210 protein-coding genes, 3 tRNA genes and 4 pseudogenes are annotated in these 222,878 nt (G+C 69.3%); 88 read left to right on the top strand and 129 right to left on the bottom strand.

Translation table 11 applies throughout. The features are described 5' to 3' along the window. Positions 1–208 precede the first annotated feature (208 nt). Positions 209–1,219, top strand: a complete 1,011-nt coding sequence (locus EXE42_RS01410; RefSeq protein WP_092922526.1) for a glycosyltransferase family A protein — start codon at positions 209–211, stop codon at positions 1,217–1,219. Between the two features lie 9 nt (positions 1,220–1,228). Here EXE42_RS01410 and glmS read toward each other — a convergent pair whose 3' ends face one another. Further along, a complete protein-coding gene (gene glmS / locus EXE42_RS01415; protein WP_137705753.1) occupies positions 1,229–3,043 on the bottom strand; it encodes a glutamine--fructose-6-phosphate transaminase (isomerizing) in 1,815 nt (604 codons plus the stop codon). 551 nt (positions 3,044–3,594) lie between these two features. On the opposite strand from glmS, the gene EXE42_RS01420 reads away from it, so the two are divergent. From EXE42_RS01420 to EXE42_RS18460, 5 genes are all read left to right on the top strand, one after another. Then, positions 3,595–4,194 carry a hypothetical protein gene (locus EXE42_RS01420; RefSeq protein WP_092922531.1) on the top strand — a complete coding sequence of 200 codons (600 nt, stop codon included), beginning with the start codon at positions 3,595–3,597 and terminating at the stop codon, positions 4,192–4,194. 187 nt (positions 4,195–4,381) lie between these two features. Further along, a complete protein-coding gene (locus EXE42_RS01425; RefSeq protein WP_092923261.1) occupies positions 4,382–4,936 on the top strand; it encodes a hypothetical protein in 555 nt (184 codons plus the stop codon). A gap of 196 nt (positions 4,937–5,132) precedes the next feature. Further along, positions 5,133–5,396 carry a HalOD1 output domain-containing protein gene (locus EXE42_RS01430; protein WP_167603401.1) on the top strand — a complete coding sequence of 88 codons (264 nt, stop codon included), beginning with the start codon at positions 5,133–5,135 and terminating at the stop codon, positions 5,394–5,396. Between the two features lie 427 nt (positions 5,397–5,823). After that, positions 5,824–6,135, top strand: a complete 312-nt coding sequence (locus EXE42_RS01435; protein WP_137693298.1) for a HalOD1 output domain-containing protein — start codon at positions 5,824–5,826, stop codon at positions 6,133–6,135. 169 nt (positions 6,136–6,304) lie between these two features. Beyond that, positions 6,305–6,481, top strand: coding sequence for a hypothetical protein (locus EXE42_RS18460; protein ID WP_158293491.1), 177 nt, complete (start codon positions 6,305–6,307; stop codon positions 6,479–6,481). 392 nt (positions 6,482–6,873) lie between these two features. Here EXE42_RS18460 and EXE42_RS01440 read toward each other — a convergent pair whose 3' ends face one another. Next, positions 6,874–7,110, bottom strand: a complete 237-nt coding sequence (locus EXE42_RS01440; protein WP_158293490.1) for a HalOD1 output domain-containing protein — start codon at positions 7,108–7,110, stop codon at positions 6,874–6,876. Positions 7,111–7,437: 327 nt separating this feature from the next. Continuing rightward, positions 7,438–8,168 (bottom strand): annotated as a pseudogene (locus EXE42_RS01445) (TrmB family transcriptional regulator). Between the two features lie 277 nt (positions 8,169–8,445). On the opposite strand from EXE42_RS01445, the gene EXE42_RS01450 reads away from it, so the two are divergent. The 3 genes from EXE42_RS01450 (at position 8,446) to ilvD (ending at position 12,580) form a co-directional block, all read left to right on the top strand. Next, complete coding sequence (locus EXE42_RS01450) at positions 8,446–9,696, top strand: RNA-guided endonuclease TnpB family protein (RefSeq protein WP_137705754.1); 1,251 nt, start codon at positions 8,446–8,448, stop codon at positions 9,694–9,696. Positions 9,697–9,795: 99 nt separating this feature from the next. After that, a complete protein-coding gene (locus tag EXE42_RS01455; protein ID WP_137705755.1) occupies positions 9,796–10,596 on the top strand; it encodes a TrmB family transcriptional regulator in 801 nt (266 codons plus the stop codon). A gap of 193 nt (positions 10,597–10,789) precedes the next feature. Further along, complete coding sequence (gene ilvD / locus EXE42_RS01460; RefSeq protein WP_092922543.1) at positions 10,790–12,580, top strand: dihydroxy-acid dehydratase; 1,791 nt, start codon at positions 10,790–10,792, stop codon at positions 12,578–12,580. 160 nt (positions 12,581–12,740) lie between these two features. On the opposite strand, the gene EXE42_RS01465 is transcribed toward ilvD, so the two are convergent. Further along, positions 12,741–13,331 (bottom strand): NYN domain-containing protein, encoded by a 591-nt coding sequence (locus EXE42_RS01465; RefSeq protein ID WP_241988310.1) that lies wholly within the window; start codon positions 13,329–13,331, stop codon positions 12,741–12,743. A gap of 210 nt (positions 13,332–13,541) precedes the next feature. Here EXE42_RS01465 and EXE42_RS01470 point away from each other — a divergent pair, with 210 nt between their 5' ends. After that, the gene (locus EXE42_RS01470; RefSeq protein ID WP_092922549.1) at positions 13,542–13,796 is read left to right on the top strand and encodes a hypothetical protein; all 255 of its coding nucleotides are present in this window, start codon (positions 13,542–13,544) and stop codon (positions 13,794–13,796) included. A 316-nt stretch (positions 13,797–14,112) separates the two neighbouring features. On the opposite strand, the gene EXE42_RS01475 is transcribed toward EXE42_RS01470, so the two are convergent. After that, entirely contained in the window at positions 14,113–14,775 is a 663-nt protein-coding gene (locus EXE42_RS01475; RefSeq protein ID WP_092922552.1) for a S26 family signal peptidase, read from the bottom strand. Positions 14,776–14,902: 127 nt separating this feature from the next. On the opposite strand from EXE42_RS01475, the gene EXE42_RS01480 reads away from it, so the two are divergent. Then, positions 14,903–16,087 carry a glycine cleavage system aminomethyltransferase GcvT gene (locus EXE42_RS01480; protein ID WP_137705756.1) on the top strand — a complete coding sequence of 395 codons (1,185 nt, stop codon included), beginning with the start codon at positions 14,903–14,905 and terminating at the stop codon, positions 16,085–16,087. A gap of 40 nt (positions 16,088–16,127) precedes the next feature. Here EXE42_RS01480 and moaC read toward each other — a convergent pair whose 3' ends face one another. Together moaC and EXE42_RS01490 are read right to left on the bottom strand one after the other, a co-directional pair. Further along, positions 16,128–16,652: a cyclic pyranopterin monophosphate synthase MoaC gene (moaC, locus tag EXE42_RS01485; protein ID WP_137705757.1), complete on the bottom strand. Its 525-nt coding sequence runs from the start codon at positions 16,650–16,652 to the stop codon at positions 16,128–16,130. After that, positions 16,645–18,144 carry an NAD(P)H-hydrate dehydratase gene (locus EXE42_RS01490; protein ID WP_137693295.1) on the bottom strand — a complete coding sequence of 500 codons (1,500 nt, stop codon included), beginning with the start codon at positions 18,142–18,144 and terminating at the stop codon, positions 16,645–16,647. The genes moaC and EXE42_RS01490 overlap by 8 nt, the downstream gene beginning before the upstream one ends. Positions 18,145–18,533: 389 nt before the next feature. Between EXE42_RS01490 and EXE42_RS01495 the strand changes: the two genes are divergently transcribed. Both EXE42_RS01495 and EXE42_RS01500 read left to right on the top strand, forming a co-directional pair. Further along, positions 18,534–19,598, top strand: a complete 1,065-nt coding sequence (locus EXE42_RS01495) for a glycosyltransferase (RefSeq protein ID WP_092922564.1) — start codon at positions 18,534–18,536, stop codon at positions 19,596–19,598. After that, complete coding sequence (locus tag EXE42_RS01500) at positions 19,599–21,365, top strand: DUF2070 family protein (RefSeq protein WP_092922567.1); 1,767 nt, start codon at positions 19,599–19,601, stop codon at positions 21,363–21,365. It abuts the gene before it with no gap. Positions 21,366–21,517: 152 nt separating this feature from the next. On the opposite strand, the gene EXE42_RS01505 is transcribed toward EXE42_RS01500, so the two are convergent. Then, a complete protein-coding gene (locus EXE42_RS01505; RefSeq protein ID WP_137705758.1) occupies positions 21,518–22,531 on the bottom strand; it encodes a lysylphosphatidylglycerol synthase transmembrane domain-containing protein in 1,014 nt (337 codons plus the stop codon). Positions 22,532–22,679: 148 nt separating this feature from the next. Between EXE42_RS01505 and EXE42_RS01510 the strand changes: the two genes are divergently transcribed. The 5 genes from EXE42_RS01510 to EXE42_RS01530 all read left to right on the top strand — a co-directional run bounded on the left by EXE42_RS01510 (position 22,680) and on the right by EXE42_RS01530 (position 27,717). Next, the gene (locus tag EXE42_RS01510) at positions 22,680–23,543 is read left to right on the top strand and encodes a hypothetical protein (RefSeq protein ID WP_092922570.1); all 864 of its coding nucleotides are present in this window, start codon (positions 22,680–22,682) and stop codon (positions 23,541–23,543) included. A gap of 58 nt (positions 23,544–23,601) precedes the next feature. Continuing rightward, positions 23,602–24,639 carry a glycosyltransferase family 4 protein gene (locus EXE42_RS01515; protein WP_092922574.1) on the top strand — a complete coding sequence of 346 codons (1,038 nt, stop codon included), beginning with the start codon at positions 23,602–23,604 and terminating at the stop codon, positions 24,637–24,639. Positions 24,640–24,727: 88 nt separating this feature from the next. Next, entirely contained in the window at positions 24,728–25,504 is a 777-nt protein-coding gene (gene proC, locus EXE42_RS01520) for a pyrroline-5-carboxylate reductase (protein ID WP_137693293.1), read from the top strand. Further along, complete coding sequence (gene proB, locus EXE42_RS01525) at positions 25,497–26,372, top strand: glutamate 5-kinase (protein WP_137705759.1); 876 nt, start codon at positions 25,497–25,499, stop codon at positions 26,370–26,372. Before proC ends, proB begins: the two co-directional genes overlap by 8 nt. Continuing rightward, a complete protein-coding gene (locus EXE42_RS01530; protein WP_137705760.1) occupies positions 26,356–27,717 on the top strand; it encodes a glutamate-5-semialdehyde dehydrogenase in 1,362 nt (453 codons plus the stop codon). The genes proB and EXE42_RS01530 overlap by 17 nt, the downstream gene beginning before the upstream one ends. Positions 27,718–27,744: 27 nt before the next feature. On the opposite strand, the gene EXE42_RS01535 is transcribed toward EXE42_RS01530, so the two are convergent. After that, a complete protein-coding gene (locus EXE42_RS01535; protein ID WP_092922584.1) occupies positions 27,745–28,398 on the bottom strand; it encodes a TrkA family potassium uptake protein in 654 nt (217 codons plus the stop codon). A 4-nt stretch (positions 28,399–28,402) separates the two neighbouring features. Continuing rightward, positions 28,403–29,857: an APC family permease gene (locus EXE42_RS01540; protein WP_137693290.1), complete on the bottom strand. Its 1,455-nt coding sequence runs from the start codon at positions 29,855–29,857 to the stop codon at positions 28,403–28,405. Positions 29,858–30,064: 207 nt separating this feature from the next. On the opposite strand from EXE42_RS01540, the gene EXE42_RS01545 reads away from it, so the two are divergent. Both EXE42_RS01545 and EXE42_RS01550 read left to right on the top strand, forming a co-directional pair. Beyond that, positions 30,065–30,718 carry a TrkA family potassium uptake protein gene (locus EXE42_RS01545; protein ID WP_092922590.1) on the top strand — a complete coding sequence of 218 codons (654 nt, stop codon included), beginning with the start codon at positions 30,065–30,067 and terminating at the stop codon, positions 30,716–30,718. A 186-nt stretch (positions 30,719–30,904) separates the two neighbouring features. Continuing rightward, entirely contained in the window at positions 30,905–31,705 is an 801-nt protein-coding gene (locus tag EXE42_RS01550) for a sulfite exporter TauE/SafE family protein (protein WP_092922593.1), read from the top strand. Between the two features lie 105 nt (positions 31,706–31,810). Here the strand turns inward: EXE42_RS01550 and EXE42_RS01555 are convergent, their stop codons facing one another. Both EXE42_RS01555 and EXE42_RS01560 read right to left on the bottom strand, forming a co-directional pair. Beyond that, a complete protein-coding gene (locus EXE42_RS01555; RefSeq protein WP_137693289.1) occupies positions 31,811–32,497 on the bottom strand; it encodes an SCO family protein in 687 nt (228 codons plus the stop codon). A gap of 96 nt (positions 32,498–32,593) precedes the next feature. Then, a complete protein-coding gene (locus tag EXE42_RS01560; protein WP_092922599.1) occupies positions 32,594–33,097 on the bottom strand; it encodes a helix-turn-helix domain-containing protein in 504 nt (167 codons plus the stop codon). 155 nt (positions 33,098–33,252) lie between these two features. Between EXE42_RS01560 and EXE42_RS01565 the strand changes: the two genes are divergently transcribed. Continuing rightward, positions 33,253–33,570 carry a hypothetical protein gene (locus EXE42_RS01565; protein WP_369333799.1) on the top strand — a complete coding sequence of 106 codons (318 nt, stop codon included), beginning with the start codon at positions 33,253–33,255 and terminating at the stop codon, positions 33,568–33,570. Between the two features lie 81 nt (positions 33,571–33,651). On the opposite strand, the gene EXE42_RS01570 is transcribed toward EXE42_RS01565, so the two are convergent. From EXE42_RS01570 to EXE42_RS01585, 4 genes are all read right to left on the bottom strand, one after another. Next, positions 33,652–34,224, bottom strand: a complete 573-nt coding sequence (locus EXE42_RS01570; RefSeq protein ID WP_092922602.1) for a nitrous oxide reductase accessory protein NosL — start codon at positions 34,222–34,224, stop codon at positions 33,652–33,654. 135 nt (positions 34,225–34,359) lie between these two features. Further along, a complete protein-coding gene (locus tag EXE42_RS01575) occupies positions 34,360–35,223 on the bottom strand; it encodes a copper ABC transporter permease (RefSeq protein ID WP_092923277.1) in 864 nt (287 codons plus the stop codon). Positions 35,224–35,237: 14 nt separating this feature from the next. After that, a complete protein-coding gene (locus tag EXE42_RS01580; protein ID WP_092922605.1) occupies positions 35,238–36,110 on the bottom strand; it encodes an ABC transporter ATP-binding protein in 873 nt (290 codons plus the stop codon). Further along, positions 36,107–38,206, bottom strand: a complete 2,100-nt coding sequence (locus EXE42_RS01585) for a NosD domain-containing protein (protein WP_137705761.1) — start codon at positions 38,204–38,206, stop codon at positions 36,107–36,109. Before EXE42_RS01585 ends, EXE42_RS01580 begins: the two co-directional genes overlap by 4 nt. 354 nt (positions 38,207–38,560) lie before the next feature. On the opposite strand from EXE42_RS01585, the gene EXE42_RS01590 reads away from it, so the two are divergent. The 6 genes from EXE42_RS01590 (at position 38,561) to EXE42_RS01615 (ending at position 45,094) form a co-directional block, all read left to right on the top strand. Then, the gene (locus EXE42_RS01590) at positions 38,561–39,394 is read left to right on the top strand and encodes an MBL fold metallo-hydrolase (protein ID WP_092922611.1); all 834 of its coding nucleotides are present in this window, start codon (positions 38,561–38,563) and stop codon (positions 39,392–39,394) included. A gap of 94 nt (positions 39,395–39,488) precedes the next feature. Beyond that, positions 39,489–41,249, top strand: coding sequence for an alanine-zipper protein (locus EXE42_RS01595; RefSeq protein WP_092922614.1), 1,761 nt, complete (start codon positions 39,489–39,491; stop codon positions 41,247–41,249). Positions 41,250–41,347: 98 nt separating this feature from the next. Then, positions 41,348–42,253 (top strand): hypothetical protein, encoded by a 906-nt coding sequence (locus tag EXE42_RS01600; RefSeq protein ID WP_137705762.1) that lies wholly within the window; start codon positions 41,348–41,350, stop codon positions 42,251–42,253. Positions 42,254–42,613: 360 nt separating this feature from the next. Continuing rightward, entirely contained in the window at positions 42,614–42,994 is a 381-nt protein-coding gene (locus EXE42_RS01605) for a DUF5805 domain-containing protein (protein WP_137693286.1), read from the top strand. Then, on the top strand, positions 42,987–44,018 hold the full coding sequence (locus tag EXE42_RS01610) for a tyrosine-type recombinase/integrase (protein ID WP_137693285.1): 1,032 nt from the start codon (positions 42,987–42,989) through the stop codon (positions 44,016–44,018). The genes EXE42_RS01605 and EXE42_RS01610 overlap by 8 nt, the downstream gene beginning before the upstream one ends. A 215-nt stretch (positions 44,019–44,233) precedes the next feature. Continuing rightward, positions 44,234–45,094, top strand: a complete 861-nt coding sequence (locus EXE42_RS01615; protein WP_137705763.1) for a phosphatase PAP2 family protein — start codon at positions 44,234–44,236, stop codon at positions 45,092–45,094. Between the two features lie 164 nt (positions 45,095–45,258). Here EXE42_RS01615 and ftsY read toward each other — a convergent pair whose 3' ends face one another. The 10 genes from ftsY to EXE42_RS01665 form a co-directional block, all read right to left on the bottom strand. Further along, the gene (gene ftsY, locus EXE42_RS01620; RefSeq protein ID WP_092922629.1) at positions 45,259–46,356 is read right to left on the bottom strand and encodes a signal recognition particle-docking protein FtsY; all 1,098 of its coding nucleotides are present in this window, start codon (positions 46,354–46,356) and stop codon (positions 45,259–45,261) included. Between the two features lie 15 nt (positions 46,357–46,371). Next, on the bottom strand, positions 46,372–46,827 hold the full coding sequence (gene pfdA, locus EXE42_RS01625; RefSeq protein WP_092922632.1) for a prefoldin subunit alpha: 456 nt from the start codon (positions 46,825–46,827) through the stop codon (positions 46,372–46,374). Continuing rightward, the gene (gene rpl18a, locus EXE42_RS01630; RefSeq protein WP_092922635.1) at positions 46,827–47,003 is read right to left on the bottom strand and encodes a 50S ribosomal protein L18Ae; all 177 of its coding nucleotides are present in this window, start codon (positions 47,001–47,003) and stop codon (positions 46,827–46,829) included. Before rpl18a ends, pfdA begins: the two co-directional genes overlap by 1 nt. Before the next feature lie 192 nt (positions 47,004–47,195). Beyond that, positions 47,196–48,011 carry an ABC transporter permease gene (locus EXE42_RS01635; RefSeq protein WP_092922638.1) on the bottom strand — a complete coding sequence of 272 codons (816 nt, stop codon included), beginning with the start codon at positions 48,009–48,011 and terminating at the stop codon, positions 47,196–47,198. Next, positions 48,008–48,982 carry an ABC transporter ATP-binding protein gene (locus tag EXE42_RS01640; RefSeq protein ID WP_137705764.1) on the bottom strand — a complete coding sequence of 325 codons (975 nt, stop codon included), beginning with the start codon at positions 48,980–48,982 and terminating at the stop codon, positions 48,008–48,010. Before EXE42_RS01640 ends, EXE42_RS01635 begins: the two co-directional genes overlap by 4 nt. A gap of 76 nt (positions 48,983–49,058) precedes the next feature. Beyond that, a complete protein-coding gene (locus EXE42_RS01645; RefSeq protein WP_092922644.1) occupies positions 49,059–49,724 on the bottom strand; it encodes a translation initiation factor IF-6 in 666 nt (221 codons plus the stop codon). A gap of 1 nt (position 49,725) precedes the next feature. Continuing rightward, complete coding sequence (locus EXE42_RS01650) at positions 49,726–50,004, bottom strand: 50S ribosomal protein L31e (protein ID WP_092922647.1); 279 nt, start codon at positions 50,002–50,004, stop codon at positions 49,726–49,728. Beyond that, complete coding sequence (locus EXE42_RS01655) at positions 50,005–50,157, bottom strand: 50S ribosomal protein L39e (RefSeq protein WP_004050128.1); 153 nt, start codon at positions 50,155–50,157, stop codon at positions 50,005–50,007. 93 nt (positions 50,158–50,250) lie between these two features. After that, positions 50,251–51,369, bottom strand: coding sequence for a M20 family metallopeptidase (locus EXE42_RS01660; RefSeq protein WP_137705765.1), 1,119 nt, complete (start codon positions 51,367–51,369; stop codon positions 50,251–50,253). A gap of 123 nt (positions 51,370–51,492) precedes the next feature. After that, positions 51,493–51,777 (bottom strand): DUF357 domain-containing protein, encoded by a 285-nt coding sequence (locus EXE42_RS01665; RefSeq protein WP_137693282.1) that lies wholly within the window; start codon positions 51,775–51,777, stop codon positions 51,493–51,495. 112 nt (positions 51,778–51,889) lie between these two features. Between EXE42_RS01665 and EXE42_RS01670 the strand changes: the two genes are divergently transcribed. The 5 genes from EXE42_RS01670 to EXE42_RS01690 are packed head-to-tail and all read left to right on the top strand — an operon-like array spanning position 51,890 to position 55,488. After that, positions 51,890–52,657, top strand: coding sequence for an RNase P subunit p30 family protein (locus EXE42_RS01670; RefSeq protein WP_137705766.1), 768 nt, complete (start codon positions 51,890–51,892; stop codon positions 52,655–52,657). Further along, positions 52,641–53,264: a class I SAM-dependent methyltransferase gene (locus EXE42_RS01675; protein ID WP_092922659.1), complete on the top strand. Its 624-nt coding sequence runs from the start codon at positions 52,641–52,643 to the stop codon at positions 53,262–53,264. The genes EXE42_RS01670 and EXE42_RS01675 overlap by 17 nt, the downstream gene beginning before the upstream one ends. A 10-nt stretch (positions 53,265–53,274) precedes the next feature. After that, positions 53,275–53,754: an Rpp14/Pop5 family protein gene (locus tag EXE42_RS01680; protein WP_092922662.1), complete on the top strand. Its 480-nt coding sequence runs from the start codon at positions 53,275–53,277 to the stop codon at positions 53,752–53,754. 4 nt (positions 53,755–53,758) lie between these two features. Further along, a complete protein-coding gene (gene psmA / locus EXE42_RS01685) occupies positions 53,759–54,529 on the top strand; it encodes an archaeal proteasome endopeptidase complex subunit alpha (protein ID WP_092922665.1) in 771 nt (256 codons plus the stop codon). Positions 54,530–54,582: 53 nt separating this feature from the next. Beyond that, complete coding sequence (locus EXE42_RS01690) at positions 54,583–55,488, top strand: SDR family oxidoreductase (RefSeq protein WP_137693279.1); 906 nt, start codon at positions 54,583–54,585, stop codon at positions 55,486–55,488. Between the two features lie 13 nt (positions 55,489–55,501). On the opposite strand, the gene EXE42_RS01695 is transcribed toward EXE42_RS01690, so the two are convergent. Then, positions 55,502–56,056, bottom strand: a complete 555-nt coding sequence (locus EXE42_RS01695; protein WP_137705767.1) for a hypothetical protein — start codon at positions 56,054–56,056, stop codon at positions 55,502–55,504. A gap of 228 nt (positions 56,057–56,284) precedes the next feature. Here EXE42_RS01695 and EXE42_RS01700 point away from each other — a divergent pair, with 228 nt between their 5' ends. After that, on the top strand, positions 56,285–58,210 hold the full coding sequence (locus EXE42_RS01700) for a beta-CASP ribonuclease aCPSF1 (RefSeq protein ID WP_092922674.1): 1,926 nt from the start codon (positions 56,285–56,287) through the stop codon (positions 58,208–58,210). 30 nt (positions 58,211–58,240) lie between these two features. Here EXE42_RS01700 and EXE42_RS01705 read toward each other — a convergent pair whose 3' ends face one another. From EXE42_RS01705 to EXE42_RS01715, 3 genes are all read right to left on the bottom strand, one after another. Beyond that, the gene (locus EXE42_RS01705; RefSeq protein WP_137705768.1) at positions 58,241–59,851 is read right to left on the bottom strand and encodes a hydantoinase B/oxoprolinase family protein; all 1,611 of its coding nucleotides are present in this window, start codon (positions 59,849–59,851) and stop codon (positions 58,241–58,243) included. Beyond that, positions 59,848–61,956 (bottom strand): hydantoinase/oxoprolinase family protein, encoded by a 2,109-nt coding sequence (locus EXE42_RS01710; protein ID WP_241988311.1) that lies wholly within the window; start codon positions 61,954–61,956, stop codon positions 59,848–59,850. Before EXE42_RS01710 ends, EXE42_RS01705 begins: the two co-directional genes overlap by 4 nt. 123 nt (positions 61,957–62,079) lie before the next feature. Next, positions 62,080–62,454 (bottom strand): cupin domain-containing protein, encoded by a 375-nt coding sequence (locus tag EXE42_RS01715; protein ID WP_092922680.1) that lies wholly within the window; start codon positions 62,452–62,454, stop codon positions 62,080–62,082. Between the two features lie 231 nt (positions 62,455–62,685). Between EXE42_RS01715 and EXE42_RS01720 the strand changes: the two genes are divergently transcribed. From EXE42_RS01720 to EXE42_RS01730, 3 genes are all read left to right on the top strand, one after another. After that, positions 62,686–64,026, top strand: coding sequence for a hypothetical protein (locus EXE42_RS01720; protein WP_137705844.1), 1,341 nt, complete (start codon positions 62,686–62,688; stop codon positions 64,024–64,026). Positions 64,027–64,139: 113 nt separating this feature from the next. Further along, positions 64,140–64,520: a methylglyoxal synthase gene (locus EXE42_RS01725; protein WP_137693277.1), complete on the top strand. Its 381-nt coding sequence runs from the start codon at positions 64,140–64,142 to the stop codon at positions 64,518–64,520. 50 nt (positions 64,521–64,570) lie between these two features. Then, on the top strand, positions 64,571–65,110 hold the full coding sequence (locus tag EXE42_RS01730; protein ID WP_137693276.1) for a hypothetical protein: 540 nt from the start codon (positions 64,571–64,573) through the stop codon (positions 65,108–65,110). A gap of 4 nt (positions 65,111–65,114) precedes the next feature. Here EXE42_RS01730 and EXE42_RS01735 read toward each other — a convergent pair whose 3' ends face one another. The 3 genes from EXE42_RS01735 to EXE42_RS01745 all read right to left on the bottom strand — a co-directional run bounded on the left by EXE42_RS01735 (position 65,115) and on the right by EXE42_RS01745 (position 66,921). Then, entirely contained in the window at positions 65,115–65,657 is a 543-nt protein-coding gene (locus EXE42_RS01735; RefSeq protein ID WP_137705769.1) for a hypothetical protein, read from the bottom strand. A 74-nt stretch (positions 65,658–65,731) separates the two neighbouring features. Then, positions 65,732–66,052: a transcription factor S gene (locus tag EXE42_RS01740; RefSeq protein WP_092922692.1), complete on the bottom strand. Its 321-nt coding sequence runs from the start codon at positions 66,050–66,052 to the stop codon at positions 65,732–65,734. A 68-nt stretch (positions 66,053–66,120) separates the two neighbouring features. Beyond that, positions 66,121–66,921, bottom strand: coding sequence for an alanyl-tRNA editing protein (locus EXE42_RS01745; protein WP_092922695.1), 801 nt, complete (start codon positions 66,919–66,921; stop codon positions 66,121–66,123). 165 nt (positions 66,922–67,086) lie between these two features. Between EXE42_RS01745 and EXE42_RS01750 the strand changes: the two genes are divergently transcribed. Continuing rightward, positions 67,087–68,925, top strand: a complete 1,839-nt coding sequence (locus EXE42_RS01750) for a hypothetical protein (RefSeq protein WP_092922698.1) — start codon at positions 67,087–67,089, stop codon at positions 68,923–68,925. 32 nt (positions 68,926–68,957) lie between these two features. Here EXE42_RS01750 and EXE42_RS01755 read toward each other — a convergent pair whose 3' ends face one another. The 7 genes from EXE42_RS01755 to EXE42_RS01785 are packed head-to-tail and all read right to left on the bottom strand — an operon-like array spanning position 68,958 to position 78,369. After that, positions 68,958–69,731 carry a hypothetical protein gene (locus EXE42_RS01755; RefSeq protein ID WP_092922701.1) on the bottom strand — a complete coding sequence of 258 codons (774 nt, stop codon included), beginning with the start codon at positions 69,729–69,731 and terminating at the stop codon, positions 68,958–68,960. Beyond that, positions 69,728–70,213, bottom strand: coding sequence for a hypothetical protein (locus tag EXE42_RS01760; protein WP_092922704.1), 486 nt, complete (start codon positions 70,211–70,213; stop codon positions 69,728–69,730). Before EXE42_RS01760 ends, EXE42_RS01755 begins: the two co-directional genes overlap by 4 nt. Further along, on the bottom strand, positions 70,206–71,210 hold the full coding sequence (locus EXE42_RS01765) for a hypothetical protein (RefSeq protein WP_137705770.1): 1,005 nt from the start codon (positions 71,208–71,210) through the stop codon (positions 70,206–70,208). Before EXE42_RS01765 ends, EXE42_RS01760 begins: the two co-directional genes overlap by 8 nt. Then, the gene (locus EXE42_RS01770; RefSeq protein ID WP_137693273.1) at positions 71,198–71,812 is read right to left on the bottom strand and encodes a hypothetical protein; all 615 of its coding nucleotides are present in this window, start codon (positions 71,810–71,812) and stop codon (positions 71,198–71,200) included. Before EXE42_RS01770 ends, EXE42_RS01765 begins: the two co-directional genes overlap by 13 nt. A 1-nt stretch (position 71,813) precedes the next feature. After that, positions 71,814–72,341, bottom strand: a complete 528-nt coding sequence (locus EXE42_RS01775) for a hypothetical protein (protein WP_092922713.1) — start codon at positions 72,339–72,341, stop codon at positions 71,814–71,816. Then, positions 72,331–74,358: a type II secretion system F family protein gene (locus EXE42_RS01780; RefSeq protein ID WP_137705771.1), complete on the bottom strand. Its 2,028-nt coding sequence runs from the start codon at positions 74,356–74,358 to the stop codon at positions 72,331–72,333. The genes EXE42_RS01775 and EXE42_RS01780 overlap by 11 nt, the downstream gene beginning before the upstream one ends. Positions 74,359–74,385: 27 nt before the next feature. Further along, a complete protein-coding gene (locus tag EXE42_RS01785; RefSeq protein WP_137705772.1) occupies positions 74,386–78,369 on the bottom strand; it encodes a type II/IV secretion system ATPase subunit in 3,984 nt (1,327 codons plus the stop codon). 107 nt (positions 78,370–78,476) lie between these two features. On the opposite strand from EXE42_RS01785, the gene EXE42_RS01790 reads away from it, so the two are divergent. Together EXE42_RS01790 and EXE42_RS01795 are read left to right on the top strand one after the other, a co-directional pair. Further along, positions 78,477–79,175 carry a DUF1405 domain-containing protein gene (locus EXE42_RS01790; protein WP_092922722.1) on the top strand — a complete coding sequence of 233 codons (699 nt, stop codon included), beginning with the start codon at positions 78,477–78,479 and terminating at the stop codon, positions 79,173–79,175. A gap of 50 nt (positions 79,176–79,225) precedes the next feature. Further along, a complete protein-coding gene (locus EXE42_RS01795; RefSeq protein ID WP_092922725.1) occupies positions 79,226–79,540 on the top strand; it encodes a nucleoside triphosphate pyrophosphohydrolase in 315 nt (104 codons plus the stop codon). A gap of 149 nt (positions 79,541–79,689) precedes the next feature. Here EXE42_RS01795 and EXE42_RS01800 read toward each other — a convergent pair. The 3 genes from EXE42_RS01800 to EXE42_RS01810 form a co-directional block, all read right to left on the bottom strand. Continuing rightward, positions 79,690–79,762, bottom strand: a tRNA-Arg gene (locus tag EXE42_RS01800). 51 nt (positions 79,763–79,813) lie between these two features. Further along, positions 79,814–80,089 carry a twin-arginine translocase TatA/TatE family subunit gene (locus EXE42_RS01805; protein WP_092922728.1) on the bottom strand — a complete coding sequence of 92 codons (276 nt, stop codon included), beginning with the start codon at positions 80,087–80,089 and terminating at the stop codon, positions 79,814–79,816. Between the two features lie 81 nt (positions 80,090–80,170). After that, positions 80,171–81,052, bottom strand: a complete 882-nt coding sequence (locus EXE42_RS01810) for a hypothetical protein (protein ID WP_241988312.1) — start codon at positions 81,050–81,052, stop codon at positions 80,171–80,173. Positions 81,053–81,086: 34 nt separating this feature from the next. Here EXE42_RS01810 and EXE42_RS18470 point away from each other — a divergent pair, with 34 nt between their 5' ends. Beyond that, complete coding sequence (locus tag EXE42_RS18470; RefSeq protein WP_158293686.1) at positions 81,087–81,242, top strand: hypothetical protein; 156 nt, start codon at positions 81,087–81,089, stop codon at positions 81,240–81,242. Further along, the gene (locus tag EXE42_RS01815) at positions 81,236–81,706 is read left to right on the top strand and encodes a redoxin domain-containing protein (protein ID WP_137705774.1); all 471 of its coding nucleotides are present in this window, start codon (positions 81,236–81,238) and stop codon (positions 81,704–81,706) included. Before EXE42_RS18470 ends, EXE42_RS01815 begins: the two co-directional genes overlap by 7 nt. Positions 81,707–81,744: 38 nt before the next feature. Here the strand turns inward: EXE42_RS01815 and EXE42_RS01820 are convergent, their stop codons facing one another. The 4 genes from EXE42_RS01820 to gyrB all read right to left on the bottom strand — a co-directional run bounded on the left by EXE42_RS01820 (position 81,745) and on the right by gyrB (position 88,772). Continuing rightward, on the bottom strand, positions 81,745–83,844 hold the full coding sequence (locus tag EXE42_RS01820) for an AMP-binding protein (protein WP_092922737.1): 2,100 nt from the start codon (positions 83,842–83,844) through the stop codon (positions 81,745–81,747). Positions 83,845–83,892: 48 nt separating this feature from the next. Next, a complete protein-coding gene (locus EXE42_RS01825; RefSeq protein WP_092922740.1) occupies positions 83,893–84,273 on the bottom strand; it encodes a hypothetical protein in 381 nt (126 codons plus the stop codon). A gap of 87 nt (positions 84,274–84,360) precedes the next feature. After that, complete coding sequence (gene gyrA, locus EXE42_RS01830; RefSeq protein WP_092922743.1) at positions 84,361–86,859, bottom strand: DNA gyrase subunit A; 2,499 nt, start codon at positions 86,857–86,859, stop codon at positions 84,361–84,363. Beyond that, positions 86,856–88,772 (bottom strand): DNA topoisomerase (ATP-hydrolyzing) subunit B, encoded by a 1,917-nt coding sequence (gyrB, locus tag EXE42_RS01835; RefSeq protein WP_092922746.1) that lies wholly within the window; start codon positions 88,770–88,772, stop codon positions 86,856–86,858. The genes gyrA and gyrB overlap by 4 nt, the downstream gene beginning before the upstream one ends. Positions 88,773–88,947: 175 nt before the next feature. Here gyrB and EXE42_RS01840 point away from each other — a divergent pair, with 175 nt between their 5' ends. Further along, a complete protein-coding gene (locus EXE42_RS01840) occupies positions 88,948–90,159 on the top strand; it encodes an iron-containing alcohol dehydrogenase family protein (protein ID WP_137705775.1) in 1,212 nt (403 codons plus the stop codon). A 37-nt stretch (positions 90,160–90,196) separates the two neighbouring features. Here the strand turns inward: EXE42_RS01840 and EXE42_RS01845 are convergent, their stop codons facing one another. From EXE42_RS01845 to EXE42_RS01865, 5 genes are all read right to left on the bottom strand, one after another. Continuing rightward, positions 90,197–90,580 (bottom strand): nuclear transport factor 2 family protein, encoded by a 384-nt coding sequence (locus tag EXE42_RS01845; protein ID WP_137705776.1) that lies wholly within the window; start codon positions 90,578–90,580, stop codon positions 90,197–90,199. After that, a complete protein-coding gene (locus tag EXE42_RS01850) occupies positions 90,564–91,757 on the bottom strand; it encodes a potassium channel family protein (RefSeq protein WP_137705777.1) in 1,194 nt (397 codons plus the stop codon). The genes EXE42_RS01845 and EXE42_RS01850 overlap by 17 nt, the downstream gene beginning before the upstream one ends. A gap of 100 nt (positions 91,758–91,857) precedes the next feature. Then, on the bottom strand, positions 91,858–92,385 hold the full coding sequence (locus EXE42_RS01855; RefSeq protein ID WP_137705778.1) for a hypothetical protein: 528 nt from the start codon (positions 92,383–92,385) through the stop codon (positions 91,858–91,860). A gap of 45 nt (positions 92,386–92,430) precedes the next feature. Next, a complete protein-coding gene (gene mch / locus EXE42_RS01860; protein ID WP_092922760.1) occupies positions 92,431–93,369 on the bottom strand; it encodes a methenyltetrahydromethanopterin cyclohydrolase in 939 nt (312 codons plus the stop codon). Between the two features lie 241 nt (positions 93,370–93,610). Further along, positions 93,611–94,108 carry a hypothetical protein gene (locus EXE42_RS01865; RefSeq protein WP_137693269.1) on the bottom strand — a complete coding sequence of 166 codons (498 nt, stop codon included), beginning with the start codon at positions 94,106–94,108 and terminating at the stop codon, positions 93,611–93,613. A gap of 261 nt (positions 94,109–94,369) precedes the next feature. On the opposite strand from EXE42_RS01865, the gene EXE42_RS01870 reads away from it, so the two are divergent. The 4 genes from EXE42_RS01870 (at position 94,370) to EXE42_RS01885 (ending at position 99,423) form a co-directional block, all read left to right on the top strand. Further along, positions 94,370–95,110 (top strand): DUF726 domain-containing protein, encoded by a 741-nt coding sequence (locus EXE42_RS01870; RefSeq protein WP_137705779.1) that lies wholly within the window; start codon positions 94,370–94,372, stop codon positions 95,108–95,110. Positions 95,111–95,195: 85 nt separating this feature from the next. After that, complete coding sequence (locus EXE42_RS01875) at positions 95,196–96,038, top strand: translation initiation factor eIF-2B (protein ID WP_092922769.1); 843 nt, start codon at positions 95,196–95,198, stop codon at positions 96,036–96,038. A gap of 128 nt (positions 96,039–96,166) precedes the next feature. After that, the gene (locus EXE42_RS01880) at positions 96,167–97,150 is read left to right on the top strand and encodes a hypothetical protein (protein ID WP_137693267.1); all 984 of its coding nucleotides are present in this window, start codon (positions 96,167–96,169) and stop codon (positions 97,148–97,150) included. A 194-nt stretch (positions 97,151–97,344) separates the two neighbouring features. Continuing rightward, positions 97,345–99,423 (top strand): long-chain fatty acid--CoA ligase, encoded by a 2,079-nt coding sequence (locus EXE42_RS01885; RefSeq protein ID WP_137705780.1) that lies wholly within the window; start codon positions 97,345–97,347, stop codon positions 99,421–99,423. Positions 99,424–99,456: 33 nt separating this feature from the next. On the opposite strand, the gene EXE42_RS01890 is transcribed toward EXE42_RS01885, so the two are convergent. The 8 genes from EXE42_RS01890 to EXE42_RS01925 form a co-directional block, all read right to left on the bottom strand. Beyond that, positions 99,457–100,767 (bottom strand): tRNA (N(6)-L-threonylcarbamoyladenosine(37)-C(2))-methylthiotransferase, encoded by a 1,311-nt coding sequence (locus EXE42_RS01890; RefSeq protein WP_092922778.1) that lies wholly within the window; start codon positions 100,765–100,767, stop codon positions 99,457–99,459. A 114-nt stretch (positions 100,768–100,881) separates the two neighbouring features. Beyond that, positions 100,882–101,208 (bottom strand): ArsR family transcriptional regulator, encoded by a 327-nt coding sequence (locus tag EXE42_RS01895; protein WP_092922781.1) that lies wholly within the window; start codon positions 101,206–101,208, stop codon positions 100,882–100,884. A gap of 85 nt (positions 101,209–101,293) precedes the next feature. After that, a complete protein-coding gene (locus EXE42_RS01900; RefSeq protein ID WP_137705781.1) occupies positions 101,294–103,891 on the bottom strand; it encodes a GAF domain-containing protein in 2,598 nt (865 codons plus the stop codon). 115 nt (positions 103,892–104,006) lie between these two features. Further along, on the bottom strand, positions 104,007–104,876 hold the full coding sequence (gene sucD / locus EXE42_RS01905; protein ID WP_092922787.1) for a succinate--CoA ligase subunit alpha: 870 nt from the start codon (positions 104,874–104,876) through the stop codon (positions 104,007–104,009). A gap of 79 nt (positions 104,877–104,955) precedes the next feature. Continuing rightward, positions 104,956–106,101 carry an ADP-forming succinate--CoA ligase subunit beta gene (gene sucC, locus EXE42_RS01910; RefSeq protein WP_137693262.1) on the bottom strand — a complete coding sequence of 382 codons (1,146 nt, stop codon included), beginning with the start codon at positions 106,099–106,101 and terminating at the stop codon, positions 104,956–104,958. 228 nt (positions 106,102–106,329) lie between these two features. Then, positions 106,330–107,289 carry a hypothetical protein gene (locus tag EXE42_RS01915; protein ID WP_137705782.1) on the bottom strand — a complete coding sequence of 320 codons (960 nt, stop codon included), beginning with the start codon at positions 107,287–107,289 and terminating at the stop codon, positions 106,330–106,332. Positions 107,290–107,505: 216 nt separating this feature from the next. After that, entirely contained in the window at positions 107,506–108,012 is a 507-nt protein-coding gene (locus EXE42_RS01920) for an OsmC family protein (protein ID WP_137705783.1), read from the bottom strand. A gap of 87 nt (positions 108,013–108,099) precedes the next feature. Further along, on the bottom strand, positions 108,100–109,509 hold the full coding sequence (locus EXE42_RS01925) for an aspartate ammonia-lyase (RefSeq protein ID WP_137705784.1): 1,410 nt from the start codon (positions 109,507–109,509) through the stop codon (positions 108,100–108,102). 194 nt (positions 109,510–109,703) lie between these two features. Between EXE42_RS01925 and EXE42_RS01930 the strand changes: the two genes are divergently transcribed. After that, positions 109,704–110,294 carry a hypothetical protein gene (locus tag EXE42_RS01930; RefSeq protein ID WP_137705785.1) on the top strand — a complete coding sequence of 197 codons (591 nt, stop codon included), beginning with the start codon at positions 109,704–109,706 and terminating at the stop codon, positions 110,292–110,294. Between the two features lie 146 nt (positions 110,295–110,440). Here the strand turns inward: EXE42_RS01930 and EXE42_RS01935 are convergent, their stop codons facing one another. The 3 genes from EXE42_RS01935 to EXE42_RS01945 form a co-directional block, all read right to left on the bottom strand. After that, positions 110,441–110,764, bottom strand: a complete 324-nt coding sequence (locus EXE42_RS01935; protein WP_092922799.1) for a BolA family protein — start codon at positions 110,762–110,764, stop codon at positions 110,441–110,443. Between the two features lie 86 nt (positions 110,765–110,850). Continuing rightward, positions 110,851–111,447 (bottom strand): class I SAM-dependent methyltransferase, encoded by a 597-nt coding sequence (locus tag EXE42_RS01940; protein WP_137705786.1) that lies wholly within the window; start codon positions 111,445–111,447, stop codon positions 110,851–110,853. An 84-nt stretch (positions 111,448–111,531) separates the two neighbouring features. Beyond that, a complete protein-coding gene (locus tag EXE42_RS01945) occupies positions 111,532–112,470 on the bottom strand; it encodes a DUF1028 domain-containing protein (RefSeq protein WP_137705787.1) in 939 nt (312 codons plus the stop codon). 120 nt (positions 112,471–112,590) lie between these two features. On the opposite strand from EXE42_RS01945, the gene grpE reads away from it, so the two are divergent. Then, positions 112,591–113,295 carry a nucleotide exchange factor GrpE gene (grpE, locus tag EXE42_RS01950; RefSeq protein ID WP_137705788.1) on the top strand — a complete coding sequence of 235 codons (705 nt, stop codon included), beginning with the start codon at positions 112,591–112,593 and terminating at the stop codon, positions 113,293–113,295. Positions 113,296–113,353: 58 nt separating this feature from the next. Here the strand turns inward: grpE and surE are convergent, their stop codons facing one another. Beyond that, positions 113,354–114,148 (bottom strand): 5'/3'-nucleotidase SurE, encoded by a 795-nt coding sequence (surE, locus tag EXE42_RS01955; protein ID WP_092922811.1) that lies wholly within the window; start codon positions 114,146–114,148, stop codon positions 113,354–113,356. Positions 114,149–114,282: 134 nt separating this feature from the next. On the opposite strand from surE, the gene EXE42_RS01960 reads away from it, so the two are divergent. Then, a complete protein-coding gene (locus EXE42_RS01960) occupies positions 114,283–114,630 on the top strand; it encodes a DUF5798 family protein (RefSeq protein WP_092922814.1) in 348 nt (115 codons plus the stop codon). On the opposite strand, the gene EXE42_RS01965 is transcribed toward EXE42_RS01960, so the two are convergent. After that, positions 114,627–115,229 carry a DapH/DapD/GlmU-related protein gene (locus tag EXE42_RS01965; protein ID WP_137693257.1) on the bottom strand — a complete coding sequence of 201 codons (603 nt, stop codon included), beginning with the start codon at positions 115,227–115,229 and terminating at the stop codon, positions 114,627–114,629. The two genes, EXE42_RS01960 and EXE42_RS01965, sit on opposite strands and share 4 nt — an antisense overlap. Positions 115,230–115,313: 84 nt before the next feature. After that, complete coding sequence (gene purD / locus EXE42_RS01970) at positions 115,314–116,597, bottom strand: phosphoribosylamine--glycine ligase (protein WP_137705789.1); 1,284 nt, start codon at positions 116,595–116,597, stop codon at positions 115,314–115,316. 153 nt (positions 116,598–116,750) lie between these two features. On the opposite strand from purD, the gene EXE42_RS01975 reads away from it, so the two are divergent. Both EXE42_RS01975 and EXE42_RS01980 read left to right on the top strand, forming a co-directional pair. After that, the gene (locus EXE42_RS01975) at positions 116,751–118,979 is read left to right on the top strand and encodes a thioredoxin domain-containing protein (protein ID WP_137705790.1); all 2,229 of its coding nucleotides are present in this window, start codon (positions 116,751–116,753) and stop codon (positions 118,977–118,979) included. Between the two features lie 97 nt (positions 118,980–119,076). Further along, entirely contained in the window at positions 119,077–120,177 is a 1,101-nt protein-coding gene (locus EXE42_RS01980; RefSeq protein WP_092922826.1) for a geranylgeranyl reductase family protein, read from the top strand. A gap of 43 nt (positions 120,178–120,220) precedes the next feature. Here EXE42_RS01980 and EXE42_RS01985 read toward each other — a convergent pair whose 3' ends face one another. Further along, on the bottom strand, positions 120,221–120,703 hold the full coding sequence (locus EXE42_RS01985; protein ID WP_092922829.1) for a TRAM domain-containing protein: 483 nt from the start codon (positions 120,701–120,703) through the stop codon (positions 120,221–120,223). 95 nt (positions 120,704–120,798) lie between these two features. Here EXE42_RS01985 and EXE42_RS01990 point away from each other — a divergent pair, with 95 nt between their 5' ends. Both EXE42_RS01990 and EXE42_RS01995 read left to right on the top strand, forming a co-directional pair. Continuing rightward, the gene (locus EXE42_RS01990) at positions 120,799–122,037 is read left to right on the top strand and encodes a mandelate racemase/muconate lactonizing enzyme family protein (protein WP_092922832.1); all 1,239 of its coding nucleotides are present in this window, start codon (positions 120,799–120,801) and stop codon (positions 122,035–122,037) included. 348 nt (positions 122,038–122,385) lie between these two features. Continuing rightward, positions 122,386–122,709, top strand: a complete 324-nt coding sequence (locus tag EXE42_RS01995; RefSeq protein ID WP_241988313.1) for a hypothetical protein — start codon at positions 122,386–122,388, stop codon at positions 122,707–122,709. Between the two features lie 166 nt (positions 122,710–122,875). Here the strand turns inward: EXE42_RS01995 and EXE42_RS02000 are convergent, their stop codons facing one another. The 4 genes from EXE42_RS02000 to EXE42_RS02020 form a co-directional block, all read right to left on the bottom strand. Then, complete coding sequence (locus EXE42_RS02000; protein ID WP_092922838.1) at positions 122,876–123,661, bottom strand: PHP domain-containing protein; 786 nt, start codon at positions 123,659–123,661, stop codon at positions 122,876–122,878. 511 nt (positions 123,662–124,172) lie between these two features. Continuing rightward, complete coding sequence (locus tag EXE42_RS02010; protein WP_092923287.1) at positions 124,173–125,390, bottom strand: MFS transporter; 1,218 nt, start codon at positions 125,388–125,390, stop codon at positions 124,173–124,175. 199 nt (positions 125,391–125,589) lie between these two features. Beyond that, the gene (locus EXE42_RS02015; RefSeq protein ID WP_137705791.1) at positions 125,590–126,141 is read right to left on the bottom strand and encodes an MOSC domain-containing protein; all 552 of its coding nucleotides are present in this window, start codon (positions 126,139–126,141) and stop codon (positions 125,590–125,592) included. Then, positions 126,138–127,055 carry a PLP-dependent cysteine synthase family protein gene (locus EXE42_RS02020; RefSeq protein ID WP_137705792.1) on the bottom strand — a complete coding sequence of 306 codons (918 nt, stop codon included), beginning with the start codon at positions 127,053–127,055 and terminating at the stop codon, positions 126,138–126,140. Before EXE42_RS02020 ends, EXE42_RS02015 begins: the two co-directional genes overlap by 4 nt. Before the next feature lie 618 nt (positions 127,056–127,673). Here EXE42_RS02020 and EXE42_RS02025 point away from each other — a divergent pair. Next, positions 127,674–128,060: a thioredoxin domain-containing protein gene (locus EXE42_RS02025; RefSeq protein WP_092922847.1), complete on the top strand. Its 387-nt coding sequence runs from the start codon at positions 127,674–127,676 to the stop codon at positions 128,058–128,060. A gap of 15 nt (positions 128,061–128,075) precedes the next feature. Here the strand turns inward: EXE42_RS02025 and EXE42_RS02030 are convergent, their stop codons facing one another. Next, positions 128,076–128,294 carry a hypothetical protein gene (locus tag EXE42_RS02030; RefSeq protein WP_092922850.1) on the bottom strand — a complete coding sequence of 73 codons (219 nt, stop codon included), beginning with the start codon at positions 128,292–128,294 and terminating at the stop codon, positions 128,076–128,078. A 131-nt stretch (positions 128,295–128,425) separates the two neighbouring features. Between EXE42_RS02030 and EXE42_RS02035 the strand changes: the two genes are divergently transcribed. Continuing rightward, a complete protein-coding gene (locus tag EXE42_RS02035) occupies positions 128,426–129,169 on the top strand; it encodes a ThuA domain-containing protein (RefSeq protein ID WP_137693251.1) in 744 nt (247 codons plus the stop codon). Between the two features lie 582 nt (positions 129,170–129,751). Then, positions 129,752–131,581, top strand: coding sequence for a cation:proton antiporter (locus tag EXE42_RS02045; RefSeq protein ID WP_092923292.1), 1,830 nt, complete (start codon positions 129,752–129,754; stop codon positions 131,579–131,581). Between the two features lie 180 nt (positions 131,582–131,761). Here EXE42_RS02045 and EXE42_RS02050 read toward each other — a convergent pair whose 3' ends face one another. The 3 genes from EXE42_RS02050 to pyrB form a co-directional block, all read right to left on the bottom strand. Next, the gene (locus EXE42_RS02050; RefSeq protein WP_137705793.1) at positions 131,762–132,622 is read right to left on the bottom strand and encodes a hypothetical protein; all 861 of its coding nucleotides are present in this window, start codon (positions 132,620–132,622) and stop codon (positions 131,762–131,764) included. A 309-nt stretch (positions 132,623–132,931) separates the two neighbouring features. Continuing rightward, positions 132,932–133,390 (bottom strand): aspartate carbamoyltransferase regulatory subunit, encoded by a 459-nt coding sequence (pyrI, locus tag EXE42_RS02055; protein WP_092922859.1) that lies wholly within the window; start codon positions 133,388–133,390, stop codon positions 132,932–132,934. Then, complete coding sequence (gene pyrB / locus EXE42_RS02060) at positions 133,387–134,334, bottom strand: aspartate carbamoyltransferase (protein WP_137693249.1); 948 nt, start codon at positions 134,332–134,334, stop codon at positions 133,387–133,389. The genes pyrI and pyrB overlap by 4 nt, the downstream gene beginning before the upstream one ends. 186 nt (positions 134,335–134,520) lie before the next feature. Between pyrB and EXE42_RS02065 the strand changes: the two genes are divergently transcribed. After that, on the top strand, positions 134,521–134,841 hold the full coding sequence (locus tag EXE42_RS02065) for an ASCH domain-containing protein (protein WP_092922865.1): 321 nt from the start codon (positions 134,521–134,523) through the stop codon (positions 134,839–134,841). 60 nt (positions 134,842–134,901) lie between these two features. On the opposite strand, the gene EXE42_RS02070 is transcribed toward EXE42_RS02065, so the two are convergent. Next, entirely contained in the window at positions 134,902–135,243 is a 342-nt protein-coding gene (locus EXE42_RS02070; RefSeq protein WP_092922868.1) for a 2Fe-2S iron-sulfur cluster-binding protein, read from the bottom strand. Positions 135,244–135,381: 138 nt separating this feature from the next. Here EXE42_RS02070 and mvaD point away from each other — a divergent pair, with 138 nt between their 5' ends. Beyond that, on the top strand, positions 135,382–136,380 hold the full coding sequence (mvaD, locus tag EXE42_RS02075; protein ID WP_137705794.1) for a phosphomevalonate decarboxylase MvaD: 999 nt from the start codon (positions 135,382–135,384) through the stop codon (positions 136,378–136,380). A gap of 162 nt (positions 136,381–136,542) precedes the next feature. Here the strand turns inward: mvaD and EXE42_RS02080 are convergent, their stop codons facing one another. The 6 genes from EXE42_RS02080 to dacZ all read right to left on the bottom strand — a co-directional run bounded on the left by EXE42_RS02080 (position 136,543) and on the right by dacZ (position 143,601). Beyond that, a complete protein-coding gene (locus EXE42_RS02080; protein WP_137705795.1) occupies positions 136,543–138,069 on the bottom strand; it encodes a deoxyribodipyrimidine photo-lyase in 1,527 nt (508 codons plus the stop codon). 93 nt (positions 138,070–138,162) lie between these two features. Further along, the gene (locus EXE42_RS02085; protein WP_092922877.1) at positions 138,163–138,609 is read right to left on the bottom strand and encodes a phosphate-starvation-inducible PsiE family protein; all 447 of its coding nucleotides are present in this window, start codon (positions 138,607–138,609) and stop codon (positions 138,163–138,165) included. A gap of 62 nt (positions 138,610–138,671) precedes the next feature. Further along, positions 138,672–141,152, bottom strand: coding sequence for a DEAD/DEAH box helicase (locus EXE42_RS02090; protein ID WP_137705796.1), 2,481 nt, complete (start codon positions 141,150–141,152; stop codon positions 138,672–138,674). Between the two features lie 73 nt (positions 141,153–141,225). Then, positions 141,226–141,891: a GNAT family N-acetyltransferase gene (locus EXE42_RS02095; RefSeq protein ID WP_092922883.1), complete on the bottom strand. Its 666-nt coding sequence runs from the start codon at positions 141,889–141,891 to the stop codon at positions 141,226–141,228. Positions 141,892–141,999: 108 nt separating this feature from the next. Further along, positions 142,000–142,788: a mechanosensitive ion channel family protein gene (locus EXE42_RS02100; protein ID WP_137693245.1), complete on the bottom strand. Its 789-nt coding sequence runs from the start codon at positions 142,786–142,788 to the stop codon at positions 142,000–142,002. A gap of 3 nt (positions 142,789–142,791) precedes the next feature. Next, on the bottom strand, positions 142,792–143,601 hold the full coding sequence (dacZ, locus tag EXE42_RS02105; RefSeq protein ID WP_092922889.1) for a diadenylate cyclase DacZ: 810 nt from the start codon (positions 143,599–143,601) through the stop codon (positions 142,792–142,794). Between the two features lie 135 nt (positions 143,602–143,736). Between dacZ and EXE42_RS02110 the strand changes: the two genes are divergently transcribed. From EXE42_RS02110 to EXE42_RS02120, 3 genes are read left to right on the top strand one after another with little or no spacing between them, the layout of a single operon-like run. Continuing rightward, the gene (locus tag EXE42_RS02110) at positions 143,737–144,849 is read left to right on the top strand and encodes an aldo/keto reductase (RefSeq protein WP_092922892.1); all 1,113 of its coding nucleotides are present in this window, start codon (positions 143,737–143,739) and stop codon (positions 144,847–144,849) included. 60 nt (positions 144,850–144,909) lie between these two features. Further along, positions 144,910–145,584 carry a hypothetical protein gene (locus EXE42_RS02115; protein WP_137705797.1) on the top strand — a complete coding sequence of 225 codons (675 nt, stop codon included), beginning with the start codon at positions 144,910–144,912 and terminating at the stop codon, positions 145,582–145,584. Then, positions 145,581–146,936 carry a hypothetical protein gene (locus EXE42_RS02120; protein WP_092922898.1) on the top strand — a complete coding sequence of 452 codons (1,356 nt, stop codon included), beginning with the start codon at positions 145,581–145,583 and terminating at the stop codon, positions 146,934–146,936. Before EXE42_RS02115 ends, EXE42_RS02120 begins: the two co-directional genes overlap by 4 nt. A 62-nt stretch (positions 146,937–146,998) precedes the next feature. Here EXE42_RS02120 and EXE42_RS19185 read toward each other — a convergent pair whose 3' ends face one another. Continuing rightward, positions 146,999–147,169: an HVO_0758 family zinc finger protein gene (locus EXE42_RS19185; protein ID WP_199240723.1), complete on the bottom strand. Its 171-nt coding sequence runs from the start codon at positions 147,167–147,169 to the stop codon at positions 146,999–147,001. A 295-nt stretch (positions 147,170–147,464) separates the two neighbouring features. Between EXE42_RS19185 and EXE42_RS02125 the strand changes: the two genes are divergently transcribed. From EXE42_RS02125 to EXE42_RS02135, 3 genes are all read left to right on the top strand, one after another. Continuing rightward, on the top strand, positions 147,465–148,649 hold the full coding sequence (locus EXE42_RS02125) for an MFS transporter (RefSeq protein WP_137705798.1): 1,185 nt from the start codon (positions 147,465–147,467) through the stop codon (positions 148,647–148,649). Between the two features lie 89 nt (positions 148,650–148,738). Further along, positions 148,739–149,923, top strand: a complete 1,185-nt coding sequence (locus EXE42_RS02130) for a glycosyl transferase family 2 (protein WP_137705799.1) — start codon at positions 148,739–148,741, stop codon at positions 149,921–149,923. 1 nt (position 149,924) lies between these two features. Continuing rightward, positions 149,925–150,470, top strand: a complete 546-nt coding sequence (locus EXE42_RS02135) for a hypothetical protein (RefSeq protein ID WP_137705800.1) — start codon at positions 149,925–149,927, stop codon at positions 150,468–150,470. Between the two features lie 16 nt (positions 150,471–150,486). Here EXE42_RS02135 and EXE42_RS02140 read toward each other — a convergent pair whose 3' ends face one another. From EXE42_RS02140 to EXE42_RS02170, 7 genes are all read right to left on the bottom strand, one after another. Next, positions 150,487–150,939, bottom strand: a complete 453-nt coding sequence (locus EXE42_RS02140; RefSeq protein ID WP_092922911.1) for a DUF5804 family protein — start codon at positions 150,937–150,939, stop codon at positions 150,487–150,489. Positions 150,940–150,983: 44 nt separating this feature from the next. Then, on the bottom strand, positions 150,984–151,700 hold the full coding sequence (locus tag EXE42_RS02145; RefSeq protein ID WP_137705801.1) for an SDR family NAD(P)-dependent oxidoreductase: 717 nt from the start codon (positions 151,698–151,700) through the stop codon (positions 150,984–150,986). A gap of 81 nt (positions 151,701–151,781) precedes the next feature. Then, the gene (locus EXE42_RS02150) at positions 151,782–152,984 is read right to left on the bottom strand and encodes a methionine adenosyltransferase (protein ID WP_137705802.1); all 1,203 of its coding nucleotides are present in this window, start codon (positions 152,982–152,984) and stop codon (positions 151,782–151,784) included. A gap of 114 nt (positions 152,985–153,098) precedes the next feature. Further along, positions 153,099–154,220 carry a pyridoxal phosphate-dependent aminotransferase gene (locus EXE42_RS02155; RefSeq protein WP_137705803.1) on the bottom strand — a complete coding sequence of 374 codons (1,122 nt, stop codon included), beginning with the start codon at positions 154,218–154,220 and terminating at the stop codon, positions 153,099–153,101. A gap of 84 nt (positions 154,221–154,304) precedes the next feature. Further along, entirely contained in the window at positions 154,305–155,315 is a 1,011-nt protein-coding gene (locus EXE42_RS02160; RefSeq protein ID WP_137705804.1) for a DUF5821 family protein, read from the bottom strand. Positions 155,316–155,433: 118 nt separating this feature from the next. Then, positions 155,434–156,174, bottom strand: a complete 741-nt coding sequence (locus tag EXE42_RS02165) for a tRNA (adenine-N1)-methyltransferase (RefSeq protein ID WP_137705805.1) — start codon at positions 156,172–156,174, stop codon at positions 155,434–155,436. Then, positions 156,171–156,590 (bottom strand): nascent polypeptide-associated complex protein, encoded by a 420-nt coding sequence (locus tag EXE42_RS02170; protein ID WP_092922928.1) that lies wholly within the window; start codon positions 156,588–156,590, stop codon positions 156,171–156,173. The genes EXE42_RS02165 and EXE42_RS02170 overlap by 4 nt, the downstream gene beginning before the upstream one ends. Before the next feature lie 217 nt (positions 156,591–156,807). Here EXE42_RS02170 and EXE42_RS02175 point away from each other — a divergent pair, with 217 nt between their 5' ends. After that, complete coding sequence (locus EXE42_RS02175; RefSeq protein WP_137693237.1) at positions 156,808–157,593, top strand: creatininase family protein; 786 nt, start codon at positions 156,808–156,810, stop codon at positions 157,591–157,593. Here EXE42_RS02175 and EXE42_RS02180 read toward each other — a convergent pair. The 3 genes from EXE42_RS02180 to engB all read right to left on the bottom strand — a co-directional run bounded on the left by EXE42_RS02180 (position 157,590) and on the right by engB (position 160,532). Next, positions 157,590–158,300: a 6-hydroxymethylpterin diphosphokinase MptE-like protein gene (locus EXE42_RS02180; RefSeq protein ID WP_137705806.1), complete on the bottom strand. Its 711-nt coding sequence runs from the start codon at positions 158,298–158,300 to the stop codon at positions 157,590–157,592. The genes EXE42_RS02175 and EXE42_RS02180 overlap by 4 nt on opposite strands. A gap of 162 nt (positions 158,301–158,462) precedes the next feature. Beyond that, complete coding sequence (folP, locus tag EXE42_RS02185; RefSeq protein ID WP_199240724.1) at positions 158,463–159,728, bottom strand: dihydropteroate synthase; 1,266 nt, start codon at positions 159,726–159,728, stop codon at positions 158,463–158,465. 183 nt (positions 159,729–159,911) lie between these two features. After that, positions 159,912–160,532, bottom strand: a complete 621-nt coding sequence (gene engB, locus EXE42_RS02190; RefSeq protein WP_092922937.1) for a GTP-binding protein EngB — start codon at positions 160,530–160,532, stop codon at positions 159,912–159,914. 127 nt (positions 160,533–160,659) lie between these two features. Between engB and EXE42_RS02195 the strand changes: the two genes are divergently transcribed. Further along, positions 160,660–162,732 carry a glycoside hydrolase family 3 protein gene (locus EXE42_RS02195; RefSeq protein WP_137705807.1) on the top strand — a complete coding sequence of 691 codons (2,073 nt, stop codon included), beginning with the start codon at positions 160,660–160,662 and terminating at the stop codon, positions 162,730–162,732. Between the two features lie 96 nt (positions 162,733–162,828). After that, positions 162,829–163,932: a TrmB family transcriptional regulator gene (locus tag EXE42_RS02200; RefSeq protein ID WP_137705808.1), complete on the top strand. Its 1,104-nt coding sequence runs from the start codon at positions 162,829–162,831 to the stop codon at positions 163,930–163,932. Positions 163,933–163,975: 43 nt separating this feature from the next. Here the strand turns inward: EXE42_RS02200 and EXE42_RS02205 are convergent, their stop codons facing one another. Beyond that, the gene (locus EXE42_RS02205; protein ID WP_137693235.1) at positions 163,976–164,914 is read right to left on the bottom strand and encodes a carbohydrate kinase; all 939 of its coding nucleotides are present in this window, start codon (positions 164,912–164,914) and stop codon (positions 163,976–163,978) included. A gap of 220 nt (positions 164,915–165,134) precedes the next feature. Between EXE42_RS02205 and EXE42_RS02210 the strand changes: the two genes are divergently transcribed. Continuing rightward, on the top strand, positions 165,135–166,835 hold the full coding sequence (locus EXE42_RS02210; RefSeq protein ID WP_137705809.1) for an alpha-glucosidase: 1,701 nt from the start codon (positions 165,135–165,137) through the stop codon (positions 166,833–166,835). A gap of 25 nt (positions 166,836–166,860) precedes the next feature. On the opposite strand, the gene EXE42_RS02215 is transcribed toward EXE42_RS02210, so the two are convergent. The 5 genes from EXE42_RS02215 to EXE42_RS02235 form a co-directional block, all read right to left on the bottom strand. Next, positions 166,861–168,045, bottom strand: coding sequence for an ABC transporter ATP-binding protein (locus tag EXE42_RS02215; protein ID WP_092922949.1), 1,185 nt, complete (start codon positions 168,043–168,045; stop codon positions 166,861–166,863). Between the two features lie 2 nt (positions 168,046–168,047). Further along, the gene (locus EXE42_RS02220) at positions 168,048–169,025 is read right to left on the bottom strand and encodes a carbohydrate ABC transporter permease (protein ID WP_092922952.1); all 978 of its coding nucleotides are present in this window, start codon (positions 169,023–169,025) and stop codon (positions 168,048–168,050) included. Between the two features lies 1 nt (position 169,026). Further along, the gene (locus EXE42_RS02225; protein WP_174549012.1) at positions 169,027–170,022 is read right to left on the bottom strand and encodes a carbohydrate ABC transporter permease; all 996 of its coding nucleotides are present in this window, start codon (positions 170,020–170,022) and stop codon (positions 169,027–169,029) included. Between the two features lie 158 nt (positions 170,023–170,180). Continuing rightward, positions 170,181–171,608: an extracellular solute-binding protein gene (locus EXE42_RS02230; protein WP_137705810.1), complete on the bottom strand. Its 1,428-nt coding sequence runs from the start codon at positions 171,606–171,608 to the stop codon at positions 170,181–170,183. A gap of 162 nt (positions 171,609–171,770) precedes the next feature. After that, on the bottom strand, positions 171,771–172,754 hold the full coding sequence (locus EXE42_RS02235; RefSeq protein ID WP_137705811.1) for an aldo/keto reductase: 984 nt from the start codon (positions 172,752–172,754) through the stop codon (positions 171,771–171,773). Positions 172,755–172,885: 131 nt separating this feature from the next. Between EXE42_RS02235 and EXE42_RS18475 the strand changes: the two genes are divergently transcribed. After that, entirely contained in the window at positions 172,886–173,713 is an 828-nt protein-coding gene (locus tag EXE42_RS18475) for a hypothetical protein (RefSeq protein ID WP_158293687.1), read from the top strand. Positions 173,714–174,100: 387 nt separating this feature from the next. Beyond that, positions 174,101–175,462: a glycoside hydrolase family 68 protein gene (locus EXE42_RS02245; RefSeq protein ID WP_137705813.1), complete on the top strand. Its 1,362-nt coding sequence runs from the start codon at positions 174,101–174,103 to the stop codon at positions 175,460–175,462. Between the two features lie 50 nt (positions 175,463–175,512). Here the strand turns inward: EXE42_RS02245 and EXE42_RS02250 are convergent, their stop codons facing one another. The 3 genes from EXE42_RS02250 to EXE42_RS02260 form a co-directional block, all read right to left on the bottom strand. Further along, positions 175,513–177,660, bottom strand: coding sequence for a GH32 C-terminal domain-containing protein (locus tag EXE42_RS02250; RefSeq protein ID WP_137705814.1), 2,148 nt, complete (start codon positions 177,658–177,660; stop codon positions 175,513–175,515). A 141-nt stretch (positions 177,661–177,801) separates the two neighbouring features. Next, entirely contained in the window at positions 177,802–178,005 is a 204-nt protein-coding gene (locus tag EXE42_RS02255) for a hypothetical protein (RefSeq protein ID WP_092922969.1), read from the bottom strand. A gap of 202 nt (positions 178,006–178,207) precedes the next feature. Then, positions 178,208–179,302, bottom strand: coding sequence for an archaeosine biosynthesis radical SAM protein RaSEA (locus EXE42_RS02260; protein WP_092922972.1), 1,095 nt, complete (start codon positions 179,300–179,302; stop codon positions 178,208–178,210). Positions 179,303–179,537: 235 nt separating this feature from the next. On the opposite strand from EXE42_RS02260, the gene EXE42_RS02265 reads away from it, so the two are divergent. Further along, positions 179,538–181,439, top strand: coding sequence for a bifunctional UDP-sugar hydrolase/5'-nucleotidase (locus EXE42_RS02265; RefSeq protein WP_137693348.1), 1,902 nt, complete (start codon positions 179,538–179,540; stop codon positions 181,437–181,439). Positions 181,440–181,467: 28 nt separating this feature from the next. Here EXE42_RS02265 and EXE42_RS02270 read toward each other — a convergent pair whose 3' ends face one another. After that, the gene (locus EXE42_RS02270; RefSeq protein ID WP_137693227.1) at positions 181,468–181,926 is read right to left on the bottom strand and encodes a VanZ family protein; all 459 of its coding nucleotides are present in this window, start codon (positions 181,924–181,926) and stop codon (positions 181,468–181,470) included. A 226-nt stretch (positions 181,927–182,152) separates the two neighbouring features. Between EXE42_RS02270 and EXE42_RS02275 the strand changes: the two genes are divergently transcribed. The 3 genes from EXE42_RS02275 to EXE42_RS02285 all read left to right on the top strand — a co-directional run bounded on the left by EXE42_RS02275 (position 182,153) and on the right by EXE42_RS02285 (position 185,569). Further along, positions 182,153–182,770 carry a bifunctional 2-polyprenyl-6-hydroxyphenol methylase/3-demethylubiquinol 3-O-methyltransferase UbiG gene (locus EXE42_RS02275; protein WP_137705815.1) on the top strand — a complete coding sequence of 206 codons (618 nt, stop codon included), beginning with the start codon at positions 182,153–182,155 and terminating at the stop codon, positions 182,768–182,770. A 434-nt stretch (positions 182,771–183,204) separates the two neighbouring features. Beyond that, on the top strand, positions 183,205–185,136 hold the full coding sequence (locus EXE42_RS02280; RefSeq protein ID WP_092922978.1) for an aldehyde ferredoxin oxidoreductase family protein: 1,932 nt from the start codon (positions 183,205–183,207) through the stop codon (positions 185,134–185,136). A 94-nt stretch (positions 185,137–185,230) separates the two neighbouring features. Then, entirely contained in the window at positions 185,231–185,569 is a 339-nt protein-coding gene (locus tag EXE42_RS02285; RefSeq protein ID WP_092922981.1) for a hypothetical protein, read from the top strand. Positions 185,570–185,737: 168 nt separating this feature from the next. On the opposite strand, the gene EXE42_RS20995 is transcribed toward EXE42_RS02285, so the two are convergent. Genes EXE42_RS20995 through EXE42_RS02310 form a run of 5 tightly spaced genes read right to left on the bottom strand, consistent with a single transcriptional unit; the run spans position 185,738 to position 188,600 of the window. Next, positions 185,738–186,061, bottom strand: a complete 324-nt coding sequence (locus EXE42_RS20995) for a hypothetical protein (RefSeq protein WP_394347991.1) — start codon at positions 186,059–186,061, stop codon at positions 185,738–185,740. Next, positions 186,058–186,414 carry an AzlD domain-containing protein gene (locus EXE42_RS02295; protein WP_092922987.1) on the bottom strand — a complete coding sequence of 119 codons (357 nt, stop codon included), beginning with the start codon at positions 186,412–186,414 and terminating at the stop codon, positions 186,058–186,060. The genes EXE42_RS20995 and EXE42_RS02295 overlap by 4 nt, the downstream gene beginning before the upstream one ends. A 31-nt stretch (positions 186,415–186,445) precedes the next feature. Then, on the bottom strand, positions 186,446–187,135 hold the full coding sequence (locus tag EXE42_RS02300) for an AzlC family ABC transporter permease (RefSeq protein ID WP_092922990.1): 690 nt from the start codon (positions 187,133–187,135) through the stop codon (positions 186,446–186,448). A 2-nt stretch (positions 187,136–187,137) separates the two neighbouring features. Beyond that, a complete protein-coding gene (locus EXE42_RS02305) occupies positions 187,138–188,013 on the bottom strand; it encodes an RNA methyltransferase (RefSeq protein ID WP_137693225.1) in 876 nt (291 codons plus the stop codon). After that, entirely contained in the window at positions 188,010–188,600 is a 591-nt protein-coding gene (locus EXE42_RS02310; RefSeq protein WP_137693224.1) for a hypothetical protein, read from the bottom strand. The genes EXE42_RS02305 and EXE42_RS02310 overlap by 4 nt, the downstream gene beginning before the upstream one ends. A gap of 158 nt (positions 188,601–188,758) precedes the next feature. Between EXE42_RS02310 and EXE42_RS02315 the strand changes: the two genes are divergently transcribed. Further along, the gene (locus EXE42_RS02315; RefSeq protein WP_092922999.1) at positions 188,759–189,271 is read left to right on the top strand and encodes a DUF192 domain-containing protein; all 513 of its coding nucleotides are present in this window, start codon (positions 188,759–188,761) and stop codon (positions 189,269–189,271) included. Positions 189,272–189,307: 36 nt separating this feature from the next. On the opposite strand, the gene EXE42_RS02320 is transcribed toward EXE42_RS02315, so the two are convergent. Continuing rightward, a complete protein-coding gene (locus tag EXE42_RS02320; RefSeq protein WP_092923002.1) occupies positions 189,308–190,354 on the bottom strand; it encodes a hypothetical protein in 1,047 nt (348 codons plus the stop codon). 76 nt (positions 190,355–190,430) lie between these two features. Next, positions 190,431–191,138: a DUF1405 domain-containing protein gene (locus EXE42_RS02325; RefSeq protein ID WP_137693222.1), complete on the bottom strand. Its 708-nt coding sequence runs from the start codon at positions 191,136–191,138 to the stop codon at positions 190,431–190,433. A gap of 155 nt (positions 191,139–191,293) precedes the next feature. On the opposite strand from EXE42_RS02325, the gene EXE42_RS02330 reads away from it, so the two are divergent. Continuing rightward, the gene (locus EXE42_RS02330) at positions 191,294–191,920 is read left to right on the top strand and encodes an FxsA family protein (protein WP_137693221.1); all 627 of its coding nucleotides are present in this window, start codon (positions 191,294–191,296) and stop codon (positions 191,918–191,920) included. Between the two features lie 103 nt (positions 191,921–192,023). Beyond that, positions 192,024–192,097 (top strand) — tRNA-Ile (locus EXE42_RS02335). 296 nt (positions 192,098–192,393) lie between these two features. Here the strand turns inward: EXE42_RS02335 and EXE42_RS02340 are convergent. From EXE42_RS02340 to EXE42_RS02355, 4 genes are all read right to left on the bottom strand, one after another. Continuing rightward, positions 192,394–192,999, bottom strand: coding sequence for a site-specific integrase (locus tag EXE42_RS02340; protein WP_137693220.1), 606 nt, complete (start codon positions 192,997–192,999; stop codon positions 192,394–192,396). 123 nt (positions 193,000–193,122) lie between these two features. Further along, positions 193,123–193,374 (bottom strand): type II toxin-antitoxin system HicA family toxin, encoded by a 252-nt coding sequence (locus EXE42_RS02345; protein ID WP_092923014.1) that lies wholly within the window; start codon positions 193,372–193,374, stop codon positions 193,123–193,125. Between the two features lie 6 nt (positions 193,375–193,380). Beyond that, positions 193,381–193,638, bottom strand: a complete 258-nt coding sequence (locus tag EXE42_RS02350; protein WP_092923017.1) for a hypothetical protein — start codon at positions 193,636–193,638, stop codon at positions 193,381–193,383. A gap of 334 nt (positions 193,639–193,972) precedes the next feature. Next, positions 193,973–194,890 carry a hypothetical protein gene (locus EXE42_RS02355; protein WP_137705816.1) on the bottom strand — a complete coding sequence of 306 codons (918 nt, stop codon included), beginning with the start codon at positions 194,888–194,890 and terminating at the stop codon, positions 193,973–193,975. Positions 194,891–195,396: 506 nt separating this feature from the next. Between EXE42_RS02355 and EXE42_RS02360 the strand changes: the two are divergent. The 3 genes and pseudogenes from EXE42_RS02360 to EXE42_RS02370 form a co-directional block, all read left to right on the top strand. After that, positions 195,397–195,669: pseudogene (locus EXE42_RS02360) on the top strand (AAA family ATPase); the annotation flags it as partial. 114 nt (positions 195,670–195,783) lie between these two features. Next, positions 195,784–196,035 carry an AbrB/MazE/SpoVT family DNA-binding domain-containing protein gene (locus EXE42_RS02365; protein WP_008442702.1) on the top strand — a complete coding sequence of 84 codons (252 nt, stop codon included), beginning with the start codon at positions 195,784–195,786 and terminating at the stop codon, positions 196,033–196,035. After that, a pseudogene (locus EXE42_RS02370) lies at positions 196,036–196,170 on the top strand (VapC toxin family PIN domain ribonuclease); the annotation flags it as partial. A 379-nt stretch (positions 196,171–196,549) separates the two neighbouring features. Here EXE42_RS02370 and EXE42_RS02380 read toward each other — a convergent pair. Beyond that, positions 196,550–198,319, bottom strand: coding sequence for a choice-of-anchor I family protein (locus EXE42_RS02380; protein WP_199233578.1), 1,770 nt, complete (start codon positions 198,317–198,319; stop codon positions 196,550–196,552). 388 nt (positions 198,320–198,707) lie between these two features. Between EXE42_RS02380 and dhaK the strand changes: the two genes are divergently transcribed. Genes dhaK through EXE42_RS02395 form a run of 3 tightly spaced genes read left to right on the top strand, consistent with a single transcriptional unit; the run spans position 198,708 to position 200,865 of the window. Then, complete coding sequence (dhaK, locus tag EXE42_RS02385; RefSeq protein ID WP_092923026.1) at positions 198,708–199,706, top strand: dihydroxyacetone kinase subunit DhaK; 999 nt, start codon at positions 198,708–198,710, stop codon at positions 199,704–199,706. Next, positions 199,703–200,440 (top strand): dihydroxyacetone kinase subunit DhaL, encoded by a 738-nt coding sequence (gene dhaL, locus EXE42_RS02390; RefSeq protein WP_137705818.1) that lies wholly within the window; start codon positions 199,703–199,705, stop codon positions 200,438–200,440. The genes dhaK and dhaL overlap by 4 nt, the downstream gene beginning before the upstream one ends. Continuing rightward, positions 200,440–200,865, top strand: a complete 426-nt coding sequence (locus tag EXE42_RS02395) for a PTS-dependent dihydroxyacetone kinase phosphotransferase subunit DhaM (protein ID WP_137705819.1) — start codon at positions 200,440–200,442, stop codon at positions 200,863–200,865. Before dhaL ends, EXE42_RS02395 begins: the two co-directional genes overlap by 1 nt. A gap of 29 nt (positions 200,866–200,894) precedes the next feature. Here the strand turns inward: EXE42_RS02395 and ptsP are convergent, their stop codons facing one another. From ptsP to EXE42_RS02415, 4 genes are all read right to left on the bottom strand, one after another. Then, positions 200,895–202,613: a phosphoenolpyruvate--protein phosphotransferase gene (ptsP, locus tag EXE42_RS02400; protein WP_137705820.1), complete on the bottom strand. Its 1,719-nt coding sequence runs from the start codon at positions 202,611–202,613 to the stop codon at positions 200,895–200,897. Further along, positions 202,610–202,954, bottom strand: coding sequence for an HPr family phosphocarrier protein (locus tag EXE42_RS02405; protein WP_137705821.1), 345 nt, complete (start codon positions 202,952–202,954; stop codon positions 202,610–202,612). Before EXE42_RS02405 ends, ptsP begins: the two co-directional genes overlap by 4 nt. A 97-nt stretch (positions 202,955–203,051) precedes the next feature. Then, positions 203,052–204,254, bottom strand: coding sequence for a redox-regulated ATPase YchF (locus tag EXE42_RS02410; protein ID WP_137693211.1), 1,203 nt, complete (start codon positions 204,252–204,254; stop codon positions 203,052–203,054). A gap of 99 nt (positions 204,255–204,353) precedes the next feature. Next, a complete protein-coding gene (locus EXE42_RS02415; RefSeq protein ID WP_092923043.1) occupies positions 204,354–204,611 on the bottom strand; it encodes a hypothetical protein in 258 nt (85 codons plus the stop codon). Positions 204,612–204,733: 122 nt separating this feature from the next. Here EXE42_RS02415 and EXE42_RS02420 point away from each other — a divergent pair, with 122 nt between their 5' ends. Then, a complete protein-coding gene (locus EXE42_RS02420) occupies positions 204,734–205,345 on the top strand; it encodes a universal stress protein (protein ID WP_092923046.1) in 612 nt (203 codons plus the stop codon). A gap of 35 nt (positions 205,346–205,380) precedes the next feature. On the opposite strand, the gene EXE42_RS02425 is transcribed toward EXE42_RS02420, so the two are convergent. Next, complete coding sequence (locus tag EXE42_RS02425) at positions 205,381–206,391, bottom strand: biotin--[acetyl-CoA-carboxylase] ligase (protein WP_092923049.1); 1,011 nt, start codon at positions 206,389–206,391, stop codon at positions 205,381–205,383. A 153-nt stretch (positions 206,392–206,544) separates the two neighbouring features. On the opposite strand from EXE42_RS02425, the gene EXE42_RS02430 reads away from it, so the two are divergent. Both EXE42_RS02430 and EXE42_RS02435 read left to right on the top strand, forming a co-directional pair. Next, positions 206,545–206,955, top strand: coding sequence for a 2Fe-2S iron-sulfur cluster-binding protein (locus tag EXE42_RS02430; RefSeq protein WP_092923053.1), 411 nt, complete (start codon positions 206,545–206,547; stop codon positions 206,953–206,955). A gap of 169 nt (positions 206,956–207,124) precedes the next feature. Next, positions 207,125–207,697: a hypothetical protein gene (locus tag EXE42_RS02435; protein ID WP_092923056.1), complete on the top strand. Its 573-nt coding sequence runs from the start codon at positions 207,125–207,127 to the stop codon at positions 207,695–207,697. Positions 207,698–207,838: 141 nt separating this feature from the next. Here the strand turns inward: EXE42_RS02435 and EXE42_RS02440 are convergent, their stop codons facing one another. The 3 genes from EXE42_RS02440 to EXE42_RS02450 all read right to left on the bottom strand — a co-directional run bounded on the left by EXE42_RS02440 (position 207,839) and on the right by EXE42_RS02450 (position 210,983). Next, on the bottom strand, positions 207,839–208,369 hold the full coding sequence (locus tag EXE42_RS02440; protein ID WP_137705822.1) for a phosphate-starvation-inducible PsiE family protein: 531 nt from the start codon (positions 208,367–208,369) through the stop codon (positions 207,839–207,841). Positions 208,370–208,438: 69 nt separating this feature from the next. Continuing rightward, positions 208,439–210,322 (bottom strand): Glu-tRNA(Gln) amidotransferase subunit GatE, encoded by a 1,884-nt coding sequence (gene gatE, locus EXE42_RS02445; protein ID WP_137705823.1) that lies wholly within the window; start codon positions 210,320–210,322, stop codon positions 208,439–208,441. A 576-nt stretch (positions 210,323–210,898) separates the two neighbouring features. Further along, positions 210,899–210,983 (bottom strand) — tRNA-Leu (locus EXE42_RS02450). A 186-nt stretch (positions 210,984–211,169) separates the two neighbouring features. On the opposite strand from EXE42_RS02450, the gene EXE42_RS02455 reads away from it, so the two are divergent. Continuing rightward, positions 211,170–211,730, top strand: a complete 561-nt coding sequence (locus EXE42_RS02455) for a DUF420 domain-containing protein (protein WP_092923065.1) — start codon at positions 211,170–211,172, stop codon at positions 211,728–211,730. Positions 211,731–211,757: 27 nt separating this feature from the next. Here the strand turns inward: EXE42_RS02455 and EXE42_RS02460 are convergent, their stop codons facing one another. The 6 genes and pseudogenes from EXE42_RS02460 to EXE42_RS02485 all read right to left on the bottom strand — a co-directional run bounded on the left by EXE42_RS02460 (position 211,758) and on the right by EXE42_RS02485 (position 220,593). Continuing rightward, positions 211,758–212,864: a halocyanin domain-containing protein gene (locus EXE42_RS02460; protein WP_137705824.1), complete on the bottom strand. Its 1,107-nt coding sequence runs from the start codon at positions 212,862–212,864 to the stop codon at positions 211,758–211,760. Between the two features lie 122 nt (positions 212,865–212,986). Beyond that, positions 212,987–214,486 carry an amidophosphoribosyltransferase gene (gene purF, locus EXE42_RS02465; RefSeq protein ID WP_137705825.1) on the bottom strand — a complete coding sequence of 500 codons (1,500 nt, stop codon included), beginning with the start codon at positions 214,484–214,486 and terminating at the stop codon, positions 212,987–212,989. Between the two features lie 138 nt (positions 214,487–214,624). Beyond that, entirely contained in the window at positions 214,625–215,017 is a 393-nt protein-coding gene (locus EXE42_RS02470; protein WP_092923074.1) for a DUF5820 family protein, read from the bottom strand. Positions 215,018–215,093: 76 nt separating this feature from the next. Next, positions 215,094–217,310, bottom strand: coding sequence for a ribosome rescue protein RqcH (rqcH, locus tag EXE42_RS02475; RefSeq protein WP_137705826.1), 2,217 nt, complete (start codon positions 217,308–217,310; stop codon positions 215,094–215,096). A 208-nt stretch (positions 217,311–217,518) separates the two neighbouring features. Next, positions 217,519–218,715: pseudogene (locus tag EXE42_RS02480) on the bottom strand (S8 family peptidase); the annotation flags it as partial. 138 nt (positions 218,716–218,853) lie between these two features. After that, positions 218,854–220,593, bottom strand: coding sequence for a tRNA uridine(34) 5-carboxymethylaminomethyl modification radical SAM/GNAT enzyme Elp3 (locus EXE42_RS02485; protein WP_137693205.1), 1,740 nt, complete (start codon positions 220,591–220,593; stop codon positions 218,854–218,856). Between the two features lie 523 nt (positions 220,594–221,116). Here EXE42_RS02485 and EXE42_RS02490 point away from each other — a divergent pair. Next, positions 221,117–222,634, top strand: a complete 1,518-nt coding sequence (locus EXE42_RS02490) for a DUF790 family protein (protein WP_137705827.1) — start codon at positions 221,117–221,119, stop codon at positions 222,632–222,634. Positions 222,635–222,878 lie beyond the last annotated feature (244 nt).

The raw sequence follows: 222,878 nt of genomic DNA on the forward strand, positions 1-222,878 counted from the left end.
GCTTCGTCCTTCTACTCCGTGATAACAGCTGATTAGATCGCTATTCAACACAGCACTCGTTTCGGGCATTGTTATGTACGCGTTACCGTCCCGTCGCGCCGGGGCTACCCGCGTCACGCCCGACCGCCGCGCGGTCACGGGGGGCTCGACGCGAGCACCCCCGGTAACGACCGTCCTAACAATACCGCTGCCGGGGCACGTCCACCCAATGGAGACACGGGACCGACCGCTAGTGAGCGCGGTCGTGATAACCCGCGATCGACCGGCGAAGCTCGCTGACGCGCTCGCCAGCGTCCGGGCCCAGACGTACCCGAACCTCGAACTCGTCGTCGTCGACGGCTCCGACGAGCCGGTCGAGTCGCTCGTGCGCCGCCGCGCCGGGGACCGCCCGGTGACGTACCGCCGCGACGACGGCGAGGGCCCGGGGGCCGCCCGGAACATCGGGATCCGGGCCGCGAGCGGGGAGTACGTCGCGTTCCTCGACGACGACGACAGGTGGCTCCCCGAAAAGGCCGAGCGCCAGGTGGCGGCGTTCGAACCCGGCGTCGCCGTCGTCTACACGGGCCAGTTCGCCGTGCGGGACGGCGAGCGCGTCGGCGGACGCTCTCCCTCGCTGTCCGGCGACGTCACCGAGGCGCTCCTCCGCGGGGTCCCGTGCGCCCCGACGTCGACGGTCATGGTGCGGCGGGCGACGATAGACGACGCCGGGGCGTTCGACGAGGGGCTCCCGATCTGGGAGGACCGCGAGTGGTACGTCAGGCTCTCGGAGCACGGGGAGTTCAGACCGGTCCCCGAAAAACTGGTCCAGCGCGGGATCGGGGAGTACGACCAGCTCACCGACGACTTCGAGGCCGCTCGAGACGTCGCCTATCCGCGGTTCCTCGACGCGCACCGGGAGCGGGCCGCCGAGTACGGCGCCGGCTGCGAGCGGATGCTCGTCGCGTCGCTCTCGCGGAAACTCGGTGCGACCGCGATGGAGAACGGGCTTTACGGGGAGGCGCGCCGCTGGCTGGCGCGCTCGCTGCGTCACGAGCCGGGACGGCGACGGACGTGGGTCTACCTGCTGGTGTCGCTCGGCGGAGCCCCGGCTTGGCGGGGCGTGCGACGCCTCCGACGGACCTATCGGTCGCTCACGAGCCGTGGGACGACGACGCAGTCCCCGGATTCGTGCGGTACTCGCGGCGATCCTGACCGGACGCAAGAGGACGGGCGGGACTGACCGCGCGGCTCAGACCGTGACGCTCTTTGCGAGGTTGCGCGGCTTATCGATGGCCCGCCCCCGCTGTTTCGCGGCGTGATACGCGACGAGTTGGAGCTGGACGTTGGCGAGCACGCCGGCGAGCTCCGGATGGGTCGACGGGACCGACAGGACGTGGTCGACGGTCTCCGCGAGGTCGGAGGTCTCGCCGCCCGCCACCGCGACGACCGGGCCGCCGCGCGCACGTATCTCCTTGACGTTACCGAGCGTCTCCGTGTCGTCCGTCCCGCCGTTGAACACCGCGAACACCGGCGTCTCCTCGGTGACGAGCGCGAGCGGCCCGTGTTTCAGCTCCGCGGCGGTGAACCCCTCGGCGTGCTCGTAGGTGATCTCCTTGAACTTCAGCGCCCCCTCCAGCGCGACCGCGTGTCCCGGGCCGCGTCGGATAAAGAAGTACGACTCCGAGTCGGCGAACGCGTCGGCGATCCGCTCCGCCGCGCCGCTCTCGACGACCCGGCGGACCTGATCCGGTAGTCGCGTCAGCGCGGAGAGGAACGCCGCCGCGTCCGGCGACGGGTCGCCGACGGCGTCCCGGCGGATCCGCTCGGCGAGCAGCGACAGCGTCGCGACCTGTGCGGAGAACGACTTCGTCGCGGCGACGCCGATCTCCGGTCCGGCACGGACCAATAGCGTGTCGTCGCACTCCCTCGTCAGCGACGAGCCGACGACGTTCGTCGCCACCATCGTCCGCTCCGCGCTGGCCGCCCTGACGGCCGCGATCGTGTCCGCGGTCTCGCCGCTCTGTGAGATCGCTATCACGAGCGTCCCGTCCTCCTCGGGCGGCGGTGACCCCGCGTACTCGGAGGACATGAACGCGCGTGCGGGAACCCCCCGGCGTGCGAGCAGCGATTCCGCGTACATCGCCGCGTGATACGAGGTCCCCATCGCGACCAGGTGAACCCGGTCGATCCCGTCGAAGCTGCCGGGCGGGAACCCATCGAGGTCGACCTCCTCGCCGCCCGAGTCGGTCCGACCGCTGACCGATCGGCCGAGGGCGGTCGGCTGCTCGTTGATCTCTTTGAGCATGTAGTGGTCGTATCCGCCCTTCCCGGTGTCTTGCGGGTCCCAGTCGACGGTCTCGGTCGCGCGGTGGACGCGCTCGCCGCGCTCGTCGGTGACGGTGAAGCCGGACGGCGTGACCCGGACGACGTCGCCGTCCTCGAGGTACGCCACACGGTCGGTGAACTCCAGGAACGCCGGCACGTCGCTCGCGAGGTACTGCGTCGAATCGCTCGCGCCGACCACCAGCGGTGAGTCGTTTCGAGCCGCGTACACCGCCTCCCTGCCGCCGATGACCGCGGCGACGGCGTAGCTCCCCTCGATCCGATCGACGGCCGCGCGGAACGCCGCCGCCGGGGCCGCCCCGTCCGCGAGCGCCGACTCGATCAGGTGCGGGATTACCTCGGTGTCGGTGTCGCTCTCGAAGGCGTGTCCCGCGTGAGAGAGCTCGCGACGGAGCCGTTGGTAGTTCTCGATGATCCCGTTGTGAACGACGGCGACGCGCCCCGAGCAGTCCGTGTGCGGGTGTGCGTTCGCGTCGGTCGGCGGTCCGTGGGTGCTCCACCGCGTGTGACCGATCCCGAGGGACCCGCTCGGGGGGTCCGCCGCGAGCGCGTTCCGGAGGTCGTCGATGCCGCCCGCCTGCTTGCGGACGTCCACGTCGCGGTCGGTCTGAACGGCGAGGCCGGCCGAGTCGTAGCCGCGGTACTCGAGGTTTTCCAGCCCGACGAGCAGTTCGTCGACCGCGTCGTCGGCCGCTCCGATCCGAGCCACGATGCCGCACATTACGCGACCACCCCGTCGACCGCGTCGCCGTCCGCGCGGCGGCGGCGCACACCGGTCGTGATCGCTTTGGGGCCGATTTGCATACCCACCGCATGCCGAGAGGAATACTTTGTTATGGACCGGATTTTGTCGCCGTTCACCGGTAAGTGACGGATAGCAAGCGGAAGCCTCGTCCTTACGCGAGGGAGTCAATGATACGCTCGGTCGGCGTTTCACTGTTCCTCTCGCCTGTTGCCGGTCGCCGTCTCGCTTTCTACGCCACCGAACTCTCGGTACTCGTGGGGGAGAGCGACGACGAAACTTGTCGTGCGAAGGACACGATATTTCTCCCGTATACGGCCGCGACGATGCTGTTTACTCAATTATTCAGTACAGAAATACTTCGTGAAGATGTGATAGAGTTAAGTGGATTACATGAGTAGCGGCAACATGACCCGCCATACCCTGTTCGACCCGTGAAATGATATAATACCGAAACTCCCCACGATAACGATGTACGACAACGTAACGAGAACAGACGACGTTGCGACAGATCAAAACGATGGTGTACGATGAGTGCCGACTCAGAAGCGAAAACGCGGGACGCGGCCCAGGCCGATCGGGAGTTCTCGGGACCGGAAACCGATGCTTCGAGTACTGAGCCGGAGAATATCGAGCGAGCAGAGATCGGCTTCGATCAGCTGTTCGAGATCCTGAAAAACAAGCGGCGCCGACGGGTGATACGGTACCTGCTGGAAGGCAAGAACGAGGAGGCGACGTTGGACGAGCTGGCCGAGGCCATCGCCGCGCGCGAGACGGGCAAGGACATCAAACAGATCTCCTCGCAGGAACGCAAGCGCGTGTACGTCGGACTGTATCAGTGTCACCTGCCGAAGATGGACGACTACGGCGCGATCTCGTACAACAAGCCGCGCGGCCGGATCGAGACCGCAGAACACACGGACCTGTTCGAACGCTACCTCTCAGTCGACGACGATGTCGATGGTTCCGGGTGGACGCGGTACCACTCGACGCTGTCGCTCGTCGCCGGCGCCTTCCTCGTCGTTCCCGTCGTCGTCGGGGCGTTCATATCGAACGCGGCGCTTCAGGTGGTGACCGCTCTCCTCGTCGGAGCGCTCGTCGGCGTGTCGGCGTACCGGTACTTCGAGTGACGCGGCACGGGCAGCGCTCCGGTTTCGCGGCCGGTTCAGCGACTTTTGGGCGAGAAGTGAAAGTGACGCGAATATGGGTTAAAAGCGTCCTAAGTCCGGATAAGCCAGACCATAACTATGTCCCGTTTGCGAAAGGAACGAGCATGGAAAGAGACGGGACCGACGAACAGGACCGGTGCTCCTGACGATGAGTTCCGCTGACACCGAGCCGTTGACGCCCGACGGTGTCTTCGAGCTACTGAGCAACCACCGGCGCCGAATGGTGTTGTACTACCTCCGGACGAAGGGCGGATCGGTCGACGTCCAGGAGCTCGCCACGGAGATAGCGGCGATGGAAAACGACGTCTCGGCCGACGAACTGACCAGCCAGCAGCGGAAGCGCGTCTACGTGTCCCTGTATCAGACCCATCTCCCGAAGATGGCGGAGATGAACACCATCGAGTACGACAAAGACAGCGGGACCGTTCGGCTCGCAGACCGGGCGGACGACATCGACGAGTACCTCACGACGGACGACCAACCGACGTACCCGTGGCGATTCCACTACTTCCTCCTCACGGTCGGCGGGGCGACGGCGCTGTCGCTCACGGTGCTGAGCGTTCCCGGCTTCGGCGCCGTCCCCCTGCCGGTGGTAGGCGCAGCCGTACTCCTCGTGTTCACCCTCTCGGTCGCGTGGCAGTACTGGCAGGCGCAGAACCGCACGGAGCCGGTTCCCGTCGAACTGCGTCAGTACGACCAGTAAGCGGTCGTTCTCGGCGTCTCGTGTGCGGTCGTTCTCGGCGTCGGAAAGCCGCACGCGCCCGCTCCCGCTCGCGACGCCGGTAACTTTCAGCTCGCGTACATGTAAGAGTAACACACGAACGGCGCGGTTCGAGTAAGCACGAGGGGGGCAGAATATGTACTTTATTATTAATTAGCTGGGGTGTGAACGCGTATCCATGAGTAGTGCTCACGAGGAAATCTGTGTGACCGTGAGCGAGACCGTCTCCGAGGCGCGCGACGAACCCGTCGACGCGCTCCCGCCGCTCTCGGACGCGATCGACACCGACGGGCTCGACGCGATAGTGACGGGAGATTCCTCACACGACGTAACGGTCGCGTTCTCGTACGCCGGGATGGCCGTGTTCGTCTACGCCGACTCCACCGTCTACGTTCGTCCGGAACGCCCCCGCGAGGACAGTGTACCGGGCGCACACGTGTGAGCCCAGTGAACACGCTACCGCTGTGACTACGACGAAATCACGCAGACGTGTCCACTCCGAAACGCGTGGAACACACCGACGTGTCGGCTACTAAAGCGGTCGACGCCTACGAGAGGGACGAACGGTCGACCACGAGAGCGTCGTGGGGGTCGTCGCGGCCCTCGTAAGCGACGGTCCGACCTCGTTCGGCCCGCTGTACGCCCGAATCGACCCAGACGCGCCGGAGGCCACCCTCCGGTCGGACGGGAGCGAGCGAGGCCTCCTCGAACAGGGTGCGGCACGGTCTCAATAACCGTGCGCAGAGGTGCGATCGCATCGTCCCGGTCGCCGGGCCGTCCCGGAAAAACGTCGAAAACGTCGCTGTTCGGCCTTTACCGTTGTAATCCACAAGAGTTAGTAGTGCCTTCGTCCTATCGATAGTGACTGAATGAAGGAAGAGAATCAAAATATTTCCAATCACGTAGCTAAGGAGACCCCGGAGGTCCGGGCGACGTACGACTGGGACTCAACGCCGCCGAGCACCGGCGTGGTCGAAGTGGTATCAAGCGCGACAGGCCGCGAGCCGCTGGCGCTTCCGCAGCTCTACGGCGCCATCGACTCGGACGCACTGGACACGCTGTTTCGTTCGAGCACCGTCGAGACGTCTCTCACCTTCGCGTTCGCCGACTGCGAGGTAACCGTCACGGGCGACGGTGAGGTCGTCGCGAAGCTGGATTCCGATCTCGACTCGGGCCGGTAGCTCCGCGATTTCGCAGAGCGCCGTCGCCCCGCCGGGGCGAGTTCGACAAGCGCGTCGGACGCGGTGCGTCCGTCTCCGCACAGTCCGTTTCTGCTAGCGGCCGGTCCGGACCGCGGCCGCGTAGGTCGCTCATAACAATCTCGTTCGCTGCGGTGTCCCCTCATATCCGATGGACACGGACTCACCGACCCCGCGATACGAGGCGTACGAGGCGGCCGTCGTCAGCGACCACGGGGGGTCGACCGAATGTACGATATTCCCGAGGGACGCCGACGACGACCGCCGAACGACCGCGTGGATCACCGCCCGCGAGGAGGCCTACTGCTCGGCGGCCTCAATGCGGTGACCACGTGCTCGGGACCTCGTGCCGACCGCTTCGCCCCCGTCTCGCCTTCCGAAGCAACTTTTCCTTACAACGTCCGAAGGAGCCGACCGCCGATCGGACCGGACACAGAACACGGGTTCGACCGAAGGGCGGCTGAGCCGGCCTTTCGTCCGCTTCAACAGGTGTATCCGGGGCACGCCCGGGATCGGGTCGAGTAATACCCGATTACCGTCGGGAACGGCCTAATTACTCAAGTTACCCGAGCTTAACGGCCGTGTATGGAAAGTTCCATCACAGAGGCCGACAAGCAGCGAATCGAGACGTTCGTGTCGACCCCGAAGTACAAACGCGATCCCGAGATGCTCGTCCCCGACGACGAGTAACGTCGTCGTTCGGCAGTCGTCGAACGGCGTTCAGCGGGCCTCTCGGACCGTTTCGCCGTCGACGAGGATCCGTCCGGTCCCCGTGACCTCGACGACGTGGTCCGGCGTCTCGAACTGGAGGCGCCACGAGTCGCTGTCGTGGCTCGCGAGGTTGCGGACCGCGTCGGTGGAGACGTGATTCTCCAGAGAGACGTCGAGCTCCTCCGGGTCCACCGATTTGACGTCAGCGAGGGCTCTCGCTATCTTTTCGGTGAGGTCAGCTGTCACGTTCGATCATTTCGATGTTCATAATCAAAAGTTTGTCCATCTTTCGCGTCGTCGATCGCACGCGGCGAGTCGGAACGAAATAGTGACTCGATTAATCAGAAATCTAATTTCCGTGACCACGTCGACAGTTGAGTCCCGTTCCCGGCGAGAGGCGCGGGAACATGTGACAGTCGTTTCGACGCCGCCCTCGGTCTCGTCGCGGCCGGACCGCGACCGGGCCGAGGACGCGATCCGGTATCGATCGGATCGACGCGTCGAGGCGGTGTCGGACGCGCCCCCCGCGGAGGACGCCGGATCGCCCCCGAAACGCAGCGCAGGGGTCGGCGGTCAGTCCGCGTCCTCGCTCTCTAACCGCCGGGTGAATATCGCCTTCAGCACGACCGACAGACTGTTCGTTTCCCCTTGTCCCCAGATGGCCGTCTCCGACCGCGGGTCGGACGAGGACGCGTCCGGTCCGGTAACGAGGGCGCTGACGAGCGTCTTCCGGCCGTCGATCATCAGCAGCCGTCCCGCCGACGTGTCCGACCAGACCCACAGGGACTCGAACATCGTCGCCCCGAGGATGTCGTCTCTGATGCGCCGTCGATCAGTTCGTCGTTGAGGAGGTCCTCGACGGTCATGTAGACGATCTCCTCGTCCACGTCCGCGAAGAACTCGAGGGTTCGCTCCGAGACGGCCCGCTGTCCGTCGACCGTCCAGACGCCCCGTTGTTCGGTTCCTCGGTCGGCGGGTTCGAGCTCGCTCAGCGCGGTCCGGAGGACGTCGACCCGGTGTCGGAGCTCGTGTTCGAGCGTCCGACTCGTGGTCTCGGCCGAGATCGCACGAAACCGTTTCGGCGACGATTGAAGGACATCGACGAGTCCCCTGTCGCGGAGCTCGTCTATCGCGTCGTACACTCGCGTCCGCGGGACCGCCGACACGCGACTCACGTCTCTGGCCGTTCCCGACTCCAGTGCGGAGAGCGCGATGAACGTCCGCGCGGCGTACTCCGTCAGACCGAACTCCGTGAGCTGCTCGACGGCTGTGGACCGCGGGTCTGCGATTGGCTCGTCGGTCATTGACATTGGTGAGTTCCGAACGGCCGGCCACCTCGAAACGAGGTGACCGCACCGGGCACGCAGCAGTTCGCGTGGTTGGGACACTCGAGTTAGCTGCGTGCGAGTACAGCAGCGGTTCCCAGACAGTTATTCTTTCTGTGATTAACTGAGTCACCAGAAGTGAGGCGAGAATGCCCCTTCCTCAAGGAGCGACCAACGGGAGCGAGTAGGGAGGGGATGAATCGCCGCACACCAGTACAAACCATTAACACAACATATCGATAATCAATAGACAGCGATGGAATACAGTCACCGCTACCATGCCTACCCGACACAACAGGTAGCGGCTGAACTAGACTACCATATCGACATTCATCGCCAAGCGTACAACTACACCCTGTACGAGTACGAGAACGTGGACGCCGACGACATCGGCTCTGCGTACAAGCACCACTCCCGACTCCCCGACTGGAAAGATGAGTTCCCCGTTTTCTCGGAAGTCAACTCGAAGGCTCTACAACGAACCGTCACTCGGTTCTACCAGAATCTCACTGGACTCTCCGAGCAGAAGCAAAACGGACGCAAGGTCGGGAAGCTCAACTGGAAGTCTCCGAGAGAGTTCCAGAGTATGACGTATTCGCAGTCTGGCTTCGAACTCAAAAACACGAGTGGCAGACGCGCGACGCTCTGGCTCTCCAAAATCGGAGATATCAAACTCCGCTACCACCGCGAGATCCCTGACGAAGCAGCTATCAAAGAAGTCACAGTGAAAAAAGAGACGACCGGTGACTGGTTCATCTCTTTCGGGCTGAAAACCGACGAGGCTGACCTGCCTGAGAAACCCGACGTGGACTCGCTCAACGCGGACAATAGCGTCGGCGTTGACCTCGGCATCCTCAACTATATCCACACGTCGGACGGGACGACTGTGGACTGGATCGACCTCGAAGACGAATACGAGCGTCTGTACCGTGAACAACGCAAACTCTCACGGAAAGAACACGGGTCAAACAACTACGAAAACCAGCGCCAAGCGGTTGCGAAGGTCAAACGCCACATCCGTCAGAAGGTGCTGGACTACCAGCACAAGCTCACGATATGGCTCGTCACAGAGTACGATGCGGTGTTCGTGGAAGACCTGAACGTCGCTGAGATGCTTCAAGGCGATGGGAACGCGCGGAACAAGCAGGCTGCGGCGTGGCGACAGTTCATCACTCTTCTGGAATACAAAGGTGAGCTGTACGGGACACACGTCGTACAAGTCGAAGCAGCGGGAACGACGAAAGAGTGTGCGACGTGTGGTGTGGAGACAGCGAAACCCATCTGGGTCAGAGAGCACTCGTGTCCGAGTTGTGGGTTCGAGTGTAACCGTGACGCGAACGCGGCGATGAACATCTTACAGAGAGGCTTTGCTGAACTAGGGCTGGGATGGCCCGAATCAACGCCTGTGGAGACTGTGCTCCCTACGGACACCACTCGCGTGTCTGCAAAGCGCGTCGTCGAAACAGGAAGCCCCACCCTCAACGAAGCCACGCCTGTGGCTGAGTAGGGTGGGGTAGTTCACCGTCACCTCAAAAGTAACAATACCTATCTGTCCTGAGGGAGAATCCACAGGCGAATTCCGGGGGGACCCGGAAGGTTGGGACACATGAACACATCAAACAACGGGGAGGAAGCGATTGACATCCTCCAGCAACTCGGATTAAAAGAGTACGAGGCCCGATGCTTCGTCGGATTAGCTCGGCTTGACACCGGCACGGCGAAGAAGCTCAGCGAGATCACGGAGGTCCCTCGGACCCGGGTGTACGACGCGATACGGGTTCTGGAGGCGCAGGGGCTGGTCGAAATCCAACACTCGAGCCCGCAGCGGTTCCGGGCGGTTCCGCTGGACGAGGCGACCGAGACGCTTCGCGACCAGTACGAGGAGCGCGTGGGGCGGCTCCAGAGCGCACTCGACGCCGTCGACATCGTGGGCGACGACGAGGAGTCCCCGACACAGGAGATCTGGGCCATGTCCGGTCGGGACGCGATCGAGAACAGGACGAACCGGCTCATCAGCGCGGCGAAAGAAGAGGTCGTCCTCGTCGTCGCCGACGAGACGCTCCTCACCGACGATCTCACCGAGACGCTCAACGGCGTCGACGACGACATCGACCTGGTCATCGGAGCCCTCTCTGAGCCGCTTCGAGAAGAGTTAGAATCGGCCGTTCCGCGCGCAACGACCTTCGTTTCCGGGCTTGAGTGGTTACAGGATCGAGACGTGCCGGCAGACGAGACGGGGATCGGGCGGCTCCTCTTGATCGACCGCTCGACGATCCTCGTGAGTTCGATCATCCCCGACAACAAAGCGGAACAGGCGATCTTCGGCGAGGGGTTCGGGAACGGTCTCGTCGTGATCGCCCGGCGACTCATGGCTCAGGGGCTGATCCCCGCTCGCGACCCGCAGTAGCGGTCTGACCCGCCGACGGTGTGGCGGCCGCGTCGCGAGGGGACTGTGTCACCAAAAATGGCCGACAGCGACTGTACACGGACGACGTCCGGCCTCCGACGCGAACGCCGACGACGGGCCGAACCCGTTCGTCCCGCCGAGCAACCCTCGCCCCGACGCGGCGGTTTAAGAGTCCCGAGCGACAGGGGCGAGTATGAGCGAACAGCAGCCGCGATCCGACGACGACGAGCGTCGTCGGCGACGGGAGGACTCGGACCGATTCGCCGGCGAGAAAGACGGAGACCTGCGGAGCCGAGACGTGACCGAGGGACCGGACAAGGCGCCACACCGGGCGATGTTCCGCGCGATGGGGTTCGACGACGAGGACCTCTCCTCCCCCATCGTCGGCGTGCCGAACCCGGCCGCCGACATCACGCCGTGTAACGTCCACCTCGACGACGTGGCGGACGCCGCGCTCGACGGCATCGACGCCGCGGGCGGGATGCCGATCGAGTTCGGAACGATCACCATCTCCGACGCCATCTCGATGGGGACCGAGGGGATGAAGGCGAGCCTGATCTCGCGAGAAGTGATCGCGGACTCCGTCGAGCTCGTCTCCTTCGGCGAGCGCATGGACGCGCTCGTGACGGTCGCCGGCTGCGACAAGAACCTCCCCGGCATGATGATGGCCGCGATCCGGACGGACCTGCCGAGCGTCTTCCTCTACGGCGGCTCGATCATGCCCGGGCAGCACGACGGCCGCGACGTGACGATCGTCCAGGTGTTCGAGGGCGTCGGCACCTACGCGCAGGGCGACATGGACGCCGAGGAGCTCGACGATCTGGAGCGTAACGCCTGCCCGGGCGCGGGCTCGTGCGGCGGGATGTTCACCGCGAACACGATGGCGTCGCTCTCGGAGGCGCTCGGGCTGGCGCCGCTCGGCTCGGCCTCGCCGCCCGCCGAGGACGAGGCGCGCTACGCGGTCGCCGAGCGGGCGGGCGAGCTCGCGATGGACTGCATCGAGAACGACCGTCGGCCCTCCGACATCCTCTCGCGAGAGTCGTTCGAGAACGCGATCGCGGCCCAGACCGCGATGGGCGGCTCGACGAACGCGGTCCTCCACCTGCTCGCGCTCGCGGGCGAGGCCGACGTGGACCTCTCGATCGAGGACTTCGACGAGATCTCCGAGCGCACGCCGAAGATCGCGAACCTCCAGCCGGGCGGGAGCCGCGTGATGAACGACCTCCACGAGGTCGGTGGCGTGCCGGTCGTCCTCCGCCGCCTGCTCGAGGCCGACCTGCTCCACGGCGACGCGATGACCGTGACCGGTCGGACGCTCGCCGAGGAGATCGCGGCGCTGGAGGAGCGCGGCGAGCTCCCGGACGACGACGAGATCGAGGCCGACTTCCTCTACAGCGTCGACGACCCGAAGGAGGCGGAGGGCGCGATCAAGATACTCGACGGCAACCTCGCGCCCGACGGCTCGGTGCTGAAGGTGACCGGCGACGACGAGTTCTACCACGAGGGGCCCGCGCGCGTGTTCGAGAACGAAGAGGACGCGATGGAGTACGTCCAGTCCGGCGGCATCGAGTCCGGCGACGTGATAGTCATCCGCAACGAGGGGCCTCGCGGCGGCCCCGGGATGCGCGAGATGCTCGGCGTCACCGCCGCGGTCGTCGGCGCGGGCCACGAGGACGACGTGGCGCTGCTCACCGACGGCCGCTTCTCGGGCGGCACCCGCGGCCCGATGATCGGTCACGTCGCGCCCGAGGCCGCGGTCGGCGGCCCGATCGGGCTCATCGAGGACGGCGACCACGTCACCGTCGACATCCCCGAACGCGACCTGACGGTGGACCTCTCCGAGGCGGAACTCGACGAGCGCCGCGAGGCGTGGGACGCGCCCGAACCCCCGTACGAGGGCGGTATCCTGGCGAAGTACGGCCGGGACTTCGCCTCCGCGGCGGACGGGGCAGTGACGAACCCGCGGCTCACGCGGGAGTTATAAACGGGACGGGCGGATACTCCGTGGATCTAAATACGCGGTGACGAGCTGGGGGGTGAGGCTGCGGTGCGGTTGCGGCCGGGTGGGACGCAAAGGGGTTCCGGAGGCGTTCGCCGCAGAAGATCGTTCGTTCGTCACTCGCCGCTGCCGACGTTCTCGACCGCTATCGCGTCGAGGCCGATTCGCTCTCCGCCTCATCTTCGTCGCTCACGGACTCGCCCCTCGTATCGCCGTCGAGCGTCACGGAGCCGTTAGCGGCGTTCCGCAACGCGTCCGACCGGCCGAACTCGCCGGGCGCGATGGCGAGCGTCCGGATCCCGTAGCCGTTCGCAGTCTCGACGACCGGCTTGAAGTCCGTGTCGCGGGAGGCGATCGCGAGCGTCTCCATCCGGCCCTCGGCCGCGAACCGCGCGGCGTCGACCGCGAGCTTCACGTCCACGTCGCCGCTCGTCATCACGACCTCGAAACCGCGGGCCTCCGCGGCCTGGATCAGCCCCGGCGTCGCGTGCTCGTCGAGATAAAGCCGGGCGGTCACCAGCGGCCCCTCCGCCTCGGCGGCCCGACGCACGTCGTCTAAGTCGACGTCGAACTCCTCGCGCAACACGTTCGGGCCGTCGACGAACAGCGCAACGCCGCCGGCGTCCGCGTCCGTCACGCCGTCCGGTCCGACCTCGCCGTCGGCGGTCGCCTCGCCGTCCGCGCTCGTCTCGCCGTCGGCGGTCGCCGCGCCCTCCGGCCCGTCGCCTCGGTCCATGGCCGGCCTTCGCCGTCGCGGGAGATAGGGATGGTGATTCCCTCGCGGCCCCTTCGACCCGTCTTCGATGCGCAGTCCGTCCACTAATCACCCGTATTCCTGCCGATTGTTCTGAAAATTTAACACCTTATATCGATATTACGACCTGACTCACGTCTGTAGTGGGTATACGCAGAATTGAAGTAAGGTGTTCAATAATAACGGAGTAAGATGTCACAATCGAACGCGTACACCGTTACTTCCGCACAGAACGATCATGATTGTACCACAGTACGTGCCCATCCGCGCAACGAGACGTTCCACGTCGTCGAGTACGCCGACGAGGACGCCCGCGAGCGCGTCGCGGACCTGCCGGTGGGCTCGGTCGTGAAGATGGAGCTGTCGCGCGCCGGCCGTCGGAGCAACGTCTGGTGCGCCGAGTCGGTCACGACCGCACGGACCGACGGCGGGACGAGCGGGGAGTAGAGAGAGCGGTTCTCGACACGGTATTCCGGAGCGTTCGATCTCTTCTATTGTGAAGAATCGCCCGCACCGTCGGATCGACGGGTGCCGGCACCGAAGCCCGCCTCACGGCTGCCCTCTGCGTCCCGCCCCGCACAGCACCTCACGCCTCACACCTCCCCAGCCTCGCGGCTCACGCTCCGCGGCCGCGCCGCTCGCGTTCGCCGCGTCCCTCGCGCCGCGCTCCTCGCGGCCGCTCGTAGGCACGCGCCGGTCGCACCGCATTTGACGGGCGCGACCGGAGGCCGAATTGAACGCCGTGTCGCCCTGTCGGACTGTCTCACCGCCGTCGTTTCCGCCGAATCCGTCCCAGCAACAGCGTCCCGACTCCCCCCGCGAGGCCCGCGAACCCCACCAGGACGACGCCGGTTGCGACCCCGCCGTATCGCGCGGCCGTCGCGTCGATCCCCACCCGGATCCAGCCGAGGTTCGGCACCGCGAACAGCGCCTTCCCGACGATCCACTCCTCCGGGACGACCGGGGCGATGCCGGCGCTCTGGTCGTACAGCCCGTTCGCGTCGCCGTGCGTGACGTACCCGTCGTACGGCGCCGGGCAGGTCGAAAGCTCCGCGCAGTCGGCGGCGAGGAGTGCCGGGTCGGCGCGCTTCGTCCAGTCCTCGCCCGCCTCGACGCGGAACGCCAGCCGGTGGAACACCGGTCTCCCCCCGGCGCCCGGAACGGTGTAGACGACCACGTCGCCCGTCCCGCCGAGGCGGGTCGGCGCGTCGGAGTCGGCAGCGGTCGAGAGGTCTCCCCACGGCGCCCGGTCGGGGGCCGTGACGACGACGAGGTCGCCGCGCTCGACGCCGGGCGCCATGCTGCCGCTCTCGACCGCGACGAACGGCGGCCACGTTCCGACGAGCGCGCCGACGAGGACCGCGATCAGCAGGACTGCGACCACGGGCGCGAGCGGACCGGCGCGAGCGGGTCGAGGGCTGCTCACGCCCGAGAGGGGGAGCGGCGTCCGCTTGAGGCTGTCGCCCGAGTCGGTCGTCGACGGGGGAGTCCGCGGCCGGCGCGGGGACCACCGATGTCACAAAAGCTTAGGTTCGTCCGGGAGAGGTGCGAGTATGACCGATCGGCTCCCTCCGCTTCACGAATCCCACGACGCGCGCGGCGCGAAGTTCACCGACTTCGGCGGCTGGCAGATGCCCGTCGAGTTCGACTCGATCCGCGAGGAACACGCCGCGGTCCGCGGGTCGGTCGGCGTCTTCGACGTCTCGCACATGGGCGAGATCGAGGTCTCCGGACCGGACGCGACCGAGCTGATGAACCGACTCACGACGAACGACGTTCGCGCGCTCGACCCCGGCGACTCCCAGTACGCCGCGGTCACGGACGAGGACGGCGTGATGCTCGACGACACCGTCGTCTATCGGCTCCCCGACGGCACCGCGGCCGGCGAGGGGGCGTCGTCGCTCGCGGACCTGGAGGCGACCCACGACGGCGACCTCGACGCGCCGAGCGGCGACCCCGCGTACCTGTTCGTCCCGAACGCGGGCCACGACGCCCAGATGTTCGATCGCTGGACGGCCCACCGGGACGAGTGGGACCTCGACGCGACCGTCGCCAACGCCACCGACGACTGGGCGATGCTCGCGGTCCAGGGCCCCGACGCGGCCGACGCGCTCGACGAGGCCACGCCCCGCGACGGAGTCGTCGATCTCTCGAAGTTCGAGGCGACGGCGGCGGCGGTAGCGGGCACCGAGAGCTGGGTCGCGCGCACCGGTTACACCGGCGAGGACGGCTTCGAGGTGATGTGTCCCGCCGGCGCCGTCGACCCCGTCTGGGCGGCGTTCGTCGACGGCCCCGATCCGGCCCAGCCCTGCGGGCTCGGCGCGCGCGACACGCTCCGAACCGAGATGGGGTTCCTGCTCTCCGGACAGGACTTCGACCCCGACGACGAGCCACGGACACCGTACGAGGCGCGGATCGGCTTCGTCGTCGAACTCGACGCGGAGTTCGTCGGCCGCGACGCCTTGGCGGCCCGGAAGGAGGAGGGCGTCGACGAGACGTTCGTCGGGGTCAGGCTCCTCGAGCGCGGCGTCCCTCGAAGCGGCTACGCGGTCACCGACGGCGATCTCACCCGCGTCGGGAAGCTGACCTCCGGAACGATGAGCCCGACCCTCGACGAGCCGATCGGTCTGGGCTACCTCCACGAGTCGTACGCCGACGCCGGCACCGAGGTGAGCGTCGTCGTCCGCGGCGACGAGAAACGGGCCGAGGTCGTGATTCCGCCGTTCCTCGACCGCTGAACGGGTCGACGCGACCGCAACCGCCGGGCTCCGGCGGCTACTATCCGACCGGCTCCTTCCGCTTCTCGACCACTTCCACGTCCGCGATCCGCGTGTCCGGATACCCGCCGTCCGCGTCCTTCTCGGCGGCCTTCACCATGTCCCAGACGGTGTTGAGTCCGGTCGTAACGCCCTCTAACGCCTCCATTTCACACCCCGTCTTCCCCGTGGTCTCGACCGCGACGGTCAGTTCGATCCGGTCGTCGTCGACGACGAACTCGGTGTCGACGTTCGTGATCGGGATCTGGTGGCACATCGGGATCGTCTCCCAGGTGTGTTTGACCGCTTGAACCGCGCCGATCCGGGCGGTCGCGAGCACGTCTCCCTTCTCGACCGCGTCCGCCTCGACCGCGGCGACCGTCTCCGGCGTCATCCGTATCTCGCCGCGGGCGACCGCGCGTCGGCTGCTGTCGGCCTTCGCGCCGACGTCGACCATCTGAACGTCGCCGGAATCGTCGGTGTGGGTCAGCGCGTCGGCGCGTCCGTCGCTCGCGTCGTCGGACCGGGCCGCTCCCTCGTCACTCATTACGCATCGCCTCCGGCAGCCGGTCGGGTAAGTCCGTCGCCACCAGTCCGTTCCCGTTCGCGTCCGCGGCGGCGTCGCCCGCGCGACCGACGGCGTAGGCGCCCACCGCGGCCGCGTGAAACGGGTCGGTCGCGGCCGCCAGCGCCCCGACCGTCCCCGCCAGCACGTCGCCGGTCCCGCCGACGGTCATCCCGGGGTTGCCGGTGCGGTTCAGCCGCACGTCGTCGCCGTCGGAAATCACGTCGACGGCGCCCTTCACGAGCAGCGCGTGGCCCAGGTCGGCCGCGAACTCCCGGACCAGTTCGGCGCGCTCGTCGGGGTCCGGCGCCGTCTCGCCGCCCATGTCGACGAGTTCGCCCTGGTGCGGGGTACAGACCAGGTCGGCGCCGGTGTCGACCTCGGGGACCGCCCGGAGCGCGTCGGCGTCGACGACGGCGCGCCCCTCGAACTCCGTCAGGAACTCGCGGACGAACTCCCGGGTTCCGTCCCCGTCCCCGAGCCCGGGACCGAGGACGACGGCGTCGCTCGCGGCCGCGAGCGACGCGACCCGCTCGGCGCGGGACGGTCCGACGCGGTCGCCGGGCAGCGCGCGGACGATGAGGTTCGGCGAGAACCCCTGAACCTCGCTCGCGACCGACTCGGGACAGGCCACCCGAACGAGGTCCGCGCCGGTCCGGAGCGCGGCGAGCGCGGCCAGCGTCGGCGCGCCGGCGTAGGGGCCACCGCCGACAACGAGGACCTCGCCGTTGTCCCCCTTGTGGGAGTCCGGGTCGCGGTCGAGCCCGAGCAGGTCGCCCGGCCCGGTGAACCGCTCCGCGGCGGTCGGGATCCCGATGTCGGCGACCGTTGTCTCGGCGTCGAGCCCGGCCAGCCCGGGCTTCTCGTCGTGGAACGTCACCACCCGGTCAGCGTCGACGGCGACGGGGTCGGTCGTCGCGTCGCCGTCGGCGGGGGCGGCGGTGTCGTCGGCCGAGTCGCCGGTCGGCTCGCCGGTGTCGGCGTCGATCCCGGAGGGGACGTCGACCGCGATCACCGTCGCGTCGCTCGCGTTGATCGCGGCGGCCGCGGTCCGTTCCGGTTCGCGGAGGCCGCCCGAGACCCCGGAGCCGAGCATCGCGTCGACGACCACGTCCGGGTCGTCGCCGTCGGAGTCGATGAGGTTGAAGTCGCGCGAGTCGGTGACGGTCTCCCGGGGGATCTCCGCGTTTCCGAGCGCCGCCCAGTTCTCGCGGGCGATGTCGGTCCGGATCGTCTCCGGACGACCGAGCAGGTGGACCGTGACCTCGTATCCGCCGAGAAACCGCGCGGCGACGAGCGCGTCGCCGCCGTTGTTGCCGCGGCCGCAGACGAGCGCGACCGTCGCGCCGGGCTCCGCGACGGCTCGCACCTCGCGAGCGACCGCGTTGCCGGACGACTCCATCAGCTGCTTGCGGGGCACGCCGAGCGCGGCCGCGTTGGCGTCGACGGCCGCCATCCGGTCGGTCGTGATCATGACCGTCCGTTCGGCCGCCCGGGGATTAAGCGAGGGGGATCGGGGCGCACCGGCTCCGAGGTGCCCCGGCGCGGCGGTGTGGCGCCGTTCCGCCTCGCTTCGAGGCGTGACGCCGTTCCGCCTCGCTTCGAGGCGTGACGCCGTTCCGCCTCGCTTCGAGGCGTGACGCCGTTCCGCCTCGCTTCGGGAAATGAAAATGTTGAAGCGGTCAGGTGGCGAACCCCGCGAGTAACCGTGGTATCGGCACTATACGTCGGCGCGGCCGCCCCGCTACCCTCCTCCCCGGCCGAGGCGGCCGACCCGTCCCCTCCACTCCGAGACCGCTGCGACCGCTGGGACCGACGCGACGGCCGCGGCCGATCGCGCCCCATCGACCGCCAGACGCCACTATGAACATCGGCTTCTTCACCGACAGCTACTTCCCCGGGATCGACGGCGTCACCTACACCATCCAGGCGTGGCGGGAGCGCCTCGAAGCCCGGGGCCACGACGTGTACGTCGTCTATCCCGCGAGCAGCCACGATCCCGACGACAACGAGATACCCGTCCCCTCGCTGCCGAACCCCTTCTACCGTCAGTACCGCCTGCCGACGTACCGTCGCCTGTCGACGCTCCCCGACCTCGACGTCGTTCACTGCCACGGCCCGGCGTCGACCGGCCTGATGGGGATCCGGTACGCGAAGCGGTACGGCGCGAGGTCGGTGTACACGCACCACACGCCCGTCGAGGACTACTTCGTCCAGGGGCTCAAGTCCGAGCGGCTCGCCGCGCTCGCCGGGAAGGCGTACGTCGCCTACGAGAACCGATTCCTGAACGCGTTCGACTGCGTCACGGCCTCGACCTCGCGGATCCGGCGGGACGTGGAGCCGTACCGCCTGCCCGTCGGGATCGAGATGGACCGGTTCCGGCCGCGCGAGGACGGCCGCGTCGCCGCGCTCGCGACCGACGGCGGCCCGACCGCGGCGGACGCCCCGGTGATCGGGTACAGCGGTCGGATGACCCACAAGAAGAACGTCGACCAGATCCTCCGGCTCGCGGAGCGGCTGCCCGAGGTGCGGTTCGAACTGGTCGGCGAGGGACCGGTCCGGGCGGACCTGCTCGCGGACGCGCCCGCGAACGTCCGGTTCCACGACTTCCTCCCGCGGGACGAACTTCCCGACTTCTACGCCGCGCTCGACGTGTTCGTCACCGCCTCCACCTGCGACACGCTCGGACTCTCGACGCTGGAGGCGAACGCCTGCGGCACCCCGGTGGCCGCCGCGGACGTGGCGCCGTTCGACGAGACGATCGGCCCCGAGAACGGTGCCAGATTCGCGCTGGGTGACCTCGACGACATGGAGCGCGCGGTCCGGGACTGCCTCGACGGGGACAGGGACACCCGCGCGGCCGTCCAGCAGTTCTCGGTGGAACAGACGATAGACGAGCTCGAGTCGATCTACGGGGTGACCGCGTAGATGGGCGCGGACAACGTCGACGCCTTCCAGCGGTTCATTTTCTCGGTTCCACCCCTCAGGATTCAGGCGGCCGCGCTCGTCGTTCTCAGCGCCGTGTACGCCGTCGGCACGTTCGGCGGAATCTGGCTCTTCACGCCGTTCGCGCCGGACCCGTCTCGGATCGTCCCGGTGGCCGCACTCATCTTCTTAGTCCCGTTCGTCGTCGCCGCGGAGCTGTTCCCTCGCGTCCTCGACGGCTACCCGCGGCCGTGGAGCTACTTCCTCGCGCTCACCTCGCAGTTCGTCCTGTTCGTGTACGCGCTGGTGCTCTCCGGCGCGAACGACGTCGGGAACGCCTGGAGCATCATCTGGCTCAGCTTCATCACGCTGTACCTAGTCAACATCCTGGTGCTCGTCGTCTCGACGGGCATCGACCGCTCCGACCGGATCCTCCTCGTGTCGCTGGCGGAGCCGGGGCTGCTCATCACCGCCTTCTACGCGCTGGGCGGCAGCGACTTCGGCTTCTCGACGTACCGCCACGTGTTCGCGTTCGCCTCGCTGCTCATCGCGGCGGGCTTCCTCGTGTTGGTCCTCGTGGTCGTCGACTACCTGATCAAGAGCAACACCGACGTCTCCGCGTTCGCGCTCACCTCCGGGCTCCTCCGGAACGACCGCGAGTCGCTGGACCTGGGCGTCGAGGCCCGCCCGTCCGTGGAGACGTTCGCCGTCGACAACGGGGCCCGGCTCACGGTCGCGGCCCCGTGGGTCCACCCCGGCCCCCTCGGCGGGTTCGGCGGCGGTCAGCTGAGCGGGAACCTGATCGACTCGCTGAACGGGGGTCGAGGGGACGGTGCGGGGCGCGATCCCGCCGAGGTCGCCGCCGACGGAGGAGCCGAGACCGCTGCGATCGACGGCGGGACCGGCGCGGCCTCGGACGGCTCGGCCGGGTTCTTCTTTCACGTCCCGTGTACGCATAAGGAGGACCTCTCGAACCCGGCGGACGCGGAGCGGATCCTCGACGCGATCGCGGAGCCGGAGCGGACCGAGCGCGCCTCCCGGCTCGTCACCGAGTCGTACGGCGAGCGGGAGGGGTACGCGGACGTGCGATTCCACGGCCGTCGGATCGGGGAGAAGGAGGTGATCGTCCTCCACGGCGAGGGGATCGACGACTACGACACCGGCGTGTTCATGCGTGACGTCGACCACGACGACGTGCTTTTGATCGACCAGCACAGACACGACATCCAGAACGGCCCCGACGTCGAGATCCAGTACGGCTCCGCCGAGGCCGACCGCCTCAAGCGCGCGTTCGACGACTTCCGCGACCGGCTCGCGGCCGCCGAGCTCGCGGACGACTACGCCGCCGGGTTCGAGGTGACCCGGACCGGGCAGGACGCGCTGGCGATGGTCGAGTCGGTCGACGGCCAGGAGGTCCTCTGGATCGGCGTCGACACAAACGGGCTCACCCCTGACGTGCGGGCGACGGCCGACGCGTACCGCGAGGAGTTCGACGCGGTGATCCCCTTCTCGACGGACACCCACGCGTCGATCCACGAGCTGGCGAACATGCGCGAGTCCGACACCGACGCGATCGAGCGCGCGGTCGACAGCGCCGTCGACGACGTCGCGCCCGCGACGGTCGGCTTCGAGAGCCGCCGCACGGAGCCGGTGAAGCTCCTGAAGAACGACTACAACGGGCTCGTGTTCAGCGTCAACATCCTCATCCGCCTCACGCTCATCGCCCTCGTGACGCTGTACGTGTTGCTCGTGCTGTGGCTCTTCTTCTGAGACCGGGGCGTTTCCGAGCGAGCGGTTCCCCGTGGCGTTTGTGCCCTCTCGTCGACGTGCCCGCACGGTCTCGCGAGCCCTCCTCCTCGGTACCGAGCGGACCCCGAAACGCGCGTTCGGAGCGGTCGCGGTCGTCGCCGCGTCGCTCCTCGTCACTCCAGCACGCGCACGCCCAGCGCGGACGCCGAGAGGCCGCCGATGAGCATCGGCAGCCAGTAGACGGCGCCGCGGAAGACTAAGACCGCGGCGGTGATCGCGGGGGCGGCGACGCCGGTCGTCGGGACGAGCAGGCCGACGAGCGCGGCCTCGATACCGCCGAGCCCGCCGGGCAGCGGCGTCGCGCCCGCGACGTACGACAGCGGGACGACGAAGACGGGGATCAGCGGCGAGATCGGGTGCCCGACCGCGGCGAACGCGACGGTGAGCGCGGCGGCCTGAAAGAGCCAGCCGACGAGCGAGAGCGCGACGATCCCCAGGAGCCGCCGTCGGTCGGTGCCGACGCGCTCGATGTCGGCGAAGAAGTTCCCCAGCCGGTCCGCCAGCCCGGCCTCGATCGTCTCGGCGTCGAAGCGGTCGAACCGCCCGAGGAACGGTCCGACGGCGCCCGGCACGCGGTCGACGACCGCCACGCGGTAGCGCCAGACGAACGCGATCGCCGCGACGATCGCGGCGACCAGCGCGACCGCGCTCGCGACGGCGAACCCGACGCGCTCGCCGATGGCGGTGGTGGCCGCGTACGACCCCACGCCGACGAACACGAGCGAGACGGAGGGGACGACGTTGAGCACGTCGACGCTCGCGATGCCGACGAGCCCCGTCTCGTACCGCGCCTCGCCCACCTTCGAGATGAGGGCCGCGGCGACCGGTTCCCCGCCCGCCTGTCCGAACGGGGTGACGTTGTTCGCGAAGGCGGCGCCGCTGTACACGAGGAACGCGGTCCGGACCGACAGCCGGACGTCGAGCGCCCCCAGCACGGCGCGCAGCATCAGGCTCCACGACGCGAGCCAGCAGAGGCCGAGTCCGGCGGTCGCCGCGACGAGCGCCGGGTCGGCGGCCGCGAGCGCGTCGACCACGCGCTGGACGCCGACGACGACGAACAGCACGGCGAAGAGGATGACGGCGCCGGCCGACCCGAGGATCAGCGCGCGCCGTTGTGAGCCGTTCATAAACGAGGTGACGCGGTAGCGAACTTGAAACGTCTGCTTCGTCTCTGCGGGGTGCGAGCCGTCGGCGGCGCCGGTCGTGTCGGAGGGGTCGGCGTCCGGAGCGACCGAATGAGAATACATACGTACCGGCGGGCCGACGACCCACCCAATGGAAGATCAGCGGTTCCTCGAGTCGGAGTGGGATTACTGTCTGGTGCTCGACGCGTGCCGGTACGACGTGTTCGCAGACGTGTACGACGAGTACCTCGACGGGACGCTCGAGAAGCGGAAGAGCATCGGCTCGTCGACCCCGGAGTGGGCCTACCGGACGTTCACCGGCGACCACGACATCGCGTACTTCTCCGGGAACCCCTTCATCAACGACCTGGGGATCCCGCTGAACGAGCTCAAGTGGGGCGCGTCCTGCGACTACGAGTGGACCGCGTCAGAGCACATCAGCGACATCCACGACGTGTGGAAGACCGACTGGGACGACGACCTCGGGACCGTCCCGCCGGAGGGGCTCGCGGACGCGTTCCACCGCAATCGGGACGCGGTCGAGCGCGCCGACCGCACCGTCCTCCACTACATGCAGCCGCACGCCCCCTACCTCTCGCGGGGCAAGGGCCAGAAGCTCAAGCAGATCCAGAAGGGGATCAAACGCCAGGAGGAGGAGGCCGAGGGCGGAAGCGACGACGACGGCGGGCTGCTCTCCTCGCTCAGCGACTCGGTCCGGCCGAAGATCGAGAGCCGGCTCGACGACAGCGAGTTCGCCCAGAAGGCCGGGCTGTGGCTCGAACTCGACCCGAAGGACCTCGTGAAGGACGGCACGCGCGTGACGGCGCTGTCGATGTACGAGGAGAACCTCCGGATCGCCTTAGAGAGCGTCTCGGAGCTCGTCGCGGAGCTCGACGGCGACGTGGTCGTCACCGCCGACCACGGCGAGGCGTTCGGCGAGGAGGGCGTCTGGGAACACCACATCGAGACGTACATTCCCGCACTGATGGAGGTCCCGTGGCTGGAAGTCGAGTAGCCGTCCGCACCGACGGCCACGGCGCGGTCGGCGCGCGGACCGGAGCCGCTCCCCACCGATGAAGGTCAGCCACTACTTCGAGTTCGAAGACCACGTCACCGGGGGGATGGCCGCCTCCGTCGACCACCAACGAAAGATGTTCGACCGGGTCGGCATCGAGTACACCACGGAGCCGACGCTGGACGCCGACGTGCTCCACTGCAACCTGATGGGGCCGCGCTCGGTCTGGTACGCGCGCCGCGCCCGGAAGGCGGGCGTTCCCGTCGTCGCCCACACCCACGTCACCGCCGAGGACTTCGGTGACAGCTTCCGGTTCACGAACGCGCTCGCGGTGCCGCTCAGGCCGTACCTCCGCCGTGCGTACGGGCTCGCCGACCGCCTCGTCTGCCCCTCAGAGTACAACCGCGAGGTGATCGAAGGGTACGCGGACGTGCCCGCGACCGTCGTCTCGAACGGCGTCGACCGCGAGAAGCTGACGGGGTTCGAGTCGCTGGAAGCCGAGTACCGCGAGCGCTACGACCTCGACCCGCCGACGGTGTTCATGGTCGGTCACGTCATCAAGCGGAAGGGGTTAGAGACGTTCGTCGAGACGGCCCACCGGATGCCAGACGTGGACTTCGCGTGGTTCGGCCCCATCGACCGGTCGCTGAAGGGCCGCGAGACGAAGCGGCTGGTCGACGAAGCGCCGTCGAACTGTACGTTCACGGGGTTCGTCGACGACATCCGCGGCGCGTACGCCGCGGGCGACGTCTTCTGTTTCCCGACCCACGAGGAGAACGAGGGGATCGCGCTGCTGGAGGCGATGGCGGCCGGGAAGCCGCTCGTCGTCCGCGACATCGAGACGTTCTCGTGGCTCGACGACGGCGAAGACTGCCTGAAGGTGGGAGACGACGAGCGCGACGACGGGACGGCCGCGAGCGCGGACGAGACCGACGCCCGCGGCGACGACGTGTCGGGGTTCATCCAAGCCATCGACGAGCTCCGCGACGCCGACCGCCGAGCGGAACTGGGCGAGGCCGCCGCGGAGCGCAGCGAGGCGTTCTCGCTCGACGCGATCGCCGAGCGGTACCGGTCGCTGTACGCGGACCTGACGTAGCGGGCGCCGAGGCCGAGCCGCTCGGCGGTCCGCGGAAACTTGCGAAAACCGCAGTTGGTATGTCCTCCCACCGACTCCGTAGAGGCAAATGACTCGAGTGAGCGTTATCGGCTGCGGGAACATGGGGGGCGCCCTGCTCAGGGGGCTCGCCCGCGCGGAGGGGTACCACCTCACGGCGATCGACCTCGACCCCGAGGCGCTCGCCGCGATCGAAGACGCCGTCGACGAGACGACCGAGGACGTGGCGGCGGCGCGCGACGCCGACATCGTCGTCCTCGCGGTGAAGCCGGACGTGGCGCCGGCGGTCCTCGACGACCTCGACCTCCGCGCCGACCAGCGGCTCGTGACGCTGGCCGCGGGGCTCCCCCGCGAGTTCGTCGCCGACCGCACCGACGCGTCGGTCGTCCGGATCATGCCGAACCTCGCGGCCGAGACGGGCGACATGGCGGCGGCGGCGACGAACGAGGGCCTCACCGACGAGGTCCGCGCCATGCTCGACGCGGTCGGGGAGTTCGTCGAGGTCGACGAGTCGCTGATGCACGTCTCGACGGCCGTCAACGGCAGCGGGCCCGCGTTCGCGTTCTACCTGATCGACGCGATGAAACAGGGCGGGGTCGAGAGCGGGCTCGACCCCGAACAGGCGGAGACGCTGGCGGCGCAGACGTTCAAGGGCGCCGCGGAGACGGTGCTGCGCGACGACCGGAGCGTCGACGAACTCATCGACGCGGTCTGCTCGCCGAACGGCACGACGATCGAGGGGATGGAGGTGCTGTGGGACAGCGACGCCGACGCCGCGGTCGGGGACGCCGTCGCGGCCGCGGAGCGCCGGTCTCGCGAGCTCGCCGCGGAGTTCGAGGATGCCTGAGGACGCGGGCGCCGACCGCGTGGGCGCGGCCGACGCCGACCGCGTCGCGGCCGCTCGGAAGCGGGCGGCCGCGGCCGACCGCGTGATCGTCAAGGCCGGGACGAACTCGCTGACCGACGACGACTCGCGGCTCGACCGCGTGAAGCTCGACAAGCTCGCCGCGGACGTGATGGACCTCCGCGAGCGCGGCACGGAGGTCGTGCTGGTCTCGTCCGGTGCGGTCGGCGCCGGCACGGGCCGACTCGACGAGGGCCCGGAGTCGCGCGACGGCGTCGACTCGATCGCGGAGAGCCAGGCGCTCTCGACGGTCGGCCAGGGCCTGCTGATGCGCCACTACACGCAGAGCTTCGAACGGTTCGACCAGGACGTCGCGCAGATACTCGTGACGGGCACCGACCTCGACGCGCCGGAGCGGTTCGACAACTTCACGAACACCGTCGAGACGCTGCTGTCGTGGGGGGTCGTTCCCGTCGTCAACGAGAACGACGCGGTGGCGACCGACGAGCTGCGGATCGGCGACAACGACATGCTGTCGGCGTCGATCGCGATCGGGCTCGACGCCGACCTCCTCGTGACGCTCACGGACGTCGACGGCGTCTACACCGGGAACCCGAAGCGCGACGCCGACGCAGAGCTGATCGAGGCGGTCGACGACGGGTACGAGCGGCTGCGGGAGATCGTCGGCGACGGCACCGAGACCGACTTCGGCGGCATCCGCACGAAGGTCGAGGGCGCTCACGACGTGAGCCGCAACGGTATCCCCGCGATCATCGCGGGGTCGGCCGAGCGCGACGTGTTAGCGCGGATCGCAGCGGGTAAGCCGACGGGCACGCTATTCGTGCCGGAGAGGGATGACGACGATGAGTGAGACAGACGCCGACACGAGAGACGACATCGAGGCCGACACCGACGAGCTGGCCCGGCGAGCCGAGCGCGCCGCCCTGCGGCTCGCGAACGCGGACGAGGCGACCCGGAACGAGGCGCTCCGGTCGATCGCGGACGCGATCCGCGACCGCGAGTCGGAGATCCTCGACGCGAACGCGGTCGACGTCGAGGAAGCGGAACAGCTGCTCGCGGACGGGGAGTACACGCAGGCCTTGGTCGACCGGCTGAAGCTCGACGAGACGAAGATCGAGGAGATCGCGTCGATGGTCGAGTCGGTCGCCGAACAGGACGACCCGCTCGGCGAGACGCTCGCGGCCCGCGAGCTCGACGAGGGGTTGGAGCTGTACCGGGTGTCGGTGCCGATCGGCGTCGTCGCGACCGTCTTCGAGTCGCGGCCCGACGCCTTAGTCCAGATCGCGGCGCTCGCCCTGAAGTCCGGCAACGCCGTCGTCCTCAAGGGGGGCAGCGAGGCCGCCGAGTCGAACCGCGTCCTGTACGAGGCGATCGTCGACGCGACCGCCGACCTCCCCGACGGGTGGGCCGCGCTGATCGAGGCCCACGAGGCGGTCGACCGCCTGCTCGAACTCGACGACCGGGTCGACCTCGTGATGCCGCGTGGCTCCTCGGAGTTCGTCTCCTACGTCCAGGCGAACACTCAGATACCCGTGCTCGGCCACACCGAGGGGGTCTGTCACGTCTACGTCGACGCCGACGCCGACTTGGAGATGGCCGCAGACGTCGCCTTCGACGCGAAGGTCCAGTACCCCGCAGTCTGTAACGCCGTCGAGACCCTGCTCGTCCACGAGTCGGTCGCCGAGGCCTTCCTCCCGGACCTCGTCGCGCGCTACGAGGACGCCGGCGTCGAACTGCGCGGCGACGAGCGGACCCGCGAGGTCGTCGACGTCGCGCCCGCGACCGACGACGACTGGGACACGGAGTACGGAGACCTCGAACTGTCGATCAAGATCGTCGACGACGCCTACGAGGCGGTCGAACACGTCAACGACCACGGTTCGAAACACACCGAGTCGATCCTCACCGAGGACTCCGAGACGGCGAAGACGTTCATGACCGGCGTCGACGCCGCGAGCGTCTTCCACAACGCGTCGACGCGGTTCGCCGACGGCTACCGCTACGGGCTCGGCGCGGAGGTCGGCATCTCCACCGGGAAGGTCCACGCCCGCGGCCCGGTCGGCCTGGAGGGGCTCACGACGTACAAGTACTACCTCGAGGGGGACGGCCACCTCGTCGCGACGTACAGCGGCGAGGACGCGGTCCCGTTCACCCACCGCGAGCTCGACGCGGAGTGGGGGCTCGGCGGGGAGTAGGGTGAGTCGTCGCTCTCAAGCCACCGCCTAGCCTTGGAGCAGGTTCAATACCTCGTCTGCGACATCGGGTTCGACGGCGACGACGTAGCGCTCGCCCGGAGTCAGCGTCGTCTCGGAGCGGGCGATCCGCCGACCGTTGGCTCCGGAGACGACCACCGTTCCGGCCGGGAAGCGGACCTCGGAGAGCGCCTTGCCCGCGGCGGGCGCCTCCTCCGCGACGCGGATGAGCATGATGTCGAGGTTCCCCGTCACGTCGGCCAGCGTCTGGACGTCGCTGCCGAGGACCTCGTTCGCGGCCACCCGAGCCCCGGCCCGCTCGGGGAACAGCACCGCGTCGACGAACCGCGTGTACGACTCGCCGGCGGCGCGGTCGATGCGGGCGACCGTCCTGACCCCCGGAGAAAGCTCCGTGGCGGCCAGACAGACGGCGAGGTTCAGCCCCGTCTCTCCGGTGAGCGCCGCGATCGCGTCTGCCCGTTCGATATCGGCCTGTTCGATGATGTCGGGGTTCGTCGCGTCGCCGCGGATCACCGTCGCGACGTACTCGTCGGCGATCTCGGAGACGATCCGCTCGTCGCGCTCGATGATCGTCACCTCGTGGCCGCGGTCCGCGAGGATCTCCGCTGTCTGGAAGCCGACGCGTCCGCCGCCCGCGATCACGACGTCGAGTGAGCTTGGCATTGGTTCAGTCCTCCGTCTCCGGGGTGATGTCGGTGTCGGTGACCGCCGGTCCCGCCTCCGGCTCCGCGCGCAGCCTGTTGAGGATGAGATACGCGACCCCGCCGAGCAGGATCCAGCCGGCGCTGAGCCCCAGCGCCAACGGGTCGGTCCGCAGCAGGTACTCGACGAGCACGCCGGTCAGGACCAGGTTGAGCGCGATGCCGATAAGCGGCGGCGCCGGGTAGAACGGCATCTCGTAGGGGCGGTGCATGTTCGGCCGTTCGCGGCGCAGCCTGATCGCGGCCACGTTGACGATGACGAACGACAGCAGGAAGAAGAGGCTCGACATGTTGCCGGCGCTCTGCGTCGGCAGCGCGACCGAGCCGAGCATCACCACCGCGCTGGCGAGGATCGCGACGAACGGCGTCCCGTACCGGTGGTGAATCTGGCCGAACGAGGGGAGCAGCTGCCCCTCGCGACCCATCGAGAACGCGACCCGGGAGGAGGCGATGACGACCGCGTTCAGCGCCGTCAGCGTCGAGAACACCGCGCCGAAGACGACGAGCGCGCCGCCGTTCTGAATGATCGGCAGGCCGGTCGGCATGAACGAGGTCGCCGCCGTCGCGATCCCGGCTTCTCCCGCCTCGGCGAGTCCGTCCGCCCCGAGCGTCCCGACGGCGACGGTCACGACGGCCAGGTAGACGACCACGGTCACGGCGAGGCTCACGAAGATCGCCTTCGGGATGTTCTCGCGCGGGTTCTTCACCTCCTCGGTGACGGTCGTGATGAGGTCGTACCCCTCGAAGGCGATGAACGTGAGCCCCATCGCCGGGAGGACGGCGGCCGCCCCGCTCCCCCCGGGGAACAACGGCTGGAACTCCGCCCCGGAGAACATCGGCGACGCCACCCCGAAGGCGACGAACACCAGCAGGATCGTCACCTTGATTATCGTGAACACCGTCTCCGCCTTCCCGCTGGCGGCCGTGGAGACGGCGTTGAGCGCCACCAGTCCGAGCACCGCGACGAACGCCAACAGAAACCCGACCGAAATCGCTCGGTCCACGATCGGGAGGGCGACGGCTCCGACCTCTCCCGGCGGCGGAACGATTCCGTACACGTGGAGGAGTTCGAGGAAGTTCGGGGCGAACCCGAGCGCGTACAGCGCCCCCGCGATCATGTAGGCGAACCACAGCATCCATCCCATAATGAACGAGGAGAGGTCGTCGAAGATCTCGCGGACGAAGGCGTACCCGCCGCCGCTCTTCGGGATCGAGCTGGCGAGTTCGGCGTACGAGAGTCCGGTGAACGCGGTGACAACGCCGTTCAGCGCGAAAACGATGATGGCCGCCGGCCCGGCGATCTCGGCTGCCAGTCCGGTCAGCACGAAGATTCCGGCACCGATCATCGCTCCCATACCGATCATCGTCGCGTCCAGCAGTCCGAGCTCGGCGTCCGGCGACCGAGTCTGGCTCCCGCTCATCGGTCGAGGGCCTCGTGTCCGGCGTTGTCCATCGTGCGCGTCGATCTGTACGGATTCGACCACTTCATTTTCGGGGGTAGTTCTCTTGATGTAGTAATCGTGGCGGGGTCTGATAACGTTTATCCGCCACGGGGGGTTCCGAGCGGCGTTCCGGCCGCGTAGGAACGTCGGGCGGATTAAAGTCGCTGCGCGCCGAGACGCGGCACGATGACCCGGACAAAGCGGTTCGTCATCGCCGGCGGAGGTCGGGTCGGGCTACGGACGGCGGAGAACCTCACGGAACAGGGCCACGAGGTACTGCTGATCGAGGTCGACGAGGAGCGCGTCGAGGAGTTGGCCGACGCGTATCTCGGCCCGGTGATACGCGGCGACGCCACGCGCCAGTCGATCCTCCGGCAGGCGGACCTCGGTGACGCCGACGCCATCGCCGCGCTCACCGACGACACGGAGACGAACACCGAGATCTGTCTGACGGCCCACTACCTCGAACCGTCGATCCGGACGCTCGCCCGCTCGGAGACGGCGACCGAGCCAGACCACGACGAGGTCGTCGACGCGACGCTGCTCCCGCAGTCGCTCGGCGGCGACCACGCCGCCGACATGCTCACCGGCGAAGGGATCCGGACGCTCGTGTACCCCACCGCCGACCTCGACATCATCGAGGTGACCGTCGCCGAGTCGGCCCCGGTCGCCGGGCGGCGGCTCGACGACGTCGCCCTTCCGGCGGGCAGCCTCCTCATCTCCACCGCGGACCGGGAGACGCTTGCCGGGCCGGAGACAATGCTGGAAGCCTCGGAGCGGTACATCCTCGCGGTCGAGTCGGACGTCGTCGACGAGGTTATCAACCTCTTCCGCGGCTGAGCGTCGCCCGCGGGACGGACCCGGTGACCGCGACGGTTCTCGCCGGGCACGTTCGTGGTCGAGTCACCCTCGACGACAACCTCGGAGGACGGAAACCGATGCGTGCCTCCCGTCCGATGACATCAGTACTCTCTCGTTCGAGAGGGACACCAGACGACACAAACCCGTACGCAACCGAGGGCGACCGTGATCGAGTCACTCCTCCGAATCGACGTCGTCCTCTTCGCTCTCATCGGCGTACTCGGCGGCGCACACTGTATCGGGATGTGTGGGCCGTTAGTGACGATGTACTCGAAGCAAATGACGCCGCAGCCAGACGGCGGGACGGTGACAGCCGACGACCGGCGTGCCGGTCATCTCACGACCTACGAGGTTCGCCAGCACTTCCTGTTCAACGTCGGCCGAGCGACGACGTACGCGATTCTCGGGACCCTCTTCGGCGCGCTCGGGAGCGTCGTGTTCGTTACCGCTGACCAACTAACACCGATCGCCGATCTCCTGCGGGGTGCTGTCGGTCTCGCGGTAGGAGGGTTCATTGTGGCGACCGGCGTTCGATATGTCATTGGCGGAAGCGGAGGCGATATTCGAATACCCGGCGTCCAGCGCGTTACGTCGTGGCTCGCAACGAGAGTTCACCGGCACGTCAACAGCCCGAGTATTGTCGGTCTCGGGGCCGTCCACGCGTTTCTTCCCTGCCCGATGCTGTATCCCGCGTATCTGTTCGCCTTCGCGAGCGGCTCTCCGACCACCGGTGGAATCGCTCTCGGTGCCCTCGGTATCGGGACGATTCCGGCCGTCTTCCTCTATGGGACGACTATCCAGTCGATCGACGTTGCCCACCGGCGACGCGTTCATCGGCTACTCGGCGTGGCGTTCGTCGTGCTGGGGTACGTGCTGTTCGCGCACGGACTGGTGGCACTCGGTGTTCACCTCCCACATCCGATGTTCCCGCATTACCAGCCCCTCGGGGGGGCGATGGGGCACTGACCGAGCACTGGATCCTTTTCGCTGGCTCGATACAGGCGATGGGTTCCAATCAACAACTACGATGCGGAAAACGACGGTAGCTGGCCTCCCTGAACCAAAGAGCTGTCACTCAGTTGCCACTCGTTCGAGGTCGTCGACGAGCCGTTCGATGTCGGTTCGCGGTCCCCGAGCGTACGCCCGCTCGATGATCCCCTGCTTATTGGCGAGAATGATGAGCCCGTAGTGCGGGAAACGATACTCCAGACTCTCGACATCGTCTGCGGGTCGCTTCTCGATCTCCAGACCGAAGTGCTCGTCGTGTATCTCTCGGGCCCGCTCGTAGGTCTCTGGGCGGAGGAAGTGCCAGTTACCCGCGTCGAGGTCGACCCCCTGCTGGCCGGCGTACTCGCGGAGGGCCTCGGCGGTGTCACGCTCGGGGTCGAACGTGGTGGGGAGAAACGCGACCCGGTCGCCGTACCCCTCCTCGGCGGCGGCCTCCTGCCCGCGACGGAGTCGGAGAATGAGCGCGGGACACACCCCGTCCGGACAGTTGGTGTAAAATGACGTCCACAGCACCGCGCGCTCCCCCTCGAACTGGGCCGTCGATATCTCCTCGCCGTGGATCGGGTCGGGGACGGTGAAATCGGGCATATTGTCACCGTAGCTCGGGAATGACGCCTCGCTGAGGTCCCGCTCCGGCGGTCCGAGAACGGTTCCTTCGGCGCCACTACTGCCAAGGACACCAAGACAACCGGCAGTGCCGGCGGTGACTCCCGCGAGGCCGGCTGTTTTACAGAAACTCCGTCGGTCCATGCGCTCACGTATCGGTCCCGCGGTCTTGAGGTATCTGGTGTGACCCTCGAACGCGCCACTCGCGTCCGATCCGGGCGGGTTCGGCCAGTCCGCTCCTCATTCGAAGAGGCTGTCGACGGTCCGAATGAACCGGTCGACGAGCCGGTCCGGCAGCGAGGGCGACACCGCCTCAAGCAGTTCATCCGTGCGGTCCGGGCGGGCCAGCGTGATCGTCATCGGGCGGTCGTCGGACTTCGTGACGATTCCAGCGTCGCTGAGGTTCGAGACGTGCCACGAGACCGTGCTCCGCGCGAGGTCCAACTCTGTAGTTAGGGTTTCCGGGCGAAGGGGACCGTCCGCATGGAGCCGCAGTACGATCTCGCGGGCGGTCTCACGTCGAAGGAACGCGAGCGCGCGCCGTTCCCACGGGTCGAAGGCAGGGTCGAAGTAGTGAGTTCGACCAGCGATTCGTTCGACGACCAACTCCTCGTCGTTCACCAGCCGTCGGAGGTGATACTGCGCCTGTCCGGTGGCGATGTCCAGGTCGCGTTCCACCCGGTTGAAGTGGACGCCGGGCGTCTCGCGGACGTGTCGTCGCACCCGATCCCTAGTCGTCGCCATCCTGAGTGTTCGCCCGTAATCGACTGAGAAATAAAACCTGTCGGGGCGTTCCACTCGCCCGGGAACCGTCACCCGTGTCTTCTTATCACCCCCAACGCATACTGGCCGGTGTCGTGATCGCATCGCTCATCTCGCGGGTCGTCCTCCCGGCGCTCGTGCCACTCACCGTCCAGGGGTCGCCCGTGCTGCTGGCCGTCATCGCGTGCGCCGGGATCGGAACCGGTGCGCTGTTTCTCGTGAGTCTCGTCGCGTATCGACGCCGCCGGACCGGCCGGTACCGACTGATCAGCGCCGCGGTCGGCGTGCTCGTTCTGCGGTCGCTGGTCGGTGCCGGGACCGTGTTGGGGATCGTCCCGATGCCGGTTCACCACTTCGTCGAACACAGCCTCGATTTCCTGATCGCCGCGATGGTTCTCTACGCCGTGTACGCGTACGCGCCGGGCTCGCTGAATGACAGCGCCACCGCGGACTGACTCGATCAGACCCGATCGTGATTGTGCCCGCGCTGCGGCAATCAGTGACCGCCTCCCTCCCGGTCCGTCCGGTTCGTCCGCTCAGTTTCCCGATTGCCGGATCCCTTCGATCAGGGTGCGGTCGATCGCTTCGTAGCCGAACATCTGGCCGCCGTGCGTGTCGATGAACGACTGGGCCTCCGCTTGGTCCGAGAACGGGTGGAGCGCCGGGCCCATTCCACCCATCACGTCGCTTTCGGCGACGTAGATGAGATCGGTCGCGTCGGCGAACGTCTCCGGTGCCGTCGGCGACGGCATTCGCGGCGACCCGTCGCGCTGCCGCACGGTGTAGTCGACGCGCGAGAAGTCGGTCACGTAGACGACGAGCGGCTCCCAGCCGCGGTCCAGCCGATTGAAGTGGTAGGGAAAGAGGCTGTGGACGAGGGTGTGGAACCACGCCGGGTTGCCCTCGTCCCGCGGATCGGCGTCTCGATAGAATATCTGCCCGTTCGCGCCGCCGTGGGGGCCGATCGCCATCCCGTGATCGGTGTCGAACTTTCCCTCGAGATCCACCGGATCGGGGAGCGCTTCCTCGGAGGCGCTCCCGCCGAGACAGCCCGCGAGTCCGGTGACCGCACCGCCGATCCCGGCGGCGACGACGCGGCGTCGGTTCATACTCACGTGTACGCTCACCCGATCATATCCGTTCTGGTGGGAACGTCGAATTTGCCTCACGCAACGATTGGGTGCGTTGATGCCGCGAAGGGAACGGACGACTCGAATTCCGATACGATCCGGCGACCGGATTCCTCACTCCGCGAACCGGAATCGGCTCCGTTCGATTACGGTACTCACGCGCTCCCGGAAGGCGAGCGTTCCGACCGAGGCGAGGCTTCCGAAGAGCGTCCACCCCGCAAGCGAGCCGACCGCCCGGCCGACGTCGACGACGTTCCCCTCCTGCGCGAACGAAACGCCGATCACGGTCTCGAAGACGAGCCCGCGGAAGGCTCCGTTCGGCGTGAGCGCGGCTCGTCCGGCGACCGCCGACGGGTCGGCACCGGCCATCAGCGACTGAATGAGCGCCAGGTCGCCCCCGAGCGTTCCGGCGAGGAACGCGAGGACCGCGACCGCGGCCGCGCCCCGCCGGCTCGTCGCTGCCGCCGACACCCACATCGACAGGGCGAGGAACGCCGCTCCGAACAGCGTGATCAGTGCGAGAAAACGGACGTACAGCAGCGGCGAGTCGACGCCCGCGTGGGTCGCGAAGATTCCGGTGTCAGGGGCGGCGGTCACCCAGACGTAGCCGCCGATCACGGCGAATGGGAGGCCGACGACCGCAACCAACGCGACCAGCCGTGCAAGTAGGACGCCGACGACGTAGCCCGCGACGCCAACTGAATGCGTCCGGATCACGGCGAACTCGCCGCTGACCGCGTCCGCCAACAGCGCCCGATACCCCAGCACGACCGCGAGCAGCGGCACCAGCAGCTCGGCCGGCAGGAGGAGGTCGACAACCGCCGGAACGAACCCCGTCGCGCCACCGCCGCCGACGGCGACCAGAAGCCAGAGCACGGCGAGTAAGCCGACCCCCAGGACGCCGTAGCCGGGCGTGCGCAGGACTGTCGCGAGCTCTCGCCGGAACACGGTCCCTGCGCCGGCAAACGCGTCGGTCACGCCGAGATCCGCGGTCATCGTTCGGATACCCCCGTCACGTGGACATCGCGGTCGCCGTCGTCGCCGGGCCCGTTTCGCTTGTCTTCGGCCGCCGCACCACTTCTCGCTGGGTCTGCGTCGTCGTCGGTCCCGGACAGGGTAGCGTCGCGTCCCGCGGCCTCGTACAGCGCCGTGGTCGTGTCGACGCCGTACTCGTCGCGGAGGGCGTCGAGGTCCCCGGCGGCCGCGACCCGTCCGCGGGCGAGCATGACGACGCGATCAGCGTGGGCATCGACGAGGTCGAGATTGTGTGTACTCACGACGACCGTCACGTCGTCGGTCGCGTGGGCGGCCGCAGTCCGGAACGCCCGCTCGCGCATTCCGGGGTCGAGCCCGCTGGCCGGCTCGTCGAGCACGACGAGCGGCGGATCGCCCAACATCGCCTGTGCGATGCCGAGCAGCCGCTGCATTCCGCCCGAGAGATCCTCGACCGGTCTGTCGGCGGCGTCCGACAGTCCGACCGACGCGAGCGCGGCGTCGGGGTCTCCGTCGACCAGTCGCGCGTAGAACGCGAGCGTTTCCCGAGCGGTGAACCCCTCCCGGAACGGGACCCGCTGGGGGAGGTAACCGATCGACTTCCCACTCCCGTCCTCGACGTTCGGCCGTCGGATCTCCCCGGTGATCGGGGGAACAGTTCCTGCGAGCGCACCGAGCAGCGTGGACTTTCCGGAGCCATTCGGGCCGATCACCACGGTGAGTCCCGGCCCGAACGCGAGTGACACCGAATCAAGCACCGGCACGCCGCCGTACGTCCGGGTGAGGTCGTCGACGACCACGCGATCTGGTTTAGCGCCGTCGACCGCCGACCCGGCATCGGGCGTCCCCTCCGTCGACGAGCGCTCGGTCATGGAGACGCCTCCTCGACCGCTGCCCGTTCGTTCGGCTCGGTACCCCAGTTCGGTCGCGTTGCGTTTCGGTCGTCCGCGGTCATGGGTCGGTCGTCGAGTTGCCGAGCAGCATGGCCGCGGTTATCGATCTGCGCCCGCCAGTCGGCGTGGACCGCCGTCCCGTTCGGGTCCGCGGCCGCCGCGACCCGATCGGGAGCGTACGGCTCCGGCGCCGGTGCCGGATCGATGATACTCCCAGAACGCGCTCCCGCGACGGTGCCACGGAGTCGTTCGAGAAGTTCGTTCACCGGCGACTCGCGGAGCGCGGCGACGGCGGGTTCCCGGTGGAGCGCGGCGTCGATCGGCCACGTCGGGCGGTAGGCGCGCTCGCCCGGCTCGTGGAGTCCCGCGTTCGCTCCCTCCCAGTAGTTGCCGCAGTCGCCGTCGGCCCACACGCGTAGCGGTCCTGCTCCCGCCCCGGCGTGGTGGTCATTCCCCACAAAGTCGTTCGCGACCACGCGGCTCGCGGGCACGACCGTCGTCGCTCGGGCGCCCACCTCGTTGTCCACGACGACGTTGTGCTCGTACAGCGAGCCGCGGGAGCTGGTCGAAAATCCCAGACCGTTGTGTGCGAGCGTGTTGTAACCGATGTACGTCAGCGTGCCGGATGACTGTATCCCAGCCGCCGAGCCGCGGACATCGTTGCCGACGATCGCGTTGCGGGCTGGCCGGGTCATCACCGTGATCCCCGCGAAGATCTCATCTCGGAACGAGTTGTCCGCGATCAGGGCGTCGCCGGTGTACATGAGATGGACGCCGTAGCGGTTCCGTCTGAACGTCGAGTTCCTGACGATCGACCCGTCGGCGCGGTGGAGGTAGATCCCGTCGCGACCGTTCGTGAACGTCCCGTTGGTGACCGTCACCCGGGACTCCATCCCGGTGATTCCCATGAAGCCGTCGTCCCACTCGCCCGTTCCGTTGACCTCGATATCACGGATCACCGCGTCCGATCCGTCCCGCAGGAGAACGCCGCTCGCGTTCGTATCGATCGCCACGTCGTCTATGAACAACCCCGGCGCGTTGAGTCCGCGGATCCCGGCGTCGCCGTAGCCGTATCCGAGTTGGATGTTCGTGTCCCACGACTCCGTCTCGCTTCCTTGCGCGGCCTCTTCGGCCCGTCGTCGGGCCGCTTCGGGATCCCGGGTCCGATTACCGGTGCCGTCGATCGTCAGTCCTGTGACCGCGACGTTCGGAGCCCGGACGGTGATCACCGAACCGTTCCCGCCGCCGCTGACGTGTGCGCCTTCGCCGGCGATCGTGAGGGGTTTCGTGACGTTGATCCGCTCCTCGTAGGATCCAGGCGGCACGACGACCGTCGTGTTCGGCGGGGCCGCGTCGACCGCGGCCGAAATCGTCTCGGCGTCCGCACCGACGGTTACCGAGACGGGGCGGTCGGCGGTTCGCTCCGCGGCCGTGACCCGTCTGTCCGCCACCTCCCACCGTTCCGGTGCCATCGCCCGCGCGACCGCCCCGGAGTCGACGTCGAACGACCGCGTCTGAAGCTCCGCCCAATCGACGGTTTCCCCGCCGTGACTCCCGGTGAACGCCGTTGCCGCGTCCCGAGAGGCAAACGGGATGACCGTCTCGCCGGCGGGCGTCCGAGCCTCGCTGCCGACGACGTAGACCGCTTCCCGGGCGGGCGTCCACGACGACGGTCTCGATTCGGCCGCCGTGAACAACCCCGTCTCAGTCGTCCCCGGTTCGGTTCCGTCGAAGGTTTCGACGTACGCGACGAGCGGATAGCCGAACCGACGTTCGGTGTCGCCATCGTCGAGTCGATCGACGAAGGATTCGACGCCGTTGTATCCGATGACGTACTGAAGCTGCGAGTAAAACACCTGAACGCGCGGGATTCGGCCCGAGTCGGACATTAGCGAGTCCGTCTCCGTAGACAGCCCGAGCTCGACGGTATCATCGTACGCGACGGGGTCGGGCGCGTTCGCCGCAGGGTCGGAGAGAAACGCTCCGGCGACGACGAGCCCGCCGATGGCCGCGAATACGGCAACCCAGGCAAGCACAGCCCGCGATCGGTCGCTGTACGGGTCGAGAATCGCCACGGAACAGGTACGCGTCGTCGGGATATATCTGATCTGGTTCGATTTTCGAATCTCGGTGTGAATTGTCTCATCGCAAAATCGGGTCTCCAGCACCGAACGAGAGGTATTCGACCAGATGGACGAAGACGGTCGTGGCCGTGGAATCGTCTGCCGTCCACGTCGAAAGGGGATCGCGTCCGACGCGGTTCCTGTACTGTGTGTCGACGCGGCCGCGAGTTTTCGTATAGCGATATATGATACATACGTTCGAATCAGAACAGATATGCGTCGTTCGTTACCCGACAGAATTTGCGGCCGCCGGCCGATCGGAAGGACTCCGGAATAATTACCCCCGCCGAATCCGCAGCGACGCTCATGGTCGACTCCGACTGGGGCGACTGGCTGCCGCGCGCTGTCGCGGCCGCCGACCCCGACACGGTGGCGCTGTGGTACCTGGGCTGTAACGGCTTCGCGGTCAAGGGGAGCGGGGGGACCGTCCTCTGGATCGACCCGTACGTCGGGACCGGCGACCCGCCGCGGACGGTCCGGATGATCCCGATCCCCTTCGATCCCGCCGACGTCAACGTCGCGGACGCGGTGCTGGCAACCCACGAGCACACGGACCACGTTCACGGCCCCTCACAGGCCCCGATTCTCGAGAACACGGACGCCGACCTCGTCGCGCCCGACGACTCGCTCGCGGTCGCGCGAGAGGAGGAGCGGTGGACCGACGAGTACGCGGTGAGCGAGGCCGCCTTCACGGAGGTGACGGAGGGCGACGAACTGCGGATCGGCGAGTTCACCGTCCACGTCGTCGAAACGCACGACACGGACGCGACACATCCCGTCGGCTACGTGATCGAACACGAGGCGGGGACGGTGTTCCACGCCGGCGACAGCAAGCCTTCCCCGTCGTTCACCGAGCTCGCCGAGCGGTTCGACATCGACCTCGGAATCCTCGCGTTCGGCTCCGAGGGGACGATTCCCGACGGGGAGACGGGCGAACCGGTCCGGACGAAGTGGTACAGCGACGAAAACGAGATCAGCGCGGCCGCGAACGACCTCGGGCTCGACCGGCTGGTGCCGACTCACTGGGACATGTGGAAGGGGCTGACCGCCGACCCGACCGCGCTCCACGACCACGTTCGGAGCTATGAGTCGCCGGACCAGCTCGAAGTCGTCGAGATCGGCGACCGGATCGACCTCTAAACGGGAGTCGAGCGGCCGTTTTCGCGGGATTTCGGTTATCAACCACGAAACGCGGCCCGTGGAATTTAAACCCCTGCTCCGGGACCGTGCGGGTATGAGCGAACGGACGGCAGAGGCGACGACGACCGTCGACGAGGACGGGATCCGCGTCGAGAAATCCTTCACGGACGACGCGTTCCCCGTGCCCGCGGTGAGGTATCTCCTCTCCTCGAACCGCGAGGACCCCGTACGGGTGCGCATCGTCGATCGGATTCCGGAGTCGTTCCCGATGGACCGGGTGGGGTTCCACCCGGAGTACGAGAGCGAGAACTGGACGGCGTACAAGGACCACCGGGTGGAGTTCGAGCGCGTGATCGACCCCGACGAGAGCGTCGAAACGGTGTTCGGGATCCGGGACGACGACCCCGACCTCGACGGGTTCCTCGGCACGCCGGTGATCGAACACGTGCCCGTCGGCGAGGAGATAGAAGACGTGCTCGGCGCCGGCGACACGGACGCGGTCAGGGAGGTCCTCTCCGGCGACCGCGAGACCCTTCCCGGCATGGCCGAATCCGACGATCTGCCGCCCGAAGAGCCCGATGAATCGCCCCCCCAAGCGCCTGAGCCCGAAGCGACCGGCGCGGATCCCGAAGGCGACAGTGCCGACGAGGCGGAGACCGACTCGCCCGAACCCCGGACGGTCACCGACGACGGCGCGGCGGCAGTGACCGAACACGAGGGCGCGCCGCTCGGAGCCGCGGCCGAATCGGAGACCGAGCCCGACGAGGACGAGCCCGCTGAATCGCCCGCAGTCGACGATTCGGAGGCCGTGGTCGAGGAGGTGGACGAGGGCGTCGACACCGAGGGAGGAGAGGAGGGCGTCGACACCGGTGAAACGGACGATACCGCCGGCAGTCTCCCGGGTGAGGGGGGTCTGGCGGCCGCGCTGGCGGCCGAGATCCGGACGGGCGCGGCGGACGAAGAAGACATCGCGACCATCGAGGAGGCGTTCGACGCGGCCGTTCCCCGCAGCGTCGACGTACGCATCTCCCGACTCCAGTCGAGCGTGGCCGATATCGAGGCGTACGCCGACGCCCTCGCGGAGTTCATCGACGAGGAGGGGACGGCCCGAGAGATCCTCGACGGCATCGACGAGCGCGTCGACGCCGTCGAGTCCGAGGTGGACGCGCTCGACGAGCGCGTCGACGTCGCGGACGAGGAGCGCGAGGCGATCGAGTCGGACGTCGAGCGCGTCGATTCCGCGGTCGATTCGACCTCGGACGCCGTCGACGCGGTCGAAACGCGCGTCGACGCCGTCGAGGGCGAGATCGAGGAGGTCGAAGGCGACGTTCGCAACGTGGAGGACGATGTCCGCGACGTCGAGGGCGACGTGCGGGCGGTCGAAGACGAGGTCGCGTCCGTCGACGAGACGGTCGAGTCCGTCCGAGACGCCGTTTCGACGGTCGAGACCGACGTCGACGACCTCACCGCGGACGTCGAGCGGATCGACGGCCAGGCGGACGCCGTCGCGGAGACGGTCGACGACCTAGGCGACGACGTCGAGACGCTGTACGAGGAGGTCGACAAGGCGGCGGAGCGCGCCGAAAACGCCGAGGGTCGGGCCGAAGACGCGGCGGAGCGCGCCGAAAACGCCGAGGATCGCATCGACGACGTGGAGTCCGGCCTCGACCGCTTCGACGAGGAGTTCGACGACCTGTGGGACGACCTCGCGGAGATCGACGCGCGGCTCACCGACATCGAGGACCGCCTCGGCGAGGACCTCGACGACGTGGCCGCCGAGTTGGACGAGATCAACGATCACCTCGACGAACTCGACGAGTTCCGAACTCGTCTCAACGAGGCCTTCGGGCCCTAATTCGACCGTTTACGACGATACACGACTCCTGTCGTCCGGCTCTGTCCGATCGGTTCCAAAACGCAATCCGTTTCACGCGCGCGACCCCATCTCGCCCAATGACAGATCCGGTTCCGGTCGCGGTTCCTCGCAAGGGACGCCCGCTCGAGGCCGTCTTAGAGCGGGTCGCGGCCGTCGCGGACGACGACCGCATCGACCGGCTCGCGGACACCGTGAGCAACACGCTCCGGTACGAGAAGGCCGTCACGAAGGGCGCGGTCGACGCCGACGACGGTCCCTACGAACGGCTCGCCGAGTACTCTGACCCGACGACGGAGGCGAAACCGGAGTTCACGCTGCTGCGCGACGACCGGAACGGGAAACCCCGCCGGATCGTCTTCGACGCCGCAACGGTCGATCTGGGCGGTGTGACGGTCACGCTCGTCGGCCGCGAGGAACCGTTTCGAGCGCTCCGGACCCACGAGTTCGCGCTCGGATTCGACTCCGCCGACCTCGTGTTAGAGGAGGTGGTCGGGATAAGACCGACCGGGCTCGGTAACATCTCCGACATCAACGACCGAATCGATCCGGTCGACACCGACGTCCGCGTCGTCGGCGGACTCGGTGACACGGTGTATCACACTCTGATGGGGCGCGAGAACGGCCGGGCTCCGAGCGAGACGTTCGACCGCGCGTTCCTCGTCGACTACGAGGGGCCGCTGTGTATCTCGCCCCGGTACGAGCGTCTCGTCACCGCGGTGCTGGGGACTGACGCGCTCGACGGCGTCGAGTTCGTCTATCCCGAGGCCGACGAGGAAGAGGAGGCCGCTATCGCCCGAGTCGGCCTCGGCGTGTACCTCACCGTCACCGGTTCGACCGCCCGCGAACACGGGCTCTCGGTCGGCGAACAGCTGTTCCCCAGTGAGACGGTTCTGATGCGCAACGCGGCCGAGACGGCGGAGTCGGTCTCGCGCGTGCTTCGAGCGCTCGACCACGAAGCCGCCGACTCGGAGATTCGCGTCTGACGCCGGATACGATATCGCGGGATGCGATATATGCGGTAGTGGTGAGACGGGCATCGACCCCGGCACGTTACCCCGTACTGACCGTCTCGATGCCGCGAGAAAACGGTAGCAGCTGATCGAGTCGTTCCGATCAGAGTGAGCGACCGACGATTCGGCTCGAACTCGCGCGGGTGTTTCGCACAGTTATCCACAAAAAGTATATCCGAAGATGTAGTACTAGATTTTCATAGTAGTAGCCCTAAATTACGAGATATTCAATACACGGCGGTCGGCTAAGAGCACTAGAAAAGAAGATAAGGTCACTTATCCGTAAATCTAGGATAGATTAAAGTCACACGCGCGAGAAACGTCGTTCGAACGATGGGAGGCGATCGACAGTCGGTGAAGACGTACGTCCCGACGGAACAGAAGGACGTCTGGCGAAACCACGCCGACGAACTCGACATGTCGCTGAGCGAGTTCGTCAGGACGATGGTACAGGCCGGGCGCAGGGGGTTCACGCCGACCGAGTCGGCGGGGCACGACGAACCCGCTCCCGAGGCCTCCGACCCCCAGGGTCACGACCTCGAAAGGCGGGTCCACGCGGCTCTCGAATCCGGGCCTCGTTCGTGGGACGAACTCGTCCAGGCCGTCGTCGGTGACGTGGAAGACGAACTGGAGGCGACGCTGGACGACTTACAGGATCGCAACCGCGTCCGATACAGCGGCCCGGACGGGGGATACGTGTTGACCGATGAGTAGCGCCAGAGCGGCTCCCGATCCGGACGACCCGATCGGCTACTTCCTCGAAGACCTCACGTATCACGGGAAGACCGACCGAACCAGAGCGGCGTACGAGCGCGTCCTCCGTCGGTTCGAGGCGTTTCTCGACGAGACCGAACCGAACGCCGCGACGCACCGGGACTGTATGTCGTTCGTCCACTCGCTGCGGGGCGACGCCGCCGACAGCACCGTCGCGACGTACGCGGCGTACCTGCATCGGTTTTACGGGTATATGACGGAAGTGGGCGCCTTCGACGACAATCCGATGACGCTGGTGATGGAGGAGATGGACGAGACCGTCGATAAGGACCCCGCCCGTCGCGACGTCTCGATCCCGGCGATGCGGTCGTTTGTCGCCGGGATCCGTCATCCCCTCCACCGCGCGCTCGTGGTGACGCTACTGAAGACCGGCATGCGGGTCGGCGAGTTGTGTAACCTTGACCTCCGCGATCTGGCCGTTTCCGACCCGGAGCTCGACGCCGCGTACGCGCTCGGCGGGCGCCCCGCGCTGTCCGAGCGACCGGACTCGATATTCGTGACCGCGGAGGCGACCGTCGGCGAGGAACTGAACGGCGAGGCGCGGACGGCCGCCAACAAGCGGAAGCGCGGGACGGTGATCCCGGTCGACGACGAGCTTCGGCGGACGTTGAAGGCGTGGCTCGCGGTCCGACCGGATTCTCCGTCGCCCGCGGACCCGTTGTTCGTCGGCACCGCGGAGGGATGGGGCGAGCGACTCCGGCCGCAGGCGGTCAGGCACGTCGTTGAGCGGTACGCCCGCAAGGAGGGCTGGTATCGGACCGGCGGCGGCGCCGACGAGAACGTTACGCCTCACTACTTCCGGCACTTCTTCACGACGCACCTCAGAGACAGAACCGGCGACCGCGGCGTGGTGAAGTACCTGCGCGGCGACGTCGCCGACGACGTGATCGACACGTACACCCACAACTGGGGCGATCAGGTCCGGGAGACGTACGAGGCGAACGTCTACCGACTGGTTTCGTGAACCAGCCGTCCCGTCGCGTTGGTCGGGTGTCAACGGATCAGGTATGTGTTGTCCAAATACCAACGTATCCTGTTCGCACGAGAACGCGTAAATAGTATTTCGCTATATCCAATTGCCCCAGTCGGTTCCATCAGCCGCGAACGACAAGACGCGAAGGAACGACCGCCGTGGTACCGTGTCACTCATATGTCGCGACGATCCGTGTAAAGACGACGATGGCGCTCCTCGAAGTGACCGCCGCTACCGGCCTCTCGGTAATGGCCGGAACGGCGGTCACAGCCCTCCTCTGTGTCGGGCCTCGACAGGTGTCGCGGGCGATGACCGATGTCGACGAGCGCATCCGCGGGGTCGCCCCCTACCTCGGGGCGGCGGTCGCGCTCCTCGCGGTCAAACAGCTCACGCAAGGGTATCGGCTACGCTTCTCTCGCGCGCTGGGCTGGAACATCACCGACGAGCTGTACGCGCTGGAAGGCGGGTTCGTGGCGGGCCTCCAAGACGTGACGCCGGAGGCGACGCTGGAGTTCTTCACCGTGAGCTACATGGTCGGGTTCGCGTTCCTCCTCGTCGCGGGACCGATAACGTACTTCCTCTCGGCGGGACGCCGACAGCGACACCTGAAGGAACTGCTCGTCGCGTACATGCTGAACTACGCCGTCGGCACCGTCTGTTACACCCTGTTCATCTCGTACGGGCCGCGAAACCACTTGGAGACCGTCTCCGGACTGATGTACCGGGTGTACCCGCAGACGCAGGACCTCACCGCGGCGGTGGCGTCGAATACCAACGTGTTTCCGTCGCTCCACACCTCCCTGTCGGTGGCCGTCATCGCGGTCGCCTGGCGCTCGCGACGGACGCATCCGCGCTGGACGCCCGTCGCCGCCGCGGTCGCGGTCGCCGTGGTGTTCTCGACGATGTACCTCGGCATCCACTGGCTCACCGACGTCGTCGCCGGCGCCGCGCTCGGCGTCGGGTCGGTGTTCGCCGCGGTGCGGATCGTGGACCGGGCGGAGTCGCGGTCGCTCACGGCTCGCGACGACACCCACGAGGAACCGGCCGGCCGGGCCGGCGACGATTAGGGGAACGACGGTCCTCCGACCACGGACCGCGACGACGAGGCCGGAGCGAGAGACGGCGGTCACCGCTTCCGCGAGCCCCGACTAGCCGGTGTTCCGAATCCCGATGAACGCGAGCGGAGAGACCGTTCAGACGGAGAGCGTCCGGACCGAGCTCGTCTCGGGGGTCACTCCTCGTCGAGCAGGCTCTCGACGAGGGCCTCGGGGTCGAACCGGGTGATGTCGTCGTACCCCTGTCCGGTGCCGAGGAAGAGGATCGGCTTGCCGGTGACGTACGCGACCGAGATGGCGGCGCCGCCCGAGGAGTCGGCGTCGGCCTTCGTCAGGATCGCGCCGTCGATCGCCGCGGCGTCGTCGAACTCCTTCGCGCGGTTGACCGCGTCTTGGCCCGCGACCGCCTCGTCGACGAAGAGGGTCATGTCGGGGTCGACGACGCGGTCGATCTTCTCCAGTTGGGCCATCAGGTCGTCGCTTGTGTGGAGCCGCCCCGCCGTGTCGCCGAGGACGACGTCGATGTCGTTCGCCTCGGCGTACTCGACGCCGTCGTAGATGACGGCCGCCGGATCGCCGCCCTGATCGTGGCTGATCAGGTCCCGGCCGAGCCGGTCGGCGTGTTCGCGGATCTGCTCGTTCGCGCCCGCGCGGTAGGTGTCGCCGTTCGCGAGGACGGACGAGTAGCCGCGGTCTGCGAGCCACTCCGAGAGCTTCGCGATGCTCGTCGTCTTCCCGACGCCGTTGACGCCGGTGAAGACGATGGTGACGGGCTTGTCTGCCTCGGCGATCCGCTGCTCGAAGTCGAACTGCCCGACGGCGATGACGTCGAGGAGGGCGTCGTGAAGCGCCGACTCGACGAGTTCGCCGGTGGTCTCGACCTGCTTGCGGGACTCGCCGAGCATGCTCTCGCGGACGCTGTCGAGGATCTGCTCGGCGACGCTCATCTCCACGTCGCTTTCGAGCAGCGCCATCTCGAGGTTCCACAGCGGCTCCTCTAAGTCCTCCTCCTCGATGATAATTCGCCCGGTCGCGAACGCCTTCGCGCGCTGGAAGGTGCTCGGTTCGTCGTCGTCCGAGGTCGTCTCGTCGGCCTCGACTGCGTCGGCTTCGGCGGCGGTCGCCGCAGCGCCGCCTTCGGGGGCCTCGTCGCTCGCGTCGGCGTCGCTCCCCGGGGCCGCTCCCTCCTCGGGGGACGCCTCCTCGTCGACCTCGGTCGACGCTTCGACGTCCTCTCGGAAGCCCGAGAGCTTGTCTTTCAGTCCGTCGAACACGGTCTGACCCTCGTCTTACTCCTCTCCGTCCTGCGTCTGCTGCATCTGCTGCATCTGCTGTTGCTGCATCTGCTGTTGCATCTGCTGGGCCTGCTGTTCGAGCTCGTCGCTCTCGGACTCCAGCTCTTCGACCTCCGCCTGCGTCTCTTCGATGCGGTCGTCGAGCGCCTCCTGCTTGCGCCGGAGGACGTCGATGGCGTCGTCCTGCTCCTGCTCCGCGGAGTAGTTGCCGCCGAGCGAGACGATGACCTCGTCGATGTCCTGGACCTCGGCGCGGAGGTACGCGCCGCCGCCGAGCGGGACCTGAACGGTCGCGCCCGTGTCGAGGGTCTCGATGGCCTCGACCGCGTCGTCGATGTCGGCCTTCTCCTCGCGGTAGTCGGCTATCTCGGCTTCGAGCGCCTCGATCTCCTCGTCGAGCGCCTGGATCTCCTGGGAGAGCTGCTGAAGCTGCTGTTGTCCGCCACCCATCATGCCTCGGACACCTCCTCGATGTCGATCTGGGTGCGCTTGCGGTTGTGCTGGCTCCCGACGTTGGTGTAGATTCGCTCGCGGGCGAGGTCCTCGTTTTCCGCCTCGACGTCCTTCGTGAACGGCTGATCGCCGTCTCGACTCTGGAACCGTCCACTCACCGTGTACGTACTCATGTTTCCCGATGTGGCAGGGACAGGGAAGTATCTTCCTAAAGGGGGACAGGCCGCCGCGTCGACGAGGGGGGCTTCCGAGCGGGAGATATTCCCAGCGGGGGGCCTTCTCAGCGGGGGACCCTCCCAGCGGGGGGCCTTCTCAGCGGGGGACCCTCCCAGCGAGAGGTCTCCCGAGCGGCTCCGCCTTCCGAGTCACCCCGAGAGATCCGCGCGCCGGAACCGAACGACGGCGAGCGCGACGAGGACGACCGTCGCCGCGAGCAGGACCGCCGCGCCCGTCGAATCGTACTCGCCCGATACGAGGACGGCGGACGGGTCGTAGTGCGCCGTCGGACTGAGATCCCCGACCGCCGCGTAGTCGGTGCTCGCCGCGACCGACTCGAGCATGAACAGCGCGAACAGCGCGCCGAGCGCGACCCGCTGAGCGATCCCCGGCCGCGAGACGAGCGTCGACACGGCGATGCCGAACGCGACGCACGTCAGGTGGTACGGGACCGCGAGCGCGTGGACCGCGACGAGCCGCTCGACCGCGATCGTCTCCCCGACCGCGAGGACGCCGACGTACGCGACGACCGGTACCACGAGGTTCAGTAGGGCGACGAGCGGCACCAGTCCGAGGAACCGCCCGATCACGACATCGCGGCGCGCGACCGGCGCCGACAGCGTGAGGTCCATCCGGCCGGAGGCGACGTCGCCGGCGATTGTCCCCCCGGCGAGGTACGCGAGGTAGAGGCCGACCAAGAGCAGCCACGCGAACTGGTAGAACTCCACCGCGAGGAACCCCTCGACGGAGGAGATGGCGATGATCCCGAACGCCTCCCGGACCGCCGGCGGAAACGCCTCGACGTAGGCGTCGAGGTCGACTCCGGACGTCGACAGCGACGGGTAGAAGGCCAAAAAGAGGAGTAGCGCCGCCGAGAGCAGCCCCGCCACCGCGAGCGACCCGCGGGCCCGGCCGGCGGCGTCGTAGCGCGCGATCGCGAGCCACGGCGCCGGGCGGTCGCTCATCGGGCGTCACCCCCCGATCCCGCGGTCGCGCCCCTCGACGCGTCGCTCCCGCCGCTGCCGGTCGGTCTCGGTCCGCCGCCCCCGCTCGGCCCCGGCACGTCGCCGTCGTAGAAGGTCATGAACGCCTCCTCGAGCGGGGCGTCGACGACGTCGAGGTCCAGCACGGTGTACCCCGAGAGCAGGTCGATCAGCGCGTCGTACTCCCCGGTCCACGTGAACGAGACGGTCTCGCCGACGCGGAGGTTCATCGCGCCGCGGACCTCGAAGTCGTCCCGGTCGACGTCCTCCGCGACGCGGACGCGGACCTGTTTGCCGCCGCGAGACCGGAGGTCCGAGACGGACTCGACCGCGGCGAGATGACCATCCCTGAGGACGCCGACGCGGTCGCACAGCGCCGCCACCTCGCCGAGGACGTGCGAGGAGAGGAGGACGCTCGCCCCGTCGTCCACGCGTTCGCGCACCAGGGCGGCGAACTCCTCTTGGAGCAGCGGGTCGAGCCCGGAGGTCGGCTCGTCGAGCAACAGGAGATCCGGGTCGTGCATGAACGCGGCCACCAGCGCCACCTTCTGCCGGTTGCCCCGCGAGAGGTCTGCGATCCGACGCGACTCGTCCAGGTCGAACCGGTCGACGAGGCCGTCGCGGCTCGACTCGCCGCGGAGCGCCGCCTGGTGGTCGAGGAACGCCGCCGCGGTGCGGTCGCGGTCGAGCCCCGGGTCGCCGGGGAGGTACCCGATCCGCTCCCGGGCGCGGCGCGACTCGACGGGGTCGGTGACGTCGTGTCCCAGGAGCGTTCCGCCGCCGCTCGTCGGGGACAGGAATCCCAGGAGCGTGCGGATCGCGGTCGTCTTCCCCGCGCCGTTCGGCCCGAGAAAACCGAACACCTCGCCCTCCTCGACGGTGAACGAGACGTCTTCGACCCCGCGGACGTCGCCGTAGTACTTGCTCAGGTCTCGGCACTCGATAGCGGGCATGCCGCACGCAACTCCGCTGGGGCTTATAAATGTGGGAGCCGGCGACGAACTGAAAACGGGGGAACGGAGGACTGGTTCAATCGATGAAGCCGAGCGTCTCTTCGATCCGGCCGAGTTCGGGGCCGGTCGTGTCCTCGCCGACGACGTACCCCTCGTCGGTGGCGACGAGGCCGGAGCCGACGAGCGGCGCGCCGTAGTTGACGGTGCCGAGGTCGGCGCGGACGTCGAGCGCCTCTTCGACCGCCTGAAGCTCCGACTCGGTCGACTGGGGGTGACAGAGCACGCCCGTGTCGTTGGCGACCGCCGCGGTGCCGACCGTCCTGACCCCGCCGAGGTCGCCGCGGGTGACGGGGACGTCGAGGGCGTCCTCGACCGTCTGGACCGCCTCGCGCGAGAGGTCCGGGTGGACGTACGCGCCGTAGTCGTTCGCGAGGACGACGTTGCCGGCGGCGTTGATCTCGCCCGGGAGTTCGGCGGCCGGGACGCCGGCGACGTCCGCGATCCGGTCCTTCTCGCGTTCGGTCGCGCGCGAGGAGACGAGCACGCCGTGCTCGTTACCCGTCGCGAGCGCCCCGACCGTGTTCGACCGTCCGACGGTCGTCAGCAGCGGCTCGGCGCCGAGTTCCGCCGCGAGGTCCTCGGCGAGGCCCTCGTCGACGTCCGGCCGAACCAGGAGGAGGTCGTCGACCGCGCGGGCGAACACGCCCACGTACGACGATCCGGTGAAGGTCGCCCGTAACACGTTACTCGGCGTGTTCGGCCTCGACGACCGGCTCGCCGTCCTCGACGAACCGAGCCGCGCGGACCCGCACCGTGCTGGGCGGGTTCTGTCGCCCGTTCGTCCAGACGGCCTCGTTGACCGAGCCGTCGATGATCACGTCGTCCTCGTCGACGGAGAAGTGCTGCGCGAGGTGCTGTCGCGTGATCTTCATCGCGTAGTCGGCGCGCTGCTGGACGGGCTTCTCCTTCGCGTCGCGGAGCGGGACGGTGACGACGCGCTCCTCGAAGTCGTTCGTCGACATTTACTCGTCCAGGTCGTTCCGGCGCCAGTTGCGCCGCTTGGGGTTTCGCGTCACGTTCATGTCCGTCTTCATCATGACCCACGCGGGGACGCGGGTGTTCTGGCGCTCCGCCTTCGCCAGACGCTTCTTTTGAGCCTTCGACTTGTCTCCCATAGTGACGCACACTTTCCGCGGGGCGCATAAAACCCCTTCCATACGGGTCGCCACCGGGCCGCCGAACCCCGACCGAGGCCGCCGCCGCGACCGCTACAGTTCCCGCTCGGCGATATCCGCGTAGATCCGGTAGCAGCGGTCGAGGACGTCCAGGCTCGCGCTCTCGGTGTCGGTGTGCGCCTGCCCCGGCTCGGAGGCGCCACAGACCAGACAGTCGGTCCCGGCCTCGGCGAGCCATCCGGCGTCGGTCGCGTGCGGCTTCGTGACGTGTTCGGGCGCGTCGAGGCCGCGCTCCTCGTGGACCGCGCGGGCCACGTCGAGTGCGGCGTCGGCGAAGGCCGCGTCCCCGCAGGCCATCGGCGGGAGGTCCTGATCGACGACGAGCTCGACGCCCGGCGTCGAGTCGGCGACGCCCGCCACGTCCGCGCGACCGCCGGGAACCGTGCGCTCGTCGACCGTCGCCTCGCAGCGCTCCGGGATGACGTTCCACGTGTCGCCGCCGTCGACGATCGTGACCGCGAGCGACCCGGAGACGTCGTTGCCGAGGACCGTCGCCCGCGGCGCGTCGAGGTCGCGGACCCCGTCGATCGCGTCGCAGGCGCGGTAGATCGCGTTCTCGCCCGCCTCCGGCTCCGAGGCGTGCGCGGCCGCCCCGTGCGCGACGAGCCGCGACCCGCGCCGGCCGCGGTGGGCGACGACCACGTCCGTGACGCCCGGCTTCGAGTAGTTCGTCGACCCCTCCGCGACGACCGCGCGGTCGGGGGCGAACCCGGCGTCGATGGCGTGGCGCGCCCCCTCGCCGCCGACCTCCTCACCGACGAACGAGGCGAGTATCAGCTCGCGGTCGGCGGGCGGCGTCGCGTCGCGGAAGGCGAGCATCGCGGCCGCGACCGACCCCTTCATGTCGGCGGTCCCGCGCCCGTAGATCCGGCCGTCGCGACGCTCGACGACGTACTCGCCGTCGAGGCCGTCGCCGGTCGTCTGCTCGGGCGCGGGCGGCACCACGTCGTGGTGGCCGACGAGGGCGAGCGAGTCGGCGTCCGGGTCGTCGGTCGCGCCGGCAAACGCGAGGACGTTGCCGGCGTCGTCGCGCTCGACGGTCGCGTCCGTCTCCGCGCGCAGCCACTCCTCGATCGCGTCGCCCGCGGCCGTCTCGTCCTCGTGGGAGGGGATCGAGACGAGCCGCTCGGTCAGGGCCCCGAGTTCGTCCATGCGCCCTCTGAAACGCCGCACCGCATAAGGGCGTCCCTCGGGGCGAGGGCGCCCTGACGTGAGCCGCGAGGGGCCGCGACGCGAGCGACGCGGGACGAGCGACGCGGCGCGCCCGAGCCGGCCTCAGGTCGTGAACAGCTCCGTGTCGTCTGGCACCGCGAAGAGTCCGAGCCTGACCCCGGCGTCGAGCCAGCCGTACCCGTACGAGTACGAGGCGAGCGCGTTCACCGGGTCGCCGTCCTCGCGGAAGTGCCGGCCGTCGTCGAGGTACGACTCGGCCATCTCCGTCACGTCCGCGGCGGCCTCGCCCAGCGGCGTGTCGGCCGGCGGACGGGGCTCTGCGACGGAGAGCGCGTCCGCGAGCATCCGCTCGTAGCGGTCCGTTTTCTCCTCCAGATCGGCGGGCATACCCGAGTGTTCCGACGGGCGGACAAAAGCGGCCGGATCGGACCGGGGGCGCTGTACCGCTCCCGGTCCCGAAAGCGCAACGCCGATACGCTCGGCCGCGAAACGGGGGTCCATGTACGAGGCCGTTCACGCCCACCCGGACGGCGAGGCGACCGTCGCGCGCCACGCCGCGACCGCCGCACGACAGGGCTACGACGGGATCGTGGTGCGGTCGCGCGACGCGCTGGATCCGGTCGATGGCGGCGGTGGACCCGGCGACGGCGGCTCGGCCGCGGCGGACCGCGACGAGAGCCCCGTCCGCGACCCGGACGCGCTCCGCCAGGAGTACGGGATCGACGTCGTCGACGCGGTCGAGATCGACGCCGACGACCCGACGAGCGCGTCGGGCGCGGTCGGGAACTACCGGTCCGACCGGACCGTGGTCTGCGTCGTCGGGGGCGACGACGCCCTGAACCGGTTCGCGGTCGAGCAGGCGCGCGTCGACGCCCTCGTCCGTCCGATGGCGGGCGGCGGGGACGTCAACCACGTCCTCGCGAAGGCGGCGCGCGACAACGGAGTTCACGTCGAGTTCGACTTCGGCCCGGCGCTGCGCGAGACGGGCGGGAAGCGCGTCCGGGCGCTCGCGGACCTCCGGAAGCTCCGCGAGATCGTCGACCACTACGACGCGCCGTACGTCGTGAGCGCGAACGCCCGCTCGCACCTCCAACTGCGCGCTCCGCGGGAGCTGGTCTCGGTGGGAGAGGCGGTCGGGTTCGACGCCGAGGCGGTCCGCGAGGGGCTCCGAGCGTGGGGCGACCTCGTCGAGCGCAACCGGGAGCGCCGCTCCGAGAGCTTCATAGAGCCGGGGGTCCGACGTGGCAGGTATGAAGAAGACGGTTGAGGAACACGCCGAGCGGTTCTCCGAGAAGGCGGCCGCGTACGACGACTCGAAGAGCGACGAGTACCACGCCTGCGCGAGCCTCGTGATCGACCACGCCGCGCCCGAGTCGGACGACGTCGTCCTCGATCTGGGCGCCGGGACCGGCGCCATCGCGCTCGCGGTCGCGGCGGACGCCGAGCGCGTCCTGGCGCGCGATATCAGCGAGGGGATGATGGAGGAGGGTCGTCGGAAGGCCGCCGACCGCGGCCTCGACAACGTGGAGTTCGCGTACGGCGAGTTCCGCGACCCCGACCTCGACCCGGACCAGCGGGTCGACGTCGTCACCTCGAACTTCGCGCTCCACCACCTCGCTGACGACGAGAAGCGCGAGGCGATCCGGGTGATGAGCGAGACCGGCGCGCGGCGGATCGCCCTCGGCGACGTCGCCTTCTTCGAGGGGCCGGACCCGGACGCGCCGTTCTACAGCCCCGAGGTCGACGACCCCGCGACCGTCGGCACGCTGGTCGAGGCGTTCACCGAGGAGGGGTTCGCGGTGACCGCCGTCGAGCGGGTCCACGACCAGGTGGCGGTGATCGTCGCGGAGCGGCTCCGCGAACTCCCGGCGTGAGGGTGCCGAGATGAAACACCTCCCGAAACACCTCCGCCCGCGGTGGCGGTACCTCGCGGTCGGGATCGAGACGTGGACGGACGCCGAGGTCGGCCGGCGCGCGTTCCAGCGCGCGCTATGGTACAGCGCCGGCAACCTCCTCGGGGACGCCGGCAGCGCCGACGCCGACCTCACGCTGCTGTCGTTCGCGCACGCGGACGGGACCGGCGAGGCCGTCGTCCGCGTCAGACACGGCCACGTCGACGACGCGCGCGCCGCCGTCGCCTGCGTGAGCGAGGTCGACGGCGAGCCCGTCGGAATCCTCGTCAGGGGGATTTCGGGGACGGTGCGTGCCTGTGAAGAAAGATATATGGGTCGCGCGACCGCCAGTTCGACACAGCGAGACGTCGCGTTCGAAGGCGCCGAACGGTCCGCGACCGTGCGCGGTGACGCGTGCGACCTGCGGGTCGAGTCGGGTCGCGTCGGCGCGACGACGTTCGACACCGAGTGATATCATGCAGGGCCAATCTCAACAACAGGCGTACGACCGCGGCATCACCATCTTCTCTCCGGACGGCCGACTCTACCAGGTCGAGTACGCCCGGGAGGCGGTGAAACGAGGGACGGCGAGCGTCGGGATCCGCGCCGAGGACGGGGTCGTCCTCGCGGCCGACAAGCGCGCCCGCTCCCCGCTGATGGAACCGGAGAGCGTCGAGAAGCTCCACAAGGCCGACGACCACGTCGGCGTCGCGAGCGCGGGCCACGTCGCCGACGCCCGCCAGCTCATCGACTTCGCGCGCCGCCAGGCGCAGGTGAACCGGCTCCGCTACGGGGAGCCCGTCGGCATCGAGACGCTGACGAAGAGCATCACCGACCACATCCAGCAGTACACGCAGGTCGGCGGCGCGCGCCCGTTCGGCGTCGCGCTCATCGTCGGCGGGATCGAGAACGGCGAACCGCACCTGTTCGAGACGGACCCCTCTGGCACCCCCTACGAGTGGCAGGCGCTGTCGATCGGCTCGGACCGCAGCGACCTCCGGGAGTACCTGGAGGAGACGTACGAGGAGGGCCTCACCACGGACGAGGCGGTCGGGCTCGCGCTCGACACCCTCGCGCGGTCGAACGACGGGGAACTGTCCCCGGAGGGCGTCGGCGTCGCCACGATCACCGTCGACGACCCCGAGTACGCCGAGCGGCCGACCGACGAGATCGAGGCGGTCCTCGAGGAGCGCGACCTGCTCCCGGCCGACGAGGACGAGGCGGACGGCGAAAGCGACGGGGAGTAGCGCTTCTTTTCCCCCGATCGCCGGCGGGCGTCCCGCCGCCGGTCGGGAGAGTTATGCCGTCGGAGACAGACCGGAGAGGCGTGCAGAAGACGGTACTCATCACCGGCTGTTCCTCGGGCATCGGTCGCGCCGCGGCACACACCTTCGTCGACGAGGGATGGACCGTGTACGCCACCGCGCGGAACCCCGCGGACATCGAAGCGCTCGGCGAGGCGGGCTGTGAGCTCGCCACGCTCGACGTCACCGATCAGGACGACGTCGACCGCGTCGTCGAGCGGATCCTAGACGAGGCGGGCGCGATCGACGCGCTGATCAACAACGCCGGCTACGGCCAGTTCGGGCCGATCGAGGACGTTTCGACGGAGCGGGTCCACGAGCAGTTCGACGTGAACGTGTACGGCCCGCATCGGCTGATCCGGGCGGTCCTCCCCGGGATGCGCCGCGAGCGCGACGGGACGATCGTCAACGTCTCGTCGGTCGCGGGCCGGGTATCGATGCCCGGCGGCGGCGTGTACAGCGGATCGAAGTTCGCCGTGGAGGCGATGTCCGACGCGCTCCGCAACGAGGTCTCGGACCTCGGCGTCGACGTGGTCGTCGTCGAGCCCGGCCCGGTGAAGACGAACTTCTCGAAGCGCGCACAGGCGGAGGCGGGCGTCGATCCGGAGGGTGACGACCGGGAGCGCGAGGCCGACGCCGGGGAGCGCGACGGTATCGACCGGACCGCCGCGTACGAGGGGTTCTACGAGCTGTTCGAGGACGCACAGCTGATCGGCGGCGACGGCCCCGGCGCCGTGGAGCCTGAGCTCGTCGCGAACGCCATCTACGACGCCGCGAGCGCGACCCGACCGCCGGCCCGAGTTCAGCCGGGAACGGTCGCCCGCGTGGGCGTCCTGGCGCGGTTCCTGCCCGACGCGCTGCTCGACAAGGCGTACGGGCTCGTCAGGAACGTCACGTCGTAGTCGGTCGCCGCTCTCACGGACTCCCTTCCCCGGCCTCGTCGTCGACCGCGAACGGGCTCTCTCCCTCTCGCCAGTCCCAGCCGGGGAGCCGCGTCTGGAACCCCGCCGCGAGCGCGGCGTCGAGGTCGTCCGCGCCGGCGGTGCCGGCGCCGGCCCGGTCCGCGTCGGCCGCCGCGTCCCGGTCGACCTCGGCCGTGGCATCCCGATCCACGTAGGGGTCCGCGACGTGGAACGTCGCCTGCGCGAGCAGCGAGAGCGGACGCCCGCCGGCTATCGTCGCGGCCAGCTCCCGGCCGAGGACCTCGTCGACGACGAACCCGGGGTAGTCGCCCGCCACGTCGAGGTCGCGGAGGAGGGCGACGCAGCCGGCGACGTTGACCGCGACCTCGCCGTCGGCGAAGACGGCGTCGACCTCGCGACGGTAGCCGTCGGGCGCGATCGCGTCCACGTCGGTCTCGAACAGTCGGCCGAGTCGGTCGCGGGTGTCGTTGATGACCGGGACGATCACGTCGGCGCGGTCGCGGACCCAGGCGTGTTCGTCGCGGACCGTCTGCGGCGTGACGCGCATGGCCCGTCTTGGGCCGGCCGAGGCTTGCCCTTTGCGAAGGCTTTTATAACGGCGGGGCAGTAGCGTGATCCAAGCGGGTTTTCGCTGGCTGTTCCCGCGCACGGAACCAGTACGGACAGTACTTCCACTATGCCTACCCCGTCACGGTCGACCGTTCGGCGACGAGCCACGGACCGGCGCGCGGACGCGTTCGACGGCGGCGGCGACCCCAACTACCCGCGGTAAGATATGAGTCAAGTCGACAAGCAGCTCGATACCCTGAAATCAGAGATCGAACAGGAGATCCCGAACGGCATCACGGTCACCGACGTGAAATACGAGGGCCCGGAACTGGTCGTCTACACGCGCGACCCGAAGCAGTTCGCCGGCGACGGCGACCTCATCCGCCGGCTCGCCTCCAAGCTCCGGAAACGAATCACGGTCCGCCCCGACCCCAGCGCCCTCTCCCCGCCGGCGCGCGCCGAGGAGGCGGTTCGCGAGGTGATCCCGGAGGAGGCCGGCGTGACTGACCTCGACTTCCACGAGGACACCGGAGAGGTCGTCATCGAGGCCGAAAAGCCTGGGATGGTGATCGGCCGCCGGGGCTCGACGTTACGGGACATCACCCAGGAGGTCGGCTGGACGCCCGAGGTCGTTCGGACGCCGCCGATAGAGTCCTCCACCGTCTCGAACGTCCGCGGCTTCCTGAAGAACGAGCGCGAGGAGCGCCGCGACATCCTCGAGCGCGTCGGCCGACAGATCCACCGCGAGGAGATGTCCGACGACGAGTGGGTCCGGATCACGACGCTCGGCTGCTGTCGCGAGGTCGGCCGCGCGGCCTTCATCCTCTCGACGCCCGAGACCCGGATCCTCATCGACTGCGGCGACAAGCCCGGCGCGGAGGGCGAGGTGCCGTACCTCCAGGTGCCCGAGGCGCTCGGCGCGGGCGCGGCGACGCTCGACGCGGTCGTCCTGACTCACGCTCACCTCGATCACTCGGCGCTCGTGCCGCTGCTGTTCAAGTACGGGTACGACGGCCCCATCTACACGACGGAGCCGACGCGCGACCTGATGGGCCTCCTCACGCTCGACTACCTCGACGTCGCCGCGAAGGACGGCCGGACGCCGCCGTACGAGTCCGCGCAGGTCCGCGACGCGATCAAACACACCATCCCGCTCGAGTACGGGGACGTGACCGACGTCGCCCCGGACGTGAAGCTCACCTTCCACAACGCGGGCCACATCCTCGGCAGCGCGGTCACCCACTTCCACATCGGCGACGGCCTCTACAACGTCGCGTTCTCGGGCGACATCCACTACGAGGACACCCGGCTGTTCAACGGCGCCGTCAACGACTTCCCGCGCGTCGAGACGCTCGTCTTGGAGTCCACCTACGGCGGCCGCAACGACTACCAGACCGACCAGGAGGACTCCGAGGCGGCGCTCAAGGAGGTCATCAACGAGACGTACGAGCAGGGCGGGAAGGTCGTCATCCCCGCCTTCGCCGTCGGGCGCTCCCAGGAGATCATGCTCGTCTTGGAGGAGGCGATGCGCGAGGGCGAGATCCCGGAGATGCCGGTGCACCTCGACGGGATGATCTGGGAGGCGACCGCGATCCACACCACCTACCCCGAGTACCTCCGCGACGACCTCCGCGACCGCATCTTCCACGAGGACGAGAACCCGTTCCTCGCCGAGCAGTTCAATCACATCGACGCCGGCGAGGACGAGCGGCAGGAGGTCACCGACGGCGACGAGTGCATCATCATCTCCACCTCGGGGATGATCGAGGGCGGGCCGATCATGTCGTGGCTCCGCCACATCGGCCCCGACCCGGACTCGAACCTCGTGTTCGTCGGCTACCAGGCGCAGGGGACGCTCGGCCGCCGGATCCAGAACGGCTGGGACGAGATCCCGGTCGACGGCTGGGGCGGCGGGAGCCGCGGCGACACGCTCACCCTGGAGATGGGCGTCGAGGTCGTCGACGGCTTCTCCGGCCACGCCGATCGACAGGGGTTAGAGAACTTCGTGAAGACCATGAACCCGCGTCCGGAGAAGGTGCTGTGCGTCCACGGCGACGAGAGCTCCGTTCAGGACCTCTCCTCGGCGCTGTACCACGATTACAACATGCGGACGTTCTCGCCGAAGAACCTGGAGACGTTCCGGTTCAAGTAGGCCGACCGGCGAGTTCGACCCCGCCAGCCGTCAGTCCTCGACTTTCCCGTCTCGCCGGTCGCGCTCGCGAGCCTCCGGGTCGCGCTCGGTCGGGTCGCCGTGCCCGCCGCCGCCCGGCGTCAGAACGGACACCGTCGTCCCGGCCGCGACGTCGACGGCCGTCTTCGCCGGGACCGCCTCGCCGTCGATCAGGTTCCGACCGGTCGCGCCGTCCTCGCCGCCGTCGAGCCCCCGCGGGGCGGTTCGGCGACGCTCGGTCAGCAGCGAGACGGTCGCGTCGGTCTCGACGGTGACGGTCCGTTCGAGGCCGAGACCGCCGCGGTACCGCCCGTCGCCGCCGCTCGACGGGCGCAGCGCGTACCGCTCGACCCGGAGCGGGTACGCCGCCTCCAGCGCCTCGACCGGGGTGTTGAGCGTGTTGGTCATCCCGACCTGAACCCCGTCCATTCCGTCTCTGCTCGGACGGGCACCGAAGCCCCCGCCGATGGTCTCGTAGTAGGTGAACTCGCCCCCGCGGTCGCCGACGATCAGGTTGTTCATCGTCCCCTGTCCGCCGGCGGGGATCGCGTCCGGTACCGCCTCGGCGAGCGCGGCCAGCGTCACGTCCGTGACGCGCTGGCTCGTCTCGACGTTCCCGCCGACGACCGCGGCCGGGGGGGAGGGGTCGAGCAGCGATCCCTCGGGGGCCGAGATGGAGACCGGTTCGTAACAGCCGTGGTTCGGCGGGATCTCCGGGTCGGTGACCGCGCGGACGACGAAGTAGACCGCGCTCTTCGCGACCGAGAAGGGGGCGTTCAGGTTGCCGTCGACCTGGTCGGCGGTGCCGGCGAAGTCGATGTCGATCGCGGCGCCGTCGACGGTGACGGTCACCGCGACCGGAATCTCCGCGTCGGTCACGCCGTCGCCTTCGAGCACGTCGCGCGCCCGATAGGTGCCGTCCGGGAGTTCCCGGAGCTCGCCTTCGACACGCTCGCGGGAGTAGTCGATGACGGCGTCGAAGGCGTCGAGGAGCGCGTCGCCGTGTTCGTCGAGCAGTTCCCCGACGCGCTCCTCGGCGCGCGCGTTCGCGGCGCGCTGCGCCCGGAGGTCCGCCTCGCGCTCGTCCGGCGTGCGGACGTTAGCGAGGATCAGGTCGCGGACGGCCTCGTTCGGCTCGCCGCCGTCGACGAGCCGGACCGCCGGGAGCCGGAGCCCCTCCTCGTATATCTCGCGCGCGCCGGGCGGCATGCTTCCCGGCGCGCTCCCGCCGACATCGGCGTGGTGCGCGCGAGACACCGCGTACCCGACGATCTCGTCGTCGGGCGCGACCGTCGAGACCAGCGTGACGTCCGGGAGGTGCGTCCCCCCGGCGAACGGGTCGTTGACGACGAACACGTCCCCCGGTTTCGGGTCCTTCTCGAGGACGACCTCGACCGCGTCCGGCATCGCGCCGAGGTGTACGGGGATGTGTTCGGCCTGTGCCACCATCCGGCCGTCGGCGTCGAACAGCGCCGTCGAGCAGTCCTGTCGCTCCTTGATGTTCGGCGAGTACGCGCCGCGGATCAGCACGTGTCCCATCTCGGCCGCGACGCTCTCCAGCTGGTTGCGGAGGATCTCCAGCGTGACCGGGTCGACGTCCGGGCCGGTCTCCGCGTCGCTCACGCGTCGCTCACCTCCGCCACCAGCGCGCCGTCGTCGCGGAGTCGCACGCGCCACGCGGGCGGGACGACGACCGTGCTCTCCGGCCCCTCGACCACGACTGGCCCCTCGATCGGTTCGGCGGCCGGGAACCGCTCTCGGTCGTAGACCGGCGTCTCGCGGCGCCCGTCCGGGAACACCGCCTCGCGCGTCGTCCGGGGGGCGTCGTCGTCGCCGCCGACCGACTCGATCGCCGGCGCACTCCGGGGGACGGTCGCCGTCGCGCGACAGTTCACGAGCTCGACGGGCTCGTCGGCCCGGTAGCCGTACGCCGACTCGTGGGCCGCCGCGAACCGCTCGCCGACCGCCGCGGGGTCGAACGGTCGCTCGACGTCGACGGTGAGCTCGAAGCTCTGCCCGGCGTACCGGCAGTCCGCGGCGTACTCCAGCCGCGCCGCGTCCGGGTCGCTCACCTCGCTCAGCAGCCGGTCGAGCAGTTCCCCGTAGACGGCGTCGATCGCGTCCGGGTCGACCTCGGCGAGCGGTCCCTGGTGCGTCCGCACCGCGTCTCGGGTCTCGTCGGCCGCGAGCAGCCCGTAGGCCGACAGAACGCCGGACGCGTGCGGGACGACGACGCGCTCGACGTCGAGGCCGTCGGCGATCGAGACCGCGTGCATCGGCCCCGCGCCGCCGAACGCGACGAGCCCGAACTCACGCGGGTCGTGACCGCGCTCGACGGTGACTGAGCGGATCGCCCGGGTCATGTCCGCGTTCGCGACGCGGTGGACGCCCAGCGCGGCCGCGACCGGGCCCTCCATCCCGGCCTCGTCCGCGAGGCGGGCGAGGGCGTCGCGGGCGGCCGCCGCGTCGAGCGACAGGTCGCCGCCGAGGTCGGTGTCCGCCCCGACGTACCCCAACACGAGGTCCGCGTCCGTGACGGTCGGCTCGGTACCGCCCTTGCCGTAGCAGGCGGGCCCGGGATCCGCGCCGGCCGAGCGCGGGCCGATCCGGAGCGCGCCCCCGGAATCGACCCACGCGATCGAGCCGCCGCCCGCGCCCACCGTCTCGACGTCGACCATCGGCGTGCCGATCGGTCGGTCGGCGATGGTCGCCTCCGTCGTCCGCTCGACCTCGCCGTCGCGGACGAGGCTGACGTCGCTGGAGGTGCCGCCCATGTCGAAGGTGATCAGCCCGTCGCGGTCGTCGGCGGTCGCCGCCGTCGCGCTCGCGCCCACGACGCCCGCGGCGGGGCCCGAGAGGACGGTCGTCACGGCGTTTCGCCTGACCGTGTCGGCGTCGGTGACGCCGCCGTTGGCCTGCATGATCCGCGGCTGCGGGAGGCCCAGGTCCCGCGCTCGCTCGGTGAGGCGACCGACGTAGCCGTCGATCGCCGGGCGCACGTAGGCGTCGACGACCGTCGTCGAGGTGCGCTCGTACTCGCGGAACTCCGGGAGCACCTCGTGGGAGGCGGACACCGGGACGTCGAGCGCGTCGCGCAGCGCGTCCGCGACGCGTTCCTCGCTGTCGGGATGCGCGTAGGCGTGGAGCAGGCAGACCGCGACGGACTCGACCTCGGCGTCGCGGAGGTCGGCGACGACCGACTCGATCGCCGCGTCGTCGACCGGACGCTCGACCCCGTCGACGGTCGACCGCTCGGAGACCTCGAACCGGCGGCGTCGAGGGACGAGCGGCGCCGGCTTCTCGGCGTCGAGGTCGTACAGGGACGGTCGGGTCTGCCGGCCGATCTCCAGCACGTCGCGGAACCCCTCGGTCGTCACGAGGGCGGTCCGCGCGCCGTCGCCCTCCAACAGCGCGTTGACGGAGACGGTCATCGCGTGGGAGAACTCCGTCACGCTCTCGGGGTCGATCCCAGCCGCCTCGCAGGCCGTCTCGATGCCGGCCGCGACGCCCTCGCTCTGGTCCGCGGTGCTCGGCACCTTCGCGGTGACGAGGTCGCCGCCGAGCGAGAGCGCCACGTCGGTGAACGTCCCGCCGACGTCGACGCCGATCGCTCGACCGTCCGTCTGTCGTCCGTCGGTCGCCCGGTCGCCCGTCGATCGTCCACCGGTCGCCCGGTCGCCCGTCGATCGTCCACCGGTCGCCCGGTCGTCCGTCGATCGTCCGCCCATCTACGACACCCCGACGGCGCCTCGGGGGCTCCGGACGCCGAGCGGCGCGGTGTCTCGGTCGCGTGGCATGGAGCCCCCTCGTTACCGGACGGACTTAAGCGCGTGCCGTCGCGCGCGCTCCGCTCACCCGTCGGGGTCGAACGTCCCGGTCCTCAGCCCCCGTCGGACCGGCTCGTGCTCCTGGTCCGTCGGAGGCGGCGCGGTGACGAGGACCGCCTCCAGTCGCGTCCCGTCGGCCCGGACGCCCCGGTCTTCGCCGGCGGGGACCGTGACCACCGACCCGGGGGAAACGGCATGCTCCTCGTCGCCGTCGCGGACGACTCCCTCGCCGGACCGGACGACGACGGTCACGTCGCTGTCGGGCGCGTGGACGGGAATGAACTGGTCCGGTTCGAAGTAGCCGCAGACCGTCTTCGATCGCTCCGTGCGAGACACCTCGCGGGCGGTGAAGCGCTGGTCGTCGTACTCGCGCTCGGCCTCGACGCTGGTCGCGGTCATGCCCCACCGTCCGCGTCCCGCCGGTACCCGCGTTGTGCCGAACATCTTCCCCGTCGACGGGGACCCGGTGACGGGGAACCGGCGACAACGCGCGTCGCGTCCGGCGACGGGGTACTCCCGCGCTCCGACGAGCCCGCGAACATCTTCGGGAACAGTCGGAGGGCGGCGGCGGTTCGTGATCCGAACATGGGCGCAGTTCCGGGCGGAATCGACGCGGCGAAGGGGCCGCCGATGACGGTGCCGCTTCGGCATTTCCTCGTCGGGCTCGCCCTCCTCGTCGGCGCCCTGCTCGTCGGGATCGGGCTCGTCGTCGAGAGCGTGCCGGGGCTCGGCGGCCTCGTCCACGTCCACCTCCTGCTGGTCGGGTGGGTGTGCGTGACGATCATGGGCGCGATGACGCAGTTCGTCCCGGTGTGGTCGGGGACGACGCTCCGCTCGCGGCGGCTCGCGAGCGTCCAGCTCGCGCTCGTCGTCGGCGGGCTGGTCGGGTTCGCGGCCGCGCTCGCGCTGGGCCGACTCCCGTGGCTCGCGGCGTTCGGGGCCGTCATGCTCGTCGGCTTCTGGGCGTTCGTCTACAACGTCGGGCGGACGCTCGCGACGGTCGAGGAGTTCGACGTGACCGAGCGCCACTTCGCCGTCGCGCTCGCCTTCTTCGTCGGCCTGACCGGGCTCGGCGTCCTCCTCGCGGCGGACCTCGGGTCCGGGTTCCTCGCCGGGGTCGGGGTCTCGCACGCCGGCATCCGCGGCGCGCACGTCACCCTCGCCGTCTTCGGCGCGGTGCTCACGACCATCTACGGCGCCCTCTATCAGCTCGGCACGATGTTCACGCAGACCGAGCTCCACGGGATCGACGGCGGGCTCCGCGCGGTCGAGGAGGTCGGCCACCCGGTCGGCGTCGTCGCGCTCGCGGCGGGTCGGCTGGTCGGCGTCGTCGCGCTCGCTCGCGTCGGCGCGGCCCTGATCTTGCTCGCCGCGCTGGCGTTCGCGGTCGTCCTCGTCCGTCGGCTCTACGAGATGCGCGTCGAGCGCACGCCGATGCACGCGCGGTACGCGGTCGTCGCGCTCGCGCTCGCGGCGTGGGCCGCGACCGCCGCGCCCGCGTGGCTCCGGTCGCCGACCGCTCCCGATCACGTCCTCGGCGGCCCCGGCAGCGCGCCGCTGCTGCTCCTCGGCGTGATCGGGTTCGTGATCCTCGGAACGCTGTACCACGTCGTCCCGTTCGTCGTCTGGGTCCGCCGGTACAGCGACCGGCTCGGCTTCGAGGCGGTGCCGATGGTCGACGACCTCTACGACGACCGGCTCGCGGCCGCAGACGGGACGCTGCTGTTCGCCGGGACCGCGCTCGTCGTCGCCGCCGACCTCCTCGCGGGCGCGTCCGGGACGACGCTCGGGGGCGGGGCCCGAGGACCGGCGCTCGCCGGGATGTCGCTGGTGACGCTCGGCGTCGTCGTCTTCGCGGTCAACGCGCTCTCGGTGATCCGCCGCCACAGTCCCGGCACGCTGGTCCGCGTCGCGCTCGGGCGGTTCGCCCCGCGCGGTGCGGTCGCCGGTGCGGACGCGAGCGACGGCTAAGCGAGTCGGTCGCGGCCGCGACGCGTGAGCCGGGACGAGGACCGCGTCGAGGCGAGCGTTTCGAGGACCGCGTCGAGGCGAGCGTTTAAGCGACCCCGCGATGAGCGCACCGTATGCGCGTCGCGCTCATCGCACACGACGAGCTGAAAGACGAGATGGTCGCGTTCGTCGAGACGCACGCCGAGGCCCTCGACGAGTGTGAACTGGTGACGACCGGCACGACGGGCAAGCGGATTTCGGAGGCGACCGGCCTCTCGGTGAACCGCCAGGCCTCGGGGCCCTTCGGCGGCGACCTCCAGATCGGTGCGATGATCGCGAGCGACCGGATCGACGGGGTCGTGTTCCTCCGCGACCCGCTGACCGCACAGGCCCACGAGCCGGACATCTCGGCGCTGCTGCGCGTCTGCGACGTGAAGGACGTGCCGCTGGCGACGAACGTCGCGTCCGCGGAGCTGCTGGTCGAAGGGCTGCTTGGCTCCGATTCTCTCGACTGATACCGGCGCCGGCGACGATTTAAGTGAGTCCGGCGAAGGAGGGAGTGATAATGGATCGCCCGGGGTCTCGGGCCGTCGCGCTGTCGCTACTGGTCGTCGTAGCGACCGCCGGCGTCGGCGCGGCCGCGGGGCAGACCGCGGGAGTGGAGTCGCTCGCTCAGCCGTCGGCCGCGGATTCCTCGGGCGGTCCCGCGACCGTCGGGCCGGGCGTCGACGCGAACGAGGGGATCACCCCGATCACGCGGTGTTTCAGCGGCGAGGGGTATCCGATTTCGATCGGCGGCGGCAAGGGAGGCGCGACGATGGCGGCGGTGATCCACCTCTCCGTGCTGACCGATCCCGCCGCAGGCAACGAGTTCGGTCTCGAAACCGCCGGTCGGCTCGGCGACGAATCGATCGTGACGCTCGCCGCGGGCGTCAGGCTGACCGCCCGGGAGGCGTTCGCGAACGGGGTCGACCCGTTCGCGGCGTTCGACGTGTTGTACACCTACGAGCTGCGACTGCCGATGTTCGAGGGCGCCGTCGGCGACGCGGAGTACGAGGACGACGGGTCGCCGATCGGGTCGAGCGCGGGCGCGGTCGCCTGCTGATCGGTCAGTCCGAGCGTTCCGAGCCGTCGCCGGCGTCGGATCGCGGCCGGACGCCGCGCACCAGCGCCAGCAACTCCCGCCGCGTCGCCTCGGACCCGTCGCCGGTCGGATACGCACCGCCGGCGAGCAGGTACTCTCCCGACGTCCACACCGCGAGCGGCGCCTCCACCGGCACCCGCTCGCCGTCGACCGCGCAGCGCCCGTGGAACACGGAAAGCGTCGCGCGCGACGCGTTCGGGTCGTCGACGTCGAGCGGCCTGTCGTCTCGGTGTTCGAGGCCCGTGATACGCCGGTCTGCGAGTCGGTCGCGGAACCCCTCTCGGGCCCGCGACTCGACGAGTCGGGTCAGGGCGGGGTTCGGTCCGGCGCCCGGCGAGATACGGAGTCGGCTCGCGAAGAAGAACGGGCGCGGCGGCGGCGTCTCGCGCTCGTACCGGGTCGTTCCCGCCGTGACCGACACCGGGCCCGCCTCGAAGGGACGCTCCGTGGTCTCCGCGACGAGCGTCCACCCGTCGAGGCGGTCGCGCGGGACGACCGGTGGCTCCATGGACGCACCTCTCTCCGGACGGAGATAAAACGGACGGCGACGGGTGGCGCGGTGCTCGGACGAAGGCGGGCCGTTCAGTGGTCGTCTTCGCGCCACTTGTGTTCGCACTCGGTACAGACGAAAAAGCGGGTCTCGGACTCGTCGGCCGCGCGGATCTGCTGCATGTACCAGTACGCCTGGTCGTTGTCGCACTCGGGACACCGGGCCGTCGTCGTCGGGAGCCCCTTGTCCTCGGCGTCGCTCACGTCGACGATCTCGGACTCGACCTGCGACTGGGTCGTCCACTCGTCGTCGCCGTCGTCGCGCCCGATCTCGGAGCCGCAGGAGCCGCACACCCAGTGGTCCTCGCCCTCGCCGGATTTCATCATGGAGCCGCACTCGTCGCAGAACTTCATGCCCGAACCTACCGCGGATCGTATATAAGCGGCGGGATCGCGGACGACCGAGAGCGTCCCCGAGACCCTCACTCGCCGCCGTCGACGTGCTCGGCGAGCGCGAAGCGGACGCGCTCTTCGTCCGGGCCCTTCGTCTCCCGGCCGGTGACGACGACCTCGCCGATGTCGGCCGTGTTCGCGACGTGCGTCCCGGCGCAGGCGGTTCGGTCGTAGGGGTCGTCGTCGCCGTCGGCCCCCGCGATCTCGACGATCCGGAGTTCCTCGATCGAGTCCGGGAGGAGGTCGATCCGCGTCCGGTCGGTGTCGAGCGTCGCCTCCGCCGTCTCGCGGTCCATCGTGTAGCTGGACACCCCGCGCCCGTCGTCGACGAGGTCGTTGAGTCGCGCCTCGACGCGGTCGAGGTCGTCGTCGGTGAACCGGTCGTAGGCGACGTCGATGCGCGCTCGATCGTGATACAGCTGGTTGCCGGTCGTCGGCGCGTCGAACTCGTCGAGCAGCAGCGCCGACAGCAGGTGTTGTGCGGTGTGGTATCGCGAGTGCGCCTCGCGGCGGTCGGCGTCGATCTCGCAGGTCACGTCGGTTCCGGGCTCCGGGAGCGCGGGCGCTTCGCCCGCGTCGCCCGCGTCGTCGCCCTCGGACAGCGGCTCGACCTCGTGGTGGACCGTGTCCGCCATTTCGACGTCGACGACCCGGAAGTCGCCGCCTCCGTCGACCGCCCGAATCGCCCCGGTGTCGTGGGGCTGGCCGCCGCCGGTCGGATAGAAGTGGGTCCGGTCGAGGACGAGCCGGTCCGGATTCGAGAGGACGCGCTCGACGGTCGCCTCGAACGTCGTCACCGCGTCGTCCGCGAGGTAGAGTCGCTCGGTCACGGGTGCGGGAACGGTCGCCGGCGAGAAATATGTACGGTTCCACGAGGGGCCGATCGCCGTGCGGAGCCGTCGGGCGGTCGTCGACCGCCGAAGGTCCCGTCTCGGGCTATCGCGACTGATAGCCGGGTGTCCACGTTTATGAGCGGCTCGGACCTACGGAGGGGCATGGAACGAGGAGAGCGGGGAGCGCCGACCGAGCGCGCGCAGAGCGAGGTGCTCGGCACGGTGCTGCTGTTGGGGTTGACGGTCGCGGTCGTCGGCACCACGGTCGCGCTCGGCGGCGCCGCGCTCGACGACGCCCAGCGGACCGCGGACCTCCAGCGCGTCGAGGGGGCGATGACGCAGCTGGACTCGAAGGCCAGCCTCGTCGCGCACGGGGGGTCGCCGTCGCAGCGGGTCCGGGTGGACGTCGGCCGGAGCGCCGGCCTCCGCGTCGACGAGGGCGCCGGCTGGCTGCGGATCGAGGTGAGCGGCGGCGAGAACGGGACGTACGCGAACCGGATCGCGCTCGGCGCGATCGTTTACGAGCGCGGCGGCAGCACCGTCGCGTATCAGGGCGGCGGCGTGTGGCGCTCGAACGGCGACGGCGGCTCGGAGATGGTGTCGCCGCCGGAGTTCCACTACCGCGGGACCGACGGGCCCGAGACGCTCACGCTCCCGCTGGTGACGATCGAGAACGGGTCGGGGCGGCTGGGCGACACCGTTCGGATCACCGAGAGCGCGTCCGGCGCCGCGTCGGTGTTCCCGAACGCGGACTACGGGAACCCGCTCTCCGACAGCAACGTGACCGTCGAGATTACGGTTCAAAGCGAGTACGCCGACGCGTGGGGGCGGTTCTTCGAGTCGCGGACGAACGCGGCGGTGGCCGAACTCGACGACGACCGGGTGCGGATTCTGCTCCGCACCGCGACCGTCCACCCGACGCTCAGCGCGAGCGTCTCGGCGACGGGGCGCTCCGAGCTCCAGATGGGGGACGTCGACTGGCTGTACGCCGACAGCTACAACTCGAGTAACGGGACCTACGGCTCCCAGACGCCCGGCGACGGCGCGAGCATCCAGACCCGGGGCGACTTCGCGCTCACTAAGGGCGGCGGCGGAAACACCGAGACGGTCAGAATTCGCGGAAACCTGACGGCCGAGTCGTACAACATTCCGCCCGGACAGTCGGCCAAGCTGAACGTCAGCGGCGAGCGCCGTATCGAGACCGCGTTCGACCAGCTCGCACCGGTCGAGGGCGGGATCAGACAGCGGATCGACGGCGTGAGAGAGCGGAACCTCGCGGACAACGCGCCGAATCAGTCGACGGGCATCGATCTGTCGGGCGACGAGACGCTGACGATCGACGAGAACACGTACGTCGACGGCGACGTCTCCGTCTCCGAGCGCGCGACGCTCCGGGTCACCGACGGAGCGACGATTCACGTCGCCGGCTCGGTGACGGTCGAGGGCGACGAGACGGCGACGCTCGACGTCGAGACCGGGAGCGGGAACGTCACGGTGCTGGTCGACGAGGGGCTCGATCTGAGCGGTAGCGCCTCGGTCAGGGCCTCCGGCGGCGGGCGTGCGGAACTGTACGTCGACGACTCGATCACCGTTCAGGGCACGGCCTCGATAGCGACGGCTGAGAACACCCGGCTCGACATCTACAACACCGGCGATATCGACCTGAACGGACAGGTGACGGTCGCTGCCGACGGCGACGTGGCGAGCAACCTCTGGCTGTATTCGAGCGGCGACGAAGTGGAGATGGCCGGCGGGGAAGACGACGGCGACCGGATCCGGTTCACCGGCGTGTTCTACGCCCCGCAAAGCGACGTGGAACTGGAAGACGGGATGACGATCAAGGGGTCGTTCACCTTCCGGCGGTTCTCGTTCGACGACGGCGACATCGAGATCCACTACGACGAGGCGCTGCGCACGCACCAACCGTTCGACGGCGAGACGGTCCCCGTCGTGAGCTACCTCCACGTCTCCACGCACGGCGTGGTCGTGGAGTCGGACTGAGTTCGGAACCCGTCTCGCTCGCCTTCATCGGCTCAGTCGGAGAACTCGACGCGCGCGACGGTCCGATGGAGGACGAACCGGTCGTAGCGGTCGGCGACGAACGTTACGGCGAGGTCCGACGGTCCGTTCGTCGTCACCGAGATCCGGTCGTGGTCGGCCGCGAGGTCGCGGTAGTAACGCTCCCAGACGGTCGCCTGCGTGGAGTTAATAGTCAGCGTGACGTTCGCGGCGGCGGTCCGGTCGTCGACGGCGACCGCTCGGGCCGTGCGCTCCCCGACGACGAGAACCGTTCGCTCGCCGCTCGCCGTCTGCGGCGGACCGGAGAGCCCGTACAGTGAGTAGACGATCGTCTCGCCGACGAGCAGGTCGGGCTCTCTGATCATGACGCCGTTGTCGCCTTGCATCCGGAACACCGCGCCGTTCTCGTAGACGATGCGGGTGTCGCCGGCGCCGCGATACGTGAGCGATCCCCGTTCGGTGACCGGGCCCTCCATGCCGCTGCCGTTGAGTCGGAACTCGGACGCCGATTCGAACGCGAGCTCGCCACCGCCGAGTCGGAGTTCCGTCGCCCGGCTCGGGACGCCGTCCTGGCTGAGGTCGTTAAGATTGTCGTGGAGGACGTCGAACGCGCGCTCGACGTTGTCGTCGCGCTCGGCGAGCCGGGCGTCCTCCAGCCCGCCGAGCCCGACGGTGAACGTCACGGCGATGGTGGACGTGATCAGCGCGAACACCAGCACGAACCCGACGGTCTCGCTGACGCCGCGGTCGGCCGAGCGGAACCCGTCGCCGCGGTCGAGCGGCGTCATCGCTCGCTCACCACCACGGAGCCGTTCGGGCCGGCGTCCGGGTCCCAGAATATCAGGAGGTCGCCGCCGTCGACGGTCACGTTGCGGACCGCGACGCCCTCGCTCGTGCGGAACGGGACCGCGACGCTCGCGTCGGTCTGCCCGCTTTCGAGCGCGATCGTCCCCTCGGTGCCGCTCGCGGTCACGCGGATCCGATAGCCGGTTCCGGCCGCCCTGTTCGGAAGCGTCAGCGACCGGTTGACCGTGAGTTCCTCCCGCGACGACGCGCTCGCTGCGAGCCGGTCGACGGTGCCGACGTCGGCGGCGATCCGCTCGCCGACGACCGTGAGCTCACCCTGCGCCGCGCGTTCGCGCTGCGTCTCGACGAACGACCCGCCCGCGACGAACAGCCCCGAGAGCAAGAGCGTCGAGATCGCGAGCGTCATGACGTAGCCGACGGTGACCGACACGGCGCGGTCGGAACCCTCCGACCCGTCACGCATCGCGCTCACCCGGCGCGAGCCGGACCACGTCGCGGTAGGTCAGTTCCGGTGTCCGGTGGAGGACCTCGACCTCGACGCTGTAGATCCCCTCGACGACGTACGGCCGCGAGCCCCGGCCCGGGTTCGCGCCGTCGTCGCGGTCGTCGACGACAAGGTGGTACGTCCCCCGAGCCTCGTCGCCGTTCTCGTACCGGACATCGTACGGGTCGGTTCCGGTCTGGACGCCCTCGGCCCAGACGAGCGCGTCGAACGGCTCGCCGTTGACCGTCCCGTCGGTGAAGTCGACGGTGTGATTCCCGTCCGGACGCGGCGCGAACGTCTCGGAAGCCGCGTTCGTCCCGTTCGGCGTCTCCCGTTCCACCGCCACGGTGAGGTTGTCGCCGGTCGCGCGCCACAGCGCCGCCGACCACGTCGCGTTGGTGCCGCCGGTCGTCCCGTCGGCCACGACGGTGAACGCGCCGCCCCCCGAGTCCGACAGCGAGCCGGGAGCGACCGTCAACCGGTAGTTCCGCGTCCGAGTGGCGTTGCCCGCGACCGTCCAGTCGGCGGCCGAGCCGCCGGGTGACGTCATGTTTCGGAACCCGGTGTCGCTCTCGTTCTGGGCGACGAAGTAGCCCGTCTCGACGGTCGAGCGATTCACCGATACGTCCGCTATCACCCCGTCTCGCGCGCGCAAGTCCCCGACGGTCCGGGCGTACGTCGCCGCGCTCGCGGCGAAGTCGTCGACCACGCCGTCGGGGCTGCTCCGGTTCCGGTGTTCGCGATACATGATCCCGGCGAGGTCGTCGACCACGCCCTCGCGGAACTCGATCGCCTCCGCCCCGCCGGCGTCGGCGCCGCGCGTCGCGAGGTTCTGCGTGTAGATGACGGTGTTCAACAGGAGCACGACCGCGACGAAGAGGACGGCGAGCGTCAGCCCGGTGATCAGGATGATCTGGGCGCGGTCCTCGTCCTCGCTCGCTCGGCCGCGACCGGGGGGAGAGTTCACATCTGCCATGCGGTGATCCTCACCTCCACGACCGTGTACAGGACCTCCGGCGACCCCCCGGTGACCGGGGGCGCGAAGTACGACGCGGAGCCGTTCTCCGCGAGCGTGTACCCGTCGTCGACGCCGAACCGATCGTCGCCGTACAGGGCCACGCGGACGCTCGCGGTGGCCGCGTTGTCGCTGGGCGACCCCATGTCGACCATCGCGGTGTCGCCCGTCTCGTTGCCCCCCTCCTCCGGGTAGTACACGTCGATGTCGAACGCGATCTGTCGGTCGCCGAACGCCTCCGTCAGCGGGTCGTGGAGCGGGTGCGAGTCGGGCGGCACGCCCGCGTAGGTGCCCCCGTCGTCCGCGCCGACGAACCCGCTCCCGTCTTCGTAGTACAACAGCGCCGCCTCGAGGTCGCCGCTCGCGTCTGCCGTCGAAAGCAGGTCCTGGGCCGCGATCGCCGCCTGGTTCTCGACGTGCTGGTTCGACGTGCTGGCCGAGAGCGGCGTCACGGCCGTCGCCTGCGTCGCGAAGATGAGCCCGGTGACCAACAGCAACGACGCGGTGAACGCTTCCAGCGTGTGCGCCTGCCCCCGGTCGTCGGGGAAGTGTTCGACGAACATCTCACCACACCCGCAGCGTGAGCCGGTAGGTCTCGGGCCCCCGCCGGTCCTCGGGGTCGTCGATCGTGACGATGCGACTGGCGGACGAGACGCTCTCGCTCCGCGGCGGCGCCGGCCCGGCGCGCATCGCGACCGCGGCGCCGTCGGGGTCGAGCGTCCCGACGGCCCCGCGTCGCGTGACGGTGAGGTTGAGTCCCCGGCGGTCGTCGACGCCGAGTTCGGCGTGCAGGTCGTTCGCGTTCGCCGTCCAGGTACAGTCCGACTCGTCGGCGGCCGTCTCCGGATCGGTCCCGTCGAAGAACGCGAGCGTACAGGCGTGCGACAGCGTCGCGGCCGACCCGCCGCCGGCGAGCGACGACTCCGCCAGCCGCGCGGCGCCGCGCTCGGCCACGATGACGGTCGCTCCCTCGCCGACGGCGTACGGCTCCAACAGCGACGGGACGAACGAGAAGGTGAACCCGACCGCGACGAGGAACACGGACATCCCGACGACGAAGTCGAGGACCGTCTGCCCGCGGTCACCCGACATAGATCCACACCCCCAGCGCCAGCGTCATCAGGATCACGGCGAACTTGACGCCGGAGATCAGCTCCGCGTCGCGGATGTAGCCGCTGATGAAGCCCGAGAGGATCGCCTGAATCGTCACCGCGTGGAAGAACAGCATCGAGAGGACGTCCGGGTCGACGCCGCCGCCGCCACCGAAGCCCGCCCCGCCCCCGCCGTCGCTCTGGCTCACCAGGTCGCCCATCACGGCGATGAACTGCGTCTGGAGGATGGCCATCACGCCGAGCAGCGTGATGTACGTCATCACGATGATCGCCACCTGCATCCGGGTCCGGGACTTGCGCTCGCGCTCGATGTCGTCCTGGTTCTCCGAGGCCTGTGCGGCGGTCGTCAACACGTCCGTGATCTGCGAGGACGCCTCCTGCGCCTCGGTGATCAGCTTCACGGTCCGAGCGAGCCGCGGGACCGCGTAGGCGTTGTTGAACTCCACGAGGGCGTCGCGAAGACTCATCCCGTAGTTCACCTTCGCGTGGATAACCTCGAACTCCTCGGCGAGCTTCCCGGTCGACGTCTCCGAGACCGTGCGCACGGACTCGAGCAGCGTCTGCCCGGTGTCGTTCGCGGACGAGAGCTTCCGAAGCGTATCGGAGAGCTTCCCGGTCACCGCCCGACGCGAGCGCTGGTGCCATTCGTAGAAGAACCCGAGGGGGATCAGTACGACGTACACCGGGACGTACACCCACACGAACGCCGACCACACCGGACGGGCGACCCACCCGTCGAACGTCGTCGGCGCCGAGCCGGACGCGACCGCGACGCCGACGATCGCGAGCGACGCGGGAACGGTCAACGCGAGCGTGTACGGGGGGTTCTCGCGGAGGAAGAGGTGCGGCGCGGAGAGGATCTCCACCGTCTTGTGGGTCCCTTCGCGGTCGCGGATGCGGTCGAAGACGCCGAACGTCCCGACGAACGCCTCGACGAGCCCGAAGTGGAGCAGCCCCTCTTTGCTCGTCTGTCGGAGCCGCTCGCTCCCGCCGTCGGGCTGGAGGAAGCCGTCGCCCGGGTCGTCCTGTTTCACGGTCGAGACCAACACGAGGAAGCCGACGCCGACCAGCGGGATGAGGACGTACACCGTCGCGTACAACAGCCGGTCGTCGGCCTCGCCCATCATTCCCATGATGACGAGGATGATGATGAGAAGCAAGGGGAACAAGGAGAGCGTCATGTACATCTCGCCGAACAGCTCCAGCGTCTCCAAGGTCATCTCGCGCTCCTGTTTCGACGTGCGGAGGTGTTTCTCCTTTTTGTCCTTCAGGAAGCCCTCCATGTCGCCGCCGGAGTTAACGATAGAGAGCATGTCGGAGAGGAACTGGGAAAGCTCGTCCGAGGGCGTCTCCATCGACTGCTGGCGGATCGCGTTGCGGTAGTCGGTGCCGAAGTACTCCGTCTCGTTGACGATGCTCTGGAACTCGCGGGACACCTCGCCGTAGGTGTCCTCCGCGGTCGCCATCGCGCGAAGGATTTCGAGCTGGTTGAGCCCGCCGACGGAGAGCGCGTACATGAACGAGACGGAGTCCGCGAGCAGGAGGTTGATCTCCCGTTTCCGCGCCGAGGCCCGCGAGTACGGGACCGCGACGACCCCGCCGAACCCGATCGCGAACCCGATCGATCCGAAGACGAGCCCGCTGAGAAGCACCGCTGTCGGGACGACGAGCGAGCGGAGCAGCTCTTGGACCGCAGGCGTCGGCGCCGGCACGCCGAGCGAGAGCGTCGACGGGTCGATCAGCCCGAGCGAGAACACCCCGTAGCCGACCGCCGTCCCGAGCGCCCACAGCGCGCCGCCGACCGAGAGTCCGACGGCGAGCGCCAGCGAGACGTACATCTCGACCTGATCGGGCATCCGCGCTTCGACGAGTTTGCGCTCGACGTCTCCGACGAAGTCGCCGTCGGCGTCGAACAGTCGCTCGAACACCGGGTAACAGAGCCCGGCGAGGACGTTCGCGTCGACGCCGCTCTCGCCCGCGTCCAGGTCGAGGCTCACGGCTCGGCCCTCGCGACCGACATCGCGTCAGTCGTCCTCCTCGGGTTCGACGGCGTCGAACCCCCAGTCGTCGATGTCGTCGCTCGATTCGTCGTCGAAACCGCCGTCGCTCGCGCCCGTGTCCTCGTCGTCGGTCTCCGTGTCTCCATCTCCGTCAGCGCCCGCGTCGTCGACGCGGTCTCTCTCCCCGTCGTCGATGGCGCTCGACTCGTCGCCGTCGGTTTCGTCGGGCGCGTCGCTCGCGACGGGGCCGCCGGCGCTGAACCCCTCGCTCACGTCCGGCGTCGCGCTCCGATCGGGCGGTCCCGCGGGCGACGAGAGGACGTCGACCCCCTCGTCGAACGATTCGTCGAAGTCGATGCCCTCACCGGAGCCGTCGCCCGCCGGGACCGCCTCGGAAACCCCCTCGAAATCACCGTGCGCGGGACCGGGCGACGGGGCGGCCGAAGGGCCGGAGTCGGTCTCACCCGCGTCGATCGCGTCCGCTTCGGCCGCGTCCGACTCGGCGGCGTCCGCGTCGCCCGCGTCCGCGTCGATCGCGTCCGGCTCGGCGGCGTCCGCCTCCCGTGCCGTCTCGGCGAGGGCCTCGCGGTCGTCCGTCGGACGGGCTTCGATGTCGGGGACGCGGTCCATCTCGAGGAGGGCGTTCGCGACGGAGTCCGGCACTTCGCCGCGGTACGTCTCGAAGAGGTCGTCGGCGGATTCGAGTATCTCCTTCGCCTCTCTTTTGCCCTCCCCGTCCGGCTTCGGACGGGGGACCAGCGCCTCCTTCTCGCGGTCGACGTTGATCAGCACCGACTCCATCTCGCGGAGGTCCTCCAGCGACCGCTCCAGTTCGTCGTTGGCCATCAGCGCCAGCACCGTCTCCGGGTCGTTGATGAACGCCTGGAACGTCGCCGCCACCTGCGCGTAGCTGTTGAACCCGCGGTCGATGAGGTACGCCAACACCACCCGACGCTTGCGGAGCTCCTCGTCGAGGATGGCCCGACTCCAGCCGCGGTCGAACATGATGTCCTCGAGGGTGTTCGAGTCGCCCATCTGGAGGAACTCGTCCGTCTCCGCCTGCCACTGGAACACGTCTTGAACGTTGATCTCGTCGTTCTCGGCGTCGTAGTGGTTGATCTCGGTGATCGACTTGTTCCGGCGCACCTTCTTCCCCTGAACGCGGGTCGACGTCTGGATGGAGACTAAATCGAGCGCCGTGAACATCGTCTTCGAGACGTTGATCGGGTCGGTGGTGAACCGCTTGAGCACCTCGCCGACCGAGTCGGCGTGGAACGTCGTGTAGGTGGTGTGGCCCGTCGACATCACCTGGAAGGCGGTCCGCCCTTCCTCGCCGCGGATCTCGCCCATCACGATGTAGTCGGGACGCTGGCGGAGCGCGGCCTCAAGCAGGTCGAACTCGTCGATGTCGCCCTTGTCGTCGTCGGAGAACGAGGGGCGCGTGACGGAGGCGATCCAGTTGCGCTGCGGGAGCTCCACCTCGCGGGTGTCCTCGATGGAAACGATCTTCGCGTTCGAGGGGATAAACAGGGAGACGGCGTTCAGGCTCGTCGTCTTCCCGGAGGCGGTGCCCCCCGCGAAGATCAGGCTCTTGTGGTTCTCGATCGAGAGCCACAGGAAGGCCATCTCGTCGAGCGAGAACGTCTTCCAGTTGATCAGGTCGATGGGGGTGAACGGGACGTCGTTGAACTGCCGGATCGTGTAGTTGGTCCCGTGGTCGGACACCTCGCGGCCGAGCGTGAGCTGGGCGCGCGAGCCGTCCGGGAGCGTGGCGTCCACCTGCGGTCTGCGCTTCGAGATCCCCTTCCCGGAGCGCTGGGCGAGCTTCACGACGAAGTCGTCGAGCTCGTCGGTGCCGTGGTGGATGTTCGAGATGATCTGCTCGTACTCCGAGTGGTAGACGAAGACGGGGGAGTTGTACCCGTCACAGGAGATGTCCTCGACGTTGATGTCGTACTTGATCGGGTCGATCCGCTCGTAGCCGATGAAGTCGCGCTTGAGGTAGTACAGCAGCTTCTCGATCTGGTGTGCGGAGAGCGTCCGGGCGTCCTCCGCGAGGACGGCCGGCTCCGGGCGGGCGCTGATCGACGGCGGGTCGGACGGCGACTCGATCGGTGGTTCGTACCCCAGCGACTCCGCGATCCGTCCCGCGATGCCCTCCGTCGGGTCGATGCCGAACCGGTCGACCAGCGTGTCCGCGAGCCCGCGATCGTCGCCGTCGTCCTCGTAGAGCCCGTAGCGGTCGAGCAGCGAGCGCGTCTCCTCGACGATCACCTCCTCGCGGAACGCCTCGTCGCCGCCCGCGATCGACTCGTCGGCGTACTTGATCGACGTGCGGAGCTTCCCGGTGAGGAACTCCGTCAGGTCCGTTTCGATCTCCGTGCGGTACGGCTGGACGGCGTAGTACTTCGCCTCGTTCTCCTTCGTCGACCGGAAGACGATGACGAACGCGTACGGCTTGTTCACCCAGTAGCGCTCCTCCTCGCGGAAGTGCGTCTTCTTCGGCATCGGCACCGCCTTCTCGAGGTCGTACCGGTTCGTCAGGGTGGTCCGACCCTCCCCGGTCGAGAAGAACGCGTCCTCGTCGACCTCGGGATTGACGTTCACGGTTCGCTCCTCGACGAGGTCGGCGAGGTCGGCCGCGGCGCCTCCGCCCGCCCCGAGCAGCTCCTCGGTCCGGTCCGGATCGAATCCGAGCGCCTCCGTCTTGTCCTCGTGGGTGAACTCGAGCGGCACCGCCTCTCCCTCCTCGTTCTCCTCGGTCGGCGGATTCCCGTCCTCGTCGAGGAAGAACTCCTCGCGGTAGTCGTCCCACGTGTAGTACCCCTTCAACACCGGGACCGAGTAGGGGTCGTACCGGGCCGCGCACCGGTCCCAGAGGACGCCGCCGACCGCGGCGGCGGCGCGGAACCGGTAGCCGGTCTCGTCCGGGTCGAACCCGAGGAGTGCCGCCGGATCGAAGTCGACTCGGTCCCACTCCTCCGGGGTCGGCGCGCGCGACGGCACCGACTCGACGCCGTCCCCGGGAGCGACGACGACCCCGGAGACGCCGCCGCGACCGACCGGACCGGTGAAAACGGTGTCCGGACGGAGATCCGCGGCGTCGGCGGAATCCACGCTGTCGGCGGAATCGCCGGAATCGGCGGAATCGGCGGAATCGCCGGCGTCTCTCGTCCCGTCGTCATCGTCGGGGGCCGCCCCTGCCTCGTCGGGTTCTGCCGCCGAGGAGTCGCCCTCGACGTCGGCGCCCGCTCCGTCGTTGACTTCACTGCCGTCGGCGTCTCCGGCGGCGACGGGTGCCGGCGGCGACGCCCGTCGCTCGCCGGTCGGCACGACGGCGGCGCCGTCGAGAACGACGGCGTCGGGACCGACGACGAGCGTGCCCCGATCGGGAGTGCCGTGACCGGGAACGGCGGTCTCCCCGTCGGCCTCGAAGGGTTCGTCGACGCCGGCGGCCCGGACCACCTCGTCGACGCCGTTCGGGAGGTGGCGGGCGACCGCGTCGGCCGGAACCACCGGCACGTCCGGTACGTCGGCGTACACGCGCTCCGCGGCGTCCGCTCGGCCGTACTCCGCGAGCAGCGACCGCCAACTGTATCTGTCGGTGACGACCGGTCCGCACTCGGTCGGTCCGTCTCTCGCGCCGAACTCCGAGGGTTCGAACGTCGGCTCGTCCGAATCGCCGGACCCCGTCTGATCTACCGGTTCCGCCTCCGCATCCGCTTCCGCCTCCGCATCCGCTTCCGCCTCCGCCGTCACCGGCGTCTCTTCGTCCGTCGCGTCCGCTTCCTCCCTCCGCGTCTCGCCTGGTATCCCCTCTCCGTCCTCCGCCTCTGTCTCGCCTTCCGCCTCTGTCCCGTCTTCCGCTTCTGTCTCGCCTTCCGCTTCTATCTCGTCTTCCGCTCCGCCGGAGTCCGCCGCCCTCTCCTCGGCGGACGCATCGGACGGCGAGCGCTCCCCCGCGGGTTCGGATCGGGGGGCGGAACGCTCGGCGTCCTCGTCGGTCATAGTCGTGATGACTCCTCATCCGTTGAAAAAGGTGTCTCGCAAAACACCGCGATTGATAATCGACCGGGACAGGCGGATTTTAGGTCCTCGCGCTCCGACCGGCGGCCGTGTCACGTTCCGAACGGTTCCGACGAGTTCGGCAGCTCCGACGGCCCGTAGTCAGGAAGCGGGTCCGGGCGGCGATCGCCGAGGAGCTGCTCGGGACGCCTCGGAGCCTCGCCGCGGTCTGCGGATTCACGGTCTTCATGCTCGCGGTGGGGGTCGGGTACTACGCGCCGACCGCCGGCGCGGTGCCGCGATTCCTCTGGCCGCTGTACGCGGACTCGGCGGTCGCGGTCGCGCTCGGCGGCGCCGTCCTCGCGACCCTCGTGGCGACCGTTCGGCGCGGCGGCGACGTCTCCGCGGACGCTCCCGCGTCGCTGGGACTGGCGTACCTCCACACGCTCGCGTTCGTCTGGCTGATCCAGTTCGGCGTCTGGCCGTTGGTCTCGCTCAACCTCGCGTTCGGCCGGTACGTCGCCGCGCCCGACGCCTGGATCTACTACTGGGGCGTGATCGGCACGCACCTGCTGTTCGTCGGGCTCGCGCTGCTGTTCCCCGCGTTCGGCCGCACGACGCGCGGGGCGCTCGCGGCGGCGCTGGCGCTCGGCGTCGTCAACGTCGTCGTCGACTACGGGTTCGGCTACCACCCGCCGCTGTTGTACGAGCCGGGCGCGCTGCTCGCGGGCGCGACGCTCGCCATCGCGGTCGGCTCCGTCGCGCTCGCGTCGCGCTCGTTCCGGCGGCTGGGAGAGGACACGGACTGAGAGGTTCGAACGCCCCCTGAAGCCAAATGGGTTGACGCCGATCGACCGACATGGCCGGCGAATACGACAAGCTGGTACGAGACGAGATCCCGGGGATCATCGAGGCGGACGGGGAGCGGCCGCGGACGCACGTCGCCGACGAGGACGAGTTCGCGGACCGCCTCGCCGAGAAGTTAGCCGAGGAGACGGCGGAGTACCGGGAGAGCCGCGACCCGGAGGAACTGGCCGACGTGTTGGAGGTCGTCCACGCGCTCCGCGAACTCGACGGGCTCACGGCCGAGCAACTGGAGGAACTCCGGTCCGAGAAGGCCGAGCGACGCGGACGATTCGACGACCGGATCGTTCTCGAACGGGTTACGGAGTAACCTCCCCGAACTGGTTTCGCCGCCGACGGGCGCGACTGGTTTTGAACCTCAGTCACTCCGCTCGCAGATAGCGGGCGCGGCGGGATCCACGTGAGCGAGCGAAGCGAGCGTGGAGCCAGTCGCGCCCGTTCCCTCACTACGTTCGGTCACGGGCGCGACGGGATTCGAACCCGCGATCGAGAGGTTAGGAACCTCTCGCCCTGTCCGCTAGGCCACGCGCCCAGAAGGGGTGAAGAAAACGGGACGGCGGAGATCGGTCGGCGGCGGGGCGGCTTACGCGCTGGTTTCCTTGTCGGTCTCGGTCTCGAGGTCGTCGAGGTCGTCGTCCTCGTCGTCGAGCGTCGAGTCCGCCGTCTCGCTCTCCTGCATGTCTTTCAGTTCCTCTTCGACCTGTTCGCGGCCCTTCTTGAACTCTCCCATCGCCTGGCCGGTCGACCGAGCGAGCTTCGGAATCTTGTTCGCCCCGAACAGCAGGACCAACACGAGCAGGATGATGAGGAGCTCCGGCCCCGCCGGAATGCCGCCGATCAGTGGTGTCGCAGTTACCATGTCTGTCTCGCAGTAACCCTGTGGCGATTATAGTCTTTTTGCCTCGCCGGATCGCCGCGGTCGGCGCGCGAGCCGACCGAGTCAGTCCGGTCGATCGAGGTGTGCGAAGTACCACTCACCGTCGTAGCGGACGAGCGGGGCGACGCCCTCGTCCGTCGAGAGCGCGTCGATGACGGCCGCGAACGCGTCCGAGTGCGGCGCGACCTCCGCGTACTCCGACTCGATCGCCGCGTCGAGGATCGCGCGCTGGTCCGGGGTCAGGCCCTCGACGGATCGGCCGCGTGCCTCCCCGACTGCGCGGCGGAAGCCCCCCTGCGACGAGGCGACGCGGTCGGCGCGAACGGCGACGGTCGGGATCTCGACCGACCGCTCTCCGTCGAACGCGAACCGGAGCAATTCGCCGTCCCACTCGACCCGCTGCCCGTCGTTCCCCGGGACGAACCGCGAGCGCTCCCGTCGCTCGGCGGACGCGTACGCGAAGGTGACCTCGAACGGCGGATAATGCGGTGCGTGGACGAGCGACGCGTTCCCGATCGCGTCGCGGACGGCGTCGCGGTCGTGCTCCGGGAGGTCCGCGAAGGGGACGCTCGACGGCGGACCGAGGAGGAAGGAGTCGACGGAGTCGACGGCGACCGTGTACGCGTAGCCCGTCGCCGGGACGGAGCGGACCGTCTCGGTCCGGACGCGGTAGTACTCGGCGTCGTCGGTGACGACGTACGGCGCCGAGACGCCCGGCGCGTAGTAGCCGCTGACGGTCGCCTCACCGCCGTCGACCGCGGTCCGGACGGCCGCCCGTCCGGCGTGGTCGACGGCGTCGACAGGGGTGCTGAACTCGTTCGAGACGCCCACGGGCGACGCCTCGTCGAGCCGAAGCGCCGTCTCCTGGCGGGCGCCGTCTCCGGAGTCGTCCGCGAGACACCCGGACAGCGCCGTCAGCGAGGCGGTCGCCGCGAACAGTGCCATCCGTCGGCGGGTCGGGCGGCGTGGAGGGCCTGACATGCGCGAGCGTTCGTCGGCGGCGCACTTGATTCCCCCCAACGCCGACCGCGCCGCCGTCCGTCGTTCGGTGACGCGGTTCGGAGGATCGGGGTTCCGGCCGGGCTCCGCCGCCGAAACGGTGATACGCTCGGCCGACGACGATCCGATATGCTAGACATCGGCGACGACGCGCCCGGCTTCACCGGATCGCTCGTGGACGGCGACATCGCGCCGTTCGACCTCTCCGACCGCCTCGGCGACGAGCCGGTCGTGCTCGCCTTCTTCCCCGCCGCCTTCTCGAACACCTGTACCGACGAGATGGAGGCGCTGCGCGACGAGTTCGACCGCGACGACTGTACCCTGTTCGGCGTGAGCACCGATCTGCCACACGCGCTCGGGGCGTACCGCGCGCAGTACGACCTCCCGTTCGCCTTGGTCGGCGACCCCGACCACCGCGCGATCGAGGCGTACGACGTGATCGAGGAGTTCGAACACTACGGCGTGGAGACGGTCGCGCAGCGCGCCGTCTTCGTGATCGACGCCGACGGCGTCGTGACCTACCGCTGGCTCGCGGACGACGCCGGGCAGGAGCCGGACTACGACGCGGTCGAGGAGGCGGTCGCGGACGCGACCGCCTGAGGCGCTCGCCGGACGGATCGCCGTGGGACCGGTCGCGCTCAGGCCGGGTCGCGGAGCGCGTCGAGGGCCTCTGGGTTCTCCATCGACGAGAGGTCCCCCGGATCCTCGCCGACGTACACCGACTCGATCGCGCGCCGGATGATCTTCCCGGACTGCGTCTTGGGGAACGCGTCGACGAACAGCAGCTCGCGCGGCCGGAAGGGCTTGCCGTGTTCCTCGCCGACCAGGGCCCGCAGCTCCTCGCGGAGGTCGTCGCCCGGCTCGACGCCCGGTTCGAGGACGACGTACGCGACGACCGCGGTCCCGGTGGTGTCGTCGGGGACGCCGACCGCGGCCGCCTGGTTGACGGCGTCGTGGTCGATGAGGACGCCCTCGATCTCCGCCGGCCCGACCTTCCGGCCCGCGACGTTGAGGGCGTCGTCGGCGCGGCCGTGGAGGAACCAGAAGCCGTCCTCGTCCTTCTGCGCGAAGTCGCCGTGGTCCCACAGGTCGTCCCACGTCGACCAGTACTCGTCGAGGTAGCGCTCGTCGCCCGACCAGAGCGACTTCGTCATCGACGGGCAGGAGTCGCGCGCGACGAGGTAGCCGCGCTCGCCCGACTCCGTCACCGACTCGCCCGTCTCGTCGACGATGTCGACGTCCATCCCGAGCCCGGGGCCGCCGAGCGTACAGGGCTTCAGCGGCTGGTTCGGCATCGGCATCAGGAAGCAGCCGCAGATCTCCGTCCCGCCGGAGATGTTGATGATCGGGCAGTCGCCGCCGCCGACCGCGTCGTAGAACCAGCGCCACGACTCGGGGTCCCACGGCTCGCCCGTCGAGCCGAGGATCCGGAGCGAGGAGAGGTCGTGGTCTTCGACCCACTCATCTCCTTGCTTGCGGAGCGCGCGGATCGCGGTCGGGGAGATGCCGAACTGCGTGATTCCGTGCCGGTCGATCAGCTCCCAGAAGCGGTCCGGCTCGGGGTGGTCCGGCGCGCCCTCGTACATCACCACCGTCCCGCCGAACGCGTGGTTGCCGATCAGCGTCCACGGACCCATCATCCAGCCGATGTCGGAGACCCAGAAGAACCGGTCGGCGGGCTTCTGGTCGAAGCCGAAGTGGATCTCCTTCGCGCACTGCGTGAGGACGCCCGCGTGGGTGTGGACGATCCCCTTGGGCTCGCCGGTGGTCCCCGAGGAGTACAGCAGCATGGACTCCTGGTCGCTCGGCAGGTGTTTGGTCTCGTAGTCGGCCGGCTGCGAGCCGACCGCCTCGTCCCACGTCCGGTCGCGATCGCCGTCCCAGGGGACGGGGTCTGCGTCGGCGCCGTCGCTCGGGTCGGCCTCGCCGCCGCCGTCGTCGCCGCCCCCGGCGGGCGTCGCCCCGAGCCGGTCGTACACGACCACCTCCTCGACGTGGCCGGCGTCCGCGATCGCCTCGTCCGCGGTCGCCTTCAGCCGGACCTCGTCCCCCCGGCGGTAGAAGCCGTCGCCGGTGAAGAGTACCGAGGGCTCCGCGTCGTCGATCCGCGTCGCGGTCGCCTCGCGGCCGAACCCGGAGAAGATCGGCACCGCGATCGCGCCGACCTTCAGGCAGCCGTAGAGGATCGCGACGACCTCCGGCACCATCGGCATGTACAGCCCGACCGTGTCGCCGGTCTCGATCCCGGCCTCCGTCAGGTAGTTGGCGACGCGATCTGTCTGTCGTCGGAGCTCGTGGAAGGTGACCTCGCGGACGTCGCCCGGTTCGCCCTCCCAGATCAGCGCGACCCGGTTCCGGTTCGGCGAGTCGACGGCTGCGTGGCGGTCGACGACGTTGTGCGCGACGTTGATCTCGCCGCCCGGGTACCAGTCGGAGAACTGCGGGCCGTCGGCGTCGTCACCGGACTGCGTCCGGTTGCCCGCGGAGCGTCGCTCCGCGCTGTCCCGGACCGCCTCGTAGTCCGTGTAAAACTCGATGTCGAGGTAGTCGACGATCTCGTCCCAGAACCAGTCGACGCCGGACGCGGGCTCGCCGTCGACCGTCGATGTGGTGCGCTCGATCAGTTCCTCGTAGTCGTCGATCCCGTACTCGCGCATGAACGCGGCGACGTTCGTCGACTCGGCGAACGCCTCGCTCGGTTCGTGTACGACCTCGTCTATCCCCTCGTACTCGTCCATCTCGGCCGGTGATTTTCGCGGCGACAGTAAGTAATTTTCCTGAGAGACCTACCGGGGGTCGACGCACTCGCCCGCGACCGCGACGGTCTCGGCGTCGACCGTCACCCGCCCGTCGTACAACGCGCAGGTGCCCGCGTCCCACGCGAGCCGTCCCTCCCAGTCGGCGCCCGTCACCGCGACCTCGTGGCGCCCCGTCGCGCCGACGGTGACCTCGAACGCCCGGGCGACGCCGGCGTCGACGCGGTCGGACGTCTCCTCGTACGTCGTTCCGTCGTCGCCCGTGACGGTCACCTCCACGTCGACGGGGGCGTCGCCGTCGTTGCGGACCGTCAGGTCGAGGCGGCTCGGGTCGGGGTCGGAGCCGAGACAGCCGGCGGCCGCGACGGCGACCGTTCCGGCGCTCGCGGTGAGGAGCGTGCGTCGTTTCATGCCGGTCGCTCGTCGCGTCGGAACTTCAACCCCGCACACGCGACTCGCGGTCGTCGACGCCGTCGAGGATCGGGCCGTCGGGGACGGCTACGCCGAGTCGTCCGTCTCGGCGGCCTCGTCTCCGTCCGGGGCGGCGTGGACCGACTCGGGGACGATGTCGACGGAGGCGACCTCGTCGTCGGGTTCGAGGTTCATCACGATGACACCCTTCGTGTTGCGGCTCACCGTGGATATCTCCTCGACGCGGGTCCGCATGATCTGGCCGTCGGCGCTCATCGCGACGAGGTGGTCGCCGTGGGTGACCGCCTCGATGGCGACGGCCTCGCCGTTGCGGTCGCCGGTCTTGATGTCGACGAGCCCCTTCCCGTTCCGCGACTGCGGGCGGTACTCGTCGAGGTCCGAGCGCTTCCCGTAGCCGTTCTCGGTGACCGTGAGCACCCAGTTGTGGTACGCGTCGTCGATGGCGGCGACGCCGGCGACGGCGTCGTCCTCGCGGAGGTCGATCCCGATCACGCCGCGGGCCGTGCGACCCATCGCGCGGGCGTCCGACTCGTCGAAGCGGATCGCCATCCCGTGCCGGCTGCCGATGACGATGTCGCGGTCGCCGTCGGTCACTTCCACGTCGACGAGCTCGTCGCCGTCCTCCAGCCGGATCGCGCGGATCCCGGTCGACCGGATGTTGCCGAACTCGTCGACCGCGGTCCGCTTGACGTAGCCGTCGCGGGTGACCATGGTGAGGAACTCGTCGTCGTCGAGGTCATCGGTGTTGACCACCGACTCGATCTCCTCGCCGTCGTCGAGGTCGAGGAGGTTGACCGCGGACTTCCCGCGCGCCGTGCGTGACATCTCCGGGATCTCGTAGGTCTTCAGCTCGTAGATCTGCCCGTGGTTCGTGAACACGAGGAGGTAGTCGTGGGAGTTGGCCGCGAACACGGAGGAGACGCGGTCGCCCTCCTTGAGTCCGGTGCCGATGATCCCCTTGCCGCCGCGGTTCTGCGCGCGGAACTCGTCGAGCGGCATCCGCTTGATGTAGTCGTCCTCGCTCATCACGACGACGCACTCCTCCTCGGGGATGAGGTCCTCGTGGGTCACGTCCCCGACGTCCTCGATGAAGCTCGTGCGGCGCTCGTCGTCGTACTCCGCTTTGATTTCTCGGAGCTCGTCGACGATCACCTGGTCGAGCTCGTCGGGGTCAGAGAGGATGGTCTCCAGCCGCTCGATCCGCGCGTTCACCTCCTCGTACTCCTCCTCGATCTCGGCCGTCTCCATCGAGGTGAGCGAGCCGAGCTGCATCCGGACGATGTGGGCCGCCTGCGCCTCGGTGAAGTCGAACGTCGACTCCAGCGCGGCCTTCGCGGCGTCGCGGTCGTCGGAGTCCTGGATCGTCTCGACGACGCTGTCGACGTTGTCGAGCGCCTTCAGGCGCCCTTCGAGGATGTGCGCTCGGTCCTCGCGCTCCGCGAGCTCGTGCTCGGAGCGCCGCCGGACCACTTCGCGGCGGTGGTCGACGTAGTGTTCGAGCGTCTGCTTGAGGTCTAACACCTGCGGCGAGCCGTCGACTAAGGCGAGGTTGATGACGCCGAACGTCCGCTCGAGGTGGCTCTCGAGCAGCTGGTTCTTGACGACCTCGGCCATCGCGTCGCGCTTGAGCTCGACGACGATCCGGATCCCGTCGCGGTCGGACTCGTCGCGGAGGTCGCGGATCCCCTCGATCGCGCCCTCGTTGACGTCCTCCGCGATCCGCTCGACGAGCCGCGACTTGTTCTGCTGGAAGGGGAGTTCCGAGATGACGATCCGGCCCTCCTCCTCCATCACTTCGAACTCGGCGCGGACGCGAACCCGTCCGCGACCCGTCTTGTACGCCTTGTGGACCGCGTTCCGGCCGACGATGTTCGCGCCGGTCGGGAAGTCCGGCCCCTTGACGTGTTCCATCAGGTCTTCGACGGTCGCGTCCGGGGTCTGAATGAGCTCGACGGTGGCGTCTATCACCTCGCCGAGGTTGTGCGGCGGGACGTTCGTCGACATCCCGACGGCGATGCCCGACGAACCGTTGACGAGCAGGTTGGGGAACGCCGCGGGCAACACCTCCGGCTCCTCCAGGCGATCGTCGTAGTTCGCCTGGAAGTCGACGGTGTCGCGCTCGATGTCGGCCATGAGCTCCTCCGCGATGGGGGCCATCCGGGCCTCCGTGTACCGCATCGCGGCCGGCGGGTCGCCGTCGACGGAACCGAAGTTCCCCTGCCCGTCGACGAGCGGGTAGCGCATCGAGAAGTCCTGCGCCATCCGCGCGAGCGTGTCGTAGATGGCGCTGTCGCCGTGCGGGTGGTAGTCACCCATCGTCTCGCCGACGACGGACGAGGACTTGCGGTGCGCGGAGTTGCTCGTCACGCCCGCCTCGTTCATCGCGAAGAGGATGCGGCGGTGGACGGGTTTGAGCCCGTCTCGCACGTCCGGGAGCGCGCGGCCCGCGATGACCGACATCGCGTAGTCGATGTACGACTGCTCCATCTCGTCCTCGATGCGGGCGTTCGTCACCTGCGCGGCGCGCACGTCGCCCGGGTCGGCGTCCGGCGTCTCCGAGCTCATATGTCCACCCACTCCGCGTCGGTCGCGTGCTCCTTGATGAACTGTTTCCGCGGCTCGACCGCGTCACCCATCAGCACGTTGAACATCCGGTCGGCGGCGGCCGCGTCGTCGATGTTGATCCGCTTGAGGCGGCGGTTCTCCGGGTCCATCGTGGTGTCCCACAGCTGCTCGGGGTTCATCTCGCCGAGGCCCTTGAACCGCTGGACCTGGGTGGGGTTACCGTCGCACTCCTCCTCGACGATGCGGTCGCGTTCTTCCTCGGTCATCGCGTCGTACGTCTCGCCGCGGTAGCGGACGCGATAGAGGGGCGGCTGGGCCGCGTACACGTAGCCGGCCTCCAAGAGGGGCTTCATGTGGCGGTAGAGGAGCGTGAGAAGGAGCGTTCTGATGTGGGCTCCGTCGACATCCGCATCCGTCATGAGAATTATTTTATTATATCTGACATCTTCGATGTCGAATTCTTCTCCGATCCCCGCACCGATCGCGGTGATCAGCGCGCGGATCTCGTCGTTCTCCAAGATGCGGTCGAGGCGGTGTTTCTCGACGTTGAGGATCTTCCCCTTCAGCGGGAGGATCGCCTGGTTCTCGCGGTTGCGGCCCTGTTTTGCCGAGCCGCCCGCAGAGTCGCCCTCGACGACGAACAGCTCCGCCTCGGTGGGGTCGCGGGTCTGGCAGTCCGCCAGCTTGCCGGGGAGCGCGGTCGACTCCAGCGCCGACTTCCGGCGGGTGAGCTCCTCGGCCTTCTTCGCGGCCTTCCGCGCTCTGGCGGCCTCGGCGGCCTTATGGACGACCTTCTCGGCGGTGTCCGGATTCTCCTCGAAGAAGGTGCCGAGCTTCTCGTGGGTGGCGGACTCGACCACGCCGCGGACCTCGCTGTTGCCGAGCTTCGTCTTCGTCTGCCCCTCGAACTGCGGGTCGGGGTGTTTCACCGAGACGACCGCCGTGAGCCCCTCGCGGACGTCCTCGCCCTTGAGGTTGGCGTCGAGGTCGTCGACGAGTCCGTGCTCGTTGGCGTAGTCGTTGACCGTCCGGGTGAGGGCGGTCTTGAACCCGGTGAGGTGGGTGCCGCCCTCCCGGGTGTTGATGTTGTTCGCGAACGCGTGGACGGAGCCCTGGAGCTCCTCGGTCGCCTGCATCGCGACCTCGACGTGGACGCCATCGGTCTCGTCCTCGAAGTAGATGACCTCCTCGTGGATCGGCGAGCGCGTCTCGTTGAGGTACGCGACGAACTCCCGGATGCCGCCGTCGTACTTGAACGTCTCCTCGGTGTCGTCGCGGTCGTCGACGAGGCGGATCTCGACGCCGGAGTTGAGGAACGCCAGCTCGCGGAGCCGGTTCGCGAGCGTCGAGGTCTGGAACTCGGTCGTCTCGAATATCTCCTCGTCGGGCCAGAAACGGATCTCCGTCCCGGTCGACTCGTCCGGTCCCATATCGCGGACGCGCTCGAATCCGTCCTCGGCCGGTTCGCCCCGTGCGAACTCGTGACGGAAGACGCCGCCGTCGCGTCTGACCTCGACCTCCAGCCGCTCGGAGAGCGCGTTGACGACGCTGACGCCGACGCCGTGGAGGCCGCCGGAGACCTGGTACGACTTGGAGTCGAACTTCCCGCCGGCGTGGAGGACGGTCAGGATGACCTCCAGCGCGGGCCGGTCGTACTCCTCGTGGGTGTCGACCGGAATTCCCCGCCCGTCGTCGCTGACGGAGACGGAACCGTCGTCGCGGATCCGCACCTCGATCTCCTCGCAGTGGCCCGCGAGGGCCTCGTCGATGGAGTTGTCGACGACCTCGTAGACGAGGTGGTGGAGCCCTCGACCGTCCGTGGACCCGATGTACATCGCCGGTCGCTTACGGACGGCCTGTAGGCCTTCGAGGACCTGTATTTGGCCGGCTCCGTATTCGCTCTGCTCTGACATAGGAACTTACCGTCGCTAATCGCCGTCGGGTTATAAAGCCGGCGCACGCGCGCGGGCGTGAGAGAGACGCCAGCGACGCAGATTCGCCACGCGGTCCGGCCCCGGTCCGGACCACGACGGCGGTGTGACGGCACGTCCCACAGCTACAAACCGACGCCGCGCGTATCGCCCTCCGATGCTACCGATCGCGGACTCCTTCGAACACGTTCACCGCGGCTGCGAGATCCGGTACGGTCGAGGCCGGATCGCCGACCTCGGCGGCTGGCTCGGCGACCGCGGCCTCGACGACGCGCTCGTCGTCTGCGGTTCGAACACGGGCGCGAACGACGCGCTGATGGACCCGGTTCGAGAGGGCCTCGGCGACCGGCTCGCCGGCGTCTTCGACGGGACCTCCCCCGACAAGCGGATCGAGACCGCGTACGACCTGCTCGACGCGAGAGCCGAGGTCGGCGCGGACGTCCTCGTCGCGGTCGGCGGCGGCGCCAGCCTCGACATCGCGCGGCAGGCGACGCTGCTCGCGGCCGACGGCCGCGACCTCGGCGAGCTCCGCGCCGACGCGGAGGACGGGCCGGACGCGCTCGGCGACCTCGCCCCCGGGAGCGACCCGGCGCTCCCGTCCGTCGTCGTGCCGACGACGTTCGCGGGCGCGGACGTCTCCACCGGCGGGTCGCTGGAGGTCTTCTCGGCCGACGAGTCCCCGACCGGCCAGCCGGTGAACGTCAGCGGGAGCGGCGCGTGGCCGCTCGCGGACGTGGCGGACCCGGCGCTGTTCGAGACGACGCCGACCTCGGTGCTGGCCGGATCGGCGATGAACGGCTTCGACAAGGGGATCGAGACGCCCTACGCCCGCGACGCCGACCCGATGAGCGACGCGGCCGCTGTCCACGGGCTCCGGCTCCTCTCCGACGCGCTCCCGCGCGTGGCCGGCGACCGGCCGGGCGGCGAGGCGGCGACAGACCGCGCGGTCGTGGGTGCGTTGCTGGTCCAGCTCGACCGGAAGATATCGGTGATCCACGCGTTCGGCCACGGGTTCGCCCGGCGCTACGACGCTCAGCAGGGCGCGGTCCACGCGGTCGTCGCGCCCCACGCGCTGGCGTACCTCTTCGACGAGGTCGACGCGAGCCGCCGGGCGCTCGCGGCCGGCCTCGGTGTCCGGACCGACGGCCGCGACGACGACGCGATCGCCGAGGACGTCGTCGAGGCGGTCGCGGAGGTCCGCGACGCGCTCGACGTGCCGAGCCGGCTCCGGGACCTCCCCGAGACCGACGAGGACGACCTGCCGGCGGTCGCCAAGTTCGTCGCCGAGGACCCGCCGATGGAGCGCGCGCCGGCCGACCTCGACGCGACCCCGGAGGGGATCCTCGGCGTGTTGCGCGCGGCTTGGTAGGCGCCGATCCGGCGGGCGACACCGCCCGCGCGCCGCCCTACGACTCGGCGGCGTACGTCTCCAGCGCGGTCAGCGTCTCGCCGTCCGAATCGAACGCGTCGACGAACGCGAACAGCTCCTCGCCGTCGGCGTCGAGCAGTCGGCCGCGGACCGCCACGCCGGGACCGGACGGGTAGACGCGGTCGACGACGTGCGTGGTGTCGGTGTTCGGCCGCTCGTCGCGCATGAACGCGACGAAGCGGTCGCGTCCCTCGAACGTTCGGTCGGGGCGTCGCTGAACGAAATCCGGGTCGAGCAGCGATCGCAGCCGATCGTACTCGCCCGCGTCGAGCGCGTCGTAGTAGGCCCGGGCGAGGGCGGTGGGGTCGGAATCCGCGAGCGGCGCCGCTTCCCCCTCTCCGCCCTCACGCCGCGAGGGCATCGAACTCCTCGGCGGAGGTCCGGGTCCCCTTCGAGATGATCACGTCGCCGCCCCGGAGCGTGGTGTCGATGTCGGGCCCGACCAGCCACTCGTCGTCCGAGCGCCGGATCGCGAGGACGCTCGTCGAGATGTCGGTCGCGGGCACGCCGTCGACGACCGCGGTCCCGTCGAGGTCGCTCCCCGCGGCGACCTCGGTGCGGGTGATGATCTCGTCGGACTCCTGGACCGCCATCTCCACGACCGGGTGGACGTCGAGGTCGCGGCGGACCCCCTCGGTGATCGCGAGCGCGGCGTCGGAGATCTCCTCGGTCGCGACGCCGAGGTGGATGAGTCCGCGCAGCGACACCGGGTCGTCGGCCTCGGCCGCCGCCCGGAGCGTCCACGCCTCGAAGCGCGACTGGAGCGCGTCGACCTCGATCTCCAGGTTGCTCACTTCCTCGGCCAGCTCCTCGTTGTCGAAGAGGACCGAGCCGTACGCCAGGTCGACGGCGAGCTCCGAGAGGTTCTTCATCAACACGATCGAGTCGACCGCGCGTTCGAGGTCGTCGATCGCGGGCTCGGGCGACGGCGCCGGCTCGAACGGCTCGCCGCTCAGTTCGGGGTACACGTCGGCCACGCCCCCTTCGGGCCCGCGCAACAGCGTCACGTCGCCCGCCTCCAGCCGGGTTCCCGGTCCGGGGTTGAGGATCCAGTCCTCGTCGCGGCGGACCGCGATGACGCGGACGCCCGTCCGCGACTCGAGGTCGATCGCCTTCAGCGTCCGACCGGCGTACGCGGACTCGTCCGCGACCGTCCCCCGGACGAGCGTCTCGACGCCCTCGGAGAGCGCGCTCCGCATCGCGCTCGGGATCCCGATCTCCTCGGTGACGATCTTGGCGATGTCGCCCGCGGCGTCCGCGACCTTCTCCGCGGCGGCGATCACGCCGAGGACGGGGGCGAGCGTCTCCGCCTCGCCGGGGTTCCGCGCCGCGAGCATCAGGCTCATCCGGGCGCGCATCTGGAGCGCGTCCATCCGGTGTTCCAGCTCGACGACCTCGTGCGCGACCGTCGGGCTCCCGTGGAGGACCGCCGAGTACGACAGGTCGATCAGCAGCTCCGCCGTGTCCTTCATCTCGACGAGCAGGTCCTTGACGCTCGTCGGCTCGTAGCGGACCGTGCGCCCGTCGAAGCGTCCCATGTGACTCCGTCTCCGGCACCGAGTAAAAGGCTTGTTGCGGGGACGGCGCGCGGGCGAGCGAGGTTTGTTGCGAGAACGGCTCGCGGGCGAGCGGGCCGAGTCAGAGCGCGTCGCCCGCGACGTAGCCGGGGTCGCTCCCCGACGCTTCCGGGTCGCCGTCGACGGGCGCCGCGAGGCCGACGAGCGCGAGCCAGCCGAGCAGCCGAGACGCGCGCTCACGCCACGCGGTCTCCCAGTCGGGGTTCCGAGCTCTGTCGTGACGGGGGACCGCGTCGCGAGTGGCCGCGAAGAGGTCGGCGGCGGTCAGGGGGTCGCCGGGCGAGGCCTCGTCGAGCGCCGCGAGCGCCTCCGGGACGAACAGGACCCCTTCCTCGAGTCCCGCGCGGACGTGCTCCCGGGTCGGTTCGGCGTCGGCCCGGACGAACCCCCGGGAGGTCTCCTCGACGAGGCCGAGCGCGCGCAGGAACGCGAGCCAGTCGTTTGCGGTCCGGCGGTCGGGGAGGTCACAGCGCCGACGGAGTCGAGCGCAACAGTCGTCTGTGTCGCCGGGGACGAGCGGGACCGCGCGCTGGTACTCGCGGAGCGCGTCGAGGTCCGACGGCGGTTCGGGGACTGGTTTGAGTCGCACGGGATTCGGGGCGTAGCCGGTGGAGTGAGAGGTCGAGCGGTCGGCTCAGCGGTAGCCGAACGACTCCGCGAGCAGTTCCTCGTTCGTCTCGCCCACCGTGTAGACGGGGCCGTCGACGACGTCGACGGTGACTTGCGCCGGGGCGAACACGCTCTCGGGCACGTCGTAGAAGTCCCAGTCGGCGTCCTCGAACACCTCGACGAAGGGGGTCCCGTACTCCTCGTCCGCGGTCGAGACTATCTCGTCGAAGCGGTCGTCGTCGCGGGCGACCTGGAGGTGGACCTCGCCGCCGTACGCCAGCGCGTCGTTCGTCCGCCCCATCGCCTCGGCCTCGTCGCGGGTCGCGGGCGCGAGCGGTGCGGACCCGGAGGCGTGGAGCACGTCGGTGGGCTCGTAGCCGACCTCCAGCAGGCGGAAGACGGCGAGTTCGGCGGCGCGGGCCGCGGTGGTGACGGAGCCGGCGGTCGAGCCGGTGGCGAACGTCGGGAGGAACACGCCGTCGGCGTCGACCTCGGCCATCTCCGCGACCTGCTCGGCCACCGCCTCGTCGGGCAGCGTCGTCGACTCGACGGCCAGCGTGGCGAACTCGGAGGAGTCGTAGTAGCCGACGCGCTCGAACTCGGTTTCGCGGCCGACGAGCGCGCGGGCCGGCCCGGAGCCGAGCCCCTCGAAGCCGCCCTCGGTCGTCAGCTCCCAGCCGGCCTTCTGCGAGCAGAGTAACGCGATCGCGGGGTGGTCGGTCGACAGCTCGACGTGCTGGCGCGGCGCGCCGGCGAGCTCGCCCATCCGGGTCTGGAGGTTCGCCAGCCCGGCCGTCTGGATCTCCGCGAGCAGCAGGCCAGCTTCGACCCCGCCGGCCGCGTCGACCCCGAAGTCGACGACGGTGGCGCCGTTGTCCAGCTCGTAGCCGACGACGTCCAGCTCGCCGGCGAAGTCGAGCGCCTCGTCGACCAGCTCGATCGCGGTCCGGTTGATGCTCTCCATGTCCGGGCCTACTCGCTCCCCGTTTAAGGGGTTTGGCTGTTCGGCTCAGGGACGCTCGGGAATCAGCCGAACCCGATCAGTCACGGGAGACGCGGTGGCGCGTGCCTGCGAGCGGCCGCCCTCGACGGCGGCGACCGGGGCTTTGGAGGAGTTCACCGTCGACCGCCGGTCAATCAGGTATCAGCGAGCGTCCGGGGCGTTCCCGGTGTCGGACTCGATTCGTAAATCGCCCACCGCGCAGTCACCAGAAGCCGCCGTCGGAGTCGCTCGGACCGCCGGCCTCGCCCGGACCGGTCGGACCGCGCGGCCCGCTCGGCCGCGGGTCGGGGTTGATCTCGACCGGTTCCGACTCCGCTTTCGGATCGATCTCGCGCCCCTCCGCGTAGCGGACGAACGAGAGGTAGAACGGCTCGCCGCAGCCGACGCCGTCCGCGTCCGGTTCCCGGTACGGCTCGTCGCCGCCCACGTCGGTGCCGCGGACGCCGTCGTGCGGGTCCCAGTCGACGCCGTCGCTCTCCCCGCAGACGAACCGGACGCCGTCCGGCTCGACCGCGTCGCCGCCTTCGCCGCCGTCCTCACTCCCACCGCCCTCCTCGGCGTCGAACGGCTCCGTCGGCGCGACGTACGTCCATCCCTCCAGCGGGTACGGCGTCACCGACTTGTCCGCGAGGTACCCCTCGCGTTCGAGCGCGACGAGCGTCCCGCAGTGCGGACAGTAGTACGTGACCGGGTAGCTCATACCCCTCGTAGGAGATCGATCGATAAACAGCCGTCGCCGCCGCGTCAGGTATTTGATCGTCCGAGGCGACGATCCGATATCTCACCGGACACCTCTGGAGACGGCTCAGACGGATCGGACGGCCCCGCCGAACTCGTCACCCGACGACGGGTCCTCTACGGCGTCGCGGGCGGCGTCGGGCTCCTCGGCGGCGGCGGCCTCTACGTCGCGAACGCGCTCGACGGCGACTTCGGCGGGTACGAGGCGCCCGAGACGCAGCCGATGGTATCGACCCGCGGGCGCCTCGACGACGGCGATCCGACGGAGCGGTCGGGCTCGTGGGCGTTCGGCGGGGCCGACTCCGTGGTCCTGTTCGTTCACGGGCTCGGCGCGGACGCCGAGTCGGCTCGGAATCAGGCCTACACCGCGCGGCTGGGACTCGCCGCGGCGACGGGCGAGGCGGCGGCGACGGACGACGGTACCACGGAGAGCGCCCGCCCCGTGGTCGGCTACTCGTGGGCGTCGAACGTCGACTGGGGGCTGGCCAAGGAGACCGCGGACGCCAACGCCGTCCCGCTGGCCGACTGGCTGGCGGCGTGGGCCGACGAGGACGGGCGACCCGTCCACCTGTTCGCGCACTCGCTGGGCGCTCGCGTAACGGGCGCCGCGCTCCGGGAACTCGCGGACCGCGGGCGGACGGACGTCCTCGCGTCGGTCTCGCTGTTCGGCGGCGCGATCCCCGACGAGAGCGCCGGCGTCGGCGGTCGGTACGGGTCCGCGATCGCGACGCTGGACGCGCCCGTCCGCAACTTCCACAGCCGGAACGACCGCGTCCTCGGGTGGGTGTACCGCGCCTCCGACCGGACCCGCGCAGTCGGGCACGGCGGACTCCCGGACGGGGCGACCGCGCCCGACGGCTACGCCGACGTCGACGTCACCGATCTGGTCGCGGACCACTACTCGTACGTCGAGCCGGAGGAGGGATGTCTGCCGCGCGCGGTCGGCCGGCTCGGGTTCGACTAGTCAGCCGGCGCGGCGGATCGCCACGGCGCCTCGCCGCCGGTTCTCCCCCGGAACCCCTTTTACCGGCGCGGTCGACCATTCGGGCATGATCGACGAGACCGTCGCCGAGATCCGGGCGATGCGGACCCACAGCACGTCGGCGGTGGCCGTGAAGGCGACGCGGTCGCTCGCGGACCTGCTCGACCGCGAGTACGTGACCGTCGACGAGTTCGAGCGCGACCTCGAACACAACGCGGGGGTGCTGCGCCGGTCGAACCCCTCCCACGCCGCGCTCCACAACGCGATGCGCGACGTCGAGCGCTCCATCGTCGGCGAGGCGACGAGCGTCGAGGGCGCGAAACAGCTGCTCGAGGACGTCATCGCCCGCGTCGTCGACGACATCGAGACGGCGAAGGGCGAGGCGGCCGCCAACGCGGCCGAACACATCGAGGACGGCGACACGCTGCTCGTCCACGACTACTCGACGACGGTGTTGGAGGCCGTCGAGAACGCGGCCCGCGACGGCGCGCACCTCACCGTCTACGTCACCGAGGCGCGCCCGCGGACCCTCGGTCGGAAGACCGCGCGCGTCCTCGCCGGCGTGTCCCGCGTCGAGACGCGGATGGTCGTCGACAGCGCGATGGGGTACGCGCTTCGCGACTGCGACCGCGTTCTGCTCGGCATCACCTGTATCACCGGCGGCACCTACTACAACCGGATCGGCACGTTCCCGCTCGTCGTCACCGCCCGCGAACTCGGCGTCCCCGTCACCGCGGTCGGCTCGGGGGCGAAGACCATCGAGGAGTTCCGCTTCGAAAACGAGTTCCGCGACGCCGTCGAGGTGATGCGCGAGCCGGTCGAGGACGTCGAGATCGAAAATCCCAGCTACGACGCCACCCCGATCGGGATGATCGACACCGTGATCACCGACGACGGCGTCCGAAACTGACGCGAAAGCCGGAACGAATCCCCCTACTCGGACGAAGCGTAGCGAACCAGCGGGAAACGAGCAGCGAACCGGCGCCGAACCGAGCCCGGACGAAAACGCTTTGTGTGTGTACCGTGTTAACAGACCTAATGAGCGTTCACACGGGTTCGACGGCGGTCTTTCAGATCCCCGATCAGGGGGTGACGGTAGCGGGATGTGCGAGCACGTGGTGCGAGCTGTGGGCGGTCGCGACCGAGCCGGGAGTCGTAACGGCGGTCGCGCTCGCCGGCGTTCTCGCCCTCCTCGCGTTCGCGTACGTCCGCGACGCCGAGGCGGCCTGCCGCCGCGAGCGACGCCGCGTCCTCGACGAGCGAGACGCGTTCGAGGCGTTCGCCGACCGGGTGGCTGAGATGGACACCGTCTCGGTCGCGACCGAGCCGGGTCCCACCGGCGTGCCCGCCGGCGCCCTCCGCGGCCTCGGCTCGGCCCGAAACGGGAGCCCTCCGGGCGGCGGCCCGGGCGGGGGCCGGGACGCGACGCTCCGGCGGGTGATGGCCGCGTACGAGGACACCGTGCTGTCGCTGCCGCACTACCGGACCGAGTACGACGAGACGGCCGCGGAGAGTCTCGCGGCCGAACTCGGCCCGGACACGGCGACCGCGCTGGCGACCGACGGCGGGCTGTCGAGCGGCGCGCAGTCCGCGCTCGTCGACCGGAGTCGGCGCGCCGTCGACGCGCGGGACCGACTGGCCGACGCCATCGAGGAGGAGACCGACGAACTGGCCGACCGGGAGACGACGCTGTCGTCGATCGACCGCCGTCGCGGGCGGCTGATCGACCACCTGGACGGAGTCCGATCCGACAGCGAGATCGACGCGGCGATCGACGTCTGGAACCGACTGACGGAGCTCGAAGGCGAGTGCGACGAGCTCGCGGCCGACCGGCAGCGGTCGCTCGACGAGCCGCCGATGACCCCGCGTTTCGACGCCGATCCCGACCGAACGTTCTACGAGTACCTCTACGGTCCCACCGACGGCCCACACTACCCGGTGTTAGCGCAGATCGCGGAGCTCGCCGACCGGATCCGCGCGGACAAAGACGGGGTCGAGGCGCGGATCGCAGACGGCCGCTAGCCCTCCCCCGACTGGAGCACGAACGGCACGTTTTCCCGATACTCCCGTCACGAGCGGTATCGCTCCTGCGCTCGCGCTCGTCGTGGCGGGCGGGCGCACCGCGGCGACGGCGCTCGGGATCCGATCGAGGGGCCGATCGGAGAGAAACTCAAAACTACCGGATTGTTTATGACGGTCGGGCGGGACTAGGCGGTATGAGTTGGCAAGCGGCGGAACGGGCGTTCACCGACGACGCCATCGCCCGAGAGACGCTCCCGCGCACCTTCGAACGCACCGCGGAGCGGCACGCGGACCGGATCGCACAGCGATACAAAGGGGGGATCCACGACCGATCGCTGGTTACCGACGGGGTCGTTCCGCAGGCGCCCGCGGGCGAGTACGCCGATCTGACGTACGCCGAGATGCGAGATATCGTTCGGAACCTCGCCGCGGGGCTCCGTGACCTGGGCGTCGACGGCGACACGAGAGTGGCGATGTACTCGCAGACTCGCATGGAGTGGGCCCAGACCGACTTCGCGGCGCTTGCCGCCGGCGCCGTCGTGACGACGGTGTACGCCTCGTCGTCGCCGAGCCAGCTGCGGTACCTATTGGCGGACCCGGAGGCGACCGTCGTCGTCGCGGAGGATCGGGAGATGCTCGAGGACGTGCTCGCGGTGCGCGGTGACCTCGACCACGAGCTGAACGCGATCGTGACCCTCGACGACGTCGACACCGACGGTCGCGCCGCCGAGGCCGCCGACGGCGAGGGCGCACTCGACGACGTGTACACCCTCGGCGAGGTCCACGGTCGCGGCGCCGCGGCGTTCGACGAGGCGGCCTACGAGGGGTGGATCGACGCCGCCGAGGTCGACGACCTCGCCAGCCTGATCTACACCTCCGGGACCACCGGGAAACCGAAGGGCGTCCGGCTCACCCACGCGAACTTCCGTGACAACGTCTCGCAGTGTTACCGGCGGTTCGCGGACCGACCGGACCGCGACCCGGACGTGCCGGGGATCTCCGCGGAGACGACCACCCTCTCCTTCCTCCCGCTCGCGCACGTCTTCGAGCGGATGGCCGGCCACTACATGATGTTCGCCGCGGGCGCGACGGTCGCGTACGCGGAGAGCCCCGACACGCTCCGCGAGGACTTCGGACTGGTGCGCCCGACGACGACGACGAGCGTCCCGCGCGTCTACGAGAAGCTGTACGACGCGATCCGCGAGCAGGCGGCCGAGTCGCCGGTCAGAGAACGCGTCTTCGAGTGGGCGGTCGGCGTCGGCCGCGCCCATCACGAGGCCGACGACCCCGGCACGCTGCTCGACGCCAAGCGCGCCGTCGCGGACAGACTGGTTTTCTCGTCGGTCCGGGAGGCGATCGGCGGCAACGTCGACTTCTTCATCTCCGGAGGCGGGTCGCTGTCGGCCGAGCTCTGCGCGCTGTATCACGCGATGGACCTGCCCATTCTGGAGGGGTACGGCCTGACGGAGACGTCTCCGGTCGTCAGCGTCAACCCGCCCGAGGATCCGAAGGTCGGCACCATCGGTCCGCCGGTCGTCGACACGGAGATCGCGATCGACGGCGCGGTCGTCGGCGAGGAGGTCGCGGACCTGGCCGGGGACGTCGGCGAACTGCTCGTCCGCGGTCCGCAGGTGACCGACGGCTACTGGAACCGTCCGGACGCGACCGCGGAGGCGTTCGTCGATGCGGACGATCTCCCCGACGACGCCGTGACCGCCGGCACGCCGCCCGACGAGCGCGTCGGATCCGGCGACGTCGACCCGGACGCCGAAGCCGCGGCCACCGAGCCGTGGTTCCGCACCGGCGACATCGTCCAGCTCCGCCCCGACGGCTACGTCGCCTTCCGAGAGCGCGCCAAGCAGCTGCTCGTGCTCTCGACCGGAAAGAACGTCGCCCCCGGCCCGATCGAAGACCGGTTCGCCGCCAACGAGTTCGTCGAGCAGTGCGTCGTGATCGGCGACGGCCGGAAGTTCGTCTCCGCGCTCCTCGTCCCGAACGTCGAGCGGATCGACGCGTGGGCCGACGCCAACGGGATCGACCTCCCGGCGGAGCGGGCGGCGATCTGCCGCGACGACCGCGTCCGCGAGCGGATTCAGGCGGAGGTCGACCGCGTGAACGAGGCGTTCGAGCCCTACGAGCAGATCAAGCAGTTCCGGCTCGTCGAGGAGGAGTTCAGCGAGGAGAACGACCTGCTCACGCCGACGATGAAAAAGAAGCGGCGCAACATCTTGGACCGGTTCGGGGACGAGGTCGAGATGATCTACGAGGAGTGACCCGACCGGTCGGCCGTCACTCGGTCAGACCCGTCAGTCGTCGCCCGGTACCCGACCCGCGTCGTCGGCCCCGGCGGCCTCGGCCGGCGTCCCGTCGACCGGCTCTCCGAACGCGTAGACGGTGTTGTGGCCGGTCACCGCCACCTCCAGGAAGTCCCCCACGTCGACCCCGCGCTCCGTCGCGTTCTGGACGATGATCTGTCGGTACGCGCCGTCGCGGCACTTCACGGAGTCACCGGTTCCCTCCTCGACGACGAGGACCTCGAACCGATCGTCGACCATCGACCCGTACGCCTCGCCGACGACCTCCATCTTCAGCTCGGACATCGCCTTCGAGCGCTCCTTCTTGACGGTCCCGCCGAGCCCCTTCATGTCGGCGGCGTCGGTGCCCGGGCGCTTCGAGAAGCGGGTGACGTTGATCTTCTCGGGGCGGACCTCCGCGAGGAGCTCCATCGACAGCTCGTGGTCGACCTCGTCCTCGGTGGGGAAGCCGACGATGAAGTCGGTCGAGAGCGTCCAGTGGTCGAGCCGGTCGTCGAACGTCTCGACGACCTCGCGGAACTTCTCGACCCGGTGCTGCCGGCGCATGTCCGCGAGCACGTCGTCGGAGCCGGATTGGACGGGAGCGTGAACGAAGTCGTACAGCTCCTCGTTCTCGGCGAACACGTCGGCCAGCTCCTCGTGGATCCCGTGGATGCCGCCGGGGTTCGCCATCCCCAACCGGACCCGGAACTCGCCGTCGATGTCGCAGATCCGGTCGAGGAGCTCCGGGAGCTTTCGGTCGCCGTCGTCCCAGCCGTAGACCCCGGTGTCCTGGCCGGTGACCCGGATCTCCTTCGCGCCGGCGTGGACGAGCGCCCGAGCCTTCTCGACGTTCTCCTCGATCGGCGGGGAGTCGACCCGGCCGGTGGCGAACTTGGTGATACAGTACGAGCAGTTGCTCATACAGCCGCGCGCGATCGGGAGGATCCCGACGACGCCGTCTAACACCGGTTCGGCGTCGGGGGTGACCGTCGGGCACTCGCCGTTGAGCACGTAAGCGGGGACCTCGTCCCAGTGGAGGATCTCGGCGTCGACGTCGGCCCCTTCGAACAGGTCGCCCTGCGCGAGCGCCATACAGCCGGTGACGACGAGTTCGGCGGTCGTCTCCGACAGCTCCTCGGCGCGACGGAGCATGTTCCGCTCCGTCTTCTCGACGACGGTACAGGTGTTGAGGATGGCGACGTCCGCGTCGTCCGGGCCGTCGGCCGGGCGGTGTCCCCCGTCGCGGAGGGCGCGCTCGATCTCCCGGCTCTCGCCCCGGTTCGAGCTACAGCCGTAGGTTTCGATGTGGTACGTCGCCATCGGAGTGCCTCCACTACCGGTCCCGGGGGCAAAAGCGCGACGGATCGGGGCGTCGGCGGGAGGCGGCGGGGCGGCGGGGCAGCGGGGCAGCGGGGCGGACCGGGACCGCCTGCGTCAGTCCTCGGCGACCGCGGCGGTCGGGGCGTCGGCCTCGGCGTCGGAGGCCGACTCGGCGGTCGCCTCCGGCTCGCCGGCGCCGTCGCGCTCCGCGGGCGGAACGGCCTGGTAGACGGAGCGGCGGGCGTCGCGGGGACACAGCCCCTCCTCGACGAGCCCGACCTCGGTGAGCTTCTCGACCGCGAACCGGACCGTTCGGGTCGAGAGGCGCGTCTCCTCGGCGAGGCCGGTCTGGTCGAACCGGCCCTCCGCGTCGAGCACGTAGTAGACCAGCTTGGCGCTCGGCGGGAGCGGTTCGAGCAGCTCGCGAGTTCCTTCGTCCATACGTGAGTTACACGGGCGAATCGCGCATAACCGTGGCCCGCCTGTGCGCTCGGAACACACGCCACCCGGGTTTTTATATAGCGTCTTAAATCCCGAACTCGAACCGAGCGCCGTCGTCGCCGTCGATCGAGAGCTCCCAGCCGTGCGCGGCCGCTATCTCCCGCACGATGGCGAGGCCGAACCCCGTTCCCCTCGCCGTGCTCGAACGGCCGTACTCCGTCGCCTCCTCCGGGTCGATGTCGAAGCCGACCCCGTCGTCGGCGACGTAAAATCCGTCCGGGAGCGACCCGACGGAGACCGTGAGTCCCTCGTCGCCCCCGGCCTCGGGCTCCGAGTTGTGCTCCACGCTGTCGCCGGACTCCGTCCGGCTGCCAGTCGAGCCGTGCTCGACGCTGTCGTCGGGCTCCGCCCGACTGCTCGTGGAACCGTGTTCCACGCTGTTCGTGAACAGGTTCTCGAGCAGCGTCCGGAGTCGCTCCGGGTCGGCGTCGACCGCGGCCGTCGCCGCCGAGACGTCGAGGGTCGCCTCCGCGGTGTCGACGGTTCGCCACGCGCGCTCGGCGGCCTCGTCGAGCGGGACCGACTCGATCTCGTCGACCGTCCGTCCCTGCCGCGCCAGGGCGAGGAGGTCGTCTATCAGCTGTGCCATCCGATCGTGGGCGTCCCCGACCCGTTCGAGTTCGTCGACGACGGCCGCGTCGTCGGTCAGCGATCGGGCGAGGTCGGTCCGGCCGGACGCGACGTTGAGCGGGTTCCGGAGGTCGTGAGAGACGAGCCCCGCGAACTTCTCCAGGCGGTCGATCTCCCGTTGGAGCGCCGCGTCGCGGTCGCGGAGCTGTTCGGTCCGCTCCGCGTGATCGAGCGCGACGGTGACGTTCGCGGCGAGGACGCGAGCCAACTGAACGTCGGTCTCGTCGAAGAACCCCGGCTCCTCCGAGCCGAGCGGCATGACGCCGTGGTCGGCGAGCGGGACGGCGAGGAGGCTCCGGAGGTCGCCGTACCCGACCGCGGTGTCGACCGCGTCGAGGTCGTCGACGGCGACCGGCTGGCCGGTCTCGAACGCCTCCCAGACGCGCCCGTCGCCCGGACCGAACGCCGGCCGGTCGCCGAAGGCCGCCGTCGCCTCCGCGCTTATCGCCGTGGGGCAGAGGACGTTCGCCTCGGGGTCGTACAGCCGGACCCCGCTGCTCGGGAACTCGAGGATGTCGATCGCCGCGCGGGCGGCCAGCCCCGCGATCTCCTCGCGGTCCTCGCCGCCGAACATCTCGCGGGTCGTCGCGTGGAGCCGACGCAGCGTCCGCTCGACGCGCTTCTGGTCTTCGATGTCGGCGTAGACGCTGTAGATAACCGTCTCGTCCGGCTGCTTGACCGGGATGACGTGGAGGATGAAGTCGCGCATTCCGTCGGCGGTCCGGCGACGCACCTCGAGCCGCGAGGGTTCGTCGCGTTCGAGTACCGCCTCCGGGTCGAGCCGGTCGGCGCCCTCCGGGACCACCTCGCTGCGGACCTCCTCGTACCCGCTGTCGGCGCCGTAGCCGAACGTGTCCTCGAACGCCTCGTTGGTGGCGTCGAGGCGGCGCTCGCCGCCGCCGAGCGCGACGGTACGCACCGCCGGAAGCGGGAGGTCGTGGAACAGGGCGGTCAGCCGGTCGCGCTCCCGGCGGAGCGCGTTCTCCGTCTCGATCTGCTCGACGGCGTTGGCCGCGTGGGCCGCCAGCAGCTCCGCGAACTCGACGTCCCGCTCGTCGAACGCGGCGTAGCCGTTCGAGACGGCCTGTAACACGCCGTGCGAGCCGATCGGGACGCTGATCGCCGACCGGATGTCGTCGGCGACAGGGTCCGCCACCTCCGATCCCCGTCGCCGGTCGGCCCCGGCAGTTGGCCGACCCGGAGACGAGGGGTCCTCCAGCTCGTCCGGGTCCGCGGGGTCGACGCTGAGGTTGTCGACCACCATCGTCTCCCCCTCGGCGACCGTGGTCCCGACGACGCCCTCACCGACATCGAACGCGCGGACCTCCTCCTCGGTGACGCTCTCTGAGAGGACCGCGGGAACGACGCGGTCGCCGCGTCGACGCGCGGTGACGCAGCGGTCGAACTCGAGTATCTCCTCGGTCGCGTCGACGGTGCGTTCGAGCACGGTCGCGATGTCGGTCGCGGACGCCAGTTCCGTCGCGAACTCGTGGATCGCCGTGACCTTCGCGTTCACTTCGCGGAGGTCGCGCTCGGCCCGGCGGCGGCCGAGCGCGTTCGCGACGCTGTTCGCGAGCATCTCGTAGCGGTCACGCCCGGCGCCCTTCTGGAGGTAGTCGGTGACGCCGGCGGAGATGGCCTCGCTCGCGATCTCTTCGCTCCCCTTTCCGGTGAACAGTACGAAGGGGAGTCCGGAGTCGATCTCGCGGACCGATTCGAGTAGTTCGAGCCCGTCGGCCCCCGGCATGTCGAAGTCGCTGACGACGCAGTCGACGCGCCCCTCGCGGACCACGTCGAGCGCCTCGTCCGGCGACAGCCGCGTGACCGTCTCGATGCCGTCCACGAGCCGTTCGACGTGGGTCGCGGCGAGATCGGCCGCGCCCGGCTCGTCGTCGACGAACAGGACGCGACTCGCGGCGCCGTCGGTCGGTCCCGTCACGTCGCCTGCGGCCGCGCCGGCGTCCGGCGGCGGGTCGTCGGGACCTGAGTTCATGTGCGTGTGTTACCCTACCGGTAAGTTTAGCTTTCGCTCCGGCTACCGATATTGAAAACCGAAACCGGGGCGAAACCGACGGTCGAACCGCGGCGACGCCGACCGCGCGGGGCGGCTACAGGAACTCCTCGACGTGGTCTGCGACCTCTTCGGGGGTGTCGCCGACCGGAACGCCCGCGTCGTTGAGCGCGTCGATCTTCGACTGCGCGGTCCCCGTGCCGGAGCCGGAGACGATGGCGCCCGCGTGACCCATGCGCTTGCCCGGCGGGGCCGTGCGCCCGGCGATGAAGCCGGCGACCGGCGTGTCCATGTACTCCCCGATGAACCTCGCGGCCTGCTCCTCGTCTTCCCCGCCGATCTCGCCGCACATCACGACTGCGTCGGTGTCGGGATCGGCCTCGAACGCCTCGAGGGCGTCGACGAAGGAGGTCCCGATGATCGGGTCGCCGCCGATACCGATGGCGGTCGTCTGCCCGATGCCGCGCTCGGTGAGGTTGTCGACGACCTGGTAGGTGAGCGTGCCGGAGCGGGAGACGAGCCCGACGTTCCCCTCGGAGAAGATGTTCCCGGGGAGGATGCCGAGCTTCGCCTCGCCGGGCGTGATGATCCCGGGACAGTTCGGGCCGAGCAGGCGCGTGTCGGTCTCGCCCAGGCGCTTGTTCACTTTCGCCATGTCCTGGGTCGGAATCCCCTCGGTGATCGCGACCGCGAGGTCGAGGTCCGTGTCGAGCGACTCGAAGACGGCGTCCGCGGCGAACGCCGGCGGCACGAACACCACGGAGGCGTCCGCGTCCTCCGCCGCGACGGCCTCGTCGACCGTGTCGTAGACGGGGACGCCGTGGACCTCCTGCCCGCCCTTGCCGGGCACCGCGCCGGCGACGACGTTGGTGCCGTACTCGATCATCTGGCCGGCGTGGAACTTCCCCTCCCCGCCGGTGATCCCCTGGACCACCACCCTGGTGTCGTCGTCGACGAAAATGCTCACGCGAACCACCCCGTGGTGAACGTGAGGTTATCGTTCGTGAACGAGCGACCGTCGGGAGCGAGTGAACGTACGATAGAACTCATTGGGTCACCTCATCCGCGTTCTTCACCGCGCGCTGGACCGCGTCTTCCAGCGTCTTCTCGACCTCGACGAGGTCGGTGTTCAGAATCTCCATCCCCTCCTCGGCGTTCGTGCCGGCGAGCCGGACGACCACCTTCTTCGGGATCTCGTCGAACTGCGCTAGGGCCTCGTTGATCCCCTTCGCGACCTCGTCGCCGCGGGTGATCCCGCCGAAGATGTTGAAGACGACGGCGTCGACGTTGTCGTCGGAGAACACCATGTCGAGCGCCTGCGTGACGCGCTCGGCCTTCGCGCCGCCGCCGATGTCGAGGAAGTTGGCGGGCGCGCCGCCGTAGTAGTCGACCAGGTCAAGCGTCGTCATCACGAGCCCGGCGCCGTTGCCGATGATGCCGACGTTGCCCGAGAGGCGGACGTAGTCGAAGCCGTACTCGCCGGCCTTGCGCTCGAGGTCGTCCTCGTAGGAGGCCTCGGCCATCGCCTCGAGTTCGGGCTGGCGGAACAGCGCGTCCTCGTCGATGTTCATCACGCCGTCCGCGGCGACCACGTCGCGGTCGCTCGTGATCATCACGGGGTTGACCTCGATCTCGGAGGCGTCGTTGGACTCGTAGAGGTCGTACAGCGTCGAGAGGATCGAGGCCACGTCGAGCGCCACGTCGGCGTCGACGCCCGCCTCGTAGACGACCTTCCGGGCCTGGTACGGGTGGAGCCCGAACGCGGGGTCGACGTGTTCGCGGGCGATGGCGTCGGGGTTCTCCTCGGCGACCTCCTCGATGTCGACGCCGCCCTCGGTCGACACCATCAGGACCGGCTTCCCCTCGCCGCGGTCCATCGTGACGCCGACGTACAGCTCGTCGACGAAGTCGACGCCGGCCTCGACGAGGACCCGGTCGACCGTGTACCCCTTGAGGTCCATTCCGAGGATCTCGTCGGCGTACCGCGCCGCCTCTTCGCGGTCGGTCGCGATCTTGATCCCGCCGGCCTTGCCGCGGCCGCCGACGTGGACCTGCGCTTTGATCGCGGCCGGGTAGCCGATCTCGTCGACCGCGTCGAGCGCCTCGTCGACGCTCGTCGCGAGCCGGGAGTCCGGAACCGGGATCCCGGCGTCCGCGAAGAGCGACTTCGCTTGATACTCGTGAAGTTTCATCCGTGTGGGATCGGTACCGACGTCGGCTTAAATGGTTCCGGTTCGGCGCGAACGGCGCGATGAGATCACTCTTATTACTCAAAAGAATCGGTGAAATATAGACCATCATATCCCACGATGTATTAACAAATTAGAATTTTCTTGGTGTTATACGGGAATCTGATACAATTAACCCATTCCAGAGATCGCAGATATTCTACCTATTCAGTAAGGCACGAAGCTACATCACTAATTTAATGTTTCAATAACAGTCTCAAAGTCTAAAGCAGGAAATTCGGATATCAGTTCATCAATTTCACGATTATATTGGCTAACAATTTCATCATCAATGACTTTTGTGACATGAATATCGGTCCCCTCGACTATAACTAAACACCCAATTATCTCAGACGTACCGTCGCTTATTCCGTTATACTCATTTATATATCGTCGAATTTGCTCAAGGCCGCGGCTTTTCTGATTAAGACCTCCTACTTTCAGTTCTACTATTAATTTCGCGTCCTTTTTTGTGGATGCGAGAAGGTCTGGTCGTAGTCCTCCAAACTGTGGTTCTGCTTCGATATTTTTTATATTTTCTTGAAGTAGATCAGATAGCAGATCAGGATGATTCAGAAACAAATGAACGATATCCATTTCTTTGAACTCATTGAGGGTCTCTTGTAATCGACGCTGGGTTTTTCTCCTTTTCTCAGATACCCGAGTAATTGAATTCCTGAAGTAAAATGTGATTAAGATAGAAGTGACAGATCCAATAATCCCCGTTACTAACTCATACTCCACTCCTTGAATGTCTGGCAAAGTAATTGGAGGAAACGGGATTAAAAAGAGACTTCCAATGAAGAAGCTTAGTGAAATCAAAAATACGTAAGCGTACAGAGACCATTTACTATCCAATTTTGTTAGGATCCCATCCTCATCACCGATCGCTAGCGGAGATACTAATGTCTTTAATGTCAAAAACCCGCTTGAAGCCATAGCAATCATCCAAAAAAATGGCCTAAGTGGCGAATTACTAACGATTTCCTGTGCGTATAATGTAATGAATGCTCCCAAGATACCAAGCGCGACTAATATTTGAATGTTTTCTGCTCGCTGTTGCTCACGCCGTTCTACGGAATCATCAATATAGTCTCGAAGTAACGTCCGTATTTCCTCTAGTTCCCTCTCTAGATCGTTATCAGGACTCATTTGAGATTAACAACTTCATTTTATCCGTATACAATACTATTCGTTAAAACTAACTATTCGAATCATTATCGTCTCGCCGTTTATTTTTCTCAAGAACTATATTCTTTAACTTTAATATTAAATTATTCTTTTTGAAAGAAGCCGATAGTTCTGGTAAATCGATTTTATTGGAAATACACATAATCTAAGGAGATACAAGTCCGAGGAAGTTTCTAGTCAGTCGAACGTCCAGTTCGTCTCGACCTCGGGCGGGTCCGCCAGCGTCTGGTAGACGACGCAGTACTTCTCCGTGTACTTCCGAAGCGCCGCGCGGGTGTCCTCGTCGACGTCGCCGTCGACGGCCACGTCGAGGCGGAGGTCCTTGAACCCCACCGGCGCCTCGTCGTCGACTCCCATCGTCCCGCGGAGGTCGAGGTCGCCGCTGGCCTCGACCTCGACGTCGGCGTCGACGCCGAAGCTCTCGGCGACGGCCTGCGCGGTCAGCTGCGAGCAGGCGGCCAGCGCGCCGAGGAGGAGGTCGCCCGAGCAGGCGCCCCCGCCGGGCCCGCCGGCCCCCTCGTGGAGCTCCGCCTCGTAGATCGCCCGGCCGATGTCGACGCTACACGACCGGGCGTCGCCCTGCTCTTCGCCGCTCGCGGACAGCGTGATCTGCGCCGCCTCGGGGTTCTTCTCGTACTCCCTTTTCAACGGCTCCTGCTCGGCCTGTAAGTCACTCTCAGCCATGTCCGGCACTCACACGCGCACCCGAAAAGCGTTCTGCCGATCCCGCGGGGCGGACCGTGCGGCCGCCCGCGCCGTCGCCCCCGCGGCTCAGTTCTCGTCGCCGAGGATGACGCGGTGGGTCATCGCCTCGGGGTCGAGCACCTCGTCGGCCTCGTCCTCGGTGAGGTACCCCTCGCTCACGGCGACCTCCTTGACGGATTTGCCGTCCGCGAGCGCCTTCTTGGCCACCTTCGAGGCCTTGTCGTAGCCGATCGCGGGGTTGAGCGCGGTCGCGAGCGCCATCGACTGTTCGACGCGCGTCTCGCAGTGCTCCTCGTTCGCCTCCAGCTTCCCGACGAAGCGCTCGCCGAACGTCTCGGCGACGTTCGAGAGCAGTTCCGCCGACTCGAGGAAGTTGTGCGCGATGACGGGCTTGTAGAGGTTCAGGTCGATCTCGCCGCGGGCCGCGCCCGCCGAGACGGCGGCGTCGTTGCCGACGACCTGCTTGTGGACCTGGTTGACCGACTCCGCGACGACCGGGTTGATCTTTCCGGGCATGATCGAAGAGCCGGGCTGGTTCTCCGGCTGCTCGACCTCCCCGAGGCCGTTCCGCGGGCCGGACGCGAGCAGTCGGAGGTCGTTGGCGATCTTGTTGAGGCTGCCGGCGATCGTCTTGAGCGCGCCGTGGCCCTCCGCCATCGCGTCGTGGGCGGCCTGTGCCTCGAAGTGGTTCGCCGCCTCGCGGAACTCGGTCCCGGTCTCGTCGGAGATGTACTCCGCGGCGAGCTCCGGGAACTCGGGGTGGGTGTTGAGCCCGGTCCCGACCGCGGTGCCGCCGAGCGCGAGCTCGCGGAGGTTCGACTGGACGCCCTCGGCGCGCTCGATCCCCTTCGCGACCTGCGTCCGATACCCGCCGAACTCCTGGCCGAGCCGGATCGGCGTCGCGTCCTGGAGGTGCGTCCGACCGGTCTTGACGACGCCGTCGAACTCCGCTTCCTTGGCCTCCAGCTCGGCGTGGAGCGTCTCCAGCGCCGGCACGAGGTCCTTCTCGACCGCCTCGAGCGCGGCGACGTGCATCGCCGTGGGGATCACGTCGTTCGACGACTGGCCGTAGTTGACGTGGTCGTTGGGGTGGACGACGCGGTCGCCGATCTCCGCGCCCGCGATCTCGGCGGCGCGGTTGGCGATCACCTCGTTGGCGTTCATGTTCGAGGAGGTGCCGGAGCCGGTCTGGAACACGTCGACCGGGAACTGGTCGTCGTGCTCGCCGGCGATCACCTCGTCCGCGGCGGCGACGATCGCCTCCGCGGTGTCGTCGTCGACGAGGTCCAGATCGCGGTTCGCCTGCGCGGCCGCCTTCTTCACGACGCCGAGCGCGCGGACGAACCGTCGGCTCATCGGAATCCCCGAGACGGGGAAGTTCTCGACGGCGCGCTGGGTCTGTGCGCCCCAGTAGGCGTCCGCCGGCACCCGCATCTCGCCGAGGCTGTCCTCCTCCGTGCGGTAGTCGTCACCCATGTGCCGACCTTCCCGCGAGACGCTGTAAAAGGTACTGGAAGCCGCCAGCGCATCGAAATCGTGCGGATCGGTAACACTCCGGTCGACGTCGCGGACCGCGAGCCGACCGCCGGATTAAATCGCGTAAAACAGCCGAAATTCGGTTCAACGGCGTACCCGTTATATCATCGTCCGTCGCCAACGCCCCGGCGCACATGAGCCCGAACGACTCAGCGATCGGAACGGCGCTCGACCGCGACACGGTCCGGTCGACGAGCAAGCTCCTAATCGGTGCGCTGGCGATAGTCGGTGTCCTCGCGGTCGTCACGCTGCTGCCCGGCGTCGATCGCCTCGTCCCGTTCGCGCCCGTGACGTTCGCCGCGGTGGCGACGGCCGTCGTCGCGCTCGCGGTCGCCGGTATCCTCCTGTACGCCGCGCCCAAGTTCGCGCTGCTGACCCGGCTGGCGCTCAGCCGGCGGGGAGCCGACGCCGAAAGCGACACCCGATCGGACCGGATCGTCGAGAACGCGGGCGGCGTGGTCCACTGGCTCGTCGTCTTCGGGGCGGTCCTCGTCGCGTACCGCGGGCTCGCGGGCGTCGCGGTCCCCGTCCTGAACGGCGCCGCCTGGGCGTACGACGCCGCCTTCCTGTTCGTCGCGCTCGTCCCCGTGGTGTTCCTCGTTGCCCGTCTGACGGTCACCGTCGATCCTCTGGCCGAACTGGTCGCCGACCGCGTCGCGGGCGAGGCGTCCGGCAGCGAAGCCAGCGACGCGGACGAGCCGACCCCGGCCGACGACGACGGTTGAGCGGAATATCCCGAGTCGCCTACGCGTTCTGTTATCCCGAGCGCCGGTGTCGCGAGCGCGCCGTCGAGTCAGAGCGCGAGCAGCAGAAGCGGTTCGCAGCGGTGCGGAGAGTGAAGCGGTTTTTTCGACGAGTGCGCGACCGGCGATCAGGCCTCGTCGACCGGGAACAGCCCGGCCTCGCGGAGGTCCTCGTCGAGGGTGCCGTCGCCGTGTTCCGCGTACGCCTCGGGGGTGTACGTCTTGATCTCCAGGGCGTGGACCGACCGCGTCATGTGGTCGCCGACCGCGTCGTACACGCGCTGGTGCTGGTCGACGAGCGACTCGCCCTCGAAGGCGGGCGAGACGACGACCGCCGCGAAGTGGGCGTCCTCGTCCTCGTCGTCGTGGATCCGGGGCGCCGTCACGCGCGCGACCGCGTCGGGGAGGTTCTCCTCGATGAGGTCAGCGACCGCGTCGGGTTCGATGGTCATGTCCCCGCTCGGACGCGAACGGGCAAAAGTCGACCGGCCCGGTCCGGCGGGGCACCGGCTCGGAGCGAACCCGGAGCGGCGGGCCGTCACCGCTCGAACACGAGCGCGTAGTGGAACGGCGGGAGGTCGACCTCGCGCTCGAAGGCGAGGTCCGTCCCCGCCGCCTCGACCGCCTCGCGCGTCGCGGTCGGTGACATGCGGAGCTCCGTGGGCGGCCCGCGCGGCTCGCCGCCGATCCGCGTCTCCTCGCGGGGGCGGTCGCGCCAGTTGACGACGACGAGCGAGCCGCCGTCGGCCAGCGAGTCGGCGACCCCCGCGACGACCGCCTCCGGCTCGGGAACGCCGTGGAACGCGTTCATGAGAAGTGCGACGTCGACGGGCTCGGGGAGCGGCGACGGGAGGTCGCGCGCGTCGCCGGCGACGGTCCGGACGTTCTCGATCCCCTGTGCGGTCGCCAGGGCGTCGAGCTCGGCGAGCAGGTCGGCGTCGACGTCGAGGGCGTACACCGTCTCCGGGGCCGCGATCCGCGCGGCCGGGAGCGCGAAGTAGCCGTTGCCGGAGCCGACCTCGGCCACCCGGTCGCCCGGCGCGACGCCCAAATCGCGCAGCGTCGCGCCCGGCGTCGGCCACACGCGGCCCCACCAGTCCCAGTCCGGCTGTCCCGTGTTTCGGAAGCGTTCCATGCGATTCGTAGCCGCCAGCCGACGGTTATGCGTTGCGAGTGCGGCGACGCTGACCGCGCTCTGCGACGGGAGCCGACGCAAGGGTCAGACGCGGTCGAGCCGCGAGAGCCCGCGCCAGATCGCGTCGACCAGCCGGGACTCGGGGTCGTCGTCGGGGTCGGTCCCGTTCCACCCGCGCGCTATCGCGTCCTCCAGCACCGCGAGCGAGTGGTTCTCGAAGTTGTTCATCCCGCGGAACGTCTCCAGCGCGTCGCGCGCCTCGTCGTCGAACGCGTCCGTCGGCTCGCCGTCGTAGAAGCCGAGGTCTGCGAGCGCCGACCCGACCGCGGTCGCCGTCTCGCCGGTCAGCCCTCGCGTCTCCGCCGGCACCTCGCGTTCGAGGAGCGTCACGTCGTAGATCTTGAACACCCGCTCTAGCTCGTCGATCGGGCGCTCGTGGTCGTCGACGCGCACGTCGACCCAGCGGTCGTTCTTGCCGTCGTAGCCGCCCTCGGGCTTCGCGACGTACAGCGCCGCCGACTGCTCGCCGCGGCTGTCGCCGCCGGCCTCGTTGCCCGCGTGGAGCGCGGCGATCAGCCGCTCCGGGAGGCCGCCGTCGGTCCCCTCGAACGTCTCCGTCATCGCGTCGAGGGTGTCGGCGTTCTCCAGGATGTTCCCCTGGACCGTGTAGTGGTTTCCCTGCCGGTCGCCCGCGTGGTCGTGGCACTCGTCGCCGGTGAACGCCGCCGGCGGATCCTCCGGGTCGGCCGCGACGATCCCGACCTGTCGCGAGGGCGCCTCGTCGTCGTCGGCCGTGAGCCGGTCGATCGCCTCGGCTGGCGCGTGGCCCTCTCGGAGCAGGTCGAGCCCGTCGGGCCCGTACGCGACGTTCGCGAAGCTCTGCGTGGCGACCGCGCCCGCGTCCGCGCTGACGAACGGGACGACGGCGCCGACGCCGACGAACTTCGACTGGACCGCGACGCCGACCGCGTCCGTCTCGGGGTCGCGGGCGGCGATCGAGAAGGTCGAGGGTCGAGGTGGCATACGGGACCGATCGTCGGGCGCCGCGATCAAAAATCCGCCGCCGCGCGGCGGCCGGGCTCGACCGGCCCGCCGCCGACCGGGTTCTACAAGCTTATCCCCGCCGACCGACTTCGATCGGGTATGAGCGACGACGACGCCGTCGATGTCGAGTCTCCCGACGACGCCGAGGGCGACGCGGCGAGAACGAACGGCACGGCGGAGGCGACCGCCGAGGAATCGACCGGCGAATCTGCCGACCGCGACGCCGACGGGCGCGAGCGGACGGCCGGCGACGGCGACGCCAGACGGAGCGAGGAGGCGCTCGCCGCGGCCGTCGCCGAGCACGACGAGGCGCTCGCCCGCGAGGTCGCGGCGCTGGAGGCGGACCTCGCCGAGACCCGGGAGGAACTCCGCGAGCGCGACGAGGCGGTCGATGAGCTGACGAGCAAGCTCGCCCGCGTGAAGGCGGACTTCAGCAACTACAAGGAGCGCGCGAAGCGGAAGCAGGAGGAGATCCGCGAGCGCGCCTCCGAGGCGCTCGTCGAACGGCTCGCGCCCGTCCGGAACGACCTCCTGCGCGCGCTCGACCAGGACGAGGGGAGCGACCTCCGCCCCGGCGTCGAGTCGACGTTGGAGAAGTTCGACGAGGTGCTCGCCGACGAGGGCGTCGAAGCGATCGACCCCGACCCGGGCGAGGAGGTCGACCCCGCGCGCCACCAGGTGATGCTCCGCGTCGACAGCGACCGCCCGGAGGGAACGATCCACGAGGTGTACGAGCCCGGCTACGAGATGGGCGACCGCGTGCTGAGCGAGGCGAAGGTGACCGTGAGCACCGGCGGCGAGTAGCGCGGCGCTTCCCCGAGCGAACCGCCGTCTCGCGTCAGGACCGAACCGCCGTCTCGCGTCAGGACCGAACCGCCGTCTCGTAGGCGTCGACGAGTTCCTCGAGCCCCGCGTCCGCCTCGGCCGCGTGGGGCACCGACAGCGGCGACACGGACACCTCGCCGTCGACGACGGCGCGCCGGTCGGTCCCCACGGGGTCCGGCACGTCGCCGTCGTTCATCCGGCCCCAGATCGGGTCCGAGAACCCGATGCGGCCGTCGCCGTTGCGCTCGGCGCGCATCCCGTACCACGTCGAGGGCGTCGTGACCCTGAGCGGCGCGCGGTCGGCGTCCGCGATCGGCGCGTTGACGTTGAGGTAGTCCGCGCGGTCGAACACCCCGGCTTCGACCGCCTCGTCGACGAGGAACCGCGTCGCGCGGACCGCGTGCGAGAAGTCCTCGGCCTCGAACTCCCGTTTCCACCAGTCGTCGCCGCCCGGCACGTACATCGAGGTTGCGACCGCGGGCGCGTCGAAGAACGCCGCCTCGACCGCCGCCGAGACGGTGCCGGACCGGCCGAGCGTGTACGCTCCGAGGTTCGCGCCCTCGTTACAGCCGGCGACGACCAGGTCCGCGTCGGGGACGAGTTCGTCCAGCCCCGCGACGACGCAGTCGACGGGGGTCCCGTCGACCGCGTACCCCAACTCGTGGTCGTCGACGGCGACGTCGGCGGAGAGCAGGCGGCCGACGGACGACTGGTCCTCCGCCGGGGCGACGACGGTCACCGCGTACTCGGTCGCGAGGGCGTCGTACAGCGCGCGCAGCCCGGCGGCGTCGACGCCGTCGTCGTTGGTCAAGAGGATCCGGTCGACGCTCATACCCTGTTCACGGGCGAGTCGGGCAAAAGTCCACCGTCGGGCGGGCGGGCCGCGCGTCGGCGGACGAGCGCGGAGCGACCGCGACGCCCGAACCGAACGGAAAAGCACACGTATCGCCGGGCCGACCGCTCGGTATGGGATTCGGGGACACCGCCAAGAAGATCCAGACGCTGGCCGACCGCGCGGAACGCACCTACAAGAAGATCAGCGAGCTCCGCGACGAGGTCGACGAGACGCAGGAAACCGTCGTCGACACCGCCGACCGCGTCAAGGGGCTCGAAAACGAGATGGCCGAACAGCGGGCCGTCCTCGACGCCATCGCCGAGGAGGTCGGCGTCGACTTGGACCGCGTGAGCACCGAGGCGCACATCACGGACGCCGAAGCGACGGCCGCCGCCGCGAGCGGCGCCGCCGACGAGACGGGCGCCGACGCCGAATCGCCCGCCGACGAGAGCGGTGCGAACGACGGGAACTCGGCTTAATCGCTGCTCGCGGTCGGGTCCGCCCGCGAGACGACCTCGGCGGGGACGCCCGCGACCGTCGCGCCCGGCGGCACGTCCTCCGCGACGAGGGAGTTGGCGGCGACGCGCGCGCCCTCGCCGACGGTGACGCCGGGGAGGACGACCGCCCCCGCGCCGATCATCGCCTCGTCTCCGACGACCACGTCGCCCAACCGGTACTCCTCGGTGAGGAACTCGTGGCACAGCAGCGTGGCGTCGTACCCGATTATCGCGTCGTCGCCGACGCGGATCCGCTCGGGCCAGAACACGTCCGGCGTCGACTCCAACCCCCACGCGACGCCGGTGCCGACGGTCACGCCGATCCGGCGCAGCAGCCAGTTCTTCAGCCGGAGGCTCGGGCAGACCCGCGCGAGGACGATGACGACGTAGTTGCGGACGACCGCGAGCGGCGACTTCGCGTCCGGCCACGACCACAGGGAGTTTCGTGACCCCGGCGTCGGAACCCGTTCGAGGCGGTCGCTCCGGGAGGGATCGGCGCCCTCGCGTGTCGCGTCCGCCTCCGCGTCGTCGCGCGTCGCCTCCGCGTCGTCGCGCGTCGCCTCCGCGTCGTCGTTTGTCACGTCGCTCCGTTCGGACGGCGAGGGTAAAAGGATCGCTCCCGGTCGCGGCGCGAGCGGTCACGGGGGCTCGGGAACGCGAGCGGGTCAGCGCCGGAGTTCGTCCATGTGGTCGATCCGACGCCGAACGAGGTCGGCCGTGCCGATGTCGTGGCGGATACGGACGCGGTCGCCGGCGGCCGCCAGCGCGTCCTCCGCCTGCGCCTCGGCGGCCGCGATGGAGTCGCCGCGGCCGACGACCGCGAACGCCCGCGACGTGGTCGTGTACAGGCGGCCGTCGCGCTCGTCGACGCTCGCGTAGTAGAGCAGCGCGTCGCCGACGCTCTCCTCGTCGACCGCGATCTCGGCGCCCGCGTCGGGGTCGGTCGGGTAGCCGTCGGGCACCGCGTACTTACAGACGGTCGCCTCGCCCGAGAAGGCGAGTTCGGGGAGCGTCTCGCCGTCGCGCGCGGCGGTCAACACGTCGACGAACGGCGTCTCGAGGACGGGCAGCGTGTTCATCGCCTCCGGGTCGCCGAAGCGCGCGTTGAACTCGACGACCTTCGGCCCGTCGTCGGTGAGCATGAACTGCCCGTAGAGCACGCCCTTGTAGTCGGGGAGCGCGTCGACGACTGCGTCCAGTACGTCGACGGCGGCGTCGTAGTCGCCATCGGCCATGAACGGGAGCGAGAGGCCCGTGTCCGTGTACGACCCCATCCCGCCGGTGTTCGGGCCCTCGTCGCCCTCGTAGGCGCGCTTGTGGTCCTGGACCGCGGGCGTCGTCCGGACGTCGCCGTTCGCGACGAACGCCTGAATCGTGAACTCCTCGCCGACGAGGCGCTCCTCTAAGACGACGCGGTCGTAGTCGGAGTCGCGGAGGTACGCCTTTGCTTCGTCCGCGGTCACCTGGTCGCCGATCACCTTCACGCCCTTCCCGCCGGTGAGGCCGGCGGGCTTGACCGCGAGGTCGCCGTCGTACTCGTCGATGTACTCGCAGGCCGCCGCCGTGTCGTCGAACACCGCGTAGTCCGGACAGCCCGGGATCGCGTGCTCCTCCATGAACTCGCGCTGGTACGCCTTGTCCGTCTCCAGGCGCGCCTCCGCCGCGCGCGGACCGAAGGCGTAGACGCCGGCGTCGTCGAGCGCGTCCGCGACCCCGGCCTCCAGCGCCGACTCCGGGCCGATGACCGCGAGGTCCGCGCCGACCGCGGTCGCGTAGTCGGCGACCGCGGCGGCGTCGGTCTCCTCGATCGCTTCGAACCCGTCCGCGAGCCGTCGGATCCCCGGGTTGCGGACGCTCGCGCAGGCGTACAGCGCGCAGTCGTCGGCCACCGCGCGGGCGATCGCGTGTTCGCGGCCGCCGCCCCCCACCAGGAGTACGGTCTCCGTCATGCCCGACGGGTGTCCGCACGGTAGTGTAAACCTTACTCTCTGTTCGACCCGATATATGCGCGTTCGTGGACATTCGCGGCGGTGGTGACGGGAGAGGCGGCGGCGCTCGGCGCGGCCCGGACGCCTTTTGGCCCGCCGGGTCGAATCGGGCGTATGCCACAGCCGACCGAGCGGAACCGCCTCGGCGGAGAGGCGAGCCCCTACCTCCAACAGCACGCGGACAACCCAGTCAACTGGCAGCCGTGGGGCGACGAGGCGTTCGAGCGCGCCCGGGAACACGACGTGCCGGTGTTCGTCTCCATCGGCTACTCCTCGTGTCACTGGTGTCACGTCATGGCGGAGGAGAGCTTCGAGGACGAGTCGGTCGCGAGCGTCGTGAACGAGTCGTTCGTCCCGATCAAGGTCGACCGCGAGGAGCGCCCGGACGTCGACAGCACGTTCATGACCGTCTGCCAGCTCGTCACCGGCGGGGGCGGGTGGCCGCTCTCGGCGTGGTGTACGCCCGAGGGGAAGCCGTTCTACGTCGGGACCTACTTCCCGCCCGAACCGCGCCGGAACCAGCCCGGCTTCCGCGACCTCTGCGAGCGCATCGCCGACTCCTGGAGCGACCCGGAGCAGCGCGAGGAGATGAAGCGGCGCGCCGACCAGTGGACCGAGAGCGCGCGCGACGAGCTGGAGTCGGTCCCGTCGCCGGACGAGGCGGGCCCGGACGGGGACGGCGGCTCCTCCCCGCCCGGGGACGACCTGCTCGACACGGCCGCCGCGGCGGCGCTGCGCGGCTACGACGAGGAGTACGGCGGCTTCGGGAGCGGCGGCGCGAAGTTCCCGATGCCGGGACGGATCGACCTCCTCATGCGCGCGTACGCCGGCCGCGGCCGCGACGCGCTCCTCTCGGCCGCGACGGGCACCCTCGACGGGATGGCCCGCGGCGGGATGTACGACCAGGTCGGCGGGGGGTTCCACCGCTACGCGGTCGATCGCGAGTGGACGGTCCCGCACTTCGAGAAGATGCTGTACGACAACGCGGAACTGCCGATGGTCTACCTCGACGGCTACCGGCTCGCGGGCGACCCCGCGTACGCCCGCGTCGCGAGCGAGTCGCTCGCCTTCCTCGACCGGGAGCTCCGCCACGCGGACGGCGGCTTCTTCAGCACCCTCGACGCGCGGAGCCGGCCGCCGGCGAGTCGGCGGGGCGAGGACGAGAGCGAATCCGCCGAGGACGAGGACGTCGAGGGCGCGTTCTACGTCTGGACTCCCGAGGAGGTCGACGCGGTCCTCGACGAGCCCGCCGCGTCGCTCGCGAAGGAGCGGTACGGGATCCGGCCCGGCGGCAACTTCGAGCGCGGCACGACGGTTCCGACGATCGCGGCGTCGGTCGCGGAGCTGGCCGCGGAGCGCGACCTCTCGTCCGACGAGGTCCGAGAGATTCTGACCGAGGCCCGAACGGCGCTGTTCGACGCCCGGGAGTCGCGGCCGCGTCCCGCCCGCGACGAGAAGGTGTTGGCGTCGTGGAACGGACGGGCGGTCTCCGCGTTCGCGCGGGCCGGGGACGCCCTCGGCGAGCCGTACGCCGACATCGCGAGCGAGGCGCTCGACTTCTGCCGCGAGCGGCTCTACGACGCCGACGCGGAAACCGGCGCGCTCGCCCGTCGCTGGCTCGACGGCGACGTGCGCGGACCGGGCTACCTCGACGACTACGCGTTCCTCGCTCGCGGCGCGCTCGACGTCTACGCCGCGACCGGGGACCCGGGGCCGCTCGGCTTCGCCCTCGATCTGGCCGACGCGCTCGTCGACGAGTTCTACGACGCCGACGACGGGACGATCTACTTCACTCGGGACCTCGACGCGGAGGGCTCGGAGACGGACGACGCCGGCCCCCTCATCGCGCGGCCGCAGGAGTTCACCGACCGGTCGACGCCGTCGAGCCTCGGCGTCGCGGCCGAGACGCTCGCGCTCCTCGACGGCTTCCGGACGGACGGGGAGTTCCGCGAGATAGCCGAGCGCGTCGTGACGACGCACGCCGACCGGATCCGCGGGAGCCCGCTGGAACACGCCTCGCTCGTCCGCGCCGCCGACCTGGTGGAGACCGGCGGGATCGAGGTGACGGTCGCCGCCGACGAGGTCCCGGACGAGTGGCGCGAGACGCTCGGCGAGCGGTACCTGCCGGGCGCGCTCGTCGCGCCGCGGCCGGCGACGGAGGCCGGACTCGACGAGTGGCTCGACCGCCTCGGGATGGCCGAGGCGCCGCCGGTCTGGGCGGACCGCGACGCGACCGACGGCGAGCCGACCGCCTACGTCTGCGAGGGCTTCACCTGCTCGCCGCCGCGGACCGACCTCGACGCGGCGCTGACGTGGCTGGAGACGCGGGAGCCGTCGTCGTAGCGACGACGCTTAACCGGTCCCCGCTCTGCTCGTTTCCCGCCGGGCGCGGCCGATCAGCCGCGTCGTAATTAAATATCCCCGTCACCTCGCTTCCCCCATGTACGATTTCGTCGTCGTGGGCGCGGGGCCGCCGGGCTCTCGGTTCGCTCGGCGCGCGGCCGAGGACGGTCGCGACGTCGTCGCCTTCGAGAAGGGCTCGGTCGGCGAGCCGCTCGCCTGCTCCGGCCACGTCTCCGACGACGTGTGGGAGTACGTTCCCGACGACGCCCGCGACGAGCTCCTCCAGAACCTGGTGTGCGGCGCGCGCTTCCACGTCGGCGGTCCGGGATCGCGGGCGTATCCGTTCTACAAGCGGGAGCCGGTGTCGAACGTGATCGACCGGGTCGGACTCGACCGGACGCTGGCGGACTGCGCGCGCGAGGCCGGCGCCGACGTCCGGGAGGACCACACGGTCGTCGGCGTCGAGGAGCGGTCCGACCGGGTCGCCGTCGACGTCCGGACGCCGGCGGGCGACGTGGAGCGCGTCGAGGCCCGGATGGTCGCCGGCTGCGACGGGCCGACCTCGCGGGTGCGCCGCGCGCTCGACCTCCCGGAGCCGGACGAGCTGCTCCACGGCGTCCTCGGGTTCGACCCGGAGCCGGACGCCGACGACTTCGTCGACGTCCACCTCACCGCGCCGACGTTCTTCGCGTGGCGGATCCCCCGCGGCGACGCGGGCGTCGAGTACGGGCTGGCGGCGCCGCCGAGCGAGGACGTGTCGGGGATGTTCGACCGGCTCACGGACGCGTACGGCGCGACGACGGACCGGCGCTGCTCGGGCGCGATTCCGATCGGGCCGCCGGCGCGCGCGACGAGCGAGCGCGGGTTCCTGATCGGCGACGCCGCCGCGCAGACGAAGCCGTTCACCGGCGGCGGCATCCTCTACGGGACGCGCGCGGCCGACGTCGCCGCGGCGACGATCGACCCGCGCGACCCGGCGACGCTCGCCGAGTACGAGTCCGGGTGGCGCGACGAACTCGCCGCTGAGATCCGGCTGGGGAAGGCGATCCGACGGTGTTACTCGCTCCCGGAACCGGTTCAGCGGGTCGGGCTGCGGGCGCTGTCGGGCGAGATCGGCGTCCACATGGACGAGCCGTCGTCGTTCTTCTCGCCGTCGAACCTCCGGGCGCTGTTCTCGCGGGGGAAGCCGCCCGAGTGAGAAGCGGCGCGACGGCGCGGACGGGAGCTCCGAGGCCGCGGCGCTACTCCTCGACGACGTTCGCGAACGAGACGTTCTCGCGGACGCTCGTGATCTCGACGGTCGGCTCCTCGCCCGGTTCGGCGTCGGGAACGATGACGACGTAGCCGCGTTCGATCTTCGCGATCCCGTCGCCCTTGTCGCCCAGCGTCTCGATCGTCACGTCCCGTACCTCCCCCTCCGAGACGGGCGGGTCCGGCTGGACGGCACCGGCGGCCCCGCGGGAGGAGGGGCGCTGTCCGTCGTCGGACCGGGCCCCGCCCGAGCCACCGTCCGTGTCGGGAACGGACGCGCCGTCGCCGTCGACCGTCGCGGTCGACCCGTCGTCGGGGCCGGCGCGGTCCAAGACGGCGATCCGATACGTCTCCCCGACGCTGACGCTGCCGTGTTCGATCTCCGAGGCCGGGACGGTGACGACGTAGTCGTCGCCGCGAGACTCCACCCGTCCGGTGTACAGGCACGCGAGAGAATCAGTGATCTCGACCATGGGTCGTATTGCGCGTACGGGGATGAAAAGCCACCTGTTCGGACGGACGGTTGACGAAGGTAAACGTTTACCCTGTTCCGAATGAATCGGAACCTATGAGCCGAAACTACGAGTCGCTCCACGACCCGAACGCGGAGTACACGATGCGGGAGCTCTCCGCCGAGACGATGGGCACGACGGGGACGCGCGGCGGCGATCGCGACGTCGAGATCACGGACGTCCAGACGACGATGGTCGACGGGAACTTCCCGTGGACGCTCGTCCGCGTCTACACCGACGCGGGCGTCGTCGGCACCGGCGAGGCGTACTGGGGCGCCGGCGTCCCCGAGCTCATCGAGCGGATGAAGCCGTTCGTCGTCGGCGAGAACCCGCTCGACATCGACCGCCTCTACGAGCACCTGATCCAGAAGATGTCCGGGGAGGGCTCCGTCGAGGGCGTCACCGTCACGGCCATCTCCGGCATCGAGGTCGCGCTTCACGACCTCGCCGGGAAGATCCTCGACGTGCCCGCCTACCAGCTGCTCGGCGGGAAGTACCGCGACAAGATGCGCGTCTACTGCGACTGCCACACCGAGTCGGAGGCGGACCCCGAGGCGTGCGCGGACGAGGCCGAGCGCGTCGTCGACGAGCTCGGCTACGACGCCCTGAAGTTCGACCTCGACGTTCCTTCGGGCTTCGAGAAGGACCGCGCGAACCGCCACCTCCGCCCCGGCGAGATCCGCCACAAGGCGGAGATCGTCGAGAAGGTCACGGAGCGAGTGAAGGACAAGGCGGACGTCTCCTTCGACTGCCACTGGACGTTCTCGGGCGGCTCCGCGAAGCGCCTCGCGGACGCCATCGAGGAGTACGACGTCTGGTGGCTCGAAGACCCCGTGCCCCCGGAGAACCTCGAGGTCCAAGAGGAGGTCACGAAGAGCACGACCACGCCGATCACGGTCGGCGAGAACCGCTACCGCGTCACCGAGCTGCGCCGCCTCATCGAGAACCAGGCGGTCGACATCGTCGCGCCCGACCTCCCGAAGGTCGGCGGCATGCGCGAGACCCGTAAGATCGCGGACGTGGCGAACCAGTACTACGTCCCGGTCGCGATGCACAACGTCGCCTCGCCGGTGGCGACGATGGCGGCGGCCCACGTGGGCACCTCCATCCCGAACTCGCTCGCGATCGAGTACCACTCCTACGAGCTGGGCTGGTGGGAGGACCTCGTCGAGGAGGACGTCATCGAGGACGGCTACATCGAGGTGCCGGAGGAGCCCGGCCTCGGCCTCACGCTCGACATGGACACTGTCGAGGAACACATGGTCGACGGTGAGACGTTGTTCGACGAAGCGTAGCTTCGTCGTGCTCGCCTGACCCTGTCAGGCGTTGTTCGACTGAGCGAAGCGAAGTCGAACTCGATAGGCGAGCGCAGCGAGCCTATCGGTGTTTGACGAGCACGGCGCGTTTGCTGATGTGCCATCGGGATAGCTCGGAGGGACTGTGCCGGAGACGACGCGCGAATCGACTGTCGGTCAATCGCCACCGCCGGGAGCGTAGAGCGCGCAGTCAGCGGCGAGCCGGCGGCTCGCCACGGTGTTTCATACCGGTCCCCCGCGTACACGTACTCGATGTCCGACACGAGAGAGCCGACACGGTCGACGAGCGCTGAGCGGCGCGACGAACGATTTCTGTCGGCCTGTGCGGTGGCCGCGACACTCGGGTGTTTATTGGCGACGGCGACGCCGATCGCTGCGGAGACATCGGCCGCGTTCACGGGAAGTATCGTCACGAGCGGGCTGCTGGGGACGCTGTTCGCCGTCCAGAACCTCCGGCTGTTCCGCCGAGACCGAGCGGTCGCACTCGCGCCGGCGGCACTCACGCTCGTCTTCGGTGTCTGGTTCATGGCTGCGCCGCTGTTGTACACCGAAGTCGGGTTTCTCGCCACCGCCGGGACGCAGTTCGCCGGACTGCTCGTGGCCGCGTTCGCATTCTATATGGTCGTCGCACGGATCGCCCCGGGACGGTGACTACTGTCGGACCACTACGCGCCTACAGTCGGCGGGAGGGCCCCGATTCCTTCCCGTCGGCTCGGCCGCCCGCTCGCCAATAAGAGACGGGTAGTGAGTCGGTGAGCGTCAACAGAGCCGCGTCGTCCGGCGAACCGAAACGCCGTCGAGATCGGTAGAGAGCGTGTCAGGATCGGTTCACCGCGTGGTCGAGCCGGACCGCCTCCAGTTCCCGCCGGTCGAGTTCCGCCTCGATCTCTCGCACGCGGGGCGCGATCGCGTCCGGCTCGTGGCTGTCGGTCCCGACGGTCACCTCGACGCCGGCGTCGACGAGCCGGTCGAGGAACGCGGGCGCCGGGTGGAACTCCCCGTAGTCGTCGAGCAGCCGTCCGGCGTTGATCTCCGGGACGGTCCGCGAGTCGCGGAAGGCGTCGACGACCGAGGCGTAGTGGTCCTCGGTCGCGAACCCGCGGAGGTGGGGGTTGCGCTCGATCAGGTCCGGGTGCGCGGCGACCGCGAACAGCTCCGACTCGACCAGGGCGACCAGCTTCTCGAAGTACCGGTCCACGAGGGCTCGCCGTTCCGACTCGGGCTTGTCGGCGAAGTGCGAGCGCGTGTGGACGTTCGCGCCGTCGAGGTCGTGGACGCTGCCGACGGCGTAGTCGAACCCCGCGTCGTCGAGGAACGCCGCGATCGCTTCCTCGTGGGCGGGGTCGTAGTCCATCTCGGCGGCGTCGAACACCTCGACGTCGACGTCCTCGCGGACCGCCTCGATCGCCTCTCGGCGCCGCTCGTAGGTCAGGTCGAGGTTGAACCCGAACGCGCGCTTGTGGCGCCGCGCGCTCGGCTCCGGCGAGACGTTACAATGGTCTGCGAACCCGATCCCGTCGAGCCCGGCGTCGGCGGCGGCCTCGACCATCCAGCGGAGGAACGCCCCGTCCGAGTAGTTCGTGTGGGCGTGGTAATCGTACACGGCGGCCGTACGGCCCGGCCCGACTCGAAGGTTCGGGTCGCACGGAACGCGTTCGCACGGGAGACCGAGTCCCGGCACGCCGCGATCGAACCCTCGGCACGCCGCGATCGAACCAGCAACATGTTCCGCGAATATCGTTGAAAGTTCATTTAGGAATTATTCCTACTGATGATTGGTGTATGATTCCATGAGTACTACTGCCAAGAGACACTGTCGCGTCGTGGACGGCGACTATCGGCCGCTGGCGGGCCGGGTCGTGGTCGGCGAGCGGCGGGGCGGCGACGGGGACCGGATCGGCTACTGGACGACCGGCGACGACGGGGGGGTTCACCCTCGAATCAGATGGCGGCGTCGACGTGGACGACGTCTCGTTCACGGTTCGGAACCCCGCCGGCGGGGGCGATGCGGAGCCGGTCCGACGGCGAGACCGACCGGACGGGAACGAGGCGACGCTACGTCGGCTGACCGCTGAGAGCCTCGCGCGTCGCGGGCGCGGCGCGGCCGGACCGCGTCACCGCCGCTCGCCGGCGATCGCGTTCACCGCGGTGACGAGGAACGCGACCCCCGCCATCCCGGCGATGACGGCGAACGACGCGCCCCAGCCGAACAGGTCGGCGACGAGGCCGACGCCGACGGAGCCGGCCGAGCCGAGCACCGTGTAGACGGTCCGGATAAGCCCGAAACCGGCGCCTCGCTCCGCATCGTCGAGCGCGTCCATGAACCGCGGGTCGATGGCCGAAAAGAAGCTCGACCCGAGCGCGGCGAGGAACACGGCGCCCCCGAGCCCGGCGACCGTCGGGAGCGCCGGCAGCCCGACGGCGGCCGGCAGGCGGACGAGGTCGGGAAGCGCGACCAGCCCGGCGAGGCCGAGCGCCCCGCCGAGGAGCGCCGCGGCGATGCTCGCGTCGCGGCCGGCGCGGTCGGAGAGTCGGCCGAGCCCGACCTGCGCGCCGGCGCGAACGACGAAGAACGCCGAGAAGACGCCGCCGGCGAACGCGGGCGTGTATCCCCGGAACTCGACGAGGAACGTCGGGAGAAAGGAGATGACGCCCTGCGCGACGTACGTGCCGAGGGTCGCGACCGCGAGCGGGACGAGGATCTCGCGGCGCCCGACCAGTTCCAGCAGCGGTCCGAGTTGGAGTCGCTCGGCCATCGGCTGGTCCGGGCGCCGCGGCTCGGTGGGACGGACCCCCCGCGCGAACAGGACGAATATCGGGACGCCGACGAGCGCGGCCAGCGCGACGCCGGGACGCCAGCCGTAGCGGACCCCGACCCAGGCCGCGGCGACGGGCGCGACGAGCCCCGCCAGCGGCCCGCCCATCGAGTGGAGCCCGACGGCCGTCCCGAGGTCGTCGAACGTCCGCGAGAGCAGCGTGGTCGCGACCGCGTAGTGGAGCCCCGCCGCGAGTCCCAGAAGCACCGCCGCCAACACGAACGCGGGAAAGACCGGGACGACGGCCAACACGAGGCTCATCGCCGTCGTCCCGCCGACCGCGACGAGGATGATCCGGCGCTCGCCGTACCGGTCCGCTAAGATTCCGCTCGGGAACTGCGAGAGTCCGTAGGCGAACCACATCCCGGAGAGGGCGACCCCGATCGCCGTGTTCGAGACCCCGAGATCGTCGATGATCAGGGGAACGACCGGGCTGATAGCCAGGCGGGCGAAGTACGTCACGAAGAAGGCGAGCATACACAGCGTCAACACCGTGTGCCGGTAGTCCCAGTTCACGCCGACCACCGACTCCGCGACGCCGGATCCGTTCGACTCGTCGGCGCCGGATCCGTTCGACTCGTCGGCGCTGGATCCGTTCGACTCCGCGACGCCGGCGTTCGCGACCCCGTGCCGTCGACTGCGCGGTTCACGTCTCGTGTCCGCCGTCGCGCGCGACCCGTATAAATCGTCCTCTCGCGGAGAGCGATCGGGGGGTTCACTCCCGATCCGGGGGTCGCTCTCGGTCCGCGAGCCGCTCCGCGATGGCCGCGCCGGCGCTCCGCGGGTCCGCCTCTCGGACTCGCACCGCGTCGTCGATGGCGACGCGGCCGGGTTCGACCACGTCACAGCAGAGTCCGCCGCGGTTCCGGAGCGCCGACGCAAGCCCGTCCTCGCCGGCGAGCTCCTCAACGTGCGCGCAGGGGGGTCGACGTCGTGTCGGTCGCAGGAGGGCGTCACCGACCGCGACGGTCGCGTCGAGGAGCCCGTCCATTTCGGCGCCGAACCCGTCGACGACGACGTTCCGCCGGTGACGCCCGTCGCGCACGTCGATGCCGGTCTCCTCGCGGACCGCGGCGAGCGCCTCCGCGGCGACGAGCGTGACCGCGCAGCCGTCGAGTTGGAAGTGCCCGTCGCCGCGGCGGTACCGGTCGTTCTCGACGCCGTCGGGTCGGACCTCGACCGCGTCGCGGAGCACGGGCGGGGCGCCGCCCTCGGACGCCGTGACCAGGCTTTCGACCGTGCCGGCCCGTTCCGGTTCCGAGGTCACGCGTCGAAGGTGCCCGCCGTCAGGTAGCGCTCGCCGCTGTCCCAGAAGACGGTGACGACGAGGGGTTCCTCGCCGGCGAACGCACCGGTCTCGCGCAGTTCGGCCGCGACGTCCTTCGCGGCGAGGTTCGAGGCGCCGGACGACTGTCCCACCAGGATCCCCTCCTCGCGGGCGAGGCGGCGGCACTCGGCCTCGGCGGCTTCGAGCTCGACGGCGTGGACCTCGTCTATCAGGTCGACGTCGAGGTTCGGCGCGACGAACCCCGGTCCCATCCCCTGGAAGCCGTCGGTTCCCGCGGGGCCGCCGGAGAGGACGGCGTTGTCGGCGGGCTCGACGGCGTCGATCCGGACCTCGGGGAACGCCTCGCGCAGGCGGCGGCCGATCCCGGAGAGCGTGCCGCCGGTGCCGACGCCGGCGACGAGGGCGTCGACGGTTCGGTCGCCGACCTGATCGAGTATCTCCGGACCCGTCGTCTCGTAGTGGGCGCGGGGGTTCGCGGGGTTCTCGAACTGCCGGAGCTGGACGGTGTTGGGCTCCGATTCGAGCTCGTCCGCGCGGTCCTTCGCGTCGGAGATGTCGCCGTCGACGAGCTCGACGGTGGCGCCGTACGCCTTCATCAGGCGGCGGCGCTCGATCGATTTCCCCTCCGGGATCACGAGGGTGACGTCGTAGCCGCGCGTCGCGCCGACCATCGCGAGCCCGATGCCGGTGTTGCCCGAGGTCGGTTCGACGATGCGGTCGCCGGGCTCGATGTCGCCCGCCGCCTCGGCCGCCTCGATCATGTACAGCGCGGGGCGGTCCTTCGCCGAGCCGCCCGGGTTCCGGGACTCGACTTTCGCCGCCACCGCGGTTCCCGCGGGCGCGTCGACCCGCACCAGCGGCGAGCCGAGCGTCGACAGGATGTCGTCGTCCATTACCCGACCGGAGGCGGCCGCGACCCAAAGGCCCCGCGGACTCCGGCAATCGATGTCGGCCGTGACGACTGGATCGGTTTATAAATCACCGCGAGTCGGACGAGGCCGTTTATAAATAGACGGCCAACACCGCGGGGCCGACGCGGTGGCGCGTGCCGACGAGCGCCGCAACGCGGCGCGAGTCGCACGCGCGAGGGAGTCGCTGGCGCCCGGAGCGAAGCGGAGGGGGCCAGCGACGAGGCTGGGGAGGCGTGAGGTGCGGGGCTGTGCGATGCGGGGCTGTGCGGTGCGGGGCGGGACTCGAAGGGGCGGGCGCGAGGCGGGCGCAGGCGACGGTAGGACCGCAGCGAGTGAGCGCAGCGAACGAGCGAGGACCGCCCCAAGCGTGCGCCCGCCTCGCGCCCGGGGCTTCGGAGGGGCCCGTGTCGATCAGCGATTTATAAGCAGCCGTGTCCAGCCGAGCGCCCGGGGCTTCGGAGGGGTCCGTGTCGAGTCCCCACTTAAAAGCGGTCGGGTCGGCGTACCGCCGGAACGTCGGGCTGTTCGCGCCGCGACCGACCGGAACCTCGTCTTGCCACCGACGCGCCGTTTACGTGCCTCGGCGACCTACGGCCGCCCATGACGCTCGAAACCCTCGCGCCCGCCGCCGACCTCGACGCGGACGCGTTCGACGAGTCCGTTCTCGAAGCGCTCGCGGCCGACGATTACGTGTTCAAGGTCTGGGGCGGCGACTGGTGCGGCGACTGCCAGCGCCAGCTCCCCGAGTTCGGCGCCGCGCTCGCGGCCGCCGGCGTCCCGGACGACCGGATCGAGGCGTTCCCGGTGACGAAGGGCCCCGAGGGGAAGGAGGGCGAACTGGTCGACGAGTACGGGGTCGAACTCATCCCCACCGTCGTCGTCGAGTCGCCCGACGGCGAGGAGGTCGCGCGGTTCGTCGAGGACGAGGACGTCTCTATCGCGGAGTACCTGGCCGGCCGTCTCACGGACGCCGAGGCCGCCGCGTGACCGGATCGTCGCCGGTCAATCGTCGTCCGCCGAGTTCACGTCGCCCGCGTAGTAGAGGACGGCCATCACGACGCCCATCGTGACCGCCTGAACCGTCGTGGACGCGTCGAGGAGGACGCCGACCGCGAGGACCGACGTCGTCACTACGACGCCGGTGAGGAGGGCGTACCGAAGCCGAGAGAGCCCGCGCGCCCAGCCGTCGATCCGGCGGTACAGCCCTCGGGGACCTGCCATGGGGTTTCGCATCTTGGGCGGAACAAGTGTCTTCGGGTCGGGACGGGACGATGAGAGGAGAGGCGAGACGAGGCAGAACGAGACGAGGCGAGGAGAGGATCGCTCAAGTCCGTTCGGCGTCGACCCCGCGTATGGCACGCGTCACGGTCTGGAACGAGTACCGACACGAGCGTCGAAGCGAGGTCGTCGCCGACGTGTATCCCGACGGGATCCACGCGGTTATCGCGGACGCACTGGAGCAGGCGGACCACGAGGTCCGCACCGCGACGCTCGACGAGGGACCGGATCACGGACTTACCGAGGACGTCTTGGACGACACCGACGTGCTCACGTGGTGGGGCCACGCGGCCCACGACGAGGTGCGAGACGAAGTCGTCGAGCGCGTCCGCGAGCGCGTCCTCGACGGGATGGGCCTCATCGTCCTCCACTCCGCGCACTACTCGAAGATATTCAAGCGGCTGATGGGCACCAGCTGCTCGCTGAAGTGGCGTGAGGCCGCCGAGCGAGAGCGGCTGTGGACGATCGAGCCGAGCCATCCGATCGCCGACGGGATCGGCGAGTCCATCGAACTAGCGGAGACGGAGATGTACGGCGAGCGCTTCGACGTCCCCGCGCCCGACTCGCTCGTGTTCACCTCCTGGTTCGAGGGCGGCGAGACGTTCCGATCCGGCTGCTGTTACCGCCGCGGGAGCGGGAAGGTGTTCTACTTCCGCCCGGGCCACGAGACGTACCCGATTTATCACGACGACGACGTTCAGCGGGTGCTTCGCAACGCGGTCGACTGGGCGGAACCGGGCGACGGCCCGACGCCGACGTTCGGCAACGCCGAGCCGGTCGAGGACATCGACACGAGCGACGACCGGACGGTCCACTAGCGACGGTCCGACGTTCACTAACGGCGGCTCGCGAGCGGGTCACTAGCGGCGCCTCGCGAGGAGGGCACTGGCGACGCCTCGCGAACCCCTTACCGACGTCCTCACGCCACCTCGCGCAGCTCCATGAACGCAGTCATCGTGGTCGATTCCGCCTTCCCGAGGTGTTCCGACGCGGTGCTCGGGGGGCGTCGATGCGCTCTGCGACCGCCTCGACGCTCGCCGCCCGCGGGGACTCGTCGTGCCCGATCTCGACGAGCCGACGGCTCAGCGGTTTCAAGCGACCGCCGCTACGGCGCGGACGTTGAAAGGCGACCGCCTCACGCGAACGCGAGACGACCGGTTGTGTCGCACGCCGGCGGCCGGTCGGATACCCCTCTGCGGTCGCCACTGATAAACCCTCGTTCACGTCGCGAAAATCGGCTCACGACGGAGAGCCCCTCCGCGACCCCCGAACGGGCGTTCGCGAATCGGTCGGACGCGACGCCCGGAACGACGAGCCGTTGGCGATGTTCAGTAGGTTTATTCGTCGGTTGGCCGAAGGTTCGTCGAGACCAAACTGTGACGAGTCAGCTGATTCCGTTGGTGGCGGCGATTATCGCTATCGGCGTGCTCGCACAGCTTCTCGCCGATCGGTTCGCGGTCCCGAGCATCGTCTTTCTGCTGATCTCGGGACTCATCCTCGGGCCGGAGGGGCTGGGTGTCATCACGCCGAACACGTTCGCGTCGCTTCCCGCCATCGTCGGCCTCTCGGTCGCGATCATCGTCTTCGAGGGGGCGTTCCATCTCCGGATCGAGAACATTCGGCGGGCCACGAAAGTGAGCATCCGGCTCGTCTCGATCGGCGCCGCGATCTCGCTTCTCGGGACGGCGCTCGCCGTCCGGTTCGCTCTCGGTACCGGCTGGGACATCGCGTTTCTCATCGGCGCGCTGCTGGTCGCGACCGGCCCGACGGTGGTCTCGCCCATCCTCCAAGTCGTCCCGGTCCGGGACCGGGTCGCGACCGCGTTAGAGACCGAGGGGATCGTCAACGACGTGACGGCGGCCATCCTCGCGGTCGTCGTGTTCAAGATCATGCAGCTCGAGGAGCCGACGCTCGGGGCGTTCCTCGAGCTGTTCATCGGCCGGATCGGAACCGGCGTCGGAATCGGAGTGATCGTGGCGGTGATCATCTGGATCGTGCTCCGATACATCGACCTCTCGCCGGGCGACGCGCCGCGAAACGCTCGGCTCGTCGTGCTGGCCGGCGCGCTCGTCGCGTTCGCCGCCGCCGACACCGTCGCCAGCGAGGCCGGCGTGGCCGCCGTGGCGACGGCGGGGGTCATCCTGGGCAACGCGGACATCCCGTACGAAGAACAGATCGCGGACTTCAAGGGCGACGTCACGCTCATCGTCCTCTCGTTCGTCTTCATCGCGCTGGCGGCGCTGCTCGATTTCGGCGATCTGCTCTCTCTCGGGGTCGGCGGGGTGATCGTCGCCGCCGCCGTCATTCTCGTCATCCGACCGCTTGACGTGCTCGTCTCGACCAGAGGGACCGATTTCACGTCCTCGGAGCGGCTGTTCGTCAGCTTCGTCGGTCCGCGCGGTATCATCCCGGCGTCGGTCGCGACCCTGTTCGCGGTCGAACTCCAGAACGCCGGCGAGTCCGAGGCCGCCACGCTTCTGGTGGGGACCGTCTTTCTCGTCATATTCTCGACCGTCGCGTTACAAGGCGGACTGGCTCGCCGGATCGCGGAATACCTAGACGTGATACCAATGCGTGTACTCATCATCGGCAGCGGGCGGGTCGGCCGCGAGGTCGCCGCTCGCCTCGAGAGTCGAGGAGAGAACGTCGTCGTGATAGAGAACGACGAAACAGCCGTCGAGCGGGCCCGAAGCGAGGGGTTAACCGTTCGAATCGGAGACGGAACCGACGTGGACGCGCTTCGCTCGGCGGGCATCGAAAACGCCAAGACCGTCGTCGCCGCGACCGGGAGCGACGAGGTCAATCTGTTCATCGGTCAGCAGGCGGCCACGAACTTCGACGTCGAACAGGTGATCTGCCGCGCCAACGATCCGGACAACGTCGAGGCGTTCGACGAACTCGGCGTGACGACCATCTCCTCGACGTTCACGGTGGCACAGGCCATCGACGACGTCATCGAACGCCCGGCGATGGCGGAGTGGGTGGATATGCTCGGAGAGGAGGGGGACGTCCAAGAGGTGACACTCCGGAACGAGGCGTTCGTCGGGCGGCCGCTCAGCGAGGTAGGGGCCGAACTCCCGGGACGCTGTCTCGTCGTTCTCGTCACGCACGACGGGGAAACGTTCGTGCCGGAGGCCGCCGATACGCTCGAGGGCGGCGACCACCTCACGCTGGTGGGCGAGTACGAGGACGTCCAGGCGGGCGTGTCGCTCCTCGAGGATGGTGGCTGAGGGCTCGGAGGGAGGAGGCGTCGACGGCCGCGAGAGAGACGCACGCCGAGTCGGCGTATCGACCGGGCAGCCGCGTGCTGAATCGGTCGAGCGGGACTCACAAACGCGGTGACCCAGTCGAGCCCCCGTCGTCCGAACCCCCTCGCTCGCGGTGTGAGAAGATGTCCCGCCGATTGACGCTCACTCCGGACGGTGGACCTCGCCGTCGCGGGAATCGGCGTCCTTCCGGCGGACCGCGGCGGCCGCGTTGTTCGCGTCGTAACCGAAGAACACGTCCTTCGCGTACGTCTCGGCGACCTCGGTCGCGTGGATCAGGTCGTCGACGTCGACGTCGACCGCGTACAGCTCCAGCGAGAACGGCGGCTCCGGCGGCGCGCCGTGGAGGTCGTAGTCGCCGCCGAGCCGAGACCGGAAGCCGCGAGCGATCGTCTCCACCCAGTACGTCGTCGCGTACTCGGTGTCGTACAGCGGGACGACGAACTCGTCGACGTGATCGGCCAGCCGGTCGAGGTCGAGACCGGCACGCTCGCGGAGGTGGTCGGGGTAGGGGTCGGGGTACAGCGTGAGCAGGAGCCGTCCGGGGACCAGCTCGGCCGCCTCCGCGACGAACTCGGTGATGACGTCAGCGCGCCAGTCGGCGAAGTCGTCGCGGTCGCTCTCGGCGAACAGGCGCTCGCAGCGGTCGCAGTGACAGAACCCCTCGCGGGGGAACCCGACGTCGTCGAGCCGGACGTCCCCATTTTCGGCCGCGCAGTCCGCGATGATCTCCAGTAAGCCCTCGCGGTACTCCGGGTGCGTCGGACAGATGTACGCCCAGTCGAAGTACTCGCGGTCGCGGGTCGCCGGCTCGCCGCGCTCGTCGACCGGGACGAGGTCGTCGTTCTCGCTCGCGGCGGCGTTGTCGCCGAAACACGACACCATGTTCACGGCGTTCGGCAGCGGCTCGGCCGACCGCCCTGTGACGTCTTTGACCTCGTAGAAGCCGAGGTCGAACGGCTCCATCTCGACCTCGTCGGCGTTGCGCGTGACGACCCCGTACATGGGGCCGGCTACGGGACTGGCCGGTAAAAACGGACGGTATCGCGGTGGTCGGCGCGCGATGCGACTCGCCGAGCGGCACAAGATGTAGTCGGTTCGGCCCGCGGAGGGCGCGGGCGCGATGTCTCGGCGTCACTCGACTTCGACGGGCTGCTTGTCGCCGGCGAACAGGAAGTACGCGAGCGCGACGAGCGACAGCACGAGGACGAGCTTGGCTTTCTTGCTCATATCTGACGTTTCGTGGTACGGGCGCTAAAACTTACCGGAGGGCGATCGCGAGAGGGAGTCGCACCCCGAGGGCCGGTCGAGGGTTCAAACGTCGATATGGTCGGCGATGTCCGTCCGTAGGATCGTCGCGCAGTAGTCGCAGCGCACGCCGTCGGCGACGACGTCGAACCGGGTCTCGATCGGCTCGTCGGCGTTGGTGATACAGTTGCGATTCGGACAGGAGAGCACGCCCGTCACGCTGTCGGGGCGGGTGACGCGGTTCTTCTCGACGACCTCGAAGTCGCGGACGATGTTGATCGTCGCCTCGGGGGCGATGAGCGAGAGGACGTCGACCTCCGACTGGGACAGCTCGCGGTCCTCGACCTTCACGATGTCCTTGCGGCCGAGCCGGTCGGAGGGGACGTTCATCCCGACCGAGACGCCGAACCCCTCCGAGCCGTCGATACCCAGGATGGCGAGGACGTTCAGCGCCTGCCCGCCCTCGACGTGGTCGATGACGGTGCCGTCGCGGATCTTCGAGACGCGGAGCTCGTGCTCGCTCATCGGTCCACCTCCGCCCCCCCGTCGCCGTCGGGAGTCGCGTTCTCCAAGAGGGTGTCGAGCAGCGCCATCCGCACGGGGATCCCGTTGTGTGCCTGCTCGAAGTAGCGCGCGTGGTCGGTCTCGTCGACGTCGGGCGCGATCTCGTCGACCCGCGGGAGCGGGTGCATCACGGTGAGGTCGTCCGCGGCGGTCTCCAGCGTCTCGGCGTCGATCTGATACTCGCCGGCGACGCGGTGGTACTCGTTCTCGTCGGGGAACCGCTCCTTCTGGATCCGGGTGACGTACAGCACGTCGAGCTCGTCGAGGACCGGTTCGAGTTCGTCGTGCTCGCGGATCTGCGCGCCCGTTTCGTGGAGGTCGAACCGGACGGACCGCGGGAGTCGCAGCGACTCCGGGCTGATGAAGTGCTGGCTGGCGTCGAACTCCGTGAGCGCGGCCGCCAGCGAGTGGACCGTCCGCCCGTACTTCAGGTCGCCCATGATACCGATCGTGAGGTCGTCGAGCCCGTGGTCCTCGCGAATCGTGTGGAGGTCGAGGAGGGTCTGAGAGGGGTGTTGTCCGGCGCCGTCACCCGCGTTGACCACGGGGACGTCGACGCGCTCGCCGGCCAGCGTCGCGGCGCCCTCGCTCGGGTGCCGGAGGACGAGGGCGTCGGCGTACCCCTCGATGACGCGGACGGTATCGGAAAGCGACTCCCCCTTCGACACCGACGAGGAGTCCACGTCGCCCATGTCGATGGTGTCCATCCCGAGGCGCTTGGCCGCGCTGTCGAAGCTCATCCGGGTCCGAGTGCTCGGCTCGAAGAAACAGAGCGCGAGCACGCGGCCGGCGTGCCGGTCCGCGTAGGCGGCGGGGTCGTCCGCGACCGCCCGAGCCCGGTCGAGTACGGCCTCGATGTCATCCCGCGAGAGCTGCGTCGCGGTGATGAGGTGGTCCTGTCGCATCGTCTGAGATGGGACTCGGCAGTATCTTGAATCCCTCGGCTCGGCCGTCGTAACGGGTGTTCACGTCCGTGTGGATCCCTGCGACCGCCGGTTTCGAGATTCGTAGTACGCGGGAGTGGTTCGCACGCTTCGGGAGCGCCGGCCCGCGTCCGCGCTTATAAACCGATCCGCGCCGAAAGGTCGGCCATGTCCGAGACCGATCCGGCCGACCTGCTTCCGAACGACCGCGTGAAGCGGGCGGCCCTCGACGGCGACGTGACGCAGCTCCACCGCGGGAACCGGTACGGCGAGGAGGGCGACACGTTCGAGGTCGACGGCGTGACGTTCGAACTCACCGAGGTCAGCGAGCGCACGCTCGGCGACATGACCGACGAGGACGCGAAGCGCGAGGGGTCGCCGTCGCTAGAGGCGTACAAGGAGCGAATGGTCCGCGCGCACGGCGGGAACTTCGACTGGGACGACGACGCGGACGTGGTGCGACACCGCTTCGAGCGGGTCGACGAGTAGCGAACCGGTCGACGAGTAGCGAACTGGTCGACGAGTAGCGAATGGAGGGAACGAGGCGACTCAGTCGTCGTCCGCGGCCGCGCCGTCGCCGTCCGCCGCGGAGACCGCGGCATCGTCCTCGATGCTCGGCGGGTACTTCCCGCGGTCGAGCTTGAGGTCGGACTGCGGGCGCGCCATACAGGTGAGCGCGAACTCCTCGGCCTCCTCGTCGGTGAGGCCGCGAGCGGCCGGCTGGGTCACCTCGCCCTCGACGATTTCGGCGGAACAGGCGAGACACATCCCGACGCGGCAGGAGTACTCCTGTGCGATCCCCGCGTCGAAACAGGAGCTGAGGATCGTCTCCGTGTCGGCCACCTCGATCGTCTCGCCGGTGCCGACGAATTCGACGGTGTACTCGGTCATGGCGCCGAGTACCCGCCGACCGGTCAAAAAGGGTTCCCCTCGATCGCGTCGCCGTCGCGGGGACGGAACTGAGGGGACCACCGACTCGGTTCTCCGCCCATCGCAACGACTAATCCCCCGCCGGACGCTTCCCGAGGTATGACCGGCAAGGCCACCGCGCGAGCCCACCCGATCCAGGGGCTCGTCAAGTACCACGGGATGCGCGACGAGGAGCTTCGGCTCCCGTACCACGACAGCATCAGCCTCTGTACCGCCCCGACCGCGACCACGACGACCGTCGAGTGGCAGCCCGACGCGAGCGAGGACGCCTACGTCATCGGCGGCGAGGAAGTCGACGGGCGCGCCGCCGAGCGAATCGACATGGTCGTCGATCACGTCCGCGAGCTGGCCGGGGTCGACGCCGCGGTTCGGCTGGAGAGCGAGAACTCCTTCCCGTCGAACATCGGCTTCGGCTCCTCGTCGTCCGGCTTCGCGGCCGCCGCGCTCGCCCTGACCGAGGCCGCGGGCCTCGACATGTCGCTCCCGGAGGTCTCCACCGTCGCCCGCCGCGGCTCCTCGTCGGCCGCCCGCTCGGTGACGGGCGCGTACTCGCGGCTCGACGCCGGGCTCAACGACGAGGACTGCCGCTCGCACCGCCTCGACACCGGCGTGAGCGAGGACGGGTTCGACCCCGAGGCGGACCTGCGGATCGTCGCCGCGCACGTCCCCGCGTACAAGGAGACGGAGGAGGCCCACCGCGAGGCCGCCGCGAGCCACATGATGCAGGCGCGGACCGCCCACGTCCAGGACCAGCTGGTGGAGATAACCGACGCGCTCCGCGCGGGCGAGTTCGACCGGATCTTCGAGACCGCGGAGCACGACTCGCTCTCCCTAACGGCCACGACGATGACCGGGCCCGCGGGGTGGGTGTACTGGCAGCCCGAAACGATCGCCGTGTTCAACGCGGTCCGAGAGCTCCGGGAGTCGGGCGTCCCCGTCTACTTCTCGACGGACACCGGCGCGTCGGTGTACGTGAACACCCTCGCGGACCACGTCGACGAGGTCGAGGGCCGGATCGCGGAGATCGGCGTCGACACCGACGTCTGGGAGGTCGGGGGCCCGGCGCGGATCCTCGACGAGAACGAGGCGCTGTTCTAACCCCGGGACCGACGCCGGCCATACGCCTCGATTCCGCCGAATCCACGTCACCGTCGTTTGACATTGCGAACGGCTCGCGCGGTCAGGGGACTCGGCCGGGGGGCGATCGAGCGTCAGCGCGGTCGGGAGGCGATCGAGCGTCAGCGCGGTGGGATGCCCCGCTCACTCCTCCGGGTCCTCGCCCCGCGCCCGCTTGTACATCGCGAGCGCCTCCTCGCGCCGTTCGGAGTGGTCGACGATCGGCGCGGGGTAGTCGGGCGCCGCGTTCGCGCGCTGGGTGGGCGACAGCTCGTGCCACTCGTGGATCAGGTCGGCGTCGAGGCCGCGCAGTTCGGGGACGTACTGCGTTATGTACGCCGCGTCGGGGTCGTATCGCTCCCCCTGCGTCATCGGGTTGAAGATGCGGAAGTACGGCTGCGCGTCGGTCCCCGTCGAGGCCGCCCACTGCCACCCGCCGTTGTCGTTGGCGGTGTCGTGGTCGGCCAGGTGCTCCCGGAAGTGGTCGTAGCCGTGGCGCCAGTCGGCGAGGAGGTCCTTCGTCAGGAAGGAGGCGACGATCATCCGCACGCGGTTGTGCATGAACGCCTCCTCGCGCAGCTGGCGCATCCCGGCGTCGACGATGGGGTAGCCCGTCTCGCCGCGCTTCCACGCGGCGATCTCCTCGGGGTCGTCGCGCCACTCGATCCCCTCCTCGTACGTCTTGTAGTTCTCGGTGACGACCTCGGGGTTGTGGAAGAGGACCTGCGCGTAGAACTCGCGCCACGCCAGCTGCTGCTGGTACTCCTCGACCTGCTCCGGTGCGTCGTCGGGGCGGTCGTCGGACTCCGCCTCGGCCATCGCCGCCTCGGTCGCCGCGTACGCCTCCCGAACGCCGATCTCGCCGTACTTCAGGAACGCCGAGAGCCGGGAGGTCGCTTCCTTGGCGGGGTAGTCGCGCTCGGCCTCGTAGCCGAACACCGCCTCGTCGAGGAAGTCGTCGAGGCGCTCGCGGGCGGCGGCCGTCCCCGCGGGCCCGACCTCGGCGTCCGGCTCCGCGAAGCCGAGGTCGCCGGGGGTCGGAAGCGCCCCGACGCCGCCGTCGGTGACCGTTTCGTCGTCCGCGCCGGGCGCGTCGAGGGCGTCGGCGGCCGTCGCGAGCCGGTCGGCGGAGACGAGCCCTTCGGCGGTCGGCGTCGGCGCCGGATCGTCCTTCGCGCGGTCGGTCCACTTCTTCCAGTAGTAGCTGTACACCGAGTACGGGTCGCCGGCGTTCGTCCGGATCGCGTCGGGGTCGTGGAGGACCGCGTCGTGGTGGGCCTCCCGTTCGACGTCGACCGCATCGAGCGCGCGCCGGACGCCCGCGTCGCGCTCGCGGGCCAGCCCGGAGTAGTCGCGGTTCCAGACGACGCGCTCCGCGTCGAGCGCGTCGGCGAGCCGCGGGATCGCGGTCCGGGGGTCGCCGCGGGCGACGAGCAGGTCGCTCCCGCGCTCGCGGTACGCCTCGCGGAGCGCGGCGAGCCCGTCGAGCAGGCGGCGCACGCGCACGTCGCTCGCGTGGTCGAGGACGTTCGGATCGAAGACGAAGACGGGGGCGGCGGGCCCGCGGTCGGGAGCGTCGCCGTCCGCGCCGTCGTCACCGGCCCCCGTCGCGGCCGCGAGCCCGACGTTGTCGGCGGCCCTGAGGTCCCGTCGGTGCCAGAACAGCTCCATGGGATCGCCACGGACGCGTCCACCGTGAAACCACCGGGACCGGCGGCGGACTCCGCGCGGGCGAAGACCGGGGCGTTCCGGCTCGCCCCGGGTTCAGAGCTCCAGCCGTCCCGGAACGCTCACGCGGTCGAGGAGGAAGTAGCCGACCGTGAGCGTGAGGGTCAACCCGCCGAGGGCCGCGGCCGCGAACAGCGCCTCGGTTCCCCCGCCGTAGTCCTCCAGCCGGAAGCTGATCACGCGGCGGGAGACCGCGATGATCGCGGCGCTCACGACGATCCGGAGGACCGGCTGCCCCCGGGCGTACGCGACGAGCGTGCGGTGGACCTCGACGATGATCAGCAGCAGGAGGACGCTGTCGAGCAGCTGGACGACCTCCTCGGGATCGGTGAAGTTGCCCGCGACGAGCAGGCGGTACAGGGAGACGAACAGGTCAAAGACGCCGATGAGGAACAGGAGGAGGAGGAAGTACGCCGCGCCGAGGACGAGCCACTCCATCGCTCGCGCCGCGGGGTCCGCCGCGTCGTCCAGGTCGACACCCATCGAAGGAACGCTCGACAGCCGAGGAGAAGTCAGTTTTGGTGGCCTCGGTCGAGCCGGTCGCGTCAGCCGTCGGCCTCGCCCGTCAGCGACTCGAGCAGGTGGACCGCGGGCGCCTTCGCGAGCGGGTCGTTCCCGTTACCGCAGTGGGGCGACTGGACGCAGGCCGGGCACCCGCCCTCGCAGTCGCAGGAGTCGATGAGCCGCGCCGTCCGGGTCATCAGCTCCTCGATCCGCCCGTGGCCGCGCCGGGTGAGCCCGACGCCGCCCGGGTACCCGTCGTAGACGAACACCGCCGGCCCCTCGGTGTGCGGGTGGTGGGGCGTGGAGATCCCGCCTACGTCGGCCCGGTCGCACAGCAGGTGGAACGGGAACAGCGAGATGATCCCGTGTTCGGCCGCGTGGATGCCGCCGTTGAACGCGTACTCGCCGCCCGGGATCGGTTCGCCGTCGTCGATGCCGCCGGCGTCCGCTCCGTCGCCTGCGTCGCTCTCGCCGCCGGCGTCGGGGTCGGGCGCGCCGCCGTCGGCGCTGACCTCGGGGTCGCCGGCGGCCTCGTCCCCGAGCGCGTCGCCGAGGCGCCGCATCTCGCGTTCGAGGTCCTCGGGCACGGGGAAGTACAGCGCCTTCGTCCGCAGCGTCGTCTCCGGGAGGTCGAGCGTCGACTCGCCGAGCGACTCCCCGGTCGCCGCGTCCTTCCGGACGAACCCGGTGATCTGCTCCGTCACCGTGACGTCAGCGAAGCGGACCGGCACGTCCGGGCGCGCCGAGAGCGCGCGCTCGTCGAGATCGTCGTTCACGACGACGTCCTTGTCGGAGCGCACCTGCGTGTAGTAGTCGGCCCACGACCGCTGGAGCTCGGCCACGTCGCGGTCGAGGTCCAGCTCCGTCACCTCGTAGGTTCGGCCCTGCTGGTGGTAGATGGCGCCGGGGTGGGCGTCCCGGAGCGCGTCTGCGACGCCGAGCGTCGCGACCGTGTCGCCGCTCGACCGCTCGACGAGCGATATCTCGCGCTCCTCGGCGGTGCGGAGGTTCACGGACTGCTGCGGGCTCGACCCCCCGGCGTGGACCCACCGCGTCCCCGCGGCCGCCTCGCGCCGGTTCAGCACGCCCTCGTCGGTGAGGTCCGCCACCACGCCCGGGAAGGAGTCGCCGAAGAAGCGCTCGTCCTCGGGCGAGAGCCAGTTCTCGTCGGCCGCGCAGGCGACGTGGCCGGGCATGAGCTGGCCGTTCTCCGGGTCGCAGATCGCGTCCTCCGGCGGCGCGTCGAAGAAGTCGTTCGGGTTGCGCATGAGGTACTGGTCGAGCTGGTCCTCGCCGCCGACCATCACCACGAGGGCAGGGTCGTCGCCGCGGCCGGCCCGTCCCGCCCGCTGGTGGGCGGACATCCGCGTGCCGGGGTAGCCGTCCAGCACCACGGCGTCGAGCCCGCCCACGTCGACGCCGAGTTCGAGGGCGCTCGTCGACCAGACGCCGCGCAGGTCGCCGGCGTGGAGGTCCGCCTCGATCTCGCGGCGCCGGTCGTCCGTGAGCGCGGCCTGGTACGCGCCGACCTTGCCGGCGAGGTCGCGCTCGCCCCGCTCGCGGAGGTCGCTCGCGCTGTCGGTGGCGTACTGCTCGGCGGTCTGCCGGGCGCGGGTGAACGCAAGCGTCTGCTGGCCCGCCGTCACGAGGTCGACGAACAGCCGCTTCGACTCCGTGTGGCTCGACTTCCGGCGCCCGCTGCCGCGCTCCCGCCAGTCGTCGTCGTACTTCGGCGGGTTCCACAGCACCCAGTCGCGCGGCCCCCGACCGGAGGCGTCCTCGTCGACCAGGGTAATCCCGTCCGGGTCGCGGCCGGTGACGGTCGCGACGTGGTCGACGGGGTTGTTGATCGTCGCCGAACAGCAGACGAACTGCGGCGAGGATCCGAACCGCTCGCACGTCCGCGCGAGCCGGCGCAGGGTCAGCGCGACCTGCGAGCCGAACACCCCGCGGTAGCTGTGGACCTCGTCGATCACGACGTACTCCAGCGACGAAAAGAACCAGTCCCAGAGGCGCCCGGCGTACGGCAGCAGCGCGTAGTGGAGCATGTCCGGGTTCGAGAGGAGGACGGTCGGCCGGCGGTCGCGCACGTCCCGCTTCTCCGCCCGCGAGAGCCGCCCGGTGTACGAGTCGACGGAGACCCGGCTGCCGAAGCCGAGGTCGGCGGCGAGCTCCGACAGCGACTCCTCCTGGTCGGCGATCAGCGCGTTCTGCGGGCCGACGTACAGCGTCCGCCCGCCGCGGTCCATCGCCGCCTCGAAGGCGGGAACGGTGTACGCGAGCGACTTCCCGCTGGCCGTCTCGGTCGCGAGGACGACGTCGTCGCCGTCGCGGACCGCCTCGATCGCGTCCGCCTGGTGGCGGTAGAGCCGGTCGATCCCCCGCGACGCGAGCGCGTCGTCGAGCCGCGGTTCGAGGTCGACGTCCGCGAAATCGGGTTCGCGCGCCGGGATCCGCCGGTGGTCGGCGATCTGTCCCTCGTAGAAGGGGCGGTCCCGCAGCCACTCGATGGCGTCGTCCACGGTTACGGAACCCTGGGGTCGGCGGGGCCTAACGGTTGCGGTGGCGACGCGGCGGGTGCGAGGGTGCCGACCCTCAGTCGTCCGCCGGTGACGGTGACGGCGCGGCGTCGACGGAAAGGGCCCCGGAGAGCGGCTCCGTCGGTCCCTCGCGGGCGAGCGGCGGCCAGCGGACCTCGGTCGCGATCGGATCGTCGAGGTCGAGCCGCATCCGGAGGTCTCCGCGGCGCTCGACGACCTCGAACCCGACCGTCCGGTAGACGTTCCGGGCGACGCGGTTGCCGGTCTCGACGTGGAGTTCGATCCCCTCGCGGCCGGCAGCGGCGGCGTTTGCGATCACGTGGCGGCACAGCTCCGTCCCCACGCCGCGGTCCTGCGCGTCCGGATGAACGAAGACGGCGAGTTCGGGGACCGCCGCGCCGGTCGGCGTGTACATGGCGTGGCCGAAGAGCTCGCCGTCCCGCTCCGCGACGACGTTGTTCCCCTCGGTCAGCATCGATCGGATCCAGTCGGCGCAGCGCCGCCGGCTCACGGGCGGGAGCCCCTGCGCGCGGTCCGTCCGGTCGAACCGCTCGTACATCTCGGCGAGGAACGGTTCGTCCCCCTCGACCGCGGGACGAATCGTCCAGCGCGCGCCCTCCTTGTCGACGAACCGCGGACAGCGCGGCGGGCAGTGCGGCGTCCCCTCGCACTCGCTGCCGTCCCACCCGTCGCAGGCGGCGATGGCGGTATCCGAGGTCATGTCTCCGCGTTAGCGGCGCGTCGGGTTATAGGGAGACAACGACTTTCACGGAGTGAGAACGGGTGACGACCGCCTCCGACGAGCCACGATCCGGAAGAGACAGAGCGGCTACTCTCGGATCAGCACGATCCCTTCGCGGAACACCGCGTGGTTCGGGACGACGTGTTCCTCGCCGTCCGTCTCGATGTGGGTGACGAACAGGTCGACCTCCTGAACGATGCCGCGCTCGCCGGCGACCCGCACCTCGTCGCCGATACCGTACGGCTGTCGCAGGAGGAGGAAGACGCCGGCCGCGGCCGAGGCGACGAGGTCCTTCGTCGCGAGCGCGGTGAACAGCACGACCGCGAACGCGTACGCCGCGAGCAGCACGACGAGCGCGAGCGTCTGGACGCCGACCTGTCCGAGCGCGACGAGCGCCGCGACGTACACCACGCTGTACTTCACGAGCGTGGGGAGCACCCCGAGTTCCGGGAGTTTGATCCCGCGAAGCCGCTCGGCGACGAGCAGCTCGGTCTTATCGCCGACGACGATCCCGACGATGAGGACGATCACGGCGACGAACAGCCGCGGGAGGAACGCCGCGACGCCGGACCAGAACCGGTCGAGGTAGTTCACGTCCGCGACGGTCAGAGCGACGATGACGGTGACGGCGAGGATGAAGTAGCTGGACAGCTGCGCTAAGATCCGCACCGTCGAGGTGTCGAACTCGCGGGCCGTCCGCTCGAAGGCGGTCCCCTCGATGACTTCGGGGACGCCGGCGCGGCGGAGCAGTCGGCGGTTGATCACCCCAGTGAGGTACGCTAACACGAGTCCCAACAGGAGGACGCCGAGCGCCAGCCAGATCCGGTACGGGACGTTTGCGAGGAACTCGGGGACGGTGATCTGGGCCGCGGACATGGGTCAGTACTCCTCCGGATCGATCTCCAAGACGAGTTCGCCCGCCTTGAACGCGCGGACGAGCCCGTCGGACTCGGAGAGCACGATCGAAGTCGAGTTGGTGTCGCGGGTGATCGCCGCGCCGGACATGTGGCGCGCGCCGAGCCCCTTCGGGATGTCGACGCCCTCGGCGGCGGGTTCGAGGTATCGGTACGCGGAGACGATCTTCCCGGAATCGGAGACGACGAACGCGCCGTCGAGCCGCGAGAACTCCTTTAACATCACGTTCACGATGGGGTCGCCGACGTGGACGTGACTCTTCTCGAAGGGGTTGTACGACAGCGGCCGCGACTTGTTCATCACCTTCCCCGCGTCCCCGACGACGAACAGGGCGCCCACCGGCTTCCCCTTCTGTCCCTTCTGCCCGAGTTCGATCGCGACCTCGAACACGTCGCGGATGACGCTCGGCTCCGCCCGGGAGTTGGCGAACAGGTCGTAGATACCGGTGTGGATCCCCTCGTCGACGGTGACGCGGATCACCGCGTCCGAGCCGCCGTCGAACACCGAGGCGACACAGGCCACCTCGTCGCCCTCGGCGAGCAGGCCCTCGTCCATCGCGCCCTCGATACCGAACCGGATCCGGTCTTTGACGTTGTCGAACGGGAGCGGGAGCTCGACGAACGTCTCGGCGTCGACGTCGTTGTCGGGCGCGACGACGACGACCTCGACCCCGTCGTCCGCGAACCGGTCGTAGAAGGAACTCGTCGGGGAGAACAGCAGCGCGGCGTCCACGTCCGAGACGAGGTCCGCCAGGTGGTCGGTGAGCGAGGCCATTATCACGGGAGACAGGTGGAGTCCGTATAGTCGTTGCGTCGTGCGGGCGTCTGACGCCCGTTCGGAGGTCCGACGGGGCACCGCGGACCGGATTCCCGCGCGACTTTTATCCGCGAGTCGACTACCCCGGCGTACATGGCGACTCGCGAGGCCCTCTGGGAGTACCGGAACCGGTTCGGCGACGCCTTCGGACGGACGTACTTCCGGCGGTTCGGGGCGGGCGTCGTCTCCAGCGTCGGGCTCGGCACCTACCTCGGCGAGCCGACGCCCGCCGTCGACGAGGCCTCGCGCGAGTCGGTCGAACTGGCCCTGCGGTCGGGCGTGAACCACGTCGACACCGCTGTCAACTACCGCTGCGGCCGCGCCGAGCGCGTGGTCGGGGAGGCGCTCCGAGGCGCGCCGGTCGACCGCGAGTCAGTGGTCGTCGCGACGAAGGGCGGCTTCCTCCCGTTCGACGGCGAGCGCCCGGCCGATCCGAGTGCGTACGTCCGCGAGCGGTTCGTCGAGCCCGGGATCGTCGGCCCTGAGGACCTCGCGAACGGCGCGCACGCGATGACGCCGGACTACCTGGAGTGGTCGCTCGACCGCTCGCTCGACCGGCTCGGCCTCGAATCCGTCGACTGCTACTACGTCCACAACCCGGAGACACAGCTCGCCGCCCGGTCGCGAGACGACGTGTACGACGCGCTCGAAGCCGCCTTCGAGGCCCTCGAACGCCGACGGGCCGCGGGCGACGTCGGCGCGTACGGCGTCGCCACGTGGAGCGCGTTCCGCGTCCCGGACGGCGACGACGGCTACCTCTCGCTCGCCGACGTCCTCTCGCGGGCCGAGGCCGCCGGCGAGGCGGTCGGCCCCGACGACGACCACGGGTTCGAGGCGATTCAGCTCCCCTTCAACGTCGCGATGGCGGACGCGTTCACGCGGCGGAACCAGCCCGCACCGCCGGGTTCGGACGGCGACGGTCCCGTCTCGACCCTCGAATTCGCCCACGAGGCCGGACTCTCCGTCGTGACGAGCGCGAGTATCGGGCAGGGCGAGCTGGCGGTCGAGGGCGCGATCCCCGCCGACGTCGACGCGACGCTCGCCGGGGAGACGCCGGCCCAGCGCGCGCTCAACTTCGCGCGGAGCGCCCCGGGCGTCACCTCGTCGCTCGTCGGGACGACCGATCCCGACCACGTCCGCGAGAACGTCGCCGCCGGCACCTTCGACCCGCTCGGCGCGTCGGCGTTCGACGCCGTCTTCGAGTGAGCGGGCGGCCGCGACCGCGCGAGCAAAAAACGTTTGTCGGGACCGGCCCAAGCCGGGCGCATGTCCCCCACGCGACGAGCCCTCCTCGGTAGCGCGGCGCTCGGGGTCGCCGGCGCGCTCGCCGGCTGCCTCGGCGGCGGCGCGGGCGACGCGAACGATCCGGAGGCGGAGTCCGACCGGCGACAGGTGTCGGGGACGGACTCGGACCCGACCGTGGTGAAGCCGCGGAACCCCGACGGCGAGAGCGTCCTTCTCGACGGGAGTGAGACGAACGGCGCGGGCGAGCCGGTCCCGATCGGGCGAGAGCTCGTCACGAGCGCGAGCCGGGCGAACGAGCTGTTGGTCGCCGAGGGCGTCGGTGACGCGGACCGCGAGCGGACCCGGACCTTCCTCGACGAGACCGACTACGACGCGGAGACGGTGTACGTCTCGCAGGGGGGCGTCCGGTCGTGTCAGCGCCTCGTGATCCACTCGGTTTCGTGGCGGCCCGGACACGTCGAGTACGAGTACTGCCGCGAGCTCAGGCCACCCGACGAGGCGTGCGAGGCGGACGCGGGGGCCGCCCTCGCGTTGCTCTTCCGGCTGCCGGTCGCGCTCGACGGGCGGCTCACCGGCTCCGGCTCCAGCGGGCGCACCCCGTGTCGGACCACGGAGACGGAGTACGCGGTGATCGACGGGAACGCGACCGTACCCGGGAACGAGACGGCGATCGACGAGGGAGGTGACGCCTCGTGACGGAACGCCTGACCCGACGCGACGCGCTCGCCGCCGCCGGGGCGGTCGCGCTCGGGTCGCTCGCCGGCTGTTCCGGCGGGGGGAGCGAGCCCGAGTTCTGGGACGACCCGCCGTCGCTCGACGTCGAGCGCGTCCCGAGCGAGTTCGACGAGCCGGTCCCGGAGCCCCCGCGGCTCGTTCCGGTCGATTTCGAGCCCGGGGTGGCGGCGGCGTTCGCGGACCGCGTCGACCGCCTGCTCAGTCCGATACCGGAGCCGCTGACCGCCGAGACGCTTCCGAACGGCGAGATCCGCGAGCGGATCGAAGCGGAGCGGACGGCGGCTCGGAAGTCGGTCCCGGGCTCGGACGAGTCGCTGCCACCGCTGCGGACCGCAGAGCGGTACACCGCGGCGCGAGATCACGCCGCGACCGCCGTCGGCACGTGGGCCGCCGTGACAGTCGAGGGCGATCCGTCGCAAGTGGCCGCCGACGTCGGGACGGTCCGCCGACGCGTGGCCGAGACGCTGGACGCGCTACCCGGGCCCGCAGCGGACCCGCCGGCCGGCGCCGCGATCTACGGGCCGATCGAGCGCTGGTACGACGAGGCGCAGCGGCGGACGCTGGTCGGCGGGGGCGCCGACCCCGATCGCCGCGCGAATCCGATTCGGACGGGCGAGTCCGTCGGTGACGTCGAGCGGGTCCAGTCGTCCGTCGAGGCGGGGCGGTACCTCCGCGACCGGTATCGGGCGTCGCTCGCTGCCCCGGAACCGGTCGAAGCGGCCCTCCGCCGCGAGGCGAAACGGCTCGGCCGCGAGGTCGGCGAACGGCTCGAGGCGCTCCACGGCGAGGACGTGGAGGAGATCCGATCGAACCCCGGAACCGAGTCGTTGCTCGACGAACGACCCGTCCCGCGGGACGCGCCGAGCGTCTCGCTGCTCTCGACCGCCGGCTACCGGGCGTTCGAGAACCTCTGGTTCGCACCGATTCCGGTCGGGAACTACGAGCCGGAACACCCTGCGACCGCGCTCGTACGGACGCTCCTGCTCCGCGTTCGACTCCGGGGACTCGACGTCGTCGCGTCCCGGATAGAGGCGGGCGAGACGATGTTTCCCGCGGACGCCGCCGCGGTCGGCGCGGCGCGCGACGCGGCGATCGAGTCGACCGCGTCGCTCGCGTCGAGCGCGAATCCGCTGGACCGGTGGCTGGCGACGCAGTTCCGTCCGTTGTTCGAGGAGCCCGACGGGGCCCTCACAGCGGCCGAGCGGGACGCTCATCGGGTGGTCGAGGCGTACACCGCGTACCGGTGGATAGAGACGGTCACGGGCGAGGCGCGAGCGGTGACCGAGTCGGTCGCGGCCGCGTTCGACTCCTGATCGGATTCGATCGCGGTGCGCGAGGGGGAAAGAGAGACGTCGGAAGCAGCGAGGGGAGACCGTCAGCGAAGCTCCTTGAACCGGCTTCCGCACTCCGGACAGATCCGGACCGCGAACACCTCGTCGGGGTCGTTCTCCTTTTTTAATACCTTGTCGCAGTCGGCGCAGTTGAGCCGCTCGTAGGTGTCCTTGACGAGGTCGCCGTCGCGGAGCCCCTTGCGCGAGGATTTCATACCCCGCCGTTCGTCGGCGGGGCGGATAAAAACCCCGTACGACAGCGGTCTGACGCGTCTGCCGATACCGACGCCGAGACGGGGCGGGCGGCGAGACCGATACCCGGTTTCACGGCGCCGCACTCGGCCGCGTCCGTGGCGTCCGCGCTCGGCCGCGTCCGTGGCGTCCGCACTCGGCCGCGTCCGTGGCGTCCGCGCTCGGCCGCGTCCGTGGCGTCCGCGCTCGGCCGCGTCTGTAACGTCCGCGCTCGGCCGCTTTCGCAACCCTTGTGTCCGGGCGCGGGGAATCGCTGCCGTGTCACGGACCCGGCTGTTCGGATCGCTCTGCGCGCTGGTCTTCCTCGTCAACTTCGCGCGGGTCGTGTTCGCGCCCCTCGTGGGCGAGTTCATCGACGCGTTCGGGATCCAAGAGGGGACCGCGGGCCTCATCGTCACGCTCGCGTGGCTCGGCTCCGCGGCTCCGCGGATCCCCGCCGGCTGGGCGCTCACGCGCTTCACGCGGCGACGAGTGATACTCGTCTCCGGCGCGATGCTGACCGCGGGGGCGCTCGGCGTCGCGCTCGCGCCGAGCGTCCTCGCGCTCATGGTCGCCGCCTTCGCGATCGGCTTGGCCTCGGGCGTCTACTTCGTGGCCGCGAACCCCTTCATCGCGGAGCTGTTCCCCCGGCGCGTCGGGCGCGCGATGGGCGTTCACGGCACCGCGAGCCAGCTCGCCGCCGTCATCGCCGCGCCCGCGGTCACCGTCGCGCTGTGGTACGACTGGCGGTACGCCTTCTACGGGCTCGCGGCCGCCGCGGCCGCCAGCACACTCGTGTTCGCCGCGCTCGCGGCGCGGACCAATCTCCCGGACGCCGGCGCGGGAGACACCGACTTCCTCGCGGCCGCCCGCGGCGAGTGGAAGCTGATCCTCGCCGGGGTCGTGCTGATGGGGCTCACGAGCTTCGTCTGGCAGGGCCTGTTCAACTTCTACGAGCTGTACATGATCGACAAGGGGCTGCCGCCGGCGACCGCGCGGAACCTCCTGACGGTGATCTTCGCCGCCGGCGTGCCCGCGTTCCTCGTGTCGGGCGACCTCGCGGACCGGCTTCCCCACGTGCCGTACCTGCTCGGTATCGTCACGGCGTTCGTCGGCGGGGTCGTCCTCGTCGTCGTCGCAGAGGGGCTGGCGGCGGTGATCGCCGCGAGCGTCGTCGTCGGCTTCGCCATCCACATGCTGTTTCCGGCGGGCGACACGTACCTCCTCGGGTCCCTCCCCGACGAGTCGCGCGCGTCGGCGTACGCGATGTTCTCCGCCGGGATGATGTCGACGCAGGCGGCCGGCTCCTGGGTCGTCGGCGAGGCCGTCGAGGCGGGCGCGACGTACGACGCCGTCTTCCTCGCGCTCGCCGGCGGGCTCGCGGCTCTCGTCGTCGCGTACGCGGCGCTGTACCGCCTCGGGCGCGTTCCCGGCGGCGCCGCGGGCGCGACGCGTGCGGTCTGAGGCCGCGCGGGCGGAGCGCGGCCGGTCGGGACCGGCACGCGCCTACGGTACCGCACCTGTTTTGGGCGTCCCGCCCTTGTGATCGGTAAATGGAGTACGTTCAGGAGCGCGTGACGACCCTTCACGCGTTGACCGACCACCGGCCCGACGCCCCCACGGACCGGGCCGCGGTCGTCGTGCCGATGACCGAGCGCGAGTACGGGACGCTCGCGGCCGAGCGCGTGCTCTCGTCGCTGGAGACCGTCGACCCCGCTCGGGTGATCGTCCCGCTGCGAGCGTCGGCCGACCGCGCCGGGGCGTTCGCGGAGTGGCTCGACGGGTTCGACCTCGACGTCGAGACGCTGTGGTGCGACGGCCCCCGGCTCGCGTCGCTGCTGGAGGCGCGGGGACTCGACGGCGACCGCGGGAAGGGGCGCGACGTGTGGCTCGCCCTCGGTCGCGCGCTCGACGAGGAGTTCGTCGTCGTCCACGACGCCGACACGAAGACGTACTCGCCGGCGTTCGTGAACCGGCTGCTGTTCCCGCTGGGGCGCGGCTACGACTTCTCGAAGGGGTACTACGCCCGCGTCGAGGACGGCTCGCTGTACGGGCGGCTGTTCAGGCTCTTCTTCCGACCGCTCGTCCGCGCGCTCGCCGATGCCGCGCCCGGCCGAATGCCCGACGTCTTAGAGTACCTCTCCGCGTTCCGCTACGCGCTCGCCGGCGAGTTCGCGGCGACGAGCGACCTCGTCTCGCGGCTCCGCGTCCAGCGCGGCTGGGGGTTAGAGGTCGGGACGCTCGGCGAGGCGTTCGGTCACGCCGGCTTCGGAGACAGCGCGCAGGTCGACCTCGGGCGCTACGAGCACGACCACCGCTCCGTCGAGGGGCCGACGGGCCTCGCGGACATGAGCCGGGCGGTCGGCGCGGCGACGCTGCGCGCGGTCGAGGACGCCGGCGTCGACGTCGACTACGACGGCCTCGCCGAGCGGTACCGCGACGCCGCGGAGACGCTGGTCGACGGCTACGCGACCGACGCGGGGTTCAACGGCCTCTCGTACGACGCGGCCGACGAGCGGTCGCAGGTGGCGACCTATGCCGAGGCGCTCGGCGAGCCCGGTCCCGACACCCGGCTCCCGGCGTGGGAGGACGCGCCGGTCGACCCCGATGAGGTCCGGGAGGCCGCGCGCGCGGACCTCGACGCGGTTCGCGGCGACGGGGCGACCGGCGGGATCGACGCCGCCGGCGCTCAGGCGACCGACGACGGGCAGGCGGAGCCCGCTCCGGGGGAGGACTGAGATGGCGGACGGAAGCGGGCCGAGCGTCGCCGCGCGCGACGACCTCGCCGGCGTCGTCGACCTGTTCGGGTGGCTCACCCGCACGGAGCTGTCGCGGGCGCTCTCCGAGCTTGCGTTCAAGCAGCGCGCCGAGGTCGACGAGGACGCCATCGACGCCGCCATCGACCTCGCGGTCGCCGAGTACGCGCTCGTGCCGGCTCCCGACGAGGCGCTCTCGGGGGGCGACGCGGGCGACCTAGCGGACGCCGAAACCGAGCACGCCGAGGAGTCGACCGTGCTCGCGGTCGGTCCGGCGGCGTTCTCGACGCTCCCGGAGGGCGCCGAAGACCTCCCGCATATCCTCGACGTGCCCGACCGCGGCGTCGACCGCGAGGCACTCGCGGACGCGGTGCTCGACCGGCTCCGCGAGGAGGCGATCGAGGCGATAGGGGAAGGCGACGACGACCGCTTGGAGACGCTCGCGGACGTGACCTACGACGTGGAGGCGTGGGCGCCGGTCGACGTCGACCCGGTCCGGACGCGGATCCTCGCGGAAGTCGACGAGTGAGGAGGGGTCTCCGCTTTCATCCGGAGAACTCTGACTCGCTCACGCGGACGACGAGGGTCTCGTCCACGTCGCGGAGGTCGTACTCTGGCCTCTCGCCCTGTCGCCGCCGGACGAAGAGGGGCTCGACCGGGCGCCCGTCGACGAGCCCGAACACCTTCAGTCGCTGGTCGGTCTCCTCGGGGGGCACGTCGCCGTCGCGGACCTCGCGGGCGAGGTCGCGCGAGAGCCACTCGTCGGTCGCGACCGAGGGCTCCAGGACGAGCGCCTCCGCGACGAAGCGGACGAGGTACCAGTCGAGGTCGTTGAGCAGGGAGACGGCGGCGCCGAGGCTCACGGTGTCGACGGCGACGCTGTTCTCGAAGGGCTCCTCGATCCGGTAGGTGGCGAGCGCGTCCCGCGCGGTCTCGCGGGAGAGCAGCTCGTAGGAGAGCTCCACGTCGGGGTCGCCGAGGAGACACACCCGCGTCACACCTCGGCGGTCGCGGGGAGCGGTGAAATCGGTTGCGGTCGGCCCTACCACGAGATCCGCTCGCGGTCCTTCCAGAGGTGCCCCGCGGGGCTCCCCGGCGCGAACCGCGCGAGCCAGACCGGCGTTTCGGCGCCCTTCGAGGGGGTTCGGGGCGCCTCGTCGCCGCCCATGTCGGTCCGGACCCAGCCCGGCGAGACGGCGTTCGCGATGAGCCCCCGCTCGCCGTACTCGCCGTCGAGGTACGCCGTCAGCCCGCCGACGCCGACCTTCGAGAGCCGGTAGGCAGGATACCCGCCGCCTATCTCCCCCTCGGTGAACTGGCCCAGCCCCGACGAGAGGCTCACGACGCGACCCCCGGTCCCCCCTAAGAGCAGCGGCAGCGCGTGCTTGGTCAGGACGACCGGCCCGCGGAGGTTCACGGCCGTCGTGCGGTCGAAGTCCGCGACATCCATCTCGTGGAGCGGTCCCGACCGCGGGAACACGCCCGCGTTGTTCACGAGGACGTCGAGCGAGCCCGCCTCGCGCTCGATCCGGTCGACCGCGGCGCGAACCTCGGCGTCGTCGGTCACGTCCAACCGGACCGCGCGCTGGTCCGCCGCGGTCACGTCGTCGGGGTCGCGCGCCCCGGCGTAGACGGTCGCTCCCAGATCGGCGAGTTCCGCGGCGATCTCGGCGCCGATCCCGCGCGTCGCGCCGGTGACGAGCGCGGCGTCGTCGGTCAGGTCGGCCTTGAGCTCGACGTCCGTCGGCGTGTCTGCCATGCCGTCCGGTACGGCGCCTCGCCTGTAGAAACCTCGGGCCGGTGTGGCTCGCCCCGGTTCACGGTCCGACCGTGTCCGCGCTCAGAACGTCGAGACGTCGCCCTCGATGACGCTGCGGGTCACGTCCGTCACGTCGGCCAGCTCGCGGTCGACGATTTCGAGGACGTCGGCCTCGATGTCGGCCAACGTCACGTCGCCCTCGGTGACGATCTGGGCGTCCGCGACGTGCGGCTCGTCGATCGGGCGGCCGATCTGCGAGAGCAGCCGGACCTGGAGGTCCCTGATCCCGTCGACCTCCTCGGTGACCGACTCGGCGACCCGCGTCGAGAGGAGGTTGTAGATCTTCCCGATGTGGTTGACGGGGTTCTTCCCGGAGGTCGCCTCCATCGACATCGGTCGGTTCGGCGTGATGAGGCCGTTCGCGCGGTTGCCGCGCCCGACCGAACCGTCGTCGCCCTGCTCGCCGGAGGTGCCGGTGACGGTGAGGTAGACGGAGCCCTCGTCGTAGTCGTCGGCGGTGTTGACGTCGACGCCCACCTCGCGGTCGGTGTACTCGCGGGCGAGGTCGTCGACGTACTCGCGGACGCTCTCGACCGCGTCGTCGTACTCGTCGAGGCCGTCGACGTACCGATCGACCATCGCGGCGGCGACGGTGATATCGATCCGGTCGCCCTCGCGTTTGCCCATGATCTTCACGTCGGGCCCGAGCTCGGGGTGGTCGTCGTGGTACGTCGTGTTGAGCGCGCGCTCGGCCTCGTAGACGATCGTCTCCGTCTCGGTGAGCGGGGCGTGGCCGACGCCGAAGGAGGTGTCGTTGGCCATCGGCACCTGCTGGGTCTCCTCGCCGAAGACGTCTTGGAGGTCGCCCGAGCCCTCGCCCAGCTTGACGTCGACGACGACGTCGGTGCCGTACTCCAGCTCCGGGATCGCCTCGGAGAGGTAGTCGCGGGCGGCCGCGAGCGCGGTCGAGTCGACGGGGAGCTGCTCGCCCTCGTACTCCTTCGTGGCGCGGCCGACGATGAGGATGTAGATGGGCTCGACGACCTCGCCGCCGCCGAACGCCGGGGCCGCGCGGCCGGCGACCAGCTGCGTCTCGTCGGTGTTGTAGTGGAGCACCTTGCCGACGCGGTCCAGATAGAGCTGCGAGAGCGCCCGCGAGACCGACTCCGCGACGCCGTCACAGATGGAGTCGGGATGACCGATCCCCTTTCGCTCGACGATTTCGACCTCCTGGTCCTCGACCGCCTGCCGGTCGAGGCGGCTGACCTGTATGTTCCGGTCCATTGCCCCTCGCTACTCCGCCGTCGGCAGTATAACTTGCGGAAACCTCCCGGGCCGGGGTAATGCTCTCGGGTTATGGCTCGGCAGATGTTGCGGCCGCGTCGCGGTTCCCCGCCGTCAGCGCGTCGCCGCGTACGCCTCGGCCATGACGTCGAGGGCCTCGCGCAGCTCCGCCTCGTCGGTGGCGTACGAGATCCGCGCGTGGCCGGCGCCGCCCTCGCCGAACGCCTCGCCGGGCACGACGACCACGCCGCGGTCGATACACGCCTCGACGAATCCGTCCGGGACGCGCGGCATCGCGTAGAACGCCCCCTGCGGCGTCGGACAGTCGATGCCGATCTCCGCGAACCCCTCCAGGAGGATGTCGCGGCGGCGCTCGAAGGAGGCGGTCATCTCGTCGACCACGCCGCGGTCCCCCCGCAGCGCGGCCTCCGCGGCGTACTGCGCCGGGGCCGAGGCGCACGCCTGCGCGTACTGGTGGACGCGCAGCATGCGCTCGACGCGCTCGTCGGCGCCGTACACCCAGCCGAGCCGCCAGCCCGTCATCGAGAACAGCTTCGAGGCGGAGTTGACGACCACGACGTTGTCCGTCTCGGCAAACTCGATCGGCGAGTAGTACTCGCCGTCGAAGACGGTGTACTCGTACACCTCGTCGGAGATACAGAGCACGTCGTGTTCGTCGGCGATGCGGGCGAACTCCCGGACGTCTTCCTCGGAGGAGACTGCGCCCGTGGGGTTGCCGGGGGAGTTGACGACGAACGCGGCGGTGTCGTCGGTGATGGCGTCCTCGATGGCGTTCGGGTCGATCGTGAGGTCGTCGCGGAGCGGCACGGGGACCGGCTCGCCGCCGGTCAGCTTCGTCAGCGCGTCGTAGGAGACGAATCCCGGGTCCGGGATCAACACCTCGTCGCCCGCGTCGACGTGGGCTTCGAGGGCGACGTGAAGCGCCTCGCTGCCGCCCGCGGTCGCGATGACGTTCCCGGGGTCGAGGTCGATTCCCTGGTCGGCGCGGTGCTTCTCGGCGATCGCCTCGCGCAGCGACCGAGTCCCCTTGTTCTCGGTGTAGGCGTCGGCCTTCCCTGCCTCGATGGCGTCGACCGCGGCCCGCCGGGCGTGGTCCGGCGTCGGGAAGTCGGGCTGGCCCAGCCCGAGGTTGATCGCGTCGTCGCCGGCCGCCTCGAACACCTCGCGGATCCCGCTTATCGAGATCCGTTCGACCCTGTCGGAGAACGTCGTCATATCCGTGTGGGGGCGCCGCCGCGAGTTAGTTCTTGCCACGTCGGGTCGGCCGACGGTCCGGACCCTCCGACCGGGATCGCGGAGTCACCACCGCCGACGCTCCCAGACGGGTCGTCGCCCCCCGCGGCTCGCGTCGTCTCTGATCTGCCCGTCCGCGTCGGTCGGCAGCGCGAATCGCCCGTCGAGGATGCTCGGCACCTCCTCCGGTCGCGCGCGCAACAGGGCGTCGTCGACCGCGCGGAGCCGGAACATCGGCCGACCCGGTCCCATCGGGACCTTGATCGACTCGATCAGCTCCCGGTCGACGAGGGCCCGGCGGTCCCGGGTGAACTCCTGTGCCGGGGCGATCCCGACGCCGTCGGTCCCGACCCAGGCGCGGAGGTCTCGGAAGAGGTGGTCGTGGCGCGCCGCGAGCGCGACGAGGAGCGTCCGGTCCGTCACCCCGGTCGTGCGGCCGAACTCGCCGGGAGCGAGCGACGCCAGTAGGGCCGCCAGGTCGTCCGCGAACCGGTCGTCGAGGACCTCGCGCGCATGGGCGAGAAGCCGAGTCCGCGAGGGCATCCCGACGGTCGCCGCCGACGCCGCGTCGAACCGCGACTCGGCCGTCGCGCGGGTGCCGTCGACAGCCTCCGAACCGGCCGCCGCTACCTGAGCGTCGGCCGCCGTCGTCGCGAGCGTCCGACTCCCCCGGGGGCCGACGAGGGCGTCGACGCGGTCCGGGCTCGCGAACAGCGTCCCGCCCGTCCCGTGTCCGAGCGGCTCGCCGGTCCGAATCCGGATTTCGCCGCCCTCGACCGCCTCGGCGACCGCGCTGCCGAGGACGAGCGCCCGTGAGAGCGCGTCGACGACGCCGGGGCGGCACGCGATCCGCCACGGGTCCCCCGACGAGCGCTCTCGGGCCGCGAGCACTGCCGGGAGCAGCCGGATCGGCACGCCGACCGCGACGACCGCGGACCGCCCCGCCAGCGCGGCCTCGACCGCCTCGGCGAGCGGGTCGTCGGGACGCGGAAGGACGTCGGAGACCTCGGACGCCCCGTCGAAGTCGTCGCTCGCGGCCTCGGAGTCGGCCTCGGTTCCGGCGTCGTCCGCGGTCACACCGATCGGTGACTACCGCGATCCGGATGAGCGTTGCGCCGGTCACGGGGGCGCGCCGCTGAGGGAGGAAAGCACTGGGAGAGAAAGCGACGGGAGAGAAACGTCGTGAGCGCCGAACTCAGGGCGCTCGCGCGAACACGAGGTACCCCGTGTGCCCCACGCCCGCCGTGGAGGGGCGGGAGCCGCGGTCGGAGAAGTCCATCTCGCGCTGGATCGTTTCGAGCGTCTCGACCTCCGAGAGGCCCGCCTCGCGGGCGGCGAGGACCGCGTCGCGGGTCCCCTCGACGAACGGGGAGTAGACGGCCAGGTGACCGCCGGGCGCGAGCAGGTCGGCGGCGCGTTCGACGACCGCCGGGGCGTCTCCCGTGTCGAGCGTCAGGACGTCGAACGGCTCGCCCTCGGCGAGCGCGTCCAGCTCTTCGGTGAGGTCGCCGGTCCGGACCTCGACGCGGTCGGTGACGCCCGCGGTCGCCATGTTCCCGCGGGCGACCTCGGCGAACTCGGGGTCGACCTCGTAGGTCGTCACGTCGGCGCCCGCGCGGCCGAGGTACGCCGCGAGGATCCCCGTCCCGGTGCCGGCGTCGAGGACGCGGTCGCCGCCCGAGGCGCCCGTGTGGCCCATCACGAGGCCCACGTCGCGCGGCATCATCGGCGCGCCGGTGCGTTCGAGGTGGTTGAACAGGTCGGGGCCGCGGAGCGCGCGGACCTCGAAGACGGTGCCGAGATGGGTCTCGACGGTGTCGCCGGCCGCGACATCGTCGGGGACCTCGAGCACGCCGAGGTCGGTGCCGAACTCCTCGCCGGGCTCCAGTAAGTACTCGCGGTCCTCGTGGACGAGCAGGTACGCGGCGTCCGTCACTGGAGGTCCGAGATCGCCCGGGCCGGCTCGCCGTTGGCCGCCTCCAAGGCGTCGCGGGCGGCCTCTCTCGAAACGCCGGCCTGCTGGGCGACCAGTTTCACGTCCTCCTCGGGGATGCCGTCGTCTCCGTCGTCCGCGTCGTCAGCGTCGTCGAGCGCGGGCTCGTCGCCCCCTTCGACCGCCGTCGCGCCGCCGCCCGCGCCAGCGTCGGCCACCGCGTCGGGGGAGCCGACGATCTGGTAGGTCTCCTGCCCTTGAGCGTCCATCTTGGTGACCTGGGCGCCGTCGAAGACGAGGTCGTCGCCGTCGGCCGTCTCGATGACGACCCGCTCGGCGTCGAGCTCCTCGACGTCGATCCCCATCTGTTTCATCATCTGTTTCATCTTCCGCGGGTTCATGCCGCCGCCTCCGAACATGGTCCTCGGTTCGGCCGGACGACACAAAAAGGGTGTCGACACGGGCCGCAGGGCCGGCGCGGCGGCGACGGGCGACGCGTTCGATCCCGGCGGCGTCCGCCCAACGCGATCCCGGCGGCGTCCGCCCAACGCGATCCCGGCGGCGTCCGCCCAACGCGATCCCGGCGAACCCGACCGAGACGACGGGGTTGATACGTGTCGCGCGCGAGTCGGCGGTATGTACCTCGCGGACCACACCTGGCCGGAGCTGGGCGACGCGCTGTCCCCCGGTTCCGTCGCGCTCGTCCCGCTCGGCTCGACCGAACAGCACGGCCCGCACCTCCCGCTGGCGACCGACCACCTGATCGCCGAGGGGCTCGCGACGGCGGCCGCGGACCGCTCGGACGCGTTCCGCACGCCGACGATCAACGTCGGCGTCAGCCCTCACCACCGGCAGTTCCCGGGGACGATGTGGGTCGACCCGCCCGAGTTCCGCGACTACGTCGAGTCGTTCGCGCGGAACCTCGCGTACCACGGCATCGACCGTATCGTGTTCGTGAACGCCCACGGCGGCAACGTCCAGCACCTCCGAGAGGTGGGCCGCCGGCTCCACGAGGACGAGGTCGCCTACGCGGTCGAGTGGATGTGGGACGAGTCGATCCCGGAGCTGGTCGACGAGCTCTTCGAGCGCAACGGCCCCCACGCCGGCCCGAAGGAGACCGCGATGATCACCCACCTCGCGCCCGAGCTCGTCCGCGAGGACCGGCTCGAAGACGCCCGCGACGGCGGGCTCGTCGACCTCGAGAGCGCGGAGACGACCGTCCACGGCGCCCGGACGTTCTACGACTCGATCGACAACTCCGCGAACGGCGCGTTCGGCGACCCGACCGACGTGACCCCGGAGAAGAGCGAGCGCCTGTTCGAGGCCGCCGCGGACCAGCTCGTCGGGCTGGCGGAGTGGATCGGCGAGCGCGACGAGGGCGAGCTGTTCCCGGAACCGCGCGTAGAGCAGGGGTCGAATTAGTCGTCGAACCGGTCGCCGAGGGGCTCCCGGAGCGCCGCGTCGGCCGCCTCTCGACGACCGTCCAAGACCGCGAACCGCTCGTCGCGACGCCGTTCGAGCCATCTCAGCAGCCGGGCGGCCCAGTCGAGCTTCCGTGCCTTCATCGGGTCGACGGCGGGATCGTCGAACTCCCAGCCCGGGAAGACGAGTTCGGCGGCCCCGACGTGGTCGGCGAGGAACGCGGCGCGGTCGCCGTCGGTGAACCCGCCCGTGTTACGGACGGGACCGACGGGAGCCGCCTGCGTCGTCGCCAGCGTCCACTCGTCGGCGAAGCGCGGGAGCCACTCGCGGACCGCCGGGAGGTTGTCGCCGTGGGCGTGGGCGGCGACCGGGACCCCGTCGCGGGTGAGTTCCGCGGCGGTCTCGGGGTTCTTGTCGAGGTCCGTCACCAGACAGTCGACGGCGACGCCGCGGTCCGCGAGGATGTCGGCGGCCGTGGACGCGGCGACGACGACGTCGGCGTCGCGGGCGAGCGCGACCTCGTCCGCGAGGCACGGCGCCGCGCCAGCGACGGCGACCGTCTCCCCTCGCCAGTCGCCGAGGCGGTCGAGCGGGAACGGCGTCGCGAGGTCGGCGGCGGCGTCGCGGGCGCGCTCGTCGGCCGCACGGTCGAAGCCGAAGTCCGCGATGACCGCCTCGTAGACGGGTTCGAACGTCGCGAAGTTCACGCGCGGATCACGCCCCCCGGGGTCGCCACACGCGCCGCGGAGCGGCGGCGCCGCTCGGCGGTCGAGATATGGTATGGACCGGAGTGGCACAGAGTACCCCTACCCGCGTGCCCCTCCGGCGTCCGGTCGATCGGTTGTCTACACGAGGGCATAAACTTTCTCTTAACTCACGTGTCGGTCGATACCGTCGAGCGCGTGGTCGAGCGCGTCTGAAACGCCGGATACCGCGTCTCTGACGGAGGCGATCGCGGCGGGCGTCCCGATCAGCAGTCCGCGTCGGTCGCTCCCGGCCGTGTTACCGGTGTCACCGTCGACCCCGGCACCCCCGTCGGTCGCCGAGCGGGCCGCGACGGCCTCCGCTCGGTTCGGGTCGCCCAGCGCGAACGCCGCGGCGCCCGCGTCGCCGCCGACGGTCGCGGCGCGCAGGGCGCCGACCGCGGGCTCGTCGAGCCCGGAGAGCTCGTAGGTGCGAACGACGGCGGCGTCGGCGACCGGCCGATCGCCCTGGGTTACCTCCGCCGCACCGATCCGGTCGAGGTGGCGCTCCGCCTCCCGGACCGTCGTCACGTCGAGCTCCTCGACGGCGACGGCGTCAGACGCGGGGCCGGACCGGTAGCGGTCGCGGGCGAACTCGGCGCCGACGAGGGCGGCGTCGCGCGTCTCGGCCACGTCGTGGGTCCGGATCACGTGGGCGCCGCGCTCGACCGCCATCGACGTCGCGGCCAGCGAGACCGGCAGCGCCTCCTCGGTACCGCGGCCCGCGATGGTCTTGAGGAAGCTCTTGCGGTTTATCGAGACGAGCAGGGGGCGGCCGTAGCCGCGGAACTCCCGGAGGCGACGGAGCGTCTCGCGGTCGTCGTCGTGGGTCTTCGCCTCGGACCAGCCGCCGAAGGCGGGGTCGAGGATCGTCTTGTCGGTGAAGCCGTTCATCGAGAGCGCCTCGTAGATGTCGTCCACGGCCTCGACGGCCCCCGGTCGCTCCAGGTCCGGCGGCGAGGCCATCTTCGAGACGGCGACGTCGTGCTCGCGGCAGACGCGGGGCATCTCGGGGTCCGCGAACCCGCAGATGTCGTTGACCATGTCGAAGCCGCGCGAGAGCGCCTCGTCCGCGACCTCGTGGTAGCGCGTCTCGATCGACCAGACGGCGTCGCCCGAGGTCGACTCCAGCGTCTCGACGGCGGTGTCGAGGCGATCGAGTTCCTGTTCGGCCGAGAGCACGTCGAGGTCCTTGTTGGCCGATTCGAGGCCCACGTCGACGATGTCGGCCCCCTCGCCGATCAGCTCCTCGTCCACGTACGCGGCGGCCTCGCCCGGGTCGTCGTACACGCTCGGGTCGTACGGCGACTCCTCCGAGACGTTGAGCACGCCCATGATCCGGGGCGGGTGGTCGTCGCCGATCCCGAGCCCCGCGGCGTCCACGTTTCGCATACGATCCCCACGGGCGCGAGCGACATAAACGGGGCGAGTACCCGACGCGCTCGCCGGCGATTCGGCCCGGGACCCGGAGCGGAGCGACCGGCGATGTCGGAGAAGCGTGAGGCCTCGGACGGGCGTCAAGCGAGGGTGAGGCCTCGGAGGTGCGTCAAGCGAGGGTGAGGCCTCGGACGGGCGTCAGGAGACGAACTTCAGCAGGTCGTCGCGGTTGTGGTCGTGGAAGCGCGTCCGGAGGCAGTCCTCCAACGCCTCGACGTCACCGCGCTTCGCGCAGACGGGCGCCACGCGGTCGGACCACTGCTGCCACGGCGGGTACAGCCCGAGCCGGTCGCAGATCGCGTCGAGCCGCTCGTCGAGGTCGTCGATCTTGTCGGTCTTGTTGACGGCGACGATGGGTTCGACGCCGACGTCCTCGAGGAAGCCGAACATCTCCACGTCGTGGGGGACGTTCCCGCGCTCGGCGTGGCGGTCGATGATGTCGACGGCCGCCTTCCCGTCCATCACGACGACGCCCGCCAGGATCGAGTCGGCGTTGTCCTCTAGGTAGCGGACGATGTCGGTCTTGATCTGCTCGCGCTGTTCCTCCTCGACGCCGGACATGAAGCCGAAGCCGGGGAGGTCCGTGAACATGAAGCCCTCGCTGGCCCAGTCGAAGTGGTTCGGCTGACGGGTGACTCCGGGCTTCCCGCCGGTCGAGAAGTCGTGGCCCGTCAGCTCGCGCATCAGCGTGGACTTGCCGACGTTCGAGCGCCCCACGAGGACGACCTCGGCGTCGCGGTCCGGCCGGTCTTCGAACATGTCCGACCGTGCGCGCCTGAACGGGTTAAAAGGCGCGTCGCGACGGCGGCTACTCGTCGGGAGCGGTCCGTCCGTGCGGGGACGACCGGAGAAACACCGAAGGCGATCCGCGGAGAACGTGGTCGCCATGGACGGAGACATCAGCGAGATTACCGGCGGGCTAACGCTCGATGAGAAGCTCCGACTCGTCCACGGCGCCGTCGATCCGGACGGGAAGGCGACGGGGTACCTCCCGGGCGTCGATCGCGTCGGCGTCCCGCCGCTGTCGCTCGTCGACGGGCCGCTCGGCGTCCGAGCGAGCGGAGAGCGCGCGACGGCGTTCCCCGCTTCGGTGGCGCTCGCAGCGTCGTGGCGGCCCTCGCTCGCTCGACGGTTCGGACGAGCGCTCGCCGGGGAGGCGGCCGCCCACGGCCAAGACGTCGTCTTAGCGCCGGGAGTCAACATCGCCCGAGTGCCGCACGGCGGGCGTAACTTCGAATACTACGGCGAGGACCCCTATCTGACCGCGCGAACCGGCGTCGCCGTGATCGACGGCCTCGAGTCGGAAGGCGTCGCCGCGACGGTCAAACACTTCGTCGCGAACAATCAGGAGACGAACCGCTACGACGTCAGCGCGGCGGTCAGCGAGCGAGCGCTCCGCGAGATCTACCTGCCGGCGTTCCGCGCGGCGGTCGAGGAGGCGGACGTGACGTCGGTGATGACCGCCTACAACCGGGTCAACGGGACGCATATGAGCGACCACGGGTACCTCCTCTCGGACGTTCTGAAGGGCGAGTGGGGCTTCGACGGCTTCGTCGTCTCGGACTGGTGGGGCACTCGTAGCACCGTCGCGGCGGCCCGTGCCGGTCTCGACGTCGAAATGCCCGGGATCGACCCCGAGGAGTTCGTCCCCACCGACATCGACGTCGACGACGTTCCCGAGGCGATGCCACCGGTTCCGGACGTTCCGGCGTTGTTCGGTGACCCCCTCCGAGAGGCGGTCGAGTCCGGCGAACTCGACGAGGCCGTCGTCGACGAGAAGGTCGCGCGCGTCCTGCGGGGCACGGCTTCGATCGACCGTTTCGACGAGGAGCCGGCGGGCGAACTCGACGCGGCGGCACACCGGGAACTCGCACGGGAAATCGCCACGGAGGGCGCGGTCCTCCTGCGGAACGACGGCACGCTCCCGCTGGGGGACGTCGGTTCACTCGCGGTGATCGGCCCGAACGCGGACCGCGCCAAACTGGGCGGTGGCGGCTCCTCGGAGGTCTCGCCGTTCACCCGGACCTCGCCCGTCGAGGGGCTCGAGGCGAGGGAGGTTTCCGTCACCGTCGAACGCGGGGTCCCCCCCGTCTCGGAGTCGCGGATGTTCGGCGCGGAGTCGGACGAGGAGGGCCCCGATCCGAGCATCGACGACGCAGTCGACGCGGCCGCAGCCGCTGACTGCGCCGTCGTTGTCGTCCAAGACGACGCGACGGAGTTCCGGGACCGCCCGGATCTCGGCCTCCCCGGCCGGCAGGACGATCTGGTCGAAGCGGTTGCCGGTGTCGCCGACCGGACAGTCGTCGTACTCCGGACGAGCGGACCCGTCGAGATGCCGTGGCTGGACGCGGTCGACGCCGTGCTCGAAACGTGGTACCCCGGGCAGGCCGACGGCGACGCGCTCGCCGACCTGCTCTTCGGTGACGCCGAGCCCGGCGGGCGCCTCCCGACGACCTTCGGACGCAGTGCGGCCGACTATCCCGCGAGCGATGAGACGGCGTTCCCCGGGGTCAACGACGTGGCCCGATACGACGAGGGCGTCTTCGTCGGCTATCGGTACTTCGACGAACGCGACGTTCGCCCCGCGTTCCCCTTCGGACACGGCCTCTCTTACACCTCGTTCGCGTACGGGCAGCCGTCGGTGACCGAGGACGGCGACGGATTCGCCGTGGCAGTCCCGGTGGAGAACACGGGGGATCGTCGGGGCAAAACCGTCGTACAGGTGTACGCTCAGAAGGCCGCTGCGCCGGTCCCAACGCCGGAGCGCGAACTCGTCGGGTTCGAGGCGACGACGCTTGAAGCGGGCGAACGGCGGACGCCGGAGGTGTCGGTTGCGCGTTCGGAGTTCGAGTACTACGACGAACAGACCGGCTGGACTCTCGCATCGGGGGAGAACGCGCTCTTCGTCGGCCGCTCTGCGCGTGACATCGTCGCGGAGATCGGCGTCTCAGTCCGATAAGGCGTGGCCGCGGCGCTGGCGGCAGTCGTGAAGCGCCCGCCCACCGGGCCGTTCCGGCACGACAATACTTATTCACTACCTGCGTAAGGGGCGGCTATGGAGACGGACGCTCTGATAAGTACGCTCGAAGACGCGGGCCTGTCGCCGTACCAAGCGGCGGTGTACGTCGCGCTCCTCGATCTGGGGACCGCGTCGGCGACCTCGGTCGCCGACGCGAGCGACATCCCGAATGCGCGCGTCTATGACGTGATTGACGCCTTAGCCGAACGAGAGTACATCGAGAAGTACGAGCAGGGCACGCTCAAAGCGCGGGCACACAGCCCTGCCGTGGTGCTCGACGACCTCCGAGACAGGGCCGATCGACTCGAATCGGCGGCCGACGAAATCGAAGACCGGTGGGAACAGCCGCCGCTCGAAAAATCCACGGCCAGCATCGTCAAGCAGTTCCAGACGGTCATCGACCGCGCGCGGCTGTTTATCGAACAGGCGGAGACACGCGTGTACGTCTCCGTGACGCCCGAACAGCTCGAACAGCTCCGTGAACCGCTGAAACGGGCACACGAGCGCGGCGTCGCCGTCCACGTACTCGTCTACACGGAATCGGCCGGCGATCCGCCGACGGCCGAATCGGTGTCCGGAATCTGTCACGAGGCTCGGTACCGCGGACTTCCGGCCCCGTTCGTCGCGTCGGTCGACCGACAGAGCGCCTGCTTTTCCCACCACCCGGACGCGGTCAACCAGTACGGCGTCCTCGTCAACGATGAGGAGTACACCTTCGTCTTCCACTGGTTCTTTATGACGTGTCTATGGGCGCACGGAACGCCGATATATTCCGAGCGGCAGGAGACCCTGCCGATCGAGTACGTCGATATCCGGCAGTTCATACGCGAGGCACGACCGCTGTTCGAGTCCGAGGCGACGGTGACGGTCCGGGTCGAAGGGACCAATCTCGCCACCGGCGAACCGCGGACGGTCACGGGCACCGTCGAGGGCGTCCAGTCCGTCGTGGGGGGTGAAGAATCGGATCCGCAGATCGCCGGACAGGTGACGCTGATCGTCGATACCGGTCACGAACGGGTCCGTATCGGCGGATGGAACGCCGTGGTCGAAGACGTGGAGGCGACGCGGATCGTCGTTACCGACGTCGCGGACGTCGATAGCTATCCGTCGTTGCGCGCGGGGACGGAACCCGCCGAGTGATCACGAACCACGAGCGTTCCGCGGACCCGCTGCCCGGAACGGGTCACGACCCGTCGCGTACGTTCGCGACGGTCCGCCGGTCGGGGAGCGCAGCCATCGCGCCGCGGCGCGTCGTCGACGCGGCGGCGACCGCGTTGGCAAACGCGAGGATGGCGTTCGGTTCGTCGCCGGCGACGAGCCCCGCGACCGCCCCCGCGGCGAAGGCGTCACCGGCGCCGGTCGTATCGACGACGTCGTCGACGTCGTATCCGGGGTGGTGCCACTCACCGGCCCCCCATCGGGCGTTGCTGTCGGTGATCAGACGCGCGCCGGAACTCCCCTCGGTCAGGAGGATCGCGTCCGGTCCGGCCGCGAGGATGTCCGGTGGCGTCGTCGGGAGGCCGGCCCCCTCGAGGTCCTCGCGGGTGGCCTTGAGAACGTCCGTCTCGGAGAGCATCCGCTCGATCGTGGGTGTCGGCTCCGTCTCCCACAGTTCGGGGCGAACGTTCGGATCGAAAACGACGCGGCAGCCGCGGTCGCGGGCCCGCTCGACGAGATCGAAGGTCGCTGACCGCGCCGGCTCGACGGTCAGAGTGACGCCTCCCACGACGACGATATCGACTGACTCGAGGGTGTCGTCGCCGACGACGCTCGTGTCGAGGTGTCTGTCCGCCGTGTTCGAGCGATAAAAGGTGAACTCTCGATCGGCGTCGGGACCGTGCGAGACGAACGCCAGCGCCGTCCGGCTGTCCGGAACCTCCGTGACGAAGTCGTCCGGAACGCCCTCGCGGTCGAGCACCCGCGCGAGATGCGAGCCGAACGGGTCGTCGGCGAGCGCGGTACAGAACCACGGCGTCCGGTCGAGCCGCGCCAGCCCGACCGCCACGTTGGCCGGCGCTCCGCCCGCTCGCTTGGAGAACGACTCCACGTCCGCGAGCGGTCCGGGGCGGTCAGGAATGAAATCGATCAGGGTCTCGCCGGCGACAAGGACGTCACGCGTCATGCGCCACCATACTCGGAGTCAGGAGTATGAAAATAATAAAAATTCGGGCACGGTCGCGATCGGGACGGTCCGGGGGCGCTCCCCCCGCGACCGGTATGTTTTTACAAATATACTCGGATGTGAGTTGTATGTGTTCTCTCCGACGTCGCACCGTCGACCACACGCCGGCTTCGCGCGAGGAGCGATCCACACCGAGTCATCGCGGCGCGTCTCCCCGCCGATGACCTCCGGAGGGGACGCCGCAGACCCGGATCGGTCCTGGTGGAAGGAGAGCGTCGTCTACCAGATCTACCCGCGGAGCTTCAACGATTTTGACGGCGACGGGATCGGCGACCTCCGTGGGATCACGCAGAAGGCCGACTACCTCGACGAGCTGGGAATCGACGTCGTCTGGCTCTGTCCGGTGTACGACTCGCCGCAGGAGGACAACGGCTATGACATTCGAGACTACCGCGCGATCGACCCGGAGTTCGGCACGATGGCCGACTGGGAAGCGCTTCGAGACGCGCTTCACGACCGCGACGTCCGCCTCGTGATGGACCTCGTCGTCAACCACACTTCCGCGGAACACGAGTGGTTCCGGCGGTCGCGACGCGAGGAAGCGGGGTACGAGGACTACTACCACTGGGTGGAGGGCTCCCCCGACGAACCGCCGAACAACTGGGAGTCGTTCTTCGGCGGCTCGGCGTGGAGCTACGACGAGACCCGCGGCGCGTGGTACCTCCACCTTTTCCACGGGAACCAGCCGGACCTGAACTGGCGGAACCCTCGGGTCCGCGAGTCCGTCACGGAGCTGATCCGGTGGTGGCTGGACAAGGACGTCGACGGCTTCCGGATGGACGCCCTGAACCTCCTCTCGAAGCCGGCGTGGTATCCCGACGGCGACGTCGTCGGCGAGGAACAGTTCTTCAACGGGCCGCGGCTGGAGGAGTACCTCAGCGAGATCGTCGAGACGACGTCCGGACGCGACGCGATGACCGTCGCCGAGATGTCGCACACGGACGTCGACACCGCGGCGAGCTACCTCGGCGACGACGGGGTCGGGCTGGGGATGCTCTTCCAGTCGGCGCACATGGAGGTCGACGCCGGCCCGGACGGGATCTGGGACCCGAGCGGCCCGCGGGAGTTCGATCTGCCGACGTTCAAGCGCGTGATGGACCGCTGGCAGGAGGGGCTGCGGGGCCGCGGGTGGAACGCCGTCTTCCTCGGGAACCACGACCAGCCGCGGATCGTCTCCCGGTTCGGCGACGACGGCGAGTACCGACGGGAGAGCGCGACGCTCCTGGCGACGTTCCTGCTGACCCTGAGTGGCACGCCGTACGTGTACCAGGGCGACGAGATCGGGATGACGAACGCGGCGTTCGAGAGCCTGGACGAGATCGACGACGTCGAGACGATCGGGGCGGTCGAGGCGCTCACCCGCCGCGACGGCGTCGACTCCTTCGCGGACGTCGCGCACCTCGTGAACTACTGGAGCCGGGACCACGCCCGGACGCCGATGCAGTGGTCCGACGAGGCGCACGCCGGCTTCACGGACGGCGACCCGTGGTTCCCGGTGAACGACAACTACGGCGAGATCAACGTCGAGAAAGAGCGGAGCCGCGAGGACTCCGTCTGGCACTACTACCGCCGACTGATCGAGCTCAGACACGATACGGACGCCCTCGTGTACGGCGAGTACGACCTCCTCCTGCCGGACCACCCCAGCGTCTACGCGTACACCCGAACCCTCGGCGGCGACCGCCTGTTGGTCGTGCTCAACTGGTCCGACGCCGCCGCAACTTTCGAACCGGAAGCGATCGAACCGGAAGCGATCGAACCGGCCGACGTCGAGACGCTCGCGGGGAACTACGACGAGTCGCCGACCGACCCGATGAGCAGTGCGTTCCGGCCGTACGAGGCCGCCGTGTACCAAATCTGAAAAGAGTCGGCGACGGGCGAGCGGCTCAGTCGGCTTGGACGCCGTCGTCGACGGCTTCGACGTTCGCGTCTGCGACGACGCCGTGCGAGATCGCGTCGCCGGTCCTGTCGTCGAACAGGTGAATCTGCGCGCGGTCGAAGACGATCTCGACGTCCTCGTCCTCGCCGATGTCGGTCGCCGGGTCGACGCTCATCAGCAGCCCCTGTCGCTCCTCGAAGTCGGCCGCTTCCCCGCCGTCGTCGGGATCGAGAATCGGCTTCAGGTAGACGAAGATCTCGTCGCCCATCGGCTCGAGCACGTCCGTCTCGACCGCGAACGTTGCGCTCGGGTCCCTGGCCTCGGCGCTATTGGTCGTGAGGTAGAGGTCCTCCGGACGGATGCCGACGTCTACCGCGTCGCCGCTCGCCACGCCGTCGATCGCCGTGGCGTCGAAGGAGATGGAGTAGCCGTTCGCGTCGAGCGTGTCGTCGCCGACGGTGGCGTCGAAGAAGTTCATCGAGGGCGACCCGATGAAACCGGCGACGAACCTGTTCGCCGGCTGGTTGTAGCAGGTCAGCGGCGGCGCGATCTGCTGGAGTTCGCCCTTGTTGAGCACGGCGATGCGGTCCGACATCGTCATCGCTTCCGCCTGGTTGTGCGTGACGTAGATGATCGTCGTGTCTAACTGCTTGTGGAGCCGCTGTAGCTCGGTCCGCATGTTGACGCGCAGCTTGGCGTCCAAGTTCGCCAGCGGCTCGTCCATCAGGAACACCTCCGGGTCGCGAACGATGGCCCGCGCGATCGCGACGCGCTGGCGCTGCCCGCCGGACATCTCGCTCGGCATCCGGTCGAGCATCCCCTCCATCCGGACGATCCGCGCGGCCTCCTCGACGCGCTCGTCCATCTCGTCTTGGGGGAAGCTCCGCAGCCGGAGCCCGAAGGAGATGTTGTCGTACACGTCCATGTGCGGGAACAGCGCGATGTTCTGGAACACCATCGCGATCCCGCGGTCCTTCGGCGGGAGGTTCGTCACCTCTCGGTCGCCGATCAGGATCTCGCCCGAGGTGGGCTTGGTGAGTCCCGCGATCGTTTCGAGCGTCGTGGACTTCCCGCAGCCCGACGGACCGACGAGGCAGATGAACTCGCCGTCGTTCAGGTCGAGGTTCATGTTGTCGACCGCCGTTACGTCGTCGTACTGTTTCGTGACGTCCGTGAGTTTGACTCGTGACATGGTTACTCCTTGAGGGCACCCTGCGTGAGGCCGCTGATGATCTTGTCCTGTGCGATGACGACGAGGATCGCGACCGGGACGATCGCGATCAGGCTCGCCGCCGCTTGGAGGTCGTACCGGACGGTGTACTGCGTCTGGAACGCGAGGACGCCGTCGACCACCGGCGCCCAGTCCGCGGCGCTGTTTCCGGTCATCAGGTACGAGAAGAAGAACTCCGTGTACACCGTGATGAAAGTGAGAATGCCGGCGGTCGCGACGCCGGGCGCCGACAGCGGCATGATCACGCGGAACAGCGCGCCGATCCGGGTCGTCCCCTCGACTCTCGCTGCGTCTTCGAGTCCGTCCGGGATCTGGCCGTAGAACGTGGTCAGTATGAAGATCGCCAACGGCATAGTGAACGCGCTGAGCGGCGTGACGACCGCGGCCGGCGTCCCGTACACCTCCACCGGGAGGGTGAACAGGCCGAGCATCGGGACCTGCTGGTTGAACGCCCGGAACAGCGGGATGAACAGCGTCGCCGGGGGGAAGAAGCTGAGCACCAGAAGCGAGAACAGAAGCGGCGTCTTCCCGCGGAACTCCAGGCGACCGAACGCGTACCCGGCGAGGCTCCCGACGAGGAGCACGAACACCGTCACCGTGAACGCGTAAAACAGGCTGTTGAACATGAACCGCGCGAACGGGACCTGCCGGAACACCTGAACGAACACGGACAGGTCTATGCTCGCCGGAACGAGCGGGATGTCGGGCTGTCCGGGCGGCGCCATCGCGACGTTGAACAGCCAGTACAACGGGAACAGCGACGTGGTCAACAGGACGCCGCCGAGGAACACTAACATCACGGCGTACGCCTTCTCCGGGTTCCTGATCCAGTCGTCCGCCCACCGCGCGACGCGGGACTTGTTCTCCCCGTCGTCACCGGTGTCGTCGCCCGATCCGTCGAACGTTTCCGCGTCGTCGTGGTTGCGTGCGTCGATGCTCATGTCAGGCTAACCCCAGGCTCTGGTTGCTTTGTCGGATGAACAGGAGGTACACCATGATGAACAGCCCCACGACGATGGCGATGAGTACGCTCACGGCGGCCGCGGACCCGTACAGCGTCGCGGAGCCGAACATCAGTTGGGTGACGAGACAGGTCATCGACGGAACCGTCGAACAGCCGACAGAGGTCGATTCGATGATGCCGTACACCCGCAGCGCGCCCATCGTCCGGAACAGCATCGCGACCATCAACACCGGGAACACCAGCGGGAACGTGATGTAGCGGAACCGCTGCCACCGGGAGGCGCCCATCACGTCGGCCACCTCGTAGAGGTCCTGGTTGACGCTCTCCAAGCCCGCGAGGATCAGCAGGGCCATGAACGCCGAGGTCTTCCAGATGTCCGCGACCGTCACGATGACGAAGCTGTCGAACGTCGTGTTGAGGGGAAGCGAAGAGAAGATCCCGAGCTGCTGAAGCGGCTCGGTCAACAGCCCGTAACCGGGTCGGAACAGCAGGAAGAAGATCATCCCCTGGATGACGATGGGGATCGCCCACGGCAGGATGATGAGCAACCGAACGAGCCGCCGCCCCTTGTACTCGGCTTTCATCAGCATGGCGTAGAGGAAGCCGAGCAGCGTCTCGCCCGTGACGCTCAACACGGCGAACAGGATCGTCATGAACAGCGCCTGTTCCAAGATCGGCGTCTGGAACGACGGGTCGATGAACGCCGCCGGTGCCAACGCGTTGCTGTTCGTGAGCAACCGGACGTAGTTTTCCACCCCGACGAACCCTCCCAGGTTACCGCCGGTGATCACGTCCGCGAAAAACGACATCCTGATCGCCGACGCCAGCGGCCAGAACGCGAACAGAAGCAGGACGAGGAACGCCGGCACCAACAGCAGGTACGCGTACGCCTGCTCGCTCAAATTCTCCGTCCGCGTCGCGATCCGTGTCAGTATCCCGTCGGACACCTCCGGGCCCGCCTGTTCAACGGCCATGGTGGCTGACACCTCCCTGTGCGACCGCCCGCTGTTGTGGTACGAACATCGACCACGTGTTTTTATTACGAATATTTATCATTATTGTTTGTTTTACATATCGTTCGAATTCGGTGGACCCGAGACGCCCTCAGGGAGGGACCGTCAGTTGGACTCCGTCACCCCGACTGCTCCTCGATGGCGGAGATCTGCTGTTGCATCGCCGTCGCCGCCTCCTGTGGCGTCTGCTCCTGACGGAGCGCCGCGTTGACCTCGTCGGCGACGATACTACGCTGACTCGGCCACACCGACGTCGTCGGACGGGGGATCAGGTTCTCCGCCGAGTACTGGAGCGCTTCGAAGTACGGTCCGTACGTGTCGCTCTGCTCGACGTAGCTGTACAGCGACGGCTTCGGCGGCATGAAGTTCGCCGTGTCGAACTGGTACTTGAGCACCGAGTCCTCCCACCACGCCTTGATCACTTCCTTCGCGGACGCCATGTTGTCGGTGTAGGGGTTCATCGACATGATCCACCCGCCCTGCGCGTGCCAGGACCCGTTCGGTCCCTTCGGCAGTGGCATCACGCCGAGTTCCATGTCCGTCCCTTCGAAGGCGGTCAAGGCCCCGCCGATGGAGTAGGTCCAGTTGCGCTGGGTGACCGCGCTGCCGTCCTCGAAGACGCTCTTCGTGTCCGGTTCGGCCCAGCCGGCAACCTCCTGGGGCGAGATGCTCGCGATATCCATCGGGGCGCTGCCCGTGCCGTGGATGGTGTCGACCGCGGCCTCGATCCCGTCGATGGACTCCTCCGAATCGAGGGTGACGGGCCGGTCACCGATCGGCCCGAAGAGGTTGTCCCGGCCGCCGAAGAAGGCGCCGCCCATGCTCGTGAGGAACTCGTTGAACGTACAACACGCCAGCCCGGCGTAGTTGTTCCCCTGCCAGAGGTGACCGTACTCGACGTCGGCCCCGCCCATGGCCTCGGTGACGATCTGTGAGAACTCGCCCCACGTCGGCGGGTCTCCCCGCCACGTATCGAAGTCCGAGTCGCCGTAGCCCGCGTCCCGGAGCAGGTCCTTGCGGTACGTGATCGTCGGGAAGTCGGGGAACACCGGGACCGAGTACAGGTCGCCGGTCTCCGGGTGTGTCCCCGTGTTGAGCATCGACTGGACGCCCTCCTCTTTGACCCGGGAGATGAACGCGTCGTCCATCTCCTGTTCGAGGTTGACCAGGTCGCCGCGGACGATGAACGGGATCGTCCACCCGTTGTCGGTCAACACCAGGTCCGGGTTGGACTCCTCCGCGTTGATCGCGGTCCGGAGCTGCTGCTGTTTGCTGCCGGTGTCTTGGGGGGGCCGAGTCATCTCGATGGTGATCGAGTCGGGCACGCCCGCCTCGTGCAGGACTTCGGGGAACCCGGCATCCACGAACTGCGGTCCGGAGAAGACCGTGACCGTACCGCCGATCTCCCCGTCGCCCGACGAGCCCGACGAGGTCCCGCCGTTTCCGCCCCCGCCGGAACAGCCCGCGAGACCGGCCGCCCCCACTGCGCCCGTTGCCGCGAGATACTGCCGTCTCGAGACGCCGTTCGGTGTGCTATCTTCTGACATCATCCGGGTATAAGGAACAATCATTAATATAGTTACGGCAGTGTACTACCGGTGTTGTAAATGAGATCTCTCGCGAGAATCGGCGGCAAGCATCGGGGTCCGACCGTCTACCCGACCGCGCGCGAACCCACGCGGGGTACCGGAACGCACCGAGGTCCTCTATCAGTCTTTCCCGAGGGCGGGCCACTGCGGCGTGAGAGGAGCCTCGATCCGCGGCAGCTCCTCGTCGGTCAGCTCGACGCCGAGCGCCCCGACGTTCTCCTCGAGGTGCTCGACGCTCCTCGGTCCGATGATTGGCGCGTCAACGACGTCTTTGTGGAGCAGCCACGCGATACTCACCTGCGCGGGCGTCGCCCCGTTCGCGTCGGCGATGTCGCGGATCTCCTCTAGCACCGCCCAGTTCTCGTCGGTGAACCGCTGTGCGGTGTAGTCGTCGCTCGCTGCCCTCCCCGATTCGGGGTCCTCGCCCCGTGAGTACTTCCCCGTCAGGAACCCGCCCGCGAGCGGGGACCACGGAAGGACGCCGATCCCCTCGGCGGCGCACACCGGTAACACGTTGGCCTCCTCGTGCCTGTCGACGGCGTTGTACTCCGGCTGCATCGAGACGAACCGCTCGCGGTTCTCGACGTCGGCGGCGTACAGCGCCCGAGTGAACTTCCAAGCCGGCATCGTGCTCGCCCCGACGTAGCGGACTACCCCCTCGGTCACGAGGTGATCCAGCGCCGAGAGGACCTCTTCGACGGGCGTGTCGTCGTCCCAGCGGTGGATCTGATAGAGGTCGATGTAGTCGGTCCCGAGCCGGTCGAGCGACGCCTCGGCCTGATCGAGGATATGCTTCCGCGAGAGCCCCTGTCCGTTCGGCCCCTCGCGCATCCGGTTGTACACCTTCGTCGCGATGACCAGCTCCGAGCGGTCGTACCCCTCGATCGCTCGACCGACGATCTCCTCGCTCTCACCTCGCGAGTAGACGTTGGCCGTGTCGAGGAAGTTGATCCCGAGCTCCAACGCACGGTCGATGATCGCCCGGGAATCCGACTCCTCGTGGATCATCCAGGGCGCTTCCGTCCCGAAGTTCATACACCCGAGCGCCAGCCGCGACACCTCCATCCCCGTCTCGCCCAGCGTGGTGTACTCCATCTCGGTCATCGCTCGTGATACCGAAGCGGGCGACAAAAAACTACGCCGAGCGGATCGCGCGGACGACCGTCGGTTCCGACCGCCGACGCCGAACGGTGTCGGCGGAAAGTTGATGCCGTGGTAGCGGGTATCTGGTCGGGATGCCCCCGTCATACAGTTCCGGACTCCGCCGGTCGGAACACACCGGCGACGACCGCTGTTGGCCGTGTACGCTCGTCAACGTCGCGCTCGTCGGTGCCGGTAGTGTGGCGCTCGGAGCCGTCAGCACGCCGGCGATCGGCGTCGCCGCCGCGGTGGGCGGCCTGACGCTGGTCTGGCTCCGGGGGTATCTGATCCCGGGCACGCCGCGGTTCGCCCCCGGGCTGGTCGCCGCCGTCCCCGGTGGAGCGGCGCTCTTCGACGAGCCCCCGGCGGGTGAGAACGGGCCGCCGGACGGGGGCGGGTCGCTGGGCACCGAGAACGCTCCGGGCGACCCCGAGGACCTGCTCGGCCGCCTCGTCGAGAGCGGCGTCCTCGAGGTCGACGGCGACACCGTCGCTCCCACGGCGGCGTTCGACGAACGGTGGCACGCGGAGATGGACCGCCTCCGGGACAGCACCACGGAGGAACTGGCCCGCGCCGCGCTCGCGGTCTCGCCGGCGGCCGAGGCGAGGCCCATCGAAGACGAGTGGGTCGCGCTCTCCCCCGAGGACGCCGGCGTGGTGGACGAGACCTGGCTCAGCCGTCCGGTGGCGATCGCCGAGATCGCCGGCTACCGCGCGGCCGAGTCGTTCCTCTCCGACGACGAGACCCGGCTGGCGGCCGCGCGGACGAATCGGCTGTTCCTCGACTCGTGTCCCGACTGCGGGACCCCGCTGGAACGGGGGACGGACATGTCGTGTTGCGGCGGTCACACCGGTTCCGGGGACGAGCCGTCCGAGACGCTCGTCTGTCGAGAGTGCGAGGCGCGGATATACACCTTCGATTAGTCTCGGCGCGACTGCGCGGACAGGCGCGTCTCGTAGGGGCGCGGATCCAGCGACTTCCCCGGTTCGTCGGCGGTCGAATACCGTCGGTCGGCTTCGTCCTCGCCCTGAAGGGCGAGGCTTTCGCCTCGGGTCTTCCGTAATGCCCGGGACGGCTCCGAGACCGTCGCCGTCCGAGTCGCTGAAGCTCCGCGGGGAGACCTGGTAGACGACGGTCTCGGTCCACCAATTGCGTTCACGCATAGTTGGACTGAAAGTTGTGTTCACTGCCGTCCCGTACTAACCGTTGTGAGAGAGTCGACTTCGAGCCGGGGGAGACCGACGCGTGGCCGCCAACACGCGGACCGGGACGAATAAGTGAATTTGCGACAGATGAGCCCGTAACCCAAAATGACTGAGAACAACGTCGGCGACCGCCGGAACCCGGAGGGCGGGCGCCCGCCGCGGTGGACGAGGTCCCAGGCGATGCGGATCGAACGCACGCCCGAGACCGTGGCGCCGGTCATCGAACCGCCTTCCGAGGATCCCGCCGCGGATCTCCACATCTGGGACACGTGGTTGCTCCGGGACCGCCACGGGGAGATCGCCGAGATCGACGGCTGGCGGGTGCTCTTCTCGCTGACCGCTCCGGAGGAACTGCTCCCGGGAAAGCGCCACGACGTCGCGGAGATCCGCTTCTTTTACTCCCGGAACGGAACCGAGTGGCACGGCGGCGAACCCGTCTTCGAAGCCGAGGCTCTCGGCCAGCGCCAGTGGGCCGGCTCCGCGCTGTACGACGACGGCGACCTGTACCTGTACTACACCGCTGCCGGGGACGAGTCCGTCGACGAACTGAACTACACCCAACGCATCGCGGTCGCCCACGGCGGCCGTTTCGAGGCCGATGACGACGGCGTGTGGAGCGAGGGGCCCTGGACCCACGAGACCATCCTCGAACCCGACGGGAGGTGGTACGAGAGCGAGGACCAGTCGCGCGGGATGATCTACACGTTCCGCGATCCCTGGTTCTTCGAGGATCCGGAGACCGGTGAGACGAACCTCCTGTTCGAGGCGAACACGCCGGTCTCGACCGACAGCGACCGGTGTGACGGCGACGAGGCCCGACAGGAGTTCAACGGGAGCGTCGGCGTCGCCACGTCACACAGCGGCGACCCGCTCGAATGGGAACTCGAACCGCCGCTCCTCGACGGCGTCTGCGTCAACCAGGAACTCGAACGTCCCCACATCGTGATCCACGACGAGCGATACTACCTCTTCTTCTCGAGCCATATGCACACCTTTTCGCCCGACCTTCGCGGTTTCGACGGTCTCTACGGGTTCGTCGCCGACTCGCTCCGCGGGGAGTACGACCCGCTGAACGGCTCCGGGCTGGTCGTGACTAACCCCGCGAGCGTTCCCTTCCAGGCGTACTCCTGGATGGCGTTTCCCTACCGGGACGAGATACTCGTTCAGAGCTTCTACAACTACCGCGAGTTTGCCGGCGATTCGCTCGACGGCATCGCGGACCTCTCCGAATCGGAACAGCGCCACCTGTTCGGCGGGACGCTGAGTCCGACGCTCAGACTCGACGTGGGGGGCGATCGGACGCGTATCCACGGCCGGCTCGCTCACTGGCACATCCCCACGTCGGAAGAGGGCCTCCCGAACACTGACGGGTATCAGCCCCCCGAAGACGTCGGCTCCGACGACGGCTACGACGGCCGGCCGAACTCCCGGATGGACCGGCACCAGACCGGCGGGTACTCACGCTGATCCCGAGGGCGGAAGCCTGCGGCTTCCGTCGTCGGTGACCGACGGGGCGGCTACTGAGACTCCGTGCCGGCCGCCGCCGAGGCGGGTCGCGTCGCGGGCGTGATCGCGGATTCGAGTTCCCGAGCCTCGAAGGCGGAGACGGTCGCTCGTCCGCCTTCAGCCGCCACCGATACTCCCGTGCTGTTCGCGGCGGGATACACCCGGCTGGTCAGGCAGTGCCGGTCGTTGGCGTACAGTTCGATCACGGACCCGTCGAGGAACGCCCGGAGGGACAGCGGCTCGTCGTACGGCGTCACGGGCATCCGCTGGGCGTCCGTCGCGCCGACCCCCTCCCGACTGGACTCCGAGCGGTCGACTATCAGCTCGTTCTCGCGCGTGTATCGGACCGCGGTCCGCTCCTCGCGGTCGGCCGACTCGAACACCGAGAGCTCGAACGCCGAGGCGTCCTCCAGCGACACCTCCAGTTCGATCTCCAGCGTTCGGCCGCCCGCCTCGAGCGCGTGACGGGCCTCGTCGAGGACGGACGGGACCGCGGTCGACAGTCGGCGCTGGCGGAGTCGATCCACCTCCGCGGCGGGCCGTTGCCGGAGTCGCCCGTCCGCACCGAGCGAGAGCACCCGCGGTAGCGACAGGGCTCCGGACCAGCCGGCGTCCCACTGAGCGGCCGTCCCGCGTGTTTCCGGAAGCCACCCCCAGGTCAGATACCGATCGCCGTCCCGGAGCGACTGCGGGGCGTAGAAATCGCCGTGGTCGAGCACGCCCCGGTGGGCGACGTCGAACTCCCCGTCGTCGACCCCACCGATGAAATACACGACGTCCTCGTAGTTGGAGACGTGGAGGAGGGATCGATCGCCGAGATCCAACAGTTCCGGACACTCCCAGACGGCCCCGTGGCCGTCGTCACCGGTCAGCAGGGGGCCTCTGTACTCCCATTCGCGGAGATCCGGTGAGGCGTACAGGAGTGCCGTCCCGCCTCGATCGGAGATGCCGCTGCCGATGACCTGATACCACGTGCCGTCGTCCCGCCAGACCGCGTGGTCGCGGAACTCTATCTCCCAGTGTTCCGTGGACAGTAGATCGAGATCGGAGGGCGGCTCTTCGATGACGGGATTGCCCGGGTCCTTCTCCCAGCTCCGGAGGTCCGGGTCCGCGCTCGTGGCGAGACACGGGAGCTGCCAGCGCCCGTCGCCGCCCGTGTAGAGGATCGTCGGCGTCCCGTCGTCGTCGACCGCACACCCCGACCAACACCCGTCGCGGTCGGGACCGTCCGGCGACGGCGCAAGCGCGATCGGTTCGTCCGTCCAGTGAAGCAGGTCGTCGCTGACGGCGTGACCCCAGTGGATGGCGTTGTGAAACGGCCCCGCGGGGTTGTACTGGTAGAACAGATGATACCGCCCGTTCCAGCGGATCAGCCCGTTCGGATCGTTCAGCCAGTTCGCCGGCGGGGTGAAGTGATAGCGTGGCCGAGCGGGATCGCCCGCGAACGCCTCTCGCATCGCTGACAACTCGTCGGCCGTTTTCGGCCGGGCGGGCTGGTCGCCGCTGCCGGCCGCGGACAGACACCCCGAAGCCAGGTCGGAGCGCGCGTCGGCGACGGACTCGTCCGCGGGCTCGTCGAACGCTAACGGCGCACCGATACCGATGACGCCGCCGCCACGGTCCCACGAAACGACGGTCATTTCGTTCGGCACGTCCCGACCACCGCGGACGGTCGACGCGAGCACCTCGCCGTGCGTCGGCACCGCGCTCTCGTAACGGGCCGTCGGAACCGCTCCCCTGTCGCAGATCGGGATCCGGATCGAATCGAACGCCGCTATCGCGGGATGGTCGTCGTAGAGCGTCCGCCAGAGCACGCCGGTCGGCTCGGCGACGCTCTGGGTCCCGACCACGTCCGGCGCGACGGGATCGATCCCGAGGTCATCGACGGCGCCCATCGCCCGAAGCGTGAGCAGTAGCCCGCCGCCGTCTTCGAGAAAGGCTTCGAAGGCCTCCACGGAACCCGGTGAGAGGACGTCGTCCCCGAGCGGCGCGTCGCGGTGCCACCACAGCACGTCGCATCCGTCCGTCGCCGCGCCGACCTCGGCGGGGGAGACACGCACCGTCTCGAACGACTGCGCCTCTAGCCACGCCAGCGCCGCCCGCTGTTCGTCCGACGGCGCACCGCGACAGACAAATCCGACTCTCGTCCCGTGACCCATTATGACGGATATGATTCAGTCTCGAGTGAAAGTTGTATCGTCTACGGTCAGCAGGGGACGGCGGCCCGATATCGCCGCGACAGGTGGTAATTGGGCCGGATAGACGTGACGGGGCGGGTCGGTCCGCGTGGTCGACGGCGACTAGTCGGCGTGCTGCGGCGCCGGCGCGGACCGCTCGGGTCGGTGGTCGGCCACGTGGCCGCACTCCGGACAGACGACGGTGCGCTCGTCGCCGTCGCTGACGACGAGCCACCCGTCCGACAGGGCGCTCTCGAAGCGACACTCCGCACAGAAGAGGACCGACTTCCCGCGGGAGGGCGGGGAACCGCTGGCGTCTGCGTTCATGTTCGAAGGGAGGGCCCGGAGCTATAAGGGTCTTTTTCGACCTGATCGTTCAGTATGTTCGGGAGTGTCACGCGTACTCGTCACGCGAATCGGGACAAAACGGATCATTCGTTTCTAAAAGTAGAAAAATGGTGATCGGAATTCGGCTGGATCGTTTCCGGTGGATCCGGCTGTTTTCCTCGGCGTTTCCGTCGAACGGGAGCTACCGCGCCAGCGGCATGTTGTAGCTCGTCTCCTCGTCCATCACGTGCTCCCAGGTGGCCTCGCACTCGCAGGACACCTGCTCGAAGACGCTCGGGTCCTGCCGTTTATCGAAGTCCTTGATCGCGGTCTGGACGCGGTCGTCGCACTCGCCGCAGTTGTGCGCGCCGCGGTCGGAGCCGTGGCCGACGGGATCGGAGACGACGATGGCGTCGACGTCGGCGGTCGATTCCAGGACGTGGGCGACCGACCAGAGCCACGGCGGGCGGTAGCCCCCCTCGAAGAACAGCTCGTCGACCATCGTGTACCGCTGGACGTTCGTGGGGTTCATCGAGACGGTGTGGCAGCCGTCGACGTCGGCGCAGCGGCGGATCGAGTCGACCATGTCGGCGGCCGCCTCCGGCTCCGCGAGGAAGGGCGGCTTCATGAGCAGGTACGCCTTGATCCCCACGTCGGCGTCGAACTCGTCGTCCGCGGCGGCCGCCTCGGCGCAGGCGTCCTCGAAGTCTGCGAAGTCGAAGTACTTGTTCACGCAGTCGTGACGGACGCGGTCGGTCGCGGTCTCTAACCCGACCGCCACGTCGGTGGCGATCCCGTGGTCCGCGAAGTCCGCGACCTTCTCGCGGTCGACGAAGTCCGGCAGGGACTCGACGACAATCCGGTCGCGGTCCGCGAACGTCTCCGCGATCGCCCGGCGGGTCTCCGCCGGCACCTCGCGCTCGTCAAGGAAGGAGCCGGACGTGTAGATCTTGATCAGATCGGCCGGCTCGTCGGTCTCCTCGGCCTCGTGGTCGAGACACGCGTCGACCTGCGTCATGAGGTCCTCGTGGGCGACGCTGCCGCCCTCGACCGACTCGGCGACGTAGCCGCACATCGTACAGCCGCCGGCGCGGGCCCACCGGCAGCCGCCGGTGTTCAGGATGATCGTGAGGGAGTTCACGACGCCGTCGGGCGTGTTGTCCTCGTCGATCCAGACGCGGGTGGGCTCCGTCGGGTCGTACGTCTCCGAGCGCTCGGCGCGGATGTCGCGCATCACGGCGTTGTGCGCGTCCATCCCGCGCCCCTGCTCGTACGCCTCGGGGCTCGTCCGGCTCATTGTTGAGAGGAGCGGGCGAGCGCGTAAAGCCGTGTCGTCATCGCGGGGTCGCTCGCCAGCGGGATCCGGCGACTAGGACGCCAGAGCCTCACCCGCGGAACCCGGACCGACCGTTCGGGAAACCTTCTCAAGAGAGATATATTGATAAATACATACCGATTCACAGAAAGATTTTATAAGTATCGCTAAGTCAAAGAAATCGATGTCACGAGACCGTGACTACGGACGGCGTGAGGTGCTGCGTGCGGGTGGAATCGTTCTCGGCGGATCGCTGGTCTCGGGGTCTACGACGGCCGCAGACGACGACGGACCGACGACGCTGACGCTGCTATCGTACAACGACGTTCAGACGGCCGCCGCAGAGGACAAGGACTTCCCGCGGCTGGTGACGCTCATCGAACAGCGCCGGGCGGCGGCCGACGGCCCGGTCGTCGTGGTCGGCGGCGGCGATCAGATCGGCCCGCACGCTCTCAGCCCCATCTCGCAGTGGCGCGCGCCGGTCGACGTACTCAACGGCGTTCAGCCCGACGCGGACGTGATCGGTAACCACGAGTTCGACTACGGGCTCGACGCCATCTCGGACGTCACGGCCGACTCTAAGTTCCCCTGGCTGGCGACGAACCTCGTGGACAGCGAGACCGGCGAGGCCTTCGACGGGACGAAGTCGAATCACATCGTTGAGCGCGGCGGCGTCAGGGTCGGTATCATCGGACTCGCCGACAAGGGCGCGACGACCGGCAAGACGAACATCGACTTCGAGGCAGAGGGAATCACCATCGAGGACTACACCGAGACCGGTCCGGCCGAGGCGAAGCGACTCAGAGAGGAGGAGGGCGTCGATGTCGTCGTCGCGCTCGCGCACACGGGCGTCCCCGACGCTGAGGCGCTCGCCGAGGCCGACACCGACGACGACATCGACGTCCTCGTGGTCGGGGACGACGAAATCGTGTACCGGCCCACGGAACAGAGCGGGACGATCGTCTCGGAGGCGGAGGCACGGGCGAACTACCTCAGCGAGATCGAGCTGACGGTCGAAGACGGGTCGGTGACCTCGTGGGAGGGGGATCTACTCGAGGTCACGGACGACATCGAGAAGGACCCCGACGCCTCGCGGATCATCAACGAGTACCGCGCGGAGGTGAGCCTCGACTCGCCGGTCGTGGAATCGGCGGTGCCACTCGACGCCACGTTCTCCTCGAACTACCACCGCGAGACCAACTACGGCAACCTGATCACCGACGCGATGCGCGAGCGGACCGACGCCGACGTCGCGATCACGAACGCGGGCGGCATCCGCTCGGACTCGGTGTACGGCCCCGGCGAGATTACCGGCGGGGACATCTTCAACACCCTTCCGTTCCCGAACACTGTCGTTTCGCTGGAGCTCACCGGCGAGGAGCTCGTCGAGACGCTGGAGAGCCAGGTCGTCACGCTGGAGAGCGCCACCGGACAGAGCTTCGGCGAGGAGATCTCCCAGCAGACCAGCGGCCTTCGCTTCGAGTGGGTGCCCCACGAGGACGCCGACGAACTGATCCGTGACGTGTACGTCGGCGGCGAGCCGCTCGACCTCGACGAGACGTACGAGGTCGCCGTCAACAGCTTCATCGCCAACGGCGGGAGCGGGTACCCGCTGGAGGACAAGCCCGTGATCGACGACACGGGCGAACTTCAGGCGACGACCGTCGTCGACTACCTAGAACCCCGGGAGACGATCGCGCCGACCGTCGAAGGCCGGATGCAGCGCGTCGACCGAGACCTCCCCGACGCGTCGGTGACCGTCGACGGGAACGGCAAGGTGGTCACGCAGTTCGACGCGCCCGACGACGTCCGGTCGGTCGCCGAGGACACCGTCGCCGTGTGGACGCCGGAGGGTGACCACCTCGACGCGGAGCACGTCGCCTTCGGCGAGGGCGACGAGACCCTCGTCGTCCGTGTCGACGACGGCGACTTGGCGGACACGATCGAAGACGCGGACGACGGCGACGAGATCCCGCTTAACCTCTACGCCGAGTACGAGTCGAGCGAGTTCGACCACATCTACTTCGAGCGCTCTCGGCTCAACGCCGACGTGACGGCGACCGTGCGAGAACGTGGCCGAGGGCGCGGTCGCGGTCGTGTCGGTCCGCCGGGCAACTGACGCCGGCGAGGAGTACACACCGACCCCGCTAGCGATCGCCGTCGCGGTCGTTCGTCGATGACACGCTCCGGCGAACGACCGCGATCACTCCCCCGCCCACCGCCCCGACCGCGTTGACACCGGCGTCGCGCCACGCGAACGAGCGCCACGGGATCGGCGCCTGAACGAGTTCGATCCCGAAGCCGAACGCGACCGCGCCGACCACCGCGAGGACACCCGCGAGCCGCCTCCCTCGCGTCACCGGAACGAGCAGGGCGGCGAGGACCGCGTACCCGACGAGGTGAAACGGATCGGTGAGGCCGACTCCGGCGGGGAGAGCGTCGAGAATCCGGTCGAAAGCGCCTCCGCCTCCCCCGGGCGATTCCAGAGGGACCGGGACCACCGATCCGACGAACAGCGCGAGCGACACCGCGAGCGCTCTCGCTCGGTCGCGTCGGATCTCCCGGTCGCGTCGGGTCGGTCGGCTTCGACCGTTCGGATCGCTCACGCCGTCGGTTCGACTCGCGGGCAATTATGCGTCACGACTCCGGGGAATTCGAAGATCGGGTGGAGACGTCTTCGAAGGCGTCTCTCCCCGACAGACGCCGGCTTCAGCGATACGTCGGTCCACGTCCTGACCGGCCGACGCGAGGCGGCGGGACCGAGAGGGAGATGTCAGTTCTCCGATCGGAGGCTGTCGACGGCGTTTTACATCTTTGCGTCCGTTCACACACGTGGAACCAGACTCCGTCCGAGACACGTGGACGAACCGGGCGGGCGAATACTCACCGGCGTACTACGCCCATTACGGGCCGAACGAGACGAGCGCGGTGATCCGCGAGAGCCTCGACGAGTTCCTCGACCGCGACGCGGCGATCCTCGAACTCGGGTGCGGTTCCGGTCGCCACCTCGAACACTTGGCCGACCACGGCTTCGAGGACCTCTCGGGCGTCGACATCAACGCCGAGGCGTTCGACACGATGCGGGAGACCTACCCCGACCTCGCAGCCGACGGAACCTTCTACTGCGCCCCGGTAGAGGACCTCGTCGGGGAGTTCGACGACGGACAGTTCGACGCGGTCTACTCGGTCGAAACGCTCCAACACCTCCATCCCGACGTCGAGTGGGTGTTCGAGGAGATCGCCCGAATCACCGACGACGTCCTCGTCACGGGCGAGATCGAGGGGCCGGTCCGCGGGTCGTCGTCCGAACCGGACGTGAACTACGTCGACGGCGACACGCCGCTGTACTACCGGGACTGGAGCCGCATCTTCACCTCGCTCGGCCTCGTCGAGGTCGACATCGTCCGGGGCGACAGGGACACCACGCGGACCTTTCGCGCGTCGGGCTAACCGGCCATCTCGGCGGTCCCGATTACCCCGGTTCGGTGACTCCGACGGGGCCGATTACCCCGGTTCGGTGACTCCGACGGGGCCGATTGCCTCGGGTGACGGCGGCGCGCTCGACACGAGACGCCGACCGCGATCGGGCTCGCCGATCAAGCGGATCCGGTCACAGACGGGCGGCTTCGGCGGTCACTCGAGGTCGACCCGTCCCCGATCCGACGCGCCGAGACGGGCACGGTGACCGGAGGCGTTCGGATCGTCTAACCGGCCGGCGGGTCAACGGGTATCGAGTATCGACCGCGTTGAGAACCCGGTGCCGCCCAGGTCGTTCCGCGGCCGAACGTCGCCGCCGACCTCGTCCGATCGCGTAATGGGTATCGGTTTCATCGAGGGGTGAACACATAACACGCTGTGGTCCCTCTATAATGAACGAGCATTACATGACTGAAATGGGCGGCTACAGAGACCGAGTGGCACAAGTCGATCTCGGCGGTGGCGAGGTCAGCTACCGCGGGATCGACGACGAGGACGCGGAGAAGTACATCGGCGCGCGCGGGCTTGGCGTCAAGTACGTCTTCGACAAGGGGCCCGACGTGGACCCGCTGGGACCGGAGAACAGACTCGCGTTCATGACCGGGCCGCTCACGGGGACCCAGACCGTGATGAGCGGCCGGATCGCCTTAGTGACGAAGTCCCCGCTGACGGGGACCGTCACCGACTCGCATCACGGCGGCTGGTCCGGCGCGCGGCTCAAGTGGGCCGGGCTCGACGGTATCCTGCTCGACGGCGAGAGCGACGAGCCGGTCTACCTGTTCGTCGAGGACGGCGACGTCGAGGTACGCGACGCCTCCCACCTCTGGGGCCAGGGCGTCCACGACACGATCGACCAGATCGGCGAGGAGGTCGACGGGAAGGTCGGTCGCAACGTCTCCGTGATGGCGATCGGACAGGGCGGCGAGAACCAGGTGCGGTACGGCTGCGTGATCAACGAGGACGACCGCGCCTCGGGCCGCGGCGGCACCGGCGCCGTGATGGGCGCGAAGAACGTGAAGGCGGTCGTCGTGAAGTCGGGCACCGACATGCCCAAGCCCGCCGACCCCGAGACGTTCCAGGAGGGCTACCAGCAGGCGATGGAGGTCATCCGCGAGTCCGACGTCACCGCGCCCAACGAGGGCGGGCTCTCGATGTACGGGACCAACGTCCTGATGAACGCGACCGAGGAGATGGACGGGCTCCCGACGAAGAACGCGAAGTACACCTCGACGGAGGCGTACAACGAGACCGAGGGCGTCGACATCGAGGCCGAGCGCGTCTCCGGCGAGAACGTCCGCGAGAACATCCTCGTCGACGAGCCGACGTGTCACTCCTGCCCGGTGGCGTGTAAGAAGGAGGTCGAGGTCGACGTCACCCACAAGGGTCAGGACATGAACGTCCGCACGGAGTCGTACGAGTACGAGTCCGCGTGGGCGCTGGGCCCGAACTCGGGTCACTCCGACCGCGACGAGATCGCCGTGATGCTCCAGCGGTGTAACGATCTCGGCATCGACACCATCGAGGCCGGCAACATGATGGCGATGGCGATGGAGATGAGCGAGGAGGGCAAACTCGACGGCGTCGGCCACCTCGACTGGGGCGACTCCGAGACGATGATCGACCTCATCGACGAGATCGGTCACCGCTCGTCGGACCTCGGCGACCTCCTCGCGGAGGGGCCGGAGCGCGTCGCCGACGCGAAGGACGCGCACGGCAACAAGCTCTCCGTGAAGGGCCAGACGATGGCCGCGTACGACCCGCGCTGTATGAAGGGCATGGGGATCGCGTACGCGACCTCCAACCGCGGCGCCTGCCACCTGCGCGGCTACACGCCGGCCGCCGAGATCCTCGGGATCCCGGAGAAGGTCGACCCGTACGAGTGGGAGGGCAAAGGCGAGCTCACCGCCACCTTCCAGAACCTCCACGCGGTGTCGGACTCGTTCGACATCTGTAAGTTCAGCGCGTTCGCGGAGGGGATCGAGGAGTACGTGCTCCAGTACAACGGCATGACCGGCCGCGACCTCTCGGAGGACGACCTCTTCGAGGCCGGCGAGCGCGTCTACAACCTCGAACGCTACTACAACAACCTCGTCGGCTTCGACGGCGCGGACGACACGCTGCCGAACCGGTTCGTCGAGGGGCACCCGGACGCGGTTCCCGGCACGGGTGCCAGCGAGGGCGAACTCGTCGAGCTCGACCAGCTGAAGGCCGAGTACTACGAGACCCGCGACTGGGTCGACGGCGTCGTGCCCGACGAGAAGCTCGGCGAACTCGGCATCGATATCGGGCCCGGAACCGGCGTCTCGTCCGGCGATTCCGCGGCCCCGGCCGACGACTGATCGGTCCTGCGTCGCGGGCGCGACCCGGTTCGCGCTCGCGGCCCATCCGCACGGTCCGTTTATTTTTAAGTGAACGCCGCCGGTAGCGTGGCCCATGCCGCACGACCCGCTCTCGCCCTCCGAGGCCCTCCGCACGCCGCTCGGTGCCGTCCTCGCGGCGGTGAGCCTGCTCGTGTTCGTTTACTCGCTCGTGATCGCCGCGCAGATCCTGCTCGGCGTCGTCGTCGTCCTCGCGCTCTCGGTCGGGCCGTACCTCTCGTACCGGCTGTTCGCCGCGCTCGACTCGCTCGCCGACGGCGCTCAGCGGATGGCGGACGCCCGCGAGCGCGAGGCCCGAGGCGACGGCGAGGCGCGGTTCGACCGTCCCGTCGACCGCGACGCCGCCGAGACGCGCGAGCGCTCCGGAGAGCGGGCGACCGAGCGCGAGCGCTGACCGAACCGCCCGGGTCGACGGCGAAGCCGACCGATCTCGGCTCCCGCGAGTCTCGGCGCGACGCTTTATCTCCGCGCGCTGCGATAGGAGGGCATGAACTGGCGACTCGTCGCGACGGTGGGTGTCGGCGTGAGCGCGTTCCTGCTCACGGTCGCCGCCGTCACGGAACTACTCGCGCTGCGGATCGAGTTCTCGGCGCTCGTCGGGCTCCCGGTCGGCATCCTCGTCGGCGGCGCGTCCGCGACGGCGACGTGGCTCCGACTCTGGAACGCTCCGGGCGCTCGCCCCGCGCTGCTCGGCGCCGCGGCGGTCGGCTACGCCGTCGTCGCCCTCGCGGCCGCCTCGTACGCGATCTCGTCGGTCCGGGGGTTCGTGAGCGTCGAGAGCGCCCTCGCCGTCGCGCTCCTCGTCGGCGTCGCCGCCTTCGCGATCGCGAGGCGCCGACCGGACCGGTTCGACTGGCCAGAGGTCGGAAGCCCCGCAGCACCTCACGCGAACACGACGAACCGGAACAGCCACAGCGTTCCCATCCCGGTCGCGATGGTCGCGAACACGTTCTCCGTCCGCCACGCGACCGCGCCGGCGACGGCGCCGGCGATCAGCCGCTCGTCGAGGAGGGTCGCGGCGACCGACGGGCGCAGCGTCACGAGGTCGGGGAGGACGAGCGCAGCGAGGACCGCGGGCGGGACGTACCGTAGCGGTCGCTGGACGCGCGCCGGGACCCCGTCGATCCGCCCGAACAGGTGGATGAAGGAGAGCCGGATCGCGTAGGTGACGACGCCGATCGCGACGATGGCGACCCAGGCGCGCGGGGAGGCGACGGCCGCGCCGAGGGCGCCCGTCACGACGCGACCGCCCCCGAGTCGACCGCGTCGGTCACGAGGCCGTCACCTCCGTCACGAGCCCGGCCGCGATCCCGGACAGCGCCCCGACGAGCAGGCCGAGGTTGAGCGGGAGGCCGACTGCGACGACCGCCGTCGCGCCGCCGGCGACGCCCGCGACGGTCGTCGGGCGATCCTTCATCGCGGGGACGAGTAGCGCGAGGAACACGAGCGGGACCGCGAAGGTGAGACCCCACGCGTCCGGAACGCCGGCGCCGAGGACGACGCCCGCGACGGTGCCGATCTGCCAGACGACCCACAGCGACGCGGCCGCGCCGAGGTAGTAGCGCCACCGACTGCGCTCGGGGTTCTCGTCGAACTCGGCGACCGAGAGCGCGTACGCCTGGTCGGTGAGGAGGTACGCGAGCCCCGCTCGGAGCCGCCGCCCGTACTCCGCGAAGTGCGGCGCGATAGACGCCGAGTACATCAGCATTCTGAGGTTGATCACGACGGCCGTGCCGACGACGACCGCGAGGGGCGCGTTCTCGCCGAGCAGGTCCAGCGCCGCCAGCTGGGAGGCGCCCGCGAACACGATCACGGACATCCCGACGGCCTCCGCGAGGCCGAGTCCGGCGTCGACCGTCGCGATACCGGCGACGAGCGCGAACGGCGCGATCCCTAACATTAGCGGCGACACGTCCCGTACGCCGGCCAGCAGGTCCTCGTCGAGAACGGACCGGGACACGGCTATTGCTCCTTCGGATACGGGGGCTCGTCGTACTTCGCCGCGAGGTGGTCGGCGTGCTCCAGCTTCGCGTTCGCCTTGCGGAAGGTGCCGAGCAGCGAGTGGACCTCGCGTTCCGTGGGGTGCGCGCGGCCGAGCAGCCGGCGCATCAGCAGCGCGTTCTTCTCGCGGACGTGTTCCCGTTGCCCGGTCGCCGCGAGGAACTCGTCGAAAAAGTCGTGGAAGCGCTCGACGTCGGCCTCGGGGGCGCGGGTCACCTCGGTGTCGGGTAACTGGGTCTCGTCGACGGTGAGATCGCGCAGTTCGTACAGGAGGACCGTCGCGGCCTGCCCGAGGTTCAAGACGGGGTAGTCGTCGTCGGCCGGGATCGAGCACACTTCGTCGAGCCGCGAGAGCTCCTCGTTGTTGAGCCCGCGCCCCTCGCGGCCGAAGACGATGGCGGTGGGGGCGTCGACCGCCTTCAGCGACTCGCGCAGTTCGACGGGCGTCTTGAACGGGAACCGCTCGTGGCTGCGGTCGTCCTCGCCGGTGATCGCCGTGGTGCCGACGGTGTGGTAGTTCGCGACCACCTCCTCGAAGGTGACCTCCTCGGCGTTCGGGAGCACGTCCTCGCGGGCGTGGCCGGCGAAGCCGTACGCCTCGCCGTCCTCCTCGATCTCGGGCGGATCCACGAGCTTGAGATCCGTGAGGCCGAAGTTCTTCATCGCTCGTGCGATCGTGCCGACGTTCCCCGGCGTCTCCGGTTCGACGACGACGACGACGGGCTTGCGGCGATCGGCCACCGTCTCTGCGGTTTCCGCGGCTCTCGCTGCCGCCGCGGCCTCGGTCGCTTCCTCGCCTCCTTCCTCGCCCGCGTCTCCGTCCTCGCCGTCGCTCATCGGTCCGACGGGTAGTCGGTCGAGAGGTCGAGGTCGGACTCCGTGAGGTCCGCCTCGGTCAGTTCCTCGCGCTCGGGGTCCTCCTCGCCGGCGAGTTCGAGGATGTCGATCCGGTCGCCGTCGAACCCCTCATCGAGCCGGTCCTGGACCTCCTGTTGGTCCGGGAGGTCCGGCAGCCCGTCCGGGTCTTCCTCGACGTGCTCGACGGAGCCGTACCCCTCGGGCGCCTCGTTGCCGGCGGCGACCCACTCGTGGAAGCGGTCCGCGAACTCGACCGATCCCTTGTGGTCGCTGCCGCCCGCCTCGCGGAACCAGTAGAGCAGCTCGCGCTCGTGCTCGGGACAGAGGAGTACCTCGCCGTCCGGCTCGCCGTAGACGATTTCGGCCTCGTTACAGCGGTGGATCTCGTCTTCGCCGTAGTCGAGGTAACAGACGTCGCAGGGCTCCTCGACGAGGCCGACGAGCCGCAGGAGTCGCTCTCGCGGGTCCTCCGGGATCTCGTCGAGGGGCTTCAGCTCCTCGTCGTCGGTGAATATCTCGTCCTCCTCGAAGCGCCACCCGCGGAGGCCGATGCTCACTTTCGCCATGTCCCAGGCTACGCTCCGGCGGCGATAAAAGCGCGTCCTTCCCGGCACGAGGGCGACAGCTGCGCCGCGTCGGAGAGACCGAGCCGGGCGCCCGCGAGGTCCGCCCCGGCGCGACCCCGACGCGGTCGCTTATGTACCCGGCGTCCCTCGTCGCGGCCATGAGACGGCGGCGACTCCTCGGGCTGACCGCGGCCGCCACGCTCGGCGCCGCCGCGGGCTGCCTCGGGACCGGCGACGGCGGCGGCGGCGACACCGCATGGCCCACCGGAACGTACGCCGACTACGAGACGACGACCGTGACCGTCGAGAGCCCCGAGGGCGACTCTCGGGGATCGGTGACCGCCGCGATCGCGGACACCGGGGACAAGCGCATTCTGGGTCTCAGCGACGCCGAATCGCTGCCCGAAGACGGCGGCATGCTGTTCGTGTACGACGCGCCCCGAGACTCGCTCACCTACGTGATGCGTCGGATGAGCTTCGGGATCGACATCGTCTACGTCGACGGCGACCGGACGATTACGCGAATTCACAACGCGCCCGAGCCGGGTCCGAACGAGGACGGCGAAGCGCAGCGGTATCCCGGCTCGGGCCAGTACGTGCTCGAACTTCCCTACGAGTGGACCGACCGTCACGGCGTCGAAGTCGGGGACTCGTTGGTCTTCGAGCTGTAACTCAGTGATCCCGGAAGCCGGCCGAGGCCGCGTCCGTCAGAACTCGAACCCGACGGCGTCGCGACTCGGACGGAGCGGGCTCTTCGGGTACGGCGGCTCGGCGTCGGGGTCGTTGAACGCCCGCGGCGCCACGTCGTTCGGCCCGTTCGGGTAACAGAGCGCGGCGAGCGTCTGAATCGCCGTGCGCCCGCTCGCGAGCTCGAACTGGCCGCCGCCGTACAGCTCGATCCCCTCCCGTTCGCAGTGGGCGATCGTCTCGAACAGCGATTCGAGCGTGCCGAACCGCGACGGTTTGATGTTACACCAACCCGGCTCGATCGGGAGGGATTCGAGGCTCTCGACGCCGTCGACCGGGTAGTCGAAGGAGAGCCGGTCGGCCTGCGGCTCGACGAGCGCGCTCGTCGCGGGCGTGAACGCGGGGTCCTCAACGACCGCGGCCGGGAACGCCGCGAACACGTCGCGGTACAGCTCCGGGTCGGGCTCGACGTCGACGTCGGTCCCCTCGTACCACCCCTTCAGGTCGAGGATGCGCACGGCGTCGGTCTCGCGCAGCGTCTCGAACGCCGCCTCGGGCCACTCCGGGGTGGGGTCGAGCTTGAACTCCAGGTCGGGGTCGCGCGAGAGCAGCGCCTCGACGCGGTCGGTCGAGGGCGGGTCGCCCAGCCGCGTCGAGACGACGAACCTGACCGGCTCCGGGTCGACGCCGAGCCGGTCGCCAAGCGACTCCTCGCGCTGGCGGAGCGCTAAGTCGAGCGCGGCGCTCTCGACCGCCCACCGGCGGTAGTTTCGCGACGTCTCGTTCTCCGGCGGGGTTCCGTGAAAGAGGTCGATCTCGTCGAGCCGGTCCGACAGCGCGTCGATCGTCCACTCTCCCTCGATATCGATCGGGTCGGTCCCGGCGAGCGCGTCGTGGTCGGCGGTCTCGTAGGTCACGTCCTCGCCCCGACCGACGACGCCGTCGCCGGAGAGGCGGTACTCCGTGGTCGTCCGCTCGAACCCGCTCGTCGTGTTCGCGGTGTGTCGCCGGCGACCGACCGACTCGATCGTCACCGACAGGTCCGCGATCCGATCGTAGTGGCTCATGACCGATCCGAGGCGGCCCGGTCACTTAAATCGGTGAGCGCGGCGTCGGGGGCGACCCGAATACGTCTCGGCCCGACTACGTCCCCGGGTCGCTCGCGCGGCCTCGGAGGGTCGCGATCCGGGTGCCGAGCGTCCAGAACAGCGGGACCACGGTGAGAACGACGGCGCCCGCGGCCGCGACCTGGAGGACGGTCGTGGTGAACCACGGCTCGCCGTCGGCGTACGGCAGCGAGGTGTGAGTCACGTTGCCGATCACGGGGACGAAGTAGTCCATCAGCAGGTCCGCGGTGTACCACGCGGTCGCGACCGCGACCGCGCGGAGCGGGAAGTCGGTGATTCGATGGAGGACGAGCGCCTGAACGACCATCGCGAGGTGGCTGAAGAGGAGGAACGCGTACAGCGCCGGGCCGTTGACCGCGAGGAACTCCGGCCAGAAGACGACGAGGACGTACGGGGTCCACAGCCCGAGTTTGACGTTGCCGAAGAAGGCGAGCGTCGCGAGCGTGTCGCTCGACCGCCCGAGCGCCCACGCGCCGAGCGCGAGCGCGATAAGCAGCGTCGCTCCGGGGCTGTCCGGAATGAATACCCACATCTCGGTCGGGAGGGCTCGGAACTGGAACCGGTAGTACCAGAAGCCGAAGGCGGTGCCGACGAGGTTGATGGCGACGATGACCCACGCGAACCGGAAGGCGATGTCTTCCAGCCGCTTCGGGAGCGGCGCGACCCACCGCGGGAGCGACTCGCGGTCCGGCGGGTCGCGGCCGAGCGCGCCGACGATGTCCATACCGCCGGGTCGGACCGGGCGGGCAAAGCCGTGGCGGTCGCGGCGGGCGCGACCGGCGCCGGGGGAGGCGAACGCGGGACGAGCGACCGCGAAACGTCGCCCGACCGGCGGCCGCGACGAAAAGGGCTATGGGCGCCCGGCGGGAAGGCGGGGGTATGCGCCCGCGAACGCTGCTCGCGCTGCTGCTCGTCGTCCCCCTCGTGGACGCGCTGTTCCTGATCGTGGTCGCGACGCGGCTCGGGTGGCCGGCGACGGTCGCCTTGGTCGTGTTGACGGCCGTCCTCGGGATGCTCCTATTGCGCGCCGAGGGGCGCGCCACCCTCGCGCGCATCCAACGGAAGGCGGCGCAGGGGACGCCCCCGACCGACGAGCTGCTCGACGGCGGGCTGCTCATCGCCGCGGGCGCGTTCCTGCTCACGCCGGGGCTCGTCACCGACGCGGTCGGCTTCCTGCTCGCGCTCCCCCTCTCGCGGGTCCCGATCCGGATGGCCCTGAAGAAGTACGTCGTCGTTCCCTACATCGAACGCGAGACGGACGGCTTCTTCTCGGGCAACGTCTACATCGGCGGCTTCCCGAATGACGGCGAGGGCGGCTTCTCGATGGGCGGCGGCGGGTTCCCCGGCGGACCCGGGGGCGGTCCCGACGGATTCGACGGCGGCGACGCAGTCGACGCCGACGGGAGCGCCGGGGGGAACGCGAACACCGGCGGCGCGTCGACGGACGACGACGTCGTCGACGTGGACTTCACCGTCGAAGAGGAGGAACGGAAGGGAACCGACTGACCGCACGGGCGTCGCGACGGTCCGTGAAACCGCCACACTGCGGCCGGCTGCCGAAAGGAAACCCTTAAAATCCTACCCGCGCAACGATTGAATGCGCTCACCTGGGCCAATAGCTCAGTCAGGTTGAGCGCTCGGCTGATAACCGGGAGGTCCGCGGTTCAAATCCGTGTTGGCCCACCTACTGCCCGCTCGGTCTCCGACCGGGCGAGATTGGTGGGCTGGGACTCCCCAGCCACCCAATTTCGGTATTCTAACGCTCCTGAGAATGGGGTCTAAAATCGTCATTCCACTAGGTTCCTAAGCGCGCCCCGACGCCGTACAGCGGTGCGCGAATCATGTGCTATAGCTGCGCCAACCGATATCGCTCCCCCAGTTAAGGTTTCACCGACAACCATGTGTGATATTATGTAGTCTAATTTAAGTAAGTCTTTTCTATTACACTACTTGATTAAATTATATATTATTATATAATTTTATCTAAATCCAGCTTCGTCAAACGCAGTGTTGACAATATCTGGCGTTGGTGAATTAAGATATGGCTCGATCGCCTGAAACGAGTCCCACCCGCCGACCGTCATGACGACGCGCGGGTCCATCTGCCGATCGACGAGGAGCCGCTGCGCGAACCGGCGCCGGAGATCGTGGCTCGACACGTGGCGGAAGTCCTCGTCGCCCGTCGCTTCGGCCGCGCGCTCGGCCGTGCGCTTGACCACCGCCCGGACGCCGCTCTCGGAGAGGTCGACGATCGGCTCGTGGCGGCCGACATCCTCCGAGCGGACGTACCGATGGAGATCGCCCTCGACCTCCCGCGGGAGGTAGGCGTCGCGAGGCTTCCCGCCGCTCCCGGTCGTGTCCTTCCCCTTAGGGACGCGGAGCCGGAAGTGGTCGCCGTCGGGAGTCCGATTCACGTGCTTCGGCGTGACCTGGGGGGTCTCGAAGGCGCGGAGGCCGACGAATCCGCCGAGCTGTATCACGAGGTCGTCGCGGTGACTCCCGGCGGCGCGACGGAGCGCCTCGAGGTCGTCGTCTGTCAGCCAGCACTTGTACTGGTTCTCTTTGCCGGTCGCCTCTAATCGCATACGAACTTCCAAAGGAAGATAGCACTTAGTACGGCAGAACCGACGAGGTCCTCGGCGTGATCGGGGCGGAATCAGGGGGTTCGTTGACGACTTGTTCTAGAAGTCGGCCGTCACTCCCGGCCGTCACAGAAGCTCGTCGATCCACTCACACCACGCCTCAAAGTCGTCGGCACCGCACTGGTCGGCGATCGACCGGTACGTGTCCTGTGAGATCTGGTCGCTGTCGGTGAGCGGAACACTCACCACGCGAACCTCGTCCGACTCCGGGTGCTCGTACCGGAGCTTCACGTGACTCCCCTCGCGGCCGACCGGTTGGTACCGCATCGATCGGAGTGCCTTCACGATCTCCCGACCGTCAAAATTCGCATAGACCATCCCGGACTACTCCCACGGCGGCTCGCCAGCATCCTCGACCTCGTCTGGGTCAACGCCGATCTCCTCCAGGAACGCCTCCTCGTCGTCGATCGGCTCGCCGCCGCCGGCGTGGAGGGTCAGCGCGTCCGCGAGCCGAGAGAGTGCGACCGGCTTCGACTCCCCCGACGCGGCGACGCCCGACTCGACGTCACGCGCCGTCACGAGATCGCCCTCGTAGGTGAACTCCACCCCGTCGGCACGGTCGTTCTCGGAAGTGGTCGCCATTACGTGTAATCAGGCGCGGAACCGGTGAAAAGTGTTCTGGCGTGGTGTTCTAGTAGTCGTCAAGATGGGAATCAGCGATGCTCGTCGATCCACTCGCACCACCCGTGGAAGTCGTCCTTTTGTGGATCCGAGGAGCTGCGATACGTTTCGCCGACAACGTACTAGTCTCCATAGGCCGGCATGTTCTGACTATCGTGTCTCTTTCAGTCGACCTTGTCAAACCGATCGTTCAACTGCCCCGTAATCCCGATGCGTTCAACGTAGATCTGCTGTACCACTGGAAAATCGTGAGAATATCATATCGTCGTGGTAGCTACACGACAGCACTCAGCAGTTAACCCATTATTGTGGTTTGGAGAAAGAACTCGATCGTCATCAAGAGGAGGGGGAGAATTATCGATCCGATCAACCGGGCGATGATAGACACTCGGAGCGGATACAACCGCACCTGTTGGTACGTCTGATACTCATTCCTGAGTCGGGTAAGTTTCTGTTCGGTGACGGGGTCCGTGTTCGCGAGATCTGCACCCGCTCGTGGTTCGCCAGCCGTCCGCTTCAGCTCCTCGTATTGATCCCGTATGTTCTCGAGGATCCGCTGACGAATCTCATTGGCCCGCTGACTGATCCTGATTGTCGGGTAGAGAAACGATAATCCAATGAAAACGGCGTACAGACTGCCCATCACGTAGATGAGGGATCCTGCGGGTGGTCCGACCACCGCGGCGTACTGTAGTTGAAGTGGAAGCAGTAGCGAGCCGATGGAGAACAACCCAGTAGTTCGAATCGCATACCTTCCGATGATGCTCATTCCCCCTAGTCCGTCCGGATACATGGGATCGATGCGGAGTTCTAAGGAAGCGATGTTCCGAATAGTAAGGACCGTCACGACGACCAACAAAAACCCGATACCCACAATCGCTCCTATCCAGAGCAGAACGACAGATACCGCCCAAAACAGTGGATCAGTGACACCGAAGAGGCCATATTCCCGGAGAAACGGACCTCCCCGGGCCATCAGAATCGGGATAGGGGTTGACGCGAGGATGGCTGTCATCCACCAGTACCGATCGATCAGACTGCTGTATCGATCTACCAAACTCTGTGCTTGGGTTCGGTCCGAGGAGGCCACAATTCCGGTTACATCGTCGCGGAACGTCGGGAGGAGTTCCGCCTCGTAGTACCAGATCAGGTACGGGGCCACAAGCAGAATGAGGAACACTGCGGCGAAGCTGAAGAGGTAACTAAGGGTCATGTACTGCCAGCGAAGCGCCAAATAAGCGGCTAGTACAATACTCGGTGGGAGACCGAAAAGCAATGCGCTCGCCCCAGCGTATGACTTCACGCGCCGCTTTCCACGCTCAATCCATTCCGTGATCCACAATTGACCGTTCAACGTGTCAGTATCCTCCGCATGCCTTGTCTGAGACTCTTCCATAGTTTAGTCACTTACTCACTTGTCACGAGATTGACCGAGACCTGATATATAGGTTTTTTTGGGCCTGTTGGACCCCTGTGACAGATATCCAAGAGAACTCTTCACCCGGCTCACATTCTCTCTCACTTGGTCACATCATCAGTAACAGTTCACTATGGTCGACGTAGGCGAACATCCGCGAATCGTTCGATGAAGCTGGTAACCGGGGACGAACAGGATCGGTAATGGCGTCAGCGCTGGGCATTCGGAACCATCCGGAACACTCTGCCGTCGGCTTATATCCCCACGCCGTGACCGGGTAAGACGTGATACGCGACGGAACGGTGTTCGACGACGACCACCTCCCCTCCACCATTGTTGGCCGGAATCGGCACATGAACGAGGTAACGGACGCGCTCGCACCGATTCAAGAGGACGTCCGTGCCGAGAACTGCTTCCTGTTCGGTCCCTCCGGCGTCGGGAAGACGACCGTCGCGAAGGCCGCCGTTCGCGAGCTCCGGCAGGAAGTCCTCGAAGTCCCCTACGCCTACGTGAACTGCTGGCAGGACTACACGCGGAACGCGGTCCTCGAACAGATCTCTCGCGACCTCGTCGGCGTCGATCACACTACGCCGACACCACAGTCCTGAGTAGACCTGTTCGTCGCCGTGTCTTCAACAGTAGTGTATGAGCACACTAAGTTTATTGAGAGCGGTCTCATACTCCCGAGCATGAGCAGCGAGAGCGTTGATTCCGAAAGCAAGGTCTCGGGAAACCAGGCGAACATTCCCGCGCACATCCGTCGAGAGATGGAGATCGACGACGGTGACAAGCTCCGCTGGCAGATCGAGGACGACGGGACGCTCCGCGTGCGGGTCGTCCAACAGCGCAGCGGGACGTTCAGCGACTTCGACGGATACGACGGCGACCGGGAGACCGATGTCGAGAGCGAACACGACGCGTGGGGCGTCGACCCCGAGTAGATGCCCCGGGCACTCGTCGACACGAGCGTTCTCTTCGCGGCGGCGTACCGTCGGGACAGCGCACACGGGGACGCACTCCCGATCCTCAAGGGGATCGACACCGCGGACCTCCCGGAAGCGGTGATTCTAGATTACGCCGACACCTCGTCGGTCAGGGAGGTCGATCGGGCGGACGTTCCCGCCGCGGTCCGCGACGCGGTGTCGTGGCCCGGCGGGTGATCGCTCGGGAGATCGGTCGCGCGGCACGGGAGGTGCGTCTCGGCGGCGCGGCGGAGCGGCTGCGAGAACTCGTCGTCCCGGCAGCGCGTCACGAGGATGGGGGCGTCGTGGACACGGGCGACGCGCGCGACCGACGCGACCGCGCGGACGAACTGAAAGACCACGCCGAGGAGGATCACCCCGACGCGTACGGTGAGACTTCGGGGACAGAGCGTAGCGTCGGACCACCAGATCGAGCCGTGAAGGAAGGTGCTGCCTGTCCGACCTGTGGACGAGAGGGTGTGAAAAAAAGTGGCTAGTCTTCGTCTTCGCTGTCGTCAGCGTCGTTGCCCCGTCCGCGTCCCACGCCGGGTCCATTTTCCGCCGCAGCCGCGTCCTCCGGTAACGGGGTTACCTCGAACAGGGCGACGGTCCCACTAACTTCGTATCCGGCAGCGAACAGTGGGTTGTTCGTCGGACTACCGTCGGCGGAAATGAACTCCAAGCCTTCCGGGCTGAAATCTCCACCGCGGCCCGGACTCTCAGGGTTTTCAGCGAGATCACCGAATCCGATCGAGAAGTCGCGGTTGACTACTGTTTGGATGTAGCGCGGGTTCGCGGGCGTGGTCACGTCGTAGACGAATATCCCAGATCCGCGCTCGATACCGACGAACGCGAACGTCCGGTCGCCGACCTGTCCGATTTCGATGCCTTCTGTCTGTGGACCGCCCGAAGTGGCCCCTTGGAACCCGGCCGGGAACTGCTCGGCGTACCGCTTTGGTAACTCGTTGCCGCTTTCGAACACTAATTGTAAGCCGTTGTCAGTGGCCTCCCAGATGGCGAATGAGCGGGTTCCGAACAGATACAACTCTTCGAACTGGCCGTCGTTATCGTGGTCGCCAAGCTGGTTCGTTACCTCGAGATTGCCCAAGTTTTCGGGGCGTTTGAGCGCTTCAACGCTATCGACAAACGGGTTCTCTGAGAGCCGGGGCGCGAAAGCGTCGTCCGCCAACGACAGATCGCTCACGGTTGACACCTCGTAATCGCGCGAATCACCTTCATTCGCGGTGATGAGATACTGGCGCCCGGCGACTTCGTACGCCCGAATCCCATCGGGCTGGTACATGCCTTTGACCGGCCAGTTCTGGAAACTGATCACGTCTTCGTCACCGGCGTCGGCGTCGCTCGTGTCGAGCTCATTGCCCGGAAGCGAGAAGTCCTTGAATCCGAGCCCGGATATCTCCGCAATCTCGGCGCGTTGAATATCGACTCTCGCAACGGCGTTGTTCTCTTGGAGACTCACGTACGCCGTTCCGGAGTCGGGCGTTACCGTGACAAATTCCGGTTCGAAGTCTGTCGAAGGGCGAGGGTCCTCGACCGCTGCGCTTGCCCCGTACACGCGGACGCCCTCCGCACGGAGCGCATCGATGTCGTCGTCAAACGGGGTGAAATCGAGGGTTTCAACCCGCGGAGCATCTCTCCGCGTGACGTCGATAATGCTGATCGAGCCTCGGGGGTCGGTCCGACTCCCCGGAGACTCGTCGAAGGCGGGCTCGCCTTCGTTCGCCGAAAGAACGTACTGACCGTCAGGCGTGATGGTCACCTTGTCGGGCAACGCTCCAACATCTGCCACGGCCAGCAGCTCGAGTTCGCTCGGGTCGTAGAGGGCGACGAATCCGGCTGCTTGTGGGTTCTCGTTTTCGACTGCCACCGCGACGAGATCGCCCACTACGTCGACGCTGTTTGCCCCGCCGCCGTTATCGACATCCGCAGCGGCGTCAAGAACGGCGGCCTGCTCCGGCGCAGCGGGGTCCGTGACATCGAGCACTTCGATCTGCCCGGCGCCAGAGTTCACAACAAACAGCCGGGACCGTGATGCGTCGTAGGCGACGATCTCTGCGCCCCCGTCAAACTCGCCCGTCTCATAGCGCCCTACACGCCGGAGACTGACTCCCTCGACGTCATTGTGAGAGTCCTCGTCTCTCTCCGGCGGGCCCCGTTGAAACGCTCGAGTTCCGACCAGAGCAGTCAACGACAGGCCACCTGTAGTACCGAGTACTGCCCGCCTGGAATAGTCGCGTTTCACACGACCACGCTCAGTGGCGTTTCGTTTAATATTTAGTAAGTGAGCAACGTCCGGCTCATGACTGCTCTATATCCGTAATTAGTATTCAGCCGAAAATGCTCCGTGAAAATCCACGGCCGGTGATACGGAAAATTCGAGGCGAAAGCCCCGCGCTTTAGCGCGGCGAGGATGTCAAAGCCGGCGAACCCCAGAGGTCGTCCGTTTGCGACTCGCCGGCAGCGTCGGTCCGCGTTCGTTCGACGTTGTCCGTCTGTTCCATACCCTCCCGCTCAACGTGGCTGTGTGCTGACCCCGATGTCAGGCGTGACGACCCTCGGGAGAAAGCGGCGACGACTCCGGGGGGGTGCCACTACGTTTAACCGGTCCGGACGAGATGTTACCAACGATCATGAAGAAGCTGATCAACGATCCGGACGACGTCGTCGACGAGATGCTCGACGGGATGACCGCGGCGCATCCCGACCGCCTGCGGCGGCTGCCGGACACGCAGGTGCTCGTGCGCGACGACGGTCCGGTCGACGACAAGGTGGCGCTGGTGACCGGGGGCGGCAGCGGCCACGAGCCGACGCACGCAGGGTACATCGGCGACGGCATGCTCGACGGGGCGGCCGCGGGCGACGTGTTCTCCTCGCCGACCGCCGACGAGTTCGAGGAACTGATCGGCGCCTGCGACGCGGGCGACGGCGTCCTCGCGATAATCAAGAACTACGAGGGCGACGTGATGAACTTCGAGACCGCCATCGAGCTCGCGGAGATGGAGGGCGTCGAGGTCGAGAGCGTCGTGGTGAACGACGACGTGGCCGTCGAGGACTCGCTGTACACCTCCGGCCGCCGCGGCGTCTGCGGGACCATCCTCGTCCACAAGGCCGCGGGCGCGAAGGCCGCACAGGGCGCCGACCTCTCGGAGGTCAAGCGCGTCGCCGAGAAGGTGGTCGACAACGTCGGCACGATGGGCACCGCGCTCACCTCCTGCGTCACCCCGGAGAAGGGCGAGCCAACCTTCGACCTCGGCGACGACGAGATCGAGCTCGGCATCGGGATCCACGGCGAGCCGGGCACCGAGCGCACCGAAGCGATGCCCGCGGACGAGGTGACCGAACACCTCACCGAGGCGGTCCTCGACGACCTCGACCTCGACGAGGGACAGGAGGTGCTCACGGTCGTCAACGGGATGGGCGCCACGCCACAGATGGAGCTGTTCGTCCTCAACCGCCGGCTTCAGGAGCTGCTCGGCGAGCGCGGCCTGGAGACGTACGACGCCTGGGTCGGCGACTACATGACATCGCTGGACATGGCCGGGGCGTCGATCACGGTGTGCGCGGTCGACGACGAGCTGAAGGAGCTGTTCGACGCGCCGGCCGACACGCCGGCGCTGACCGTCAAATGAGCGACGACGGCGCGGCGGTCGTCGCGGCCGTCGAGGCGATCGCCGAGCGCATCGAGAACGAGCGGGACCACCTGACCCAGCTCGACTCCGCGATCGGCGACGCCGACCACGGCGGGAACATGGCGCGCGGCTGGGCCGCGGCGGCCGACGCCGCGCGCGACCTCGACGACCCGGACGCCGAGACCGTCGCGAAGACGGTCGGCAAGACGCTGATGGCCGAGGTCGGCGGCGCCTCCGGCCCGCTGTTCGGCGGGTCGCTCGTGTTCGCGGCGGGCGAGCTCGAGGAGGGTGTCACCCCCGAGACCGCGGTCGCGTTCGCGGAGACGTACCTGGAGAAGGTCGAGGACCGGGGCGACGCGCGCGTCGGCGACCAGACGATGGTGGACGCGCTGACGCCCGCGGTCCACGCGTTCAAGAAGTCGGTCGAGGTCGACGACCTCCCCCCGATCGAGGCGCTCGCGAAGGCGGTCGACGCCGCCGAGCGCGGCGTCGCGTTCACGGTCCCGATCCGGGCTCGGAAGGGCCGGGCCTCGTATCTCGGCTGGCGCTCGGTCGGCCACCAGGACCCGGGGGCGACCAGCACCCTGTTCATCCTCGAAGAGCTGCTGGCCGTCGCCGCGGAGCGGCTCGGCGTCGACCCCCCGGAGACGGACGCCGCCTCGCCGACGATCCCGGACGAGGACCCCGACGAGGCGGCAGAGGACGGCTCCGCGGCGGCCTCGGAGGACGACTGATGGTCGGGATCGTCGTCGTCTCGCACAGCGAGCGCGCCGCGGAGGGGATCGCGGAAATCGCCGCCGAGATGGCCGGCGACACCCGGATCGAGCCTGTCGGGGGCGACGGCAAGGGAGGTATCGGCACCGTCCCCGACGCGATCGAAGACGCCGTCGACGCCGCGGCCGGCGTCGGGGACGACGAGGCGGCGGAGCCCGACGGAGGCGACGGCGACCCTGACCCGGTCGTCGTCCTCGTCGACCTGGGCAGCGCGGTGATGAACGCGGACGTCGCCGTCGAGCTGAGCGAGGCGGAGGCGGTCATCGCGGACGCGCCCGTCCTCGAGGGCGCGGTCAACGCGGCGGTCGCGGCCACCGACCCGTCGGCCACGATGGAGTCCGTTCGCGAGCAGGCCGAGGCGGCGCGCGATATGGAGAAGCTGTAGGCCGCGACCCTTCGTCGCTTCCGTTCGACCTACGATTCGCGGTCGTCGAGGCCAAGCACGTCCAGCACCTCGCCGCGCGTCTCGCAGGCGACCGCGTCGGCCGCGAGCGACCGGGCGTCGTCGAACTCGACCTCGCGAACCCGGCGTTTCACGTCCGGCACCGTCACCGCGCTCATGCTGAGCTCGTCGAAGCCGAGCCCGACGAGCAGCTCCGTCAGCGCCGGGTCGCCGGCCATCTCGCCGCACATCCCGGCCCACGCGTCGGTCCCCTCGACGGCCGCGGTCGTCCGGTCGAGCGCGCGCAACACCGCCGGGTGGAGCGGATCGTGGTACTCTGCCACCGCGTCGTTGCCGCGGTCGGCCGCCATCACGTACCCCGCGAGGTCGTTCGTCCCGACGCTCAGGAAGTCGAGCCGCTCGGCGAGCGCGTCCGCGAGAAACGCCGCCGCCGGCGTCTCGACCATCGCGCCCAGCTCGGGGACCGCGTGGTCGACGCCCTCGCTCGCAAGGTCGTCGGCGACCGACTCGACGGTCGCGACCGCGCGCTCGACCTCCTCGACGCGGGTGACCAGCGGGAACATCACCGCGAGCCCGTCGCCGGCGTCGGTCGCCGCGGCGCGCAGCAGCGCCCGGAGCTGCGTCTCGAAGAGGTCGTCGTGCTCGTCGAGCGACAGCCGGATCCCCCGCCGCCCGAGGAACGGGTTCGGCTCGTCGGGGAGCTCCAGGTAGGGAATCGGCTTGTCGCCGCCGACGTCGAGCGTCCGCACGACGACGCGGTCGTCGGGGAACGCCGACAGCGAGGCCCTCACGGCCTCGTACTGCTCCGCCTCGCTCGGCGGCGCCTCGCGGTCGACGAAGAGGAACTCGCTCCGGAACAGCCCGATCCCGTCCGCGCCGCGCTCGGTCGCCGGCCCCAGCTCGGCCTCGCCGCCGACGTTGGCGGCGACCTCGACCGGCCGGCCGTCGGCCGTCTCGACGCGCTCGCAGATCGCGTCCGGACCCGCCTCCCGCACCGCGTCGCGGCGCGCCTCGTCCGGGTCGACGACGACCTCGCCGGCCTCACCGTCGACGAGGACCGTCTCCCCGTCCGCGACCGATTCGAGCGCCTCGCCGACGCCGACGACCGCGGGGATCGCCAGCGACCGCGCGATGATCGCGGCGTGAGAGGTGCGGCCCCCCTCGACCGTCGCGATCCCGGCGACCGCGTCGGGGTCGAGCGCGGCGGTGTCGCTCGGCGTGAGCCGCTCCGCCAGCAGGACCGTCCCCTCGGGGAGCGCGGCGAGGTCGGCGGCGGTCGACCCGCCGGATTCGCGGTCGAGGAGCGCGCGGAGCAGCCGGTCGCGGACATCGCGCAGGTCGTCGGCGCGCTCGGCCATCCGGCCCTCCATCCCCTCGAACTGCGAGACCGCCTCGTCGAACCGGTCCGCGACGGCGTGCGCCGCGGGCGTCCCGCCGCGGACCGCGGCCTCCACGTCCTCGACTATCGTCGGATCGTCGAGGAACCCCTCGTGGGCCTCGAACACCGCCGCCTCCTCCTCGCCCACGCGCTCGGCCGTCCGGTCGCGGGCGTTACGCAGGGCCTCCCGCACGGCGTCCCGGGCCGCCTCGTATCGGTCCAGTTCGGCGTGGACGTCGACCGACTCGGGGTCGGGTCGGTCGGGGAGCGTCAGGTCGGCGTCGGGGCGGTACCAGCGCGCCGTCCCGACCCCCGAGCGCGGCGTGCTGCCGACGCCGTCGAACGTCCTCACGGCGCGCCCTCCGTCTCGTCGCCGCCGTCGGTTTCGTCCTCGCCGTCGGTCTCGTCATCCTCCTCCGCCGCGTCCTCGACCGGGCTCGTGAGCAGATCGCAGACCGCGTCCAGGGCCGCCTCGGCGTCGGGGCCCTCGGCGACCACGCGGACCGACTCGCCGTGCTCGACGTTCAGCCCGCTGACGGAGAGCATGCTGTCGGCGCGGACGAGGCCGTCGTCGCCGTCGTCGTCGCGCCCGATCGACACGTCGGCGTCGAATCGGTTCGCCGTCTGTACCAGCTTCGAGGCGGGTCGGGCGTGGAGGCCGGCCTCGGGTTCGACCGTGACGGTCCGTTCCATAGGGACGGGTTGGACCCCGGCGGGTAATAGCTGATCGGGGTCTCCGGGGACTCGGCTACGAGGGCCGGGGAGCGAGAGCGAGCGGACGGGCCGCCACTCAGGGCGCCGCCTGCTTCGTCGAGACCAGCTCGATCACGTCGCGGTGGGAGAGCTCGCGGTCGGTCCCGACCTGCCTGCCGCTCCGGCAGTCGGTACCGTGGAGGAGCCCCTCGCCGATGTCGGAGTGGATGTGGTACGCGAAGTCCTCCGTGGTCGACCCCGCCGGGAGGATGAAGCAGTCGCGGAAGACCCCCTTCTCGTCTTTGCTCCCGTTCGCGGAGCCGGGGAAGACCGCGATACAGCCCAGCACGTCGAAGACGGCCGCTTCGAGCGCGCCCTGAACGCCGGTCCCGTCGTACTCACCGACGAACTCCGCGATCTGATCGAGGCCCGCTTCCTGCTCGCCGGAGACGTCGCCGACGACGTCGAAGCCGCTCTCGCCGGGGGTGTAGTCGACGACGCCGGCCTCGTCCGCGTTTTTGAGGGCCTTCTCCGCGTGGGCGCTGGAGGGGACGAAGGATAGGTGGTCGTAGTCGGGGTCCGTCGTTATCTCCTCCCAGTTCGCCTGCGCCTCCGGCGTGTCCATCTTGTTGGCGGCGACGACCATCGGCTTCGTCCGCTTGCGGATCTCGCGGGCGAGGTCGGCCTTGTCGGCGTCGTCCCACGTCTCCGGATCGAGTTCGAGCCCCTCGGCGAGGATGACGCGCTTCATCCGGTCCTTGTCGATGCCGAACGCGGACATCTGGTCGGCGAGCTCGGCCTCGATGGCGGCGTCCGCGCCGTGGTAGCGCGTCTCGAACTTCTCTACGCCCTTCTCCAACACGTCGAGGTACCAGGCGTCGAGCTCCGCCTCCAAGAAGTCGATGTCCTCGCGGGGGTCGTGGCCCTCGGTCGCCTCGCCCTCGATGTCGGTCTTCCCCGAGAAGTCGACGACGTGGATCAGCACGTCGGTCTCGTTGAGGTCGGTGAGGAACTGGTTGCCGAGCCCGCGGCCCTCGTGGGCGCCCGGGACCAGCCCGGCGACGTCGACGAGCTTCACGGGGACGAACCGCGTCCCCTCGCGGCAGACGCCGACGCTCGGCGTACACGTCTCGTCGAACTCGGGCGCTGCGCAGTCGACGCGGACGTACGCCTCGCCGACGGTCGGGTCGATGGTGGTGAACGGGTACGCGCCCTCCGGCACGTCGTTCATGGTCGCGGCGTTGAAGAACGTCGACTTCCCCACCGAGGGCTTGCCGACGAGTCCGATCCGGTAGCTCATTACCACCAGTGCGCGATCCGCGGTAAAAAGCGATGCGAGACGCGCCGTGGCGTGGGGAGCGGTGACGAGGGGCGAGATTCGAGGACCGGTCGAGCGCCGTTACGCGTCGCCGTCGGACTGTCCCGGTTCGCCGAGCGCCTCGATCGGGAGGACGTTCTGGAGCGCGGCGTGCGCGTCGGCGGCGCTCTCGAAGGTGTCCTGGTCGACGTCCGCGAGCAGGTCACCGAGGTCGGCGTCGCCGTCGGCGAACAGCACCGTCGTGCCGGCGAACGACTCGGCGAGCGCCTCCCGGTCGGCGGGGTACGCGTGATCCTCGAGCGTCGGTTCGAGCCGGGAGAGGTTGATCTCGTCGGACATACAGTCCCCTCGGCGGGACGAGGCATAAACGCGCGCCCTGGTACCGCTTCGACGGATACCGGCGAGGAACCAGCAAAAACTGTAAAGAGTTATCCGCTGTCGGTGACACGTCACATGTGAACATGCCCCTATACGACCGAATCCTGGTTCCGACCGACGGCTCCTCGGAGGGGGAGCTGGCGGTGTGCCACGCGCTCGACCTCGCCGCGGTCCACGGGGCGTCGGTCCGCGCCATCTACGTGGTCGACACCGCGCGGTACGCCGGAATGCCGATGGAAACGACGTGGGAAGGCGTCGGCGACCTGCTGTACGACGACGGAGAGGCCGCCCTCGAAACGGTGCGGGAACTGGCCGCGGACCGCGACGTCGACGTCGAGACCGCCGTCGTCGAGGGGTCGCCGAGCCGCGAGATCATCACGCAGGCCGAGGAGGCGGACTGCGACCTCGTCGTGATGGGGACCCACGGGAGAGGTGGGATCGACAGGCTGCTCCTCGGCAGCGTCGCGGAGAAGGTCGTCCGCGGTTCGTCGGTCCCGGTGTTGACCGTCCGGATCGGCGACGGGGAGGAGCCGCCGAGCGCCGCCGAATCGGAGAGCGCGACCGAATCGGCGAACACGAGCGGCTCCGCGGGCGACGAGGAGTCCGCGACCGCGAGCGGGACGAGCGCGGGCGAGACGGGCGCCGCCGGGACCGACGCGGACGGCTCGGTCTCCGACGCGACGGAAACCGGGTAGGCGGACGCAGCGGCCGGCGCCTCCGCCGTCCCGAGTCACTCCGCGTCGCGGAGGTGTTCGCAGTCGCCCGCGTGGACGCGCCGCCGCCCCTCGTCGGTGTCGACCACGAGCGCGCCCGGCCCCGCGACGTCGACCGCGGTTCCCTCCACGACCCCGTCCGCGGCCTCGACGCGGACGCGCCGCCCGAGCGTGCTCGCCCGCTCGCGCCACGCCGGGAGGACCCCGTCGAGCGCCGCGGGCGACGCCGTCAGCGCCGCGTAGCGTTCGAGCAGCGTCGCGGCGAACCGCCGCCGGTCGATCGGTTCCCCGCGCTCCGCCGACAGCGACGCCGCGCCCGCGGGCAGCGTCTCCGGAACGATGTTCGCGTTGACCCCGACGCCGACGACGAGCCAGCCGACGCGGTCGGCCTCCCCCTCCATCTCCGTGAGGATCCCCGCCAGCTTTCGACCACCGCGCCCGGTCGCCTCCGGGTCGGCGCCGTCGTGTCCCTCGCCAACGTCACCCTCAGCGTCCTCCTCGCCGCCGACGAGCACGTCGTTCGGCCACTTGATGTGCGCGTCGACGCCGGCCTCGCGGGCGGCGTCGGTCGTCGCGACCGCGGCCGCGAGGGTGAACAGCGGCGCCCGCGCGGTCGGCACGTCGGGGCGGGTCAGGACCGACAGCCAGACGCCGCCGCTCGGCGCCACCCACTCGCGGTCGAGGCGCCCCCGCCCGCCGGTCTGCTCGTCGGCGACCACGGCGACGTCGGCGGCCCCCGCTCCCGCGAGTTCGCGGGCCCGCTCGTTCGTCGACGCGATCCGATCGCGGTACTCCACCGAGTAGGGGGCGTCGAGTCCGAACGCGATGCCCGGCCCGGAGTAGCCAGGATCGTCGGGGGGCACGTACCCGTCCGGCGTCGACCCGATCGCGAACCCCTCCTCGCGGAGCCCCTCGACCGCCTTCCAGACGGCCGCCCGTGAGACGCCGAGCGAGTCGGCGAGGGCGGGGCCGGAGACCGGACCGTCGTCGGCCGCGAGGGCGTCCAACAGCGCGCGCCGCGTGTCCATACCGCCCGTTCCGACGCCCGCGCCGAAAGCCGTTCCGGGTCTCGGAGGCTCAGTCGGGCCCCGGAGGCTCAGTCGGGCCCCGGAGACTCGGTCGGGCCCCGGAGACTCGGTCGGGCCCCGGACGCTTTGTGTCCGGCGCGCGAAGGGGCCGTGATGACCGACCGCGACGGCGGCGGTGGCGGCGACGACCGGCCGACCGACGGGGCCGAGACGGTCCGGCTCACCGTCGTCGACGGCGACGACCGCGTCGAGATCGACGCCGAGCGCGGTCGCACCCTCCGCCGGGTCCTCCTCGACGCCGGCCTGTCGCCGTACGCGCCCGCGACGCGCCGCCTCAACTGCGGCGGACGGGGGCTCTGCGCCACCTGCGGCGTCCGCGTTCGCGAGGGACCGCCGGCCGATCACTGGCACGACCGCCTCGCCGACCGGTTCGGTTACCCACGGCTCTCCTGTCAGATTTCGGTCGACCGACCGATGACGGTCGGGCTCGTCGACAAGCGCGTGTGGGGCGGGCGGCGAGCCGACACGCGGGCCGAGAGAGAGGACTCGGACGAAGGGGGTTGAGCGCGGCGAGCCGAGGGCCCCCACACCTCGTTTCCGGTGAAACGGCGAACGGTAGCGCGTCACACGCGACCGCGCGGCGACGGGCGGCACTGGCGTCTACTGCGGCGCGAGGCGACACGGGCGCCCGCCGCGGCACAAAAGCCAAGTCCGCGGGCCCGAACCGTCCGGTATGCAACCCTCCAAGGAGCGCGAGTCGTCCGACGACCCGATGGACGATCTCGACGACCTCCTCGACGACGACCTCGCGGGCGGCGAGGGGGAGTCCGGCGCCGATTCCGGCGGCGCCGCGGCGACCGACACGGGCAGCGAGACCGCGCGGGGCACCGGGAGTACCGGTGGCTCCGGCCGGATCGGCGTCTCCGGGCGCTGGTTCTCGGGGAAGGCCTTCGCGCTCGCGCTCGTCGCGGTCGCGATCGGGGTGTTCATCGGCGGCCTGATCCCGCTCATCGGCGGGACGATAGGCACCGCGGGGGGCGTGTTCCTCGCCGCGTTCCTGCTCGGCCTCGCCCTGTCGACGCGCCGGTACGTCGAGACGGGGATCGCCGGGGCCGCGGCGGGCGCGGCGAGCGCGGTGACGAGCGTCCTCGGCGTCGGGTTCCTCCCGATCGGCATCGACTACCTCTCGCAGTGGGGGCTCCCGCTCCTCGCGGTCGGCGGGGGCGTCGGATTGGTACTCGCGCTGCTCGGGCACTACTTCGGTCGCGACCTCCGTGCGGGGCTGAGTCAGGACATCGAGGGGTGAACGAGGGCGCACGATTCGGCTCAGGGGGTTCGAAACGCGCCGACCGTTGGAGCCGAACGACCCCCGCGAGGGGGGAGTCATCGAGAAGGCCTGTCCGACCTCGACACGCCGACCGAGGCGCTGACGGGCTGACGGCCGAGCTCACTCCGGGTCCGGAACCAACGAGGACCCGACGGAGCGCTCGACGTATAAGAGCGCCACCAGCCCGAGGATGATGACGGTGTACGACACCGCTGCGAACAGCGCCCCCTCGGTCGAGGCGTACTCGGAGGTGCGGAAGATGATCACCTTCCGGACCATCGCGATGACGCCGGTGTATATCACCAGCCTGACGATCCGTCGAGTGTCGCTCTGTTCGATGTAAGCGACGACCGTCTCGTACACCTCGACGATGATGAGCAGCAGCAGGCCGGTCTCGATGAAGCCGACAACCGTGTTCGGGTCGGTGATCGCGCCGGTGGGGACGGACTCGGCGATCTGGATCGCGAGATCGACGACGCCGATGCCGAAGAGGAGGGCGAAAAGCGCCGCCGCGGCCAGTTCGACGCCGTGGATGAAGCGGTTCGTCGCGGCGGAGACGCGGTCGCCGCGCGCCTTCGCGACGGATGGGTCGGGCGTCCGGTCCGGCGAGGACGGGTCGTCCGGCGGGTCGGCCGGGGGCGAGTCTGCCATCTGGATTCCCTCGTGGCGAAGCAGGTCCTCCCGACACGTAAAGAGCGGGCCTAACCGACCCAGCGCACGCTACGAGCGCTTGCCTATCTCCTCGCGCAACACGTCGGAGACGACCTCGCCGTCGGCCTTCCCGCGGAGCGCGCCCATCGCCTCGCCCATCAGCCCGGAGAACGCGCCCATCCCCTCGGCCTCGATCTGGTCGGCGTTGCGCTCGACGACCTCCGCGACCGCCTCGCGGACCTCGTCCTCGCTCACGCCCGAGAGGCCCGCCTCCTCGACGGCCTCCGCGGCGGACAGCTCGGGGTCCTCCGCGAGCGTCGTCAGCACCTCGGGGACCCCCTCCTTCGCGAGGTCGCCGTCCTCGACGAGGTCGAACAGGGCCAGGAAGTGGTCGTCGCTGAGCGCCTCCACGGGCGCGCCGTCGCGCCGTATCTCGGTCGTCGTCGACGCCAGCGTCGACGCCGCGAAGGTGGGGTCGACGCCGCGCTCGACCGCCGCCTCGAACAGCGGGAACCGCTGGCCGAACGCGACCTGCTCGGCGAGGCCCGCGTCGAGGCCGAACTCGTCGGCGTACCGCGCCGCCTTCTCGTCGAGCAGTTCCGGCGTCTCCACGTCCGAGGGGTCGGGCTCGACCGGCGGCACGTCCGTCTCGGGGTACATCCGCGCGGCGCCCGGCAGCGGCCGAAGGTAGCGCGTGGTCCCGTCGTCGTTCGCGCCGCGGGTCTCCTCGGGGACGCCCTCGATGGCGGTCTCGGCGCGCTCGGCGGCCGCCTCGATCGCGAGGTCGGCGGTCTCGGGGTCGGCCGCGACGATGGCGACCGCGTCGCCCTCGCCCGCGCCGACCGCGTCGCGGAGCGCGTCGACCTCCGCCTCGGTGACGCCGTACGCCGGCAGCTCGTCGGTGTGGAAGATGCCGCCCGCGCCGTGGCGCTTCGCGTGGTCCGAGAGCTCGGTCCCGAGCCGGCGGTCCGGCTGAATCTCGCGGCCGACGAGCCCGTCGAAGCCGAACAGCGGGGCCGCGGTCACCTTCCCGCCGGCGTCGAGCGCGCCGCGGATGACCCCCGACTCCGTGTCGGCGAAGACATCGGTCACGTCGGCGACGTCGCCGACGCTCGCGTCGCGCTCACGGAGCTCGTCGCGGATTTCGAGCAGCTCCGCCTGCCGCCCGACCTCGCCGCGGACGATGTCCTCGATCCCCTGGAGGTCCTGGACGCCCTTCACCTCGACGCGGGCGCCCTCCGCGATGGAGACGTTCACGTCCTGGCGGATCGTGCCGAGGCCGCGCTTCACCGCCCCCGTCGAGCGCAGCAGCATCCCGATGCGCTCGGCGGCCTGGCGCGCGCCCTCGGGGCTCCGGATGTCCGGGCCCGTCCCGATTTCGACCAGGGGGACGCCGAGGCGGTCGAGCGAGTAGACGACGCCGTCGTCGGTCTCCTCGACGCGCTTCGCGGACTCCTCTTCGAGCATGAGGTCGACGACGGACACGGACCCCGACTCCGTCTCGATCTCGCCGTCCTGCCCGAGGAGGATCGAGCGCTGGAAGCCGGAGGTGTTCGAGCCGTCGATGACGAGCTTCCGCATGACGTGCGCCTGGTCGACGACCGAGAGGTCGAGCAGGTCGGCGATCTGGAGCGCCACGGAGAGCGCCTCGCCGTCGACGCGCCGCGGCGGCTCGTCGTCCTCCTCGACGAGGCAGGTGGTATCGTACGCGAGGTAGGTGAACTCGCGGTCGACGCGGCTCTCCTCCATCGCGGCGTCGTCGAGCTCGCCCAACTCGCTCTTCGTCGGGTGGAGCCGCCGGGTGATCGACCGGTCGGACTCCTCGGGGTCGCGCTCGACAGTCGGGGAGTCGCAGAACAGCTTGGTCTCGGTGTCGAGCTGCTGGTGGATCTCCAGCCCGGCGACGAGCCCCAGCTCCTCGTAGTCGTACTCGGGGGTCGCGTCCGTACTCATTACGCCACACTCCGACGGCGCGCGACTAAAAGGGTGGCAGTTCGCGCGAACGACATAGGATCCGGACCGTCGATACTATTTATAAACCACAGGTGCGGTGGCGCGTGCCTGCGAGCGGCCGACAGGCCGCGAGTAGCACGCGCGAGGGAGTCGGTGGTCCGGAGCGAAGCGGAGGGCCACCGACGAGGCTGGGGAGGCGTGAGGCCGCGGTGCTGTGCGGTGCGGGGTGGGACGCAAAGGGGCAGCCGGGAGGGCGGCGCAGACGACGTAAGCACCACAGCGAGCAGCGCGAGCGAGGAGCGCAACGAGTGTGCGCCGCCCTCCCGGCTGGGGCTTTGGCGGTGTTCGCCACCGATCCGCGGGCAGGAGTTTATAAACGACTGACTGGAGCTTTGGCGGTGTTCGCCGCCGATCTGCGAGCAACAATTTATAAGCGAACGGCTGGAGCTTTGGCGGTGTTCAGGACCACGGCATTCCGATCGTAGCTGTCGCTCGTCGCGTAGCGGTCGAAAGGAATTGTGCGTGGGTGCTGTCGTGTAGACAACACCGTGCATCGTGGGGGTGTACCCCGTGCGATGCGTGGGACCGGATTTGAACCGGCGGACCTCTACAGGACAGCGCCCTCAACGCTGCGCCGTTGGCCTGGCTTGGCTACCCACGCTCGCAGTGTTCTGTCGCGTCTCCACGTACCTCTCCCCTAATTAAAAGCCCTTCCATTCGGCGGGACCGTGGCGGGGTTTCGCAGACCGAGGTCGAGCGCCGCGGCCGGCCGCAGCTCGGCGACCACACCCGAACCGCCTCGACCGCAACCGGCACGCGTTTGGGGGTCGCGTTCCACCCCACGAGTATGTCCGACTGGGCCCGCGAGAACGTCTCCGTCCTGACCGCCGTCGCCTCCGTCGTCGCGCTCGCGCTCGTCTTCGGCGCGGTCGGGGGCGCGATCCCGAGTTCGCTCCTCCCGCGCGCGAGCGACGCCGTCCTCGCCGCGATCCCGCACTTCAACGCCGCCGTCTCCCTCACCGCCATCGCGACGATCCTGCTCGGCTGGCGTGCCATCTCCCGGGGGAACATCGAGCGCCACCGGAACTTTATGGTGACCTCGTTCGCGCTGTTCGCCGCGTTCCTCGGCGCGTACCTCTACCGGCTGGTCCACGTCGGGACGACCGAGTTCCCCGGGCCGGAGCTCGTCTACTCGTACGTCTACCTCCCCTTCCTGGCGATCCACATCCTGCTCGCCATCGTCTGCGTCCCGTTCGTCTTCCACGCGCTCTTCCTCGCCGCGACCCGGCCGTACGAGGAGATCTACCACACCCGCCACTCGCAGGTCGGACTCGTCGGGGCGGTCCTCTGGCTGATCTCCTTTACGATGGGGATCGGCGTGTACCTGATGCTGTATCACCTGTACTGAACGACGAGAACGGTTCGGTTCGGTCGGCTACGCGGTCCGGTTCCGCTCGGCCTTCTTGTGTGCAGCGTAGAACAGCGGGACGAGGAGCGCGCCGGCGAAGCCGAAGCCGAGCGCCAGCGTGCCGATGTCGCTCGCGGAGAGGCCGCTCCCGCCGCCCCCGCCGCCCCCGCCGCCAGAGCCGCCGTCACCGCCGTCGCCGCCGATGAGGTCGTCGGCGACGGCGCCGACCGCGACGGCCCCCTTCATCCCGACCGCCCGGTGGGGCTCGCAGACGTAGCGGAACACGTCGCCCTCGCCGGCGTCCGCGAACGTGTACTCGAAGGTCGCTCCCGCCTCCGAGACCGGCTCCCCGCTGTCGAAGGTACCGTTCTCCTCGACGACGTTGTGGCCGCCGCCCTGTCCGGTCCACTCCCAGATCACCGTCGTTCCGGGGTCGACCAGAATCGCGGGCGGGTCGAACCGCAGGCCGTTCTCGCCCGCGCCGACCGAGACGGTGACCTCGCTCTGCCCGCGGAGGTCGCGCGTCCCCTCGTAGTTGCCGACGTTCGCGAACCAGTCCCCGTATCCGGCCGGTTCGCCGCCGGATCCGCCCGACCCGCCTGACCCGCCTGACCCGCCGCTACCCCCCGCTTGCGGGTCGACGAGCTCGTCGTCGACGGAGCCGACCGCGACGGCGCCCTTCATCCCGATCGCCCGGTGCGGGCCGCAGTAGTAGTTGAACGTGTCGCCGTCCGCGGCGTTGTCGAACGTGTATTCGAAGGTCGCCCCCTGCTCGGAGACCGCCGACCCGCTGTCGAAGGTGCCGTCTTGCGCGACGACGTTGTGACCGCCGCCCTGGCCGGTCCACTCCCAGACCACGGTCGCGCCCGGGTCGATGAGGATGGCGGCGGGACCGAACCGGAGTCCGTTCTCGCCCGCGCCGACCTGAACGGTGACCTCGTCCTGCCCGCGGTAGTCGTGGGTACCGTCGTAGTTGCTGACGCCGTCGAGCCAGCCACCGTACTGGGCGGCCGCGGTCCCGCTGCCGGCGGCGACTCCCGCGGTGACCGCCGCCCCGGCGGCCCCGGCGCGGAAGAACCCGCGGCGGCTCATCGACGCGGCGGCGTCCTCGGCGGCGTCGGCGTTCCGTGTCATGTCCCCACGTCTGACCGTGAGCGTATTTAAGCCCCCGATACGTCCCGAGCGGTCGGAGCGGCGCCGAACGTGTGCGGGGTCGCGTCCGAGGGGGCTCCGAATCGTCCGCCGGCGTTCGGGAGTTAATCGTCCGCCGGCGTCGCCCCTGAGACCGGCGCGTCGACGTCGCGGTCGGTCGCCTCTCCCTCCACGTCGAAGGGGTACTCGCCGGTGACGCAGCCGAGGCACAAGTCCGCGCGGCTCTCGCCGAGCGCCTCCGCGACCGCGTCGATCGAGAGGTACGACAGCGAGTCGGCGCCGACCTCCTGACGGATCTCCTCGGTCGAGGCGTCGGCGGCGATCAGCTCGTCGCGCGTCGCCATGTCGATGCCGAAGTAGCAGGGCGCGAGGATCGGCGGCGCGCCGATCCGGAGGTGGACCTCCTCGGCACCCGCCTCGCGCACCAGCTCGACGAGCTGGGTCGAGGTCGTCCCGCGGACGATGGAGTCGTCGATGATCGTGACCGACTTCCCCTCCACCGTCGAGCGGATCGGGTTCAGCTTCAGCCGGACCGCGCGCTCCCGCTCGTCCTGCGTGGGCATGATGAACGTCCGGCCCACGTACCGGTTCTTCATCAGCCCCTCGGCGAACTCCACGCCGCCGTCGTCTGCCGCCCGCGGCTCGCCGTCGGCCGTGGTCTCGCCCGCGGCGTCGGCGTAGCCGGAGGCGAACGCGCGCCCGGAGTCGGGCACCGGCATCACCACGTCGGACTCGACGCCGGACTCCTCCCAGAGCTTCCGGCCGAGCTTCCGGCGCACCTCGTACACGAGGCTCTCGTCGATGACGGAGTCGGGGCGCGCGAAGTAGACGTGTTCGAAGAAGCAGTGGGCGGTCGCGTCGCGCTCGACCAGCTGATACGTGTCGTAGCCGGTTCCGTCGGGGTCTAAGACGACGAGCTCGCCGGGGCGGACGTCGCGGATCAGTTCGCCGTCGAGCGTGTCGATGGCGGCCGACTCGCTGGCGAGCACGTAACCGCCGTCGATTTTCCCGAGACACAGCGGGCGGTTACCGAGCGGGTCGCGGACGCCCAGCACGGTGTCGTCGTGGGTGATCGCCAGCGAGTAGGAGCCGTGGATGCGGTTCATCGTGTGCTTGACCGCCCGCACGAGGTCCTCTTCGAGGAGGTTACGCGCGAGGTCGTGGGCGATCACCTCGGTGTCACCGTCGGAGGTGAACGCGTGGCCCGCCGCCGCCAGCTCCTCGCGCACCCCGTCGGCGTTCACGAGGTTGCCGTTGTGCGACAGGCCGAGCGAGCCGGATTTGAAGGAGACGGAGAACGGCTGCGCGCAGCTCTTGTCGAGGCTGCCGGCGGTCGGGTAGCGCACGTGGCCGATACCGGTGCCGCCCGACAGCGACGCGAGATCCCCCTCCTCGAACGCGTCGCCGACGAGGCCGCGCTCGACGTGGCTGTGCTGTTGGAACCCGTCGTGCGTGACGATCCCGGCCGACTCCTGGCCGCGGTGTTGGAGCGCGTACAGCGCGTAGTACAGCGGTCGCGCGGCCTCCCGGTCCGCGAGCGAGACGCCGACGACGCCGCACTTCTCCCGCGGTTCGTCGCCGCCGTAGTCCCCACCGGCGTTCATGTACGCGAGGGTCGGGCGGGCGGCGATAAAAATCCTCGTGTTCGTGGCGTATCCCCCCGCTTTTCGCTTCGAACTATGCGCGAACGTGTATAATCAAGGGATAGTCGCGGCGCGGTCACGCGGTCCGGGAGACGGCGGTCAGGGCGTCTCCTCGCCGCCGACGAACTCGTCGAGGCGCGCGAAGTAGTCCTCTCGGGGCACCTGGTACGCACCCCGGTAATCCACCTCGCCCGCGACGAACCGCTCCGCGACGTCGACCGCGCCGGCGGCACCGTCCTCACGGCTCCCGTAGGTCTCCGCGACCGCCTCGATCTCGGGCTCTAAGAACAGGACGACGTGCCACTCCTCGGTCGCGTACTGGCCCGATCCGGGCCGGGCGTTCCGGGCGCCGTTCGTCAGGTAGATGGTCGGGAGACACTCGTCGGGGAGGTCGCCGCTCCCGAAGACGTCGGGGCGGTAGACGAGGATCGCCCGCCCGCTGGGCTCCTCGTTCCACAGCCGCCACCCCTCCGGCAGCGATTCGAAGGCCATGACGCCCCCTCGGTCGCGGAGGCTTGAAAACGTCGCGCTCGGGCGATCGGCTTTGCCGTCAGTCAGTTCGGCCCGTTCAATCCACGATGTCCGACCCGCCGGGCGGGAGGAACTCCTGGAGCTGGTCCGCGCTGGCGACCTTGCGGACGAACGACTGGTCGGTGAACCGCTCTTTGAGGTTCCGGTAGGCCATCATCGCGGCGTCGTTCTGCGCGTACATCCCCGGCTCGAAGGTGACGTGCGCGGCCGCGCGGTCGACGACGGCCGAGGGCGGCCCGCCGATTGCCCGGGTGACCGGCTCGCACTGGACGCCGACGGCGATCCGGCAGGGCACGTCCTCGAAGTAGGTGCGGTCGCCGCGGATCACGAAGCTCCCCTTCTCGATGTACTCGCCGCTCTCGGGGGTCTTCGACACCTGGTCCGGCTCGACCATGTACGCGTCGCCCGCGCCGCGGCCGTCCTTCCAGTCCGACGAGTAGGAGACGGCGAACTGCGCGGCCTCGCGCAGCGTCTCCTCGGAGAAGTCGACGGGGTCGGCCGACTCCGACGGGCCGGACGCCTTGAGGATCGTCACCGGCCCCCCGTGCGCCTGCGTGTGGAAGAACCGGTCGTGTTTGCTCATGTACTTCTTCACCAGCTCCTCGTTCTGGTCGGCGTTGCGCCCGCCGATGACGAGGTAGCCCGTGGACGTGCGGAACCAGCGGAACCGCTCGAACCAGTCGTCCGGGCTCCGGATCGGGATCGAGGAGCGCGAGAGCCAGTCGGTCTCGTACGCCTCGTCGTCGCCCTCCCCGTCCGCGCCCTCGCCGCCGTCGCCGCCGCTCTCGTCGTCGGCCTGCTGCTCCGCCCACTCCCGCTTCCGTTCCCTGACCGCTTCCAGCTCCTCGCGGGTCGATTCGATGGCCGCCATCGCGCCCTCCTTCTTCTCCTCGACGCGCTTCGCCTCCCGGTAGAGGCGGTCGGCGTTGACCTCCACGCCCTCGCTCGCGTCGAGTTCGACGCGGGTCGTGCCGCCGTCGGCGTCGTCCGCCTCGGCGTCCGCCTCGTCGAGCTCGACGGTCACCGTCCCCTCGCCGCCGTCGACGTCGACGACGGCCTCAGCAGCCGGAATGCCCCGCTCCGCGCCGGCGTCGAGCGTCTCTGCGATCTCCGCCCACGGCACCTCGTTCTCGCGTGCCTCTCGGACGGTCGAGAGCACCTCGTCGACGAGGTCGTAGTGGGCGTACAGCAGCTCCGCGCGCTCTCGTTCCGCCTGCGCCTGCTCCTCGAACCCCTCGATCGCGCCCTCCTGCTGTTCGATGATCCGTTCCTGTTTGGCGATCTCCTCCTCGAAGTCCGGGCGGGACGCGCCCGCGTCGGCGGGCGCCTCGCCCTCCTCGCTAGCCTCGTTCCCGAGCCGATAGAAATACTCGTCGACGGCGGCGTTGAAGGAGTCGAACCCGACGCTCGGCAGGCCCTCGTGTTCCGCGAGCGGGAAGGGCGTCACGTCGACGACGCGGGGATCCGACCCGTCGTCTCCCGCCTCGCCTCCCCCGCCGTCGACCGACTCCTCGTACACGCGGGGGTCGACGTCGCCCGAGCGGAGCCGCTCGTCGATCCGTGCGAGCGCGTCGTGGAGCGCGCCGAGCTGGTCGTCGGTCACCGCCTCGATCGGCGTCTCCTTCTCGACGCCGGCCCGGGTACACACCTCCTCGGCGTACAGGCCGCCGAGGTTCAGCTGGGTCGCGAGCGTGCGCACCACGTCGCTGTCCGACTCGCGCATGTGGCGCTCGAACCCGCCGTAGCTCACGTCGAGCGGGTTCAGCCGGGAGGCCGGGTACTCGTACTGCGAGCCGGGCGCGACGGTCCGAGACTTGAGCCGGACGGTCGAGAGCGACCCCACCACCTCGCCCGTCTCGTCGAGCGCGGCGACGTTCCCCTGACCGAACAGCTCGGCGACGAGCGTGGTGTTCTGGTCCTCGCGCTCGAACTCGAAGGTGAGGATGCGGTCGAACTCGTACTGCTCGACGCCCGCGAAGTCGGCGCCGGCCATCCGGTTGCGCAGCATCTTCGCGAAGTTCGGCGGGCGACCCGGCGCGTCCGCGACGTGGTCCGGGTCCGCGGCGTGCGCGCGCTTCACGTCGCCCACCTCGATCATGAGCTCGACGCGGCCGCGGTCGAAGTCGCGGAGCTTCAGCCGGAGCAGGTCGTCGTCGTAGAGGTACGCCTTGTCGACCTTCGCGCCCTCGTACCGATTGAGCTCGGTGACGAGCGCGGCGAGGTCGATGCTCGACAGCTCCCGCTTCTGGTCCATACTCCAACGCAACCGGCGGGCCGGAAAAAGGCGTGTCGTTGTGGGGACGAGTCGCGTTTCGTCGTATCCCCGCAGTTACTTCTTTTTTTTTCTTGTTCTTCCCGTTCTTCTTCGCCAGCGACTCGACGGTGTTCAGGGCGTTGATGCGACCGGCGCCGAGCTCGGGGTCGCTCTTGCCGTTCACAAGCTCCGCGCCCTGCTGGATCGCCTGCTCGACCTGACTCGAACCCGCGTTCGGTTCGAGTTCGCGGACCAAAGCTGCGAGCCCTGCGACCTGCGGCGCCGAGAACGACGTGCCGGCGATGTACACGTACGCACCCCGCTCCAGCGGGTAGGTGGTGAACACGAGGTTCGTGGGGAACGGGAACGGCGTGTCCGTCGAGAGCGTCTTTTCGAGCGTCTCGTAGCCGCCGCCCGGCGCCGCAACGTCGATTTCGTTCGTGCCGAAGTTCGAGTAGAACACCAGTTCGTCGTTCGGTCCGGTCGCGCTCACGCTGAACGCCGCCGGGACGCTGTTCGGGAGGCTGAACCCGCCGCCCTGCTGGAGGTTACCTCCCGCGTTGCCGGCGCTGGCTGTAACCACGGTCCCGCGGCGCACCGCGCTCTGGAACACGGTCTGGATCGCGGCGCGGATACCGCCCTGGTTAGCTTGAGGCGGAAGAACGCCTGGAACGCCGAGGCTGAAGTTCGCGACGTCGGCGCCGACCGCCGCGGCGTAGTCGATCCCGGCGAATATGTCGATGAAGCGCGCACCGCCCTCGTCCGGGAACACGCGGACCGGGATCAACTCGGTGTCGGGTGCGACGCCGACGATCCCTTGGTCACCGGTCGCGCCGACGACACCGGCGACGGCCGTCCCGTGGCCGCGCACCTCGTCGTCCGCGCCGTCGGTGGCGCTGGCGTCCTCGGGGATGAACGTCGCCGCGAGGTCCTCGTTCACGTTGCCGAGGTCGGGGTGATCGAAGTCGATCCCCGTGTCGACGACCGCCACGCTCGTGCCCTCGCCGGTCGCGAACTCCCGCGCCTCGCCGGCGTCGATCCGACGGTTGTCCCACTGGAGTTCGGCGAATGCGGGCTCTTCGTCGGTCTCGTCCGGGTCAACCACCTGGCGGTCGACGGGCTCGGTGAAGTCGAGCCTGACGTCCCGTGAGACCGCGGACACGCCCGCGACGCCCGAGAGGTCGCTCTCGGCGTCCGCCGGTCCACGAACGCCGAGGATCTCTCCGTCCGCGACGGTGCGGAACACCTCGAACCCGGCGTCCGCGACCGCGTCCGAGACGCCGTTCCCCTTCCCGGTGACGACGTACTCCACCGACCCGTCGCTCGCCGAGGCGAGGCCGGCGACCGAGACCGAGGCGCCCGCCGCGCCGATACCTTTCAACAGCGTCCGTCTGTCGAGTAACATGGTAACTATCCCCGTGCGGGGTATGCCGTGCCACGGACCGAACTCATTTAAATAATTTGGCTACCGAGTAGTTGTTTTAACGTCACAGGTAGAGTATTATACTCGTTGCGTGGACGACGAAGGGCGACGCGGCGGGCGCTACAACCGCTTCGACACGTACGGCCCGTCCTGCCGGTAGCCGAGCTTGTTCCGGTAGTACTCGCGGGCGCCGATGCCGGAGATGACGGCGATTTTCCCGTACCCGGCCTCGCGTGACAGTTCCTCGGCGCGTTCGAGGAGTCGCGTCCCGTACCCCTGGTGCTGCCAGTCGCCGTCGCCGCCGATGCCGACCTCGTTGCCGTACACGTGGAGCTCGCGGACCAGCGCGGCGTCCTCGAGTTCGCGGCGGATCGGGTCGCCCTCGGTGCCCGCCGCGCCCGGCTGGTCGGGGGCGAACGAGGGGAATCGCAGGCGACAGAAGCCGACGAGGAGGTCGCGGACGGGGTCCTCGAAGGAGATGAAGTGCTCCGTGCCGCCGCCGGCCTCGTAGGTCAGCACGTCGAGTTCGACGTCGTCGGGGTCCGGGTCGGCGTCGTTGTGCCCGACCTCCCGGGCGCGGATATCGTGCTGGACGATCCCCTTCTCCTCGGCGCGCTGGGCCGCGAGCTGGCGGAGGTTGGACTTCTGGACGCCGGCGTCGATGAAGTCCGCGGGGATGTCGCGCTGGACGCGCTGGAGCCGCGTGTACTTCGGGATCAGGTCCATGACCTCGGCGACGACATCGGCCGCCTCCTCGCTCGTGAGCGGGTCGAAGTCGTCTCGGCGCCAGCGGTCGTACACCCGGGTTCCCTCGACGACGAGCGTGGGGTAGATCTTCAGGTAGTCCGGGCGCCAGTCGGGATTGTCGAACAGCTGCCGGAAGTCCTCCAGACACATCTCCCGGGTCATTCCCGGCTGGCCCGGCATCATGTGGAAGCCGACCTTGAACGCGGCGTCGCGCAGGCGGCGGTTGGCGTTGCGGGAGGCCTCGTTTCCGTGCCCGCGGTGCATGTCGCGGTTGATCCGCTCGTAGGTGGTCTGGACGCCGACTTCGACCTTGGTACCACCGAGATCGAGCATCCGGTCGATCTGCTCGGGGTCACACCAGTCGGGTTTCGTCTCGAAGGTGGTGCCGATGTTGCGGATCTCGTTCGTCTCGTTTTCCGCGATCACGTCCTCGAGGTACTCGAACTCGGTGTCTTCCGGCGCGGGCGCGAACGACTCGCCCTCGGCCGGCTCCGGCTCCTTGTCGAGGTCGTAGTCGTTCATCGCCTGGAGCGCGCGCTTCACGAACCACTCCTGGTAGTCGTGCGAGCGCGCGGTCATCGTCCCGCCCATCAGGATGAGCTCCACCTTGTCGACCGGGTGGCCGATCTTCCGGAGCTGTTCGAGCCGGAGGGTGACCTGCCCGTACGGGTCGTAGTCGTTCTGCTCGCCGCGCGCGGCGGCGGGCTCGTGGCCCGTGTACGACTGCGCCGAGGAGAACTCCGAGGCCGGACCGCCGGGACAGTAGAGGCACTTCCCGTGGGGGCACAGCTCGGGGGAGGTCATGATCGCGACCGGCGAGACGCCCGAGGCGGTCCGGACGGGCTTGCGCTGGACCACCTCGATCACGTCGTCGCGCGCCTCGGACGGGGCGTGGTCGAGGATCTCGGTGTTCTTCGGCACCTTCGGGGAGCCGAACTCCGAGCAGGCGTCGAGCTTGGCGCGTTCGAGGTCGTCGCGCTCGATCTCGCCGTCGAGGATGCGATCGACGAGGTGCTCGCAGGTGCGGACGAACGCCTCGGAGTCGGTGGCATCCGCGGCGGCGTCGTCGCCCTCGCTACCGGCGTCCCCGTCACTCGCCGCGTCGGTACTCATTACGCTCCGATCGACGGGTTTCGGAGTTAAGCGTGTCGCACCGATTCGTGAGAGGGGTGCGCGTCGGCAGCAGAGCGGGAGTCGGCGCCACGGCTCCGACCGCTCAACGCCGCGTTTTCCGCCTCGACGAAACGAAATTCGAGTTCTCGACCGCTCGGCTATACGAGGGCTTCAGATCTGACAAATTGGCGAGCGACACCACCGAAGCCCCAGCCGGGAGGCGGGCGCACGCTCGCTGCGGTCCTCGGTTGGTCGCTCGCTTCGCTCGCTCCCGCCCTGCGGTCCTTACTTCGCCTGCGCCCGCCTCCCGGCTGCCCCTTCGAGTCCCACCCGACCACGACCGCACAACACCTCTCCCCTCCCCAGCCTCGTCAGTCGCCGTCGCTTTGCTCCGGCGACTGACTCCCTCGCGCGTGCCGCTCGGCCGCGGTGCGGCCTCGCAGGCACGCGCCACCGCGACCGCACGTTCGGGGGATGGAACCGAACCCGCTCGTTTTAGGCAGGGCGCGGCGTACCCCGCCCCGTGTTACGGAAGGACCTCCTGCGCGTCTCCCGGGCGGGCGGCGGCTACCGCCCGCAGTTCACCGGCCGGGAACACCGCCCGCTCGCGGCCCGCGTCCTCGGGACGTTCGAGTCGCACGTCGGCGAGCGGCGCGGCGACCTCGACGACGCGCTGGCAGACCTGGAGGCCGACGCCGCCGCCCGGAACGGCGACTTCAAGCTCGTCCGCGGGCTCGCGGCGCTCGTCGAGCGCGAGTGCGAGTTCGAGACGCGCGCGCCGGTCCCGCCGCGTCGCGTCCGGCGGGCCGCGTTCGAGGCGGCCGAAGCGGTCGGCGTCGCGAACGAGGCGGACCGGGAGGTCGCGGTCGAGCGCGCCGCCGACGCGCTCGGGATCGGCGCGGGCGAGGTGGAGGCGTCGCTGTACGCCGACCGCGACGTCGAGCAAGTGCTCGTCGACGCCGACGTGCGCTGGGACCCCGACGCCCTCCTGGAGCAGTACGATCTTTCGCTCGCCCAGACCGCGCTCTTCGACGCCACTGAGGTCCGGGTGCGGTCGAACGACCCGAAGCGGCTCGTCTCCGCCATCAAGCGACTCCGACTGATGTACGAGGTGAAAAAGACTCCGGACGGCCGCGAGCTCGTCGTCACCGGCCCGGACCGGCTGTTCTCGCGCACCCGCCGCTACGGGACCGCGTTCGCGCGGCTGCTCCGAACGGTCGCGGAGTCGGCCGAGTGGTCGCTGGAGGCGACGATCGACGACCGCGGGCGCGAGCGCACGATGCGCCTCTCGGACGGCGACGTGACCGTGCCGGACGTCGAGCCCGTCGCGGAGCCCGACTTCGACAGCGGGGTCGAGGCCGACTTCGCCGGGCGGGTCCGCGGGCTCGACCTCGACTGGACCTTGGTACGGGAGCCCGAACCCCTCGAAACGGGCGCGAGCGTGATGATCCCGGACTTCGCGTTCGACTACGCCCACGCCGACTTCCGGCTCTTCTTCGAGGTGATGGGCTTCTGGACCCCCGAGTACGTCGAAAAGAAGCTCTCCCAGCTCGCGGACGTGGAGGACGTGGACCTTCTCGTGGCCGTCGACGAGAGCCTCGGCGTCGGCGAGGAGATAGCCGCGCGCGACCACCGCGTCGTCACCTACTCGGGGACGGTGCGCGTGAAGGACGTGGTCGACGTGCTCCGCGAGTACGAGGACGAGTTCGTCGCGGACGCGGCCGCCGCCCTCCCCGATTCCCTCTCGCCCGACGCCGACGCGATCGGACTCGACGACCTCGCGGACGAGCGCGGCGTGAACGTCGAGGCGATAGCTGACAAGGCGTTCCCCGACCACGAGCGCATCGGGCGGACGCTCGTGCGGCCGGCGGTGTTGGCGGCGATCGACGACGAGATCGAGGCCGGGATGGCGCTCTCGGCGGCCGAAGCGGTCCTCGACGATCACGGCATCGACGACGCGAGCGCGGCCCTCTCGCGGCTCGGCTACCGGGTCGAATGGGAGGGGCTCGGCGGGGGAACGGTTCGGGAGAAATCGGAATAACGTATTTAACTAAGTGCCGTGGCGCGCGCCTCCGAGCGCCCAGCGGGCGCGAGTAGCGAGAGACCGGAGGTCTCTCTGACAGCCGGCGGCTTCGCCGCCGGCGAGAGCGCGTGCGAGGGAGTCGCCAGCGCTTTTAACCGCGAGCGACGAGGCCGGGGAGGCGTGAGGTGTCGTGCGGTCGCGGTCGGGTGGGACTCAAAAGAGCAGTCGCGAGGCCGCCGTAGGCGACGTAAGCACCGCAGGG

Origin of the sequence: Halorubrum sp. SP3, assembly GCF_005435195.1 — an archaeon.
GTDB lineage: Archaea > Halobacteriota > Halobacteria > Halobacteriales > Haloferacaceae > Halorubrum > Halorubrum sodomense.

What these genes read in the sequence shown, in the direction of transcription:
- EXE42_RS01410 (WP_092922526.1), top strand. Translation starts at nt 209, where the DNA reads ATGGAGACACGGGACCGACCGCTAGTGAGCGCGGTCGTGATAACCCGC.
- glmS (WP_137705753.1), bottom strand. Translation starts at nt 3,043, where the DNA reads ATGTGCGGCATCGTGGCTCGGATCGGAGCGGCCGACGACGCGGTCGAC.
- EXE42_RS01420 (WP_092922531.1), top strand. Translation starts at nt 3,595, where the DNA reads ATGAGTGCCGACTCAGAAGCGAAAACGCGGGACGCGGCCCAGGCCGAT.
- EXE42_RS01425 (WP_092923261.1), top strand. Translation starts at nt 4,382, where the DNA reads ATGAGTTCCGCTGACACCGAGCCGTTGACGCCCGACGGTGTCTTCGAG.
- EXE42_RS01430 (WP_167603401.1), top strand. Translation starts at nt 5,133, where the DNA reads ATGAGTAGTGCTCACGAGGAAATCTGTGTGACCGTGAGCGAGACCGTC.
- EXE42_RS01435 (WP_137693298.1), top strand. Translation starts at nt 5,824, where the DNA reads ATGAAGGAAGAGAATCAAAATATTTCCAATCACGTAGCTAAGGAGACC.
- EXE42_RS18460 (WP_158293491.1), top strand. Translation starts at nt 6,305, where the DNA reads ATGGACACGGACTCACCGACCCCGCGATACGAGGCGTACGAGGCGGCC.
- EXE42_RS01450 (WP_137705754.1), top strand. Translation starts at nt 8,446, where the DNA reads ATGGAATACAGTCACCGCTACCATGCCTACCCGACACAACAGGTAGCG.
- EXE42_RS01455 (WP_137705755.1), top strand. Translation starts at nt 9,796, where the DNA reads ATGAACACATCAAACAACGGGGAGGAAGCGATTGACATCCTCCAGCAA.
- ilvD (WP_092922543.1), top strand. Translation starts at nt 10,790, where the DNA reads ATGAGCGAACAGCAGCCGCGATCCGACGACGACGAGCGTCGTCGGCGA.
- EXE42_RS01465 (WP_241988310.1), bottom strand. Translation starts at nt 13,331, where the DNA reads ATGGACCGAGGCGACGGGCCGGAGGGCGCGGCGACCGCCGACGGCGAG.
- EXE42_RS01470 (WP_092922549.1), top strand. Translation starts at nt 13,542, where the DNA reads ATGTCACAATCGAACGCGTACACCGTTACTTCCGCACAGAACGATCAT.
- EXE42_RS01480 (WP_137705756.1), top strand. Translation starts at nt 14,903, where the DNA reads ATGACCGATCGGCTCCCTCCGCTTCACGAATCCCACGACGCGCGCGGC.
- moaC (WP_137705757.1), bottom strand. Translation starts at nt 16,652, where the DNA reads ATGAGTGACGAGGGAGCGGCCCGGTCCGACGACGCGAGCGACGGACGC.
- EXE42_RS01490 (WP_137693295.1), bottom strand. Translation starts at nt 18,144, where the DNA reads ATGATCACGACCGACCGGATGGCGGCCGTCGACGCCAACGCGGCCGCG.
- EXE42_RS01495 (WP_092922564.1), top strand. Translation starts at nt 18,534, where the DNA reads ATGAACATCGGCTTCTTCACCGACAGCTACTTCCCCGGGATCGACGGC.
- EXE42_RS01500 (WP_092922567.1), top strand. Translation starts at nt 19,599, where the DNA reads ATGGGCGCGGACAACGTCGACGCCTTCCAGCGGTTCATTTTCTCGGTT.
- EXE42_RS01505 (WP_137705758.1), bottom strand. Translation starts at nt 22,531, where the DNA reads ATGAACGGCTCACAACGGCGCGCGCTGATCCTCGGGTCGGCCGGCGCC.
- EXE42_RS01510 (WP_092922570.1), top strand. Translation starts at nt 22,680, where the DNA reads ATGGAAGATCAGCGGTTCCTCGAGTCGGAGTGGGATTACTGTCTGGTG.
- EXE42_RS01515 (WP_092922574.1), top strand. Translation starts at nt 23,602, where the DNA reads ATGAAGGTCAGCCACTACTTCGAGTTCGAAGACCACGTCACCGGGGGG.
- proC (WP_137693293.1), top strand. Translation starts at nt 24,728, where the DNA reads ATGACTCGAGTGAGCGTTATCGGCTGCGGGAACATGGGGGGCGCCCTG.
- proB (WP_137705759.1), top strand. Translation starts at nt 25,497, where the DNA reads ATGCCTGAGGACGCGGGCGCCGACCGCGTGGGCGCGGCCGACGCCGAC.
- EXE42_RS01530 (WP_137705760.1), top strand. Translation starts at nt 26,356, where the DNA reads ATGACGACGATGAGTGAGACAGACGCCGACACGAGAGACGACATCGAG.
- EXE42_RS01535 (WP_092922584.1), bottom strand. Translation starts at nt 28,398, where the DNA reads ATGCCAAGCTCACTCGACGTCGTGATCGCGGGCGGCGGACGCGTCGGC.
- EXE42_RS01540 (WP_137693290.1), bottom strand. Translation starts at nt 29,857, where the DNA reads ATGAGCGGGAGCCAGACTCGGTCGCCGGACGCCGAGCTCGGACTGCTG.
- EXE42_RS01545 (WP_092922590.1), top strand. Translation starts at nt 30,065, where the DNA reads ATGACCCGGACAAAGCGGTTCGTCATCGCCGGCGGAGGTCGGGTCGGG.
- EXE42_RS01555 (WP_137693289.1), bottom strand. Translation starts at nt 32,497, where the DNA reads ATGGACCGACGGAGTTTCTGTAAAACAGCCGGCCTCGCGGGAGTCACC.
- EXE42_RS01560 (WP_092922599.1), bottom strand. Translation starts at nt 33,097, where the DNA reads ATGGCGACGACTAGGGATCGGGTGCGACGACACGTCCGCGAGACGCCC.
- EXE42_RS01570 (WP_092922602.1), bottom strand. Translation starts at nt 34,224, where the DNA reads ATGAACCGACGCCGCGTCGTCGCCGCCGGGATCGGCGGTGCGGTCACC.
- EXE42_RS01580 (WP_092922605.1), bottom strand. Translation starts at nt 36,110, where the DNA reads ATGACCGAGCGCTCGTCGACGGAGGGGACGCCCGATGCCGGGTCGGCG.
- EXE42_RS01590 (WP_092922611.1), top strand. Translation starts at nt 38,561, where the DNA reads ATGGTCGACTCCGACTGGGGCGACTGGCTGCCGCGCGCTGTCGCGGCC.
- EXE42_RS01595 (WP_092922614.1), top strand. Translation starts at nt 39,489, where the DNA reads ATGAGCGAACGGACGGCAGAGGCGACGACGACCGTCGACGAGGACGGG.
- EXE42_RS01600 (WP_137705762.1), top strand. Translation starts at nt 41,348, where the DNA reads ATGACAGATCCGGTTCCGGTCGCGGTTCCTCGCAAGGGACGCCCGCTC.
- EXE42_RS01605 (WP_137693286.1), top strand. Translation starts at nt 42,614, where the DNA reads ATGGGAGGCGATCGACAGTCGGTGAAGACGTACGTCCCGACGGAACAG.
- EXE42_RS01610 (WP_137693285.1), top strand. Translation starts at nt 42,987, where the DNA reads ATGAGTAGCGCCAGAGCGGCTCCCGATCCGGACGACCCGATCGGCTAC.
- EXE42_RS01615 (WP_137705763.1), top strand. Translation starts at nt 44,234, where the DNA reads ATGGCGCTCCTCGAAGTGACCGCCGCTACCGGCCTCTCGGTAATGGCC.
- pfdA (WP_092922632.1), bottom strand. Translation starts at nt 46,827, where the DNA reads ATGGGTGGCGGACAACAGCAGCTTCAGCAGCTCTCCCAGGAGATCCAG.
- rpl18a (WP_092922635.1), bottom strand. Translation starts at nt 47,003, where the DNA reads ATGAGTACGTACACGGTGAGTGGACGGTTCCAGAGTCGAGACGGCGAT.
- EXE42_RS01635 (WP_092922638.1), bottom strand. Translation starts at nt 48,011, where the DNA reads ATGAGCGACCGCCCGGCGCCGTGGCTCGCGATCGCGCGCTACGACGCC.
- EXE42_RS01640 (WP_137705764.1), bottom strand. Translation starts at nt 48,982, where the DNA reads ATGCCCGCTATCGAGTGCCGAGACCTGAGCAAGTACTACGGCGACGTC.
- EXE42_RS01650 (WP_092922647.1), bottom strand. Translation starts at nt 50,004, where the DNA reads ATGTCGACGAACGACTTCGAGGAGCGCGTCGTCACCGTCCCGCTCCGC.
- EXE42_RS01655 (WP_004050128.1), bottom strand. Translation starts at nt 50,157, where the DNA reads ATGGGAGACAAGTCGAAGGCTCAAAAGAAGCGTCTGGCGAAGGCGGAG.
- EXE42_RS01660 (WP_137705765.1), bottom strand. Translation starts at nt 51,369, where the DNA reads ATGGACGAACTCGGGGCCCTGACCGAGCGGCTCGTCTCGATCCCCTCC.
- EXE42_RS01665 (WP_137693282.1), bottom strand. Translation starts at nt 51,777, where the DNA reads ATGCCCGCCGATCTGGAGGAGAAAACGGACCGCTACGAGCGGATGCTC.
- EXE42_RS01670 (WP_137705766.1), top strand. Translation starts at nt 51,890, where the DNA reads ATGTACGAGGCCGTTCACGCCCACCCGGACGGCGAGGCGACCGTCGCG.
- EXE42_RS01675 (WP_092922659.1), top strand. Translation starts at nt 52,641, where the DNA reads ATGAAGAAGACGGTTGAGGAACACGCCGAGCGGTTCTCCGAGAAGGCG.
- EXE42_RS01680 (WP_092922662.1), top strand. Translation starts at nt 53,275, where the DNA reads ATGAAACACCTCCCGAAACACCTCCGCCCGCGGTGGCGGTACCTCGCG.
- psmA (WP_092922665.1), top strand. Translation starts at nt 53,759, where the DNA reads ATGCAGGGCCAATCTCAACAACAGGCGTACGACCGCGGCATCACCATC.
- EXE42_RS01690 (WP_137693279.1), top strand. Translation starts at nt 54,583, where the DNA reads ATGCCGTCGGAGACAGACCGGAGAGGCGTGCAGAAGACGGTACTCATC.
- EXE42_RS01695 (WP_137705767.1), bottom strand. Translation starts at nt 56,056, where the DNA reads ATGCGCGTCACGCCGCAGACGGTCCGCGACGAACACGCCTGGGTCCGC.
- EXE42_RS01700 (WP_092922674.1), top strand. Translation starts at nt 56,285, where the DNA reads ATGAGTCAAGTCGACAAGCAGCTCGATACCCTGAAATCAGAGATCGAA.
- EXE42_RS01710 (WP_241988311.1), bottom strand. Translation starts at nt 61,956, where the DNA reads ATGGGCGGACGATCGACGGACGACCGGGCGACCGGTGGACGATCGACG.
- EXE42_RS01715 (WP_092922680.1), bottom strand. Translation starts at nt 62,454, where the DNA reads ATGACCGCGACCAGCGTCGAGGCCGAGCGCGAGTACGACGACCAGCGC.
- EXE42_RS01720 (WP_137705844.1), top strand. Translation starts at nt 62,686, where the DNA reads ATGACGGTGCCGCTTCGGCATTTCCTCGTCGGGCTCGCCCTCCTCGTC.
- EXE42_RS01725 (WP_137693277.1), top strand. Translation starts at nt 64,140, where the DNA reads ATGCGCGTCGCGCTCATCGCACACGACGAGCTGAAAGACGAGATGGTC.
- EXE42_RS01730 (WP_137693276.1), top strand. Translation starts at nt 64,571, where the DNA reads ATGGATCGCCCGGGGTCTCGGGCCGTCGCGCTGTCGCTACTGGTCGTC.
- EXE42_RS01735 (WP_137705769.1), bottom strand. Translation starts at nt 65,657, where the DNA reads ATGGAGCCACCGGTCGTCCCGCGCGACCGCCTCGACGGGTGGACGCTC.
- EXE42_RS01740 (WP_092922692.1), bottom strand. Translation starts at nt 66,052, where the DNA reads ATGAAGTTCTGCGACGAGTGCGGCTCCATGATGAAATCCGGCGAGGGC.
- EXE42_RS01750 (WP_092922698.1), top strand. Translation starts at nt 67,087, where the DNA reads ATGGAACGAGGAGAGCGGGGAGCGCCGACCGAGCGCGCGCAGAGCGAG.
- EXE42_RS01755 (WP_092922701.1), bottom strand. Translation starts at nt 69,731, where the DNA reads ATGACGCCGCTCGACCGCGGCGACGGGTTCCGCTCGGCCGACCGCGGC.
- EXE42_RS01760 (WP_092922704.1), bottom strand. Translation starts at nt 70,213, where the DNA reads ATGCGTGACGGGTCGGAGGGTTCCGACCGCGCCGTGTCGGTCACCGTC.
- EXE42_RS01765 (WP_137705770.1), bottom strand. Translation starts at nt 71,210, where the DNA reads ATGGCAGATGTGAACTCTCCCCCCGGTCGCGGCCGAGCGAGCGAGGAC.
- EXE42_RS01770 (WP_137693273.1), bottom strand. Translation starts at nt 71,812, where the DNA reads ATGTTCGTCGAACACTTCCCCGACGACCGGGGGCAGGCGCACACGCTG.
- EXE42_RS01775 (WP_092922713.1), bottom strand. Translation starts at nt 72,341, where the DNA reads ATGTCGGGTGACCGCGGGCAGACGGTCCTCGACTTCGTCGTCGGGATG.
- EXE42_RS01785 (WP_137705772.1), bottom strand. Translation starts at nt 78,369, where the DNA reads ATGACCGACGAGGACGCCGAGCGTTCCGCCCCCCGATCCGAACCCGCG.
- EXE42_RS01795 (WP_092922725.1), top strand. Translation starts at nt 79,226, where the DNA reads ATGGCCGGCGAATACGACAAGCTGGTACGAGACGAGATCCCGGGGATC.
- EXE42_RS01805 (WP_092922728.1), bottom strand. Translation starts at nt 80,089, where the DNA reads ATGGTAACTGCGACACCACTGATCGGCGGCATTCCGGCGGGGCCGGAG.
- EXE42_RS01810 (WP_241988312.1), bottom strand. Translation starts at nt 81,052, where the DNA reads ATGGCACTGTTCGCGGCGACCGCCTCGCTGACGGCGCTGTCCGGGTGT.
- EXE42_RS18470 (WP_158293686.1), top strand. Translation starts at nt 81,087, where the DNA reads ATGCGCGAGCGTTCGTCGGCGGCGCACTTGATTCCCCCCAACGCCGAC.
- EXE42_RS01815 (WP_137705774.1), top strand. Translation starts at nt 81,236, where the DNA reads ATGCTAGACATCGGCGACGACGCGCCCGGCTTCACCGGATCGCTCGTG.
- EXE42_RS01820 (WP_092922737.1), bottom strand. Translation starts at nt 83,844, where the DNA reads ATGGACGAGTACGAGGGGATAGACGAGGTCGTACACGAACCGAGCGAG.
- EXE42_RS01825 (WP_092922740.1), bottom strand. Translation starts at nt 84,273, where the DNA reads ATGAAACGACGCACGCTCCTCACCGCGAGCGCCGGAACGGTCGCCGTC.
- gyrA (WP_092922743.1), bottom strand. Translation starts at nt 86,859, where the DNA reads ATGAGCTCGGAGACGCCGGACGCCGACCCGGGCGACGTGCGCGCCGCG.
- gyrB (WP_092922746.1), bottom strand. Translation starts at nt 88,772, where the DNA reads ATGTCAGAGCAGAGCGAATACGGAGCCGGCCAAATACAGGTCCTCGAA.
- EXE42_RS01840 (WP_137705775.1), top strand. Translation starts at nt 88,948, where the DNA reads ATGCTACCGATCGCGGACTCCTTCGAACACGTTCACCGCGGCTGCGAG.
- EXE42_RS01845 (WP_137705776.1), bottom strand. Translation starts at nt 90,580, where the DNA reads ATGCCCTCGCGGCGTGAGGGCGGAGAGGGGGAAGCGGCGCCGCTCGCG.
- EXE42_RS01850 (WP_137705777.1), bottom strand. Translation starts at nt 91,757, where the DNA reads ATGGGACGCTTCGACGGGCGCACGGTCCGCTACGAGCCGACGAGCGTC.
- mch (WP_092922760.1), bottom strand. Translation starts at nt 93,369, where the DNA reads ATGGAGAGCATCAACCGGACCGCGATCGAGCTGGTCGACGAGGCGCTC.
- EXE42_RS01865 (WP_137693269.1), bottom strand. Translation starts at nt 94,108, where the DNA reads ATGAGCTACCCGGTCACGTACTACTGTCCGCACTGCGGGACGCTCGTC.
- EXE42_RS01870 (WP_137705779.1), top strand. Translation starts at nt 94,370, where the DNA reads ATGGTATCGACCCGCGGGCGCCTCGACGACGGCGATCCGACGGAGCGG.
- EXE42_RS01875 (WP_092922769.1), top strand. Translation starts at nt 95,196, where the DNA reads ATGATCGACGAGACCGTCGCCGAGATCCGGGCGATGCGGACCCACAGC.
- EXE42_RS01880 (WP_137693267.1), top strand. Translation starts at nt 96,167, where the DNA reads ATGAGCGTTCACACGGGTTCGACGGCGGTCTTTCAGATCCCCGATCAG.
- EXE42_RS01885 (WP_137705780.1), top strand. Translation starts at nt 97,345, where the DNA reads ATGAGTTGGCAAGCGGCGGAACGGGCGTTCACCGACGACGCCATCGCC.
- EXE42_RS01890 (WP_092922778.1), bottom strand. Translation starts at nt 100,767, where the DNA reads ATGGCGACGTACCACATCGAAACCTACGGCTGTAGCTCGAACCGGGGC.
- EXE42_RS01895 (WP_092922781.1), bottom strand. Translation starts at nt 101,208, where the DNA reads ATGGACGAAGGAACTCGCGAGCTGCTCGAACCGCTCCCGCCGAGCGCC.
- EXE42_RS01900 (WP_137705781.1), bottom strand. Translation starts at nt 103,891, where the DNA reads ATGAACTCAGGTCCCGACGACCCGCCGCCGGACGCCGGCGCGGCCGCA.
- sucC (WP_137693262.1), bottom strand. Translation starts at nt 106,101, where the DNA reads ATGAAACTTCACGAGTATCAAGCGAAGTCGCTCTTCGCGGACGCCGGG.
- EXE42_RS01915 (WP_137705782.1), bottom strand. Translation starts at nt 107,289, where the DNA reads ATGAGTCCTGATAACGATCTAGAGAGGGAACTAGAGGAAATACGGACG.
- EXE42_RS01920 (WP_137705783.1), bottom strand. Translation starts at nt 108,012, where the DNA reads ATGGCTGAGAGTGACTTACAGGCCGAGCAGGAGCCGTTGAAAAGGGAG.
- EXE42_RS01925 (WP_137705784.1), bottom strand. Translation starts at nt 109,509, where the DNA reads ATGGGTGACGACTACCGCACGGAGGAGGACAGCCTCGGCGAGATGCGG.
- EXE42_RS01930 (WP_137705785.1), top strand. Translation starts at nt 109,704, where the DNA reads ATGAGCCCGAACGACTCAGCGATCGGAACGGCGCTCGACCGCGACACG.
- EXE42_RS01935 (WP_092922799.1), bottom strand. Translation starts at nt 110,764, where the DNA reads ATGACCATCGAACCCGACGCGGTCGCTGACCTCATCGAGGAGAACCTC.
- EXE42_RS01940 (WP_137705786.1), bottom strand. Translation starts at nt 111,447, where the DNA reads ATGGAACGCTTCCGAAACACGGGACAGCCGGACTGGGACTGGTGGGGC.
- EXE42_RS01945 (WP_137705787.1), bottom strand. Translation starts at nt 112,470, where the DNA reads ATGCCACCTCGACCCTCGACCTTCTCGATCGCCGCCCGCGACCCCGAG.
- grpE (WP_137705788.1), top strand. Translation starts at nt 112,591, where the DNA reads ATGAGCGACGACGACGCCGTCGATGTCGAGTCTCCCGACGACGCCGAG.
- surE (WP_092922811.1), bottom strand. Translation starts at nt 114,148, where the DNA reads ATGAGCGTCGACCGGATCCTCTTGACCAACGACGACGGCGTCGACGCC.
- EXE42_RS01960 (WP_092922814.1), top strand. Translation starts at nt 114,283, where the DNA reads ATGGGATTCGGGGACACCGCCAAGAAGATCCAGACGCTGGCCGACCGC.
- purD (WP_137705789.1), bottom strand. Translation starts at nt 116,597, where the DNA reads ATGACGGAGACCGTACTCCTGGTGGGGGGCGGCGGCCGCGAACACGCG.
- EXE42_RS01975 (WP_137705790.1), top strand. Translation starts at nt 116,751, where the DNA reads ATGCCACAGCCGACCGAGCGGAACCGCCTCGGCGGAGAGGCGAGCCCC.
- EXE42_RS01980 (WP_092922826.1), top strand. Translation starts at nt 119,077, where the DNA reads ATGTACGATTTCGTCGTCGTGGGCGCGGGGCCGCCGGGCTCTCGGTTC.
- EXE42_RS01985 (WP_092922829.1), bottom strand. Translation starts at nt 120,703, where the DNA reads ATGGTCGAGATCACTGATTCTCTCGCGTGCCTGTACACCGGACGGGTG.
- EXE42_RS01990 (WP_092922832.1), top strand. Translation starts at nt 120,799, where the DNA reads ATGAGCCGAAACTACGAGTCGCTCCACGACCCGAACGCGGAGTACACG.
- EXE42_RS02020 (WP_137705792.1), bottom strand. Translation starts at nt 127,055, where the DNA reads ATGGACGACGACATCCTGTCGACGCTCGGCTCGCCGCTGGTGCGGGTC.
- EXE42_RS02025 (WP_092922847.1), top strand. Translation starts at nt 127,674, where the DNA reads ATGACGCTCGAAACCCTCGCGCCCGCCGCCGACCTCGACGCGGACGCG.
- EXE42_RS02030 (WP_092922850.1), bottom strand. Translation starts at nt 128,294, where the DNA reads ATGGCAGGTCCCCGAGGGCTGTACCGCCGGATCGACGGCTGGGCGCGC.
- EXE42_RS02035 (WP_137693251.1), top strand. Translation starts at nt 128,426, where the DNA reads ATGGCACGCGTCACGGTCTGGAACGAGTACCGACACGAGCGTCGAAGC.
- EXE42_RS02050 (WP_137705793.1), bottom strand. Translation starts at nt 132,622, where the DNA reads ATGTACGGGGTCGTCACGCGCAACGCCGACGAGGTCGAGATGGAGCCG.
- pyrI (WP_092922859.1), bottom strand. Translation starts at nt 133,390, where the DNA reads ATGAGCGAGCACGAGCTCCGCGTCTCGAAGATCCGCGACGGCACCGTC.
- pyrB (WP_137693249.1), bottom strand. Translation starts at nt 134,334, where the DNA reads ATGCGACAGGACCACCTCATCACCGCGACGCAGCTCTCGCGGGATGAC.
- EXE42_RS02065 (WP_092922865.1), top strand. Translation starts at nt 134,521, where the DNA reads ATGTCCGAGACCGATCCGGCCGACCTGCTTCCGAACGACCGCGTGAAG.
- EXE42_RS02070 (WP_092922868.1), bottom strand. Translation starts at nt 135,243, where the DNA reads ATGACCGAGTACACCGTCGAATTCGTCGGCACCGGCGAGACGATCGAG.
- mvaD (WP_137705794.1), top strand. Translation starts at nt 135,382, where the DNA reads ATGACCGGCAAGGCCACCGCGCGAGCCCACCCGATCCAGGGGCTCGTC.
- EXE42_RS02080 (WP_137705795.1), bottom strand. Translation starts at nt 138,069, where the DNA reads ATGGAGCTGTTCTGGCACCGACGGGACCTCAGGGCCGCCGACAACGTC.
- EXE42_RS02085 (WP_092922877.1), bottom strand. Translation starts at nt 138,609, where the DNA reads ATGGGTGTCGACCTGGACGACGCGGCGGACCCCGCGGCGCGAGCGATG.
- EXE42_RS02095 (WP_092922883.1), bottom strand. Translation starts at nt 141,891, where the DNA reads ATGACCTCGGATACCGCCATCGCCGCCTGCGACGGGTGGGACGGCAGC.
- EXE42_RS02100 (WP_137693245.1), bottom strand. Translation starts at nt 142,788, where the DNA reads ATGTCCGCGGCCCAGATCACCGTCCCCGAGTTCCTCGCAAACGTCCCG.
- dacZ (WP_092922889.1), bottom strand. Translation starts at nt 143,601, where the DNA reads ATGGCCTCGCTCACCGACCACCTGGCGGACCTCGTCTCGGACGTGGAC.
- EXE42_RS02110 (WP_092922892.1), top strand. Translation starts at nt 143,737, where the DNA reads ATGGCGACTCGCGAGGCCCTCTGGGAGTACCGGAACCGGTTCGGCGAC.
- EXE42_RS02115 (WP_137705797.1), top strand. Translation starts at nt 144,910, where the DNA reads ATGTCCCCCACGCGACGAGCCCTCCTCGGTAGCGCGGCGCTCGGGGTC.
- EXE42_RS19185 (WP_199240723.1), bottom strand. Translation starts at nt 147,169, where the DNA reads ATGAAATCCTCGCGCAAGGGGCTCCGCGACGGCGACCTCGTCAAGGAC.
- EXE42_RS02130 (WP_137705799.1), top strand. Translation starts at nt 148,739, where the DNA reads ATGGAGTACGTTCAGGAGCGCGTGACGACCCTTCACGCGTTGACCGAC.
- EXE42_RS02135 (WP_137705800.1), top strand. Translation starts at nt 149,925, where the DNA reads ATGGCGGACGGAAGCGGGCCGAGCGTCGCCGCGCGCGACGACCTCGCC.
- EXE42_RS02145 (WP_137705801.1), bottom strand. Translation starts at nt 151,700, where the DNA reads ATGGCAGACACGCCGACGGACGTCGAGCTCAAGGCCGACCTGACCGAC.
- EXE42_RS02150 (WP_137705802.1), bottom strand. Translation starts at nt 152,984, where the DNA reads ATGGACCGGAACATACAGGTCAGCCGCCTCGACCGGCAGGCGGTCGAG.
- EXE42_RS02155 (WP_137705803.1), bottom strand. Translation starts at nt 154,220, where the DNA reads ATGACGACGTTCTCCGACAGGGTCGAACGGATCTCGATAAGCGGGATC.
- EXE42_RS02170 (WP_092922928.1), bottom strand. Translation starts at nt 156,590, where the DNA reads ATGTTCGGAGGCGGCGGCATGAACCCGCGGAAGATGAAACAGATGATG.
- EXE42_RS02175 (WP_137693237.1), top strand. Translation starts at nt 156,808, where the DNA reads ATGTACCTCGCGGACCACACCTGGCCGGAGCTGGGCGACGCGCTGTCC.
- folP (WP_199240724.1), bottom strand. Translation starts at nt 159,728, where the DNA reads ATGCGAAACGTGGACGCCGCGGGGCTCGGGATCGGCGACGACCACCCG.
- engB (WP_092922937.1), bottom strand. Translation starts at nt 160,532, where the DNA reads ATGTTCGAAGACCGGCCGGACCGCGACGCCGAGGTCGTCCTCGTGGGG.
- EXE42_RS02195 (WP_137705807.1), top strand. Translation starts at nt 160,660, where the DNA reads ATGGACGGAGACATCAGCGAGATTACCGGCGGGCTAACGCTCGATGAG.
- EXE42_RS02200 (WP_137705808.1), top strand. Translation starts at nt 162,829, where the DNA reads ATGGAGACGGACGCTCTGATAAGTACGCTCGAAGACGCGGGCCTGTCG.
- EXE42_RS02205 (WP_137693235.1), bottom strand. Translation starts at nt 164,914, where the DNA reads ATGACGCGTGACGTCCTTGTCGCCGGCGAGACCCTGATCGATTTCATT.
- EXE42_RS02210 (WP_137705809.1), top strand. Translation starts at nt 165,135, where the DNA reads ATGACCTCCGGAGGGGACGCCGCAGACCCGGATCGGTCCTGGTGGAAG.
- EXE42_RS02215 (WP_092922949.1), bottom strand. Translation starts at nt 168,045, where the DNA reads ATGTCACGAGTCAAACTCACGGACGTCACGAAACAGTACGACGACGTA.
- EXE42_RS02220 (WP_092922952.1), bottom strand. Translation starts at nt 169,025, where the DNA reads ATGAGCATCGACGCACGCAACCACGACGACGCGGAAACGTTCGACGGA.
- EXE42_RS02225 (WP_174549012.1), bottom strand. Translation starts at nt 170,022, where the DNA reads ATGGCCGTTGAACAGGCGGGCCCGGAGGTGTCCGACGGGATACTGACA.
- EXE42_RS02230 (WP_137705810.1), bottom strand. Translation starts at nt 171,608, where the DNA reads ATGTCAGAAGATAGCACACCGAACGGCGTCTCGAGACGGCAGTATCTC.
- EXE42_RS02235 (WP_137705811.1), bottom strand. Translation starts at nt 172,754, where the DNA reads ATGACCGAGATGGAGTACACCACGCTGGGCGAGACGGGGATGGAGGTG.
- EXE42_RS18475 (WP_158293687.1), top strand. Translation starts at nt 172,886, where the DNA reads ATGCCCCCGTCATACAGTTCCGGACTCCGCCGGTCGGAACACACCGGC.
- EXE42_RS02245 (WP_137705813.1), top strand. Translation starts at nt 174,101, where the DNA reads ATGACTGAGAACAACGTCGGCGACCGCCGGAACCCGGAGGGCGGGCGC.
- EXE42_RS02250 (WP_137705814.1), bottom strand. Translation starts at nt 177,660, where the DNA reads ATGGGTCACGGGACGAGAGTCGGATTTGTCTGTCGCGGTGCGCCGTCG.
- EXE42_RS02255 (WP_092922969.1), bottom strand. Translation starts at nt 178,005, where the DNA reads ATGAACGCAGACGCCAGCGGTTCCCCGCCCTCCCGCGGGAAGTCGGTC.
- EXE42_RS02260 (WP_092922972.1), bottom strand. Translation starts at nt 179,302, where the DNA reads ATGAGCCGGACGAGCCCCGAGGCGTACGAGCAGGGGCGCGGGATGGAC.
- EXE42_RS02280 (WP_092922978.1), top strand. Translation starts at nt 183,205, where the DNA reads ATGACTGAAATGGGCGGCTACAGAGACCGAGTGGCACAAGTCGATCTC.
- EXE42_RS02285 (WP_092922981.1), top strand. Translation starts at nt 185,231, where the DNA reads ATGCCGCACGACCCGCTCTCGCCCTCCGAGGCCCTCCGCACGCCGCTC.
- EXE42_RS02305 (WP_137693225.1), bottom strand. Translation starts at nt 188,013, where the DNA reads ATGAGCGACGGCGAGGACGGAGACGCGGGCGAGGAAGGAGGCGAGGAA.
- EXE42_RS02310 (WP_137693224.1), bottom strand. Translation starts at nt 188,600, where the DNA reads ATGGCGAAAGTGAGCATCGGCCTCCGCGGGTGGCGCTTCGAGGAGGAC.
- EXE42_RS02315 (WP_092922999.1), top strand. Translation starts at nt 188,759, where the DNA reads ATGAGACGGCGGCGACTCCTCGGGCTGACCGCGGCCGCCACGCTCGGC.
- EXE42_RS02320 (WP_092923002.1), bottom strand. Translation starts at nt 190,354, where the DNA reads ATGAGCCACTACGATCGGATCGCGGACCTGTCGGTGACGATCGAGTCG.
- EXE42_RS02325 (WP_137693222.1), bottom strand. Translation starts at nt 191,138, where the DNA reads ATGGACATCGTCGGCGCGCTCGGCCGCGACCCGCCGGACCGCGAGTCG.
- EXE42_RS02330 (WP_137693221.1), top strand. Translation starts at nt 191,294, where the DNA reads ATGCGCCCGCGAACGCTGCTCGCGCTGCTGCTCGTCGTCCCCCTCGTG.
- EXE42_RS02340 (WP_137693220.1), bottom strand. Translation starts at nt 192,999, where the DNA reads ATGCGATTAGAGGCGACCGGCAAAGAGAACCAGTACAAGTGCTGGCTG.
- EXE42_RS02345 (WP_092923014.1), bottom strand. Translation starts at nt 193,374, where the DNA reads ATGGTCTATGCGAATTTTGACGGTCGGGAGATCGTGAAGGCACTCCGA.
- EXE42_RS02350 (WP_092923017.1), bottom strand. Translation starts at nt 193,638, where the DNA reads ATGGCGACCACTTCCGAGAACGACCGTGCCGACGGGGTGGAGTTCACC.
- EXE42_RS02355 (WP_137705816.1), bottom strand. Translation starts at nt 194,890, where the DNA reads ATGACCCTTAGTTACCTCTTCAGCTTCGCCGCAGTGTTCCTCATTCTG.
- EXE42_RS02365 (WP_008442702.1), top strand. Translation starts at nt 195,784, where the DNA reads ATGAGCAGCGAGAGCGTTGATTCCGAAAGCAAGGTCTCGGGAAACCAG.
- dhaK (WP_092923026.1), top strand. Translation starts at nt 198,708, where the DNA reads ATGAAGAAGCTGATCAACGATCCGGACGACGTCGTCGACGAGATGCTC.
- dhaL (WP_137705818.1), top strand. Translation starts at nt 199,703, where the DNA reads ATGAGCGACGACGGCGCGGCGGTCGTCGCGGCCGTCGAGGCGATCGCC.
- EXE42_RS02395 (WP_137705819.1), top strand. Translation starts at nt 200,440, where the DNA reads ATGGTCGGGATCGTCGTCGTCTCGCACAGCGAGCGCGCCGCGGAGGGG.
- EXE42_RS02405 (WP_137705821.1), bottom strand. Translation starts at nt 202,954, where the DNA reads ATGGAACGGACCGTCACGGTCGAACCCGAGGCCGGCCTCCACGCCCGA.
- EXE42_RS02410 (WP_137693211.1), bottom strand. Translation starts at nt 204,254, where the DNA reads ATGAGCTACCGGATCGGACTCGTCGGCAAGCCCTCGGTGGGGAAGTCG.
- EXE42_RS02415 (WP_092923043.1), bottom strand. Translation starts at nt 204,611, where the DNA reads ATGTCCGACGAGATCAACCTCTCCCGGCTCGAACCGACGCTCGAGGAT.
- EXE42_RS02420 (WP_092923046.1), top strand. Translation starts at nt 204,734, where the DNA reads ATGCCCCTATACGACCGAATCCTGGTTCCGACCGACGGCTCCTCGGAG.
- EXE42_RS02425 (WP_092923049.1), bottom strand. Translation starts at nt 206,391, where the DNA reads ATGGACACGCGGCGCGCGCTGTTGGACGCCCTCGCGGCCGACGACGGT.
- EXE42_RS02430 (WP_092923053.1), top strand. Translation starts at nt 206,545, where the DNA reads ATGACCGACCGCGACGGCGGCGGTGGCGGCGACGACCGGCCGACCGAC.
- EXE42_RS02435 (WP_092923056.1), top strand. Translation starts at nt 207,125, where the DNA reads ATGCAACCCTCCAAGGAGCGCGAGTCGTCCGACGACCCGATGGACGAT.
- EXE42_RS02440 (WP_137705822.1), bottom strand. Translation starts at nt 208,369, where the DNA reads ATGGCAGACTCGCCCCCGGCCGACCCGCCGGACGACCCGTCCTCGCCG.
- gatE (WP_137705823.1), bottom strand. Translation starts at nt 210,322, where the DNA reads ATGAGTACGGACGCGACCCCCGAGTACGACTACGAGGAGCTGGGGCTC.
- EXE42_RS02455 (WP_092923065.1), top strand. Translation starts at nt 211,170, where the DNA reads ATGTCCGACTGGGCCCGCGAGAACGTCTCCGTCCTGACCGCCGTCGCC.
- EXE42_RS02460 (WP_137705824.1), bottom strand. Translation starts at nt 212,864, where the DNA reads ATGACACGGAACGCCGACGCCGCCGAGGACGCCGCCGCGTCGATGAGC.
- purF (WP_137705825.1), bottom strand. Translation starts at nt 214,486, where the DNA reads ATGAACGCCGGTGGGGACTACGGCGGCGACGAACCGCGGGAGAAGTGC.
- EXE42_RS02470 (WP_092923074.1), bottom strand. Translation starts at nt 215,017, where the DNA reads ATGGCCTTCGAATCGCTGCCGGAGGGGTGGCGGCTGTGGAACGAGGAG.
- rqcH (WP_137705826.1), bottom strand. Translation starts at nt 217,310, where the DNA reads ATGGACCAGAAGCGGGAGCTGTCGAGCATCGACCTCGCCGCGCTCGTC.
- EXE42_RS02485 (WP_137693205.1), bottom strand. Translation starts at nt 220,593, where the DNA reads ATGAGTACCGACGCGGCGAGTGACGGGGACGCCGGTAGCGAGGGCGAC.